Below are 230,686 nucleotides of genomic sequence, written 5' to 3' on the forward strand. Positions count from 1 at the left end.
GTTGGACGCTCGGTCGGTGATGAGCAGAGCGTTGGAGCGGGCGACCGGCTCGATGATTGCCGTCCCCGACACCATCGCCTTGAGCGCCGCCGCGCCCTCGTCGGCGCGAATCGATTGCAGGGGGACGAGCTGCGTGATCAGCCCCATCGGCGCCGGCTCTGCGAGCGTGGCGCCAAATCCCACGCGGCCCGTCTTTGGTGCCGATCCAGCCGCGTACACCTTGAGCATGTTGCCGTCCTGCAGCATCACCAGCCCGTGCGTCTCGAGGATCGACTCGAGGATGCCCGGGAGTTCTGCGGCAGCGACTGGTGCGGCGGTGGAGAACGTGACCCGCGCGGTGGCGCTGTCGCCCACGATGGCGCTCAGTCCCATGGTCGCCGCGAGCGACCGAATCACATCGGCCAGCGGGGCATCACGGAAGTCGAGTCGCGTGCCCTGCGCCTGCGCACGGGGCGCCGCCAGCAGGGCGACGAGCACGGCCAGCTGGCCGAGCCACGAGTACGGGGACCTGACCATCACTCCTCCGGTTCCAGTCGTAAGGTGCGGCGCCCGCCAGGCCCGCGCAGCACGACCACGCGCGGGTCAATGGCGAGCACCGTGAAGCCGCCATCCCGGTCCCCGACAGCGTAGAGCTGCGGACCGGATGCAAGAGAAAGTTGGAGTAGCGCCCGGGGACCACCGGGGGCGACCACCGTGCCGAGCAACCGGGGCACCTCGCCGGCCAACATCGCGCTGTCCGGCACCAGGCCGGTCGTCGCAGGATCGGGCGCCATCATCTCGTTGGCGCTGTCCTCGATGAGTTCGGGCGGTTGGTATCGCGTGGCGGGTGGGGTGCGCGTGGCCATGAACAGGTTGGCCATCACGACCTCCTCGGCCGCCGCGGTGGCGATCGCCAGCGTCGGCGGCGCTCCGGGGTCCGGGATCACGGGGGCCACCGGGCCCACCGCCGTCGCGGGCGGCAGCACCCAGGCGACGGCGCCGGCGCACGCGGCGAGGCCGGCGATCGTCCACAAGAACAAGCGAAGGAATGCCGCTCGGGAGGCCGTCATGGCATGGGGACCCAGGGGGCCTGAACGCCCAGGGACAGCTGCAGCAGGTTGCCACGCAGCACCGGATTCATCGATACGGACAGCTCCACTGCCGCCAGTACGGGCGCGTGACCCTGAAGGCGCGACAGGAGGTCGGCCAGGCCGTACACGTCCGTGGTTGCGGATAGCGACGCACGCACCCCGGTCGCTGGGTCCGCGCTATCTGGCAGCACCTCCAGTCGCGTGATGCTCACGCGACTCGTGCGCGCCAGCTCCTGGAGGGTCGCCTGGAGGGCGGAGCCCGCGAGGTCCGAGGTGCGGCCGCGAAGGAGGAGCGGCGCACTCATCGCGCCCGGTGTATGGGGGGGCGCCGCGGTCGCGAGCATGCCCTCCAGTCGCGCGACGCGCTCGCGTGCCATCGTGATGGCGTCCTCGCGGGCGCTCCAACGTCGCGCCACCGGGAGCACGCCGAACGTGAAAACGAGCGCCGCCATTGCCACGGTCGCCCCCCAGCCGATCGTGCGCGCCTCGCGCGCGTTAATCCGGGGTCGCGACATGAAACGTGATGGAGAAGGACTCGCGCGTCTCGCGGCCATCGCGGAACCGGGCACTCGCCGCGGCGGAACGCACGTTGTCAAAGCGCGGATCGGCATCCAGCAGGGGGACCAGCGCCGCGGCCGAACGCGCGGTGCCCTCGACCTGCCAGTCGGCACCCGTCATGCGCATGGCGGTAACGACGACATCCCTCGGCAGGAGCGTGCTGAGGGTGGCCATCGTCGCGACCGGATCCGGACGGCTCGCCACCGCGGCGCGGGCGCTGCCGGCCTCTTGTGCGGCGGCGAGGCGCTCGGCGTGCATGGCCAGGGCCGGGGCGGCAGAGTCGGCAAGGGCGGCGGCGCGGGCGTCGAGCGCCGCGAGGGTGCGCTCGCGCGAACGGTCGACCGCCGCGGCGAGGAAGAACAGTCCGGCGGCGGCGCCTAACGCGGCTGTGGCGAGCCCCTGCCGGCGTCGACGATCGGATGCTCGTCGGGCGTTCCTATCCATCAACGTCCCAATCGATGGGGCGTCCTCGCGCTGGAGCGCACCCCAGGCGGCGCGCGCGCTCCCGGGCAGCGGACCCAGGGGAGGGAGCGGCGTCCCCGTCCCGTCCGTTCCGCGGCGCAGCCCGGCAAGTTGTCCTCCGCGGATCTCGATCGCCCCACGGTCGTCGGCGCCGCCGTCCAGCGTCCACAGTCCCTCCGGGCACCCCGAGGCGACAATCGCCACCGGCGTGGCTTCCACGCGGGTGATCGGCGCCCACTCGCCAAGGGTGCGGACGACATGCGCGAGCCACGCGTCGTCACACCCCATCGCGACGTCACTCCCGGGGGCCACCATCGCCTGCAGCGGCGCGTTGGCCCCGAGGTAACGACCGGCATCGAGCGCCACCATCTGCTCGCGGGTTGCGTCGTCCGCGGGAGGCAGGGTCACGCGTGCCACTTCGAGGAACCCGAGGCCGATCGCGAGCGCCACGGTGTCCGGCGTCGCGTGCGTGGCGCGAAGCGTGGCCAGGGCCGCGGCGAGGTCCTGTCCGTCCCACGTCATCACGAACGCGCTGCCCGGCCGCCCGGGCCACCGCGACGCCCACACCCCACGCAACTCGTGCGGGGTCAGCTCAAGGCCCAGTCGGCGCGTCACCGGACGCGCTCCCGCCAGTGGGTGAGGACCAACGTGCCGGCAGAGATCGCGTAGACCGCCTGGACTTCATGCGTCAGCGGCGAGCCGGACATCCAGCCGCGCGAGATCACGACGAGGCGCGACGGCTCGTCCCGGGCCTCCCCAAAAGCCACACGCAGGACGGTGTCGGACGCAGCGCGTCGGTTGACCGTGCCGTCACCGTCCACGGTGAGGTAGGGTGCCGCGCGCTCCAGGGCGCGTACGTCCACCCCGGGGAGTTCGCGGAGCGATTCGAGGTGCCGGATCGGCGTCACGAACCGGAGGGCACCATCCGGCGCGCCCAGGCGACCATCACCCGAAGTGGCAGGCGCCCGCTCGATGGCACGGCGAATGGCCCGCGCGGTCGACGCCGCCCGCGCGACATCGGTGAAACTGGCAAGGAGCGCCGCCAGCCGTTCCTCCGGTGCCGCGTTGATGTCGAGCTGGGTCGTGGGATCGGCAATCGCCACCGCGAACCGCCCTGTGCCTAACGCCACCGAATCTCGCGGCGTGCGGGCGAGGGCGTTCAGGTAGTCGGCGCGCGACAGGGAGTCGCCGTGCGCGGCCAGTCCCGCCTCGATGTCGGCCACCGTCGCCACCACCCCGCTTTCCGCGGCATACCGGGCGACCGCAGCCGCCCGGACGTTGGCGGCAACGCCCGCTGATGCCCGACTCGACGACAAGACGGTGGCGCCGAGGCCGCCAAGGATGACGACGATCCACAACACGAGGACGAGGGCAACGCCGCGTCGGGTCATGGGGTGCGCTCCAGCCCGATACGGACCACCTGGTCCACCGGACGCCCGCTCGCCTCGGTCCAGGTCAGCCGCACCGCGGTGGGGGCCACCGAGGGGTCCTCCCACCGGTCGGACCACGTGGCGAAGGAGCCGCGGGCCAGCGTATGCAGGCGGAGGGAGGTGGCCCCCGCCACGGCGGCGGTCACCAACGGGGCACTGCCTTCCGACGGGCTCGCGCGAAGCTGCAGGGAGTCATTGCGCACCCAAAACGTCACGGACCACGACGCACTGGTGCCGTAGGGCTCGACGATGCCGCGGCTCAGCAGGTGGACGGAGTCCGAACGCATACCGCGCACGACAGAGAAGGTGGCCGGCCCACCACGGACACCTGGCAGGGCATGCCGCACCGCACTGGCGATCATCCCGCGTGCGGCCGTCATCGCTTCCGTGCGGTCGTGGTGGTGTTCGAGTCGTTCGCGGGTGTCGATCCCACCCTGAAGCGCCGCATAGGCGACCGACGTGACCAGCCCCGTGATGACGAGCGCCACCAGTACCTCGACCAGGGTGAAGGCCGCGCGGCGGGGACTCACGGACGCGGCCCCATCGTGCCGGGGTCGCGCACCAGACGACGCAGTTCGAACGGCGCGCCATGGCGCGGCGTCACAACGACCACGAGCTCGGTGACTCCCGGGGCGGTCCCCCACGGGCGCGCCTCCACGCGTCGCGCGACGAGCGTATCAGCGGCGCCGAGCGCTTCCTGGGCGATCACGGCGTCGCCTAACGACGCCGCTTCCATCGCGGACTCCGCCTGGGCGACCACCTCGCTGACGTCCCGTGCGCGCGCCGCGGTGGACGCGCCGGACCGGAACACGTCCAGGAAGCCCATGGCCGACAAGCCGAGGATGACGAGCGCGATCGCCCCTTCGAGCAGCGTCATGCGTTGCGCTCAGTGGCGCGACACCGCGTGACGTCCCATGCGGCCCACGCGGCCGGGAGGGCCGTGGCGAGTCGACAACGTCCGCCCGGCGAGAACCAGAGCTCGAGTTGGCCCGGGGTCGCGATGGCGCCAGAATCGATCGCCAGCGCTTCATCGCGCACCACCCAGCGGCCGTCCGATGTCACATTGAGTCTGAGCGTCTGTGCCCGGGTGATGGCAAGCGCCCGCGTCCTCCGGACAACCTGACCGATGCCGGTCGGTTCAGTTTCCGGCACCACCAGCGACGGCAGGACGACCGCGGTCACGAGCCCAAGGACGGCCAGGACGACCAGGACTTCGAGCAAGGTCATGCCTCGGAGGTGTGTGCGTGGGCGGGGAAGGGACACTCGCGGCCGTATATAGTTGGTGTGGCACATCTTGGACGTGCCGGGGGGAGCGGAAGCAACCGCCTTCCGGGGGGCCCGGCAAGCAGCACGACACCGGGGATACCCCGCCTCCCTCCTTTCGTGTGGCGAGCTCTGCGGGGGTGTTTGCCGTGGTTGCCACCGACGGGGCCGCGAGTCAGCTTGACCAGCCTCAAACCAGACCCTCGCGATGCCCGCAGCATACGACGTGATCATCGCCGGACTCGGCGTGATGGGGAGTTCCGTGGCCCTCCACGCGGCGCGGCGCGGGCTCCGCGTGCTCGGGGTCGATCGCCTGGAGCCGCCGCACACCCACGGCTCTTCGCACGGAAACACTCGGTTGATCCGAGAGGCGTACTACGAACACCCGCTGTATGTGCCGCTGGTCCGGCGCTCGTACGCACTCTGGCGCGAGCTGGAGGCAGCGCGCGGTGAGGCCCTTCTGACTCGGACCGGTTCACTGATGGTCGGGAGGCGCGAGTCGGAGCTGGTTCGTGGGACGATCCGGAGCGGAGTCCAGCACGCGGTACCTCACGAGGTGCTCAGTGCAGAGGAGCTCCATCGACGCTTCCCGGGGTTCGAGCCTTCGGACGAGTTCGTCGGTGTTTACGAGCCCGGTTCTTCGCTATTGAACCCCGAGAGAGTTGTTACCGCTCAGTTGGAAGCCGCTCGCGAAGAAGGGGCGGAAATCAGGTTCAATGACGCATTACTGTCGTGGTATCAGTCCGATGATGCAGTCGGTGCGATACTCGGGAGTGGACGATGCGGGGCGGCCCAACTAGTCCTCGCAGCCGGGGCGTGGAACCCGTCCCTGGCATCTGATGCCTTGCGGAACGTGTTGGTCGAACGCCAGCTCCAGCAGTGGTGGACGCCGGCGAGGGCACCTGAGTGGTTCACGGCGTCCAACATGCCGGTCTCGATGTGGCAGCTCGCCGATGACCGGATCTTCTATACCATGCCCGACACCGGGCGTGGGCTGAAGCTCGGGTGGCACCACAACGGGCCGAACGTGGACCCGGACCAGGTGGATCGTGAGCCCGGTGCCGTCGAGAACGCGGAGCTGGCCGACCTGCTCCGCCGGTTCCTTCCTGCGGCCAAGGGAATCAGGGCCGCGAGCGCGGTCTGCCTGTACACCAATACTCCCGATGGCCATTTCCTCCTGGATCGTTGTCCGGCGGCGCCCAACGTGTGGTTGATGAGCGCGTGCTCGGGCCACGGCTTCAAGTTCGCGAGCGTGCTGGGGGAGATCATGGCTGACCTCCTGGAAGGGGGCGAGCCGGCGTTCGACATCTCTCCGTTTCGGTACGGGCGGTTCAGCGCATGACTCAGGGTGGCTTTACCTCGGGGTTCGCCGTCCTCGAACTCGAGCGGGATCGTGCGGAGCGATTCCTGAACGGGGTGCGCGTGGTGCTGCTCGTGGTGCTCGCGGTGGCCGCCGCGGTGTATGCGCCGTCGCTGAGTCCGGCGCTGAACCGGATGAACCTGATCGTCCTGAGCCTCACCATCGGATGGGCCGCGGTTCAGGTGCCCCTGTTCTATCGGCAGGTGCGACTCCCCAACTGGCTACGGTACGCCAACCCAGCAGCAGACGTAGGGGCGGTGACCGCGATCATCGTGGCGTATGGCGTGACGGCGACGCCTGCGTTGGCCCTGAAGACCCCCATTGTCGACGCCTATTTCGTGATCCTTGCGGCCTTGCCGGTCGCGTCATCCACCAGAAAGGCGGGGGTGGTCTCCGCGATGGCGGTCCTGGCGTATGCTGCGGTCGTCCTGGTGTTCTGGGCCGGCGGGCGACTCAACGTCATCCTCGATCCCGTGATCGCCAGTGGTGCGACGGCGGTGTCTCCACTCGACGAAGGGGCCAAGATCCTCCTCCTGGCGTGCGTGGGGGCAGTGGCCACGTACGCCACCCGGTGGCAGGAACAGCTCGCCATGCGGTATGCGGAGGCGGCGGATCATGGGGCGGAGCTAAAGACGCGCCTGGCGCGGACCGAGCTGCACGCCTTGAAGCTTCAGCTGCAGCCACACTTCCTCTTCAACACCCTCAACACGATCACCGCCTTGGTCCACCAGGATGCCCCGCGGGCTGAGCGGATGGTGTCCGGGTTGAGCGACCTGCTGCGCGCATCCCTGAACAGTGCGGGGGAGGAAGCGGTACCGCTCGTCCGCGAACTGGCGGTCCTCGCGCATTACGTGGAGATCCAGCAGGTGCGTTTTGGGGACCGGCTCCGCTTCACCGTCGATGTCCCGGCCGACCTGCAGGGCGCCATGGTCCCCAACTTGATGCTGCAGCCCCTGGTGGAGAACGCTATTCGGCACGGCATTGCGTCGCGTGCGTCCGGCGGCCAGGTATTGGTGAGTGCCGCGCAGGACGGAGAGTGGCTCCGCGTGCGGGTGCTCGACGATGGCGTCGGCGAAACGCCGGGACGGGTCCGTCGCGAAGGGGTAGGGCTGGGGAATACCCGCGCGCGACTCGAACAGATGTATGGCGCGCGCCACCGGTTCGAGGCCGTGGGTGACGCGCAGGGTTTTCGGGTCCAGATCGATCTTCCCTTCCAGGTGGCTCCGGCCGTGGCGGCACGATGACTCTCCTGCGCGTCCTGATTGTTGACGACGAGCCGTTGGCCCGCTCGCACGTGCAGTCACTCCTCAGCGGACGCACGGACGTCACCGTGATCGGGGAATGTGGGGACGGCGCCAGCGCGGTGGCCTGCATTGCCAGCGAGGCGCCTGACCTCGTCCTGCTGGATGTCCAGATGCCCGAGCGCGACGGCCTCGATGTGGTGCGCACCGTGGGGCCCGACCGCATGCCCTGGACCGTGTTCATCACGGCCCACGATGACTATGCCCTGGAGGCGTTTGAGGTTCACGCCGTGGACTACGTGCTCAAGCCGGTGAACCGCGAGCGATTTCATCGGGCCATCGATCGGGTGGCACGGTTGCACGCCGAGCGGTCGACGCCGGCCACCGCGCTCCGCGGGCTGCTGGGTGCTTTCGATGAGCAACGCGGGCCGAGCGGGCGCCTCGCGGTGCGCGCCGGGGATCGCGTGATCTATCTCAAGGTGGCGGACCTGGATTGGGTGGAGGCGGCCGGGGACAACGTGCGCTTTCACGTGGGGCGGCAGGTCTATGAGCAGCGCGCCACCATGGCGTCGATTGAGCAGCGTCTCCCATCCGCGTCGTTCGCGCGCATCCACCGATCGGTGATCGTCAACCTTGATCGTATCGTGGAATTCCAGCCCTGGTTCCAGGGCGACTGGATTGTGGTGCTCGGCGACGGGACGCGCTTGCAGTCCGGAAAGAGCTACCGAGCGCGGCTGCGCGCACTGACGGCCGAGTAACGGGCGGAGGCTGTTCGCGCCGCAGTCGCGATCCAGCCGCCCTTCGTCGTGCGAAACCAGCACTTCGTCGCTGGCGGGTGGCCCGCTGATCCGGTTCGGGCGACTATCGCGCGTATGCTGGTCGTTGGGCGCCACATGGCGACCCGACTTCCCTCGATCCCGTTCCGGCCCAATGCGTCCTGTTCGTCGGTGCCTCGCCCTTGCTGTTGGAATCGTGCTCTCCGCCTGCGGCGGGGGTGGGGATGACGGTGGCACCAATCCGCCGCCACCCGCGGCGACCCTGGGCTCCATTGTGCCGTCGGCGACCACGCTGAACCTCGGCGCTGGTCAGTCGCAGACGCTGTCTGCGACGGCGCGAGATGCCAACAACAACACGATTGCAGCGACCGGATACACCTACAGCTCCGCATCGAATACCGTGGCGGTTGTCTCCAGCGCGGGCCGGGTCACCGGCCTGTCCGCGGGCACCACGTCGATCACCGTGTCGCTCACGCTGAACGGGGTCACCAAGACCGCCTCCGTGTCGGTGACCGTGACCGGGGCGCTGCCGACCGCGGCGACCGTCGTCGCCGGGGCCACGACCAATGATTTCACCCCGGACCTCGTCGCGATTGCCCGGGGCGGGACGGTGACGTGGACCTTTGGGGCCCTGATCCACAATGTGGAGTTCGGGACGACCACCGGGGCGCCGCAGGGTATCGGCAATTCACAGAACACACAGGCCACGCGCACGTTCGCCAGCGCGGGGACGTTCGCATACACGTGCACGCTGCACAGCGGGCAGAACGGAACCGTCCTGGTTCCGTGAGCCCGCTCGACTCGCGGCCGCACGGTCGTGGGTTGCGGACCGAGGAACATGGGGCGCCGTCGTCGATCGTGGGGGTGGAGCAGGCAAATGGTCGGCGGCGGCGTTCCCAGTTCCGTTCAGCACACAATGAGGCATGACGTCCCGCGTTCTCGCGATTGAACCGAACGCCCTGCAGGTCCGCTTCGCCGTGCGTTGGTTTGGCGTGGTCACCGTGCGCGGCACCTTGTCCCAAGGTGAAGGAACGGTCACGTGGCACGGCGACGACCTGTCGCGTGTCGAGGTCTCGGCGGCCGTCGCGGCCGGGAGTGTCACGACGGGCGTCGCGCTCCGCGATCATCATCTGCGCGCTGAGCGTTTCCTCCATGCGGACCTGTATCCGTGGGTCCGGTTTACCTCGACGGCGTTTGCCCGCGAGGGAGGGCAGCTCGTGGTGCAGGGGCTGTTGAGCTGTCGTGGTGTCACGACCCCCGTGCGCGCAGCGTGCCCGCTCGATGAGCTGCGGCGTGACGGGGAGCAGGCGACAGTCTGTGCGCGGTTTGTGGTCTCACGCGCACGGCATGGCGTGGGTGTGCCGCCGGGGATCTGGCGGTACAACCCCATGTTCCTCGCGATTGCTGACGAGGTGCACGTACACGTGCGGCTTCGTCTTCCGGCCGGTGACGCGGAGCGCCTGGGGTTGCTCGTTCAGGGCGTCCGGCCGCGCGCGGCCACCGGCCACGACGACTCGACCTGATCGCCGCGCACCCCATGGATGGTGTCGTTGAGGTGCACCACGACACACACATGGTTGGGGACGATCCGCACCTGGTCGCCGACGCGCGGCCGCCAGCTGGAGGCCGACAGGTCCAGGATGCCGTGTTCTTCGCTCATCCGCGAGACGACAATCTCGGGACGATCGAGCAAGGCGCCAAACCCCTCGCCTGGCGTCCCGCGCATCGGTTCACGTCCCAGGGCCTTGCTACCACAGTCGACCACCGCCTGGCCGGGAACGGCCGTCGAAACGACGGTGCCGAGGACGGTGAACGCACAGTCCTCCCACTCACACGCACCGATCGCGGCCGTCGTGCGGTCATTGTACACATAGGTCCCGGGGCGGACTTCGGTGACGCCCGCGATTTCGTGCATCCGCCAAGCTGCGGGCGTTGAGCCACCGCTGACGATCCCGGGGGCCAAGCCGGCGTCACCGAGCACCGAGACCAGCCGCGTCAGGTCTCCGCGCAGCTGGTCCAGTGAGGCCTGCTGGGCGTCCACGTGCTCGCGAATGTGCCCCGGGTAGAACATGACCCCGGCAAAGGCCAGTGGCGCACTCGCGCGGATGTGCATGGCGAGGGCCAGCGCTTCTTCGGCGGATTGCACGCCGACGCGGTGCATCCCCATGTCGACCTCCACGAGCACCCGCACCTCCCGATCCGCCGCCCTGGCGGCGGCAGCGAGCGCATCGACGGCGATCATGGAGTCGAGCCCCACGGCCAGCCGCACTGCACGAGGCAACTGCATGACCCGGGCGAGCCTGGGGGCGCCCAGGAGCGGGTAGGCCAGCAACAGGTCGTTGGTGACCTCGGCCATGACTTCGAGTTCCCGCGGCGTGGCACAGGTGAGCCCCGCCGCCCCACGGCGCACCTGCTCGGCGGCGATGCGTGGCGACTTGTGCGTCTTGACGTGTGGGCGCAGGGACAGGCCGTGCAGGATCGTGTACGACGCCATGGCGTCGAGGTTGGTGCTCAGCCGGTCGAGGTCCACGAGCGCGCACGGCGTCTCGAGGTCCGCGAGCTGGCGCGGCCGGTCGGTGGTGTCGGGACGAATGGCACGCATGGTCACCACCAGCCCAGCAGTTTCCACCACGCCACGCCGACCGTGCCCCAGGTGCCTAACGTCACCAGGGACACGATGAACCCGAGGCGCCACCATTCCCGCTGGGTCACGTACTGGGCTCCGAAGTAGATGGGGGCGTGTGTCGTGCCATAGTGCGTGAGCGATGCGTCAAGGTTGGAGGCCGCCGCGAGGGACAACACGGCGAGCTGTGGCGGGGCGCCGGCCGCGATGGCCACGACGAGGAACGGAGTGAACATCGCCGTCGCATGGGCCGTGATGCTCGCGAAGGCGTAATGGGCGTAGAAGTAGATCACGACGAGGATCAGGAGCGCCGCCGTCCAGTCCCAGCCGGCCGTCCACCCGCCAGCGACTTCGGCGAACCGCTTCGTGACGCCCGTGTCGCCGAGGGCCTCCGCCATGCGGACGAGGCCCCCATACCAGATGAACGTATCCCATGCCTGGCGTTCGGCGAGCAGGTCGCTCCACTCGATCACCCCGGTAAGGAGCAGCGTGCAGACACCCAGCAGGGCGACCACCGCATAGTGGATCCCGTGGATCGACGGGGTCATCCAGAGGATGGCCACAAAGGCGAAGACCGCCAGCATGAGCTTCTCTCCGCGGATCATCGGGCCGATCTTGCGGAGTTCTTCACGGGCGAACGCGGTCGCGTGCGGTGTTTCCTTCACCTCGGGCGGAAAGAGGCGAAAGAGGACCCACGGCACGAGGAGCAACGCCACCAGTCCGGGAACGATCCCCCCCAGCATCCACTTGGCGTACGTCAGCTCAATGCCCGCCGCGTCCATGGCGAACTTCGCGATGATCACGTTGGACGCCTGGCCGGTGAGGAACATGGCGCACGCAATCACATCGCACTGGTACACCGTCTTCATCAGGTAGGCGCCCAGTCGACGGCGGGTGGCGCCCGGGGTGGAGTCGTACGCCTCGGAGAGGCTCCGCACGATCGGGAAGACGATCCCTCCCGCGCGCGCGCTGTTGCTGGGAACGATCGTGGCCAGGAGCGCGTCGGTCCCGACGAGAGCATAACCCAGGCCCAACGACTTGCGGCCCAGGGCGCGAATGAACAGGAAGGCGATGCGCCGACCGAGGCCGGTCTTCATGACGCCGCGCGAAATGAAGAAGGCACAGAGGACGAGCCAGACCACTGGATCGGAATACCCCTTGAGTGCCAGGGCCGGCGTCATCGTCTTCGTCACCGCCATGGCGCACACGCCAAACAGGACGACGGCGCTCGGCGGAGCAGGGCGCAGGATGCTCCCGACGATGGTCGCGAGGAAGATCGCGAAGAGCCGCCAACCCTCCGGGGTGATCCCTTCGGGCGCCCCAGCCAGGATGACCGCCAGCGCAACACCCACCACGGCGGCCCAACGCCACCAGGTCTGGTCGGCGAGGGGGGGCGAGGCGGCGGGGGTGGTCATGGGGGCGGCAATATGGAGCGCGGCACTGGCGACCGTAACCGGTGCCGTCGCACGTCCGCGCAACCATTACCGGGACCCCTGTGTCCCAAGGCTGACCTGATGGCGGGGCCGTCGGGGGGCACAACGAACCGAGCATACGGATCTTGGACGAACGCGCACTGGTGGCACGAGCGGCTGCAGGGGAGCCCGACGCGCAGCGGGCCCTCTACGACGCCCATGTCGACCGGGTCTACCGCCTGGCGTACCGCATGGCGGGCGACGACGACCTCGCGCGGGACTTCACGCAGGACACGTTCATCCGTGCCTTCGGCAAGCTGGGGGATTTTCGGGGGGAGTCCGCGTTTGGGACCTGGCTCCACACCATCACGATGTCGGTGGTGTTGAACGGGCTCCGGAAGGTCAAGCGGCTGCGGGCGCGCGAAACCGGGATGGAGGAGCTGGACACGTTAGGCACGACGACGCGTCGCGCGGATCCCGACCTTCGGGAGCGGTTGCATGGGGCCATCGACGCCCTGCCGCCCGGCTATCGCACGGTGTTCCTGATGCACGATGTGGAAGGATTCACGCATGAGGAGATCGGCCGGGCCCTCGGGATCGAGACCGGCACCTCCAAGGCGCAGCTCTTCCGGGCCCGGGCCCGGCTGCGCGAACGACTGGCCGCCTTTGCCGGAGCATGGAGCGCATGAGTGACGACGACATGTTCGACCGATGGGTGGTGGACGCGGCGGCTGAGTACAACCGGCCACCCGCGACGGTCCCGCGCGAGGCGATGTGGTCGGTGATCCGCGCCGGTGTTGCTGCCGCTCCCATCCCCGAGGCACGGCGGCTCGCTGCACGTAGCTGGACGCTTCGCCAGGTGGTGCCGCTGCTTGCTGCGGCGGCGGTCCTTGTGGCGGTGGCCTACCAGGCCGGGGTCACCACCGGCGCGCCGGGCCCGCCGGCCACGCCCCCCGTCCGCGTGAAGGCTCGGCGGTGTACGACGTGGCTACGCGTGACCTCTTCGACCGTGCCGAGCTGTTGCTGGCCACCACCCAGTCCTCGTTAGGTGGTGACACGGTTGATCCCGCTGTGACGCGATGGGCGCAAGACATGCTGTCCGAGACCCGGCTCCTGCTCGACTCCCCCGCGGCAACTGCGCCCGGTCGTCGCGCCCTGCTCGAAGACCTCGAACTGACGCTGGCCAAGGTCGTCCGCCTTTCCGGTGCGGCCAGCGCCGACGACAAGACCCTCATGGATCGCTCGTTGCGCGACGGCGACCTGCTTTCCCGCTTACGAACCTCTGTGCCCGCCCCAGTGCGCGGCACCTGACCAGGACTCTGCCATGAACCGAACCTTGCTCTCCCTGTTGCTCGGCGCCGCGATCCCGGTCGCCGCGCAACCCACCCTGTCGGACCTCGCGCGTGACGTCGTGGCCAGCACCCGCGCCCTCACCCCCGGCCTCTCGTCCCTGTCCGCCCTGAGCAGACTGTCGGCGCTGGCGAGCCTCTCTCCCCTACACGCGGACGAGCCTGACCAGGCGGCGGACTCCCTGTATCGCATGGGACGACGCGCCCTCGACCGTGGAGACTACCGACGTGCTGCCGAGCTGTTCATGCAAGTCCGGGCGCGCGATCGCAAGGCGGCTATCGCCGGCGACGCACTCTATTGGCATGCCTTTGCCAGCGCGCGCCTCGGCTCCACGGCCGGGCTGCAAACGGCGCTGGCATCCCTGGAGGCCCTGGCCAGCGAGTTTCCCCGGGCGATGAACCGCGATGCGCGGGCGCTCCGGGTACGCGTCTGCGGATCGTTGGCTTCCCAGGGAAATGAAGGGTGCGCCCGGGAGATCCGGGAAGTGGCCGGTGGCTCTGGCTCCTCGGGCGGGGGCACCGGCGTCGCTCGACCCCGCACGGCGGCCGGCCAGGAACAAGGGTGCCCGGATGACGACGATGACGAGCGCGTCGAGGCGCTCAATGCGCTCCTCCAGATGGATGCCGAGGCGGCGCTCCCGATCCTCGAGAAGACCCTCGCCCGTCGCGATCGCTGCTCGGCCGCGCTCCGGCGCAAGGCGATCTTTCTGGTCTCGCAAAAGCGCGAGGCGCGCTCGGCCGACATCCTCATGAACAGCCTGCGCTCCGACCCCGATGGCGAGGTGCGCGAGCAGGCGGTGTTCTGGCTCGGACAGCTGCGTGACGACCGTGCGGTCACCATGCTGGAAGAAATCCTCAAGACCGAGAAGGACGAAGACGTGCTCGACAAGGCGGTCTTCGCCCTGTCCCAGCACCGCAGCCCGCGCGCGGCGGCCATGCTCCGCGACCTGGCGCAGCGCGACAACGCCCCCAAGCAGCAACGCGAACAGGCGATCTTCTGGCTCGGCCAGCAAAAGTCCGCGGACAACGCCAACCTGCTCATCGGGCTGTTCGCGCGGGTGAACGACGAGGACCTCAAGGACAAGATCATCTTCTCGCTGTCACAGGTGCGGTCGCCCGCTACGGACAAGTGGATGCTGGACCTCGCGACCAACGAGAAGGAGGACGTGGAAGTCCGCAAGAAGGCACTGTTCTGGGCCGGACAGAACAAGGCCGTGTCCATCGAGGCGCTGGGCCAGATGTACGACCGCATGACGGATCGGGAGATGCGCGAACAGGTGATCTTCGTGGTCGCCCAACGACGCGATGCCGGCGCTGTCGAGAAGCTTATCGACATCGCCCGCACCGACAAGGATCGCGAGTTGCGCAAGCGCGCCGTCTTCTGGCTCGGGCAGTCCAAGGACCCGAAGGCCCTCAAGGCCATCGAGGAGCTGATCAACCGATGAATGCCCGCGCGATGGTCCCCGTCCTGAGGGCCGCTCTGGTCCTGGTCGCCGCCACCTCCCTCCCGGCTCAGTCCTCTCGTCTCAACGCGGTGCGCGACGGCCAGGTCCGCTTCACCTTCACCTTGCGTCCCGGGGTCTGTGGCCAGGGCCAGAACATCTGGCGCACCGGTCGCGTTGGCCGCGACGGGATCCGGCTGGACAACAAGGCCAGCCGTGATGTGGAATACGATGTCGAATGCGATACCGGTCCCGGGCGCGTTGTGATCGACAAGGTGAACGGCCGCGTGGACGACGTCCGCTTCTATGTCGGCGGTCGCTGGCGCACCGACGCCGCGGCCACCGACCTCGGCCAGCTCCCGGTCCGGCAGGCAGCGGACCTCTTGCTCGACATCGCCAGGACCGGTGAAGGCAAGGCGAGTGAACGCGCGATCTTCCCGGCGACCCTGATCGATAGCGTCGAAGTGTGGCGCGAGTTGATCCGCCTGGCCCGTGACGAGTCCAGGCCGCGTCGCGCCCGGACCCAGGCCGTCTTTTGGCTCGGACAGGCCGCCGAGGCTCCGGCCACCCAGGGTCTGAAGGACTTGGTGGGCGAAGCGGCCATGGACCGCGAAGTCCGCGAACAGGCCGTGTTCGCGCTGTCGCAAAGACCGAGGGACGAGGCGATCCCCGCGCTGGTGAACATCGTGCGGACCAGCAAGGACCCCGAACTGCGCAAGAAGGCGCTGTTCTGGCTCGGGCAATCCGGCGACAAGCGAGCCATCGACCTGATTGAAGAGCTGCTGACGCGCGGCAAGTAGGGGGACGACTTGCGCCGGTGGGTGGCGGTGCGCACTGTGCCGCCATCCCTGGCCCCGGCTCCTGAGTTCCTCCGACGACTACCGCGCCCTCTTTGACAAGGGCACCGCACCGCAACTCCTCCTGGATGCGGTGCAGGCGGTAATCCTGGAGGCGAACCTCGCGGCCGCCGACTTTTACGGCGCCCAGCCGGCCGCGCTCGTTGGGCGCCCGGTCGCCAGCCTCTGGGCGGAACCGACGGCGCTCGATGACCTGCTCGAGCTCGGCGCCACTATTGGGGTCCACCTGACCGAAGTGGTCCATCGGCAGCTCTCCGGCGACACCCGACCGGTCGAGCTGTACCTCTCACCGATGCCGCACCGCCGCGTGCACGTCATTGTGCACGACACGTCGGAACGCGCGCGTGCGGAACAACGCGCCCGCGAGCTGCATGCCGAGCGCGTGGCGCGCGCGGTGACGCAGCAGGCGGCCGACGAGTGGCAGGCCACCTTCGACGCCATCTCCCAGCCGATCTTCGTCCTGGATGGTCAGGCGAGACTACAGCGCGGTAACCGCGCCGCAGCCGCACTGCGCGGCGCGGCCCCTGGTCTCCCGAATGGCGTCACCCTCGGGGACGTGGCCCGTTCGCCGTTCTGGGCGTCGCTCGCGCAGGTGGCTACGGAACGTCAGCTCGGTCGCCAGCTGGCCGACGAAGCAGGGCGCACGTGGTCCGCCAGCGCCGTGGCCAGCAGTGACGACCAGCGGGTCATCCTCGTGCTGCAGGAGCTCACCGCCCTGCTCGACCTGCAATATGAGGTGCAGCGCCGCGAGACGATGGCGCGCATGGGTGAGCTGGTGGCGGGGGTCGCGCACGAGGTGCGCAATCCGTTGTTTGCCATCTCGTCGCTCCTGGACGCGGCGCGACACCGGCTGGCGGCGCAGCCGGACTTCGCACGGATGGCCCCCATGCTCGATGCCCAGGTCCAGCGCCTGTCGGACCTGATGCGCGACCTCCTCGACTACGGCCGGCCGGCGGCGCTCGAACGACGCCCGACCCCGCTCGCCGAACTTGCGCACGCAGCCGAGCTGGCCCTGGCGCCGCTGGCGGCCTCGGCGGGGGTCCGCCTCCGGTGGCAGCTCGGGGCGAACGGCGACCGGGTTGTGGAGGTCGATCGGGTGCGATTCGGGCAGCTGCTCGTGAACCTCGGCGCCAACGCCATCCAGCATGCGCCGAGGGATAGTGAGGTCACCCTGTCTGCCCGCGAGGGGGATGCGACGGTCGAACTGGAGGTCAGCGACCGCGGGCCCGGCTTCCCGCCGGACGTGCTCCCGCACGTGTTCGAGCCCTTTGTTACCCGCCGGCCGGGGGGGACCGGTCTCGGACTGGCGATTGCGCACCGCGTCGCCCACCAGCATGGTGCTAAGATTCAGGCCGGGAACCGGGTCGATGCCAATGGCGTGGTGCAGGGGGCGGTGGTGACCCTGCACGTTCCTGCCACCCCCCTCCCCGTGCCCACGTGACCACGCCCCGCCTGCTCCTCATCGAGGACGATCCGGTTATCCGGTTCGCCGTTCGCGACTTCATGGAAGCCAATGGCTATTCCGTGACCGAGGCCGCGAGCGCGGGCGAGGGCGAACGGATCTTCGAGCGTGAGCGGCCCACGGTGGTGGTGTCGGACTACAAGCTTCCGGATGCGACGGCGATCGACCTGCTCCCGCGCCTTCGCGCGACGAGCGCGACCACGCCGATCATTGTGTTGACCGGTCATGGATCCGTGGAGTTGGCCGTCCAGGCGATGCGAGAGGGCGCCGAGGACTTCCTCACGAAACCGGTTTCGCTCCCCACGCTGCTGGTCGTCATCGAGCGAGCGATGGAACGTCAGCGTGAGCGGCAGCAGCGCATGGCGCGTCAGGTCAGGCGCGAGCGAGCGCCCCTGGATCCGTTCCTGGGGACTTCGGCGGCCATTCAGCGCCTCCGGGACCAGGCGGTTCGGGTCGCGGAGACCGATCGGCCCGTCCTGCTCCGCGGGGAAACCGGGTCCGGCAAGGGAGTGCTCACACGCTGGATTCACGAGAACAGTCCTCGGCGCGATGAGCCTATCGTCGACTTGAACTGCGCGTCGCTCCCGCGGGAGCTGCTGGAGAGCGAGCTGTTCGGCTACGAACGAGGCGCGTTTACTGGCGCGGTCACCGCGAAGCTTGGCCTCGTTGAGCTGGCGAACCGTGGCACGCTCTTCCTCGACGAGATCGGCGACATGGAGTTGTCGCTCCAACCCAAGATGCTCAAGGTGGTCGAGGACCAGGTCTTCCGCCGGGTCGGGGCCGTCAAGGATCGGCAGGTCAACGTTCGCCTGGTGGCGGCCACGCACCAGGATCTTCCCGTGCTCGTGTCCGATGGGCGGTTCCGCGGTGACCTGTACTTCCGAATCAGCACCCTGCCGCTGTACGTGCCACCGTTGCGCGAACGGGTGGAGGATATCCCGCTCATCGCGCGACGACTGTTGGACCGCCTCGCGAACGAGATCGGGGGCGTGAGCATCGACCTTTCCCCGGAGGCACGGCGCGCCCTCGAGTCCCACGACTGGCCCGGCAACATCCGCGAAATGCGCAACGTCCTGGAGCGCGCGGTCCTCCTGGGATCCCGCACCGAAGTCCGCGCCAGTGACCTGTTTTTCGATGTCCGAGGTCGTACCCCGGACGCCGTGCCGAGCGACTCGGACACCTTGACGCTGGAAGATGTCCAGCGGCGGCACATTATTCGCGCACTGGAACTGGCCAACGGGCGCGTGGATGTGGCAGCTTCGCGCCTGGGCGTTCCGCGCTCGACCCTGTACCAGCGATTGAAGGCGATGCAGATCGTGGCGGCGCGCCCCGGTGGTGCCTCGCCTTCCAAAGAAAAGGAGTGAGAATGACCGATCCCCGAACCGCGCCGAACGGCGCCGACGCCCCGTCCGACTCCGGGAACGTCGACAAGATCCGCGATATCCTGTTCGGCACGCAGATGCGGGACTACGACCGCAGGTTCGCCGCCACGGAGGAGCGCCTCCAGCGCGAGGCGACGCACCTGCGGGAGGACCTCGGTCGTCGGATGCTCGCCACCGAGCAGTACCTGCGCTCGGAGATCGAGACTTTGACGACGGCCCTCAAGGCCGAAGAGCGCGATCGCGTCCAGGGCGTGCGCGAGGCATTGGACGGTATTGCCGCGCTCAACCGTGACCTCACAGCGCGCCTCGCCGCGCTCACCGATCAGACCCAACAGCAGCAGCGCGAACTGCGGGCCCTCCTGCAGGAAATGCAGCGAGCCCTCGGCGAAGAGATGGCGCGCCGGCACGACGACCTGACCGATGCCCTCCGGCGTGAGGCATCGGAGCTGCGTCATGCCAAGGCGGACCGTGCAACGATGGCGGCGATGTTCGCCGAGTTCGCGGAACGCCTGGCGGCAGGCGACTCGCGGTAGGGGCTCCTCCATCGTGTCCGGCGATCGGTATGGTGAGCTGCGCGATATCCTCGTCGGGCCGGAACGCGCGCGTCTCGATGCGATTGACCAACGCCTCGATGACCCCGGCCTCGATGTCGACGCCGTCAGTGCCGTGCTGCCGGAGGCCGTGGCGCGGCGCGCCACCGATCGTGCGTTAGGCGCCGCCCTCGGCCCCGTGGTGGGCGACGCCATCAAGGCGTCGGTGCGACGCGATCCGCAACCACTGGTCGACGCGATCTTCCCCATCATCGGCCCGGCGATCCGTCGGGCGATTGCCACGGCCTTCGCCGAGTTGTCGCAATCGATCAATAGCACCCTGGAGCACGCGTTCTCCCCTCGCGGGATGCGATGGCGCATGGAGGCGTGGCGCACGGGAAAGACCTTCGGCGAGGTCGTGCTGTCGCATTCCCTCGCCTTTCGCTGCGAGCAGCTCTTCCTGATCCATCGCGAGACCGGCTTGCTCCTGCGACACCTGACGGCCCCCGGGGTGAAGGCATTGTCGCCCGACATGGTGGCCGGCATGCTCACGGCCATCACGCAGTTTGCCCAGGACTCCCTCGAAGTCTCCACCCAGGAGGGACTCGACTCCTTCGCCTTTGGGGACCTCACGGTCTGGGCAGAGCAGGGGCCGGCCATCGTGCTTGCCGCCGTGATCCGTGGGCAGGCACCCGTGACATACCGGGAGACCTTGCAGGAGGCGGTGGAGGCAACGCAGCGCGCCCATGCCGAGGCGATCGAGGCATTTGGGCGGGACGGCCGCCCCGTTCCTGTACGCGACGATCTGCTGGAACCCTGTTTGGTATCGCAACAAGTCGAACGCGCACGTCCCGCGGGCACCTGGCGCCTCGCCGCCGCGGGGCTGCTCCTTCTGGCCGCCGTCGGCAGTTGTGCCGTCCCGCGATACCTGCAGGCGCGCCGCGTGGACCGGTACCTCGATCGCCTCCGGACCGAACCCGGCATTGTCGTCGGCGACGTCGGCAGGAGCGGTCGCGCTGTGGTTGTGAGCGGTCTGCGCGATCCGCTCGCGGCGGATCCCCGGTCGATGCTGGGCGAGTATGGCCTGGACACGTCCCGCATCACCGGGCATTGGGAGCCGTACATCGCCTTGCGTCCCGAGTTTGTCCTCAGGCGAGCAGGGGTTCTGCTGAAGGCGCCTTCCGGGGTCCACGTCGAGCTGCGTCACGATACGCTATCCATTTCGGGGACGGCCGGGGCGTCGTGGTTGCGCCACGCGCGCGCGGTGGCACCGGCCATCGCGGGGGTCGCGGCGCTTGACCTTCGCATGCTCCGGGACTCGGTCGACGTGACGTTGGAAGCCATGGCGGACACGGCCGAGGTATTCGCCGTCGTGTTTGACCGCGGGGAGCAGTGGCCCCGCGCCGGATCTCGTCCCGTGCTCGATTCACTCGCGCGCACCCTCGCCGGACTCGTGGCCCTCGCGGAGGGCGCCGAACGTGACATTCGGATCGAGGTGCATTCATCGACGGACAGCGCGGGCTCCCACCTGGTAAACCGGGCGCTGCGCGAGAGCCGCGCGCGTGTGCTCCGGAGTCTCCTGGCTGAGCGTGGGGTGCCGTGGGACCGGCTCGCTGCCGTCCCGGACTCCGCGAGCGGCGGGCGGCACGGCTACATTCGAGTCCACCTCCGATCGAACACGGAATCCCAGTGAGCGTCATCCAACGCAAGGTGTGCATGCTCGGCGCCACCGGGGTGGGCAAGACATCCCTCGTCAGGCGCTTCGTTGAAAGCCTCTTCTCCGAGCGATATCAGGCCACCATTGGCGTAAAGATCGATCGGCGGCTGGTGGAGCTGGACGGGCAGCAGGTGAGTCTCCTGTTGTGGGACCTTCAGGGAGAGGATGACCTCCAGCGCGTCCGCCTGTCGTATCTGCGGGGAGCCTCCGGCCTGATTTACGTGGCAGACGGGACGCGCCCCGAGACCCTGGACACCGCCCGGTCGATTCAGGCCGGCGCCATCGAGACCATTGGTACCGTGCCCTCGCTTCTCCTCGTCAACAAGAGCGACCTGACCGCAGATTGGCGCGTTGACGACGCGACGATCGCGACCCGCGGACCCGAGGGCGTCGCCGTTCTTCGGACGTCGGCGCGTGAAGGCACCAACGTCGAAGCAGGATTCGAACACCTCGTGCGGACGATCGGGCTCTAGACCGGCAGGCCCAGGGTCCGGGTTTCGGCTCCCGACTCTGGATTTCCGACGTGGGACGGACGCCCGCGCGAGACGGTGTCCTGCTGCAAGTGCTGCTGGCGCAACGGCTTGTGCGCCGCGACGTGGTGCCTGGCTCCTCGGAATGACCTGTGCATTGGCGGGTGATGGTTCTCCATCTCCTTCATGCCCCGCCTGCGCACACCGATCGAGCAATGTCCTTCAGGCGCCACCCTCACGCTCCGCGGCGCCTGACGCCGATGTCGCCACAGGACGCTGGGGTCGACGGCGGAGTGACGCTGCGACGCGAATCGATCTGGTACGTCGCGGGCTCAACCGGGCATCCGGTGGAGCGCCGCGGCCACTTCGTCGCCGCCGTGTGGAGTGCGTTCATGCATTCCGGTCGCCTTCGAGCGTTCGAGCGCGTCGGCATTCCGCTACTTCGCGCGATGCGAGGCGTGCAGGGAGCGCGCATCGCGGTCATTCGCCTGTCGGCGTCGACCTTTGACGTCGGGGAGACCCTGCGCCTGATTGACCAGGCGGGGAGCATAGAGGCGATGGTGATGGTAGAGCTGGCCGGGATGTGGTCGGCGCCCGCGCTGGAAGTCCTTGGCGCCATGCGGCCTGCCTTTGTGCGGGTTCGTCACGAGTACACCTCGGGGGCGAGCGTACTCCCGGAGCAGTCGCGACGACTGCTCCAGCTGAGTGATTGCATGGCGCGCACGTCGACGCCGCTGGTGGTGCAGGGGCCCCTTGAGTGTGAGGACGATGCCGCCGTGCGTGCGGCGGGGATCGACCTGCGCGTTGTGACCGACTCTGGTGCCGGGGATTCACCCTGGCCGGCCGTGGAGTCGTTAGGCGCTCCGGCGGCTCCCGTGGTGCTCGACTTTCCGCTCCGTCCCTCTGGGAGATAGACGTTGGGGGTCTGGGCGGGCAGACGACTGCGCAGCGTCGTCGGCCCAACCCCCAGCGGGCGGTCATCGCCGGGCAAATGGCATCCGGCGGAGCCGGGCGCTAGCATTCGCGGATCGCCCCGGACCACCGTCGACATGTCCATCATCTACCTGAACGGCCAGTTCCTCCCCCGCGCCAACGCCACGCTCGCCATTGACGACCGCGGATTCATCTTTGGCGACGGTGTCTATGAAGTGACACGCGTGGTCAAGGGCGCCCTGTTCGAGTCGGGGCGCCACCTCCGGCGCCTCGCCCGTGGGCTGGCAGACCTGCGACTGCAGCCCGAGGAGAGCCTCGCCGACATCGAGGCGATCTCGATGCGCCTGATCGCCGAGAACGGGCTCACGGACGGCGAAGGGACCGTGTACCTGCAGGTCACGCGCGGGGCGGCACCGCGCACGCACCACTTTCCGCCGGCGGGGACCCGCTGCACGGTGTACATGTCGGCCCAGAAGTTCGTGGTGCCGCACGACAAGCGGGCGACCGGCGTGTCCTGCGTGACCTACCCCGACATCCGCTGGTCGCGCTGCGACATCAAGACGGTCAACCTGATTCCCGCCGTCCTGGCGAAGCAACATGCCGTGGACAACGGCGTCTTCGAAGCGATCTTCGTTCGCGATGGCGCGATCACGGAAGGCTCCCACACCAACTGTTTTGGCGTGATCGACGGGGAGCTGCGCACCTATCCGGCGTCGAACTACATCCTCGGCGGGGTCACGCGCGACGTGACGATCGACCTGGCACACGAGTTGGGGATCCCGTTCGAGGCCCGTCCGTTCCACGTGCAGGACTTGCCCCGTCTGGAGGAGTTCTTCGTGACCGGGACGACAACCGACGTGATGCCGGTCGTGCAACTTGATGGAAAGCCCGTGGGTAACGGACGCCCCGGGGCGATCACTATGCGCCTGTACGAAGCCATGGCGCGTCGCCTCTACGGGAGCGCCTGATGCGATGGACGCGGAGCGCCGCGGACGGGCGTCGGCCGAGAAGATCGGTGTTCGTCGGCGCCCTCCTGTCGCTGCCCCTGTTGGGGGCCGGGGGGAGGGAATTGGCGGCGCAGGCAGCGGCCGTGCCGCGGGTGCATGTCATCGCCACGGGCGGGACCATCTCGAACCTCGGCACCGGGCGCCGTACCGGCGACGAATTGGTCACCGCGATCCCGGCACTCGCGCAACATGCGCGCGTGACCGTTGAGCAGTTCGCCAACGTGGCGTCGGGATCGATCACCGAGGCGATGTGGCGAGGGATGGCGAAGCGCATGGCGGACCTCCAGGCCGGGCCCGATGCGCCGGCAGGGTTTGTCGTCACCCATGGGACGGACACCATGGAGGAGACGGCGTATTTCTTCTCGCTGACGGTCGGCGGATGCACGCCGGTGATCGTGACAGGGGCCATGCGCCAGGCGAACGCGGTGGGTGCAGATGGACCGGCCAACCTGTTGAATGCCGTTCGTGTGGCGGCGTCGGCAGGGGCGCGCGGCAGGGGCGCGATGGTGCTCATGAACGACGAGATCTTCGCTGCGCGGGACGTGACCAAGTCCAACACGACCCGCCTGAACGCCTTTACCGCGCCGGACGCAGGGGTCCTCGGGCTGGCCGACCCCGACGTGATCGTCTGGCATCGCCCGGGCCCGGACAACGCGACAACGTGTCGACGGGCCACGTTTGATGTGGCGACGATCGGCGACTTCCCACGGGTGGACGTGGTCCTCGCCCACATCGGTGCCGATTCGGTCTTCATCGAGGCCGCAGTGGCTGCCGGCGCAAAGGGGTTGGTGGTGGGTGGAGTCGGCCGCGGGGGCAGCACACCGGCCCAGTCGCGGGCCTTGCAGCGCGCGCGCCAACGCGGCGTCGTCGTCGCCACATCCAACCGCACCGGCAGTGGTCGTGTAGGGTCAGCCCCCGCATCCCGCCTGGATTCCCTGCCGCCCGGGGCCGGCGCCGACATCGGCACCGCCGAGCTCAACCCACAGAAAGCGCGCATCCTGCTGATGTTGGCCCTCGCCGCGAAGTACCGTCCCGCCGATATCGCCCGCCTGTTCGAGCTGCGCTGACCCCCGTGCCCCCCGTGCCCCCCGTGCTGCGCGTGCTCCTCGTGCTTCCCGTGCCTCGCCCTTTTCGCCGACCTTCCGTATGCGCCTGACCGTCCTTGCCCTCGCGGCCTCTTCCCTCGCCGTCCCCGCCCAAACGCCCCAGCCGCCCACCGGCAATACCGCCGTCTCGGCCGCGCTCGAGTCCATCAAGCGCGAGAACGCCTGGACCCTCCAGCAGCAGGTCTCCATCTGCGAGATCCCCGCGCCTCCGTTCAAGGAACAGGTCCGCGGCCAGGAGGTCGTGCGACGCTTCAAGGAGCACGGGCTCCAGAATGTGCGCGTCGACGCGGAAGGGAATGTCATTGGCGAGCGTCCGGGCTCGGGAAATGGTCCCACCGTCGTCCTCTCCGGTCACCTCGATACCGTCTTCCCTGAAGGGACGGACGTGAAGGTCAAGCTCGAGGGCGGGCGATATCGCGGTCCCGGCATCGGAGACGACTGCCGCGGGCTGGCCACCATCCTCGCCGTGGCGCGGGCGATGAAAGACGCCAACGTCACCTACCCCGGCAAAGTGTTGTTTGTCGCGACCGTCGGTGAGGAAGGACCCGGCAACCTGCGAGGCGTCCGCCATTTCTTCAAGAACCCGCCCGAGAAGATCGACTTCTTCATCTCCGTGGACGGGACCGGCCTCGGCCTCACCACCGGCGCCGTCGGCAGCCATCGCTACCTGGTGCAGTTCCAGGGGCCGGGCGGCCATTCGTATGGTGCCTTCGGCATGCCCAATCCCATTCATGCCATGGGCCGCGCGATTGCCAAGGTCTCCGACTTCCAGGTCCCGCGGTCCCCGCGCACGACCTTCAACGTCGGGATCGTCACCGGCGGCACGTCGGTGAACACGATCTCCCCGCTCGGCGCCATGGAAGTCGACCTCCGCTCGGAGTCGCCGGAAGAACTTCTCGCCGTCGACACCAAACTGAAAAATGCTGTCCAGCAGGCTGTGGACGAGGAAAACGCGCGGGCGCCGGATCACCCCGGCAAGGTGACCGTGAAGTGGATCGACATGGGCATCCGGCCCGCCGTCCTGGTCAACAACGAGTCGTTCGTGGCCCGTGCCGCCCTCGCCGCTGGCAAGGCCCTCGGCTTTACCGCCGAGACCGGGGCATCCTCGACCGACGCGAACTACCCGATGAGCCTCGGGATCCCGAGCATCACGATCGACGGTGGCGGGATTGGGCGAGGCGCCCACTCCATCGCCGAGTCCTACGAGGATGGCCCCGAGGGCTGGAAGGGACCGCAGTGGGCCCTGCTGACCACGGTCACGCTCGCGGGACTTGGGCGCACGGCGGGCGTAGTGCCCTGAACAACATTCGGCGACGGCGGAGTCGAGTCCGCCGTCGCCCAGGTCGTCCGAAGGGGATGGCCGAAGCGCGTCCCCCCTCGGGTCGGTCGGACGTTATTCGCCGACCCGTTCCCCCATGACTTCGACGACCCGCGACACCAGGGCGCGAGGGGTGAACGGCTTCTGAAGGAAGGCGGCGCCGTCTTCCAGTGCCTCGTTCTGGCGAAGCGCGCCGGCCGTGTAGCCCGAGACGTGCAGGACGCGCAGTCCCGGGCGCTCCTGCCGCAAGCGTCGTGACAGCTCGCCGCCACCCATGCCCGGCATGATCACGTCGGTCACGAGCAAGTCGATCGGGCCAGCGTACCCACGCGAGAGGTCCAACGCCTCGTCACCGTCAGAGGCGACGAGTACCACGAAACCCGCGCGCTGCAGCACGCGCTTCATGAGCAGGCGCACCGTCGGCTCGTCCTCCGCCAGGAGCACAGTGCCACTCGACGGGGATGTGCGATCGCCGCGGGTTTCCACGACACCGGCAGATGCGGAGGCCGGGAAGTAGGCGCTCAGCCGTCGTCCCGTGGCCGGGGGGTGAAGTTGCACCGCGCCGCCCGACTGCCGGGCGAATCCACGCAGGGTGGCCAGGGCCATCCCCGACGCCGACTCGGCGAGGGCGATCCCAAAGAACGGCTCGAAGAGATGCGTGCCCACGCCGACGGCGAACGGTGGTCCGCTGTCTGTCATGGTGATCGCGACCCAGGTGCCCGCACCGAGTGTATCGGGCGTTCCCGCGCGCGGTTCGGGCACATGGACAAGCTCGACCGCCAGCTCGATGACCCCACGTGCGGGAATGGACTCGGCCGCATAGTTGACGAGTCCCACCAGGACCTGCTCCAGTTCGTCGCCGTCGACCGTCGCGATCGCCGCTTCGGGGAGCGTGATCTCGCGTACGTCGATTTCCTCGCGGACCGTGCGCCGGAAGGCGGCCAGCGCCCGTCGGACGACCAGGTTGAGGTCGATCGGTCGCGGGACGAGCACCTGTTGTTGACTGAGCGCGAGCAACTGGCGCGTCAGCTCCGCGCCGCGGCGCGCCGCGCGACGGATCTCCGCCGAGTCCTGCATCGCCGCATGTGCGGGCTCCAGCTGTTCTTCGAGCATGTCGACCGACGTCAGGATCGTCGTCAACAGGTTGTTGAAGTCGTGCGCGACGCCGCCGGCAAGTCGATTGAGCGCCGCGACCGTGTCGGCCTGCCGGATCTGGGCCTCGAGGGCCAGGCGCGCAGCAACATCGGTTTGGGTCCCAAACGACGCGACCAGGTGTCCGTCCCGGACGATGCCGGTCCCGTGGTTGAGGAAGCGGCGCACGTCGCCCTGGGCGTGACGCTCGACCGATTCCACGCCGTCGAGCCGGTAGCCGCTGCGCACGAAGTCACGGATCATGTCCGCGTTCTGGTCAGCGTCCACGAGCATATCGCGGATCGATGTCCCGGCGAACTCTGCCGCACGATGGTACCCGTACATCCGCGCGAGTCCGTCGCTGCAGCCGGTGAGCCGCCCGTGTTGCAGGATCCATGCGACCTGTGCTTCAAGGTCGAGGTCGGTAGGCACGGGCGGGTCAAACTCGAAATACCAGAGGCCGTCGGTGTCACTCGCGACCGAGCTGACCGGCGCCACGGAGAGGGGCGTTACGACGCGACGTTCGTCGGTTTGTGCCGGCGGATTCACGGAGAGGTGGTGACGGGCGTTCGGAAGGCGCGGAACGCGAGCAACCGCGAGGTGGGAATTTTGGCCCGGGGCGCTCCATCGCTCACCGGTCCAGAGGCGCGCTAATACTGCCAGTCCGAACGCGTTTGCGTAACCCCCCGCTAGGTCCACCGCCGGGGCTGCGGCGCCAGGTGCCGCCGCCAATCGCGCGCGCTGGGGGTGGGGTGTCGCGCTTTGAATGACTGGAAGCGCGTGAGGGCTCGCCGATATCGCCGTTCCGACATGTGGATGGCCGTGTGCGGCATGGCAATGAGCGCTCGCTCCACGGCCCACACACTGCGCGTTGCCAGTCGCCAGTCGCTCCGCACCAGCGTGTCCAGGTTGGCGACGCCATAACCGACGAGGCGTCCTTCGCCGTCGACGTAGGGGTCCATGTAACTGCGGACCAGTTCCGGGAGTGTGCGGAAGACTGGTTTTCTCCCGTGGAGTCCCTCGTCGCGCGACCGGGCCACGGTGCCCCACCGTCCTTCCCGTCGGTAGAGGAAGAGGACATGGTCCAGTCCGTCCTGCGACTCCAGGTCCAGCACGAGCGGCGGGTATCCGTGTTCAGCGAGGACGGCGCAGGCAAACAGCATGGCCTCCGCGCAATGCGCGCGCTCGTGCGCCACGACGCCACGAAAGGTGCGAAAGGTGGCTTCCCAGTTGTAGGGAAGGTCGCGCAGCCAACGCTGGACCGCCTGCGGTGTGCGGAGCTGGGCGACCAGGCGGCGCTCCCGCGCGGTCATCGGCGCACTATGAGGCAAGGTCGAGTCCCCACGAGGCGCGGAGAAACTGGGCCAGGGAGGCGATGAACGCCCCGGCGAAAGCCGCTCGCGTTCCGTCGCTGTCACGGACCCCGGTGAAGTATGCCTCGACCTGCACCGCGCAGGTGACGCCGCCGTTCCGGCATCCATGCCGATCGGTGATGTACCCGCCCGTGAAGTAATCGGCGCCCATCGGTCCCGGATCGCTGCGACTCGGGACGGCCGGGTATCCGGCGGTGGCGAGCAGCGTTCCGAGACTGCTCGGGCCGCGCAGGAGGGTCGATAGGAGTGGTGACCCCGGTGACCTGGCGATCTGGCGGATCGACGTGCGATCCGGCAGGCTCGCGTCACGGTCCATGACGCTGTCCGGGACGTCGAGGGTGGATCCGGGGAGCAGATACCCCAGCTCGATCCGTTGAATGGCGTGTCCGTGGCCATGCAGGTCGACGAGAAACCCACGCCCGTGGTCGGTCCCGACGCGTGCCTTGGCGAGATCGATGAACGCATGGAACTCCCGCCAGGCCGCGCCGGAGGCCCGGTTGCCGCACGAGGCCTCGAGGCTGTCGCGGTTCGCATCGAGTCGATCGCGATGCAGTCGGTTGATGACTACATGAGGATAGCGCCCAAAGCGATCGTGGTACGCGGACGCCAGGGCACGCACGGTCTCCTGGGTGTTGGTGTCGCGCACGTTGGTGCCGCACCCCCGGGTGGGGAGCGCCGTGGGCCGGTCGGCGCCCCCGTGCGGTGCGGTCAGGATCACGGGCGCGTTGCCCGCGATGTACTCGATGTAGTCATTGTCCCCAAAGTACGACTGGCCGGGCACATAGACCGGCGGCGGACCCGGGGGAGGCAGTGGGGGCGATGGCGTGGTCGCCTGACCGTCCGCGCAGCCCAGGAAGGTCGCGACAACACCGCACGCCGCACGTCGCGCCGTCGCGAGCAGCTGGAGGCACCGCGGCGGCATGCGGCTCAGGTCAGGAGCAATTCGAGGTCTTCCCGTGTCAGAGAAGACAGGGGCCCATCTTCCGCACGCAGGATCGCGTCGGCAAGGTCACGCTTGCGCTCCTGCAGCTGCAGCACCTTCTCCTCCACCGTGTCGCGCGCAATCAGCCGGGTCGCCATCACCGGGCGAGTTTGTCCAATGCGGTGTGCGCGATCAATCGCCTGTGCCTCCACCGCCGGGTTCCACCAGGGGTCGAGCAGGAACACGTAGTCCGCCGCCGTGAGGTTGAGCCCGAGCCCGCCGGCCTTGAGGGAGATGAGGAAGACGTGGCAGTCCGGGTCCTCCTGAAAGCGCGTCACGCGCGCTTCACGATCTCGCGTCTGCCCGTCGAGGTATTCATAGACGAGTCCGGCTCGATCAAAATGCTGGCGCACGATGGCGAGCAAGCTGGTGAACTGCGAGAAGACCAGCACCTTGTGCCCCTCTTCCACCACCTCCAGGACACTCTCTTCGAGGACATCGAGCTTGGCCGAGCCCGCGCCGGCGAAGCCGGGGTTCACCAACCCCGGATGGCAGGCCGTCTGGCGCAAGCGAAGGAGTGCCTCCAGGACGTGCACCTTCGCGCGTCCCATCCCTTCGGTCTCGATGCGTCCCAGCAGGGTGCTGCGGTAGTGGTCGCGCAGCTCATCGTAGCGTCGGCGGTCGTCCTCGCGAAGGTCCACAAACACCGTCTGCTCCACGCGCTGGGGCAATTCGGGGGCGACCTGGGCTTTCGTTCGGCGCAGGATGTACGGCCGCAGGGCTCGCGAGAGCAGGTCAAGGGCTTCCGGATCTGCGGTGCCGCCGGGCTCGGGCGCTGCGGCGCGCAAGGCGCCCACCAACCGGCCGGATGCACCCAACACCCCCGGGTTCAGGAACTCGAACAGGCTCCACAACTCGGCGAGGCGATTCTCGACGGGCGTGCCAGTCATCGCGAGGCGATGCCGCGCCTTGAGGACGCGCGCGGCCCGGGCGCTCGCCGTGGACGCATTCTTGATCGCTTGCGCTTCATCGAGGATCACGTAGTCAAACGGCACCCGCGCCAGGAAGGCCGCATCGCGACGCAGGATCCCATAGGTGGTCAGGACCACGTTCGCATTGGCCATGGCCCGCGGGTCCCGCGACCGGCCCGCACCAACGTGCGCAAGCACCTGGAGCTCCGGCGTGAACCGGGCGGCTTCCTGCTGCCAGTTGAACACGAGGGAGTTCGGTACCACAACGAGCGAGGGACCGCCACCCGCCGTGCGGCGATCCTCGAGGAGTGCCAGCGCCTGGATGGTCTTGCCGAGCCCCATGTCGTCCGCGAGGCATCCACCAAAGCCCAACTGCTGAAGGAAGGACAACCAGCCGAGCCCCTCCCGCTGGTACGGGCGCAGCTCGCCGCGAAATCCCGGGGGGGCATCCTGCGGCTCGACGGTGCGAAAATGTTCCAACGCTTCCCGGACACGGGCGAACTGCGCGTCCACATCCACGCGCGGCACGTTCGCCAGCAAGGCGTCCAACACTCCGGCCTGGGCACTCCGATACCGGACGCGACCATCGGCCACGGCCCCGGTCGCCGTGAGGAAGGAGAGACGGCGCATCCACTCGTCAGGCACCAGGCCGACGGAGCCATCGGCGAGGGTGACGAAGCGGTCCCCGGTCCGGGCGGCCTTCAGCAGTTCCGGCCAGGCGACCGAGGTGCCATCGAATGACGCATTGCCGTGGACATCGAACCAATCGATGCCGCTCGCCACCCGGAGGTCGATCTCGAGTTCGGTGTGCAGCAGGGCGCCATCCATCTCGACGAGGAACCCTTGCCCACGGAGCGCCGTGGCGATGTCCGCCGCCTTGCGATCTGGCAGGCGAAGGGCGGCTTCCTCCTGCTCCCGAAGGCCGGCGGCGAGGGCCGCCTCGCGTGCCGCTGCTTCGGCCTCACGCGAGCGCTGCAGTAGCTGGTTGGTCGCCCGGTCGAAGACCGATGCCCGCGGATCCGCGGCGTCGACCGTTTCTCCGGCGTAGTCAAAGGCCAACGTGGCCTCCAGCCGCTCGGTCCCGGCATCCTCGTCGCGAATGCGTCGCACCCGCACGCGAGGTGTGGGCAGGGCGGCGACGGGCGACAAGGTGTGCCCGTCAGGGAGGGTCAAGAGTGGAAGGCGGGGCAGCGTATGGAGTTCACCCAGCACGCCGAGGAGGGCGTTGGGGGAGACCATGTAGCGAGCGCGAGTCCCGAACGCGAGCAGCACCGGAAAGCGGCCGTCATCGACATACCGATGGAGCGTGTCATCCACCAGGAACAGGCCGCCCCGAACCAACGCCGACGCCGTGGACACGGGGACGCGCTCCGTGTCGCGGACAAAGAACGCTTCGACGGCAAAGCGCTCGCGGTCCCGGTCCGGTGTGACAACCACCTCGATTTCCCAGGGCGCGGCATCGTCCCACCGAATGGCGTGATAGGGTCCGTCGCTGGTGAAGTGCACCCGTCCGCGTCCCGAGGCGAGCATGTGCCGCAGCGTGGTCCCGAAGCGTTCAGGCGGGACGATCACCTGCCCCGGAGCTGCCGGGGCATCGCGCGCGACGTTGGGAAGGACCTGGGCGAACTCCCGTTCGAGGGCATCCGGGGCGCCGGAGTGACGCACGACGCCGCCGACGGGCTCCGGCGGACCCCAGGCGCCGTGGGCATCCTGGTGTTCGACGCCCAGGACGATCACGACGCCGTCCGAACGGGTAGCGGTCGCGTCCAGGTCGATCAGATATGCGGCCCGCCGACCTGCGCCCACGCCGGGCACCTCCCGCGCGCTGGGGATGGCGCGCGGAAGGGGATCGGTCAGGGAGGAATGCGTTCGCGACACGGGAATCCGCAAACTAGCCACCCGGGGTCCGCTGAAGGAGGCCACCGCGGCATCATCGGCCTTCGGAGATTGCGGGAGCGTGCGCGTGGTCGCTCTTTTCGGTCATGGTGGGCCACGCACGGCCCGCCAGTGACCACACACTCGCATGCGATCCATCATTCTTCTGGCCACCCTCGCCGCGACGGCCGTCGCCCAGCGTCCCGCGACCCCTGCCACCCTCACCACGCGCAACTTCGGTGACCTCGCGGGAGGCCCGTACGCCTCGCTCGTGATCACCAATGTCATGGTCATTCCGGGTCACGGGGGACCTCCTGCCGGTCCGTACGACGTCATGATCGAGGGGAACACGATTTCGCAGATGATCCCACGCGATCCCGTGTCCGCGCAGCGTCGGCAGATCACGCGCACGAGTGGTGATCGGGTGATCGATGGCACCGGCAAGTATCTCATGCCGGGGATGGTGGATCTGCACACGCACTTGCGCACCCTGCCGCAGGAGCTGGAGTACGTCTACTACCTCAAGCTGGCGATGGGGGTGACCACGATGGTCAACGCCGCCGACCGTGGCCTTCCCGAGGCCATGAGCGAGGCGAAGAAGAGCGCGGCGAACGAGATCATCGCGCCACGCATGTTTCCGCTGAGCGGGTATGGATCGGGGACGACCGGATTCTCTCGCGCCGACCTCGACAACCCGGCGAAGGCGCCGGAGGTAGTGCGCGCCATGGCCAACGCCGGACTGCGGGTCATCTCCATGGACCCGTTAGGCTGGGCCCTGGAGCTGGTGACGGCGATCGCGAAGGCGGCGAAGGAGAACGGGATGATCACCTCGTTCCACCTGCAGCCGTCCAATACCGCGGTGACGAACGCGGTGCGGGCGGCGTGCGCAGGGATCACGATGATCGAGCACCACTACGGGTATGCCGAGTCGGCGCTGGACAACAAGACGCAGGCCTTTCCACCGGGCTATTCGTATGGAAACGAGAACGACCGCTTCCGCGAGGCGGGCAAGGTCTGGACGTACACCAATAAGGAGCGGTTGCTGACCGAGGTGGCCGATTCGCTGGTGAAGTGTGGGGTCACGATGCTGCCGACCCGGGTGGTCTACGAGGCCAATCGCGACTTCCTGCGGGCGAGCTCCCTCCCCTGGCATGAGAAGTACACGCACCAGTCGCTGTGGGGGTGGAACCTGCCGAACCCGGCCTGGCATGGCGCGTTCCACTACGACTGGACGAGCGATGACGAGTACAACTGGACGACCGCATTCCGCTTGTGGGGCGACCTGATCTACGAGTTCAACAAGCGCAACGGGCGCGTGGCGTTCGGGACGGACGACAACTACATCTGGGCAACGCCTGGCTTCTCGTCGGTCCGCGAGCTGCAGTTGCTGCGGGAAACGGGCATGCACGGCCTGGAGGTGATCAAGGCCGCCACGTTGAACTCGGCGCAAACGCTCGGCGAGAAGGACCTGGGCCTCGTGCGCCCCGGCTACAAGGCCGACCTGCTGCTCGTGGACGGCAACCCGGCCATGAACCTCAAGTATCTCTACTCCTTTGGGGATCTCGCCCTGGACAAGGACGGGAAGATGTTCCGGACCCAGGGCATCGTGCACACGATCAAGGACGGCGTCGTGATGAACAACGCCCGCCTGATGGAAGAGGTGGAAAAGATGGTGGCCAAGTCGAAGGAGAAAGGGCCGAAGGCCGACCCCGTGCGCGCGCCGTTCCTGCCAAAGTCCGCCGTCATCCCCGAGTAGTTGGGTACCGTGCGCCCCGGCGAAGGCCGGGGCGCCGTGTCGTCACGACGCGTTGTCCTCCACCGCCGGCCGCGAGACGGCACACGACTCATGTTACCGACCATTCACGCCGCGTGGCGGGGCCTGCTCGGTCGTTCGCGCCTCTTTACCGTGAGTGTCGTCGCCACTCTGGGAGTCGGGATCGCGCTGACGTCAGCCACCGGGGTGATCGCGCGCGCCATCGCGTTTGGCGGGCTCCCCGTACCCGGCGCCAGCGAGGTGGTTGTCCTGTGGGGCTCGGATCGCGCCAAATCGTTCACGCACTTGCCGCTGCGTCCCGTCGACATCGGCCCACTCGCCACGGCCATGAAGGGCGTGGCGACGGTGGTGGCCGGCGACTACAACGGGGCGTACGACTGGACCTTCACTCCGCCATCGGGCAGTGCCACGCCCATCCGGATGCGCGGTACGTTGACCGGTGGCACCTTCTTCCAGGTCCTCGGCGTGCGCGCGCTCCTCGGCCGAACGCTTCGTGCGGATGACGACGTGGTGGGGGCGTCGCGCGTGATCGTCCTGAGTGAGCGGGCGTGGCGGACGTCGTTTGGCGGCGACAGCGGGGTGATCGGCCGCGCCCTGTATGAACCACGATTCGGCGCCTCCTACACGGTGGTTGGTGTTGTCCCCACGGGACTCGACTATCCCCGCGGGGTGGACTTCTGGTCGGCGTTTGCTCCCACGGCGGCCGTCAACGGATCGTTGGCGCAGTCGCCGTGGAGCATCGATGTCGTCGCGAGGTTGGCGACCGGTGCGACTCCCGAACAGGCGCGCCAGGTCGTTGAGGCGTATTACAGCGCGCTGGCGCGACAGGGGCAGGAGGTGTACGACGGGGCCCACGCGACGGTGCGCACGCTCCCCGACCTGGTCAGCGGTGACGTGCAGCCGATCTTTGGCGCGTTTGCCGGGGCCGCGCTCCTGGTCCTGCTGGTCACCTGCGGCAACGTGATCTCGCTGTTCCTGGTGCGGGCCTCGTTGCAACAGCGCGAGTTGGCCGTCCGGACCGCGCTGGGTGCCGGGCGTCGTCGGTTGGCGCGGCACCTGCTCGGCGAGGTCGGCGTTCTTGCCGCCCTGGGTGGCCTGCTCGGCGTGGTCGGGTCGGTCGCTGTGCTTCGGTTGTTTGTGGCGCTGGCACCGACCACGATTCCTCGCCTGGACCAGGTGACCCCGGATGTCACGCTGCTGGCGGCCGTCCTGGTGACCTGCGGCGTGGTGGTGGCGCTGGTCGGGCTGGCGCCAGTGCTCGTCGTGGCCCGGACCGATCCCTCGACGGTCCTCGGCAATGCCCGCGAGGGGGTTGGCACGCACGCGGCGCATGTCCGCGTCCGACGCCTGGTCGTCAGCGCGCAGGTCGCCATGGCCCTCGTGGTCCTGCTCGGTGCGATGCACGGGGTCGGTAGCCTGTCACGCCAACGCGCGTTGGATCTCGGGCTGTCGCAGCCCGACGCCTTGGCCTTTGCCGAACTCACCTTTCCTCATGCGGGAGAGGTCCCGCGCAATCAGGAAGGGGCCGCCTTGGAGAAGTACCGCAGCACGATGGAGTCGATCCTGGAACGTGTGAAGGCCGCGCCCGGCGTCACCGGTGTCGCGCCGATCACGGCCACCCCGTTTGCCGGGCCGGCCGGATGGGATGGCCGCCTGACGCCGGTCGATGCCGCGCCCGAGGACACCACGCGGCGGGCGTACCTCAACATGGAGGTCACCAACGCGGACTACCTGGCCGTGGCCGGGCTGCCGCTCCGCGGCGGACGATGGATCGAGGCAGGCGACCGCGAGTCGGTGCCGCGCGTGGTGGTCTTGAGCGAGGGCGGGGCGCGGCTGCTCTTTCCCGGTCGCGACGCGGTGGGTCAACGCGTCGCCCTCTGGGCGGGGCTCACGGCGACGGTGGTCGGCGTCGTGGGCGACACGAGGTTCCGCGAGTTTCTCGTGCCGCGGCCGACAGTCTACTTCCCCTTTCGACAGTTTGACAACGCCACCCTGTTCCTCGCCGTGCGTACCGCGATGGAGCCAGCGCTAGCGGCCGGCGTCGTGCGTCAGGCGGTGGCCGAGGTCAATCCGGGGATCCTCGTGCACGATGCCGGGACGATGACGCGGTTCATGGACCGGGCGCTCGCGCGCCCGCGCCTGCTCGCCGCGGTGCTTTCGGCGTACGGAGTCGTGATCATCCTCTTGGCGATCACCGGCCTGTATGCCGTGATGGCCGGAGGTGTCGTCGCCCGCCGCCGGGAGTTTGGTGTGCGCGCCGCCCTCGGCGCGACACCCCGGCGGCTGCACGCCATGGTCCTGAAGGAAGGACTGGGGGTGGTGTTGCCGGGCGTGGTGGCCGGCCTGTTTATCTCGACGAGTCTCGCGCGGTGGGCGGCGTCGTTGTTTCATGGAGTCGACGTGACCGGGATGGTCACGCCCGTCGCCGCCGCGGGGTGTCTCCTCGGCGTGTGTGTGCTGGCCACCAGCATTCCCGCCTGGCGGGCGGCGCGCGCCGATCCGGCCCGCGAACTGCGCGCCGACTGATCAGCGTCGGCGCGCGGTCAGCAGCACGCTGATGTCATCATTGCGCGGATTGAGGAAATCCAGGCGGGTCCGACCGTCGTCCGTGCGGCTCACGGTCGCCGGCACGGAGCAGTTGGTCAGTGCCCACCCCTGCGGGAGCACCATCGCGTTGGCGGGCCGCCCAAACGCGCGATCCCACACGAGTTCTCCATCCTGCAACCGGTATCGCGCGGGGTCGGTGTAGGTCTCGCTGATGCGGAGACGGACGGACTCGCCGGCCGTCGGTGCCTTGAAGTCAATCACCACCACCTCGGACTCGGCGGTGACGGGAGCGCCGATGTCGACCCCGCCGGTGGTGATGGCGGCACCACGAAGTGTGCGCACGGAGGCTGGCTCGCCCGTGTCGAGGATGTAGGCGGACGGATTCGACACGCGACTGCCGCCACGCACGACGTTAAGGTAGCGACCGATGCCTGGTCGTGACTCGGTGTAGTCGTGATAGAGGTCGAAGGCGCTGGTTTCGGGCGGCTGGAGGAAGTAGACGATCTCGCGATCCTGCCGCGCGCGTTCGCTCATCCGTGGGTCGCGGCGCGGGTCCAGTTGGGCTGGGGCGAGGGCCGTCGGCGCCGTTGCAGCGGAAACGCTACTGATCGCAATGGAAGGATTGCGGTCGCTGGCGCGTTCGACGCTACGTTGTGAATTGGGGGGGGCCCCCACGCCCCCCGTGCGTCGCGCCTTCACGACATACGGCACTTCCGCCGGGCCAATGTTGATGAACGAGAGCTGCAGCCGACCGTCCGCCTCCTGTCGCACCTGCGACGGGTAGTTCACCGATACCAGCTCGTAGCCCACGGGGAGGACCACCGAGTTCTTCTTGATCCCGAGCCCGCGCGTGAACACCAGCGTATCACCGCCCGCGACATAGCTGCGCGCGTCTTCGTACGTCTTGTCGATCAGCAGCCGCGCTTCTCCGTCCTTCGGGACAGGCCGGGCGAGGTCGACCGCGATGTACTCGCCCGTCGAGTCGGCGCCGCGCACTCCGCCGGCCGCTGCGATGCGCCCATTCACCACGCGCCACGGAAGGGCCTTGCCCGTCATGCGGTCATAGACCGCTTCCTCCGTGGCAATGCTCCCGCGACGGATGGGGTTGAAGTACTGCCTCGCGCCCGGCGTCGTCGCCGTTACCTCATAGATGATCCTGAACTTTGCCGTTCCCGGGGCGAGGAGTTCGTATCTCGTGTAGTGATCCGCGTCGGTCTGTCGCGATCCCTGGGCGAACGCCGGGGCCGAAAACACAAACCCCGTGACCGCCAGAAGGGGGAGCCACGGGGAGCGCTGCTGCTGGGACATGGGACCTCGCTAGGTGACCTCGTTCCGCTTGCCGAGGAACCACAGAATCAGCATCGCGCCGAGCACGGAGGCAATGAGGCCTGCGCCTTGACCGGCGCCATACCAGCCCGTCAGTCGGCCCAACAGCCCGGCGAGAAAGCCGCCGCCGAGGCCGAGAAACATCGTGTTGAGCCAGGTCATGTCCTTTCCACCCGGGTAGAAGATCCGGGCGATGACCCCTGCAAAGAGGCCGGCGACGCAGGCATAGAGGAGACCGATCATTGGGGGGCCACTCCTGGCTTGGGGTACGTCCCAGACGGTCTGGGACAGAATCACTTCACTCAGCTTCTGGACCGCATGCGACCCGTCAGCCGTCCAACCCATCGATACGCTCCGTACACGCTCCCGACCACGAGGGCGGCGGCGAGCAACGGCACGAGGATGGCCATTCCTACGAGGCCAACCGCACCCACGGTTTCAACAGTGGCAAGGACCGGGTTGGCGAGCCCCCCAGTGGTGGCGGTCGACTTGACCCGCGCGCCCACGGTCAGCGCCTGAACCAGCCCCGCGGCGCCACCCCCACCAATGATGGCCACCCCCCAACGCACCAGGGGCGGAAGGTCGACCATCACCGCGGCACTCGCGACCATGCCGGCTCCGACCGCTGTAGGCGTCGCGATGACGTCCAAGGCGTGGTCTAACCAAGGCACGTAGTAGGCGGCGATTTCCGCCGCCGTCGCGGTCCCGAACGCAAACAATGCCGGAGGTTCGGCGAGCCATTGGAATGAGTCGTGCAGCTCGATGGCGCCGAAGTGCGCCGCGAGCCCGGCGCCGAAGACCGGCACGAAGACGCGGAGGCCGGCGGCAGTGGCCAGAGCAATCCCGAGCGCGACCGAGAGCAAGGCTTCCATGCCGGAAATATGGAGTGCGTCCGTCTCGACGGAGTTTTTCCGGATCCGCGCAGACTGAACGGCTCCTCGCGCCGGCCTCGCGCCGCCTGCCGCGTGCTCGTCCGGGAGTTCGAGACACATTCTCGTGGCTGCGACCGTCTCGGCGGCGGCTACGACCCTTTCTTCGGCGGCTGTGACCGACGCTTCTCCAGGCCATGCAAGCCTCCTCGCCACTCTGACAGAGTTGGGGCGGGGCCGGTCACGTTCACCTCCCGCTCATGAGGAGCCGCTCGCTCTTCTGACAGAGGTGCGGTGGGTGCGGATGCGCTGATCGCCGGCTTGCGCGAACGGGCTTGGCGTCTTGACGCAGTTGAGCCGGGGCCTGACACGTGTACCTCCCTTTCACTCGGACCCGCCCGGCGCCTTGGCGGAGCTGAGCCGCGGCCTGACGGATTTGCCTCCGCATCAGGCGGAGTCACCCGGCGCCCTCACGGAGTTGTGCCTGGGCGTCGCATGGCGATCGCCGTCTTGCGCGGAGTCACCCGGCTCTCGCGCGACCTTGCAGGAAGGCCAAACACACTGTCCGTGGATCGACACGTCGCAATCCGCGCCCGCGTGGAAGCGGAAGATATCGCGCACGTCCTGTCGCGACGCGTGTGCGGGTTGACGACCGCCCGTCGTGTCGTCTCCTCGGCACGAAACACCGATTCTCCAACAGGCTCGGTTGTGACCGCGGCGCGTTTAGTCGTCGCCCGCGGCCGCAACGTCTCTCCGCTGACAGTGCCACAGGCGACGCGTGCTCGTCGCAAACCCGTATGCGGACGAATCAGAATTCTTCGGGCGAATCGAGTGGCGATGCCCATCGCTCTCGTCAAAACGGGCGCCGGCGGAGTAATATCGCGGGCCGTTCACGATCTGACGCAGTGCGCCGTGGTCGGTTCGGCCCCACGAATCCGGTTTTCCCCGATGCGGCGGCTCGTCGCGCCTGCTCGACCGCCGCCCGCGCCCTCAGCCCACGGTAATCGGCGTCAACGACATGGTGTCATTGCCGAAGATGTCGATCACCTTCACGGCGATCACGTACCTGCCGGGCTTCTCGTACTCGTGCCGCGCGCTCGTCATCTCCAGCGCACGGTCCTTCCGGGTGCGGAAGCTCTGCCACTCATTCTCGAAGATGTAGCTCCCGGTCCAGTGGTCCTCAAACGCCACAAACTCCGCCGGGTCCACGAGGCCGGGCGTCGCCTCGGTACCAAAGTTGACCGGGCGCTGGATGATCTCCTTCGATGGCGTGGATGACCGGATTGTGGTGGGACGGTCAACGCCCTTCTGCCAACGTACCTCGAACTTGCGCTTGGCCTCCCGGATAGCTGCTTCGAGGGCCACCGTCCTCTCGGACTTGCCACGCCTCGCAAAGACGATGCGGTCCTCGTCGGCCAGATGCAAACGGTCCTTGAATAGGCCGGACACGAGCTCGTCGTACACCGCATCCGGGCTGCGCTTCGTTCCAGTCCGAAAGAGGTGCTCTCGGTGTTTCTCTGCGAGGCGTGCTTTCCGTCGGAAGGCGACGAAAACCTTGCACTCCAGTGCAGCCAGGAGTCGGAAGACCTCCCGTCGAACCTCTGGTAAGTCGTCCTATGCGTGAAATGCCAGTGCGGTCTTCCGGGCCTTCTCCTGCATCGACGGTACGCCGCGAAAATACGGATCGGCAAGGAGACGCACACGCAGCTCGGTGAGTTGCGCCTCAACCTCAGACGGAGCCGAGAGCTCTACCGCTCCGACCAGGAAGGTGTGCGACACCCCCTCATGGCCGACAATGGTGCGTCCCCTCGCGTCGAAGAGCGTGAGGTCGCCTGCTTCGTCGACAAAGAACCAAGCTTCGGTTGGCGACACGGCGGTATCCGGGAACTGCCTTCCTCGCAGGTCCTCCCGAGGGGGCAGCACCACCTCAACTACGAGTGCGGACCATATCGTTGCGGTATTCATCGGTGGCAACGAGCTCCGTGCTACCGATGCAGTGCCCTTTGCAAGTGTCGCGAGAGTGACTGCCAGGCCCGAGGCCCGGTGTCGTCGATTCGGGCCTACGGTAGCGCGAACGCCCGCAGTCGCGTCTCTGCCCCCGCCCCGGTCGCCACCAGCACGAACTGCTTACCAGCCTTCGTCCGGTAGGTCATCGGGTTCGCATACGCCTGCCGTCCGAGGTCGTGCTCCCACAGCACCGCACCATTCCGGGTGTCGATCGCATAGAGCACGCTCCCGCCCCCGCTGATGAAGATCACCCCTCCGCGTGTCACGACTCCACCGGGCGCGCCCGACACGCCGAGGTACTTTGGCAGGGCCACCCCCTTCAACGCCGGATGGTTGCGCACCGCGGGGTTGTCGCCTAACGGGACCTGCCACTTGTGGCGCCCCGTGGCCATGTCGATCGCGGTCAGCGTGCCGTAGGGCGGCTTGATCACCGGGATCGTTGGCCCGTCACCGAGTCGGACGCCGATCGACGAGTTGCCGAGGTCGGCCGCGTACTCCATGTCGTTCGTGTCCGACGGCGCCGGGCGCTTGAGGATCCGCCACACCGAGGGCGAGTTGGTCGCCTTCACGAACAACGTGCTCGTCTCGGGGTCGTACATCGCGCCACCCCAACCCGCTCCGCCGATTGATCCTGGCAAGGTCGCCGTCCCCTGCAGCGAGGGTGGCGTGAACAGCGGGCCCAACTTCACCTTGCGCAACTCGGCCAACGCAGCCGCATGAATCGCGGGGGTAAAGTCCGCCGCGTCCGCCTCGCTGATCCCGACGCGTGAGATAGGTGCCGGGCGTGTGGGGAAGGGCTGGGTCGGCCACGCCTGCTCACCCGGGACGTCGCTCGTCGGGACGGCGCGTTCCTCGATCGGCCAGATCGGCTTGCCCGTCAGGCGATCAAAGACAAACACAAACCCCTGCTTGGTCGGCACCGCCACCGCATCCACCCGGCGCGCTCCCTGCCGGATGGTGATCACGTTAGGCGGGGCGGGCAGGTCATAGTCCCACAGGCCGTGATGGATGGTCTGAAAGTGCCAGACCCGCTTGCCCGTGCGAATGTCGAGGCAGACAATCGCTTCGCCAAAGAGGTTGGCCCCGGGCCGGCGCCCACCATACCAGTCATTGCTCGGCGTACCAAAGGGCAGGTACGCGAGTCCGCGCGCGCTGTCGACGGTGAACGGCGCCCACACGTTGGTATGCCCGGTGTGCTTCCACGAGTCGGCCAGCCAGGTTTCATGCCCGACTTCACCGGGGCCCGGCACCGGGTTGAACGCCCACACCCGGCGTCCCGTGCGCACGTCAATGGCCTGCACGTCGCCCGGTGGGTCCCCACGATACATCAATCGATCCCCCACGCCGTTGCCGAGCAGCACCAGGTCGCCCCACACCACCGGCGGTGACGTATTCGTGTAGTGGATCCGGTTGACCGGACGCGACAGCCCCACGGTGAGGTCGATCACGCCGCCGTCGCCAAAGGACGCGATCGGCTTGCCCGTCGCCGCATCCAAGGCAAACAATCGCCAGCGCGCGTTGATGAAGATCCGGCGCTCCTTCCCGTCGGTCCACATCGCCACCCCACGATGCACCAGCCCGGTCCCATTGGACGGCTGTCCCGCGCGATACGCCTGCGGATCAAAGCGCCACAACTCGCGACCGGTGTTGGCATCCAGCGCCACCACCTGGTTGAGTGGGGTTGGCAGGTACACCGTGTCGTTCACCATCAGGGGCGTGGCCTGAAAATTCCCCGGGCGCGCCGGCCGACCACTATCCGCCGGCGGATTGGCTGGGTCGCCCGTGTCCCACTGCCACGCCGGGGCGAGGCGACGAACGTTCGAGCGATTGATGTCCGCCAGCCGCGAGTACTTCATCCCGCCGGGGTCGCCACCATACACAGGCCACTCGATGAGGGACTGTGCATGCACCGACCTGCCCGCAGCGGTGAGGAGGAGAGCGGGGAGCACGAACAGGCGACGGCGCATGGGCGGCAAGGCTAAAAGGCGAAGCACGGGCAGCACGAGAGCAGGGCAGCACGAGGGCGAGGTGTCCAAGGGAGGCGCGGCCCTACACGTGCCCCTCGTGCCGCCCGTGCTCCCCGTACCGCTCGTGCTTCGTTGTGGCAGTTGATCTTCCACCTCATCAGGGCTCATTCCGATACACCACTCCATCCTTCATCACAAACCGCACCCTCATCAACGCCGTAATGTCACCCCGCACGTCGCCCGGCACCGCGATCAGGTCCGCCAGCATTCCGGGCTTCACCGTCCCAAGGGAATCGGCCAGTCGCATGGACTCGGCGGCGAGCGATTGCGCCGAGACCAGCGCGTCGGCCACGGACTGCCCGCCCCGCTGCACCCGACACACCAACTCCTCCGCATTGCGTCCGTGGGCACCCGCCACCGCGTCGGTCCCGAACACCATCTTGAGCCCCTTCGTGCGCACGGCGTTGCGAATCGTCCCGATCCGCGCGGCTTCGCTGCCGCGCATGGCCGCGAACCCTTCCTCGTTGTAGTTGCCGATCCCCTCGAACTTCGCGCGGTTCTGCAGGTAGTTGTCGATCACCAGCGAACACTGCGGGTCCAGATAAACGCCATTGGCTGCCGCGAGGTCGAGCGCGGCCTGGTCCGAGAGCATTCCATGTTCGATCTGGTCGCACTTCGCGCGCGACACGAGATTCATCGCCTCGGCGGAGTGCGCATGCACCAGGACGCGCAGGCCAGTCCGCCGTCCCTCGTCGCAAGCGGCTTGCACCTGCTCCAGGGACATGGTCGCGGCACCGCCGTCCCGGATGCTCTTCGAGGCGAACACCTTGATCAGGTCGGCACCGCGCGCCTTGAAGGCGCGCACCCGCTCACGAATCTGCTCCGGCGTTCCGGCGGTCTCCGAAAACGAGCCTAACGACGTCAGCACCCGAGGTCCCGGGATCCAGCCGCGGTGGATCGCGTCCCGGAGCTCCTGGTCCTCGGGCGAGCCCGGGCTCTGGATGGTCGTCACCCCGGCCCGCAGGGTCGTCCACGCGTTGCCGGCGATCGCCAACATCGACTCGGTGGGGGTGTCGCCGTCGTTCCGCTGGTGCAATCGCCCCTGTTTGTTGAAGTACCAGGCCAGGTGCGAGTGCGTGTCCATCAGCCCGGGCATCAGGGTGGCGTCGCCGAGGTTGATGCGCGTGCCGCGGAACCCGGCGGGGAGTGCGCCCACGCTGCGAATGCGCCGACCTTCCACGACCACGGTCGCATTGGGCACAAAGCGGCCAGCGCCGTCAAAGACGCGCGCGGCCGTGATGGCGATGGACTGCGCAGTGACCAGAGCGGGGAGTCCCGCCAGGGTCGCGAGAAGGATCAAGGGTCGCATGACGCGTGGGTTCGGCCCCGCGAATGTACCGAGCGCTCCGGACGGGGGAAGGGCACGTGCGGTGAATTGCGCCACGGGTCCGCGCACGGAAGATTGCGGCCATGATGGAACTCGTGCTCCCGCGACTCGTGCTTCGCAGTTGGCGCCCCGACGATGCGCCCCTGATGGCGCCGCTCGCCGACAACTACCAGATCTGGCGGTTTGTGCGCGACCGCTTCCCGCATCCATATACCTTGGCGGATGCCGAAGCCTACATCGCAGAAGCAAGTGCCGCCACGCCAGAGTGCTGGTTTGCGATCACGCTCGACGATCGGCCCATCGGTTCCATCGGGTTGATCCCGAAGACGGATATCAACCGAATCTGCGCGGAGTTCGGGTACTGGCTGGGCGAACCCTTCTGGGGGCACGGGTATGCGAGCGAGGCCGCGCGTGGCTTTGCCGACTGGGCATTCGCGAATCGCGACTTCCGCCGACTCGAGGGGATTGTGTTCACGCACCATCCGGCCAGCGCGCGCGTGCTGGAAAAGGCGGGGTTCACTCTGGAGAGCATCCAGCGCCAGGCCGCGATCAAGGAAGGGGTAATCCGGGACGAATGGGTGTACGTGCGTCTCCGCGCCCCGGGCGGGTAACGCGCGCGCCGCGGGCTAGCGCCGCTTCGCAGTCTTCGTCGGCGCCTGACGCGACGTGACCCTGGTGTTCATGGCGTAGCTCTCCGCCACCAGGGTCGACAGGACCGCGAGATCGACATCGACTAGTGAGGGTACGTGGAGACAGCTGCCGCTCACCTTGTGCCTCCCGAGTTTCTTCAGGAGCGCCGCGTGGACACTTAGCCCACCCATCAGGTAGACCGTCAGCGACGCCTTGCGAGGTGAGAAGCCGACCGGGAACCAATCCACCGTGCGACCCTTGCTCCCGGCGTACGTCATGTGGCCGTACCCGACGATGGCGTCACCCCACATCGCGGGGGCAACCCCGGTGGCCTTGCGCATCAACGCTGCCAACGCCTTCGCGTCCTTCCGCTGCGCATCGTCAGCGATTGCGCTCAGAAAGGCGGCGACGGAGGCCTTCGTCTTCTGTGTCTTGAGTTCAGCCATGGGGCATCGACTAGGGAGGTCGCCTCATGTTACGCCAGGAACGGTGGGGCGCAACCATGAGGGGGATCGGTCCCGGGTGGCGCGTCGCGCGCCCCTACTGCACCTGGAACCAACGCTCATACCAACGCATCGATCGCTCCAGCACGTCGACCAGGTGTTTCGTCTCACGCAACCCGTGTCCCTCTCGCGGATATCGTACCATCACCGCCTCGGTTCCCACGTCCCGCAGCGCGATATAGAACTGCTCGGCTTCCGCGATGGGGACGTCATTGTCGTTCTCGCCGTGCACGAGCATCGTCGGCGTCTTTACCCGGTCCACGTACCGCAACGGTGAGCGCGCCCACAGGGTGTCCATCAACCCCTTCTGGTGCGGAAAGGCCCCGAACTCCACGGCGAGGTAGTCATGGTAGTACGCCGTGTAGTTGAACGAGACCAGGTTCGAGATCGAGGCTCGGGGAATGGCCGCCTTGAAGCGTGTGGTGCGCGTCACCAGCCAGTTGGCGAGTTGGCCCCCGTAACTCCCGCCTTCCACGCCAAGCCGCGCCGCGTCGATCCACGGATATCGCACCAGCGCGCTGTCGATCGCCACGAGGATATCCTCGGCTTCCGCTCCATTCTGGTCGCCGAAGATGGCATCCGCATGTGCCTGTCCGTATCCGGTCGAGCCGCGATAGTTCACCATCAACACGCCGTACCCGCGGGACGCGTACACCTGCGCACTTGCGTTGAACGCCGGCCCCTGCTGCCCGTGTGGCCCGCCGTGGATCAGCGCAATCAGGGGCGCCTTCGCCCCGGCGCGTTGCTCCACCGGCAGGGTGACGAACGACTGGACCTCCCGCCCGCCCACCGAGCGGACCGTGAAGGAGTCCACGCGCCCCAGCCGTCGCGATCCGAGGACGTCAGCGTTGAGCTGGGTCAGCCGTCGTGGCCCGCCCGTGCGAGCGCGGACGTACAGCTCCGCGGGATGCGCAGGGCTGGTGTAGGCATACGCCACCACCCCGTCGCCGCCGACGGACCATGCGCCGACGGTGCCCCACTCGGCGAGCACCCGCGCTGCCTGTCCGTCCGCGGGGTCCTGACGGTACAGATGCACATTGCCGTGGTCCTGCATCGTGAAGTACAACGACCGTCCGTCCGCGGACCACTGGGGCGCACCCTGGCGATTGTCCAGGCGCACGACTTCGCGCCGGTTGCTGCCATCGGCGTCCATCACCCAGACGTGCGTGTCCTCCATCGTCGTTTCGGACGAGGTGAGATCGCGCCTGGTCCCGAGATAGGCGACCGTGCGCCCGTCTGGGGACCAGGTCGGGTTGTACTCGGCGCTCTTCGTGGCGGTCAGTCGGCGCACGACGCCGTCGCCGACGCGGACCGCGAAGATGTCGTAATTGAAGAAGCGATCCGGGTCTGGCTCGCGGTTGGAGACGAACAGGATCTCATCGCCACGCGGTGACCAATCGAGCGAGTGTTCATAGTACACCCCGTCGGTCAGTTGGCGGACCCGTCCCGTGGCCACGTCCGCGACGAAGATGTGGAGGCGCCGATTGTCGTTGAAGCGCGTCAACCCCTCGCCTGCCGACGGCTTGTAGAGGTAGCGCGTGATCACCATCGGGTCCCCGTTGGCGTCTGCCTCGGGACCGGGGGTCGCCGAGACAAAGGCGACCTGCCGCCCGTCCGGCGACCAGGTCATTCGTTCGCCAGAGGTTGGCAGCGGGTGGTTTGTCCCGAGCACATCCGCGACAAATCGGGCGTCCGATCCATCGGCACGTGCGACGATCAGTCCAAACCGCTCGCCGTCACGACCAAAGTAGGCAACCCGGTCACCCTGCGGTGACCACCGCGCCCCCGAGACCCCTTCTCCCGCGGGACCGAAGGGCCGCGAGCGACCTGTCGCGATATCGAGGACCCGCACCTCGGAGGTCGGCCGGCCCGGCCCGTCGGAGTGCGTAACGCTGTAGACCACCTGCCGACCGTCGGGCGAAAGCTGCACGTCGCCGACCGCCTGGAGCCGGTGCAAGTCAGCCGGTTGCAGTCCTCCCTGGGCTGACGCGACGACTGGGACAAGGAGGGCGAACGCTGAACGAAGGATCATTGATACGATGGCTGGGGCCCCCGACTATGCGCCCCGGCATCACGCACGTCCAGATCATCGCTCGCACGGGTCGCCGTGACCAACCACGTCACCGGCGACCCTGACAACGCGCGTTCACACGTTCAGAACGTCGACCGCAAGCCGACGATGATGTGTCGCGCTGCTTCGGGCCGGAAGAAGGCGCTGTTGGCCGCCTCGGCGTACAGACGGTTCGTCAGGTTCACGATCGCGAGCGTCAGGTCCTGCGGCCGCCCGGCCACCGCCCCGAGTCGCAGGCCCGCACGGACGTTGGAAACGGTAAACGCCGGTAACACAGCCCCGATCGGGCTCGTTCCCAGGTTGATGTCTTGCTGTCTCCCCTGATGCCGCACGGCGTATTCCGCCCAGAACGCTCCACTCCGTGGCCGATAGCTCATCGCGGCGTTGAGCTTGGTGCTGTAGGTCCCCGCGACCGGCACGTCTGGCGTGTCCGGATCCCGGGTGTCGAGGTCCGTGTAGTTGAGCGCGAGCCCAAGTCCGCGACCGAGGTTGGCCGTCATTGACCCTTCGACCCCGCGCGTGCGCAGGCGCGCGACGTTCACGTTGCGGAACTCGGCCAATCGACCAAAGGTGCGGCCGGTGGGACGCACGATGATGCCGTCGCGAATCTGGTTGCGAAAGTGAAAGACTTCGACCTCCACGCGCGGGAGCGACATGCGAATCCCGACGTCGACGTTGTTCGAGGTCTCGGGCACGAGGTCGGCGTTGGTGACTTGCAGGGCCGTCCCATCGGTGGACGGACCCGCGAAGTAGCGCTCGATGAGGTTGGGAGCGCGAAAGCCCCGCCCAACGGCCGAAATCAGGCTCACGCGATCGGTGAGGCGATAGATCCCGTTGATGGCGTAGACCGTCGTGCGGTTCCGGGCGTCGAGGTTGCTGAGTGAGTCGGGAAGGCCGACGGTCGGCCGCGTCTCGGAGGACACATCATGAAAGCGCACGCCGGTGATGACCGAGACGCGGTCGTGCAACCGCCAATCGCCCTGGGCAAAGATCCCGAGGTTGCGCAAGACTGCGTTGGCGAGGGACGGCGTCGTGCCGGATTGGATGATCGGCGCGGGGCCAAATCCCACGGTGCGCGACCAGCTGGAGTCAGCCGAGCGCGCATCGTCCCGGAAGAAGTCGACGCCATACGTGAACACGGCGCGACGGGTCACGCGCGCCAGCTCGGCGCGCAGCCCGTTGGTGCGGACGTCGGTCGCGTTGAAGGAACGTGAGTTGATGGTGGCCGTCCGCCCCGGTCCCGTGGGGACGTAGACATCCACGAGGGAATGAAAGTCGCGGACGTTGCGCTGCGTGTACGCACTGACGTCGAGCCGATCGGCGAACGGCGCGCCGAGAGCGTTCAGCGCGACCCCGGCGGAGGTCTTTGCCACGTCTTGCCACGGGTACGTGAGCTGCACTCGGGTGCTGGTATCGCCAAGCACCCGAGGCTCGACCAGCCCAAACCCGGCGTTGCGCGCCTCGTAGGTGTCGTGCCGCATCCACGCGCGGCGGCCCGTCGTCCCGTGCCAGGCGGCGGTCAGCGCCAGCCCGCGATCGCGCACACCGGAATCATCGAGGCGCGTCGTGGAACCCAGGCGTACCCCGCCGAACGTCCCGGCCGGCGCCAGGTAGTCGCCGGCATTTCTCAGGTGGCCACTCGCCGAGAAGGCGAACGGGCCGGCGATCGCATTTACGGAGGCGTCACCGCGTTGTTGATCCCCGGCACCACTGTAGCGATAGCCGGCGCCGCCGCGAACGGTGGGTCCATCGGTGGCCGGTGGGCGCGTGATCAGGTTGATCACGCCGCCAATCGCGTCGGATCCGTAGAGGACGGAGGACGGTCCCCGCACGACCTCTACCCGCTCCAACTGCTCGATGTCCACGAACGACGGAAGCTCGCCAAAATCCTGTTGCCGACGCGCGTTGTTGAGCCGTAACCCGTCCTGCAGCAGCAGGATCCGCTGGCCGCGCTGGCCGCGGATCGAGGGACGTGCCTGGTTTGGCCCGGTCCCCACCACGTCGACTCCGGGGAGTTCGCGCAGGAGGTCGGTCGCGCTGTTCGCCGATCGCTCGCGCATGGTCCGGGCGTCGAGCACGGACACCGGGGCAGGGACCGCCCTGACGTCCGTCGCCTGACGTGTCGCGGTGACGGTGACGGTCCGTAGGGTCCGGGCAGAATCCACGGCCTGCTGTTGGGAAAAGCTCACCAGCGGTGTGCCCACGCTCAGGATGAGAAACACGAGGGGAAGTCGCATGGCCGCAAGATCGGCACGCCCTGTGCCCCCCTCCATTGTGGGAACTACGTACCCGCCACGTCGGAGATTGCCCGACGTCGCGCAGCGCTACTTCACCCCCTGCTCCATGCAATACCGCGTCAGCCCGGCGGCCGTGCGTATCCCAAGTTTCCGGCCCAACGAATCGCGGTGGGCCTCGACGGTGCGCGTGGCAATGCCGAGTTGGGCCGCGATTTCCTTGTTGGTCAGGCCGTGTGAGACGGCGACCAGCACCTGACGCTCACGTGTGGTCAGCAGCGGCGCGGCAGCGGACTCCGCGCGTTCACGGCCATCGCGGAGTGCCGTGGCGACGAATTGGGCCACCTCGGGCGCGAAGTAGCCATCTCCACGGTGGACGGCCGACACAGCCGATCGAAGTTCGGCCGGCGCGGAGTCCTTGCGCAGGTATCCGTGCGCCCCGGCGCGCACGCACTCCACCACGTACTCAGCGTGATCGTGCATCGACAGCATCAGGACCCGCGTGTTCGGGGCGCGTTCAATGATCTCCGGGACGGCGAGCAGTCCGGAACCTCCGGGCATCGAGATATCCAGGACCAGCACATCCGGTTGTCGTTCCATCACAAGCACCACCGCGTCCGCCGCCGAGCCGGCCTCCCCGATCACCTCGAACGTCCCGCCAGACTCCAATACCAGTCGCAATCCCTCGCGCACGATCGCGTGATCGTCGGCCACCGCCACCCGGATGCGCGGTGTCATGCGTCAACGACCGGGATCGAGACCCGCAGGTGTGTGCCCTGTCCGGGAACGGCGGCGACGCTCACCTCACCTCCGACGGCGGCGACACGTTCTCGCATCCCCGCGAGACCGCCTCGTGCCGCGGCGTCCATGACGGCGGGATCGATCCCCCGACCATCGTCCCTGACGTGCAGGATCACCACGTCGCCGTGTGCTTCCAGCGACACCTGCACGTGGGTGGCGCCCGCATGACGACCAACATTGGCGAGCCCCTCCTGGAGTGCTCGGTACAGGGCCACCTCGCCCTCTTCCGCGACCACCGGGAGGACGCTTGGTGCGTCGAAGTCAATCGGCATTCCCTGCGCGTCGGCGACCTCGTCCGTCAATGACCGCAGCGCGGGCAACAACCCCAGATCGTCGAGCAGCGCGGGTCGCAGGCCGTGCGCCAGGCGCCGAATGCCGGTGATGCTTGTGTCCACCAGCGTGATCGTATGATCGAGGCGCTGGCGCAGGGGTGCCTCGACGTGCTCGGCTACGCTCCCGAGTTGCAGCTTGACGGCCGCGAGCACCTGCGCGGTCTCGTCGTGCAGCGCGAGCGAGAGTCGTCGTCGCTCCGCTTCGTGTTGTCGAACCATGCGCCGCGAGAGGTGCTCCAGGGCTTCGCCGCGCGCCCGGAGCGTGTCCGTGAGTTCACTATTGATCAACAGCAGAATACCGCCCGCCACGCCAAGCGTGAACACGATGTCGAGGTAGTACCCCCACGGACTCCACACGCCCCGCGCCCGGAGAATGGGATAGTCCAGATGATGCACGGCCCACAACAGGAAGGTCGTGGCGAGGACGGTGGCGCCCGCAGAAGGATGGGCCAGGCGATACCGCCAGAACATGACGCCGGTCGCGGCGGTCGCGACGCTCAGGAAGGCCACGGCGGGCGCGGCGGCGAGCAGGAAGTTCTGCAGCTGGTAGATCGCGACCCAGGACCAGAGCGGCGGGAACGCGGCGAGCACGATGTACCAGGAGCGCCAACGGGCTCGTCCGGCGAAGACCGCCGAGGTCCACAAGAGCGCCAGCGCTGTCCATCCCGTGATCACCTGATGCAGGAACAGCCATGGCTGCTGCTCGGTGACCAGGAAGGCAACGATCGCCCCAATGCGCGTGAGGTAGAGCCCCCATGCGACGGCCCACCATCCGAAGTAGGCGCGGCGGGTTCGCACCCACAGTCCACCGCACAGCACCATCACCAGCAGGGTGATGGCGGCCTGCAGGATGGCGGCGTCAAGTTCGGCGAGCGGAAGCATGTGCGGTCGCGGTCCTCCAACGCGCAAAGCTACCGACGGCCCGGGCGCGTTTCATCCCACCCGTGCGGCCCGCGGGGCGTTAGCGGCCTAGCGAACGCCCTGGCAGAGCACGGCCATCACGCCCTCCGCACTGCAACTCCCGGAGGGCCGTGCCGCCGTGCGGCTGGTGGAGCCATTCACTGCCCGCGCCCGCGGACGTCCGCCGTTGGTCCAACGCGCGCGCGTCCCGCGAACGTCGATATGTGCGAACGGCCCGCTGGGTCCCATCTCATGGTAGAGCCCGAGGCCGCCGACCAACTCGGGGTATCGATGCTCGATCAGCTGGACGGCTCGGTCGAGCACCTGCAAGTCCATGAAGGTCACGCGTCCGTCGCCGTCGAGGTCGTCCATGCGACCGTCGCGATTGGCATCGATGATGATGTCCGCGGCATCCCCGAATTGGTGCCGCGAGGACTGCGCCATTCCCTCGCCGACCCCACGTCCGTTGTACTGCGGCGACCGGAACCCCGACAGCACCACCACATGGTGCGTGGCCACCCCGAACGATTCCAGTGCGTCCAGGACCAGCTCAAGCTTGTCGAGCAGCTCCTCGCGCAACACGACGTACTTCGGCCAGGTCGATTCCTGGTCGTGGGTCAGGAAGTCCTTGAGGGAGAAGTGCGTGGAGACGCGAGTGGCGACCTGTTCCCGCGTCACCTCAATGAACCCCTCGGGGTTTTCGTACCCGTTCGAGACGGCGCGCTGTTCGCCGGGCCAGTAACCGAGATGATAGCCGTTGAGGTGGCTCCCCAACTTCCGAGACCAGGGAACCATGGTGATGAACCGGAACGCACTGTCGATGGGCAACGGCCGGATGCCCGCCGAGCGGGATTCGTCCCCAAATACTCCCTGCAGCGCAGGATAGTCGGACGACTCGTCTCCACGCATGATGCGGACGAGCAGGTCGCCACTGTGTCCCGTGAGCGAATCCAGGCTGAGCCCGCCGGCTACGTCGCCGCGGCGCTCGACCACCGGCACGTTCACCAGCTCGGCGGTCACCTTGGGGGCCCCACCAAGCGAGGCCACCCGGGTGGCAGGCTCCGTACCGGTGACGACCTGCGCACCAAACCCGATCAGTGCGATCAGGAGCGGCAGGGAGAGGTGGAGGCGGAAGCGACGGAGCATCGGCATGGCAGTGGACAGACGCCTCGTGTCCCAACGCGGCAACTCGCGATGGGACAACGGGATGCACAGGTTGTGATGCAGGGCGCTCCCACACTGTCACGCCCCGTCACGCCACCGTCACATGTGGCGTCACGTGGTCCGAGGTCGTCCACGTCACGGACCCTCCGCCCCACGCATTGCATGGCGCCCCAAAACCCGGAATCGCCCAGAAAGCCTGCAGTACGAAGCGCCGACCGCTGGCTCGACGCTGCCGCGCTCTTCACGCTGGCGACCGGGATCCTGCTGTTTGCCGTGGGGCGCTCGTCGTTGGGAGCGTTGGCCGCGCAATCGTACCGGCCACCACCGACGGGCGTCACCTGGGTGTCGCGCGCCGAGTTGCACGACGCGCAGACGCGATGGGGCACGGGACTCGCCATCGCCGGGTTCATCCTCGCGCTGGGCGCGGCCGTCAAGCACACCGCGGCGCGCCGGCGCGAGATCGACTGACCGCCTAACGGCGCAGGTAGTCGTCGGTTTTGTTCAGCCAGTCCTCGCGCGGCGGGTCAAACACGTCCACATCGAGCGTATCCTCCATCGCCTCGGCCTTGTGCCAGGTGAATGACGGAATCACGAGGACGTCGCCCGCCTTCACGTCGATGACCTCCGCTTCGTCCTCGCCGATCCAGAAGCGCAGCCACCCACTCACCACATAGGTCAGCTGCTCATTGTGGTGGTTGTGACGCGGGACGACCGCGCCCTTCTTGAGGTAGACATGGGCCAGCATCATCCGGTTGCCCGTGATCAAACGCCGGCCAATGAGCGGGTTGAGCTCTTCGACAGGCATGGCGTCCCACGTATGGTGCGTAACGGCCGACATCGCGACTCCGGTGAGCGGGGAAGGCCGGACAATACCCGCCGGGATGTGCATTGACGAGGCAGGCTCGCGACCCGACCCTTGTAACGGCAGTCCGAGTAAGTATCTTAGTGCTAAGACTATCCGCCAATGACGACTCCCTCGACTCTTCACGCGCCTTCCGCGGGCCCCCGGACTTCTCGAGCCGGGCTCGGTGAAGACGTTGACGCGGCCCTGCACCTCTGGGTCGTGCTGACTCGCGCGTATGCCGCCGTGAACGCCGTGGCACGGGAGGACATCCGGAGCCATGGGCTGACTGAGGGTGAGTTCTCCGTCCTGGAGTTGTTGTTCCACAAGGGGCCGGTCCTGTTGGGCGAAATTCAGCGGCGCGTGCTGGTGTCGAGCGGCGGCATCACCTTCCTGGTGGACCGGCTCGCGGACAAGGGATTGGTGGAACGCCGCGATTGCCCGTCGGACCGTCGGGCACGCTTTGCCGTGTTGACCAGTGCTGGAGAGGATTTGTTGGCCAGGATCTTCCCGTTGCATGCCGCGCGCATGGCCGAGGCGGTTGCCGGCCTCAGTCGCGAGGAGCAGGCGCAGGCGACGGCACTACTTCGGCGGTTGGGATATGCGGCGGCCGCCGTGTCCGGAGGAGCGAAGTGAGCGCGCCGCTCGTCACGCCCGGCTTTCACCACATCACCATGGTGTCAGCCAACGCGGGACGGACGCTCGCGTTTTACCGCGAGGTCCTGGGGGTCGGCCTGGTCAAGCGCACGGTGAATTTTGACGATCCCTCCTCGTACCATCTCTACTTTGGCGATGCGACGGGGGCTCCGGGGACCATCCTGACCTTCTTCGAGTGGGGCGGCCTCCCGTCGGGGTTTCCCGGGGTGGGTGGCGTGCACCATCTCGCGTTAGGCGTGGCAACGTCCGACGCGCAGCTCAAGTGGAAGCGCCGCCTGGAAGATGCGGGCACACCGGTGAGCGGGCCGTACAACCGTGGGTGGTTTCGCAGCATCTACTTCACGGATCCGGACGGACAGATCCTCGAGATCGCGACGCGTGGGCCGGGGTACGCGGTCGACGAGGCGGCCGACGCGCTGGGGCAGCGCGAGTTGCCTCCTCCGCCCGACGCCGAGATTGTCGGGGAACGCAACGAAGCGGCTATCGAGCGGTTGACCTGGCCTGAGCCCGTGCCAACCATCACGGCGGATATGGCGCTGGAAGGGATTCATCATATCAGCGCCATCACCACGGACCTCGAGCGCCTCGACGAGTTTTATGGCGCCGCGCTCGGCTTGCGCCTGGTGAAGAAGAGCTTCAACCAGGACCATCCGGACATCAAGCACTGGTTCTGGGCGTCCTACGACGGCCAGGCGGTGGCGCCGCACAGCGCGCTGACCTTCTTTGGCTGGCCACCGCGTGGGCGACCCACGAAGCCAGGGGTCGGGCAAACGCACCACATCGCATTTCGGGCGCGGACCGCAGATGACCAGCTCGCCTTTCGCGCGCACCTGTTGGAGCTTGGCGTGCCCGTGTCGCCGGTGATGGATCGCACCTATTTCACGAGCATCTACTTCCGTGACCCGGACGGCCTCTTGCTCGAGGTGGCGACCGACGGCCCGGGCTTCGCCATCGACGAACCTCCCGGCCGACTCGGCCAGGAGCTTCGCCTTCCGGCGTGGATGGACGACCAGCGTGACGCGATTGTTGGCGCGCTGACTCCGCTGGGCGCATGACGCTCCCGCCGCATGGTGCGGCGCAGCTGTTTCGTGCCGGCGCGGTCGGCACGGCGGTGCGCGGTCGGCTGATCATGCTACATGGGCGTGGGGCGACGGCCGATGGCATCGCATCGCTCGCGGCTCCCCTTGGGGTCCTCGATCGCTGGTCGGTGGTTGCCCCGCAGGCCGCGGGCAACACCTGGTATCCCTACAGCTTTCTTGCGCCGATGGCACAGAACGAGCCCGGGATCACCTCCGGCATCGCCCTGATCGAGTCGCTGGTGCAGTCGGCGTTGGACGAGGGTTTTCGCAGCGACCAGGTCGCACTGCTGGGCTTCTCGCAGGGCGCCTGTCTTTCTCTGGAGTTTGTCGCGCGCCATCCGCGGCGCTACGCCGCGGTTATCGGTTACAGTGGCGGCTTGATCGGTCCGCCGGGTACGCCGCGCGACTACGCCGGCTCCCTTGATGGCACGCCGGTCTTCCTCGGCTGCAGTGACGTGGACGCGCATATCCCGGCCGAGCGTGTGCGGGAGAGCGCCGAGGTGCTCTCCCGGATGGGCGCCAGTGTTGACATGCGGTTCTACCCGGGGATGCCGCATACGGTGAACGACGAAGAACTTGCGGCGGGGCGGGAGCTGCTCAGATAGGGGCAGCAAAAGCCAGGGCGAAGCACGGGCTGCTCGCCTTCCTACGCTTCGGGTGCCGCTCCGGACTCGTGCCGCCCGTGCTGCATCAGTTGAAGCAGTAACCGCCACAGCGAGGCACGGGCAGTACGAGCGGCACGCGCAGCACGGGGGAGCACGCTACTTCCCGAATGGCGTGCGGTTCAGCCCCACGCGCCCGTTGCTGATGACGACGAGCACGTCGGACAACGCCTTGATGTCGGCCAGCGGGTTGCCTTCCACGAGGATCAAGTCTGCCTCGTACCCTTCCTTGAGCTGACCCACGCGGTCGCCGATGCGCAGCAGGTCCGCGGCACTCGTCGTGGCGGTGCGCAATGCCTCGAGCGGCGTCAGGCCTGCGTCGACGAAGAGCGCCACCTCGGCGTAGATGCGGTTGACGCTGGAGCTGCCGTAGTCCGTGTCAGCGCCGGTCGCGAGCTTTACGCCCATCTGGTGCGCCTTGCGCACGGCGGCGGCGACGATCGGCGCCATGTTGCGCCCGCGAAGCGTGAGCACCGGATCGTCGTAGTCGCCGCCGGGCGTGGCGAGGTCAAGTATCGTGATCCAGGTCGGAACGAGCCACGTGCCGCGCTCCTTCATCAGGCGCAGGGTCGAATCCGAGAGATAGGTGCCATGCTCGATGCTGCGCACGCCAGCCTTCACGGCGGCATACGCCCCTTCGTCACCGTGGGCGTGTGCCATCACGGGCAAGTTGTGCCTCGTAGCCTCGTCAACGATCCAGGCCAGCTGCTGCTCCGTGTAGGTCTGCTTGCGCGGATCGGTATCGGGGAGTCCGGCACGCTCCGTCCCGCGCGTCTTGATGGCGTCCACGCCACGGCGCGCGTTGGTGCGGACCACGGCGCGCAGGGCAGCTTCCGTGGTGACGCCGCCCGCGAGCGCGGTCAGGGCTGTGTCAGCGAGGATCGTCTCCCCCAGGCCGGGTGTGACGAAGACGCCGGCGGCGATCACGTCGGGGCCGGCGATCGTTCCCCGGCGGCTCGCTTCGCGCAACGCCACGTCCTGGTAGGCGGAGACACTCGCGCTCCGAATCGTCGTCACGCCGGACTCGAGTGCGCGCTTCGCTGCGGCCAGCGAGGCGACATGTGTGTGCACATCAATCAGCCCGGGAAGCAGGTATCGCCCCCGCGCGTCGATGACGTGCGCACCCGCGGGGGGTGACACCGGCCCCGTCGCGATGCGCGTGATGCGCCCGTTCTCGATGACGACGGAGGCGTTGGTCGCGAACGCTCCCCGAACGCCATCGACCAGGTGGGCATTGGTGATGACCAGTGGGGGCTGTGCTGCCGCGGTGGAGGCTGCGACGAGCACGAGGAACAGTGGGCGGATGACGAGCGAGCGCATGGGGAGTCTTTCCGGGTGGTGTCCTGAATCGGTAGCTTGACACCCTGACCGCCCTTCGAGAAAGGTCCCGGATATGCGAATGTCACGATCGCGTGCGATCGCCACGGCCCTCCTTGCCCTGACGGCGGCATGCGGAGGTGATGACGCCGACGTGCCCACCCCGCCGGGTACCGCGGCGCTTGGGACCTTCGATCGGATCCAGGGCCAGATCCTCGCCACAACGTGCACCGCTGGGTGCCACACGCAGGGTGCCGCCTTCGCCCAGTCGTCGGGACTCGTCCTCGACCGGGCCGTCGCCTACACGAACCTTGTTGGCGCTCCGCCAAAGAACGCCGCCGCGAAGGCCGACGGCCTGCTGCGGGTCCAGCCGTTCCGGTCCGATTCCAGCCTGCTCTATCACAAGTTGGTTATCGCCGACGGGCATCATTCGCCGTCGTACGGATCGCCGATGCCACTCGGTGGGCAGGTCGTCACCAATGGTGAGCTGGAATACATCCGACGCTGGATCGAAGCCGGGGCGCCGGAGAAGGGATCGGTGGTGGACACGGCGGTCCTGGCGGACCGCGCCCGCCCGGTGGCGACCCCCTTCACCCCCCTGGCCCCGCCGGCGCAGGGGGTGCAGCTCAAGATCGAGTCGTTCAGCGTCAGCCCCAACTTCGAGCGGGAACTCTTTGTCTATCGCCGCGTGAACAACGGCGCCGATGTCTTCGTGGACCGCATCGAGACGCGGATGCGGACCAACTCGCACCACTTGCTGCTCTACACCTTTGAAAACATCCCCCAGCTGATCCGCCCCTCGTTCGACGTGATCCGCGACATCCGGCACCCGGACGGTACGCTGAACCTCCTGAACATGCTGCCGATGGGATTCCACGTCTTCTTCGCCGGGACGCAAACCCCGACGTCAGACTATCGATTCCCCGCTGGCGTGGCGCTGCGCCTTCCCGCGCAGGGGACCCTCGACCTGAACGCGCACTACGTGAACCGGACGACGGCGCCGATCGCCGGCGAGGCATACATCAACCTCCACACGGTTCCCTCGGCCTCGGTGCAACGCGTGGCCCGCACCCTCAACATGGGGAACACCGACCTGACCCTGCCGCCAGGAACGCGGACCACGATCACGAAGACCTTCCGGGTCAGTGACAGCACCATGACCATCTTCATGCTGACCTCGCACATGCACGAACGTGGCGAGCGGTTCGTGGTGAAGGTGACCGGCGGGCCGCGCGACGGTGAGGTGGTCTACACCACCACCGATTGGGCCCACCCGGACATCGTCACCTACGCGCAGCCGATCGTGCTCCGACGCGGCGAGGGGCTGACCTCGGAGATCACCTACAACAACACGACCACGCGCACCATCCGCTTTGGCCTCACCAGCGCGGACGAGATGGGGATCATCTTCGGGTACTACTACTAAGCGCCGTTCCCATCGGCCGCCCGCCGCCCGCCGCCCGTCTGCCCCGACGCCCGCCTCTCGCCGTCTGCCGTCTGCCGTCTGCCGTCTGCCGTCTGCCGTCTGCCGTCTGCCGTCTGCCGTCGGTCCATGAGGCCGCCCCAACCCGTCCGCTGTGCCCCAGCTCACGCTTCGCTCGTCGTGCAAGGAGAGGAGATCCCAGCGCGCCGAGGTGCCCCATGAGCGTTCGACTCAGTGACCCCCGCCCAGAGGCGGCTGAACTGCAGACTGAAGGACCCACCCCCTCCCGGGTGTGGGGCGACCAGTGGCTGCGCGTGTCCGAAAAGGTCATCAAGGGGCTGAACCACCAACTCACCAATCGCGTCGCCTCGCTCGAGGCGGTCGTCACCCTGCTGGGCGACGAGGAAGAGGTCCCCGACCTGCAACTGATGGGGTCGCTCGCGCAGGAGGTGAAGCGGCTGAATCAGCTTCTCCACCTCTACCGACTCATGCCGGCCGAACCGTTCGTCACTACCGAACCGGTACGACTGCAGGACGCGGTCACCCAGGTCATGGAGTTGCACGGCCATCACGCGGACCTGCGCGGCATCCCCATCGAGGTGGATCGCGCCGCAGACACGCCGCCCGTCCTCGTGCGGCCCTCCGCCTTGCTGCGGTGCCTGCTGGTGCTCCTCGAAAGTGCTGCGGGGAACGCTCTTCGCGCTGGCGCCACGGGGACCCTGCACGTGGCATACGGCGGTGACGCTGACACGGTCTGGGTGACGTTCGAAGCGCCTTGTCCGCCCGCGCAGTTGTTGTTTACGGGCGACGGTAGCCTGGTCGGCGCCGTCAATAGCGCGCTCGCGCATGTGCACGGCCACGCTGATGTTCAGCTGTTGCGTGACGGGAGCACCGAGCGCATTCGCTACACGGTGCAACTCCCGACGTTGGCCGCGGCACGCCGGGCCGGGTTGTAGCGTCGACCTTCCGACGGGACGTCGGACGGACCGACGTGCCTCAGGCGACCGACGCCCGCAGGGAACCCAGGGCGCCCCGCAACCGGCTGACCGCCTTCGCCCGGATCTGTGATACACGCGACTCGCTGACCCCGAGAATCGCCGCGATGTCGGACAATTTCAGCTCTTCGAAGTAGTACAGCGACAGCACGTTCCGCTCGGACTCCGGCAGTGCCAGCAGGGCGTCTCGGAGATGCGCCACTTCCTGCGTGAGGGTGAGCCGATCCTCGACGTCGTCACTTGGGTCCGCAATCAACTGTTCGAGCGGGAGTCGGGAGCCGTTCGACGCCTGCTCCGACGTGCGTTCCAGGGGAATGAACCTGCCATGATCGCTCTCGGCCTGCCACCGGCTCAACGTGGTCAGGTCGACCCCCATCGCACTCGCCAGCTGCGTTTGATCCGGGGCGTGGCCCAGGCGACGGCTCAGGGCCTCTGAGGCCGCATGCATCTCGCGGGCCCTCCGTCGGACGGAGCGCGGCACGTGGTCCTGGCGTCGCAACTCGTCCAGGATCGCGCCCCGAATGCGGGGGGCGGCGAAAGTCGAGAACGCCAACCCACGGGTCGAATCGAAGTTGTTGAACGCTTCGATGAGCCCGATGGTCCCCGCGCTGACCAGTTCGTCGAGTTCGACGTCCATCTGCTTCGATCGGCAAAGTTGCCGCGCGACATGGTACACCAATCCGAGGTGTTCGCCGAGCAAGGCCTGACGAGACTCCGGATCGACCACCTTGGTGGCTTGGGCAGTCGCGTTTCGCATGGGGCGTCCGTTCCGTGTGTGGGTGCCATGCCGCCAGTGCGCGGCAAGGAAGGGAAGGGCAACCGGTGTTCCACACGGATTCTGACAACACCAGAATCGTTCAAGTCGTTGCAGGGCAATACGTTGAGGCGGTTGGACGCGCGTCTCGATGGCAAAAAAAGACCGGGCAGAAGCTGCCGGGCGGGGCAACCCCTTCCGGCAAATAGGGTCGATTCGGGTAACAACGGGCTCAAGCGGGTGCGGCATCCTGCCGATACTTGCCTTCGGACCCACAGACCAATTCCTCCCGTGAGCAATCGTTCGCCGCTCGACGTCTCGACGCTCAACGTCACGACTGAAACACCCTATACGCCGCTCACCGCGATCCCGGAGCCGTCGTCGAAGGTGACGCGCCGAAAGCTCGGCGCCGTGCTCGCCGACCGTGCCCCACGCGGACTGACGCCGGACCAGATCGAGGAGTACCGCCGTCGCCTGGTGCGCGGCCTTTACAACTCCCCCGCGGTGCAGACCGAGGTTGCGCGTCGCATGCTGGAGAGCGGGGACTTGTAGCACCGTCGGATCAGGGCTGGCCCAGGGCGGTCGCGCAGTCGCGCGGCCGCCCGTTGTTTTAGCTTCCCACCCCATGCATCGCGCCGCGCTGCGCCACCTGCGAACGGTTGACCCCATCCTGGCGGGGGTCATTCAGGCCGTCGGGCCGTGTCGTCTCGAAGTCAGCGCGGGCCTCACGCATTTCGAGGCGGTCGCGCGGTCGATCGTCTACCAGCAACTCTCGGGAAAGGCCGCGGCCACCATCTACGGCCGGTTCGCGGCGCGATTTCCCGGGAATGTGGTCGAGGCCGGCGCGCTCATGCGCATGAGCGACGATGCGCTGCGTGAGGTTGGCCTGAGCCGCCAGAAGGCGGCGTACCTCCGTGACCTCGCGACTCGCGTCGTCGACGGCGCGCTCCCGATCGAAACGCTGCACACCCTCGACGACGCCGCGGTGATCGGGCACCTCACGACGGTCAAGGGCGTTGGTCTGTGGACCGCCCAGATGTTCCTGCTCTTTCGGCTCGGTCGGCCCGACATTCTCCCTGACCTCGACCTCGGCGTGCAGAAGGCCATGAAGATCGCGTACCGCATGCGGAAGCTGCCCACCCCAGAGCGGGTGCGAAAAGTTGGAGCGCGGTGGGCGCCGTGGCGCTCCGTCGCGACCTGGTACCTCTGGCGCTCGATCGACGGCGACGCCAACTAACCGATGCGCATCGCGATCACGGGGGCCACGGGGTTCGTTGGAGTGCCGCTGGTTGCAGCGCTCCGCGCAGAGGGGCATGAGGTGGTCGTCATTGGCCGCCGACGACCGGGGAGCGCCCCCGACGTCGCCTGGGATCCCGAAGGCGGCGTCATCGATCGATCTGCCCTCAACGGTGTGGAGGCGGTGGTCCACTTGGCGGGGGAGCCTATTGGTGAGCGCTGGACCCCGGCCCGCAAGGCGGCGCTGCGTTCGAGCCGGGTGAAGGGGACCTCCCTCATCGCCACGACCATGGCCGCACTGTCCCCGCGACCTCGGGTCCTCGTGAGCATGTCCGCGATCGGGATTTATGGGAACCGCGGCGACGAGGAGCTGACCGAGGCGTCCCCGCCCGCGCGCGACTTTCTGGGGGAGCTTGGCGTCGCGTGGGAATCGGCAGCCGACCCGGCGCGTGCGGCCGGCATCCGGGTGGTTCACCCGAGGCTCGGGATCGTGCTACACCAGGATGGGGGCGCACTCGCGAAGATGTTGCCGCCGTTCCGGCTTGGCCTCGGCGGACGCCTGGGTGCGGGCACGCAATACATGAGCTGGATCTCGCGCGCAGATGCCGTGGCTGCCCTTCAATTCGCCTTGACCAGTGATTCTGTGCAGGGACCGGTGAATGTGACCGCGCCGGCGCCCGTCACCAACGCGACGTTCACGCAGGAACTCGGTCGCGCGCTCCACCGGCCGGCGGTTGCGGTCGTCCCGGAGTTCGCGATCCGACTGATGTTTGGCGAGATGGGCGAGCAGACTGTGCTCGCCGGACAGCGTGTGCACCCCCAGGTGTTGTTGGACCGCGGATTCCGCTTTCGCCATCCCGATCTCCCGTCGGCGCTGCGCTTTGCCCTGGGGGCTGTATGAGCGATCCTTCGGTGCACGAGACCCATCCGACTCCGTAGCGTTTCGACCGCGATCCCATGCTCGACGTCGTCATGGAAGGGGTGCTCTTCGTCGCGCTGGCCGTGGCGTGTGGCGCCGTGTTGTTCTATGTGGTGATGTCCGCGACTCCCCTCGGGCGCCGGTGGCGCGAGGCGCGACAGATGCCGACGCCGAAGGGGGATTCCACGCGCTGTGCGGTGCATGGCCCGATGCGCGAGGAGGAGATGGTCCAGCTGCCTTCCGGGGAGCGTGTCTGTCCTCGCTGCGTGGCCGAGACGATGGGGTAGCGGTCCCGCGCCGGGGGTAACGCTCCCACCGGTGTTCCGGCGAGATTTCCTCATGCGCTCCCGGACTCTCTTGTCTGTCCTCGCCTGTCACTCGCTGCTGGCGTGCGGCGGTGGCACGGCTCCCCCACTGGTGGTGTTTGCCGCCGGGTCGCTGGCTCGCTCGTTAGGCGCGGCGGCGGACTCCTTTGCGGTGCGGACCGGCCAGGCCGTTTCGGTGGAGCCCGCGGGAAGTCTCGACCTGGCCCGTCGCATCACCGAGCTTGGCCAGATCCCTGATGTCATCGCGCTCGCTGATGAGGACGTCTTCCCCAAGTTGCTGATGCCGGCGCATGTCACCTGGTACGCGCGATTCGCGCGGAACCGGATGGTGTTGGCCCGCGCGGCGGGTCGCCCATCGGTCCACGCGGATACGAGCTGGTGGCAGGCACTCGTGGATCCGGCGATGCGCGTGGGGCGCGCGGATCCCGATGTCGACCCGGGCGGCTACCGGGCGCTCATGCTCTTTGACCTCACGGAACGGCACGTCGCCCACTCGGGGCTTTCGGCCGCGCTGCTCGCGGCGAGCCCGCCGAAGTATGTGCGGCCCAAGTCGGCGGAGCTGGTCGCCCTGCTGCAAGCGGGGGAGCTGGACTATGCGTGGATGTACGAATCCTCTGCGCGGGGGGCCCGCTTGGCGTTCGACACCTTCACCGTGGCGATCGACCTGAGCCGTGAGGCGGACTCCACCTGGTACGCGACCTCGGTTGTACGTGTCGCCGGCGCATCGCGGAGCGATACCATCGAGGTCCGCGGAGCGCCCATTCGGTATGGGTTGTCCATCCCGGCCGCCGCCCCACGCCCAGCGGCCGGCGCGTCCTTTGTCGAGTTCCTGTTATCCGACGATGGTCGTCGGATCCTGGCACGCGAACACCTCGATGTACTCGAGCGTCCCATGGTCGTCGGCCAAGGCGCGCCTGTCGCTCTGACCCCGTAGCCCCACGTTCTCGTGCCCCGCATCGACTTTACCAGCCTGCCTGACGACGCTCGCGTGTGGGTGTTTGGCGCCTCGCACCCCATCAGTGCCGATGGCGAGACCGACTTGCTGACGTCGGTGGACGCCTGGCTTGACCAGTGGACCGCCCACGGCGCGCCGCTCACGTGCGCGCGTGACTGGGCGCACGGACGGTTTCTCGCGATCGGCGTCGACCAACGCAGTGCGGGGGCGTCTGGCTGCTCCGTCGACGCGCTATTCCGGGTGCTGCAGCAGGTGCAGGGGACCCTGGGGAGCTCCTTTCTCGGTGGGGGCCGGGTGTTTTTCCGCAACGACGAAGGCCAACTGACCTGTGCAGACCGGGCGGCGTTTGCGGCAACCCCCGGCCTGGGCGCTCGGACCCTGGTCTACGACACCGCGGTGACGACGGCGGCGGCGTATCGTTCACGGTTCGAGTTGCCGTTAGGCGAGTCGTGGCATGCGGCGCTGCGTCCCACCGGGTAGCTACCCCAGCCAGCGGTCGCGGTGTTCCGCGACGAAGTCGTCGTCGGCCAGCTCGGGGTAGGCACGCATCACGCGATCCAGCTCGCGTTCCTGTCCCGGGGAGAGCAGTTCCTCCGTTGAGAGGCACCAGGTGCCGCGGAGCAATCCCTGGCGGCGGAGCACCTCGTGAATCCCGGGAATGCATCCCCGAAATGCGTTCGTGGCATCGAAGACGGCGCTGTTGGCGTCCGTGAGGGCCGCGGCCTGCGTGAGCCAGGCGCGATCCAGGGTGACGTCGTGATCCACGGCCCGCACCGAGCGGAGCAGTTCCACGGCGCGATGCGTCCAGACGGCCCATTGCCCGAGCAGCCCGCCGACGATGCGCCGCGAGATCCGGGTGCCGCCGACGTCGAAGGAGAACGGGGTGAGCAGGTCGAGGACGATGTTGTCGTCGTTCCCTGTGTAGAGCGCGACGTCGTCCCGGCCGGCCTCGACGACGGCCCGCACCACGTCCAGGGTCTGGTAGCGGTTAAACGGGGCAATCTTGATGGCCACCAGGTTCGGGATCTCGGCAAGTTCGCGCCAGAAGCGAAAGTCGAGGACACGACCGCCAACGGCGGGTTGCAGGTAGAACCCAATCAGGGGAAGGATCTCGGCCACCCGGCGACAGTGGGTGATCAAGGCGCTCAGTGGGGCGTCGCGCATCGCGCCGAGGCCCAGGAGGACGGCGTCGTATCCCAACAGCCGGGCCACCTCGGCCTCGTCGACCGCCTGGCGCGTGTCACCGATGGCTCCAGCGACGAGGGCGACCTGTCGCGTGCCTTGCCACGCGCGGACCGTGTCGCGCGCGAGCTGCAGCACGGGGCGCAGCATGTCGTGTTCGCGCAGCTGGAACTGCGTGGTGTGCACTCCGACGGCCACGCCGCCGGCACCGGCGTCCACGTAGTACCGCGTGAGGGCGACCTGGCGGCGCTCGTCGAGCGTGCGCTGCGGGGTGAGGGCCAGGGGATGCGCGGGGATCACCTGACCCGAGAGGAGGTGGGCGCGAAGGTTCAAAATCGACCCTCGCGTTGCTCGAAGTGGGTTGGCTTTCCCGATGTAGGACCTCCTTGTGTGACCCACGTGGCGACCCAGTCGATGAGGGTACGCTCGTCGACCCGCAAGGGGCCATGGCGCGCCAGGAGCGGCGAGGCGTCCGACAGGAGCGCGGTCGGGTGTTCGATGCCGGTGAAGGTTGGCGTGACGCCAAGGCGCGCGCCGAGGGTCGTGGCGACCTCGCGCACCGAGGTGGTCGCCGGCCCGGTCAGGTTGTACACGGTGGCTGGCGAGGCCGCGTCGCCTAACGTCGCCAGCGCCAGGGCATTGGCATCTCCCTGCCAGATGCAGTTGAACCACGCCATCGACAGGTCGATGGGGCGGCGGTCGCGCACCTTGAGTGCCAGGTCGACCAGCACACCGTAGCGCAGGTCCACCGCGTAGTTCAGTCGCAGTAACGTGACCGCCGTGCCCCAGGTGGCGGCAGCGTAGGCGAAGGCTCGTTCGCGTCCCAGGCAGGACTGGGCATACTCGCCCAGTGGGGCCGGAGGATCGCCCTCCTTCGACCCGGGCCCCGGGGCGGCGACGAGCGGATACACGTTTCCGGTGGAGAAGGCGACGATCCGCGCATGGCGGGATCGAGCAGCGGCGAACGAGGCGACGGCGGTGTTGGTGTGCCAGGTGCGTTCCGGCGCGTCGTGCGTACCGAACTTCTGGCCAACCATGTAGATGACGTTCGGTGCGTCCGGCAGGGTGGACCAGGACTCGGGCTCGGCGAGGTCGGCGCGCAGGACCTCCACGCCGCGTGCGGCGAGCAGGTCGGCGGCGCCCGGAGCGGAAAAGCGCGAGACCGCGATGACACGCCGTGAGCCACCGGCGGCAGTGGCCGCCCGTCGTGCCATGGTCGCGAGGGACGGTCCCATCTTTCCCCCTGCGCCCAACACGATCAGGTCGCCGGGGCAGCGCGCCAGCGCCTCGATGGCGGCGGGAGAAGGGTCGCTGAGGCGATCCTCGAGTTCGGTGAGCGTGGTGGGTGCGAGCACGGGCGAAATATGGGCCTTGGCGGAACCACGGCACTGCTCGCGGCGGGTCGAAGCCATTGAAACCTTCTTGTCGCGCTCCCGGATAGTGTATACAATCTGGAATCCCGCTGACCTCGGAGCCCCTCCCGTGTCGTTGCGCGCCCTGCGTTGCCTGCCGTCACTCCTTGTCTTCCTTCTCCCCGGCTTCGCGACGGCGCAGGGCGGGGTCGCACCGCCGGCCGTCCGCGGCCCGCGTGATGTCGCCGAGATCGAGGCGTTCATGGATGGCCTCATGACGTCGTACCTGCGCGACAAGAAGATCGCTGGAGCCACGGTGTCCGTGGTGCGAGACACCACGATCCTGTTTGCGAAGGGGTACGGCTTCGCCGATGTTGGAAAACGGCAGCCCGTGGACCCCGACAAGACGCTGTTCCGGATCGGCTCCATTTCCAAGACCTTCACGTGGACAGCGGTCATGCAGTTGGTCGAGGAGGGCAAGCTCGACCTCGACAAGGACGTCAACGAGTACCTGGACTTCAAGATTCCGGCGGCGTACGACAAACCCATCACGCTGCGGGATATCCTGAGCCACTCGCCGGGACTCGAGGAAGATGGTCGCGGGTTGTTCACCTCCGATCCCGCCGAGATGCAGGCGATGAAGGACTGGCTCCCCGCGCACATGCCAGGACGCGTCCGCGCACCGGGCACCTTCTCGTCATATTCCAATTGGGCGACGGCGGCGGCCGGGTACATCGTGGAGCGGGTCAGCGGGCGTTCGTTCGACGAGTTCATTGAGCAGCGCCAGTTCCAACCCCTGGGCATGGTGAATGCGTCGTCCCGGCAACCGTTGCCGGCGAGCCTGCTGCCCCAGATGTCCGAGGGCTACAGCTGGAAGGACGGTCGCTACGCCCCCGAAAAGTTCGAGATCGTGACCGGTGCCGCGCCAGCGGGTTCGTTCAGCGTGTCCGCACGAGACATGGGCACCTGGATGATCGCCCACCTGAACCACGGGGCGTATCGCGGGCAGCGCATCCTCGCCGAGAGCACGAGTGTGCGCATGCAGACACGCATCCAGGGGCATGACCCGCGCATTCCGGGCTTCGCCCACGGGTTCTACGAGCAGTCCACGGTGGGGCCGCGTGCGATCGGGCACGGTGGCGACACGCAGTACTTCCACTCCTCCATGATCCTGCTTCCGGGGGAGAAGGTCGGGTTCTTCGTCTCGTTCAATACCAGCACCGGTGGCGAAGTGAGCTTCAAGCCTTTTGCTGACGATGTCTTCAATCACTACTACCCGGAGCCGTTGCCGGTCCTCACGCCCAAGGTGGCGGATGCCGCCGCGCTCCAGCGGTTTGCCGGTGAGTACGTGTTCAACCGGATGTCGTACACCACGTTCCAAAAGGCGCTGGCCCTCTCGGGCGCCATCAAGGTGGCCGCGACCGACAGCGGCGTCCTCGTGGCGACAACCCCGTTCGGTCCGATGCGCCTGGTGCCGGTCGATTCACTGCTTTTCCGGGATGAGGTGTCGCACGACCTGGTGGCGTTCCGGCAGGACGACCGCGGCCGCATCACCCACGGGTTCCTGTCCATGGCACCGATGATGGCCATGGAAAAGCTGGATGGGGCGCGCGCCCCGGGATTCCACCTCATGATCCTCGGCCTTGGCATCGTGACCCTGCTCGGGGTCATTGGTGCGGCCGTGGTGCGCTATTTCGGTCGGCGGGGCAGCGGTCGGCCAGCGCCGGACCCGCTCATCACCAACGGGCGGCGGCTGATGCTGCTGGTGGGCGTGCTGGTCGTTGGATTCCTGGCAAGTGTCGCGGGACTGGCGTCGGACCCGATCAAGTACATTCTGGGCAACGAGATCGGTTCGTTGCGCGCATCGCTCACCCTCCCGGTGCTTGCCCTCGTTGTCACGTTAGGCGCGGCAGCGGTCGCGGCCATGCAATGGGCCCGAGGCGCGGGGACACTCGCCTGGCGCGTGCGGCACTCGCTCGCGGTGGTCGTGTGCCTGGCCTTCTTCTGGTCGCTGAACAGCTGGAACCTGCTCGGCTGGAAGTTCTAAACGAGACGACAAACGGCAGATGGCAGGGTAGTGATCGGATCCTCTTCGGAGAGTACATGATGCGCAGTGTTGTCTTGCTTTCGGTGCTGGCCGTCGGGGCGGCCCGGGCGCAGCTTGCGGATCGACCCCTGATGGTCGAGGCCAGGGTGCCCAAGGCCCCCACGGTGGCCACCGGGGGAAGCGGGGCGTTCCTGGTCTACGAAGTGTGGCTGACCAACCTTGAGCAGCGAGAGCTCAAGTGGATGCAGCTGGAAGTGCTCGACCCCCGCGGGAGCTCCCTGCAGACCGTGGCGGATACCGCCCTCTGGCGTGACCTGTCCCGGCCGGGTCAAGGCAACATCGGGATGGCGGATCGGCCGCGCCTTGGTCCCCAACAGCGCGCCGTGCTCTTCCTTCGCGTGCCGGTCAGCGGCGAACCGCCGCGTGAGCTACGCCATCGGCTGACGCTCGTCGATTCCATCGGCCGTCGAACGCTCACCATGCGTCCGGTGACGGTCGCGCGCGAGGCGGTGCTGATTGGACCGCCGCTCCGCGGCGGGAACTGGTTCGTCGCCAACGGCCCGGGCAACACCTCAGGCCATCGTCGGGCGCAGATTCCCATCGACGGCGCTCCCGCGATCGCGCAGCGCTTCGCCATCGACTACGTCATCGTCGACAGTGCCTTCAAGACGCATCGGGGCGATGCCACGAAGAACGAGAGTTACTACGCCGAAGACCAGGACGCCCTCGCGGTCGCCGACGGCATCGTGGTGGCGACCAAGGACTCGATCCCGGAGAACGTGCCGGGGGCCAACTCGCGGGCCGTGCCGATCACGCTCGAGACGGTCGGTGGCAACCACGTCATCCTGGACATCGGCAGCGGACGGTTTGCCTTTTACGCCCACCTGCGCCCGGGCAGCCTGCGTTTCAAGGTCGGTGATCGCGTCCGGCGTGGGGCCGTGCTGGGCAAGGTGGGGAACTCGGGCAATTCCACCGAGCCGCACCTGCACTTCCACATTTCCGACAGCAACTCACCGCTGGGGTCGGAGGGTCTCCCCTACCTGCACGACCAGTTTGAGCTGGTCGGGACCTGCAAGGCGTTCGGTGTGGCCTGCGTGTCGCAGGCGCCGGTGACCCGTCGGCGCTTGCTCCCGCTCGACAACGAGGTCATCCGCTTTCCGCGGTGACGACCCTACACGCGGAGGTGATCCGGGCGCCAGCTGCGGATCGCCTTCTTGATGTCGATCGGCTTCGCGAACTCGCCGGCACGCACGCGGCGCACGAGGTCCGGCAGTTCTTCATCCGAGGCGAAGCGCAGGGCGACAAACTGGTACCGCGTCAGCGCGGCAATGTCCGCCTGCTGTGCCGCCGGGAGCACGCGCTGCATCCGCAGGGTCTCCTCGAGGCGAATCACCCGGTCCTGGGCGGTGAGGGCAAACACGCGACCCATGAGCGCGCCGACGAACAGGGCGCCTGCCACCAGCACCCCCCACCCAGTGGCCAGCGATGGCGCGCGCCACACGGCGTTCACCGCCATGGCGATGTTGATCAGCAACACCGGAAGTGCGAAGTAATGAAAGATCGGGAGGGTGCGTGCGTGGGATGCCGCAGACTGCTGGGTGGCCATGGAATGACTGGAGGTGGAAGGGTCAGGGCGTGACGTCGCGTGCGTGGCGCTTGAGGCGAGCGACGAGGGCGTCGAGGCCGACTTCGCGCGTGCCGAGACCGAGACCGCCCATCATGGTCCGCACGAAGTCGGGAGGGATCGCCAGGGTGACGGACGGAGGTTCGTCGTTCACCGCGCTAAAGACGAGGCTGAGAAAGGCGGCCACGGTCGGTGACTGCCGCGCATTGATGTCAGCGTAGAAGTGGAGGCGGCCGTCGGCAAATTCCGGGAAGATCCTCACCGGTGTTTGGCATTCGTGCACGGCGAACGCGTCGTCAGACAGCGCGGCGAGATGCGCGGGCAATGGCTCCAGCTTGCGGGCATAACTCACGAGGGCCGCCATCTTGTCCTCCCGCGAGAGAACGCGAAAGCGGTCCAGGATGGCAGTGAGCCGCGCCGGAACAGTCATGGCTTCGGGAACCGGCGTAGGTCGCCTGTCAGCCATTCGGTCGAAAGACCGATGGTCGCCCGGCTCACGTTGCGCGCCAGGACGGCGGTGGACTCGAGGCTGAGGGCCCGGGCGCGCCCCCGGAACCGCAGCCCGGTTCCCAGGCGAAGGCCGAGGACGTTGGTGTTGTAGCGAATGTCGATCGGGATCGAGCCGTACGAGGAGGTGAGGGCGTGCACGCCGGCGCCGACACTTGCATAGGGCACCACGGTGCGTGCCGGGTCGCGAGCGAGGACGGTCAGGGTGATGTGGCCGTTCAAGTCGTAGAAGACGTCGCGGTAGGTGGCGTCCTCCTGGGCCACGTATTCGCTCCGCGGGAGGGAGCGGAGGAACGACACGGCGGCACCCGGACGCACCCGTCGCGAGCGAAAGTGACCGAGGTCGAGGGTGGCGCCGAGCTCGATCCCGGTGGCGTTGCGTTCGATGGAGCTGGTCGCCACCGTGAGACCGACCGCCCCGATGCCACGGAGCCCAAGGACGGGCTCCTGGGCAGGGGCACGACGCCCCAGGGTGACCAGGGCGAGCGTCGCCATGATGGCTGCCATGGCGCGGCGGTGGAGCCGGCCGGTGCGAAAGGTGTACGGCAGGTGCATGTCGAGGGTAAACTATTCAGGCCGTGACCGCGGCGAGTCCGACCGGTCATTCTTCACAGACACCACGCTTCGACCCTTGTCCCTGCGGCTGACCTCCCGGACCACTGTCGTGGCCGCTCTCGCGCTGTGCGTGGGGGCGGGGGTGGGTGGCGTTTGGATGCGTCAGTCGCTGCGCGCTCGCGGCGCGCCGCATGGGCACGAGGTGACGGTCGGCCTGCAGTATGCCGATTCGCTGGAGCGGGACGCGCCAACCAGCGAGTTCTCGGAGGCCGATGCGCTGGCCGCGCTCTACCTCGAACGCGCGCGCCTGGGGATGGGAAGCCCGTTTCGCCTGGCCGAGTTCGCCTTGAACGACCAGGCCTTGTCCGAGGGGCGCCGACGTCTTGTGGCTGGCGCCATTCTCGGACGAATTGCCGAGGGTCGGGTGTACACGTCCCCAGAAGAGGCGCTCGACTTGCTGAGCGCAACTCGCAATGGGCTTGCCCACCGGGCCTTGATCGAGGGCACGCTCGATAGTGCGACGGACATTCGCGCCGCCGAGCTGGCGCTGCGCATGGCCTACCAGGTGGCGGCCGCGAGTGGAGCGACCGCGCCGCGCGCGGCCGCTGTGGCCCTGGCGGCGATTGCCCAGGGAAGGGACCGGACGCTGGCGATGCGGGACGTGCGCGACCTCCTGGTGTCGGCTCGTCGGGCGGGACAGGATCCGCTGGACGTGTTGCCGGAGTGGCGAAAGGGTCGACGCCTGGCGGTCGAGCGTCCGCTCGTGGAGCCACCGGGTGAGCGCCAGGAGCGTGCAGCGGCGGTCCTGTTGCCGCGCCTTGTGGCGCGCCTGCAGTCCCTGACAAGCGTGGAGCGGCGCACCCGCCGCGAACGCGCGATGCCAGTGCGCCTGGCGATCCCGGCGGCTGACTTTGCGACGCGACGCGCGGGGCCACCGCAGGCACCGGTGGTTGTCACCCTGGGTGGTTTCTCGCAGTACGTGGTCTCGTCCGCTGCCGGGATTTACCAACAGGCGCGCCGGGTCTTTGTGTCGCGTGCGCGAACCGAGGAGACCCTGGTCGCGGAGTACAATCGGTTGCGCGCGGTGGACCCGAAGGTCGGTGAGGCATCGCTTGCGGTGTTGACGGCCGCCGTGGCGATGCGCCCGTATGCGCAGGAGCGCCCCTGGTTTCCCGGGGACTTCGGGCCGTCTCCCGACGACGTGCGCGTGCGGCACGGACTGGCCAGTCTCACCTTCGACGCCCGTGTGGCGCCAGGATGGCGGACCTACTACGCGGGGATGCTGGACAATGCGATCGGCGACCTGAAGTTGGTCTTTCCGCGTTTGGACCTTGGCGGCCTCGCGGTGCGATTTGGGCCGTCGCCGCTGCGCGATCAGGCGCTCGCCCTGCACGATCCGCGGACGCGCACGGTGTATTTCCCGATCGAGACCTCCGCCGGGGCGATCGCCCATGAACTGGCGCATGACCTGGATTGGCAGGCGGCGCGGCGCCGGTATGGCGCGACGGCGAGCTACCGCACGGACCGCAGCGTGCGGCAATATCGCGACGGCCTTGCGGCACCGATCGACCGGATGAGCGCCAACGGCAACGCCGGGAGGCAGCGCACGCCGTCGAGTGAGAGTCGCCCGACCGAAGTGTTTGCGCGGAGCGTGGATTGGCTGGTGGCGCAGGCGCTGGCCCAGCGAGGCGTCATGAATGGGTACCTCAGTGCGGCGCAGGACGAGTGGCTGACGGGGTATGCCTCGGCGACGGCCCCGCGCCGGGATACGCCGGAACCAGATGGGACGATGGCGGCGTTACACGAGATCGCCGATGTCTCGCGCTCTGTGGTGGGATGGTACGATCGTGCGTACGGCTCGGCGCGACGCGCCAGTCTTTCGGAGGTGGTGCGTCGGGTCCTCGTGGCGCCGCTGCCGCGGCTGGAGACGCCGGCGACCGCGTTTCACGTGTTTGCGTCGTCGGCGCAGTTGCTGCGCCGCGGCACCGTGGATCGTGACAGCTGGGCGTGCCAGCTGAATGCGCCGTCCCTGCGTGGTGGGGACGCCGGGAGTGTTCGCCGGGCGCTGGACGTCGCGGCGACGACGCGCGCGGCAGGGGTCCTGGATCGGTGGGGCGAATGGTCGGAAGGTGCGCAGGCAAGCCCGCGGCTGCGCGCGTTAGGCGGGCCCCCGTGGAATGCGGGCGCGCGCCGCGAGGCAACCCGCGAGATGCGCGACGCCATCCTGTGGCGGGCCACGCGGCCGGATGACGGCCGCAATGGGACGTCGTTGCTGGAGCGACTGGAGCGACAGCTCGTCGCCGCGGAGTGCGCGCGCGGCTGACCCCTACCCCCGCTCGTCCCCCTGTTCGCCGCTCGTGGCGTGGATGGTCCGGGTGGGGAACGCGAATTGCACCTGTTCGGCGGCGAAGGTGCGCAGCACGGCCAGGTTCACGTGCTCCATCGTGTCCATGTAATCCTGGTAGACGGCGCTCTTCACAAAGTAGGCCAGTTCCAGCTCCAGCCAGGAATCAGCAAATCGCGCGAAGTGCGCGCGATCAAAACGCGCCAGTGCCTGGGATTCCACGCAACGCCGTAACATGGCGGGGGCGGCCGCCACCCGGTCGGGCGGCGTGTCGTAGGTGATCCCGAACGTCTGCAGGACGCGCCGCTCCTGCATGCGCTTGAGGTTGCGTACGCGGCTCTTCAGCAGGTCGGCATTGGAAATGATGACCTGCTCGCCGGAGATGGCGCGGACGCGCGTGGTCTTGAGCCCAATGTGCTCCACCGTGCCCGTGAAGGTATCCACGGAGATGGTGTCACCGACCTCGAACGGGCGGTCGAGGACAATCGAGAGCGCAGCAAACAGGTCGCCGAGGATGTTCTGGACCGCGAGGGCGATGGCAATGCCACCGATGCCCAGTCCGGTGAGCAATGCGGAAATGTCGTAGTCCAGGACATTGCGCAATGCCAGGACGAAGATCACCGACCAGAGCAGTCCCTTGGCGGCGGCGCCAATGGCCTTGATGGTGGATTCGCCGAGCGGGTCCTCCTGTCGTCGCGCGGCCCAGGCGCGGAGCCAGTGGGTGACCAGGGTGTTGCCCCACACCGCGATCTGCAGCAAGATGGCGATCGCGGCCACCTGACGGATCCCGTCGCGAACGGACGGGGGCAGGGTGAGGAACGCGCTCCCGGTTCGCACCGCGAGGGTCGTGATGAAGTACCAGCGCGTCCGCCCCAGCAACTCCGCCGCGATGTCGTCGATTTCGGTGGAGGTGGTCCGGGCGATCGCCTCCAGCTTGCGACCGAGGACCAGCCGAAGGGTCAGCAGGGTGAGGAAGACCCCACCCGCCACGGCGCCAGCGATCGACCAGGTACGGAGCGTGTTGTCGAGGAAGGTGGTCATGCGAAACACTCGGGGAAGTCGCTCAAGGTAATTCCGGCGCCGACGGTCATATTCCGGCGCGGTAGGTCGCCCGACCGCCCATGACGGTCAGCACGGGTTTGGCGCGCAGCAGCGCCCGGGGGTCCGGTCCGAGGATGTCCTCGGAGAGCACGACGAAGTCCGCGAGCATCCCGGGGCGCAGCACGCCGATCTCGCCCTCGCGAAAGGCGGCGAAAGCTGCATCTGCCGTGTAGTGTCGAAGGGCCGCCTCCACGGTGATGCGGTGCTGTGGGTGCCACCCGCCGGTCGGCGTGCCGTCCGGCATCTGGCGGGTCACCGCGATCCAGATCCCCAACAGGGGATCCATCGGGAAGACCGGATAATCGCTGCCGAAGGCCTGGCGGGCGCCGGCGTCATCGAGGGCCTTGAACGGCATGGCTCGCGCGCTGCGCTCGGGGCCGAGCATCGGCACATAGTTCTCGAGGGTCGTCTTGTCCGGGCCGGCGAAGATCGCCTGGGTGCTGGCGATCACCCCGAGCGAGGCAAAGCGTGGAATGTCGGCGGGGTCCGGGACCTCGAGGTGTTCGATCCGCGGGCGTCGGTCCCGAGGACCGCGCGTCCGGGCGAGGTGCTCGTACCCGTCGAGTGCCATGCGGATCGCCCGGTCCCCGATGGCATGCAACTCCACTTGCAGCCCGGCGCTGTCGTAGCGCGCCAGTGCGGTGGCGAGTTCGGCGTCGGACCACATGGGGATCCCCTCGCCGCCGCCGCGCGCATATGGGGCGAGCATCGCCGCCGTCGCGGCGTCGACCGTGCCGTCGAGCATTCCCTTGGCGATCCCGGCGCGGAGCAGGGGGCCGGACCACGAGGATGCCAAGGCGGTGTAGGCGCGCAGGGCGGAGTCGCTTGCGTCCTTGCTGAATGGCACCGCGACGCGGAAGCGGGCGAGCAGGGAGTCCTCGGAGACGGCGCGCTCGAACGCGGCCTGCTCGGCGCGGCCGATGCCACCGGCGAGTTGGAGCGCGGTCAGCCCAAACGAGGTGGCACTGTGCACCTGTTCTCTCAGCGCGGCATACACCTCGTCCGGCGTGGGGGCGGGGAGGCGGCGCCGCGCCAGTCCCATCGCGGATTCCTGCAGGAGTCCGGTAGGCGTGCCAGTGGGATCGCGAATGATCGCGCCCCCGTCCGGTTCAGGCGTTTCGCTTCCGACGCCCGCGAGGGTGAGCGCTTGCCGGTTCGCGAGCACCTGGTGTCCGTCGCGGTCAGTCAACAGGACGGGACGGTCCGGGAAGGCCGTGTCGAGGTACCGTCGGTGGGCGGTGCGTTGGGGGAACATGTCCGGGGTCCAGCCCCGTCCGGTCACCCAGGTACTCTCGGGGAGCGTGGCGGCGAACTCGCGCAGGCGCTGCAGGATCTCGGTGGTGTCGCGGGCACCAACCAGATCGGCGTTGCGTCGCGTGGGGAGGTGCCAGTGTGCATCGTGAAAGCCGGGGATGACACGTTTCCCGCCGAGGTCCTCGATGGTGGTCGACGGCCCGGCCAGGGCACGAATGGCCGTGTCATCACCGACCGCGACCACGCGGTCGCCTCGGATGGCGATTGCGGTGGCGGACGGGTTGAGGGAATCGCCGGTCCAGATGCGAGCGTTGTGGAGGATGTGGTCCGGGGGCGCCTCATCGCGGGCGCAGGCCAGGAGGGTCGCCGTGAGGGCGATGAGGAGACGCGTCCGGTCGAGGATGGCCATGACGGGAGAAATGGGTGGAGGCCGGATGCCGCGCAAGCGCGTCTCCCATTCAGGGGGAAGACCTCGGTGCGGCCGCGCGGTTGAAAGGCCTGGGTCGTCGGCGCGCTCAACTCGCCTTTCGCGTGCCGCGGCCTATCTTGTTCGGCTTGCGGCCGGCTCGGGACCATCGACCGGGCCGTCGCCGTTGTCAGGTGTGCCGGGCCTGTTGGCCTGGGCCGTCGTCCTCCACCGTCCTGTCTCATGTCGCGCCACGCCTACGTTCTGCTTTTCGCGGCCGCCCCGCTCGCCGCACAGGTCACGCCGGTCAACGAGGCCCCCAACCCGTATCAGACGGTGGAGGGGTGGGCCAGGATGCCAGCGGGGCGGACCTGGGGGTCCACCTCCGCCGTGGACATCGACAAGGACGGCAAGAGCATCTGGGTCTTCGAACGTTGCGGGCAGAACTCGTGCGCCGAATCCGACCTCGATCCCATCCTCAAGTTCGACCGTGATGGCAAGCTGGTCCGGTCGTTCGGGAAAGGGATGTTCATCTTCCCGCATGGCATCGATGTCGACGATGACGGCAACGTGTGGGTGGTCGACTGCGCCTGTCTCGGTCGCGCGCGTCCCGACTCACTCCCCCCGAAGGGCCACCAGGTCTTCAAGTTCTCGCCTGACGGCCGGTTGCTGATGACGTTAGGCAGGGCCGGTGGCAGTCGTGAGGCCGGGCACTTGTTCCAGCCCAATGACGTCTTGGTGACCAGGGACTATATCTATGTTGCCGAAGGGCACAGTTCGGCGGCGGATGCCCACGCACGCATCTCGAAGTTTGACAAGAACGGGAGATTCGTGAAGGCGTTCGGGACCAAGGGGGCGGGGAAGGGGCAATACGACCAGCCCCACGCCCTGGCGCTGGACTCCCGGGGGCGGCTCGTCATCGCCGACCGGTCGAACAACCGCATCATCCTCGCGGACCAGGATGGGAACTGGCAGGAGGAGTTGTACCAGTTCTCACGGGTGAGTGGGATCTGGGTGGACGCCAACGACATGATGTACGCGACGGACTCCGAGTCGAAGTCGGTCGCGCGGACGCGCCAGGACTGGGAGCGCGGGATCCGGATCGGGAGCCTGCGGGACGGGAAGGTGCTCTACTTCATTCCAGACCCCGACAAGAGCCCGCCGAGCACGAGTGCCGCGGAGGGGATCGCCGTGGACAAGGACGGGGTGGTTTACGGCGCTGAGGTCGGCCCGAAGCGGCTCCAGCGGTACGTGAAGAAGTAGGCGCCATCGAGGGCGACGCCCATGGCCCCCAGCCCGCCGCAACGCGGGTAGGGGGCCGTTTCCTTGCCCTCCCCGGTCCCCGGTCTCAACTTCTCGGCGCCGGGACGCGTATCCGCTGCGATACTCGTCCCACCACCCGTACCACCGAGGCGCCATGAAAGTCCTTCGTCTCCTCCCCGGGCTGCTGGTCGCGTCGTCTGCGGCTGTCGCCCAGAACGCCGTCAACCGCCCACCGTCCGTCGACGAGGTCATCAAGAGCGAGGCGTTCGTCGCCCCGCCGGACCGGATCATGGACGCGATCCTCGCGCCACGGCACCTCAACGTCACCCCCGGGAACTACAGTCCGGACCGGAAGTGGTTCATCCACCAGGTCGGCGACGGCCCGGTGACGATGGACGTCTTCTCGAAGCCCTTCCATGAACTGGGCGGGTTGTTCGTCGATTTTCGGGCGAATCGCAACCGCACCCTGACCATCCGGACCGACGTCGCCCTGGAGCTTCGCTCCGCGACGTCGAATGCGAAGGTCACCGTCGCCCTTCCGCAGGGGGTGCGCATTTCGAATGCGAGCTGGAGCCCCGACGGAAAGCTGGTTGCGTTTTACGGCCACACGCCTGACGCGACGCACATCTATGTGAGTGACCTTGCGGGCAAGGTGCGGCAAGTGACCACCAAGCCTGTGCTCGCGACGCTCGTGACGCAGTTCGATTGGACCGCAGGCGGAGGGCAGGTGGCGACCGTGCTCATTCCCGATGCACGTGCGCCGCAGCCGCAGCCTCCCGTTGTGCCCATGGGTCCGCGCGTCAAGCTGGCCGAGGAAAACGACAAGAACAATTTGCGCACATACCAGAGCCTGATGGCGACGCCGCATGACCAGGCGTTGCTGGAGTGGCACGCGACCGGTCAGGTCGCCCTGGTCGACGTGAACACCCGCGCGGTGAAGAAGGTCGGCGCACCGCTGATGGTGCGCGACCTCGATCCGTCACCGGACGGGAAGTATCTGCGCGTGACGCGGATGAACAAGCCGTTCTCGTACATGGTGCCCGTGCAGAACTTTGGCTCGACCCAGGAGATCTGGGATGCGGAGGGCAAGGTCCTCGCGAAGATCGAGGATGTTCCGCTGAACCTCGGCGTAGACACTGCGCGTGCCGTGGCGGCCCCCGGCGCTGGTGGCGAAGGACCGAGCACCGTGGGCAAACGCGAATTGACGTGGCGTCCCGACAATCAGGGCCTCACGTACCTAGAGCAGGAAGCCCCTGCCCGCCGGGATACGTCGGCGGCTGCCGCCGGCGATTCCACCCGGGCATCGCGCAAGGATCGCGTGATGCAGTGGATGCCGCCGTTTGGCGCGACGGACACCAAGGTCCTGTATGAGAGCAACACCCGCATCGCGACCCATCGGTATTCGCCAGACCTTGCGGTGTTGTTCCTCAGCGAGCGACAGGGGCAGAACACCCATGAGTACGCGGTGGCCCTCGCCGAACCCTCAAAGCGCTACACCATCGCGCGATTCCGTGGTGACGATGTCTACGGCAATCCCGGGTCGCTCGTGATGGCACGCGGCACGCTGGGCGGTGGCGGTGGATTTGGCGGCGGTGGCTTTGGTGGCGGCGCCGCGGCGGGTGCGGACAAGCGGGTTCACCTCTCGGCGGACGGCTCGTCTGTCTACCTGAGTGGGACCCTGTACGACCGCAAGCCGGAAGAGAACGGACCGAAGACGTTCATCGACAAGGTCAACTGGCGGACCGGCCAGAAGTCTCGCGTCTACCTGAGCGAGAACAACAACGTGTTCGAGCGCGCGGTGGCCTTCCAGGACATCGATGCGCGGCAGCTGGTGGTGACCCGTGAATCCGAGACGACGATCGCCCAGGCCTTCTACCGGAACGGGGACCAACTGGTCCAGCTCACCGAGAACAAGGACTACACACCCGACGTCACCGCCGCCCGCAAGGAGCAGTTCACGATCGAGCGGCCGGACGGCTTCAAGTTCAAGGTGAATGTCACCTTGCCCACCGACTATCGCCCCGGCACGAAGGTCCCGGGGATGTTCTGGTTCTACCCGCGCGAGTTTGCCGGCCAGGAGGAGTACGACCGTGGCGCGCGGACCTTCAACAAGAACGCGTTCCCGAACTTCAACCCCCGATCCATGCAGTTCCTGGTCCGCGCCGGGTATGCGGTCGTGGAGCCGGATGCTCCGATCGTGGGGAACGCCGGCCAGTGGAACAACAACTATGAGAATGACCTGCGAAACAACCTGGCCGCGGTGATCGACTCGATCGACCAGCGCGGACTTGTTGACCGCAATCGCATCGGGATCGGTGGGCATTCATATGGTGCGTTCTCGACCGTGAATGCCATGGCGCATACCCCCTTCTTCAAGGCGGGCATCGCCGGCGACGGCAACTACAACCGCACGCTGACCCCGCTCAGCTTCCAGAGCGAACGTCGCAGCCTGTGGGACGCGCGGGATTCCTACCTCTCCATGTCCCCGATGCTCTACGCGAACAACCTGACTGGCGCCCTGCTGATGTACCACGGCATGGGTGATCAGAACGTCGGGACGGAGCTGTCGAATTCGCCGCGCCTTTTCCACGCCCTCAACGGGTTGGGCAAGACGACGTCGATGTACCTCTATCCGTTCGAGGATCACGGGCCGGCCACCAAGGAGACCCTCCTCGATCTGTGGGCGCGCTGGTCGGCGTGGCTCGACAAGTACGTGAAGGACGGGAAGAAGACGAAGACGGTGTCCTGATAGCCCTCTCGGTTGGTGCAAGGCCCCGGCGCTCTCTGCGCCGGGGCCTTGTCGCATCAGGAAGGCCGTGGGCGCCTCGAAGTGCAAGAGACACGGCACGATGCAAGAGTCGGCTGCTTCGTGCGCGGTGCGATCGATCATCGGGCGCGACGACCGCATGAGACGAATGGTCTGACTCGGGCTCGTTTGGCGTGGGCAAGTTGACCGGAAGGGGCGAACTCCTCCCGACTTCGGTGGGAGAGCGTTGCCGGTCGTGTCGCGACCCACGCCGGCGATGTGACGTGGCCCACACCCTGCCTTGTAGGTGACCAGAATCACCAACCTGTCACCGATACCAACTCATGCGCATCCTCAAGCACCTCCCCAAGCTCGCGACCCTCGGCGCCCTGCTCGTCCTGACCGCGTGCTCTAGCGACATGGCCTCAGCGCCTGCCCAGAGCGACGACGTTGCCATGCCGGCGCTGCCGAACGTTGCGGCTCAGCAGGCGATCGTCGCCGAGCAGGTTGAGGCTCCGACGGTCGGCCCCCACGGCACGATGGCCTCGGTGGCGTATCCCTCCAACGCGGTGACGTACCAGTTCACGTACAACCCGACCACGGATGCGACCTACGTCATGGGTCTGCAGATGGTCGCGTTCCCGCGGTACACGATCTGCGACCCGGCGGTGAGCGGATACGGGCCAAACACCTGGCTCAATAGCTGCCCCAAGCTGACCTCGCCGATCACGATCACCGCGACCGTCTGGACGGATGCGCAGGGCCGGCCGCAGATCGACTTCGCCAATTCGATCCGCTTCTACAAGAACTTCAACAACCAGCTTCCCGCGATCTACCTCCGCGACTCGAACGCGGCAATGAGCAGCTGGGGCCGCGTGGACTACTGCTCGGGCAGCGGGTGCGTGAACGAGGCCGCGTCGGACGCGGTCCTGGCGACGCAGCGTGATCCGATCACCGGGTACCTCTTCCGCATCATCCGTCACTTCTCCGGCTACAACGTCTGGGCGTAAGCCCGCCACCAACACACGGCCCGGAGAATGACCATGCGACACAACTTTCTCACGACCGTCCGGCGAGTGGCAGTGCTTGCCGGGCTGGCCCTCTCGGCGGCGTGCGGCACGGACACCACCGCACCGATCATGGCCCCGACCGAGGCCAATGCGGTCCTCGGGACGCTGACGGCAACGACGAAGGCGGCGACCGAGGCGACGGTACGGACGGCGGGACGGCTGAATCCGCTGCGCAGGTCGATCACGGTGGCCGCGACGATTGGGGTGAACGGCGGGGTGCTTCGAATCCCTGAGACCGGGTTTGAGTTGCAAGTTCCTGCCGGTGCGGTCGACAAGGACGTTCGCTTTTCGGTGACCGCGATCCCCGGGTCCGCAGTCGCTTACGAGTTCGCACCGCACGGCATCACCTTCAAGACACCAGTCAAGTTCCGCCAGAGTGTGCTCACGACGAGCATCGGATGGGGTCAGACCGTACGCGGCGGGTACTTCACCGACGCCGGCAAGATCGACGCGAAGGCGCGCAAGGCGACCGTAGCGGAGCAGATGCCAGCCCGGATCGACGGCACGTGGGTGGTCTTCGACATCTGGCACTTCTCGGGGTACCTGGTGAGCTGCGCCTGATCGAGATAGCAGGACGTGGGACGAGGGGGTGCCGGTGACGGCGCCCCCTCGGTGCGTTGACGAAGGCGCACATCAGACGTGGGGCATCCTCTACGAATTCGTCAGGGTCAGCACCCATCGACGAGTGCTACCTCGCCCTCTGACCCTCGACCAGGCGTGGCGGTGGACGCGAGCCCTGCTGGAATCGCGCAACCTGCAGGTCCTGACCGAAACGGAGCGCCATCATTCGGTGGTGGTGGAGCTGGCCAGTCGGCACCCGGGCCTCTCTGGCAACACGGTCCATGACCTGCACATCGCGGCACTCATGCTCGAGCATGGTGTGACAGAGATCCGGACCGCCGACACTGACTTCCACCAGTTCAAGTTCCTTCGGGTCGTCAACCCGCTGGTCTAGCCGGTCCCTCGGGGGCGTTCCCCGGCCCCGGCCCGTTCCGGGAAGGCGCTCCGCCCGCTAACGTCAACGGGTTCCGCGCCCCTGCGCGTTCTCTACAGGCCTCCCACGGAGCGGTGTCCCATGAAAGTCTCCTTCCGCGTCAACGGCAACCCGACGACAGTGGATGTCGCCGAGGACATGCCCCTCCTCTGGATCCTGCGTGATGTCCTTGACCTCAAGGGCGCCAAGTACGGGTGCGGGATAGGCCAGTGCGGCGCCTGTACGGTGCACGTGAAGGGGGTCGCGACGAAGTCGTGCCAACTTCCGGCGTCACGGCTCTCAGGCGCCGATGTCGTGACCATCGAGGGGCTCACCCCTGATGGCGGGCATGCGCTGCAGAAGGCCTGGGAAGAACATGACGTTCCGCAGTGCGGCTATTGCCAGGCGGGCCAGATCATGGCGGCGGCGGCGCTGCTGTCTCGAAAGCCCAAGCCGACGGACGCTGACATCGACACCGCGATGAACGGGAATCTCTGCCGCTGCGGGACCTACCTGCGGATCAAGGCGGCGATCAAGAGTGCAGCCAGCGGTACCGCCGCCGACGCCCCGGCCGGTCGCTCCGGCGCCGACGCCGCCCACGCCTAAGGAGAGACCACGACCATGACCACGACCTTCCGTGCCGACCGTCGCGACTTTCTCCGCGTGTCTGCCATTGCCGGCGGCGGCCTGCTGCTGGGTACCTACATCGAGAGTGTTGGCGCGCTTGAGGCGTTTGCCGCACCGTCGGGAACGCCCCTCGCCGAAACCGCGCTGAGTGCGTTCATCCGCATGACCCCCGACGGGATCGTGACGATCGTCGCGAAGAATCCCGAGATCGGCCAAGGGGTGAAGAACATGCTCCCGATGCTGATTGCCGATGAGCTGGATGTGGAGTGGAAGCACGTCCGGATCGAGCAGGCCGACCTGGATACCACGAAGTTCCAGGGGCAGAGCGCGGGCGGCTCCACGGCGACACCGACCAACTGGATCCCGATGCGGCGCGTGGGTGCCGCGGGGCGCGCGATGTTCATCGCGGCGGCGGCGCAGACGTGGAATGTTCCGGCGGGTGAACTCACGACGGCGGCCGGGCGCGTGCATCACCGCGCGAGCAACCGCTCCGTGGCGTACGGCGAGCTCCTGGCCACGGCGGCGACGATGACGCCGCCCGCTCTGGACGCGGTACCACTCAAGGACCCGAAGGACTTCACGATCATCGGGAAGAGCACGAAGGGGGTCGACATCCCCAAGATCGTAACTGGCAAGCCGCTGTTTGGTATCGACGTGAAGGTGCCGGGCATGTTGCACGCGGTCTACCAGAAGTGCCCCGTGTTCGGTGGCAAGGTGGCCAGCGCGAACCTGGACGAGATCAAGGCGATCCCCGGGGTGAAACATGCCTTTGTCATCGAGGGGACGAACAACCTGGCGGGCCTCGTGGGGGGCGTCGCCATCGTGGCCGACGGCTGGTGGACGGCCCAGAGCGCCCGCAAGCAGCTCAAGGTCACGTGGAACGAAGGGACCACGGCCGCGCAGAGCAGCGTCGCGTACCAGGCGCAGGCCGAGGCGTTCAGCAAGGGGACGCCGCAGAAGAGCTGGCGCAAGGATGGGGACCCCGATGCGGCGCTGGCGGCGGCCGGGGTCAAGGTCGTGAAGGCGGGGTACTTCTATCCGTTCATTTCGCATGCGCCCCTCGAGCCGCAAAACACCACGGCACACTGGAACAACGGTAAGCTGGAGATCTGGTCGCCGAGCCAGACGCCGGCCGGCGGACGTGGCCTGATCGCGCGCACGCTCAACATCCCGGAGACGGACATCACCATCCACCTGACACGGATGGGTGGTGGGTTCGGCCGCCGCTTGTACAACGAGCCGATGGTCGAGGCGGCGGCGATCGCGAAGGAAGTTGGGGTGCCGGTGAAGTTGCTCTGGACGCGCGAAGACGACATGCGGTATGACCAGTACCGCGCGGCCGGGTGGCATTACTTCACCGCGGGTGTGGACGCCAGCGGCAAGCTCGTCGCCTGGAAGAACCACTTCGTCGGGTTTGGTGACGGCGAGCGGTTTGCGCCCAGCGCGGGGATCGGTGCCACCGAGTGGCCGGCTCGGTTTGTCGGCAACTATGCGTTGGACAGCTCCATGATCCCCACCGGTGTGCCAACGGGCGCCCTGCGCGCGCCGGGATCCAACGGCATCGCCTTCGCCACGCAGTGTTTCCTCGATGAATGTGCGGAGGCCGCGGGGAAGGACCCGCTCCAGTTCCGGATGGACCTGCTCGCCTCCCAGGCCGTTCCCGACCCGGCACCGGCGCAGGGTCAGCAGGCGCCCACCATGCTCGATGGTGCGCGGGTGCGTGGCGTGCTGGACGCGGTGCGTGAAGCCTCCGGATGGGCCCGGCGTTCCTCACTGCCCAAAGGCACGGGGATGGGGGTCGCGTTCCACTACTCGCATCGCGGCTACTTCGCCGAGGTGGTGCAGGCGACGGTCCGAAAGGACGGCGAGGTGAAGGTCGACAAGGTGTGGGTCGCCGGGGATATCGGCTCCACGATCATCAACCCATCCAACGCGGAAAACCAGGCGCAGGGCTGCGTGATCGACGGACTCTCCGAAGCGTTTGGCCAGGAGATCACGATCCAGAACGGCCGGACCGTGCAGTCGAACTACAACAATCATCCCATGCTGCGCATGAGCGAGGCGCCGCCGGTCGAGGTCACCTGGGTGAGGTCGAACAATGCGCCGACCGGACTCGGCGAGCCCGCGCTACCGCCCGTCGTGCCCGCGCTCGTCAGCGCCATCCATGCCGCGACGGGCAAGCGGGTACGCACCCTGCCGCTTTCGAAGCACGATTTGAGCTGGAAGTAGGACCAGAGACCGCAGACGGTAGCCAGCAGACGGCAGATGCCTCGGCGAATGTGCCGGGGCATTTTGCTGCGGATCGCTCGAGCGCGTCGGCGAAAGCCTTCGACGTCGGGGCCACCGGGTCCTGAACTCGCTCGTCATCACCTCCACGTGAACGCACCATGGCCACGCTCCTTGGAAAAACGGCACTCGTCACCGGAGCGGGTCGCGGGATCGGCCAGGCGATAGCGCGCAAGCTGGCGTCCGAGGGCGCCAATGTTGTGGTCAATGACCTGGACGAGGCACCAACGCGCGAGACGGTGGCCCTCGTGGAATCGCTCGGCGTTCGCGGGATTGCCGTGACGGGCAGCGTGGCGGCCCCGGACTTCCCGGAGCGCTTCATCGGCGCCGCGGTCGACACCTTCGGCGGGATCGACATCATTGTGAACAACGCCGGCTTCACGTGGGACAACGTCATCCAGAAGATGTCCGACGAGCAGTGGGATGCGATCCTCGACGTGCACCTCAAGGCACCCTTCCGGATCCTCCGGGCAGCGAGCGCGTTCATTCGCGCCGCGGCCAAGCGTGAGGCGGCTGCGGGGGCGCCGGTGTGTCGCAAGGTCGTCAACATTTCGTCCGTGTCGGGGACCGCCGGCAACCCTGGTCAGGCCAACTACTCCGCGGCCAAGGCGGGCATCATCGGACTGACCCGTGCGCTCGCGAAAGAGTGGGGGCGCTACCAGGTGACGGTGAATGCCGTGGCCTTCGGGGTGATTGGGACGCGCCTTACCACGGCTCCGGCGCATGGAGGGGCGACGATCTCCATCGAGGGCCGCGAGATTCCCGTGGGCTTGAATGCCAGCGCCTTCGAGGCGCTCGAGCGAATCATTCCGCTGGGTCGGGCTGGCACCGTGGAGGAAGCGGCGGGCGCGGTGTACCTCTACTGTCTGCCGGAGTCCAACTACATCACGGGCGAGGTTGTCATCTGCGGAGGGGGCTACACGATGTAGCGAAGCGGCGCGCTCGGGGTGGTCATGGGCTTCCGGGCGCATGCTGTGTCCAGCTGTTACAGTTCACTAGGTGCTCGGCCCTCTTCGCGACAGGAAGGCGCTGAACGTCGCGCGTGCGGCCTCGCCCTCGAGGAGCCGCCCGAACTCCCGGAGTTCGAGTTCCATGTGATCCCGGAGCGCGCCCTCCGACGGACGGCGTAACAGCGCCTTGGTGGTGAACAGGGCATCTCGTGGTTGGGCCGCGAGGCGCGCCGCCAGGGTGCGGCCGCGGTCGATCAGTGCCGCCTCAGGAACCACCTCGTTCACGATTCCCAGATCGACGGCCTGCTTCGCGTCGACGGGGTCGCCCAGGAGAAGGAGCGCAGCCGCGCGACGTTGTCCCGCGAGCGCCGGGAGGAGCAGGGACGACCCAGCCTCCGGGCACAGTCCCAGGGAAACGAACGGAAACTGGAAACGCGCCCCCTCCGCGGCGACGACGAGATCGCAGTGGAGGAGCATGGTGGCTCCGACGCCGATCGCGGGGCCCCCGACGGCGGCAACGATCGGCGTGTGCGTCGACGCGATCGTCCTGACGAATCGTTGCCCCTCCCCGCGGGCGCGCGTCGCCGGATCCAGGAAGTCCGCAACGTCGTTGCCCGAGGAGAAGAGGTCGGCCTGGCCGTGCAGGTAGACCGCATGCACCGCGTCGTCGGCATCGGCAGACCGCAGGGCGTCACTCAGTGCGGCGTACATGTCGGAAGTGATCGCGTTCTTCTTGTCCCGCCGCTGGATCTCGATCTCGAGGACGCGTTCTGCGGTGGACGTGACGATGTGGTTCATTGTCGAGGCGGGGGCGAGCAGTCCGTGCTGAAACATGCGTCGGCGAGCGTGGGGACGTCAGGCACACGGGAGGAGATTGACGGTTCTTCGCGCGGGATGGAGCAGCTGCCGATGCCACAGTCGTAGGAGCGCATCCGGCCTGGGCGCTCAAACCCGGGGCGCGAACGGGGTGTCTGACCGGAGTCTCATCGCCCCTCCTCGATGCGCGACCTTCGCTACGCCTTCCGTACGTTGCTCAAGACCCCGTTTGTCACCGGGGTGGCCATCCTGTCTCTTGCCCTGGGGATCGGGGCGAACGCTGCGATCTACTCGTTGTACGATCAGATCCTGCTCCGCCCGCTCCCCGTGCGGGCGCCCGACGAACTGGTCAACCTCTCGATGCCCGGGCCGATCCAGGGGTCGGACTCGTGCAACCAGTCGGGGGGGTGCGACGTGATCTTCAGCTATCCGATGTTCCGCGACATCGAGGCGCAGCAGGACGTGCTCAGTGGCGTGGCCGGGCACCGGATCTTTGGCGTGAGCGTCACGATTGGCGACGTGCCACTGACCGGGGAGGGGATCTACGTCACGGGGAGCTACTTCTCCACGTTGGGGCTGCAGGCTACGAAGGGGCGGTTGCTCACGCCGGCCGACAACGAACCCGGGGCGGACAACATGGTCGCGGTCATCTCGCATGGGTTCTGGACCGATCGGCTCGGGGCCCGCGAGAACGTGCTGGGCGAAGCGCTGCAGGTGAATGGTCGCACGTACACCGTCGTTGGGGTAGCCCCGGCAGGATTCACTGGCACGACGCTCGGGGCCAACGGCCTGCTCTACGTCCCGATGCAGTCACGGGTCTACCTCGGTGGGTACGATGGCCTCGCGAATCGACGCGACTATTGGGTGTATGTCTTTGGCCGCCTCAAGCCGGGAATGACGCCGACGGCGGCGAAGGCCGGGCTCGACCAGGTGATTGCGCCCATCCTCGCCGAGGTGGAGGCGCCTCTGCAGCAGGAGATGAGCGACGCCACGATGGCGCGGTTCAAGGCCAAGCGCATGGTCGTCGAGCCGGGGTATCGCGGCCAGAGCTCGACGCATGGGGAGGCGCAGACGCCGTTGACCTTGCTGCTGGGAATCACCGGGGTGGTGCTGGTCATCGCCTGTGCGAACATCGCCAACCTGCTCCTCGCTCGTGGAGCCAACCGGGCGACCGAGATGGGGGTCCGGTTGGCGTTAGGCGCCGGCCGTCGCCAGCTGGTGCGTCAGCTGCTCGTGGAGGCGCTGCTGTTGGCCGTCCTGGGTGGTATCGTGTCGCTCGTCCTGGCGGCATGGACGCTCAAGGGCATTGGGGCGATCCTGCCCCCGGAAGCGCAGTCCACGATCCGCCTGCGGATCGAGTGGCCCGTGCTCGCGTTCACGGGGGTCCTCGCCCTGGTGACCGGCTTCCTGTTCGGGTTGTTCCCGGCGCTCAATTCCACGCGCGCGGACCTGATCTCCACCATCCGCGCCGGGGCGGGCCAGATCGCCGGCGGGAGCGTGGCCGCGAGATTCCGCAACAGCCTCGTCGTGATGCAGATCGCGCTCTCCATGGCGCTGCTCACCTCGGCCGGGCTGTTTCTCAAGAGCCTGTCGAATGTCAGTCGCGTCGCGCTTGGCGTTCAGGTGGACAACATGGCGACCTTTGCCGTGTCTCCGTTGCGCGTGGGGTACGATACCCTCCGCGCGAAGGTGCTGTATGCCCGCATGGAGGACGAGTTGGCCGCGCAGCCCGGGGTGACGGCCGTCACCAGCTCCATGGTGCCGTTGCTCTCCGGCGACAGCTGGGGGAACAACGTCCGGGTGCAGGGTTTCGAGTGCCTCCCGGACGTGGATTGCAACTCGCGTTGGAACGCGATTGGGGCCGACTACTTCGCCAAGATGGGGGTAACCCCCAAGGCCGGGCGCGATGTCCTGGCCACCGATGTGGATGGCGGTCCGCGGGTCGCCGTGGTGAACCAGGCCTTCGTCGACAAGTTCAACCTTGGGCCCGACGCGGTGGGGAAGTTCATGGCGGACGGGCGAGGCGATTCGCTCACGATCCAGATCGTCGGGGTTGTCCCGAACGTGAAGTACAACGACGTGAAGCGAGCGCCGGAAGCGGTGTTCTATCGACCATGGACGCAGTCCGGGATCGTGAGTCGCATGTACTTCTACGTCCGGACGAACCTGCCGCCGGAACAACTGGTCGGCACCATGCCCAAGGTGATGGCGTCGATCGACCCGATCCTGCCGGTGGAAGACCTCAAGACCATGCCGCAACAGGTGCGCGAGAACGTCTTCCTTGATCGGATGATCTCGACCCTCTCCGCGGCGTTTGCCTTGCTGGCGACGTTGCTCGCGTCCGTGGGCCTCTACGGGGTCCTCGCGTATTCGGTCTCGCAGCGCACCCGGGAGATTGGCGTGCGGATGGCGTTAGGTGCGGACCGACGGCAGGTGCAGGGGCTTGTCTTGCGCCAGGTCGGGGTCATGACGGCGATCGGGGCCGTACTCGGCCTGGCGGGCGCCCTGGCCCTGGGTCGTGGTGCGCGCGCGTTGCTATTCGGGCTGGAGGGCCACGACCCCTGGGTGTTCGCGGGCTCGTTAGCCGTGCTCACGATGGTGGCCTTCGCGGCCGGATGGAGCCCGGCGCGTCGGGCAAGCCGGACCGAGCCGATGCGGGCGCTGCGTTACGATTGATTGGGCCGACTTGGCGGAAGGGCTCCCCAGCCACCGCGTTGGCCCCTCCATCATTGGTCACGGCACCATGGGCCGTTGGCCATCGCATCGGCGGCCGCGATCGGTCGCAGCGCCGGCAAGGGAGGGGAAACGCGGTGGTTGCCGCATCCTGCCGCCTGCGTCACGTGAACCGGCCCGGCAGGAGCTGCCGCCCCGATCGCGCAACGTGTTGGCACACAACGACTACCGAAAAACGGTCCGGGTGGCGCGCGAGGTGCACGCGAAGTGGTCGATGGTTTCCCCGACCCGGTGGGTTCCCCAATGCGCGTGCGGTTTCTCGTTCCTGTGCTCGTCTCTCTTGCCGCCTGTGCGGATGCCCCGACCAGCGTCCGCCCGGATGGTGACGGCGACCGCATCGTCGTGACCAATGACGAGGCGTTGCTGTCGGAGCGCGTCCAGTCGACCGGTGGCGTGGACGTCCCGATCCTTGGCACCCCGGGCGCGGGTGTCCTCCTGCGCGCGACGGCCGACACCAATCCGAAGTTCACCTTGCATGCCCTGGTCCGTGCGCCGTCGGTGGCGGGTCGTTCGTTGCTCGCCACGCACGTCGCGTTGCGCGGGGAATACGCGTATGTGTCGTACATGACCCTCGGGGAGACCGCCCTCGGCGCCGTCGAGGTCTTTGATATCAGCGTCCCGACCAACCCGCGCCTGGTGTCGCAGGCGCTGTTAAGCAATACGGATGTCACCGCGTTGGCCGTGGATGGGAACCACGTGTATCTCGCGACGGCGTCGCACGACGGCAAGTTCGCGGAACCGGCGGTGTTGGAGCGCCTGCAACTGCAGGGCGGCAAGCTCACGAGCAAGTCCGAGCGCGCCGCCGTTCCATCGTTTGTGGCGACGGGGGTCGCCGTCACCGGTGGGCAGGTCTTTGTGACCTCGGGGTCTGGTGGCCCGGGGCTGGGAGGACTGACGGCCTTCTCGCGCAGCAACCTGTCCCGCGTGAAGAGCGACATCTTTGCTGACGCCCGTGCGGTGTCGAGTCCGCAAGGATCCTACCTGGCCGTGTCGCAGGGGAGTCCCGCACGCCTCCGCATCTACGACCCGAGTTCACTCGCCCTCACGGCCACGGTTCCCTTGAGCGGCGGGTTGCTGCCGGACTCGAAGTCGGCCGTGACCCTGGATGGCGACTGGGCGTTTGTCGCTGCCGGTGACGGCGGGGTGCAGGTCGTGGACATGTCGCGGGGGGCGTTAAGCGGCACGTTGCCGCGTCCGTCCGTCCCCCCGGGATTCCCGGCGGCCCACGAGCATGTCACCAACGCCGTCACCGTCATGCAGGACATCGTGCTGACCGCGGATGGTGCCGGCGGCGTGTCGGTGGCTGTCAGCGATCACAAGCGCCGACGGTCGGGGGAGCGCGTGGCCGTGCAGGCGTTAGGCAGACTCGGGCTCAACGGCTCGGCGAACTTTGTGGCGGCCGGCAACACCGCCCTGTTTGTGGCAACGGGGGCCGGCGGGCTCCAGATCCTGACGATCCGCTAGCGCCGCAACCAACGCCTGCCATGACACCACCACCACCAGGCCGCGACGCGCGCCAACTAGCGCGCGCCGCGCGTGACCAGCACCGGGGCGCTGGCTTGCGCGAGCACTTGGCGCGTGGTCGAGCCGAAGACGGCAAGGTCCAGCCCCTCCGTCCCCTGGGCGCCCATGACGATCAGGTCCGCCCCCTCGGCGTCCGCGTCTTCGAGGATACGCCGGTGGGGGCGCCCGACGGCGACGACCCCCTGCACGTCGACCCATGATGTGTCCACGTGTTCCAAGAGACCGGCGAGGCGAGTACTCGCCTGGTCCTTGAGGCTCTCGCGGAACCCGTCGAGGTCGAGGCGTCCCGCCGCGATCATCTCGCCCTCGGGGTACCACTCGATGGCGTGCAGCACCCGCAACGTGCCGTTTGCCTGGCGGGCCAGGTCGAGGGCGATGTCAAAGGCCTGACGCGCCGATGGCGAGAAGTCCACCGGGCAGAGCACCTTCCGAAAGAGTGCCTGTGGATCCGACGTGGCGTGCGGCGGGACCGTCAACACGGGGCAGGGCGCGTGCGCGAGGACGCGCTCGGTGACCGACCCATGCACGAGCCGGTCGAAGCCGCTTCGGCCATGTGTGCTCATGACGATGAGGTCGGCTCCCACCGCTTCCGCGTGTTCGACGATGCGCGGCGCCGCCTTGCCAGACAGCACGGTCACGTCAAAGGCGACGCCGGCCAGCGTTCCCGCGACGTGTTCGCGGACGACGGCGAGCGGATCCGCGTCTGCCGCGGCCAAGGCACGACTCGGTAGTGCCGCGGCTTCCGAGAGCGAGGGACGATGTTCCGGAGCCGCGTCCACCACGTGCAGCACCGAGAGACGCGCGCCGTACCAGCGGGCGATCTGGGCCGCGTGCGCGAGTGCGGCCTGGGACTGGTCGCTCAGGTCCGTCGGGCAAACCAGCATCGAGAAGGTGATCATGAGGCCTCCACGTCGAGGATTCCGGGGCGTGCTCGCGTGCCGCGGCACACGAAGGCTACGGACCGCGCGGGGCTCGCGCCGTCAGGGAGGGGACACTTCCGAGTTCAAGGAACACCCGACCGCGCGTTTGGCCCCCGGCGTCGGGCGACTACTTCCGGAGTGGTGGATTTGCAGGTGACTTTCCACGGGTGCAAGTGGCCCTCACCCGTGAGCCCGCGATGACCCGATTCTCCTGTACGCGCATGGCCTTCGTGGCGACACTGCTGTGCGCACTCCATCGGACGGCGGGTGCCCAATCGCCCGACGCGCGCACCGCGGTGATCGCGCTGGCCGATTCCGCACTTTCCGCCATCACCCGGGGTGATGTCGTGGCCCTGACCGACCTCATGGTGCCCGAAGCGGTGATGTTCCCGACCTCCACTCGGGACGGCGTGACCACGTACCGCGCCCGGACGCGCGAGTCCCAGCGTGGTGCGCCGATCCAGGGAGTGGTCGAGCGCGGCTTTCGTCCCGAGGCGATGGTCAATGGTGGGGTCGCCATGGTCTGGCTTCCCTACGATCTCTACCGCAACGGGGCCTGGTCCCATTGCGGGGTGGACGTCTTCACGTTCGTGAAGACCGACGGCAAGTGGCGTATTGCATCCATGGCGTGGAGCGCCGAACAGCCGCCGGTCTGCGAGAAACATCCGTCGGGTCCCCCGCCGACGCGCTAAGCCGCGGGTGATCCGGCCGAGGATGCCGCACGCTGGTCGTCACTTGGCTGGCGCGGAGAAGAAGCTTGCCGCGCGCCAGGTCGGTCGGGTCGCGCGATTCGCCACGCGTAGTCCGAGCTCCGCGTACAGCGCGTTGAACGTCGCCGCGGCGGCCATGTCCACGGGCTGCGTAACGTCGTCGCTCACCTTGTGATAGTGGTCGCGCACCCACCCCTGCCACGTCTTCTCCTCCGCCGTCCCCGGGGTGTACCCAACCTTGAAGGCGAGCGCGGGGATTCCCTGGCGAATAAAGCTGTACTGGTCGCTGCGCACAAACCGATTCTGCTCCGGTTCGGGATCCGGCATCACCGTCAGTCCGCGCGCCTTTACCACGGCGTCGATGTCGTCGGCGAGGTCCGACTCGTCGTAGCCATACACAAACAGACCGCGGAGCGGGATCAGCGGGAGGAACATGTCGGTGTTGAGGTTGGCTACGATCGTGCGCGCGCCGAGGGTGTGGCGGGCAGCAAAATATCGGGAGCCGAGCAGTCCCTTCTCTTCGGCGGTGACGGCGACAAAGGCCACCGTACGCTTGTTGCCACCGCGCGCAGCGAGGGCGCGGGCCGTCTCGATGAGTGTGGCCGCTCCCGACGCGTTGTCCATCGCCCCATTGAAGATGCTGTCGCCGGCCGCGTTCGGGGTCGTCGTTCCCACGTGATCGGAGTGCGCCGTGAAGACGACGACCTCATGGCGCAGCACGGGATCGGTCCCAGGGACGATTCCCACGACGTTCGGCGAGGTGAGGCTTCGCTTGATCGTGGGCAGCGTGGCGCGTAACGCGACCGTCAGTGACCCCTTGGGCAGCGACTCACCGCGCCTTGCGCGGGCAACGACCGAGTCGTAGGCGATGCCGCTACCGGCGAACAGGCGGGCGGCAAGCGCCGGGTTCACTGTCGCCCCGAGCCGCTGGCCGCGCGTATCGTCCAGCGTGGTGTCGGCGAGGGACATCGTCGAGCCCCCAAGTCCCCCGGCGCCACTCCAACTCCCCGGAGCGCCAATCGCGATGATCCCGACCGCCCCGGCCTGCTGCATCGCGGTCCAGCGCGAGCGGGTGCCGTGCGCTTGCATCGGCGCACTCAGCCCGGCGGGGACGCCGTTGTAGTGCAGCACGATCTTCCCGCGCAGGTCCAAGCCGGCGAGGTCATTCGCGCCGGGGAGGGAGAGTCCATACCCCGCGAAAATGATTGGCGCCTCCACGTCTCCGGTCGTGAGTCGTGCTGCGGGGCGCACGTCGGTGCCGGCCGCGAGCGCGGACCACTGTCCGTTCTCCTTGAGTGCGAACGTCACGCGCGCAGCGTCCATTCGGGTCTCGACGAACCCAACGCGCTGGAACCAGCCTTCACTGCCGCCCGCCTGCAGCCCGGCCCCCTGAATTGCTCGGCGATGTATCGTGATGCGGTCTCGTGCCCTGGCGTGCCCGTATTGCGGCCCTTGAGCGAGTCGTGGGCGAGCACCTGGACGTGCCGCCACCACGCCTCAGCGGGCGACTGTGCCGCGAGGGTGATGGGCAGGGCGATCGCGGCCGCCAGGCCGGCGAGGGGAGAGCAGGCACGTGCGACGTTCATCCGGTGCTCCATCGGTTGGTGAGGGTGCGCCAGGTCCGAGGGGCAGATGGCGGCGCACCGTTGAAAGTTTGGACCTCGTTTGGTGGCGCGGCAATCCGACCGGCTCCGGGGAGCCGTCAGGTACTGGCACGATCGCGAGGGGTCGTTCGTCCGTTCTGTGCGTGCGTCGCCGCCAGGCGCGCGTGGTTCCCATCGTGATATCGCATCAGGAAGTCCTCGCTCCACGGCGCGAAGGTCCCACCGCGCAAGTGTTGCCGGGCCTCCGCCATCAGGTTGACCAGGAAGTGCACGTTGTGCAGCGAGAGGAGTCGTAATCCCAACATTTCCTCTGCGGCAAACAAGTGGCGCAGGTAGGCGCGGTCGTGATGCTGGCACGTGGCACAGGTGCATCCCTCGACGAGGGGCGATCGATCGAGGCGGTGCGACGAACGCTTGATCTGTACCGAACCGTCGCGCGTGAACGCGGTCCCATGGCGTCCCATGCGGGTTGGCACGACGCAGTCAAACAGGTCGATCCCGCGCCGCACCCCTTCGACCAGATCATCGGGAAAGCCAACCCCCATCAGGTAGCGCGGGCGATCGCGCGGCAACACGGCATCGCACACCTCGATGGTGGCATACATGTCCGGCTTGGCTTCGCCGACCGACAGTCCGCCAATGGCGATACCACGCCAGTCTCCCGTGGCGAGGATCCCGGCGACCGAGGCCCGCCGCAGTTCGGGTGACAACCCACCCTGTACAATGGGAAATAGGGCCTGCGGCGGCGCGAGGCGTTCGTCGTCCGAGTGATACGTCGAAAGGTCCGGGGTGCCGATCGGGGTGGCGACCGTCCCGAGCGGGGAGCGACCATCGCGCGACATGGCGTCGAAGGCGATGCGACAGCGCTCGAGCCAGCGCAGGCTGCGCTCCATGGCTTCCCGCGAACGCTCCGCGGTCGACTTGCTCTCGATGAGCTCATCGAGCTGCATGATGATGTCGGCGCCGAGGTTGCGCTCGATCTCCATCACCCGCTCTGGCGTATAGTCGTGCACGACACCGTCGATCGGGCTCTTGAAGCGCACGCCGCGCTCGTCGACGCTCCGCGTCTTGGCCAGCGAGTAGACCTGGAATCCCCCGGAGTCCGTGAGCATCGGACCGGTCCAACGAGAGAAAGCGTGCAAGCCCCCGAGCGCCCGGATCACCGCGTCGCCGGGGCGGAGGAACAGGTGATACGCATTCCCCAGGACGATGCGCGCCCCCGTCGCCTCGACCTCGGCCATGGTCAGGCCACGCACCGTGGCGTTGGTGCCTACCGGCATGAACGCGGGGGTCTCCACGACGCCGTGTGGCGTGGAGAACCATCCATGTCGTGCGGCACCCGAATCGTGTGCGCTGCGAAAGCTGAAGTCGGTCACGGCGAGGATGAGGCGGGGCTGCCCGGCGCCGACCGCGCGACGCTGGTGTCCGCCGGGGGCGACGTGGCGGAGAGTCGTGCGACCAGGGTGCGCATCATCCAGGCGACCCCGACCACGATCAGTGCGAGCATGGCCGCTCGCATCGCGCTGATCGCCAGGGCCAGGTCCCACGCCGGCCATTCCCAGGCATACTCGCCGAGGCCAGCGCCACGCTCGGTCATCCAGTGCCAGGCAGAGTGTGCGACCAGGGCGGACAGGAGAATGGTTCCCATGCGTTCGCCCACGCGCCGAAGTAGCCAGGACAACACCGGGACAGCGAGGAGCACCACGAGCAACTGGCCCAACTCCACCCCGACATTGAACGCCAGCAACGATGTCAGGAGATGCGAGCCAGCGAACTGGAGCGATTCACGCAGGGCAAAGGAAAAGCCGAACCCGTGCACCAAGCCAAAGCCGAACGCCAACATCCACCGCTGCTGTTGGCGCACGCCGACGATGTTCTCGAACGCCATGAAGACAATCGACGCGGCGATCAGGGTCTCGATGAGCGGGGGAAACCAGAGGGCGTCGGGGACGATCCCGACGGCGGCGGCGATCAGCGTGACCGAATGAGCGGCGGTGAACGACGTCACGATCCCGACCAGCGGGCGGACTCGGCGCACGGGGATCACCAGGCAAAGCACAAACAGCAGGTGATCAACCCCATCCATGATGTGCGCGAACCCGAGCGCGACAAACCGTGAGGCGGCGTTCCACCATCCCGGATCGAGGTCGACGCGCCCCGGGTTTCCCACCCAGGTGAAGGCCCGCTCCGGTCCGCCCGGGGCCTGGAACCGCAGCAGGGTGGAGGTTTCGATGCCAAGGTGCGCGAGGTTGGGGTCGATCGCGAACCGCGCGCTGTCCGCGGTGATGGGGTACTCCAGCAGGACGTCGAGCAGCGCCTGCTGCCACGGGATCTCCGTCTCCGGGGGGAGCGGCGTGCCACGCACGAGCGCCATGGCCTCCCCCCAGTCCCCAAAGCTCCGGTCGGAGGGCAGCGACGCCCGTGCGGCGACTACCCGGCCGCTCGGCAATTCCCGGCCGTCCTCGAACACGCGCATATAGTCGGCCAGCCAGAGTTGCGCGGCCTCGCGAAAGTGCTGTTCGGCGCGTGGGAGGTCGAGGTACCCCGCGCCGCGGAGCGGGAACTCCATATCACGCATCGCGCCCATTGGGGCGCGGACCACGACCTGTAGCCGGTTCCCGGCGGGGCGGACGAGGAGGACGACGTTCACCCGTTGCGGCACCTCATGGGCCCGTGCCGTGGGGACCCGGAGGCCGAGGGCCGCGAGTACGAGGAAGAAGCGAACGGTGAACGAACGGGGCACGGCGGTCTGGACGGGGCTCTGTCCGCGGGATTAGTTCAGGCGCGGTTCACGCCCGGGTGCCCAACTATAGCCTCCGGGGGCTTTGCATTCACGTCCAGACGGGGAACACGGCACAATGGCTCGACGCACGCTCGTACTCGGCTCCGCCCTGGTGGGCGGCATCGTGGTCCTGGGACTCGCCCAGTCGGCCCTTCAACTGACGGCGCAGGACCAGCTGGTCAATGCCCCGCGGTTCGAGGTCGACCCGGTGTGGCCCAAGCCGATGCCGAACCACTGGATCCTGGGCTCCGCCATCGGTGTCGGCGTCGACTCGCGGGACCACGTCTATATCATCCACCGGGGCGACTCGACGCTGAACCAGCGGACGGAGGCGGGTGGCGGTGGGCGCATCGCCGAGTGCTGTCTTTCGGCGCCGCCGATCCTCGAGTTCGATCCGGCGGGGAACCTCGTGAACTCGTGGGGCGGCCCGGGGCAGGGGTACGACTGGCCCAGCTCCAATCACGGGATCTCGCTCGACGCCAAGGACAATGTGTGGATTGGCGGCAACGGCAACGGCGACTCGCACATCCTCAAGTTCACGCGCGACGGCAAGTTCCTCGCGCAGTTCGGCCAGGCGAAGCAGCCGGTCAACAGCAAGTCGACCACGTCGTTCGGGCGGGTCGCCAAGATCTCGTTTGACGACAAGGCGAACGAGGCCTACGTGTCGGACGGCTACGGCAACAAGCGAGTGGCGGTCATTGACATGAACACCGGCGCGATGAAGCGCTTCTGGGGCGCATACGGCGAGGCCCCGAAGGACACGAACATGGGGCCCTACAACCCCGATGCGCCGCTGATCCGGCAGTTCCGCAACCCGGTGCACTGCGCCGAGCCGACGACGGATGGGTTGGTGTACGTGTGCGATCGGCCCAACGACCGGATCCAGGTCTTCCAGAAGGACGGCAAGTTCGTGAAGGAGGTGCAGGTCGCGCCCAAGACCCGTGGCGACGGCTCCACCTGGGACATCGCCTTCTCCCGCGATCCGCAGCAGCGCTACCTCTATCTCGCGGACGGGAAGAACGAGAAGGTGTACGTCATGGATCGCCAGTCGCTGACCATCATCACCGAGTTTGGCGATGGCGGCCGGCAGCCCGGGCAGTTCTTCGCCGTGCACAGCATCGCCACGGACAGCAAGGGCAACATCTACACCACAGAGACGTACGAAGGAAAGCGGCTACAGAAGTTCACCTACCGCGGCATGGGCCGCGTGAAGAAGGTGCAAGGGGTGCCGTGGCCGGCCCGGCGCTAGGGCGAGGATCCGCGCCAGCGTCCTGAGCTGCGCCGCGCGGCACGCGCTTCCTTCAGGGACGGCGGCCCGGGGAGCGACCGGTGTGCCTCACATCAAGCATTTCCAACCTTCCGGCGCGGGTGGCCCGCCCCCCGCGGCCGGGGTACAATAGCTGAGCGGCCTTCGCGCTCACGCCTCCCTCGATCGTTCGGCGCGCCCGCTCGCACGACACGCTTCCCCGACCGTGTGCCCACGCTCAACGCACAAGCCGTGACTGCGCCGAAGCCCGGGGTCGAGCCCTGGGGACCTTCGCGCGGCGCCACTGCGCCGGGCTGGCCATCGGGTGTACGCCCGATCATCATCGGTGTGGTGGTGCTGTACGCCACGGTCTACAGTCTCGCGCTGCTCCTGCGCCTCGGCGTGGACACGTGGGTGTTCGAGAACACCGCGTTCCTCCCCCTCTACGCGTTGGCGGGGGTCGGCGCGCTCGTGGGGGCGAGCCAGGGAGGGCTCAGCGCGCGACAACGGCTGGGGTGGCGCCTGATCGGGATCGGGTGGATTGCCTCGTGCCTGGGGGCGTGGGCCTACCTTGCGCCGGCAGCGCCCTCGGTCGACGTCATCGACGACGTGCTGTACCGGTCGTACTACCCGTTGGTGATGCTCGGCTTTCTGCTGCTTGTCGATGCGGAGGCGCTGAGGGATGCTCCGGCGCGCGCCCTCCTGGAACTGGCCATCATCGGTGTGGCCGCACTGACCTTGAGCTGGTACTTCGTCTGGGGGCTGACCGAGCGTTCCGCCGGGTCGGCCAGTGCGTCGACCTTTGACGACATCGGTGCCCTTGGCGAGGTCGCCGTGCTCGTGGCTGCGGGCACCGCCCTCATCGCTCCCGGGCGCGGCGATTCGCGCCGCAGGGTGGAGTGGCTCGGGGCCGGCGCGCTCTGCGCTTCCGTGGGGGACCTGATGCTGGTGCGCGCTTCGCTCGACACCAGCATCACGTTGCGTCAGGTGGGGTCTGTGCTCGTGGCCGTGAGTGCAGCCCTTTTTGCGATCGCCGGCATGATCCCACGTCGCCCGCCGCTGGAGGAAGCCCGGACCCCGGCCTCGCTGCTCCCCTACGCCTCGCTTGCAGTTATCGGGCTGATTGTCGTGCGCGAGGCGCTGCTGGGCCCTTCCCCCAGCCGCGCGCTTGGTGGACTCCTCATTGGTGCGGTGCTCCTCACGACGCTGGTGATCGCGCGCGTGGTCCTGGCCGAGAGCGACGCCCGCCGCCGTGCGCACCTCCTCGAAGCGGCCACTGAGGTCCGCATCGAACTGGAACGGCAATTGCGGCACCGGCAGCGGTTGGATGCGCTCGGGCTGCTCGCTGGGGGCGTCGCCCATGACTTCAACAATGTCTTGCAGGCCGTGCGCAGCCATGCAGAGCTGGCGCTGTTGAATGCCCCGACTGCTGCGCAGGGCGACCTCCGGCAGATCGTCCAGGCAACGGCGCGTGGTGCGGCGCTGTGCCGCCAACTGCTCCTCTTTGGACGTCCGCTTCCGGGCGAGCGAGTGCGCTTCGTCCTGTCCGATGCGATCACCGGGATCTTCCCGATGCTTCGTCGAGTGGTCCCCTCCACGATTGAAATCGACGTGATCGACCAGGCGCCCACGGCGACGGTCCTTGCCGAGCGAGCGCAGGTGGAGGTGGCGATTCTCAACCTGGTCATGAACGCCCGCGACGCGATCCCTGCCGAAGGCCGTGTGACGCTCGAGCTGGCCACGGCTATGCCCCCGGAAGGGAATGGTGACGCCGGCGTCCAACTCACGGTCCGAGACACCGGTTGCGGGATGTCCGCCGAAACGATGTCACGAGCTGTGGAGCCGTTCTTTACTACGAAGGGAGGTCAAGGGACCGGGCTTGGGTTGTCGACGGCGTTCGGGACGATGCGCGCGCTCGGCGGCGACCTCACAATGCGCTCGTCAGAGGGGGTGGGGACCGCGGTAACCCTCACGTTCCCCCCGGCACCTGGTGCCCCAGCGACACCCCCAGCCACGGTGAGCTGTCCCGCGGTACCGCGAGATGGTGTTCGGGTCCTCGTGGTCGATGATGAACCATCGGTGCGCACCGCAATGCAGCGCGGTCTTGCCCTGCTTGGATACGACGTTCAGGTGGCGTGTGATGGGCTCGAGGCGCTGGAATATCTTCAGGCCGATCCGAGGCGGGTGGATGCGCTCCTATCGGACGTCAACATGCCCCGCCTCAGCGGGGTCACGCTCGCGACGCGGCTTCGTGAGGAAGGAGCGACACTCCCGATCATCCTGATGACGGGCAACGCCGCGAGCGTATCCGAGGGCAGCGGACTGCCGGAAGGTGTCTTGCTCCTCAGCAAGCCCTTTGACCTTGAAGAGCTCGCCGGGCTCCTGGATCGATTGCTCGTGCGCTGACCGGAGCTCAGGCTCTGCCCCGGCGAGTTGCGAAGGCGGAGCGCTGGCATGGGTTGGAGGTGGAAGCGGCTCATGCGCCGGAGAGCTGGCAGTTGGCGGCCATGGGTCGTGCCCGCGCTGGGCAGCCGGCGGTGCGCGCGGTAGCTTCGGGCGTAGAACCTCACCCGACCGTATGCGATTTCCGACCCTCGCTTTCCCGCTGCTCGTCCTCGCCGGCCCCGCCCTGGCGCAGTTCCGCGGGGGAGCCCAGCAGGTTCCTGCCGCCAACCCGCGGTTCACCTACGTGGGCCCCAACCCCGCTGGCCGCGTGTCGGCCATCGCCGGGATCCCCGGGGATACGATGACGTACTTCGCCGGGGGGGCGTCCGGCGGCGTCTGGAAGACCACCGACGGCGGGCGGACCTTCACCCCGACCTTTGATGAGATGCCGGTGCAGGCCATCGGGTCGATCGCGGTCGCGCCGTCGAACCCGCGCATCGTCTGGGCAGGTACCGGTGAGGCCTGGGCGATCCGGGATAGCGACATGCAGGGTGATGGGATCTACAAGTCGACAGATGGCGGCATGACCTGGAAGAACAGCGGGCTGCCGGAGTCCGGACGCATCGGGCGGGTGATCATCCACCCGACCAACCCGGACATCGTCTTCGCCTGCGTACTCGGTCGCACCACCGGGCCACAGGAGGAGCGCGGCGTCTACCGCACGACTGATGGTGGGGCCACCTGGACGCGTACGCTCTTCGTGAACCCGAACACCGGCTGTTCGGGGATCGACATCGACGACAAGAACCCCGCCACGGTCATCGCCGGCACGTGGGAAGTGGAGATGAAGACGTGGGTGATGACCTCCGGTGGCCCCGGCAGCGGGGTGTTTGTGTCGTCCGACACCGGGAAGACCTGGACGCGCCAGATAACCGGGATGCCGAAGTCGCCGGTCGGCAAGATCGACGTCGCCATAGCGCCATCCAACCCGAAGCGGATGTACGCCCTGATCCAGACGGCCGACCAGGGCTCCCTCTGGCGGACCGACAATGGCGGCGGCGAATGGAAGGTCGTGAGCTGGGATCGTCGCCTGATCGGTCGCGCTGGCTTCTACATCCGGGTGGACGTGAACCCGGAGAACGACCTCGAAGTGCTCGTGGCCAACTCGTCGTTGCTCCGGTCGGTCGACGGCGGCGAGACCTTCCCGTTCGAGGGTGGTGGCTGCGGCGACTGCCACGATATCTGGTTTGACCAGCGGAATCCCGCGCACTGGGCGGTAACCGGCGACGGCGGCTGGGGCGTCACCCGCAATCACGGGCAGGCGTACGCGCAGTTCGTCCTCCCCGTCGGCCAGATGTACCACGTGGCGATCGACGAGCGGACCCCCTACTGGATCTACTCCAACCGCCAGGACTGCTGCACCATGCGGGGGCCGAGTGACCGGCCGACCCCGGTGCCGAATGTGCCGTCGTACAACCTGCGCGGCGGCGACCAGGCGCTGCCGGGGATGTTCGGCGCGATCCAGCGGGCGAACATGTGGGAACAATCGTTAGGTGGCTGTGAATCCGGCTTCACGATCCCTGTGCCGAGCGATCCGGAGTTGATCTGGGCCACCTGCTACGGCGCGACCGTTTCTCTCTACGACGGCCGCACCGGCCGGGCCCGCCATGTCTCCCCGACGATCCACACCCTCGACTCGGCGCCTAACGACACGAAATACCGGTGCCACTGGTCGGCGCCGATTGCCATCGACCCGTTCGACCACAACACCGTGTACCATGGCTGCCAGGTCATCTTCAAGACGACCAACCGCGGGCAGTCGTGGACGGTCACCAGCCCCGACCTCAGCACCCAGGACCCCTCGCGCATTGTCTCGTCCGGGGGGATCGTCGGTGACAACCTCGGCCAGTTCTACGGCGAGGTCGTCTTTGCGATCGCGCCAAGCCCCATGCAGCGCGGGTTGATCTGGGCCGGCACGAACGACGGACTCGTCTGGATCTCGCGCGATGGCGCAAAGACCTGGACCAACGTGACGAAGAACATCACCGGGTTGAAGGAATGGGGAATCATCCGCCGGATCTATCCGTCGACCTTCGAGGCGGGGACGGCCTACATCGCGGTGGACTACCACCTGATGGACGACCGGCGCCCCTTCATCTACAAGACGACCGACTACGGCAAGACGTGGTCGCGGTTGAGTGACGCGCTCCCCAGTGCACATCCGCTCGACTATGTGCTGAACGTCGTGGAGAATCCCAACCGCAAGGGGATGCTGCTCGCCGGGACGGGCCACGCCTTCCACTACTCGTTCGACGACGGCAAGACGTGGACGCAGTTCAAGGACGGGCTGCCGGCGGCCCCCGTCTCGTGGATCGAGGTGTCGAAGGCGATGCACGAAGTGGTCGTGTCCACCTATGGACGCGGGCTGTATGTGTTGCGCGACTTCACGGCGCTGGAACAGAAGGACAAGGTCATCGCCGATGCGGCCATGCACGTCTACGAACCTCGCCCGGCGGTGCGGCTGGGACGGAATGGCAGTGCCGACCTGATTGTGCAGCTCAAGGCGGCCCCGCGCGATTCCCTGATCCTCGAGGTGATGGACTCCACCGGGACGGTCGTCCGGACCCGTCGCTTCCGTGCACGGGCCGGCATGAACCGCATTACGTGGGACCTCCGCTACGACGGCGCCAAGCAACCTGAGCTGCGCACCCTCCCCCCGGACAACCCGCACATCTGGGAAGAAGCGCGGTTCAAGGGCAAGGAAACCCGCGGCATCTTTCACTGGGGGATTCAGGGGCCGCAGACCGCCGGGGCGCTCGCCGCGCCAGGCCGCTACACCATGAAGGTGAGCGCGGATGGCCAGGTGGCGACGCGGCAACTCACCGTGGTCAAGGATGCCGCCATCCCCAGTTCGGTCGCGGACCTGCAGGCGTCCACGCGCATGCAGCAGGAGATCACCAAGGACCTGAACGAGTCCGTGGACATGATCAACCGTCTGGAGGCGCTCCGGAAGCAGGTGGAAGACCAGGTCAAGTCCAACTCGGGGAATGCTGAAGTTGTCGCACGTCTCAAGTCCCTGGACTCCACCATGTGGTCGGTGGAAAACATCCTGCTCTCGCGCGCCGATGTGCACAGCGATGACAAGTACTTCATGGAGCGCTACCGGGTTTACATGAACCTCGTCTGGCTGAACGGCGAGGTGGGCACCGGGGCGGGCGACGTGGCAGGTGGGGCCGACTTCAGGCCCACGGACACTCAGGTCCAGGTGCACGCGGAGATCCGCAAGGACCTCGCGACGGCGCGACAGAGGTTCCGTCAGCTCATGGAAACGGAGATCAAGGCGTTCAACGACCTGATGCAGGGGAAGGCCAAGGTCGTGATGTAGTCGCGGGAGGTTGCGACCGGCGGGCTCCGGGGTCCACCCGGGGCCCGTTGTCGTTCCTACTCCACCCGGATGCGCCGGATCACGTCCACACCGGTTCCATCAAACCGGTACCCGCGTACGATGACCCGCAGCTCTGCGATCGGCGTGGGCCAACTCGCGGTGATGGTGTTGGTGACCGTCGCGAGGTCATCGGTGCACGGCGTATTCGGGCCGACGGGCTGGAGCCGTGGGAGGATGAGGAAGAAATCGGTCCCGACACTCGTCTCGGGAACCCGATGCTTGAGGCACGAGGAACTCCCGAATACCGCGTACCGGATGGTGAAGGTCGCACCGGCCCGGACGACCGTAGGGACGTCGAGTACGGTGCCGTTGGCCCCGAACGCCTGTGTCTCCACGACCGGCCGTGGCTCGACCCCGGGCTCTGTGGTGTGTGGGGTGGCGCAGGCGGCGGCCGCGAGCACGAGCAGGGCAGGGAGGCGCATGGGAGACAGGAGATGATACCAGAAGACCGTCGAGGAAGGCGCGGACCACTACCGGCTCGTCCCGCGGTGGGTCATCGTCCGCCCAACTGAGCCCCGCGCCTCGATGCCCGTCACCCTCGCTGCCCTCCTGCTCGCCACCGCCGCCGCGGACTCCACGCGCTGGGTCGTCACCAACCACGGGCGCCCGGCGGGCGAACTGGTCGCGACGACCCGCGGCGACTCCCTCATCGTTCGCTTCGTCTTTCGGGATCGCAATCGCGGAACCCGCATCGAAACTCGGTACCGGCGGAGTCCGGCGGGGGCGCTGATGAGTGGGGAGTCTCGACCGATCCTCGGGGCCGGCGACGTGGGATCGCCGACAGAATCCTTCCAGGTGCAGGGCGATTCGGTGATCGCGGGGGACACACGGCGCGCGCTAGCGCCGGGGGCCTGGGTTGGGCTGCGCTCCTCGACGCCCTGGGAGACCGCGGCGATGGCACGCCACCTCCTCGCGCGACCCACCAGGACCGCCCCGCTGGTCCCCGTGGGTGAGGTTCGCGCGACGGTGATCGCGGACACGACGCTCCGGGTGGCTGGACGCCCCCTGCGCGCGCGGCTCGTGATGATGGATCGTCGCGACGGCAATCCACCGGTTGGCGTCTGGCTCGACGCGCGGGGGGAGTTGCTGGCGACCGAGGTACAGTGGTTCATCGCGGCCCGGGAAGAGGCGCGTCCCCTGTTGCCGGCGTTGCGCCGGGTGGAGTTAAGGTGGCGTGAACGAGAGGCTGCCCGCGTGTCGGCACTGGCCCGGACGCGCACCGGCCGCGTCGTCGCGTTCACGAACGCCCGCCTGTTCGACAGCGACGCGGGTGTGGCGCGCGAGGGGCAGACGCTAGTGGTGGATGGCGATCGCATCAGCGCGCTTGGCCCGTCGGCGTCCACGGCAGTGCCTTCGGAAGCCACCGTCGTCGACGCACGTGGCAAGACCATCATCCCCGGGATGTGGGACATGCATGGTCACCTGCAGGTCTCCAACCAGACGCACGGTTCCCTCCTGCAACTGATGCAGGGGATCACCACCGTGCGCGACCTGGCGGCCGACGAAGACGTCGCCACCTCGCAGCGCGACCGCGAACGGGCGGGCTCGCTCGCCTCTCCCCGCATCATCCTGGGTGGATTCCTCGAGGGGCCCCTCGCGTGGGCGGGACCGACCGAGGCGCTCACTGCCACGGAAGCCGGCGCCCGCGCGTGGGTCGCACACTACGACTCCCTCGGCTACAAGCAGGTCAAGCTGTACAACCTCGTGCATCCAGACCTGGTGCCGACGATTGCCGCCGAGGCGAAGAAGCGGGGGATGAAGCTCAGCGGGCACATCCCACGCGGGATGTCGGTGCGGGCTGCGGTGTCGTTAGGCTTCGACGAGGTGCAGCATGCGGCGTTCCTCCTCTCCGACTTCTTCCCGGACTCGCTCTATCTCCCTACGATGCGCGCCTACTCGGCCGTCGCGACCGCCGTGGCCCCGACCTTTGACGTGGACAGCCCGGGGATGAAGTCGCTGATCGCCTTCCTTGCAGAGCGAAAGACGGTCATCGACGGCACCTTCAACCTCTGGATCGGCGGAGGGGCGGCGATCGTTGGTGCTGGCGGGTCGAACAACCAATCCCGTGCGGACTCCACCTACCTGAAGCTGATCACGCGCCTGTACGAGGCTGGGGTGCCGCTGGTGGCCGGGACGGACAACGCGAACGGGGTCACCTATCGCCGCGAGTTGGAGATGTACGTGCGCGCCGGCATTCCCCTCGCGCGCGTGCTGCAGATCGCGACGATCGATGCCGCCCGATTCATGGGTGAGGAGCGCGACTACGGCAGCCTGCAGGTGGGGAAGGTCGCGGACCTTGTGGTGATCGATGGGGACCCGCTGGCGCGGTTCGCCGACCTTGCCCGCGTGGAAACGGTGGTCCGTGGCGGACGGGTCTACGAAATGAAGGACCTGCGACGCGCCCTGCAGGGGCGCGTTGATCCCTGATGGATCTTGTCGCGGGGGGTGCCGCGGGCTATTGCGGCACTCGGCGCGACGAGTAGGCGACCCCGTCGGGGGTGGCGCCCGCGGCCACATGTCCCACGATCGCGCGTGTCGCCAGGTCGATGATCGCGACGCGACCCTCGTTGCTTAATGAAAGGAAGGCGTGCCGCGCCCCGGCGCCCAGGGTGATCCCCTGCGGGCCGGCCCCGTCGAGCGTGAGGCGCGAGAGTTCCCGCTTCGAGGCCCGATCGACAAAACGCAGGGCATTCCCGCGATAGTCCGGGAGCATCACCGTTGCGTGGTCCGGGGTGAAGAGCACGCGGTACGGCCAGCTGAACCCTTCGGCCGCCGTCGTCACCGCGCCTGACGAGAGGTCCACCGCGCTGACCTTGCCGGTGGCGTTGCTGCCGACCCATACCTCGCGACCGTCCGACGTCACGTTGATCGCCTCGGGCTGCGCGGGCACGTCGAAATCGGCGCAGCACCGCACCAGAGACCAGGTCAAGCTCAGACACCGTGTTGCTCCCGATGTCACCGGTGTAACCCCGACGTCCGTCGGCGGTCACGCCGACCATGTGCGAGCCGGCCTGGTTCGTCATGGCCACCCGCACGATGGCCCCGCTGCGGAGGTCGACCGTGAGCACCGCGCGATGCGTCTCGGATGTCACGGCGACGAGTGTGTCACCGGGCAGGAAGACGATCCCGTGGGGACGGCGGTATTCGCCCAGGGGAATGGTCTTGCGTACGGTCTTGCCCATGACGTCGATCACTGTGAGCGACTGGCCGGGGATCTGCGCCCCGTAGTCGGTTACGACCGCGGTCCGCCCATCGGCCGACACGACCACCTCATGTGGGCCCTGGCCCGTGGGCAGGGTCGCCAGCGTGCGGCCACTGGCCAGGTCGATGATCGTGGCGGTGGCTGGCGTCTTGTTGGTCACGATCAACGTGCCGCTGACGCCGGGGGCCTGCGCGGCGAGCGCAACAGGGAGGACGGCAAGCACGGGGAGCAGGCGCATGAGCAGGGGTTCGGGTACCGAACACTGTCCGTCGACTCGACCGGGCACAACCCGCACGCGAGCGGCGACAGCTGTCACCCTGTCCCCGCGCCTCGCGCGGCACTACCGTTGGCAGCAGGGGCGACGGCGTGAGCCCGCGTCTCCTTCGCCCTCACTTGCCACGCGCGGCCACCTGTCATCCCTCCCTGATGCCCTGATGCCCTGATGCCAACCGCCGGTTACTCGGGAACACCGCTCGCCAGGAAGCTCGGCATCGTCGCCGGCAGTGTGGTCTGCACGTCAGGGGCGCCAGCCGGTTACGCCAAGCTCCTCGCTCCGCTCCCCGACGCCGTCACCTTCTCCACGCGACTCTCCGCGCGAACGGACATCGTGCACCTGTTTGTCACGGATCGGGCCGCGATGTCCAAGGCCCTGGCGGGCTATCGAACGAAGATCCGCCAGGACGCTGCGGTGTGGGTCTCGTGGCCCAAGAAGTCCGCCAAGGTGCCAACCAACATCACCGAGGACGTGATTCGCGAGGTGTGCCTGCCAATGGGATTCGTGGACATCAAGGTCTGCGCGGTGGACGAGACCTGGTCGGGTCTCAAGCTGGTCATTCGCAAGGAACTCCGAACGACGTAGAGGCGCTCATGTGTCGCAATATCAAGGTCCTGCACAACTTTGCCCCGCCGGCGACAACCGATGAAGTGCGCGCGTCGGCACTGCAGTTCGTGCGCAAGCTTAGCGGGACCAGCAAGCCGTCGCGCGCGAACGAGGCCGTCTTTCATGCGGCCGTTGAGGAGGTCGCCCAGGCCGCGCAACGCTTGCTGGATGGACTGGTCACCGCGTCCCCTCCGCGCGATCGCGCGACCGAGGCCGAGCGAGCACGGGAACGCTCTCGACGCCGTTTCGGGAACGCGTAGGAAGTTCGTGCTTCCTCGTCTTTTCCACGGGGCGCACCTCGAGACGTAGCGCCTACGGCGCCATCAGCGCGCGATAGCTCTGTCCCTTTGCGGCATAGCGGCCCGGGATGGAGCGAGCCATCTCGAGGTGCTTGGCCGTGGCCGGTCCGATCAGCCGCGCCGGCACACCGGCCCATAGCTCACCGGCCTTCACGCGCTTGCCGGGTGAGATCACGGCGCCAGCGGCGATGATCGCGTCGCGCTCGATGACCGCTTCATCCAGGACAATCGCTCCCATACCAACGAGCGCGCCGTCCTCGATCGTGCAGCCGTGGATGATCGCGTTGTGTCCGACCGTGACGTTGGCGCCGATGACCGTTGGGGAGACACCGCCGCTCGTGTGCACGAGGGTCAGGTCCTGGATGTTCGTCCCCGCGCCGATGCGAATCGCCTCCTCATCGCCCCGGAGCACGCATCCGAACCAGACGCTGGCCCCGGCGCCGATCGTCACGTCCCCGATGATCGTGGCATTCGGCGCAATGAAGCAGTCGGCCGCGATCGTGGGCATGACCCCGTTCCACGGCAGGATGATCGGGCCGCTCATGCGCTCCTCGTTAGGCCGAGCAGCGCGCGGGCTTCGTCCGCCGTGGCCACGCGACATCCCTTGGCATGCACGATCTCGGCGGCGCGTCGCACAAGCGCCGCGTTGTCCGGCGCGAAGACCCCCTTGTCGATGTAGAGGTTGTCCTCCAGCCCCACGCGCACGTGCCCGCCCAGGTCGATCGCCGCCTCCACCATGGGAAACTGGTGCCGTGAGATGCCGAAGGCGGCCCAGGTTGACGCCGCTGGCAGCAGCGAGCGCATGAACGCCATCGCCTCGCGCGTGGCCGGCATCGCCCACTGGATCCCCAGGCACAGCTGAAAGTGCCCGGGTGGGCTGAGGTGCCCCTGCTCGATGAGGTGGCGCGCCAGGAGGATGTGCCCTGGTTCAAAGACCTCGAGTTCGGGGAGCGACCCGGCTTCACGAATGCGCGCCGCCATGGTCCGCAGGTGATCCGGCGTGTTGATGAACGCCGTCTCGCCGAAGTTGAAGGTCGCCACGTCGTAACTGCAGATCGCCGGCCGCAGGTCGATGATGTGCTTCGTGCGATCCTCGGGTGAGGTGAAGTTCGATGCTGGGTCGGCGATGCGCGGGTTCTCCGCGCCCGGGATGAAACGTGCGCCGTACCCCGTGGTCAGGTTGATCACGCAGTCCTCGCCGCTGGCCGCGATGCGCTCGACCACCTCGGCGTACAGGGCGGTGTCGCCGACCGGTTCGCCCGTCTGTGGGTTGCGGACGTGGATGTGGACGATTGCGGCACCGGCCCGGACCGCCTCGATCGACTGCGTGGCGATCTGCTCCGGAGTGATCGGGATGTTCGGGTGGATCTTGTAGGACGGCTGCGAGCCAGTGACGGCGCAGGTGATGATGACGGGGCGGGACATGGGTGGCGCAGGGGTAGGCTGCGAGAACCTACAGCCCCCCTAGCGCCGGCGCACGCTCACCCGCAACGTCTGCGACCCACGTCCCCGCGCCCCTGAGACTCCGCCTCCCTCATCCGCTCGTCCTCCTGACGGCGTGCGTCGCGATTGCGGCGGCGCTGACCTGGATGCTTCCGGCCGGGGAATTCGAGCGCCGGATGGACGACGCCACGGGCCGCGAACTCGTCGTCGCGGGGACGTACCGCGCCACCGATCCGGCGCCGGTCTCACCGCTTGGCGCGTTGGTCGCCATTCCCCGGGGCATCGTGGCCGCCGCGGAAGTGGTGATCTCGATCCTGCTGGTCGGAGGTGCCTTCGCCCTCATCGACCAGATCGGTACGCTCGCGCGCGGCGCCGGGGCGATCGTGCGACGGTTTGCGGGGAAGGGGGTGTGGGCCATTCCGCCTGTGGTGCTCCTGTTTGCGCTCTTTGGCGCCATGGAGAACATGCAGGAGGAGATCATCGCCCTGGTTCCAGTGCTGCTGGTCCTGGGGCGCGGGCTGGGGGTGAATGCCGTGACCGTGGTCGCCATGAGCGCCGGTGCCGCGGCGATCGGCGCCGCGTTCGGGCCGTCCAATCCCTACCAGGCGGGGATTGCCATGAAGCTGGCGCAGCTCCCGTTGCTCGAGGGTGGCGGCGTGCGGCTCGCGATGTTCGTGGCCGGCGTGATCGCCTGGGCCGGCTGGACCATGTGGTATGCGACGCGGCATCGGGTGCCACCCGACGAGGAGGGCGCGCGCGACGTACCGGGGCTGACGGGTCGGGACAGCATCATCTTCGCGCTGATCGTGGCGACCTTCGGGCTGTACGTCGTTGGGGTGATCACCTTTGGATGGGGCTTCAACGAGCTGTCGGCACTGTTCTTCCTCGTGGCCGTGGTCGCGGGCCTCCTTGGCGGGCTTGGGCTCTCCGAGGCCATGTCCGGCTTCCTCAAGGGGATGGAGACGATGGTTGGGGCGGGGATTCTGGTGGGTGTGGCGCGTGCGATCTCGGTGGTTCTCGCCGACGGCAAGGTGATCGACACGATCGTGCAGGCACTGGCGTCGCCCTTGATGGACCAGCCGCCGGCCCTCGCCGCACTCCTGATGATTCCGATCCATGCCGTCATTCACGTTGCGGTCCCAAGCGTCAGCGGGCAGGCCGCACTGACGATGCCGGTCCTCATCCCGGCGTCCGACCTCATCGGGTTGGCGCGGCAGGCAACTGTGATGGCCTACCAGACGGGAGCGGGGCTGTCCGAGTTGCTCATCCCCACCAACGGCGCGCTCATGGCGATCCTGCTGGCGGCGCGTGTTCCCTATGGGCAGTGGGCTGCGTTCGCGGTGCGCGGCCTAGCGCTGGCACTGGCGATTGGCGTGGCGGGCACGCTGTTCATGACCTGGCGCGGGTGACCTCGCGAGCCCCGGACTTCCTCGGCGTACACCGGGTCGTACATTGCGCCGCAACTCCACGACCGGCTTTGCCGCCACGCCATGACTCCCGCCGACTCTGCCCCGACCTTTGTTCCCGGCCTCCTGTCGGGCAAGACCGCCTTCGTTGCCGGGGGCACCAGTGGAATCAACCTGGCGATCGCGCATGGATTGGCCGAGGCGGGTGCGAGCGTCGCGGTGTTCAGTCGAAACGCCGAACGCGTGGAGCAAGCGGCCACGGCGCTGCGGGCGCATGGCGGGCGCGTCGAGGGATACGTGGGCGATGTCCGTGAATTCGCCGCGATCGAGCGCGCCCTCGGGGCCGCGCGCGAGGCGTTAGGCGCCCTCGACATCGTCGTGTCTGGTGCGGCCGGCAACTTCATCTGTCCGGCCAACCAGCTCTCGCCGAACGGGTTCAAGGCGGTGGTGGACATCGACCTCCTGGGCACCTTCAACGTGTTGCGCGCTGCCTACGCGCACCTGGCGCGCCCGGGGGCGTCCCTGATCAACATCGGCGCCCCGCAGTCGACGGAGGCGTTCTTCGGGCAGGCCCACGTCTCCGCGGCCAAGGCCGGCGTGGATATGCTCACGCGCTCCCTCGCGGTGGAATGGGGCCGGGAGGGCATACGGGTCAACGGTATCGTGCCTGGGCCGATCGAGGGGACGGAAGGGGTCGCGCGCCTTGCCCCCACGGCCGAGATCCGTGCTGCGTGGGAACAGGGCAACCCCATGGGGCGGATGGGAACGGGTCGCGAGGTCGCCAATGTCGCCCTGTTTCTTTCCTCGCCGGCGGCGTCGTATGTAAACGGTACCATCATCTACTGCGATGGCGGCCAGGTCCTCGGCGGCGCCCGCGACTACCGGGCGGCCTGGGAAGCGCAGCAGGCCACCGGTTCACGTTAGGCGCCCGCGCGTGACGACCGCCGCCGCCACCCCCACCATCGGGTTCATCGGACTCGGGCGGATGGGTATGCCCATGTGCCGGAACCTGCTGGCGAAGGGCAACTCGCTCCTCGTGTTCAACCGCACCGCGTCCAAGGCCGCCCCGTTGGCCGAGGCCGGGGCTACCGTCGCGCCCACGATCCAGGAGCTCGCCAGGCGTTCCGACGTCGTGATTACCTGCTTGGATACGACCCTGGCGTCGGAGGTCTCGTGGCTGTACGCCGAGGGCATCGTCGCCTGTGCGCGTCCCGGCACCCTGTTGATTGACCACGGCACCATCCCGCCGGCGCTCGCGCGCCGTGTGGACGCGGCGGCACGGGAACGGGGGCAGTGCTTCATCGACGCCCCGGTGAGTGGTGGGCCCGAGGGGGCTGAGCGTGGCACCCTGGCGATCATGATGGGTGGAACCGTCGACGCCGTGGCTCGTGCCCGTCCCATCCTCGAGTCGTACGGGAGCACGCTCGTGCACCTGGGAGCCGTGGGCGCCGGGACGCACGCCAAGCTGGTCAACCAGCTGCTCACCTTTGTCCACGGGATGGCGGCCGCCGAGGCACTGGCGCTGGCGGATCGGGCGGGACTCGAGTTGGACGCGCTCGGCAAGTTGCTGCAAGCGTCATTTGGACACTCGCGGATGTTCGATCGCACCCTCGCCCGGGTGCATGCGCGCGACTACGAGGCCGGTGCCGCCTTGCGCCTCTTCGAGAAGGACCTCGCCATCATCGCGGAGGCAGGGAAGGAACTGGGGATCGATCTTCCCCTGGTCGCCGTCGCGCGCAGCTGGGTGCAACTCGCGCAGGAGCAGGGGCTTGGCGATCGCGACATCGCCGCATTGCGACTGCTGTACCCCGGCCTGCATCGGGAGGAGGCTCCGTCGTGAGGTTCGTGAGCACGCGCGGGCGGGCGCCGGCCGTGTCGCTTTCCGAGGCGATTCGGAGCGGGCTGGCGCCGGATGGCGGACTCTACATGCCAAATGCCTGGCCGACCCTGGCGATGGCCGCGGTCCCGCCCGGCCTGGTCGCGACGGCGCAGGTGATCCTCACGGCCCTTGCCGGCGACGACCCATTGGCATCCCTGGCCGGCGAGCTGTGTGAGGACGCGTTGCGCCTCGATGCCCCGCTGGTACCGGTCACGGACGACGGTCACCTGTCCGTCCTCGAGCTGTTCCACGGGCCGACGGCGGCCTTCAAGGACTTCGGCGCACGCTTCCTCGCGGCGTGCCTCTCGCGTGTGCCGCGGACGAAGCCACTGGAGATCCTCGTGGCCACCTCGGGCGACACCGGGGGAGCGGTCGCGGCGGCCTTCCACCATCGCCCCGGCATCCGGGTCACACTCCTCTTTCCCGAAGGACGCGTCTCGCCCCTCCAGGAGAGGCAGTTGACGTGTTGGGGAGGCAATGTCACATCGCTTGCGGTACGCGGGACGTTCGACGACTGCCAACGCATGGTGAAGGAAGTCCTGTCGAGCACGCACCTGGTGCCTGGGCGCGAGGTGTCGTCCGCGAACAGCATCAACATCGGTCGTCTCCTGCCACAGGCGGCGTACTACGCCGCGGCCTCGCTGCAGGTGTGGCGGGCCCATGGAGAAAGGCTCTCGTTCATCGTCCCGAGCGGGAACCTGGGGAATGCCTTCGGGGCCGTGGCCGCTCGCGCGATGGGATTCCCTGTAGGGCGCATCCTGCTCGCGTGCAACGCCAATCGCACGGTGGCCGAGTTCCTCGCGACGGGCAGCTGGTCACCCCGGCTGAGCGTGAAGACGATCGCGACGGCAATGGATGTGGGCAACCCGTCCAACATGGAGCGCTTCCGCGCGATGTTCCCGACGCTCGAGGAGATACGAGGCGCAGTCACGGCGGTCACCGTGAGTGACGACCGGATTCGCTCGCGGATCGAGGCAGACGTCGCCCGATTCGGACGCGTGTGGTGTCCCCACACCGCCGTTGGCGCGGAAGCGTGGGCATCGTTGCCGGAGGAGCTGCGACGCGAGCGATGGTGCCTGGTTGCGACGGCCCACCCAGCCAAGTTCGCGGAGATCGTCGAGCCGCTGGTGGGGGGGCAGGTGGCGGTTCCTCCGGCCCTCAAGGGGCTGTACCAACGCCCGGCCCAGGTGACCGTGATCGACGCCGCGACCTCCGCCCTGCTCGATTCCCTGAACACGCAGACGGGATAGCCTTCGTCCCCCGCCCGATGGCGAGAGATGGCCACTCGACCATGGTTGACACGAAACGATCCACTCGTAACAAAGTGTGATCTGTTCGAGCGGGCTGGATAGCGTATAAAGCCTTGCAGGGAAACGAGTTATGTGCCCCGGGAAAGTGGTGAGGTTCTTGCAAAGACCCTCGTATCGCCCGTCGCACCCCGGAGACTCGCTCGCAATGACAGCGCTCGCCCTCGTTCGATCCACCGCTCGGTCGGCAGGACAGCTGACCGGGATTGGGTCGCGCCCAGGGGCGGCTCAGGCCATTGGTCGCAGTGAAAGTGACCTTCATCTCCCGCTGGAGGACGTTCGTCGCCGCCTGCAACACAGTGGTACGACCGATGGTTACCCTGCGCCAATGAAGTCACTGACCATGCTGCGGCTCAGCGACGCATTCGAGAGTGTGTGGGGGGAGGTGGCGGAGGAATGCGGGCTTGGGCTGAATGAGCTTCCCTCCCCGGAGCTTCTCGCGCGCCACGACGGGGTCGTCGTGGTCGCCGCCGGTGGAGAGGAGGAGTTGTTGGTGACGACCCTCCGGGCCGCACAGGGAACCCGCGCGGAGATCATCGCCATCGGGGCCATCGCCTCGCATCGACTGGCTGTGTCCGTGATTCGGGCCGGCGCCACCGAGTACTTCGCCCTCCCTCAGGACTACGATGGGCTCCGGAACTGGCTGCGGCAGCGAGCGGGCGCGGACAAGTCGCGCGAGCAACGGACGGGCTTTGCCGAGGACCAGCGGGCGCGGTACGCCTTCCGGGGGATCCAGGGCACCAGCCCCGCGCTGCGACGCGCACTGACGACCGCCGAGCGGGTCATCCCGCATGCCGGCGTGACCGTCCTGCTGACCGGCGAGACCGGTACGGGCAAGGAGCTGATCGCCCGGGCCATTCATTATGAAGGGCCGCGCCGCGAAGGTCCGTTTGTGGACATCAACTGCGCCGCGATTCCCGAGCAGCTCCTCGAGAGTGAGTTGTTCGGCCACGAACGGGGCGCGTTCACGGGGGCTACCACCTCCAAGCCAGGGCTGTTTGAGGTCGCGCACGGGGGCACGGTCTTCCTCGACGAGATCGGGCACCTCGCCCTCTCGCTCCAAGGCAAGCTCCTGCGGGCACTGGAAGAGCGGACGATCCGGCGCGTCGGTGGCCAACGGCCGATTTCCGTCGACGCCCGCGTGATTGCCGCCACGCACGTCGACCTGGCCGAGGCCGTGCGCAAGGGAGAGTTCCGCGCCGACCTGTATCATCGCCTGAACGTTGTGCCGCTCGAGCTGCCCCCGTTGCGTCGACGTCGGGAGGACATCATCCCACTCGCCCGGCACTTCCTGGCTCGTGTGGCAAGTGACTACAAGTTGGTAGCCCCGCGGCTCACGCCAGCCGGCGAGCAGGTGCTGCTGGACTATGCGTGGCCGGGCAACGTGCGTGAATTGCGCAATGCCATGGAGCGCGTGTTGCTGCTGGCGCCGGACACTCAGCTGACCGCCGAAGATTTCGCCTTTCTCGCCCCCCCCCAGGACGCACCGGTCGACGGATCGGGCGGCCTGCCATTCCCCGGTCCATTGAACGTGCTCGTTCGGGCCGCCGCCGCCGACATGATTGCCCGATGCGGTGGCAACAAGTCCGAAGCTGCGCGCCGACTGGGGATTTCCCGCCCGAGGTTGATGCGCCTCACCAGCCTCGATCCCGCCTCGTACGACGACTCAGGAGACACCGATGACTAACGCACTGTCCCGCTTGCCGCGCTGGTTGGCTCCATGCGCCATCCTCGGCGCTCTCGCGTGTGCAACAGAGAGCCCGATGGCCGTGCGCCCCATGGACGCCCTCCGCAGTGGCGGATACTCCGACCCGATCTTCCTGGAGACGGCGGCCGGCGCCCCCAGCATCGCGACGACCCCCGTCTCGTTCTGGGCGGTGAAGGGGAAGGATCGCGAGGCCTTCATCTGGTACAACGCGGAGCCTGGCGAAAACGACTCGACCAAGCTGGTGCGCTTCCGCGTCACGAAGAAGTCGCTGTGCAAGCGCCCCGATGGATCGAATATCGCCAATGGGGACTCCATCCAGATCACGATGACCGTGATCGATCCGGTGCGTCAGCAGGTCAAGTTTGAGCCTGCCGGACTGCAATTCTGCAATGGCCGACCGGCCAAGCTTACGATGTGGTACGAGCAGGCGGACCACGACTTCGACGATGACGGCGACATCGACGCCGCCGATCTCACATGGGAGTCGTTCCTCAGCATCTGGAAGCAAGAGACGCCGACGTCGCCCTGGGAGAAGGTGACCACGGTGCTGCAGGACGACGATGATGAGGCGGAAGCCGATATCACCGGCTTTACGAGTTACCTGGTCGCCTACTGATCCTCAGGCCTGACGCCCATGCCCACCCTCGCTTCCCAGGCACGCGCCCTGGCCTTACGCTCTGCGTGGGGCGAGGTCGCGGCGTTGTTGGGAGCAGCGGAGGACCCGGCGATCGTGCACGGTGACCTGGAGTTGGTCTGCCTGCTCGGCGAGTCGCTGCTGCGCACGGGGCGCGCGCGTGAGGCACGTGCGCTCTTCGCGGACACACTCGCCCAGTTTAGGGATTTCGGGGGGAATCCTACCATGCGACGCGCACGAAATCTGTGCGGCGCGGCACACTTCGAGCTCGGTGACTACGACGAGGCGTTGTTGGCCTTCTCCCGCGCGGCCGAACTGGCCCAGCTGGACGGCGACGACCTGCTCGTCGCGCAAAGCAGCAACAACCTCGCGATGATCGCGAACATCCGCGGCCAACACGAGGAGGCCCTCGCCCTCTATCGCGTCGCCTTGCCGGCCTACCAACGCCTCGGGAACGCCGTCGGCCTCGCGCGCAGCCTGCACAACATCGCCATTACCTACCGCGACACCGAACGCTACGACGACGCCGAGGAATACGAGCAGCGGGCGATCGATGAAGCGCGCGCGGCCGGGGATGAAGCGCTTGTCGCCATCGTCATGGCCGGCCGCGCGGATGTGCAGCTCATGCGTGGTGATCCGTCGATGGCCGAGGCGACGGCCCTGCATGCGGCGACGTTGCTGGCCCAGGTGCCGGATCCGGCGCGTCGCGCCGACGCCTTGCGCCTCGCGGGGCGTGCACGGTCCCGCACGGGCGACCAGGCGGGCGCGCTCCCGTTGCTGGATGAAGCGGTCACGACAGCACGCGACTGTGGAGCCGCGCTCATCGAGGCAGAGAGCCTGCGTGCGCGTGCCGAGGTCCAGCGGCTGCGAGGCGCGCGCGCCCTGGCGCGCGAAGATGCGGTCTCCGCGCTCGCCCTTTTTACACGACTCAAGGCGGTGCGCGAAGAAGCCGCCACCGCCGCCTGGCTCGACGCGCTGGGGAACGAGGGCGGGAGCACCTGATGCAAGCCCGCGCGCAGTCGGCGGCGAATTCGTGCCGACGGCCTGCCGCGGGACCCCGAGAGGAGGAAGCCCGATGACCCACCACACACGCCCCCACCTTCTGCTCACGCTTGGCCTACTCGCCAGCCTTGCCTGCGGCGGGGACGCGTCCACCGGGGTGACATCGGACGATCTCACCTTCCTCTCGGCGGCGGCCGGCGCTCCCTCGATCGCGTCGTCGTCGGTCGCCTTCTGGGCCGTGAAGGGCCAGGATCATGAGTCGATCATCTGGTACCGCGCCACGTCGGGCCGCCCGGACTCCAGCAAGCTCGCCCGGTTTCGGTTGGACCGACGTTCGCTCTGCAATCGCGTGGACGGCAGCGCGATGGCCGACGGGGACTCGCTCCGCATCACCATGACGGTGATCGACCCGGTGCGCCTCGAGGTGAAGTTCGAGCCGGCAGGCCTGCAGTTCTGCAGTGGACGTCCCGCCAAGCTCAACCTCTGGTGGGAACACACCAGCCGTGACTACGACAAGGACGGCGATGTTGATGCGGCCGACGCCGCCCTCGAGGCGACGTTCAGCATCTGGAAGCGGGAGACGCTGACCTCTCCCTGGATCAAGCTCACCTCGCTGCTCCGCGTGGAGCTGGATGAGGCCGAAGCGGAGCTGGTCGGGTTTACCAGTTACCTCGTGGCCTACTGAGCCGCGGGATCGCCTAACGGCGAATCGCGCGATCCGGGGGAACCTTGCTGGCGCGCCAGGCGGGCACGAGGCACGCCAGGGTCGTCGCCAGCACGAGCAGGCTGGAGACCCCGAGAATCGTGACGGCGTCCCAGGGGGACACCCCGAACAAGAGGGAACGCAGCGCCCGCGCGCCGGTGATGGCCAACGGCACGCCAACCACGAGCCCCGCCAGGGTCAACCATCCCCCCCACCGCACGACGAGGTGCAGGATGTCCCCGGGGCGCGCGCCTAACGCCATGCGGACCCCGAACTCCCGTTCGCGCTGGCGCACGTGATAGCTTACGACGCCATGCAGCCCGGCGGCGGCCAGCAGGGCGGCCGCTAGGCCGAGGGCAGTGAGCAGTGCCGTGCTTGCGCGTTCGAGCGCGACGGCGTCACGCAGGCGCTCCCGCATGGACCGCACGTCAAACAGGGGAAGCCCTGGGTCCACGGCGTGCACCGCACGGGACACGCCGGCCAGGGTCCGTCTTCCGACATCCTGCCGCCAGACGACGTGGACCGACCGGGCACTCCAGTCGAAGACTTCCGGCGGAGTCTGCGACAGCGGGATGAACACCTGCGGGCTGGGTTCCGCGCGGAGGCCCGCGTCACGTGGTTCGCGCACGACCCCGACGATTTCCCACGGGTACGGCGTCCCCGTACTGTCCATGAAGGGCGAACTGGTCCCTCCGAGTTGGCGTCCCACGGCATCGTCGCCGAGGCCGAGGCGCCGGGCGAGGGTCTCGCTCACGAGGAGCCGTCGTGGAGCCTGCGGCCCGTCACCCACGTCGAGGTCGCGACCGGCGATGAGGTCGATCCCCATCGTCCGGAGGTAGCCGGGAGACACGAACCGGAGCTGGGCATTGATGTCGGGTGACGTGCTTCCTCCCGCGGTGCCCCCAACCACCCGGAAGTCGCTGCCTCCGCCCCCGTCGCCTAACGGGATCGCGGACGCGAGCGCGACGCCCGTGGGCTCGTCGCCGCGAAGGGAGGCCAGGATACGTTCGTGCGCCGCGATCACCGCCTCGGCGCCAGGGTACTCCCGCGCGGGGAGGGCATAACGAGCGGTGTGCACGCTGTCGACCGCAAACCCCGGCGAGACGCGTCCCGCAACCTGGGCGCTGCGCAGCAGGAGGGCCGCGCTAACCAGCAGCACCGCGGACAACGCGATTTCGCTCACGACGAACAGCTGGCGCGTCCGCTCCGTGGCGACTCCTCCGGTAGACCCACGCCCACCCTCCTGCAGCATACCGCCAAGGTTCACCCGAGACGCACGCAGCGCAGGAAGGAGGCCGGCGAGCACGGCGGTGGCCAGCGTGGCCCCTGCAGCGAAGAGCACGGAGTAGCCATCCAGACGAACATCAGCGAGGCGTGGAAGCTCCGGCGGCATGATCGCGACGAGGGCGCGCCCGCCCCACAACGCCAAAAGGAGGCCGGCAACGCCGCCCATCACCGCCAGCAGGAGGTGTTCGGTGAAGAGCTGCCTGACGAGTCGTCCGCGCGATGCACCGAGCGAGGCCCGCACGGCGAACTCCCGTCCCCGCCCTGCGCCCCGCGCCAGGAGCAGGCTGGAGACATTGACGTTCGCGATGAGGAGGACCGTGAGCACGGCACCAAGGAGGAGCAGCAGTTGGAAGCGAAAGGGCTCGGAGATGTGGTCGCCGAGGCGACGTACCAGGGCGCGACGCCCCTCCAGGTCGCGCCCGGCCGCCGACGCGGTGCGCTCGAGGATTCCCTGCAACTCCGCCTCCGCCTGTCCCACGCTCGCGCCGGGACGCAACAGGCCGATGGTGGCAAGGAACGGGGTGAAGTTGTCCCGCAAGCCATCGGGGAGGGGGTCCGCGACGAGGAATTGCGGCTGGACCCCCTGGCCTTCGACCGCGCCGTCGAGCACGCCAACGATGGTATGCATCCGCCCGTCGAGGCGGATGGTGCGGCCTTCCACGCGCGGGTCGCCGGCGAGGCGATCCAGCCAGAGGGCGCGGCTGATCACGACCGCAGCTTGCGCACCCGGGGTGTAGTCTGCCTCGCCGAGGCCACGGCCGGGGGCGGTGCCCAGCCCCAGGGCCTCGAAGAACCCACGCCCGACCTGGAGTCCCTCAACGCGCAGGGGCTCGCCCTCATCAGTGAGTGTCATCGCCACCGACCGACTCGTCACCAGGCGCTCCAGCGCCCGTGACCCGTCGCGCCACGCGTGCGCGATGGCTGGGCTCACGCCGTCCTGGCCGGTGGAGGACGCCACGGTCACCCAAAGCGTGCGCTCGGGGTGTGCCACCGCCAACGGGCGCAGGACGACGGCCTGGTACAGGGAGAAGACGGCCGTGCTTGCGCCGATCCCGAGCGTTATGACGAGGAGCGTGGTCGCGAGCAGGGCACGGTCACGGGCCAGCGAGCGCCATGCGATATGCAAATCCTGGCGAAACTCGTCGAACATCCGGCGTCGCGTCGATATAGCGAGGTGAGCCTCATCGATCGCGAGGCACTCCGCGCGCACCCGTTCGGCATCGCCGAACCGACGCGCGGCCTCGACCCGTGCCGCCTCGCGGTCCATGCCCCGGCGAACCAACGCTTCCTCGTGCAGCGACGCATGCAACGCGAGTTCATCGTCGAGGTCGCGCGTGATCTGGCCGCGTGACGCGGGCAGGCGAAAGGGGAGTCGCATCAGGCCGGCTCCGGGGTCGTCTGGGCAAGGGCCCGGGCCACGGAGGCGACGTAGCGCTGCCATGTGCTCGTTTCGGCCCGGAGCGCGGCGCGCCCTCGCGTGCCGAGCTTGTAGAACTTCGCGCGGCGGTTGTTCTCGCTGACCCCCCACTCGGGTTCGATCCACCCTTTCGCCTCAAGCCGGTGCAGCGCAGGGTAGAGGGTGCCCTCCTCGATGAGGAGTTCCCCTCCGGTGGATTGCTTCACCCAGTCGGCGACGCCGTACCCATGCCGCGGGCCCCAGGTGAGCGACTTGAGGATGAGGAGCTCGAGCGTGCTCCGCAGGAGGTCGGCGTCGGTGGCCATGGCGGCGTGTGGCGGGAGGGACGTTCCCCTTGTGACGCAAGGGAAGATAGTGCGCTCCCATGGCGAGGCAAGGGGAGGGCCGCGTCGTGACGTCGCCCCTGCTCGCGCCGACGCGAACGGGCAAGGGAGGCTATTTCACCTGCAGCACGAGGTCGAAATTGTTGAAGCTCTTGACCCGGAGCGTGAGTGGCCCGCGCGCGGGCGTGACCTCGACGTCCATCGTCTCACCGGGCCCCATCGCGAAGCGCGCAGGTTGCGCGGATGGCATGCGTAGGTCGGCCCCGTCCTTGGCCACGACCCGCCAGTCGATGACGCGTTCTTGTTGGAGCGCTTCCACCGTGACCAGGTCGGCTGCCGCGATGTTGACGAAACGGAGGCGATGCGACACGCCGGCACGCAACGGTCGCTGTGAATGGTGGGCGACGACTGACGCCGTGTCATGGGTGCCGGCCACGGCGAACATCACGACGTGATCACGTTCGGGATTCCATCGCTGGCCCTGCGGAAGGACGAGGAGTGGGCCGTACATCCCCGAGGAGAGTTGGCGCACCTCGGAGACGTGCGAGTGGTAGATGAAGGTGCCTGCGCGCGGGGGTGTGAACCTCGCGACGAAGGAGTCGCGTGGGGCGATCGACGGCGCGACGTGGTTGGCTGAGCCGCTCCATCCACCGACGCCGTCGAAGTAGCTCTCCAATTCCATCCCATGCCAGTGGACCGACGTTCGTTCCGGGAGCCGGTTGTGCACGGTGATGGCGACCGGTTCCCCCTGCGCCAGCACGATCGGCGGTCCGGGGATCGTGATCGAGTCCGCCGGCACGCCCCCGGGACGCGCGAGGACGAAGCCCAGCCCCGGGGTATCGGCGTAGACCTTTTCCCGCTGCTGCACGGTGAGGTCGATGCGGCGCGCACCTGTTACAGTAGGCGCGCTCGCGGGGCCCGCAACATCGATCCCGATGACCAGCCCTGACATGGCGTGTTCGCCGGCGTGTGCGGCGGGCGCGGGTTGCGGGAGCGGCGTTGTATCGCCCGCCATCGCCCGGGCCCACATCGCGGCCGCCACGTCCAGCTCTTCCTCCATCTCGTGTTCCACATGGAAGGCGTCGTGACAATGGAAGAGCCAGCGTCCGGCGCGCTCGGGACTCCAGGTCAGCGCCATCGTCTCGCGTTCCAGCAGGGTCTCGGTCACCACGAGGCGTTGTTGCGCAGCTGTGTAGGCCGTATCGCCGGTGTGCGTCCCCCGCGCATCCACGCGGAAGTAGGCGCCGTGCAGGTGCATCGGGTGGATGCTGCCGGCGAAGTTGATCACGCGCCAGTGGGCGGTGTCACCAACTGCCAACTGCATCCGCTCGGTGTGCGGCCACATCCGGCCGTTGAGCGCGAGGACAAAGGTGGAGTCGCCGCCCGTCGGTGCCGCACCGCTCCAGCCGGTGATGGCGATGATCCGGTCCGGCGGCGCGCCGGTAGAATCGACGGCGATGACGCCATGCAGCTGTCCCCCGCCGCCTCCCACCCACCGCACCGTGCCCCGCGTTCGACCGGAGTACCCATAGAGGCCAGGGCGGTCGGCCCGAAAACGGGTCGTGGCCGTCGCGCCGGGAGCGACTACCAGGGTGTCCCGTGTACGTGGGTCGCGGAGACCGGTGACCAGCAGGGTGTCGGGGAGGGAGTTGGTGAGGGCGATCGCCACATCGACGCCAATGGGGACCCGCACCAGGGGGCCCGGAACCGAGGGCGCCTGCCCCACCTCCCCAAATGCGGCGACTTCAAACGACGGCCGGTCGTTCCCGCTGGGGAACCAGCGGGCGGCCCGCGCCTCGAGGGCGACGCGGTGCTCGCCGGCATCCAGCCGGCCGGCGGTGGATCGAAAGTCGTTAGGTGTCGCGACCGGGGAGGGGGCGGGCCGGCAGGTGAGCGCCACCCCGAGGACCATCCCTGCGAGGGCCGGACCGGCGGTGCGACGGTATTGGCGGAGCGTGTTCATGCTGGAAGATGGCCTCGTGGTGAGGCCTTCGTCAGCAGCTTTCGGTACCACGACGACGGGGGGCGGGGCGGCGCGAGCGGTCGCCGGACGGCACAAGTCAGGAGGGGAACCCGATTCCCACAGCGCGCGGTGCGGGCTAGCGTTGGGATGCCATCCCCAACGCCACCTGCCATGTCGATTACGGTACGTCCGGTCCTCCTAGTAACCCTTGCACTCGGCGCCACCGGGTCGCTCGACGCCCAGGTGCGTCGCGCCTCCCAGGCGAGTGCAGCCACCCCCGCATTCGTCGCCGACACGACGTCGTTCTCCGGCCTGCGCTGGCGCGAGATCGGTCCCGCACGCGGCGGCCGCTCGGTTGCCGCCGCGGGTTCGGTCAAGCGTCCCAATGAATACTGGATGGGGACAACCGGTGGTGGCGTCTTCAAGTCCGTCGACGGCGGGCAGAACTGGGCCGCCGCCAGCGACCGCTACTTCGGGGGAACGATCGGCGCGATCGCCGTCGACGCGCAGGACCCGGACATCGTCTGGGTCGGAGGCGGCGAGACCGACATCCGCGGCAACACGGCCGGTGGTGACGGGCTCTGGAAGTCCACTGACGCCGGTCGCACCTGGAGCTTCCTCGGGTGGAAGTACGAACACATCTCCGCCATCCGCATCCATCCGACCAACAAGGACGTCGCGTGGATTGGCGTGTTCGGGAATCCCTTCCAGGTGGGCGACCGCGGGCTCTACAAGACGACAGACGGTGGCAAGACCTTCTCCCGCGTCCTGTACGCCGGCGATTCCACCGGGGTGATCGACATCCAGCTCGATCCCTCCAACCCGGACGTGCTGTACGCGGCCACCTGGCAAGCGTGGCGATCCCCGTGGGCGATGTCGTCCGGCGGCGTGCACTCGGGCATTCACAAGTCCACCGACGGCGGCGCGACCTGGACCAACCTCTCGCGTACGGCGCGCGGACTCCCCACCGGGGTGACGGGCAAGATCGGGCTGGCGGTGTCGCCGGCCAAGCCGAGCCGGGTCTGGGCGGTCATCGAACACGATTCGGGCGGGATCTATCGCAGCGACGACGCCGGGGCGACCTGGAGCTACATCAACCGCGATCGCAAGCTGCGACAGCGCGCCTGGTACTACTCGAACCTGGCCGCCGACCCCAAGGACACGAACGTCGTCTACGCGCTGAATGTCGGGTTCTACCGGTCGCGCGATGGCGGGAAGACCTTCCGCGAGTCGATCAACGTGCCGCACGGTGACAACCACGACCTGTGGATCGCGCCGGACAACCCGATGCGGATGATCGAGGCGAATGACGGCGGCGCCACGGTCTCGACCAACGGTGGTCGCAGTTGGACGGACCTCGAGTTCCCGACCGCGCAGTGGTATCACGTGGACGTCACCAACGACTATCCGTACAAGATCTGTGGCGCCCAGCAGGACAACTCGACGCTCTGCGGCCCGAGCCGGAAGCCGGGCAACGTGCAGCTCTCCGACTGGGAGGATTCCGGCGGTGGCGAGTCCGGCTACGTCACGCCGCATCCGACCAAGCCGTGGATCGTTTTCGCCGGCTCCTATGGCGGGTTGCTGACGCGCAAGGACATGCGGACAGGATTCACCCGTGATATCACGGTGTACCCCAACAACCCGATGGGGGAATCGTCGGAAGACATCAAGATCCGCTTCCAGTGGACCTTCCCGATCGTCTTCTCGCGCCACAATCCCAACGTGTTGTATGCCGGTGGCTCGCGCCTCTTCCGCTCCACCAACGAAGGGGAGAGCTGGACGATGGTCGGGCCGGAATTCTCGCGCGCCGACAAGCGAACGATGGGTGCGAGTGGCGGCCCCATCACGAAGGACCAGACCGGCGTGGAGACCTACGCGCTGATCTTTGCTTTTGACGAGTCTCCTGTCCGTCCAGGCGTGCTCTGGGTCGGTTCCGACGACGGCTACGTCTGGGTCTCGCAGGACAATGGCGTCAGCTGGAAGAACGTCACCCCCAAGGACTTCGGCGAGTTCAGCCGCGTCTCGATCATTGAGCCCTCCAACTTCGATGCCGGCACGGCGTACGTGGCTGCCAACCGATACCAGCAGGGCGACAAGCAGCCGCTCCTCTTCAAGACCACGGACTACGGCCGCACCTGGACGAAGATCGTGAACGGCATCGCGCCGGATCACTTCCTTCGCGTCGTGCGCGAGGACCCCAAGCGGCGCGGGATGCTCGTCGCCGGCACGGAACGCGGGGCGTACATCACCTTCGACGACGGACAGAACTGGCAGTCGCTGCGTCGCAACCTGCCGCTCGTCCCGGTGCATGACCTGCGCATCAAGGACAACGACATCGTGGCCGCGACGCATGGCCGTGGGTTCTGGGTGATGGACAACATCTCGTCGCTCCGCCAGCTCAACGCCCAGGTGGCGGGCAAGCCCGTCCACCTGTACAAGCCGGCCGACGGTTTCCGCACCGACTTCAGCGGAGGCTTCTTCGCCCAGCTCATGGCGATGTTCGGCGGGGGTGGCTCGCAGCTCGGCGCCAATCCACCGGGCGGCGCGCTGATCCAGTACTACCTCAAGGACCCCAACCAGCGCGTCACCCTTGAGTTCCTCGACGCTGCGGGCAAGCCGATCAAGAGCTTCACCAGCGACCAGGATCCCGAGACCGCAGCCGACTCGCTTCGACTGGAAGGGGTCAAGGCGGGGATGATCGATTCGCTCGTGAAGACCGGCCTCGCGCGTGACTCCGCGACGAAGGTCGCGACGGCCCAGGTCAGCAACCCGGCGTTCCTCATGCAGCAGGTGGACATCGAGGAGTTCTTCTCACGTGCCCCACGTCCGCCACGGGTCCCCAACCGTGCGGGGATGAACACCTTCGCGTGGGACATGCGATACCCCGACGCCGAGCGTTTCGAGGGGATCATCATGTGGGCGGCTGGTACCACCGGCCCGATTGCGCCGCCGGGGACCTACAGCGTCCGCATGACCGCCGCCGGTGTCACCGAGAGCCAGACCTTCCGCTTGCGGAAGGACCCGCGCGCGGAGGCCACGGACGCCGACCTGCAGGAGCAATTCCGCCTGCTCATCGCCATCCGGGACAAGACCACCGAGGCCAACAACGCCGTGCGCCTGGCGCGCAACATGCGCTACAACGTCGGCGACCGCACCGGCAAGCTCTCCGCCGCGCAGCAGGCCGAGTTCAAGGCGATCGCCGATGCGATGATGGCCGCCGTGAGCCAGAACGAGGGTGAGGTCTACCAGGTGAAGAACCAGTCCTCGCAGGACCCGCTCAACTATCCCATCAAGCTGAACAACAAGATCGCATCGCTGGCGGGCACGGTGAGCAGCGGCGAGTACCGTCCGACGAAGCAGAGCCGCGAGGTCTTCACCGACCTGGCCGGCAAGCTCGACCTGCAGGTGAAGGCGATGAACAAGGCGATGGACGACAACCTGCCGAAGCTGAACGCGATCCTGCGCGCCGCGGGCCTGCCCGAGCTCAAGAAGAGCTTCGAGGAGATCAAGGCGGCGAAGCCGGCCGTGGCGATGTAGCGCGACCTGCCCCTTATGCGGTGAAGGACGCCGTGGGCCCGGGTACCCGGGGCCACGGCGTTGTCACTTGATCGAGACGGCGCCGACGGGTCGCAAGCTCGTCACGCGCCAGCCCCCACCACTTCGCGACAACTCGGCGACAAACTGCGCCGGGCGCTTGCGATTCGCCCCGAAGGCGGAGCGCACGTTGAGCGAGGCGCGGAACCGTGCGGTGGCACGCGTGCGGCTCTCCACCTCGATCTCCGGCGTCCCTTCGACGCTCATCAGGAGCCGGCGTTCCTTGACGAGGTCGAGCCACCCTGACGCATCGTCGACGCGGAGGACGCTTCCCACGCGGCCAGCGTCTCCGCTTCCCATCGCCCCGGCCAGGTCGTCGAGCGCCCGCCCCACATCGCTGGCGATGGCCGCGGCGTTAGGCACCGCGTCTGCCTCTGCGGAGGCCTTGGACGCCGCCGGCGGCTCGGTCACCACCGGCGCGGGGGTGGCCGGTGGTGGTGTGATCACGGGCGGTGGCGGGGCCTTGTCCTCGGTTGGTGCGTTCTTTCGCGCGCCGGCGGCAGCTGGCGAACGCGGTGTGGTCCGGCCGGTCGACGCCGGGCGCGGTGCAGGTTCAGGCGGCGCAATGGGGCCCGCCTTCTCGCCAACGATTCCCGGCGTGGCCCCGAGGGCAGGGGGCACGTCGCCACTCACCGCGGCCGCAACGGTGGCGGGAGGGGGCGCCACCGGGGCTCCCATGGTCGGGGTGGTGTCGGAGGCGACGGAGGATGGGGGCACGGTGGGTTCATCCGACCGTCCCTTGAGCAACGCCGTGGTGCCTAACGCCAGCACGGCCACGGCGGCCCAGAGCCGCCAGTCACCCAGTGGCGAAGGCCGCGGGGGGACTGGCGCCGGCGCCACATCAGCCGCGATGCGCGTGGCGGCCACCGCGGGGGCGGCCAGCCGCGTAGCGGGCACCACCTCGCGCGCGGGCGCGTCAGCGGTGTGTGAGAGGGTGGCGACAGGCACCTCGCGGTCCGCCCGTGCCATCGGGACGTCGGCCAGTCGTGTATGGGGCGTTGGCCCCGGCGCGACCACCGGCCCGGCGCCGCGCGCCGCGCGGAGCGCCTCGGCCATCGCGCGGGCGTGTGGATACCGGTCGTCGCGTCCCTTGGCCATCGCGCGCCCCAGTACCTCGTCCACGACCGCCGGAGCGTCCGCGATGGTTGCGCGGACCGGGGGCGCTGGAGTGTTGAGCTGCTTCATCATCAGCTCGTAGTCGCTGTCGGCCTCGAACGCCAGGCGCCCCGTGATCAGCTCGTACAACACGCAGGCGAGCGAGTACAGGTCGGACCGGCCGTCGACGTCCTCCCCGCGCAGCTGCTCCGGGCTCATGTACATCGGCGTCCCGACCGCGGCCCCCATCCGCGTCTGCCGACTGCTCCCCATCAAGCGCGCAATGCCGAAGTCCATGACCTTCACGTGTCCGTCACGCGCCAGCATGATGTTCGCCGGCTTGATGTCGCGGTGGACCACCCCCTTGAGGTGGGCATGTTCGAGCCCCTCCAGCGCTTCGGCGCCCAGCTCGAAGGCTCGACGCCAGTCCAGGTGCCCTGACCGGTGCACGATCGCCTCGAGGGTCTCCCCCCGCACGAACTCGAGGACCATCACCAGGTCGTTGGCATGGCGCTCGAGGCCATACACTGCCGCGATGCGGGGATGGTTGAGGCGGGCGAGCGCGACCGCCTCCTGGCGGAACCGTTCATGCAGCCCTGGCTGACGCGAGACCTCGGGGCGCATGACCTTGAGCGCCACTTCGCGATCGAGCATCTCGTCCTGCGCGCGGTACACCGTACCCATGCCGCCTTCGCCGAGCCGGTCGGTGACGCGATAGTTGCCGACGCGTTCCCCAATCATGCGGGCAACTCCACCACGCGCGTGGCCTTGGGGGTGCGAGTCGGGGATTCCATCGAGAGGATCGCCACCGAGATGTTGTCAAAGCCTCCGTTCTCCCGCGCGCGTGCGACGAGCGTGTCGCACGCGACCTGCGGCGCGGCGGCCGCCATCGCGTCCCGGATGTCGTTGTCGCTCATCATGTCGTAGAGGCCATCGGAGCAGACCAGGAATTGATCCCCGGGCCGCACGAGGAGCGGGGTCGGCCAGGTGGTCACCGGAACATTGCGCACGGAGCCCAGCGCGCGGGAGATGACGTTCTTGTCCGGATGGTGTCGCGCTTCCTCCAGGGTCAGCATCCCGTTGCGCACGAGTTCCATCACGGCCGAGTGGTCTTCGGTCATCAGGAAAAGCTCGCCGTCGCGGAACATGTAGCACCGGCTGTCCCCGACGTGGGCACAGTAGGCGTGTCCGTTCCGGAGCAGCAGGGCGGTGCAGGTGGTCCCCATCCCCTTCAGGCGAGGCTCGCGTGCGGCGGCGTCAATGACGGCGCTGTTGGCCGCTTCCATCGCGCGGGCGAGGAGCAGGTGGGGATCCTTTGCCTTCTCGACCGCACACCGGACGTAAGCCTCGATCGCCAGTCGGCTGGCCACCTCACCGGCCTCGTGTCCACCCATGCCGTCGCAGACCACGGCGAGCACCCCTCGATCGCTGGCGTCCTGGGACGCCGGATGCACAACCGCCACGGCGTCCTCATTGACGTCCCGCACGCAGCCGGGATCGGTGGCCCAGGCGGTCACCAGGCGGGACTCGGGGGCCGTGCCGCCGCCGGGTACGGGGGTCGAGAGTTCCATGGTCGGGCGCACGGTGGGCGTACGGCCAAACAGGCGAGAGAGGAACATCGGGCTAACGCTCCGGAGAGGGCGGGGGCGGCGTGCTGGACGCGCGCAGGGTTTCCGTGTATTCGTTGGCCCCGTCGTGCACCTGGAACCGGCGCTCCAACGGTTCGTAGCCTGCCCGGCGCAACGACACGCTCACCCAGGTGCCCAGCGGTGCCTCGAAGCGGGCGGGGGTCGTGCCAATCCGTATCCCGTCGCGGTACACGTCGGCGGGCGTCTCGCCAAAGACGTTGATCGTAACCTGTCGCAGGCGTACGCCCGCGGGGGGCAGTGTACGCGCCGTGTCTGCCGTGAGCGTGGTGGTGTCTGCCGGGGGGGGCGGTGCGTCGCGGCCAGATGCTCGCGGCCACACGGTGAACGCCAGGGCGACGACGGCCACGCCGGCTGCGGCCTGTGCCACCCGCAGAAGGAGGCGCGGGCGATCGGCCGCTTGGCGGGGCGCAGCGCTTCCTCGGAGCATCTCCTGCGCCGCGTCCCGCAGCTCGGTGGCACTGCGCGGGCGCTGGCTGGGGTCGACGCGCAGGCAACGTGCGATCAGGGCGGCCACCTGCGCCGGGACGTCGGGTCGTTCGGGCGGCGGGTATGTTCCCTTGAGAATCCGGTCCATCACCCCGGTGATGGAGTCGGCGGCGAATGGGGTGCGCCCCGTGACCATCTCGTAGAGCACGATGCCGAGCGCCCAGAGGTCGGAGGCTGGTGTGGCGGACTCCCCGCGGACCTGTTCCGGTGCCAGGGCGAGCAAGGTTCCGACGACACTGCCATCTGTCGTCAGTTTGGGTGAGTCGCCGGACTTGGCGATCCCGAAGTCGAGCAGGCGGACGCGGCCCTGCTCGTCGATCCGGATGTTGCTGGTCTTGAGGTCCCGGTGGATGACGCCGCGCTCGTGGATGTAGGCCACGGCATCGGCGACCTGCGCGAACCAGGCGAGCGCCTGCGGCACCGGGATCGACCCGCGCTGGGCGATGGCATCCAGCGATTCACCGGCCACGTACTCCATGGCCAGGCACGGCAGTCCATCCACCTCGAACAGGTCGTACAGCGTGACAATGTGCGGGTGCTGCAGGGACGCCTGGATGCGTCCTTCGTTGCGGAAGCGTTCCCGCATCGTGGGGGTGTTGGCCCGCGTCAGCACCTTCACCGCCGCGACGCGTCCGGTGGCGGTGTGCGTCGCACGGTACACCTCTCCCATGCCGCCGGCCCCCAGGAAGTCCACGACCCGGTACGGGCCGAGGGTGGTAGGGCGCAGGGTGCCGGCGGGCATGGTCGTGCCTAACGGGTGTTCGGGGCGACCGACATGAGCTGCATCCCGAACTGGATCGGTACCGAGAAGCTCACGTGGGCGTCACCCACCTTGGCCGCGAAGAAGATGCCGGTGACGCGGCCCTGGTTGTCGAACATCGGCCCGCCGCTGTTCCCGCCGCCGGTGGAGTTGATGGTCAACTGGTAGCGGTCTCCGTTGGGCGCATACGTGGCGTAGGCATCCGAGCTGGCGCCGTCGGCCGCGCGCAGGATCTTGCCGATGTTGCCCACGGACAGCGTCGGGTCCGGCACGGTGCGCAGCTGCGCGTCGCGGTTGAACGTGTCCTTCGACTTGACCACCGCCACCACCTGGTCCGAGATGCCGGGGTAGCCGATCACCGTCACCTGGTCCCCGACCTGGATGGTCTTGTAGTTGTCGAACATCGTCACCGGCTCCAGCGACGAGGGCGTCTCGATCTTGATCAATGCGACGTCGTGCTGGTCGCTCACGCGAGCGACGGTGGCCTCCACCGGGTTGGTGTTCTTCGGGAACCGGACGTACAGGTATTCCTGCCGGCCGCGGAACACGTCGATCTCGTTCTTCGGACCGGTCTGCTTGGTTTCCGACGGGATCCACCGCGCGGGCGGGTTCACGATCGTCCATTGGCCTTGCTGGTCGAAGACAATGTCGCCGCTGTTGTCCACGAGCACGCCGCGCATCGATGCATCCATGCGGTACGGCGCCCGCCAATTTGAGGCCACGTGCCGGTTCGTCAGGATGAAGCCGTTGCTGGTGACGACGAAGCCGGACCCCGACGAGCTCACGGCGATGGGCGAACTCCCCTGGGAATTCAGGGTGAGGAACGGTTCGAGGGCATCACCGCCCACGGCCACATAAGTGGGAACCATATTGCCCGCGCCCTGCAGGATGGGCACGGTGCTCCCGTTGCGCAGCTTGAGCTGGTTGGGAATCCACCGGTGGAAGACCTGTGCCCCGGTGGGGCCGTAGATCAGGTTCCAGCTGAAGTCGACAGCCACGGTCGAGCCCGAGTACTTCGCCGCGATCTCGGCGGGGGTCATGTTCTTGCCAAGTTCGCCTCGAAGCGAGTCGATGCTCGAGACGGCGGCGCCCCCAATGCGCGCGAGGCTGTCCGCGAGCGCCTGCTCACGACGCCGCTGTTCCTCGTCGTTGGTGTTGTTGTTGAACGCCTGCCACGCCATCAAGGCGGCAATCGCCGCGACCCCGAGGCCGCCGCCGATCTGCAGCTTGCGGTTGGCTTGCGCCTTCGTCTCGGTGATCATCCGCTCCACCGTCGCCTTGCCGATGCCACCTGCGGGCGCGGGTGCGCCACCCACGGGCGCGGTGGCGCCGACGCGCGTCTCCATACCCGCGGGGGCCGTCACCCCCAACCGCGTGGCCTTGACGTATTGGGCCGGCAGCGGGTCCAGGTCGAACTGGATCTCCGGGCCACCGGCGCCGAGCTGGATCACGTCGCCCGGTTGCAACGCCATCTCGCCAACGACGCGCAGCTTGTTGAGGAAGGTGCCGTTCCGGCTGTTCAGGTCGACGACCTTGAAGCGCATCGGGTCCGCGGCGTCGCGGGCGATACGGGCGTGCTGCCGCCCCACAAGGTCATCCTTCTCGGGGTCGAAGCGCACGGTGGCCGTTGGATCGCGGCCCAGGATCAGCTCGGCGAACTGGGCGAGGGGAAATTCTTCCTGCTGGCTTGCCTTGGAGCCCTTGAGGTGACGAAGGATGACGCGGTCCATGGGAGGGGCGGGGATCGAGGTGAGTGCGGCCTGCTTCACCCCGACAGGCGCAACCTCGGTCCCGCGGGGCTCACCACCCGCCGCCCGCTACTTCGCCTTCGCCGCCCAGGTGGTCGAATCCGCGCGCCGGCCCCAGCGACCATACAGCTCCGAGAGCCGGAAGGCGACGCGCTTGGTGACGGTCACGTCCGCCCCTCGCTTCACCACGAGGTCGTCGTACGCCGCGCGCAGGATCCGCTCGGCGTCCGGGTACTTTCCCGCCAGCATCTGGTGGTACCCCACCACGGATTCTGACGAGGCAATCGCCCAGTGTTCTGGCGGGAGGTACTTCCGCCGGATGTCCAGCGATCGGCGGAGCACGGCCTCACCTTCGGCGAGCCGACCAAGGGCATCCAGGGTCAGGCCGTGCGCCTGCAACGCCGCCGCGGACGTCGGGTCGGCCTCAGGCAAGGGACCACCGATCTCCGGCACGATCACGCTCGAGGCGGCAAGAGAGCCCGCGAGGTCACCACGCTGGTACAGGATCTGCGCCTGGTTCAACATCCCGCGCAGGTAGTTCGGGTGCTTGGGGCCGAGCTGCTTGAGCATGAGACTCGTGGCTTTCCGGATGAGCGTGTCGGCTTCCACGAGGCGCCCGAGGTCCACGACCATCGACGCGTACGACTTGAGCATCTCGGCGTACATCACCGATTCTGGGCCATGGTGCGTGCGGGCCACCTCAAGCCCCTCACGCACCAGGGACTCGGCCTTCGCGTAATTCCCGCTGTAGATGAACGAGACCGCGACGTTGTTCAGTGTGTACGGCAGGTCGGCACGACTCGCGGAGTCGGTCAGCGTTCGTCGGATGCCGATGGCCTCGAGCTTCACCTGGAGCGCCTCGTCGAGCCGCCCCTGGTGCTCGATCATCCGGGACAGCCCATCGAGGGCGTTGGCCAACTCGGAAGGCTCGGCCCCCTTGAGTGCCCTCCATTCCGCCACGTTCACACGAGACAGCGACTCCGCCTTCACGAAATTGCCGAGCGCCTCGGTGGCGGCGATGACATATGAGAGCGAGATCAGCGTTTCCCAGTTGCGCAGGCCATGCAGAGTCCGACGCAGCTCAAACGCGCGATCGGCATGCACGCGCGCGCTGTCGTACAGCCCGAGCCCGTAGTACGTCTGCGCGACGGTGTGTCGGACCTGGGCCTCGACCGCGGGGACGAGCTTGCGATTGGGGACCTCGGCGGCGGCGCGATCGAGCACCGCGCGCACGGTCACGTCGCGGCCCTGGTATTCCGGGTCGGCTGCCGACAGCATGTCGGCCATGAACTGGTTGACTTCGGAGGCTTTTTCGGCCTCGAGACGGGCAATACGCGCCTGCCGTGAGGTGGACACGATGCCGCCGACGAGTGCGGCCACGGCGAGGACGCTCGCGGCGACCTCCACGGGCCGCCGCCGGATGAACTTGCCGAGTCGGTACCCCAACCAGGCTTTGCGTGCCTCGACCGGGTGTCCGTCGAGCCATCGTTGCACGTCGTGGTTGAACTGCTCCGCGCTCGCGTAGCGCAGTGGGCTTTCCTTGGCGAGCGCGGTGAGCAAGATGGCATCCAGGTCGCCTGCCACGCGCCGCCGCCATCGTGCGACGGTGCCCTCGTCGAACGTCGCCGCGACCTCCGGGACGAGCGCGACGGACGGTCGCGTGGGGGCACCGTGCAGATCGCGACCTCGATCTCCGACAGGAGCCTTCCCTCGGTAGGTGTCGGGCGCCGACCGGTCAGTAGTTCGTACAGCACGACACCGGACGAGTAGATGTCACTGGCCGGCGTGAGCGCAAGCCCGCGCACCTGCTCCGGGCTCGCGTACTCCGGGGTAAAGAGTCGCACCCCGCCTCGCGTCATCGGGAGCTGGTCCGGACCCTCGGCCTCGCGCAGCAGCTTGGCGATCCCGAAGTCGAGGAGCTTCACCGTCCCGTCCGGGGTGACCAGGATGTTCCCCGGTTTGAGGTCGCGGTGCACCACCAACTGTTGGTGGGCGTGCTGCACTGCGGACAAGACCTGTCGAAACAGGCTCACGCGCGCTCGCACCCCCAATCGACGGGCGGTGCAATACGTGGTGATCGGCACGCCGTCCACGTATTCCATCACGAAGTACGGCTGACCGTCGCTCGTCATGCCGCCGTCCAACAGTGCGGCGATGTTCTTGTGGTTCAGGGAGGCCAGGATTTGGCGCTCATAGCGAAACCGCTGCAGGGCCAGCTCGGATTCATTCCCGGCGCGCAGGAACTTGATGGCGACGCGCTTGTCAAAGTCGCCGTCAGCACGAACACCCTCGTACACGGCCCCCATCCCACCGAACCCGATGAGTCGCACCACGTCGTAGGCCCCCACGCGACGACCCACGAGCGACGATTCGTCGAGGTCCGCCGGGAGCTCGGACACCAGGTGCGCGGCCGGGCGCTCCAGGGTCTCTCGCGCGTGGTCCAGGGCAGCAAGGAGCGACAGGAGTTCGCGCCGGGCGACCGGGTCGGACGCCGTCGTGGCCTCCACCCAACGCTCGCGCTCCCCGGTTGGTTGCTCCAGGGCGAGGTCGAACAGCTCCTTGATCCGGAGCCACCGGGTTGGCGACAGCTCACTCATGCCGGTTGTGTGGACGGGCGGGGATGGTCCGCGCTGGACTGGAGGATTCCCTGAGACAGGCGCGACAATTTGGCACCGTGGCGCACCGGCGTTCAGCCGTCCAGTTCGCGCTGCAGGAACGCCTTCGCAAACGTCCAGTCCCGCTTGACGGTCGCGGGCGACGTCCCCATGACCTCGGCGATCTGCTCGATCTCCAACCCGCCGAAGAACCGCAGTTCCACGACCCGCGCATATCGACCTTCTATGGTCGCGAGTTTCTCGAGGGCGAGATCCAGGGCCACCAGATCCAGTGCGCGGCTGGACGCGTCACCTTCGGTGCCCAACCCAGCCTCCTCTAGGGTGACCCGCTGTCCGCCTTCTCGCTTTGCCGCTCCCTTGCGCCTGGCATGATCGACGAGGATGCGTCGCATCGCCTGGGCGGCCACGCCATAGAAGTGCGCGCGGTCCTGCCACGATGAGCCGCGGCTGTCGACGAGGCGCAGGTAGGCCTCGTTGACCAGAGCCGTCGGCTGCAGCGTATGTCCGTCGCGTTCCCCACGCATGTAGTGGGCGGCCAGGTCGTGCAGCTCCGCGTACACCAGGGGGATCAGGCGGTCGGCGGCCCCTTCTTCACCCTGCTGGAGGGCGTGGAGAAGCCGCGTGACATCGTGCGAGGTGCGGGGGGATGGGGTGGCCGGAGACGACACCGGGCGGGGGTGGGAGGTCGGGGCGAGCTCTTCAATACGATGTCCCCTGATCTTGTGCAAGTCTCGTGCGTGAGCCGTCGCCCCGGTTGGGTGCGCCTGTGGAGGAGACCGCCATCCACTCCCGACCTCGCCCCTGCCCGCCATGCGCCCTCTCCTGCTGCCCGCCGCCGCCCTCGCGATTGTCGCCTCGCTCCCCCTCCAGGGACAGTCAGCCCAACGTTGGTCGATCCAGGCCTCAGCCATCGGGGTGTCGGCCCAGGGCGAAGCCTATGAGGGGCTCTCGGCCGGCGGAGGCATCGAGGCCCAGGTTCGGCTCACGCCGAGCATCTGGTCCTTTGGTGCAGGGTTCCAGTTCTCGACGCACACTGTCGACCTGGGCGGTACCGATGAAGACGTCACATTGACCGGACTGTTTATCGAGCCGCGGCGGATCATCGACTTGGGCAAGAACTATGCGCCGTATCTCTCTGCTCGCTTCTCGTTCCTCCAGCAGGCGATCGAGGTGCCGGTGAATGGCGGGACCGTTTCCGCATCGGCGAGTGGGGCACAGGTGAACGGGGGTGGCGGCGTGCTCTTCCGGATGTCGCCGCGCGTGAACCTCGACCTTGGGGCCACCTATGGCTTGATCAACTTCGGGGACGTGGAGCTGAGCGCGACGGGGCTCGGGACCACGACCATCGAGGGGACGTCCGGTAGCGGGTCAAACTTGGTGTTGCGTGTTGGCTTGGCGATCGGACTCGGCAAGTAGCGAACCAGCTCAAGGTTTCCCCGCGCACTTGGGCCCTTACGTCCGGTGGGGTGCGCGGGGTCGCCGGGGTGTCGTTCCCCGGGCGAGGGCATGCAAGCGCCGGGGATGCGGAGCTCAGCGACGATGGTGGAAGGGCGTCGACGGTCCTCGTTCAGGGCCGCTGGCCTGACGGGCGTTGGTTGCTGATCACCGGCGCCAGCGGCAGGCGATCGCGTGCCACGGCGACGCCGCCCTTGATGACGCCGGCAATCTTCCGGTAGTTCCGCGCCCCGTCGAGCGGATTCGCGTCCAGAATGACGAGATCGCCCGCCTTGCCCGCTTCGAGCGTGCCGAGGTCGCGGTCCACCTTGTAGGCGCGGGCGATGTTGCTGGTCGCCGCCTTGAGGATCTCCTGTGGCGCGAGCCCGGCCTCTTCGAGGCCGACGAGGGCATTGAAGTGTCCCTCGCCAAGCGTCACGCGGGAATCGACCGTGTCGGCCGCGAGGTTGGGGGACTCCGCACCGAAGACGGGGTGCGCGACGCCGGCATCGGTGGAGACCATCAGGGTGATCCCCTCGCGCACCATGTTGCGGATGTTGATCGCTGCAATCTTGTGGTAGGGCACCAGGACGCCGTTCGGGGTGTGCTTGGCCATCGCGTCCAGGTGCCGCCGGGTGACGGCCAGGACGGAGACCGCAACCCCCTTCGCCTTGATCTTGCGCAACGTCTCGATGGGGATCGGGTAGACGGGGCCCGAGATGTCACCATGCGTGAGGATGTCGACCCCGGCCTCGACGGCGAGGTCTACCGACTCCGGTGAGGTGACGTGTGCCTGCACGGTCTTTCCGGCCCGATGCCCTTCCTCGACGATTGCACGCTGCTGTCGTTCGCTGAACGACAGGAAGTTCATGTCGACATGCCCGCTGCCGCCGTACTTGAGAAAGTCGAGGTCGAGCGCCGCGTACTTCCGGATCGACGCACGCAGCGTGTCTGGCGGCATCCAGAGCAGCTCACGCCCTGTCCCTTGTTCCCAGGTCTCATTCGTCCGCTTGGCGAACGCCTTGCTCACGTGCGCGGCCGACGCGCCGCGAAAGTCCGGGCTGAGTGGGCCGCCGAAACCGATGATGTTCCCGGCGAGGAAGATGCGGCTTCCCGGAACGTCACCACGGTTGATCATGTCGCGCGCGCGAACGAGCGGGGCACGGGGGCCCCACGTGTCGAACACCGTCGTCATCCCGGCTTTGAGGGCGATTTGCGCCCCCTCAATGACCACCTCGTGGTAACGACCCTCGAGCGCGATGAGCGACTCCAGGTCACCGTTGAGGTACAGGTGCAGGTTCGCGTCCATGAGCCCGGGGATCACGAACCTTCCGCGGGCGTCGACCGTGCGGACGTTGGCCGGGACTGGCGTGGTGCGCGACGGTCCCACGGCCGCGATGCGCCCGTCGCGGATGAGGACCGTGGCGTCCGCGAGCGGGGGGCGACCGGTACCGTCGATCACGGTGCCGCCGGTGATGGCCACGGTCTGGGACGTGGCCCGCGCGGCGCACACCAGGAACATCACGGTTGCGACCTGTCGCGACCGTCGCACACACGCCTGCATCATGGGGACGTTGGGGGAAAGGAGTGGTCGTCGTCGTCCTGCGGAAGCCGGTGTTGCGGTGTGGTCGGGGTGAGGGCGGTCGGCGTGACGGCGCCGGGGAGCGCTGCCGGCCCGGTGCGTGTCGGGCCGGTCACCACGTGCTGGTGCCGGATATACAACTCGCGCGATCGCTCGAGATCCTCAAGGAACATCTCCTCACTCGCCCGGCCCAACGCTGGCATCCTCGATGATGGCATCGAGTTCGTAGTTGATGGCGACACCGAGGGCGTTGAAGTCGGTCGAGCCGACCCGCACCCAGCGACTGTCCACCACCGTCGTCTTGGCGTGCATCATCTCGCCACGCCACTCCCACAGTCGCACGCCGCTGCCGATGAGTCGCTTCACGTACGGCGCGAGGAGGGCCCGCAGCCAGGGGTGATCGTACCGACTGGGCACCAGCACCCGCACGTCGACGCCGTCACGTGCAGCCCCGGAGAGTGCTTCGGCCAGGCTCCAGGACGGCGCGAAGTACGCGCTGGCGACCCAGAAAGTGCGCTCCGCGCCTAACGCCTGCATTTGCAGCGCGCGCGAGAGGCGCAGCCGCCCCGGCTCCCCCTCCACGATGCCGACGAGGGCCGGTGGGTCGCGGAGCGGGTCAAGGTGCGTCGCACGCGGCACCCGCACCTCACGGAACTTGAGGCGGCGACGGCCGCCTGCACGTTCCCACATGCGATCGAACGACTCGGCCATGTCCACCGCGGCCGGCCCGCCGATCTCCACACAGGTATCGCGCCAGGGGGTGCTACGCCTACTGAGGCGTCCGCGTTTCCACTGGTCCCCGATTCCGATCCCACCCGTGATCCCCACGCGGTTGTCCACCACCAGGAGTTTGCGATGGTCGCGGGGGAGCAGCCCGAACCACGAGCGAAAGCCCGGCGGGTGGAAGATCCGGACCGATGCCCCAGCGGTTCGCAGCGGGTCCCAAAAGCTGTTGGGGGTGCCCATCCGGCCGACCCAGTCGACGAGGACACGGACACGCACGCCACGGGCGACCGCGCCCACCAGCGCATCGCGGACGCGGTGCCCGATCTCGTCCGGCCGGAAGATGTATTGCTCCAGGTCCACCGACTCGCGTGCGCCCTCGATGCGCTCCAAAATCGCATCGAAGGTCGCCGGCCCGTTGCGCAGCAGGGTGACCGCGTTCCCCGCAGAGACGTCGGCCGCCGCGATCCGCCAGAGTCCACGCGCGTAGGTGCGTGACTGCTGCAACGGGGGAAGGATGGGCGGGGCCCCCGGGGCCAGGTCGCGCGGCCGGGCCCCACTCATTCGGTCGTCCCCTCATCGGCATGCGTGATCGGGCGCAGGGCCACCTGGGCGACCATCGCGCCTAACGCGAGCGTCAGCGCCACGAACAACATCTGGAACCCGGTCTGCACCGCCGTGTTCACGTTGCGGTTCACCAGCGAACCCATGCTCATGAACCCGATCGACCCGGGGACCAGGAGCACCGTCGCCGGCTGTTGCAGCACAGGGTAGGGCAGGTGGCGGCGTCGGGCGATCAGCGCCCCGACCGCCATCGCCGTAAACGCGCCAATGAAGGCGGAGGCCGTGGAGCCGAGCCACTGGCCGCCGAGCCAGGCCGCGATCGAGGTCACCACGCAGATGATGCTGATCGACAGCGTATCACGCCGTCGCGCCCGAAACAGCTCGGTCATCGCCAGCGCCGCGAGCAAGGGCGACAACACGCGCACCCAGGTGGGCACCGCACCAAAGGTCGCCAGGGCGAGTCCGTCCGTCGATTGCACCGCCTGCTGCCCGACCACGACGCCAACGATTAACAGCAGCAACGTGGTGATCGCCGCGAGAAACCGACCCGCGCCGGACGTCCAGTGCCCTTGCGCAAGTTCGGTCATCGCGATCGTCAGACGCCAGCCGGGGAGGAAGATGACCAGCCCGGCAATCAGCAGTGGCATCGGGCGCACCCCTTTCAGGCCCACGTCCTCGGCAGAAAACGCAATCGCCGAAGCGAGCGCCGCCATGCTGACCGGGCCCAACGGGCCAAGGTGCGGCCGTGACCCGATGAATGTGAGCGCCGCGCCCACCGCGAGCCCGAGGACCACGGCCAGCAATAACTCGGGCCATTGGGCGCGCAGGAGCAGGGCGGCGGAGGCACTCAGCAGGGCACTCGCCAGCACGTCACGCCACGCGGGTCGCGACGAACGCCAGGCGAGGAGCTGCGCCAGGCGCTGCGCGCCTTCATCGGGGGTCAGGTCGCCGGCGCGAACTCTGGCCAACAGGCGGTGGAGCGCGACCGCCTTCGCGTAATCCGGCCCCGGCAGGTACACGCGGATGACTTCGGTCCACTGCCGCTCGCCGCGGGAGATCGTGAGGAAGATCCCGGTGCCCGTGGCATTACAGTCCGCGTGAAAGCCCAGTGCCGTGGCCAGGTCGGCGATCCCGGACTCGATGCGATCCGGCACTTCGTCGACCGCCGCATAGGCCCTCGCCGCGAGGGTGATGCAGCGGACGGCACCCTCTTCCGTGGAGGCCGCGATGGCGGCAGGCGTTTCGTAGAGGGCGGTGAGGGAGTGCACCGGACTAAGGTAGCACGGCCTGAGACTCGTGAGCGATGCGCGTCATCACCGACGGCTCGCCCGAGGCCCTGCATGGGGCGCCAGCGGCGAGGTCCTGAACTTGCCCCCCGGCGCGGGCCAGGGCTGCAGGCGGCCAGCCCGCCGGAGACCGGCCGGCCGACTGCTCGATCCGTCCTTAGGGTACGACCTTCGCTGGCGTCTGCTGCTTGATCTTCTCCATGTACTTCTGGAAGAAGAGCTTGTGGATGTCCATCATGTTGATCTCGCGTCCCTGGATATACGACTGCAGGATGTTGCTCGTCATGTCCAGGGGTGTGCCGGTCGTGATCAGCACGGTCGCTTCCTTCCCGACCTCCAGCGACCCCACCTTGTCCGCGACCCCGAGGAACGTGGCGGCGTTGATGGTGACGGACTTGAGCGCTTCCTCCTCCGGCAATCCGAAGGCCACGGCAACCCCGGCATCCCACGGCAGGCGATTGCTGTAGAGCCCACCGGAGCCGCCGGCGATGGCAAACTTCACCCCGGCGGCGTGCAACTTCGCGGGCGTCGCATAGGCGTTGTCATATCCCTCGTACTCCCGTTCGGGGGCTGCCATGGTGGAGGTGAGGATGACCGGCACGTTTTCCGCCTTGAGTCGGTCCGCCACGAACACGGCGTCGCGTCCGCCGCGAATCACCAGCTTGACTCCCTCGGCCTTGCCCCACGTGATGGCATCGTTGATCTGTGCGGCGCCATCGGCCGCCACGACCACCGGGATGGTGCCGTCGAGGGCCGGGATCATGGCGGCATACCGTGAATCGGTCCGCACGTCCTGCCCACTCTTCACCGCGTCTCGGTAGGCCCGCGCCTCACCAAACCAGTCCTTGATCTGTTGGACCTGCTCGGCATAGGTCTTCGGCGGCGGTCCAGCGGCACCGCGGCCGCCCGGGCCGCCGCCGCCGAAGCCGCGTCGCGGCTGCGCCATGGGGTCAGGCCAGCGCACGTTCAGCGCGGCCGCCCCCTTCATCGACATCTCCTCCCACGTCCACCCTTCGAGGTTGAGCGCGGAGGACAAGCCGGAGATCACGCCGCCGTCCGGTGTGCTGAACGCGACGAGCACCCCCGCCGAGCGCGTCGTTCCGATATGCCGGCTCTCGGCGTTCACCGCGACCTCGGCCCTGACGTTCGGATTGAAATCCCCGATCTCGCGAATGTCGTTGGAGACATCCACCGCGCCGATCTCCGTGATGCCCACGGTGCTGTAGGCGTCCACGAGACCGGGATAGATGTGCTTGCCCGAGACGTCGACGACCTTGGCGCCATTCGGGACCGCCACCTCAGGCCCACCGATCGCGGAAATGCGCCCGCGGTCAAACACGATCGTGCCGTTGGTGATGGTCCCCCGGGTCACCGTGTGAATCGTGGCGCCTCGCAGGACCACGGGCTTGTCCTGCGGTGGGACGGTCATCCGCTCCTGCGCGCGCAGGGTGCCTGGAACGAGCAGCGTCGTCACCGCCAGGGCGAACACGGCGCGTATGGTCGAGGAGGTCATGGTGCGCATGGTCGATGTGAGGGATGGGCGAGTCATTTAGCGCGAGCCTCCAGGACCGCGGGGACGTGCCGGAGCACCAGCGGGTGTTCCCTCGGCAGGGGTCGCGGCCAGGACGGCCTGGATCAGCTGGGCACGCTGACGGGCCGTCTCGGCTCGGAGCGCCTTGTCTTCGTCGAGCGAGAAGTAGCGGCGACCGTCGACCCACGTTTGTTCGGCCTTGGTGAACTGCGACAGCGGATTGCCGTTCCAGATCACGAAGTCCGCGTCCTTCCCCGCTTCGAGCGAGCCGACACGATTGTCGATGGCGATGGCCTTCGCTGACTGGTTCGTGACCGTTGACAGTGCGGCGACTTCCTCGACCCCGGTGCGGAGGAGCTTTCCAGCCTCCCAGTTCATGCGCGTGGAGATCTCGGAGTCGTCGGAGTGCAGGGACGTCACCACCCCCGCTTCCATCAGCAGGCGGGCGTTGTACGTCGTATTGTCGTACGCTTCCATCTTGAAGGCGCCCCAGTCGCTCCAGACCACGGCAGCGACGCCCGATGCTTTCAGTTCGCTGGCGATCTTGAACGCCTCCACGCCGTGCTGCAGCGTCTGGATGCGGAAGCCGAACTCCTCGGCGAGGCGCACCAGCGCGAGGAACTCGTCGGCACGATACCCGTGCGACGACACGAGCAGCTTCTGGTCGAGGATATCGAGGATCGCTTCCATGCGCAGGTCGCGACGCGGCGGGATCCCGGTCTTCTCCTTCTCCCACCGCTGCCATTCCTTGCGATAGTCGCGCGCCGCGAGGAAGTGGTCGCGGATGATCTCCTGGACCCCCATGCGGGTGTTCGGGTAGCGCGTCGGGCTGCGCTTGGGATTCTCGCCCAAGGCAAACTTCACGGTGCGGGGCGCGCCCGCGAGCTTGTACTCGTCGGGCAGCGAGCCCCAGCGGATCTTCACGTACACGTTCTCGCCGCCGATCGGGTTGGCCGAACCGTGCTTGATCATCGTGGTGGTGAGCCCGCCCGCGAGCTGGCGGTAGAACCAGATGTTGTTGTGGGTGACGACGTCGCCCATCTGCACCTCGGGGACGATCGCGAAGCCGCTCTCGTTGACGGCACTCACGCCGGAATGGGTATGCGGGTCGATCAGGCCCGGGGTGACGTGCTTGCCCGAGGCGTCGATCACGACAGCGCCCGTGGGGGCGGTGAGCCGCTGCCCCACGCGCACCACCTTGCCGGCCTGCACCAGCAGGTCAGCGTTCTCCATGCGGCCCTGCGGTCCCTGCGTCCAGACCGTGGCATTCCGCACCAGCACGGCGGCCGGCTGCGCCGGCGCACCCGTGAGCCCGAACTCCATGGACGGGCGCATGAACGGCAGGTTGAGGTTGGGCACCTTGGAGGCCACGGCGCCACGCGCGGGCCCTTCGTAGGCTTCCGTGCGGGTCCCGCGGTAGGTGGCATCTGTGCCGTTAGGCAGGGACACCCAGCCGTAGAACTCCTGCTCCCGGACCGATCCGGTCAACAAGGTGGCGCCCTCGAGCCCGATCGCCTCGCCGGGGAAGGTCGCCTCGAGGCGACCGGTTTCCGCGGTGATCCGCGCCGTCGTGAGGTTCACCGAGCGACGCCCGGCAATCTCGATGGTGCCGCGGATCCGATTGAGTGGTCCCTCGATGCGGACGGTCGCGCTCGTGAAGGCGCCCGGGTCGCTCGACGTGATCGTCCACGTGCCGCGCGGATCCACCTGCGGCGGCCGCGTGACGCCGTACCTTACCCCCTGCACCCAGACGTCGCGTACGGCCGACTCTTCGGTGAAAAGGTCCCCTTCGCTGACCACCAGGTTCGCGACCTTGCCGGCCGCGATGACGCCGTGGGTCTTCTCGATGCCCAGCCAGGTGGCCGGGACGGTCGTCAGGGCGGCGAGTGCCTTGTCGGGGGCGAGGCCCCGGGCCACGGCGGTCCGCAAGTTGGGGAGGAACTGCTGCAACGACGAGAGGCCGTCGGCGGTGATGGCAAACGGCACGCCGGCCGTGGCAAGCTGCGCCGGGTTAGTCGGCGCCAGGTACCAGTGGCGCAGATCGGCGAGTGAGGCGTTGGCCGCGGCTTCCGGGCTCGACACGTTGGGCGCATCGGGAAAGGCGAGCGGTACCACCAGCGGCTGTGTGCGCCCCTTAAGCACGTCGATGAGGCGGTATTCCTGGCCGTTGCCGCGGAACCACGGCGTCAGCTTGAAGTCCTGGGCGAGCTTGTAGGCGCGGAGGTAGTCCTCCTCGCTCCCGGTCTCGAAGTACACCGGCTGTTGCCCCTTCACCGCCCGGCCGAGGGCCGCGAGCGCCTCACTGGTCTCTGGCGGCAGCAAGGCGCGGCCACTGGCTTCGTACGCCGCCCAGGCGCGCGGGTACCACTCCGCGTCCATGAAGGTCTGCTTCATCAGGGCGATCGTACCCATCGCCGAGTTGGGGTACATCCCCCCCAAGGGCGAAGGAGCGCTGAAACGCGATCGACTGCGCGATATCCGGACGGAGCACGCGATCCCGTGCGCCTGCATCGCTGAGGTTGACCACCGAGGCACTCCCACGAAAGATCCCCTGTCGTGGTACGGCAAGCACCGTCCCGAAGCCGAGGGAGCGCAAGGCGAGGCGACGCGTGGAGTCGTCCTTGAGGTTGGCCGTGGTGCTGAACCACGCACGCACCTGGGGGTTCCAGTGCGTGGGCCCCACGTCGCCGCCCTGGGGCGGGGCATCGCCCCCGACGTCGGCCGAGGCGTCGATGAAGCCGGGATAGACGGTGAGTCCCTTCATGTCCCAGACGCGGGCGCCGGCCGGGGCGGTTGCGCCGGCGCCGACCGAGACGATGAGCCCGTTCCGCACGACAATCGTGGCGTTGGTGAGCACCTGGCCGGGGGCGGTGACCACACGCGCCCCCACCAGAGCGTGGTAGCCCGCGGCGTTGTCACGGAGCCCGGAGATGGGCTCGGTACGAGAAGACTGTTGGGCCTCGAGCGCGCCGACGGCCAAAGCCGCGGAACCGAGGAGAAAACGTGTGATGCTCACAAAGGGCTCCCGTGGGACGGTCGTTCCGGTGGCCGTCCGTTGTGAAGGACAACGGCGCCTGTGCGTGCGCCTGGGGACAATGGACACAGGCCGGACCCCATATCTTGGCTCCGGTACCGTCCGAGGGCAACGGAGAATGCCTCGTCAAGCATGCCTCGCGGGCCTGAGGCATGTAGCTTCCCCGAATGCTTTCCATCGACCTCACCGGTCGGCGCGCCCTGGTGGCAGGGGTGGCCGACGACGGCGGATTCGGGTTCTTCATCGCCAAGTCGCTCGCCGAGGCCGGCGCCTCGGTGTGCGTGGCGACCTGGCCCCCAGCCCTCAACATCTTCCTGAACCTCCTCGAACGCGGGAAGATGGACGAGTCACGGCAGATGCTCGATGGCTCCAAGCTCGAGTTCGAGCGCATTTATCCGCTGGACGCGGTCTTCGACACCCTGGACCAGGCGCCGGAGGATCTGCGCGCGAGCAAGCGCTACAAGGAAGTAGGCGACTTCTCGATCCAGGGGCTCGCCGATCGGATGCAGGCGGACTTCGGTGCCCCCGCGTTCGATATCCTCGTGCACTCGCTCGCCAACGGACCGGAGGTCAAGAAGTCGCTGCTCGAGGTCTCTCGCGCGGGGTACCTCGCCGCGATGTCGGCGAGTGCCTATTCGCTGGTGTCGATGCTGCAGCGCCTGGGCCCCCTGATGCGCACCGGCGGATCAGTGCTCTCCTTGACCTACATGGCCAGCGAGCGCGCGGTCCCTGGATACGGCGGAGGAATGTCCTCGGCGAAGGCTGCGCTGGAGAGTGATACGCGCCTCCTGGCCTACGAAGCGGGACGCAAGTGGGGACTCCGGGTCAATACGATCTCGGCCGGGCCCTACGCCTCGCGGGCCGCGAGTGCGATCGGGATCGTGCAGCGCATGGTGGAATACTGTGCCCGGAACACCCCGATCCCCGAGGCACTGACTGCCGAGGAAGTGGGGCATGCTGCGGCCATGTTGTCATCCCCGCTGGCGAGCGGGATCACGGGGAGTACGGTGTACGTCGACAAGGGCTACCACGCGATGGGAATGGCGGTGGACGCCCTCGTACCGGCACCGGGCGACGCAACGAGCTGAGGCGGTGTAAGCCCACAGCCACAGCGAGGAAACGGCAGCACGAGAGGTCAGGGCTGCACGAGTAGCACGTAGACATGCACGCGTGCCCCTCGTGCTGCCCGTGCCGCCCGTGCTCCTCGTGCTTCGCCCTGGCCGTTGACCTTTCCGCCCGGCCTATCGCCTCCGCCGCAGTATCGTCGAGTCCGGCACGAAGTCGAATGGCTGCTGCACCACCTGCTGCACCGCCCGCCCATTCCGTCGCGCCGGCTTGTACCGCTGGTCCTTCACGGCGCGCCGGACCGCCTCGCCGAACTGGGGGTGGGATGCGGTCACGATGCTGAAGGTGTCCATGTTCACGTCACCCGTCGCGTCCACGACGAACTCGACCATGGTGCGGCCCGGGATGGCGTTCATGAACATCGAGTCCGGATACACCGGCCGGATCAAGTCGGAAGAGTCCGGGGCGGCGGGGGCGTCCACCTCGGAGGCGGTGAACACCGTCTTCGCCTCCACCATGCGCTCGATAATCGCGGCAGGTGAGAGTTGGTCCTTCTTGCGCTTCTTCGTGCGCAGCTCGCCTTCCTTCGTCCACAGGATGATCGTTCCGCCCGAGCTGCTGATCGCTCGATTGCCCTGGAACTCCGCCGGTACGCTGGCTGGCCCTGAGTAGATCTCCACGCCTTCGAACGTGCGGGGATCGACCGAGTCCAGGTCGAACTCGGCGGCATACAGCGGCGTGCCGTCAAGCCAAACGAGCGGCGCTGTGCGTCCGCCGCGAAAGCGGACGACCGTCCGCCCAAAACCGCGGCTCTGGACCTGCGCACCGGGAATCATGCGGAAGAGGTCCGTCATGTTGACGGGGTTGCGGCGCTCGATTGCCTCGCGCGTGAGGAAGTGGCCGCCTGACCCACGACTCATCCGCTCGTAGAAGCCGGCGATCCGACCCGACACATTGCGGCGGCCAACGACCACCAGCGGGTCGAGTTCGATCGCGAGGCGCGTCAAGGTCACGTCGGCCGCGGCCGTTTCCCCGGCAAGGACGCTGACACGCACCGTATCCGGGCGAAAGCCGATCCGGCGGATCCGAAGCGAGGTCTCGCCCGGCGCCGCCTTGGCGAGCAGGAACTCCCCGTTGTCGTCGCTCTCCACCACGAGGCTCGTACCGGCGACCGCGATCTGTGCCCCGGCCACCGGTTGGCCTAACGAGTCTCGCACCAGGCCCTTGATGCCCCCGGTCCCGACCTCCCCACGCTGCGCGCGGAGCGTGCCTGGGATCGCCAGGCCGGTACTCACGCAGGCGACAACGGCACAGACGGCGCGCACGCGGTGCGCGAATGTGGCATACGACATGCGGACCTCCCGATCTCTCGCGGAACGCAGCGAGGGACCGCGACTGGGGGGAATCACCGGTACTACCCCCGGAATTTCCCCGGGGTCGGCGCAGCATCGGGGGTGGGGTCCGCAGCGCCAGAATTCAACCTATGCCCTACCTGTGAACTCCACCAGACAGAGTTTTGCCTTCCCCGGGACAACAAACTGCCCCATTCCCCACGATCCGCCCGGAGGTCAACTTCGGTTCAGCCCCCACCCATCCCATCCATGCTGTCCGTCCCTACCCGTCTGGCTATTGTCGCACTGCTCGCGCTGCCACTTCAACCGCCGGCTGGCATCCGCGGTTTCGCCCCGGACGCCGCCCGCCAGCAGCGGGAGTGGGAGGGCCGCTTCAAGGCCATTCCGGACGCCGCTCGCCAGCGCGATTACCTCCGCCGGTTGAGCGCCCGACCCCACCACGTCGGGTCGCCCTACCAGAAGGAAAATTCGGAGTACATGCGGGACTTGTTCAGGTCTTGGGGATGGGACGCCGATTTGGCGGTGTATCACGTGTTATTTCCGACACCGCGCACCCGGCGACTGGAGCTGGTCGCCCCCACGAAGTACGTCGCCCGGCTCGATGAGCCGGTCCTCAAGGAAGACCCGGCGACGAACTACAAGTCGGAACAGCTCCCGGGGTACAACGCCTTCTCCGGGGACGGTGACGTGACCGGACCGCTGGTCTACGTGAACTACGGTGTGCCGGCGGACTATGAGGAGCTCGCGCGCCGCGGCATTTCCGTGAAAGGAGCGATCGTCATCGCGCGCTACGGCGGCTCCTGGCGCGGGATCAAGCCCAAGGTGGCGTTCGAGAACGGGGCCATCGGTTGCATCATCTTCTCGGACCCGAAGGACGACGGCTACGCCCAAGGCGACGTGTACCCGAAGGGCCCGTGGCGTCCCAAGGAGGGGATCCAGCGGGGGTCGGTCCTCGACATGCCGGTCGCCCCCGGTGATCCGCTGACCATCGGGCACGGGGCGACGCAGGACGCGCCGCGCATCGATCGCGCGAACGCCGCCACGATCATGAAGATCCCGGTCCTCCCCATTTCATACGAAGACGCGCAGCCGCTGCTCGCGGCCATGCAGGGGCCCGTGGCGCCCGAGGCCTGGCGCGGCGCGCTGCCGATCACCTACCGACTTGGTGGCGGCGGGCCTGCCCGTGTGCGCCTCGCGGTGGAACATGACTGGAAGCTCACCCCCGTCTACAACGTCGTGGCCACACTTCGCGGGGCAACGGCCCCGGATGAGTGGATCGTGCGCGGCAACCATATCGACGGTTGGGTGAATGGCGCGCAGGACCCGATCGCCGGGATGGCGGCGGAGCTGGAGGAGGCGCGCGCGATGGGCGAGCTGTACAAGCAGGGCTGGCGACCGAAGCGCACGATCGTGTACGCCGGGTGGGACGCCGAGGAGCCGGCGTTGCTCGGATCCACCGAGTGGGCGGAGCACCATCGCGACGAGTTGCGCCAGAAGGCCGTGGCCTACATCAACACAGATGGCAATGGCCGGGGGTACCTCGGCGCCGGCGGCTCACACTCCCTCGAACGCTTCATCAATGAAGTCGCCCGAGAGGTGGAAGACCCGGAGACCAAGCTCCCCGTCTGGAAGCGGCTCCAGGCGCAGGTGATTCGCAACGGGGGGCCCGTGCAGAAGCGCGAGGCGCGTGAGCGCTCCGACCTGCGCATCGGGGCCCTGGGCTCTGGCTCGGACTACACGCCGTTTATCCAGCACCTGGGGATCGCCTCGCTCAACCTCGGCTTTGGTGGGGAGGACGGGGGCGGCATCTATCACTCGGTGTACGACACCCCCCAGTGGTACGAGCGCTTCAGCGACACCGACTATGCCTACGGTCGAGCGCTCTCGCAGGTCACCGGCATCGCCGTCATGCGGTTGGCGAGCGCCGACGTGTTGCCGTACCAGTTCAACAACCTCGCGGAGACGATTCGCGGGTACGTCGCCGAGGTGAAGACCCTGCGCGACGAAGTGGCAGGGCGCGTGGCGGAGACCAACCGCATGGTGGATGAGGGCGTCTTTGTCGCCACGGAAGACCCCAAGGCGCCGCTCACGCACCCCGTGCGCGAGCCCCTGCCCCCGCACCTCAACTTTGCCCCGCTGGAGAATGCCGTCGATTCCCTGGCCCGCATGGCCGCGCGGTATGAGCGTGCGTTAGGCTCCGCCCTGCTGGGCAGCACGACGGCCCTGCAGCACACGCGCGCCAACGCCATGCTGCGCGATGTCGAGCGCGCCTTTACCTCCAACGAGGGGCTCCCGAAGCGCCCGTGGTATCGCCACCTGCTGTACGCCCCCGGGCTCTACACGGGATATGGCGTGAAGACGCTCCCCGGCGTTCGCGAGGCCATTGAACTGAAGGAATGGACGGCCGCCGAGCGCGAGGTCGCACGGCTCTCGCGGGCGATCGAGGCGGCGGCCGGGCAGATCGCGGCGATTTCCGCAACGCTGGAGGGACGATGAGGGAGCTTCCACAGATGAAGCACAGGCAGCACGAAAGCGGGGCAGCACGCGTCAGGGCTTGCTGGTCGCGTGCTCCCCGTGCTCCCCGTGCTGCTCGTGCCTCACGTGCCGCGCAGTGGTTGTGGCCCCTCCTCATCACCGCCGCCTGCACCCCACCCGCCACCCTCGGCGCCGCCCTCGACCGCGTGCCCTACGACGTGGTCATCGAGAACGCGAAGGTCGTGGACGGCACCGGCAATTCGTACTTCTACGGCGATGTAGGGCTGCGGGGCGATCGCATCGCCGCCGTGCGGCCGGCGGGCGCCCTGCGCACGGCCGTCGCGCGGGAGCGCGTGAGCGCCAACGGCAAGGTCGTGGCCCCGGGCTTCATCGACATCCAGGGACACAGCTGGGACGCGGTGCTGTGGCGCGATGGACGCGTGCCGTCGATGGTCACGCAGGGGGTCACGAGCCAAATCCTCGGTGAGGCCACCACACCGGCCCCCTCAAATGCAGCCTTCGAGGCCCTGGAAGGGATCGCGCAGATGACGCCGCGCCGCGCCGAGCTGCAGCGCTCGTTCAGGGGCCCCCGCGGCTTCGACACCTGGCTGCGCGCCATCGAGGCGAACGGGAACTCCATCAACGTCGGGTCGTACCTCGGGGCGACCACCGTGCGCGCCTATGCCATGGCGCAGGCACCGGGAATGCCCGATGCCGCCCGGCTCGACACGATGCGCGCCGTGGTGCGCAACGCCATGATGGACGGAGCGTTTGGCATCTCGTCCGCGCTCATCTACCCGCCGGGCGCCTACGCCTCGACCACCGAGTTGATCGAGATGGCGAAAGCCATGGCGCCGTTCCAGGGGAACTACATCACCCACATGCGCTCCGAAGACGACTCCCTCTTCGAGGCGATGGACGAGGCGTTCCGCATTGCCCGCGAGGGCGGCGTGGCACTCAACATCTACCACCTCAAGGCTTCGAACAAGCGCAACTGGCACAAGGCCCCGGGGATGATGGCGAAGATCGACTCCGCGCGCGCGACGGGGATGGATGTGGCCGGCACCATGTATCCCTACCCGTTCAGCGGGAACAACCTTGGCGAGTGCCTCCCCGATTGGACGTCGGAGAATGGCAAGCTCTGGGACAACCTGCGAGATGCCTCCTTGCGGGCGCGCATCGTCCGCGACATGACCGACATGAATGGCGCGCCGCTGTGCCAGCTGGAGGGCCCCTCGGCCTACATGGTCGCCAATTTCGGCAAGCCCCAGCACGCGAAGTACGAAGGGAAGTTCCTCAACGAGATCGCCGCGGATCTGGGCAAGCCCTGGGCCGAAGCCATCATCGAGTTGATGCTCGCCGAGGGGCGCGACCTGTCCAAGATCAACTTCACCATGTCCGAGGAGAACGTGCGGATGCAGCTCCGGTATCCGTTCGTAGTGATCGGCACCGACGCCGGGGGCGTTGATCCGGACAGCGCCCGAGGGGTTGTGCACCCGCGAGCCTACGGCACCTATCCGCGCATCCTCGGCCGTTACGTCCGCGAACAACGCCTGCTCACCCTTGAGGATGCCGTGCGTCGGATGTCCGGGGCCGTCGCCGCCCGGTTGAACCTTGGGGATCGCGGGCTGTTGCGCGAGGGGATGAAGGCCGATGTGGTCTTGTTTGATGAGAAGACCATCATTGACGTCGCAACCCCAGAGCGGCCGCACCAGCTGAGTCGCGGGGTCGAACAGGTGTGGGTAAATGGCGTGCGCGTGCTTCGCGACGCCCGCCACACGAACGCCAAGCCTGGCAAGACCCTTCGAGGCCCGGGCTGGACGGGCTAGTGGCCAGGCTGTCGGTCCCTGACTGCCCGGTCGCCCGCTCGCCCGCCGCGCGCAACGCGAGCGGCGGGTGAGCCGTGGCCCGGAGTTTGAACGCGTTCTCTCACGGGACTGCGAACGCACCCTCGATTCTCCCTCATTACCTTCCGGCAGCCCCTGCCATTCCCCTCCCCGAATGACCGACGCCAAGACCTGCCCGCAATGTGGCAAGCTCTATGGCGCTGACGACCGGTTCTGCACGGTTGACGGCGCGGCGCTGATCGCGTCGGCCGGAGCCTCCATCATCGGGACGGTGATCGCGGACCGTTTCCTGGTGCAGGAGAAGCTGGGCGAGGGCGGAATGGGCGAGGTCTACCTTGCCGAGCACGTGCGCATGAAGCGCAAGGTCGCGCTCAAGCTCATGCGCCCGTGGATGCTCGGCGATCCGGTCGCGGTCGGCCGCTTTCATCGGGAGGCCGAGAACGCGTCGCAGATTTCGCACCCCAACGTGGCGGCCGTCTACGACTTCGGAGAAACGGCCGAGCGCGTGGTCTACCTGGCCATGGAATACGTCGACGGCGAACCGCTGTCGCGTATCCTGCAGCGCGAGGGCTACCTGAATGTCGTGCGCACGGCGGAGATCGTGCGGCAGGTGGCGGAGGCACTCACCGCAGCCCATGGGATGGGCATCCTGCACCGTGACCTCAAGCCGGACAACGTCATGGTCGCCCGCTCCAAGCACGGCACCGACGTTGTGAAGCTCGTGGATTTCGGCATCGCCCGAGCGATGAACCGACAGACGCAGCAGTTCACGTCGACGGGGCTGGTCGTGGGCACCCCGGACTACATGAGTCCGGAGCAGCTCTCGGGCGATGAAATGGATGGCCGGAGTGACCTGTACGCCCTCGCCTTGATGGCGTACAAGATGCTCACCGGCGGTGGCGCTTATTCGGACAGCTCCAGCGGCGAGTCGTTGGTCTCTCGCCTGACGGGCAAGCCGAAGCGCCTCGCGACTCACCGGACCGGTGTGGTGTGGCCGGAAAGCCTGCAAGCGGCGTTTGATCGTGCCTTGGCTCCCGATCCCGAGCAGCGTCACGCCGACCCGATGGAATTTGTCGCCGAGCTGGACGCGGCCGTGATGCAGATGCCGCTCGGCGAGATCGAGCAATCGTACATGGTGGCCCTGTCCCAGCGACACCCGACGCCGGTGCGCGGCGGGCTCGCCCTGGAGGGGGCGACGCCACCTTCCGGGTTGAGTGCGGTGCCGGCGAAGACGCCCACGGTCGCGAGGCCGGCCGTACCGACCCCGACCGCCGCCACGGCGGTGATGGCGCCCATCGTCGCGGATCCACCGGCCACACCACCACCGCAGGCCGCGCGTGGTGGTGGAGCACCGCCCCGCCGGTCGCCCCTTCTGCCGATCGTTGGAGGGGCCGGCATCCTCGCCGCGGCGGGTTGGCTCTGGTTCCAGCGCGATCGTCCCCCGGTGCCGGCCGCGCCCCCGGCCATTGCGTCCACTGCCGCCCTGACCCCTCCGGCGGATTCGGTGGAGGTCGCCCCTGCCGCACCTGCGGCGTCGCCCGCGGTCACGATGGACAGCGTCGTCGGCGCAGCACGGCGCGCGACCGTGGCCGCGTGGCAGTCCGCCGGAAGTCGTCGCGGTGCCGCCGTCCTGCTGGACCGCGATGGCCTCGCCGTCACCGCGGCCTCCCTGGTGGGAACCGACAGCACGGTCGACGTCTTCCACGACGCGAACACGCGTATTCGTGTGCCCGTGTTGTCACTGGACCGGGCCACGGGGCTCGCCACCTTGCAGATCAACGTGAGGAAGTGCACGCGGTGTGCGCCCCTCTCGGTGGCGGCGGCATCTCCTGCGGTCGGCGACTCGGTGATCCTCCTTCCCGCGAGTGGCCGGGACGACGGCGAGCGCGTGGTGACCACCGTGGCGACCGTGACGCCGGCCCTCACCCTGGCGATCCTGCCGCGGTCGGCGAACGGGAGCGTGGTCGTGGCGCTTCGGTCGCACCAGGTCGTGGGGCTCGTCGATGGCAACCGTGTCGTGGCCCAGGGCGTCCTCGGTGAGGCGGTCACTCGCGCCCGGGGCGCGGTGGGTGGACGCACACCGCCGAGCGAGGTGATCCCCATCTGGCCGTCGCGGGCCGTCCCGCGCAGCGAGTTGTCGGATGCTGCCCTCAAGGCCGTGGACGCCAACATCGCGCAGTATCAGCTGACCCAGCGTGACGTCACCCTGCTGGCCATGACGCCGCTCGTTATGCAGCGCCGGCTGGATGAGGCGGCCAATCCCATGAACGTGAATGGCGCCCTCGACCCGATCGGGGCATGGACGTCATGGAAGGCCACGGTCGCGGAGCGGCGCGCGGTTGTCGTCCTGTACGCGTCGCACGCGAAGGCGACATTCCTCAAGTGGCCCCCAAAGCCGGAAAACTTCCGCAACGCCGAGGCGGCGACGGTGCGCCTCTTCCGTGGGGACTCCCTGGTTGCTCCGATCGAAACGGCGCGTATTCCCGCCCTGACGAGCAATGGCAAGAACGCCATTCCGACCGCGGCGCTTGCGTCGTACTCCGGACTCGACTTCCGTGCGGGCGCCGGCTGGCGCGTCGAGGTGGCGGACCCTCAGGGCAAGGTGTTGCTCAGCCAGCCTCTCCCGGTCGGGACCCTCGAGGCGATTCGGCGCGACCTCGCCTTCCTGTTTCGTTAGGCCAGGGCGTCCGCGGCCACGCGCGCGCATTCGGCGAGGACAGCACCCCCGACCAGGATCGCCTCGTCGTGCGCGTAGAAGCGCGGGTTGTGCGCGGCGATCCGTTCGCCGCCCGCCTCGCGCGCCCCGATCCGCAGGAAGCAGCCGGGAATCCGCTCCATGTAGAAGGCGAAGTCCTCGCCGCCCATGTTGGTGATCCCGAAGGGGACCACCGCCCCCGTGCCTAACGCGCGATCAGCTGCCGCGCGCGCCCACCCGGCTTCGCGCGCCGGATTCACGATGGGCGGCGTGCCCCGTTCCATGAGCGCGTTCACCTGCACGCCATGGGCTTCGCCGACGGCGGTCGCCAGGCGGGCGACCTCGTCCAGCAGGCGCTGGCGGGTGACCGGATCCATGGCGCGCAGCGTCCCCGTCATGGTCACCAACTCGGGAATGACGTTGGAAGCCACCCCGCCGTGGATGGACCCAACCGTGACCACGGCCGGCGCGGCGGGATCGAGCCGTCGCGCGACGATCGTCTGCAACGCGGTGACGATCGCGGCCGCGGCGACAATGGGGTCGGCCGACTCATGCGGCCGCGCGCCGTGCGCTCCGCGGCCGCGGACTTCGAGGGTGAACATGTCGGCCGACGCCGCGAGTGGTCCCGGCTCGGCAATGACCTCTCCCACGGCAAACCGGCGGTCGACATGGCCGCCGAAAATGGCGGCCACGCGGTCGAGTGCCCCGGCGTCCAACATCGCGCGTGCGCCCGTCCCAACTTCTTCGGCTGGCTGGAGGACGACCAGCACGTCCGAACGCGCTGGTCGGTCCAGCAACGACATGGCGGCCGCAATGGTCCAGGTCGCGTGGACGTCGTGCCCGCAGGCGTGCATCACACCGTCGCAGGTGGAGGGGTAGGGGAGGCCGGTCGCCTCGTGGATTGGAAGGGCGTCGATGTCCCCGCGGAGGGCGACGCGCGGTGCCGCCGGATCGGAGCCCGGCACCACGGCGGTCACCCCGGTTCCGGCCACACGGCGAATGTCGCGGGCCCCAAGCGAGTACAGCATCTCCTCGAGGCGCGCGGCCGTGCGATGTTCCTGCCACGAGAGCTCGGGATGGGCATGCAGGTCGCGGCGGAGGGCGTAGAGCGCATCGACCTGCGCCGCACTGAAGCACGCGCGAGCGTGCGTGATCGCAGGTAGTTCGTTTGACACGTGAATCCCCCTATGCGCCGTCCAGCCAATCGCCAATGTGGATCGGCTGCGTCTTCGCCTTCGGTGCCCCGTCGACCGTCTGCCGTCCAGTCCCTACGCCAGCGTCTCCACCCGCACCGTCAGGTCGTCGATCCGATCGCGGTCCACCGTGACGCCGATGCCCGGGCGGTCGAGCGGAACCCGCGTCGTGCCGTCGGGTCCCATCGTCCATTCCGGGGTGACCACGTCGCGGGCCCAGTACCGCGCACTTGGGCTGATGTCGCCCGGCTTCTTGAAGTTGGGCAGCGACGCGAGCGCGATGTTGTACGCACGGCCGATCCCGCTTTCCAGCATCCCGCCGCACCAGACCGGGAGCCCGTGTGATGCGCAGAAGTCGTGAATGGCGATGGAGGCTGTGAATCCACCGACGCGCCCTGGCTTGATGTTGATGATCCGGCCGCTACCGAGGGTCACCATGTCTTGCGCGCGCTCGAGGCAGGTAATGGACTCGTCGAGGCAGATCGGCGTCTTGAGCTGTTTCTGCAGCTCGGCATGGCGCACGATGTCGTCCCACGCCAAGGGCTGCTCGAACATCATCAGGTTGAGGTCGTCCATCGCAACAAACGTGTCGATGTCGTCGAGCGTGTACGCGTTGTTTGCGTCTGCCATTAAGGGCGCATCCGGGAACGCCTGGCGCGCGGCGCGCACGAAGTCGACGTCCTTCCCTGGGCCGATCTTGATCTTCACCTTGCGGTAGCCCTCGGCGAGGGCACCGCGCACCTTCTCGACGAGGGCCTCCGGTGAGGGCTGGATCCCCAGCGAGATCCCCACGTCCACCCTCTCGCGCGTTCCGCCGATAAGGCGGGCGAGGGGGATCCCCAGGCGCTCGGCCTCGACGCCCCACATCCCCATCTCGACGGCCGCCTTGGCCATGTTGTGCCCGCGAAAGCCGCGGTCGAGTTCCGCGTGGACCTCAGCCGGAGATCCAAATTTCCGCCCGATGATGCGCGGGGCGACCCAGCGGACGAGCATAGGCCAGCACGAGTCCACGACGTCCGGCAGGTAATTCGGTGCGTCATCGGCCACACATTCACCCCACGACGTCGCCCCGCTGGCGTCTTCCAGCTCAATCAGGACGATCCGGCGGGCGGACATCGTTCCCGAGGAAATCTGGAAGGGTTCCTTGAGCGGGAGCGTGATCTCGCGCAGGGTCAGGCGAACGATCTGCAGCATGGCAGTCAGGCCGGGGAGTGGGAGAGGACGTAGTAGGGCAGGGTGCCTTCGTGGGCGCGGACGAAGCGCGTGACGGCGTATCCTCGCGCCAGGAGGGGCACCACGGCGCGTCGCACCGCCAGCCGCCAGACGAGCGGCAAGTCGGCGCCATGCGCCCGAAGGGACTCGGCATCCGCCGGAACCTGAAGGCGCACGCTGGGCGCGCTGCCGGTGTCACGGACCATCGGACGGCCGTGGTCGTCGAGCGGATTCACGAGGGGGAGTGCCACATCACCTGCGGCCGGCAGGTCCGCGCCGCGCACGGGGTGGGAGGGGCGGGTCAGGTCCCACGCCGCGATGAATCGGTCGGTGGGGACGGCGCCGTGCAGGGTGCTCCCCGTGTTTGATCCGTACATATCCTCGGCGTAGTCACTTGCGCGCGCGCCAAGCTTGTTGAGGTTGAGGTGCGCGTTGCGGGCGACCAACGGGTCAAAGGTCCAGTACATGACCTGGACGCCGAGGGCCACGCACCGCTCACGCTGGTACTGCTTGAGCAACTCGCCGATGTGATGGCCGCGGGCATCTTCTCGCACCGCCAGCATGTCGGACCAATGCGCCAGACGTCCGTCCCGGATCCCGGTCATCCCGAAGACAAAACCGAGCATCCGGCCGTCCGCGTCGAACGCGCCGGCGGTCACGCCCCCGATCTTCTGGCTGACCCGCAGGATGGCGCTGGGCACCCGCTCGGAGAAACCCTCACCCCAAGTGGCCTCCTGGAGGGCGACACACGCCTGATACTCCTCGAGCGTCGCCAGCTCGCGGATGGTGATCGGGGGAGTGGAGGCCATGAGAACGGGTTGGGCTTGCGGCGGGTCCTGAAAGCTGTAGATCAGTGCAGGACCGTTTTGTATACAAATCCAACGTAAGACTGGCAGGAGAAAGGGACATGCGCAAGGTCGTACTTGTGGGAGGGCTCCTCGGAGGGGTCGGTCTGCTTGCCTCCTGCACCGGCCGTGAGCCGGCACCGGGGGCAGCGCGCCCCTACGATGTCGTGCTGCTCGGCGGGCGCGTGGTCGACGGGACTGGCGCCGGGTGGTTTCTGGGTGACGTGGCGATTGCGGGCGACCGCATCGCGCGCATCACACCCGCCGGCATGCTGAAGGATGCCCCGGCTGCCACCAGGGTCGACGCCACCGGGCAGGTGATCGCCCCGGGGTTCATCGACATCCAGAGCCATTCGCGCGACCAGTTCCTCCTCGGGGATGGCCGGGTGGTCTCCAAGATCAGCCAGGGAATCACGACGGAGATCATGGGGGAGGGCTGGACAAATGCTCCAGCCAACGACCAGACCATCGCGATGCTGTCCGGGGTCGATCCCGCCAACGCGCCGGATTCGATCGCGCGCCGATTCACGGGTGCACGGGGATTCGATGCCTGGCTGACCGCGATGCACTCCCATGGGGTGTCGCCGAACATCGGTTCCTTCATCGGCGCCACGACGCTGCGCGGCTTCGCGAAAGGCTCGGCCGAGGGGGCCCCGAGCCCTGCCGAGCTGGACTCGATGCGCGCGGCAACGCGGCGCGCCATGGAAGATGGGGCGTTTGGCGTGGCCAGTGCGTTGATCTATCCGCCCGGTCGGTTTGCCGGGACGGAGGAGTTGGTGGAGATCGCGAAGGCGATGGCCCCGTATGGTGGTGTGTACATCTCCCACATGCGCTCCGAGGCCGACGAGTACCTCGAGGCGATCGATGAGCTGCTGCGGATCGGCCGCGAGGGCGGCGTGGCGACCGAGATCTACCATCTCAAGGCCGGCGGCATTCGCAACTGGCCCAAGGCCCAGCTCGCGGTGGCCAAGATTGACTCGGCGCGTGCCGCCGGTCAGGACGTGCAGGCGAACATGTATCCGTACGTCGCCGGCGGGACCGGTCTCGCGGCGTGCACGCCGCCCTGGGCGTCGGCAGACGACAAGCTCCTCGCGAACCTGAAGGACCCGGCGACCCGCGCAAGGATCGTCGCCGAGATGCGCCAGACCAAGACCTCGTGGGAGAACCTCTGCCAGCTGGCGACGCCGTCGGGGGTGATGGTGGTCGGCTTCGCCAAGGACGAACTCAAGGGGTACGAAGGCAAGCGGATCGGCGAAGTCGCCGCCGCAATGAAGAAGGACTGGGCCGATGCGGTGGTCGACCTGGTCCTGGCGACAGACGGTGCGGTCGGTATGCTGGTGTTCATGATGAGCGAACCCAACGTCGAAATGCAGCTACGCCAACCCTGGATGAAGATCGGGACCGACGCCGATGGCGTGGATCCCGACTCTGTGAAGTCCATGACCCATCCGCGCACCTATGGGACCTACCCGCGCATCCTCGGTTACTACGTGCGCGAGCGGGGGGTCATGGGGCTCGAGGAGGCGGTGCGAAAGATGTCGAGCGCGGTCGCCACTCGCCTGTCGATCCGGGACCGCGGGGTCCTGCGCGAGGGGATGATGGCGGATGTGGTCGTGTTCGATCCGGCGACCATCATCGATCGGGCCACATTCACGCAGCCGCACCAACTGTCGGAGGGAGTGCAGAAGGTGTATGTGAATGGCGTCCTGGTCTGGGATGCCGGCAAGCACACCGGCGCGAAACCCGGGCGCATCGTGCGTGGCCCGGGCTGGACGGGGTGGGCCAAGTGACGCACACCGCGCGGCTCAAGGCGCGGCGCAACGCGCGTCCGGAACAGGTCTACCAGAAGCTCCGCTCCTTGATCGTGCGCGGGCAGCTGGCCCCGGGCCAGCGCATCGTCGAAACCGACGTGGCGGCGCGGTTGGGGGTGAGCCGGACGCCTGTGCGTGGGGCGTTGCAGCGCCTCGGTCAGGAGGGATACATCGTCGAGTCACCCCGCCTGCGGCAGTCCCGACCCACCGTGGCCCCGATGACGCGCGAGGATGCCCGCGAGTTGTTCCATATTGTCGCGGAAGTCGAGGGGCTGGCCGCCCGATTTGCGGCGGCGATGCCTCTTGTGGCGCGCACCGCGTTGACGAAGGAGCTGACCCGAATCAACGATGAGTTCCGTCGGGCGTCGCGGCCCCGCGATCATGACCACGACCGGGTGTGGGAACTCGACGAGCTGTTCCATCGACGCTACGTCGAGGCCGCGGCGGGGCCGCGTCTCATCGCCTTGCATGACGTGGTCAAGCCACAGGCTGAGCGGTATGAACGACTGTACGTGAGCCTGCTGCACGCGGACCTCGCGGTGTCCGCCACGGAACACGCCGCGATCGCCCGCGCGATTCGTAGCGGGGACGCGGATGCGGCCCAGGCATCGGTGCAGCGCAACTGGCGAAACGCTGCCGACCGTTTGGGTGCCGTGATCGAGACCGTCGGCGAGCGTGGCGCATGGTAGGCGACCTCTGGAACGGGCGGCCGGACGAAGGCGCGCAACCAACGGGACCGGAGGGAAGCATGCGGCGCGATGGATGGCGACGGTCGGCGGCATGGGCCCTCGTCCTCGTGGGCAGCCTCGCGGCCGTGGCGGGGTCCCAGGAACGGGCGCGCGATCGGCGGCGGTATATCGCTCCCGGACAAACGACATCCGATGACCCGCGTCGCATCCCCGTGCCAGCCACCCCGCGTGGCCCGGTGGGTGTCACGGTGCTTCGGGGCGGGCGGGTGTTCGATGGCACCGGGTCGCCAGCGCGCGCGGCGACGGTGATCCTGGAACGCAACCGTATTGCCCGGATCGTCGCTCCATCCGTCCAGGACTGGCCGCGTGATGCGCGGGTAATTGATGTGACTGGCAAGACGGTGCTCCCGGGGCTGATCGACCTGCACACGCACCTGAGCTACATCGAGCCGCCGCTCTCGACGGTTGAAGATGTCGCTGACCAGGACGCCGCCCTGCGGGCCGCCGAACGGCTGCGGTACTTCGTGCAGAGTGGGATCACCAGCGTGCGCGACGTCGCCAGCATCGGCAACGTGCCGTTTGTCGTGAAGCGATGGGTGGACCGGAACGCCATCCCCGGCCCTCGCGTCTTTGCTGCCGGCCAGCTCATCACGGCCCGCGGTGGGCACGGCGCCGACGGGCGGGAACTGAAGCTTGATGCCGCCGTCATCGAGCGCACGGGGGCTGACGAGTGGCGCCTGGCCGTCCGGGACCTGTTCGCCCGTGGCGCCGACGTCATCAAGGTCGCATCGCACTTCTCGCGCGAGGAAGTGAAGGCGGCGGTAGACGAAGCGCACGCCCTCGGGCTCAAGGTCACCTGCGACTGCGAGACCTTCTACATCCAGTGGGCGGTCGAGGCGGGAGTCGACATGATCGAGCACCCACTGCCGCGCAGCGACGAAACGATTCGCCTGATGGCCGAGAAGGGGACCGAGGCGGACCCCACCGTGTACGTCTATACCTACTTCTTCGGCCGGTTTGGCGGCGGGTACTTCGGAAGCACCTCGCGGCGGTTCCACTTTGGCGACTCGCTCAACGTGGACGTCATGCGCCGCATGAAGGCTGCGGGGATCAAGATGGGGGTCGGGACGGACCTCATCGTCGACTGGTTCCGGTCCCTCCCGCATCCCTACATCAACGAACTCAAGTACTTCACGCAGGTTGGGTACTCGATTCCCGAGGCGCTGGTCGCGGCCACACGGACCAGTGCCGAGCTGCTGGACATGGAGGACAAACTCGGCACCCTGCAGCCGGGGAAACTGGCGGACGTCCTGGTGGTCAACGGGCGTCCCGACGAGTCGCTCGACGACCTGGCGAAAGTGGACCTCGTGATCCGGGATGGCTGGATTGTCGTGGAGGGAGGCCGCGTGGTGGTGCCACGGCACCAGCCCACGGACGCACCGCCGATCTGGCGACCGAAGCCGTGACGCTCTCACTGCTCGCCCCCAGCCTCGGCCACCTCTTGCGCGCGCGGGCGTTGAGCGACGGTGCGCGGGTGTTTCTCCGTTTTGGGGAGCAGGCAATCTCGTTTGCGGACGCCGACCGTCGTACGGACCAGGTCGCCGTGTGGCTGCGGACGCAGGGGATCCAGCGAGGGGACCGCGTGGGGGTAATGCTGCCGAATGGGCTGGACTTTCCGCTGGCGTGGCTTGGGATCGCCAAGGCCGGGGCGGTGCTGGTGCCGCTGAACACGCAATACCGAGCGCACGACCTGGCCTACACGTTAGGCGATGCCGGCGTTCGTCTGGTGCTCGCGGATCCCACCTTCGTCCCAGTGCTGGCGGCCTGCGGGGCCACGGCGTATGAGGTGGCAGCGGGCCAGCTCGCCGTGCCGGGGCAGGGCGGGATCGGGGTGGCCCTCAATGCCGCGCCGACCGGCGGTGACATCGCGGTCGGCCCGGACGACCTGCTGAACATTCAGTACACCTCGGGCACCACGGGCGACCCGAAGGGGTGCATGCTGACGCATGAGTACTGGCTCCTGCTCTCGGCGCGCGCCGCGCGATTCGCGAGCATGACTCGTGATGATGTCGCGCTCACCGCGCAGCCGTTCTACTACATGGACCCGCAATGGAACGTGGGGATGTGCCTTGCGGCCGGCTGTTCCCTGGTGATCCTGCCGCGCTTCTCGGCCAGCACCTTCTGGCGCTCGGTCAAGGCGACGGGCACCACGTTCTTCTACGTGCTCGGGACGATGCCGGTCTTCCTGCTGAAGCAGCCGCCTGATCCGGCGGTGGAGCGGGGGCACCGGGTGCGGTTTGTGTCGTGCTCCGGGATTGTGCCACAGTTGCACGCGGCGTTCGAGGAGCGCTGGGGGGTCCCGTGGCGGGAGGCCTTCGGGATGACCGAGACGGGGGTGGACCTCGTCGTTCCCGTCGACGATGTCGCGTCCGTGGGGTCCGGGGCCGTGGGGCGTCCGGTCGAGGGGAAGGACGCTCGCGTCGTCGATGCGGAGGGACACCCGTTAGGCGACGACGAGGTCGGCGAACTGTGCGTGCGTGGTCGCGGGATGATGCGCGGGTACTGGAACAAGCCGGAGGCCACGGCTGAGCGCATCCGCGACACATGGCTGCACACGGGGGACCTCGCCTGGCGCGACGCGCGCGGGTACTACCACCTCGTCGGGCGCCTCAAGGACATGATCCGTCGGGGTGGCGAGAACATCTCGGCGGCCGAAGTCGAGGGCGTCCTCGCGGAGCATCCGGCGGTACGCGCGGCGGCGGTGATGTCGGTGCCTGACGAGTTGCGTGGTGAGGAGGTGAAGGCGTTTGTGCAGCGCCAGGAGGGTGCCGCGGTCGACCCCGCCGATCTCGTGGCGTTTGTGCGCGACCGCCTCGCGGCCTTCAAAGTGCCACGTTTTATCGAGTTTGTCGACGACTTCCCACGAACGCCCTCCGAACGCGTGGCCAAGCACCAGCTGGTGCGGGACGAACCGCGGCGCGGCGCTTGGGACGCCACCCTCAACGCGTGGGTGTCCTGATGCATCCCGCGCGCCCCCCTCACCTGTCCGCCTTCCCGTGACCGCTTCGGCATTCCTCATCGACCGTGCAGGCCCTGTGCTCACGGTGACGTTCAACCGGGCCGAGCGGCTCAACGCCTTTCGGCGGGTCGAGTACCATGAGTTGCACCGCCTGCTGGGCGAAGTGGGGACCGATCGGTCCGTGCGGGCCGTGGTCCTGACGGGCGCCGGGCGCGGGTTCTGTGCGGGCGAGGACTTGAAGGAGCTGGATGACGGGGAGGAGACGGCCACGGAGGAGATGCGGGCGAACGTGGAGGTGTTGCAGGACATCACGCGCCGCATCGTGGACAGCCCGGCGGTGTTCATCGCCGCGGTGAATGGGGTGGCGGCCGGTTTCGGTGCCGAGCTGGCCGTGGCCTGCGACCTGCGCGTTGGGGGGCCGGAGGCGCGGTTCCTCTTTCCCGAGGTGCGTCGCGGGTTGTTCATCACGAATGGGGTATCGCTGCTGCTGCCACGGATCGTTGGCGCCACATGGGCGGCACAGCTCCTGTTGTCCGGCCAGCCGATCGATGCACCGACGGCGGCTCGGATCGGCCTGCTGACGGACGTGGTATCGGCCGACGGGCTGCGAGGGCGCGCGTCAGAGCTCGCCGCGGCGTTGGCGGCGAACGCCCCCACGGCCATGCGGGAAACCAAGCGCATCCTGCGGTCCAGCGATCGGGAGCTGCTCGAGCGTCACCTGCATGACGAGGTCGCGACCATCATGCGGTGCCTCGCCGCCGGCGAACATGTGGAGGGTGCGCGTGCGTTCGTCGAGAAGCGGCCGCCGCGCTGGCCCGCATGAGCGAGCGCCGGATCGGCACCTGGGGGGCGGTGGCCACCCTGGTGGGATACGTGATTGGCGCGTCGATCTTCGTCCTGCCGGCGCAGCTGTTGCCGGCGCTTGGTCCCGGCGTCGTGGTCGCCTACGTGCTCGCTGCGCTGCCGGCGGTGTTCACCTGCATGGCCGGTGCGGTGATCGGGAATGTCTTTCCGGTCTCGGGGGCGACCTACGTGGCGGTACGCGATACACTGGGTGGGCGCGCCGCCTTTGTGGTGGCCTGGTTGCTGCTGTGGGCGGCGGCGATCGGGACGGCACTGGTGGCGTATGGCCTGGCGGACTACGCCGCGTTCCTCTGGCCCGGGATCAACGCGCGTGTCGTCGCGCTGGGTGCGGTCGTGGCGTTCACACTGGTGAACCTCACGCCGGTGTCGGTGACCGTCGGGGTACAGGCGGTGATGGTGGCCGGCTTCGCTGTCGTCATTGCCACCTTTGCGGTCGGGGGGCTCACGGCGGGCGATTGGTCGCACCTGCAGGGGTTCGGTGGGCACGGGATCGGCGGCCTGCTGGGGGGCGCCGTGGCGGCCTACTTCAGCTATGCCGGGTTGCAGGTATTGATCGACATTGGCGGTGAGGTGCGCGATCCGGGACGCACCATTCCACGTGCCCTCGCGCTCGCGTTCGGGGTGGTCCTGGTGCTCTACATCGCGTTCATCCTTGCGGTCGTGCTGCTCAGTGGCGCGCCCGGCACGGACGTGGAGGCGCCGGCGCTGATTGGTCGGATCGCCGAGCAGCACTTCGGGCGCTGGGCCGGACAAGCGATCGTGTGGAGCGCCCTGCTCGCGGCGGCGACGTCGATCAACGGGATCTTGTTCACGCAAGCTCGCGACGTGCAGGCGTTGGCGGTGGATGGTCGGTTCCCGCGCGCCCTCGCGGTGAGCCAGGCGGGTGTCCCGCGCCTCGCCGTGCTCACGCTGGGTGGTGTGTCCCTGGTGGCGACGGCGTTCGGTGCCAGTGTCCGCGACTACGCCATCCTGACCGCCTTGTGCCTTATGGTGATCCAGGGGGCACTGGGTATGGTGGTCCTGCGGATCCCGACGCGCGCTCCGGCGGCGTGGGCGCGATCCGCCTTTCGTCCGTCCAGTCGCGCGATGGCGACCACGGGCTTGGGCCTAGTGGTGGTGTCCGGGCTGTTTTTTGTCGTTGGTGCCATGCAGAGTCGGGCCAACCTCACTTGGTTTCTCGTGTTGCTCGTGGCCGGTGTCGTCGCCGCCGGTCGAACCCCCAATGGAGGTCGCGAAGGATGATCCGTCGTGTGCTGAAAGGTGTGGGTGTCGTTGTGCTCGCCCTGGTGGCGGTGGTGGTGATCGGTGTGGCGACGGGGCGTACGGCGGGGCAACGCACCGTGCCCGCCGGCCACGTGCGAAACACGGCTCGGTATCTCGTGATGCGCGACTCGGTGAAGATCGCCATCGACCTATGGCTGCCGGCCGAGCTGCAGTCGGGGGCCCGCGTCCCGACGGTGGTGAACAGCACGCGATATGTGCGCGCCTCGGCGCTTGGGCCCCTCGCGCGGTGGGCGTTGCGTTTCACGCGCGGGAGCGACGAGGAGCCGGACGTTGCGGCGTTCAACAGCGCCGGCTACGCGGTGGTGAAGGTGGATGCGCGAGGCAGCGGAGCGTCCACGGGATCGCGGCAGATCGAGTGGTCGCCCGATGAGGTCGAGGACTACGGTGAGGTCGTCGACTGGATCGTGGCCCAAGCGTGGTCCAATGGACGCGTGGGCGGGTATGGCGTGTCCTATGAGGGGAACACAGCCGAGGTGCTGGCCGCGACCGGGCGCGAGGCGGTGAAGGCAGTCGCCCCACTGTACGACGACTTTGACCCGGCGGTGAACATCGCCTACATGGGCGGAGTCCTCAATGAGTACTTCATCTCACAGTGGGGCAAGCTGAATGCGATGCTCGACCGCAGCGACAGTTGCGGCCTGGCGGGAATGACCGGCTTCGCCTGTCGGATGTTGCCCCTGGTGTATGGCGGGACCAAGCCGGTCGATGACGACCGTGGTGGCCGGGAGCTCAAGGCGATCCTGGCCGCACGACAGAACTACGACGTGCTCGATGCCTTGCAGCGGATCCCCAGCCCGCGCGACACCTTCCCTGGTACGACGCTGACCTTTCGCGACGTCAGCCCCTACGGGATGAAGGAGCGGATCGAGCGGTTCAACACGCCGATGCTGGTGCGCATCGGCTGGGAGGACGGCGGGACGATGAACGTCGCGCTGGGCCGGTTCTTCACCCTCCGGAATCCGCAGCAGCTGGAGCTGGGTCCATGGAGTCATGGCGGTGGGCATCACGTCGACCCCTTCCTGCCGGACAGCACCCCCACCGACCCGCCGCGGGACGAGCAGTTCCGCCAGATGATTGCCTTCTTCGATCGCTACCTGAAGGTGGGTGGTGAGGCGGCGACACCGGTCCACCAGATCCGTTACTACACGATGAACGACGGGCGGTGGCGCACGACCAGCCAATGGCCGCCGGACGGGATGCGCGCCGTCCGCTGGTACCTCGATACGGCATCGTCGTTAGGCACGGTGGCCCCGGTGGGGGCGAGCGGTACGGACAGCTACCAGGTCGACACCACGGCCTCGACCGGCGCTGGCACGACGCGCTGGGACACGCAGTTGGGGGGTGGTGACGTGGTGTACCCGGATCGTCGGGACGCCGACCGTAAGCTGCTGACCTACACGAGTGCGCCGCTGGCCACCGACATCGAGATTACCGGCGTGCCGGTGGTCACCCTGCACGTGGCGTCGACCCACACGGACGGCGGATTCTTCGGCTACCTCGAGGATGTCGCGCCCGACGGGAGGGTCACCTACATCACCGAGGGGATGTTGCGCGCCCTCCACCGCCGCGAGTCGAGCGAGGCACCGCCGTATCGCCACTTCGGACCGTATCACACCTACACGTCGCGTGACACCATGCCGCTGGTGCCGGGCGAGGTCGCGACCCTGCGATTCGAGTTGTTCACGACCTCGGTGCGTCTCAAGGCGGGCCACCGCCTGCGCCTCGCCCTCGCCGGGGCCGATCGCCCACTCCTTGGTTTGTATCCCCCCAATGCGGCGCCGACATGGACGGTTCACCGGTCGGCGACGCATGCCTCCTTTGTGGAAGTCCCGATGATGGAGAGTCGCCCATGACCCTGATCCCGCCGCGGCTTCGCCGCACCCTGGCCATCCTCGCGGGCGCCGTCGCCTGTTCCCGCGCCACCACGGGGGTGACTCCCGCCGCGATCGCCCAGGTGCCCACGCGGCCCAACGATGCCGTGCCGGGCGCCCGTGCGGTCGACTACGACGTGGTGATCCGCAACGGCCGCGTGCTCGATGGGATGGGGAATCCCTGGATCCTCGCGGACGTCGCGATTCGCGATGGCCGGTTCGTGAAGATCGGCCGGGTCCCGGAGCGGGGCACGCGGGAGATCGACGCGCGCGGGCTGTACGTCTCGCCCGGGTGGATCGACATGATGGACCAGTCGGGGAGTGTGTTGCTCCGCAACGGCAACGCGGACAACAAGCTGCGCATGGGGGTGACGACGGCCATCGGCGGCGAAGGGGGCTTTCCCGTCCCGGCGAGCCGCATCAGCGAGTACTGGGCCACGCTCGAGCGGCAGGGGATCTCGATCAACTTCGGGAACTACTACTCGCAGACGCAGGCCCGGGTGGGCGCGATGGGGTATGTCGCGCGCAAGCCGACGCCCGAGGAGATGGCGAAGATGAAGGCGTCGATGGACACGGCCATGCGCGCTGGGGCGATGGGGATGACGACCGCGCTCATCTACCCGCCCAGCTCCTACACAACGACCGATGAGCTGGTCGAGGTCGCGAAGGTCGCGGCGCAGTACGGTGGCACCTACGCCAGCCACATCCGGGGCGAGGGCGCCGAGGTGGTGCAGTCCGTGCGTGAGCTGATCGAGATCTCGGAGCGCGCCGGGTTGCAGGGCGAGATCTTCCACCTGAAAGTGGCGCACCAGCCGTCCTGGGGGATCCTGATGGACAGCGTGCGCCAGGTCGTGGAGGCGGCGCGCGCGCGGAACGTGGACGTGGCCGCCGACATGTATGTCTACACCGCTGGTGGAACCGGCGTTGAAGCGACGATCCCGAGCTGGGCGCAGGAAGGAGGAACGGACTCGCTCAAGAAGCGCCTGCGTGACCCCGCGATCCGGGCTCGTCTCAAGCGGGAACTGCAGACCGGGTCACCCGGGTGGTGGAACATCGTCGAGGCCGCGGGTGGGTGGGACGGCGTGGTGCTGGCCAATCCCGCCAACCCCAACAACATGAAGTATGTGGGGAAGACGATGACGCAGATTGCGAAGGAGATGGGGAAGGACCCGGCGGACGCTGCGTGGGACCTGGTGCTCGATGGGACATCGCGCGTGACGGCGATCTACCACATGATGAGCGAACCCGACATCGAGAAGGCCCTGCGCTTTCCCTGGACGTCGATCGGGAGCGATGCAGGCGCGGCCGCCGAGCCTGGCAAGGACGATGGGGTCCTGCTGCACCCGCGCGCGTACGGGAACGCCACGCGCGTGATTTCTCGTTATGTGCGGGACCGCAAGGCCATCACCCTCGAGGAGGGGATCCGCAAGCAGACGTCATGGCCGGCCGCGCGCATGAAGCTCGCCGGGCGCGGCTCCATCAAGGAAGGGAACTGGGCCGACGTCACGATCTTCAACCTCGAGACGCTCGACGACGCAGCCACCTACGAGAAGCCGCTCATGTTCCCCCAGGGGATTGAGTACGTGCTGGTGAACGGGGCGGTCACGATTGAACGCGGGCAGCACACCGGCGTTCGTGCGGGACGCGTGCTGTACGGGCCGGGGAAGCAGTAGGGGCCGGACCCGAGGGCGGGCATTGCCTCGGGGCGTCAATACAGGCGAAGCGCGCACGGCGAAGCACGGGAGGGAGGGGCGGCACGAGCAGCACGCGTGCTGCTCAACTCTCGTGCTGCCCGTGCCGCGCCCTGGCCCTTATCTGGGGCTCGCCCGCTACGATTCCCTCACGCCAGCAGCCCCACCTGCCCGCCCGTGTGCCAGAACATCGTCGTCTGGCCGTCGCGAAAACGCCCGGCGCGGCCGTACGCGATGAGCCCGGAGAGCGCCTTCGCCGTATACCAGTGGTCGGTGAAGAGCGCCTCTGTGCGCGCGGCGAGCGCCTGCGCTTCGTGAGAGGCCCCGGTGGGGATGCCATAGCCGTCCCCGAAGAAGCCGGCGTCGGCCTCGAAACGCTCGGCCGCGCCTAACGCGCCGGTCGGCAGGCCCAACAGGGCCTCGATGCCCGCGCAGATCTCCAGGACGACACGACGAATCTCGGCGACCGGGTCGTCGGCACTGATCCCCACGATGCGGGTGGGCACCTCGAACAGCGCGCATCCGGCGATCAGCCCCGCCTGCGTGCCGCCTGAGGACGTGGCATGCACGATCGTGTCGGGAACGATTCCCTGATAGACGAGCTCGCCGATGCCTAACGCGAGCCCGAGCGCGCCGAGCGGGGTCGAGGCGCCGAGGGGGATCACGTGGGGCCGGCGTCCGGCGGCCTGGAGCGCAGCGGCCACGCGGGCCATGGTCGGGTTGCGGTCGGTGCGGTCCGCGACGTAGGTGATCTCCGCGCCAAGGAGCTGGACGAGGCGGGCATTGCCGGTTGGGTGCGCGGGGCGCTCCCCGTTGGCGACGATGTGGCAGTGCATGCCGAGTGCGGCAGCGGCTGCGGCCGTGGCCCGGCAGTGGTTGGACTGGACGCCCCCGCAGGTGACCAAGGTGTCGCACCCTTCGGCGCGCGCGGCGGCTGCGACGAGGGTGAGCTTGCGGACCTTGTTCCCGCCAAAGCCGAAGGGAAGGGCATCGTCTCGCTTGACGACGAGCTTGCCGCCCATGCCGATGGCGTCGCGGAGTCGCCAGGCCGTGTCGATCGAGGTCGGGAGTTCCCCGAGCCGGACGGTGGGCATGGCGAGGAGGCGTTCACGGGCGGCGGCGAGTGACATCGGCGTACAAGTCGAGGAAGAAGCGGGAAAGCTACCCTTGCGTACTTCGGTCTCGCAGGCAGGTTCGCACATCCGTCTGCCGTCTGCCGTCTGCCGTCTGCCGTCTGCCGTCTGCCGTCTGCCGTCTGCCGTCTGCCGTCTGCCGTCTGCCGTCTGCCGTCTGCCCCTCACCGAATCCACGTGACCGATCCTCGCCCCGCCGAGTCGCGCTCCGGCCTTGATCCATGGAAACCTGCCTCGCTGCCGGCGCCGCCGATGCCGCGCGGTCTCCAGTGGTTAGGCGTGGTAGGGCCCGGGGTGATCGTGCTCGGCGCGTCGATCGGGAGTGGCGAGTTTCTGCTGGGGCCCGCGGCTTTCGTGAAGTATGGCCTCACGATGTTGTGGGTCTCGGGGTGCGCGATGGTGCTGCAGACGCTCTTCAACGAGGAACTGATGCGGTACACCCTGGCCACGGGGGAGCCGGTCGTGACCGGGTTCATGCGGACAAAGCCGCATCCCACCTTCTGGGCATGGATCTACGCCGGGCTCTACTTCCTGCAGGTAGGGTGGCCAGCCTGGGCGGGAACGGCCGCCGGCGCGTTCTTCTTCCTGTTCACGAAGCGCTTGTCCGTCGCGGCTGATGCCTCGACCGTTTACTTCATCGGGGTGGGGCTCTTCCTCCTGTGTGTGCTGATCCTGCTGGTGGGGCGACGGATCGAGCGCACGCTGGAGATGCTCAACTGGATCCTGGTCGCCTGCATCCTCGGTGGGTTCCTGGTGTTGGCCCTCACTCTGGTGGATGGCTCGACGGTGCAGGCGGCGCTGGCAGGATTCGTCGGTTACTCCCCGTCGAAGGGGAGCTTCGCCTTCATCCCCGATGGCGCGGACTTCTTCCTGATTGGGGCCTTTGCCGGGTACAGCGGCGCGGGTGGGGTCATCAACCTGACGCTCACCAACTGGGCGCGAGATCGTGGCTACGGGATGGGGGGCAACACGGGGTTCATCCCGTCGGCCGTTGGCGGCGAGAAGTCGGAGCTGGCGCACACCGGCTTTCGCTTTGAGGACACGCCCGAGCAGATGCAGCGCTGGCGGGGGTGGTGGCGCGTGGTGCACGCGGATCAATGGGGAGTGTTTTTTGCCGGGGCGATCCTCGGCATGATCCTGCCCGCTCTCCTGTATGTCACGTATCTCGCCCCGGGGACGGACATCCGCGGGTATGGGATCGCGGCCGCCCTGGCGCAAGCGATGTCGGATGCCGGCACACCGTGGTTGGGTGGAGCGGTCGCCCTGATCGGCGCGTGGATCCTGTTCAAGACGCAGCTAGACATCCTCGAGGGGATCGCGCGATCGATCACGGACATCCTGTGGACCGGGAGTCGTCGGATTCGTGCGTGGCGCGGGGGTGACGTCCGCGTGGTCTACTACTCGGTGCTGGTGTCGCTGGTGGTGTGGGGAATCGTGGCCCTTCGCCTCGCCCAGCCGGTCTTCCTCTTGCAGCTGGGGGCGAACATCGCCGGGGTCGTGTTCGTGATCTCGTCCCTGCACCTCCTGTACCTCAATACCCACCTGCTGCCGGTGCACTGCCGGCCGCCGTTGTGGCGACGGATCGCCCTCGTGGTGTTCGCCCTCTTCTACGGCTCCTTCGTCGCGCTCTGGCTCAGGGGGTTGATGACGGGCGCGTGACCATCGGTCCCGCCTTCGCCGCCATGCGCGCGGCCAGGGGCTGCGTGAGCCATTGGAGCGCCGCGACGAGCACGACCAGCGGGCTGCGCGATCGGCCGGCATAGAGGCGGAGGATGTAGGCCCATCCGATCGGGTATCCGCGACGCGCCGTGGTGGCCAGGGCGCCTAACGCCTCCCACCCCGAGTGGGTGAGTTGCACGCGCGTCCCCGTGCCGTCGGGGACAAAGCGCACCTCGACGCGGGTGCCGGTGGAGGCAGCGCGTCCCGGGTGCCAGGTGAACGCCAGGCGCGCCGGCGGATCCCAGTCAGTGATCGTGCCCCAGTGAGCCTCGTGCCCACCACGGATCGACTCGACGATCTCGCCGCCGATCCTGGGCTGCAGGGTGACGCCAGTCGATGCCTTTCCCCCCACGGAATGCGAGGCCGTCGGCCACCATCGACCGATGTCCGACGTGAAGCGCTGGAAGCTCTCGGCGGGTGACCACGAGACTCGGATCTCTGACCGAACTGGGGGCAACATGTCAGGCACCTCGGGATCTTCGGCGACGTCGCGGCGCGCGACGGCCGGGTTGAGGGTGAGGAGTGGGGGTGGGAGGGTTCGGGTCGTCGGCCGCAAAGGCCGTGAGGACCCCGCTCCAGAATGACTCGAGGTAGGACCGCAGTTCATCCAGCCCGCTCGGCGCCACACTGTAGATGCGGCGCCGGCCCTCGCGCCTCACCGCAACGAGGCGCGCGTGCTCGAGCACCCTGAGGTGCTGGGAGACGGCGGGCTGGCTCACCCGGAGCGCCTTCGCCAGCTCGCCGACTGCATGCGGCTCTCGCCGCAGGAGATCCAGCAACTCCCGCCGGGTGCCGTCGCCGATGGCCTGCAGGGCTAATACATAAGTCATGGCTTATATATCCGTTTTCCGGACCATACTGTCAAGGCGCCCCCTTGCCGGCGATGGGTCGCTCCCCCTTCCTTGCGGCCAGCATGAGCGACCACGACCGCGACGAAATCGACGCCGACGACGATGAATCCTGGCGACGCCCACCGGGGGTCTTTGTGATCGCCGAGGTCGAGGGCGCCCTCGGGGCCCGGATCCACGAGATCCAGTCGCGCGTTGACCCCAAGCTCGCGCGGAGCCTCCCGCCACACATCACCCTCGTCGGCTCGTCCGGTATCGGCCCGTATTCGGCAGAGTACTCGCCGGCGGAGCTGCGCGCGCACCTGACGCCCATCTGCGCATCGACGCCGCCACTCGTCCTGCCCTTCGACCATCCGCATCGCTTTCCGCAGACCGAGATCGTCGTGCTCCCGCTGCGCCCCCATGGGCCGCTCCGGGTCCTGCACGACCGCCTCGCCACCTGCGGACTGCGCAGCAGTCAGGCACGCCATGCCTTCACTCCGCATGTCACACTGAGCTTTTACCGCACGCTCACCCGTGACGTCGAGCGCGAGCTGCTCGGTCTGCGCCTGGAGGAGCCGCTCGTCATCGGCCACCTGCGCTGTTCGCTCACCAACGAGCCCTTGCCGCCGCGCACGCTGCTTGAACTTCCGTTGACCGGCCGTGACTCCTGACGCAATCCGCGCGGCCTACGCGCACGATGCCTCACGCGAGGTGGCGCACCGCGTCGTGGACCTCGCCGTCGACTTCCTCGAACGCGCGGGCCGCGGCGATGGCCCGGTGTCGACGCCGTTGGCACCTGCGGAGATCCGCGAACGGTTCGACGAGCCGGCCCCCACCGAGGGGCATCCGCTGGACGAGGTCCTCGCGCGCGTCCGCCGCGATATCCTGGCGGACGCCAACCGTCTCTCCCACCCGATGTACCTGGGGCACCAGGTCTCGGCGCCACTCCCGTTAGGCGCCTGGGTCGACGCGATCGCGGCGAGCCTGAACAACTCGCAGGCGGTCAACGAGATGTCGCCGACGCTCTCGCATGTGGAGCGTCGGGTGGTCCGCTGGATGAACGACGCCATCGGCTGGGGAGCCGGCGCTGGCGGCACCTTTACCTCCGGCGGGACAGAAGCCTCGTTCACGGCGATGCTGGCCGCCCGCGCCCACCTCATGCCGAATGCCTGGGTCGAAGGGGTCGGGGCGAACCCGCCAGTGATCGTCTGCGGGGAGCACACGCACTACGCCGTCTCGCGCACCGCCGGCCAACTGGGGCTTGGCGTGCGGCAGGTCATCACGGTGCCAAGTGACGGCTACGCGATGTCGGCGAGTGCACTGGCCGGGATTCTTGCGCAGTGCCAGTTGGCGGGACGCCGCGTCATGGCCGTCGTGGCGACCGCGGGCCAGACGGCGACCGGGACCTTCGATGACATCGACGCCGTGGCCGATGCCTGCGAGCCACACGGCGCGTGGCTGCATGTCGATGGCGCGCACGGCGCATCGGCGTTGTTGTCAGAACGGCATCGGCACCTCCTGCGCGGCATCGCGCGCGCGCACTCGGTCGCGTGGGATCCGCACAAGATGATGCTCCTCCCGATCTCGGCCGGCGCCGTGCTCGTGCGGAACGAACGCTGGCTGGACGCGGCATTTGCGCAGCGGGCGCCGTACCTCTTCCAGGCGGATGCGATCAACTGGAACATCGGCCCACGCTCGTTTCAGTGTTCGCGGCGCGGGGATGTCCTGAAGGTGTGGGTCGCCTGGCAGCGTTATGGCACCCGGGGATTCGCGAGCATGTACGACCTGCTCTGTGACCTCACCACCGAGCTGCACGGGTCGTTGCAACGGCATCCGGCGTTCACACCGCTGCACGAGCCACAGGGGAACATCCTGTGTTTCCGGTGGACCGGGGATGCGACGAAGGACGACGCCGAGCTTGATCGCATCAATACGCTCACGCGGGAGCGCTACAACACGTCCGGGGAGGGGTGGATCACCTCCACCGTGCTGGGCGGGCGCACCGTCCTCCGTGTCACGATCCAGAACCCGCGCACCACCAGCGAACACCTTGGTCGGCTTGTCGCCGGACTGGACCAGGTCGCGTCCGCGGTGGGTGACTAGAGCCCGTGCCCGCCCACGACGCGCGTTTCGCGGTGTTCACCAAAGGCGTGGATCAGCGGCTTGCCCTTGCTGATGGCAGCTCGGACCTCGGGGAGTTGCAGCGAGGCTCGGTGTGAGGCCTGGGAATCCCATACCTCGGTAATCCAGAGCGTGTCGTCCTCTCGGGGGTCTTCGGCCACGATATAGGAGCGGCATCCCGGCATTCCCCCCACGCCGGAGATGAGAATATCCGCCAATTCGCGGCGCTTGCCGGGGACCGCCTTGAAGGAGCCGATGAGGCCGAACATGCCCGATCCTGGGTCAGGGGTGGGAGAAGGATGGCGGTCACGCACCTTTGCGCCAAGGGGTCTTGCCTCGGGTGCGATTGCGCCAGAAGATGTCGGCCGACACCCACGCGGAGTTCCGGATGTCTCCCGTTCGTCGCAAGAAGAAGGTCGCCACGGAGGCGGGGAGCCGCGGGCTCGATGCCCGGCGCCTGGCTGGTGCCACCCCGCCTGCCGCGGTGACGGCGCTGGGTGAGCGGGTCGAGTCGGATGGGGGGAGTGTCCTGGCCACCTATCGGGACCCGTTAGGCTCCAACTGGCAACTGCTTGCGGCGCTCCCCCTGGACCGCGTGGGGCCAACGCCGTACCAGCGCAACCTGTCCGAGACGCATGTCGAGCGGCTGGTGAAGGCGATCGAGAAGGTCGGGCGCTTTCTCGACCCGATCGTCGCTGTCCCGGTCGCGGACGGTATGTACTGGTCCCCAAACGGCAATCACCGCCTGACGGCGATGGGGCAGCTGGGGGCCAAGGCGATCGTCGCGATCGTGGTGCCGGATCAGGAGGTGGCCCACCGCATCCTCGCACTGAACACGGAGAAGGCACACAACCTGCGCGAGCGGGCGATGGAGGTCGCGCGACTGGCCGAGGGTCTTGCCGCGCTGGACGACCGTCCAGAGAAGGCGTTCGAGCTCGAGTTCGAGGAGCCGTCGTTGCTGACGCTTGGCTTCTGCTACCTGGAGAACGGGCGGTTTTTCGGGCGGGGTGTACCACCCCGTGCTCAAGAAGTGCGAGCGTTTTTCGGGGTCGGCACTCCCGAAGGCGGTCGCCATGCGACGCGAGCATGCGCGGACCCTGCTCGAACTCAACGAAGCGGTGAATGCCGCGGTGGCGGCCCTGAAGGCCAAGGGACTGGAGAGTCCGTACCTCAAGGCCTTTGTGGTGGCGCGCATCAACCCGTTGCGCTTTTCCAAGGGACGCACGGCGCACGACTTTGACGAGACGATCGGGAAGATGCTGGCCAGTGCGAAGCGCTTCGATGCGTCGAAGGTGCGCGCGGACCAGGTCGCGCGATCGGGTGGGGCGCCAACCGAAGGGGACTAGCTACGGGGCGGCGTGCATTGTCGCGCTCGCGCCTGCGGCCTGCCGCCTGCCGCCTGCCGTCTACATCCCCAACCCCTTCTTCACCGCCGCCTCGATGTCCTGCCCGGCGCCGGCCCCGGCATAGACAATCTTCCCCGACTTGTCCACCACGACGATCGTTGAGGTGGCCTTCACCCCGTAGATCACGTCAGCTTCGCCCTTCTTGTCATAGAGGGTCTCGATGTCGAAGCCGTGTTTCTCCATGTGCGCCTTCACGCGTGCCGGCGACTGGTTGAACGAGACGGCGACGCCGAGGAACTTCATCTGGTTCCCGTACTTCTGCTTCGCGGCGAGGATGCGCGGAGCGAGGGCCTCGCAGTTCTCGCACCAGGTGGCCCACACTTCCATCAGGAAGGGAGTCTTCCCGATGTAGGCCGAGAGGTTGGCGGGCTGGCCATCCAGGGTGAGCAGCGCCATGTCTGGCGCCTTCGCCCCGATCTCGAGGTCGATCGCGCGCTGGGCGGAGGCCAGAGCCGGTGCGGCAACAAGGGCGGCGACCGAGAGGAGGCGACGGATCATATCAGGAGTTGTCCCATCTTGATGAGGTAATACTGCGCTACGCCGATCATCACGAGCCCGAAGAACTTCTTCACCCGCACCATCCAGAGGCCGGCCTTCGGCAGGCGCGAGAGCGACCCGGACGATACCCCGACCACGACCAATAGGGTGCACATCCCGAGCGAAAAGACGAACAAATAGAGGAACCCCATCAGGGCGCTCTTGGTTTCCGTGACCCAGGTCAGGACGGCGATCATGACTGGGGCGGAGCAGGGGGCGGCCACGAGGCCGGACATCGCCCCCATGAGCAAGGCGCCACCGAACCGACCCCCTTCGCCCGCGCTACTGGCCCGCTGCAGCAGGGCCGCGGGGACTCGCACAGGGATCACGTCGAACATCGCCAGGGCGGCCAGCAGCAACAGGTTGGCCATGGCGAAGTAGAGCCACGGGTTGGTACTGATGCGGCCAAACATCGTGCCGGTCATCCCGGCGACGAGGCCAAGGGTGGCGTAGACCGCCGCGAGCCCAAGGACGTAGGTCAGGGAGAGGAGCAGGGGGCGGAACCGGGAGCGCTTCTCCCCGGGGGCCGCCTCGCCCCCGCCGACGATCGCCGCCGTGATCGGGATCATCGGGTAGATGCACGGCGTGAAGCTCGTCAGGACCCCAGCCAGGAAGAGCGCCCCGAAGGCTGCGAGCGGGCTCCCGGACAGCTGGTCGGTGATGTTGGCGAAGTCCATGGGAGAAACCTATGCGCCACGCGCCAACTTGGTTCACCCGCTGGAGGGGGCGGGTCCTTGGCTCCATTGGGCAAGGCGTGTCACATTTGCGCGGTGCCCCGGCCGCGGGGACGAGAACCCGAGCCGGGCGGACTATGGAGTGGCGCATTGTCGGTTCCAACTTCTTGTACGCGTCCCTTGGCGTCGTCCTGATGTTCCTGGCGTATCGGGTGATCGACTGGCTGACGCCGCAGGTCAACTTCAATGAGGAGCTGCGCCGCGGGAACGTCGCCGTGGCGATCTTCATCGCCGCGCTCTTCATTGCCATCGCGCTGATCATCGGCCAGTCGCTGAACTGATGCGCGCCTGGGTGCTGTTGGTCGCCCTGGTCCTCGGTCCGTGCGGGGAGGCCCTCGCGCAGGCGCCCAAACGCCCGCGACGCAAGGCGCCGGACTACGATGACACCTTTCGGAAGTACAGCAAGCGATACTTTGGCCCCACGTTCGACTGGAAGTTGTTCAAGGCGCAGGGGATGACGGAAAGCAACCTGGACGCGACCGCGCGCAGTCGCGTGGGGGCGCGTGGGGTGATGCAGCTGATGCCGTCGACCGCGCGGGCGATCCGCTCGGACAACGAGGACCTGTCGTGGGTGGAGGACCCGGAGATGAACATCGCCGCGGGCATCGAATACGATCGGACCCTGTGGAGGCTCTGGGAGGCAGATTCGGTGCTTGACCACCGCGCGGAGTTCATGTTCGCGAGCTACAACGCGGGGCGGCGCACGATCCTGCGGGCTCAGGGGCATGCGCGTCGGGCGAAGCTGGATCACCGGCAATGGCCGAGCATCCGGAAGGTCGCGGCGCGAGTGCCGCGATGGCGCCATCGCGAGACCCTGGAGTACATCGAGCGGATCGCCGCCGCCCGGGAAGGGTTGGGGCGCTAGCCGGAGGGGTGATTGCTCCGGGGAGGGCTTACATTTGAACCTCCCCCACGCTCCCCAACACGGTCCATGGCTCCGCAGTTCATCTACCACATGAAGGCCCTCACGAAGGTGGTTCCCCCTTCGCGAGTCATCCTGAACGATATCTGGCTCTCGTTCTACCCAGGCGCCAAGATCGGCGTCCTCGGCGCCAACGGCGCCGGAAAGTCGTCCCTGCTCAAGATCATGGCCGGGATCGACACCGACTGGAACGGCGAGGCGTGGGCCGCCGCCGGAACCCGCATCGGGTACCTGTCCCAGGAGCCCCAGCTGGATGCGTCGCTGGACGTGCGCGGGAACGTGGAACTCGCCGTGAAGGAACAACGTGGCCTGCTCGACAAGTTCAACGAGATCTCCATGAAGTTCGCCGAGCCGATGGACGACGACGCGATGCAGAAGCTCATGGACGAGCAGGCGAAGGTGCAGGATCGCATCGACGCACTCGACCTGTGGAACCTCGACAACAAGATCGAAGTGGCGATGGACGCCCTGCGTCTTCCGCCGGGCGAGGCGGACGTCACGGTACTCTCCGGCGGTGAAAAGCGTCGGGTCGCGTTGTGCCGCATCCTGCTCGAACAGCCGGACCTGCTGCTGCTCGACGAACCCACCAACCACCTGGACGCCGAATCCGTGGCCTGGCTGGAGCACCACCTCGAGGCCTTCCCCGGGACGGTCGTGGCCATCACGCACGATCGCTACTTCCTGGACAACGTCGCGAAGTGGATCCTGGAGCTCGATCGCGGGGCGGGGCACCCCTACGAGGGGAACTACTCCGGATGGTTGGAGCAGAAGAGCCAGCGCATGGCGCAGGAAGAGAAGACGGCGAGCGCCCGGCAGAAGACCCTGGAGCGCGAGTTGGAGTGGGTGCGCATGGCCCCACGGGCGCGCCAGGCGAAGAACAAGGCGCGTATCCAGAAGTACGAGGAGCTGGCGAGCGAGCAGCGGCAGGAGCGTGTGGCGCAGAACGAGATCGTGATCCCGCCGGCGCCGCGTCTCGGGAACGATGTGGTCATCGCGGAGAAGCTGAAGAAGTCGTTCGGCGACAACCTGCTCTTTGAGAACGTGAGCTTCTCGCTGCCGCGTGGCGGCATCGTGGGTATCATCGGTCCCAACGGCGCGGGCAAGACGACGCTGTTCCGCATGATCACGGGGAGCGAGTCGCCGGACAGCGGCACGCTCAAGTTGGGGGACACGGTGCACATCGCCTACTCGGACCAGACGCGCACGCTCGACGGGGCGCGTACGGTATGGGACGAGATTTCTGGTGGGTCCGAGAGCATCCAGGTCGGGAAGCGGGAGATGAACTCGCGCGCCTACGTCGGGTCGTTTGGGTTCCGCGGGGCGGACCAGCAGAAGCTCGTGGCGAACCTCTCCGGTGGTGAGCGCAACCGACTGCACATGGCCAAGACGATGCTGGCCGGCGGCAACCTGCTCCTGCTCGACGAGCCAACGAACGACCTGGACGTCGATACGCTGCGTGCCCTCGAGGATGCGCTGCTCGACTTTGCGGGATGCGCCGTGGTGATCTCCCACGATCGCTGGTTCCTGGACCGGATCGCGACGCACATCCTGGCGTTCGAGGGTGACTCGGAGGTGGTGTGGTTCGAGGGGAACTATGGGGCGTACATCGAGGACCTGAAGCGCCGGAAGGGGCCGGACGCCGACCAGCCGCACCGGATCAAGTACAAGAAGCTGGTGCGCGGCTAGGCATGGGGCTCCATGTGGTGCTCGTGCACCCGGAGATTCACTGGAACACCGGCAACGCCGGTCGCACCTGCCTGGCCACCGGTGCGACCCTGCACCTCGTGGAACCGTTAGGCTTCTCGCTCGACGAGCGCGAGGTCAAGCGCGCCGGGCTGGACTACTGGCCGCACGTTGACCTGCGGACCTGGCCATCATGGGAGGCGTTCGAGGCGGAGTTGCCGGCGTTCGGGACGCCCTGGTTCTTCTCCACCAAGGGGACGCGCACCTACTGGGACGCCCCCCTCGGCGCGTACACCGATTCCGTGCTCGTGTTTGGCCGCGAGACTGGTGGGTTGCCGGTGGACCTCCTGCACCGCTACGCGGACCAGGTGGTGCGCATGCCGATGATGTCGCCCCTCGTGCGATCGCTGAACCTGTCCACGAGTGTGGGCGTCGCGGTCTACGAGGCAATCCGGCAGCAGGTGAAATTCGGGCTTCGTCAGGGCTGAGCCCGGCGGGCGACCGCCTGCTTCCATTGGTCCTCGGACGCCGCGAGAGCGTGCAATGCCTTCCCCGAGGCATCCGGGCGGTGCACGGGGTGCAGTGCGGGCGCGGCCGCTGCACGTAGCGGTTGGTCTTTTCGGGAGGTGGCCATCGTCCGGGGGTCAGCGACGTCGCGGTCGAAGGCTAATGACGGCGACGTGGCCTCGCTTGTGGTCGGGTGGTTCCTGTGTCACCATGAGGCGACATATGGATGCCTTCGTGTCCGACGCCCTGCGCGCCGAACTCGCGCCGCGTGGTGTGCTGCGCGTGGCCCTGAATCACGCGAACTTCCTGCTCGTCCCCGCTCCGGCGACGGAAGGGCGCGGTGTGGCCGCGGACCTCGGCCGCGACCTTGGTGCGCGTCTTAGCGTGCCGGTCACCTTCATTGGCTACGCCGATGCGGGGAAGGTGGCCGATGCCGCCAGCCAGGATGCGTGGGACGTTGCGTTCATCGGCGCCGACGCAGCGCGGAGCGATGTGGTGTTCTCCCCGGCGTACCTCGGGATCGAGGCCACCTTCCTGGTGCGGGCCCCCTCCGCCGCCCTCGAGCCTCTTGACGTCGACCGGCCCGGGATCCGCATCGCGGTGGCCGACCGGAGTGCCTACCACCTGGCCCTGCAGCGCATCATCAGGCAGGCCACCTTCGTCCCGGCCGACGGACTGCCGGCGTCGGAGGAGCGTTTCCATCGCGACGGGCTCGAGGTCCTGGCGGGGCTGCGTCCCCACCTGGTCGACGTGGCCACTCGTACCCCCGGGGGACGGGTCCTTGACGGGGCCTTCCTTACGGTCCAGCAGGCGATCGGGGTACCTCGGGGGCGGGTGGCGGCGGCCGAGTGGGTGGTGGGGTTCGTGCGCGAGGTGCTGATGGATGGGACGGTGGCTGGGCTGGTGGCCAGGCACGGTGTGAGTGGGGTTACGGTGCCGCCGGGGGCGTAGCGGAAGGCGATGTGGGGGCCGGAGGGGCGTAGGTCAGGTCGGGCTGCGTCGTAGCCGGCGTGCGGTGTCAGGGGTCGCACCTCAACATCGTCGCCGTCGCAAAGAGCGGGAGATGTGACCAGACTCACTTTTTTTTTTCCGAGTTAGGTCGCTAGAGTGCCGGGGAAAGCCGTCGCCCAGGGGGTTGCGGCTCGGCGGGCGTAACTCTTTTCCCGGAGCGGCGTGTAATATGCGAGCGAACCCTGGCCGGAGACGCGAGATGCTACAGGTGTTGGGAATGGTCGCCGCGTTGTGCGCTGGGTGCGGTGATCCCCAGGAGCCGCGGGGCCTGCGGATTGCAATTCCGGACCCGATTGTTGACCTGGGGGTCAGTGATGGCTGCGCGCGCTTCCAGGTGCGGTTCGACGCCGGTGGTGCGCCGATTGTTGAGCCGATCTTCAACTCGGCGTCGTGCGCGCTCAACCAGATTCGGTTGTTGAGTGATACGGCGGCGACCTTCGACGCCGCGACCGGGGCGTTGCGGGTCGCGATCGTGATGGAGAACCTCGGGACGGCGGCCATCGTGCCGCGGGTGCGACTCCGCTTCAACGCGGACAGTGTCACGCGACTGGACGCCAACGGGAACCCCGTTGGAGGGGCGAACGACATCCTCGGGTACCAGCCGGATTCGGCGAGCGCCAATGGCCGCGTCGCCTTTTGGCGATTTGACGGCTACCTCGCGCCCGCGGGTCAGCCGCAGGTGCTCATGCCCGGGGCCCGGACTCAGCGGCGGTGGGTGGAGTTTCGCGGGACAACTTGGAGTCACCGGACGCGGCTGAAGTTGTTTGCGACAGGTCAAGAACAGGAACTCGTGCCCGCGCAAGCGCCGGACTCGATTCCTCACTCCCTTCTCAACAGGATCATCACGCCTTCCTCTGGCCTCAAGTACTATCACGGAGTGCTATACGTTGGCTTCGTCCGCGGAACAACTCAACAGGAGAAGGCCAGGGTAGTGGGGTTGGTGAACAGCCGCGTCGTAGGTGGGCGACCGGACCCCGCGGTTGACGGCGGGATGTACCTCTTGCAGTTGCCGACAGACACTTCTCAGGCAACCCTGGTCGCAGCAGAGGTGATCCTTGGAGCGCAAGCGTCGGTTGTGTGGACTCGTCGTCAGCTGCGCCTCGACGTGGTCCCAGCATGGAGGCGTCCCAACGATGGTGCAGGGTGGCAGCGAGGCGACTGGCGCGTCCGCGGTGACTCGCTGCTTTCTCCGAACGCGCTCCGCGCATCTTGGGGGGCCCAGTTTGTGCGAACGCCCCTGGGCTGGGGATGCTCACTCGCGGATACTGCTGCGCACGTGGCGGTAATCGACTACGGATTCCAGGCCCCCTCGGGTCATGACATGCCTGGCTATCGTGCCTCATACAACGCCAACCTCAGTGGCGATACAATCCGTCACGGTGCCGCCGTCCTGTCGGTCATCGGGTCGGTTGGGGACAATAACACCGGGATTACGGGCGTCGCCTGGGGGGCCGCACTTTCGGCATGGGATCCAACGAGCGTCGATGCTCAGAATCGCCCGATGAAAGATTCAACAACCGGAAGGCGACTCGTATACCCAGAGGAGATACTGCAGCAGATTGTTGATGCGACGCGTGCAGGTGCAACCGTGATCTCGATTTCGCTTGGTGCTGACAGTGTCGCCCTCTACAACGTTGGCAACCCGGTCGCCGATTCCGCGCTGCGAGCCGTGGTCGGCGGCCTCCGGCGCAGTCTCGATTCTTTGGGGGTGCCCCGGCCACTGCTGGTTCTTTCGGCCGGCAACGTTAGGAACGGGGACGTGAGGGGATCCTTCTTTCCGCTCATACGGGATAGCCTGCCCGCAACCACAATTGTCGTCAGCGCGATGGGGCACAACGCGACCGCACTCTATGCTCCGCTGAACGATTCTCGAATCGACCTGCTCGCACCAGGTCAAGGCATCGGTGCGTGGGTCAACGGGTCAGGAGCACCCTTCACTGGCTCCTCGTTCGCCACGCCCCTCGTCTCTGGCGCTGCGGCGCTGCTGAAGTCCTTCGACCCACGCCTGTCCGCAGATTCGCTCAAGTTGCTCCTTGTCCAAGGTGCGGCAAGACGCAACGTCCGTGTGGCCGGCTACCCTGTGCTCGATGCATACGAACCGCTACGACTCGCCGCCGAACGTCCGGGCGCGCCCCTCTGCGGCAACAACATCCTGGTGTCGGAGACGACCGGAAACCCGAAGACTATCAGCGCTCGGGTGAGACGAGCCGCAGGACAACCCTACGAAACCATTGCCTCGTGGCAGGTGCCGGCGGACACAGGGATCTTCCTGGCTACCACGCACGGTGGGCGCGAACTTCTGCGTGAGACGGTGAACGGCTATCAGCGCGTAGCCCGTTACAACAACGGGGCCTGGGCAAGCCTGTCGCAACCGTGGAGCAACGTGCAGACGCCGAGTCTCACCGGATCGAGCCAGTCGATTCTCTCTCGCACGCACGACGGGGACTCCTCTGTGGTTCTGGTCGCCGTCGGTGCCGTGGGTTCCCCCAACCTTTCGTTTGCATATCGGACGGGCCAAACGACCGGGGCGACATTCACCACTTTCCCGAGTGTACCCACCAGCTGGACGGATCCACTGACTGGCATTGGCCCATATGGAGGCGCGGCGTCGGCCGGGGGGGTGCCAGCCCCGACGGGTGAATTCGTCATCAATGTACTCCGTGCCGGAAACGCACTCTCTACCTGGACGTTCTTCAAGACCGTGCCCGCGACGGGCGTCCGAACTCAGCTCTTCAACGAGTCGGTACATGTCGTGCCCAACTACCTGGGTAGCTGCCAGCCAAACTGCACCGGCGTGTCGAACCCTCTCGGTATTTCTGTGAACGAGGATGGCTCCGAGTTCACCTATACCGTCCCGACCCAACTCTGGCAGAACAACACATCATGTGTTGTGAAGCGCTACTCGATGAAGGCTGGCGTTCACCTCCCACCCGATACCGTGACGGGTGGCCAGGTCCCCGGGTACCCGTATTGGCCGAGCTGCGGCGGGGTGGGATACGACGCCGCAAGAGTGTCGGGGAGGGTGATCCTGTCGCGCTAACGTTGGCCCTCGGGTCACCTCGGCGTCGCGCGTGAACGGCGTGACGCCGACCTACGTGAGTAGGTTGGGGTTCACGCTGGTACCGAGGTCGGGCAGACGCAAGAAACCGAGAATCACACTGCAGATAGCCTCCGCAGCTGTGCTGATTCCGCCTCGGTGAGCGCCGCCTGATCCAGGGCGCCAAAGGCGCTCACATCGGCCCGCAACTGCGCCGCGGCGTCTGCGAGTGCATCCGGTCCCTGCAAGCGAAACCGGGCTGGCGACTGCACGCCGAACAGGAGCGCGCGCTCCAGCCCGGGCCACCGCGCCACGTCAGGCTCCACACCGGCGTGGCCCGCGAACAAATCACACACGAGGTGCATGCGCTGCACCTGTGGCTGGCCGCGACGCGCACGACAGGCAGCGAGCCCCTCACGTATCACCTCAATGCTCGGCCCGGCCACGCGACCGCTCCATGTGTACGCCACCCAACGTGCCTGCAGTTCCAACGGGGTGAAGTAGGGCCCCGACTGCTCGAACATCCCGACGACCGCGAGGTTGGGGAGGTCCGGATGGAAGGTGAGGTCGTAGAGGTCGACCTGATGTGCGTCCGGGGCGAGCGCCGCACGCGCGGCGGGCCCAAGGAACGGCAGGTCGAGGGTGTAGCCGGTGCCGCAAACGATGGTGTCGACATCCTCGTGGGATCCATCCGCGAATGTCGCGCGCGTGCCATCCACCTGCACCAGCCAGGGACGGGGATGAATCCGGCCCTCGGCGACGAGGGGCAAGTAATACTGGTTCTGCGTGAACCCCGCCTCGTAGGGATTCTCCGCGTGGCAGGGTGCGCCGAACTGGGTGGGGTGGCCACAGCTGCGCACGATGAAGTCGCGAAAGGTGTCGGCGACTACGGCGGTCGGTAACGCGCGAGCGGCCAGCGCTGCATAGCGCGTGTAGACCCTGTGCTCAATCGGGACGCCCGCGATGAGTTTCTGCAGGACGTAGCGGTGCCGGCGTGACGACACCACCACACGGGCCGCCCCCTTGAGGGCCAGCTCACTTGCGACTTCGACCGCGCTAATGCTGTGCCCGGCGACGAGCACGCGTTGCCCCTGGAAGCGCAGGGGGCCACGGTTCGCGGCGACGTGGGAGACGCCGCCCGATCCAGTAAACGACCGGAGCCCCTCGATCGCAGGGGTGAATGGTCGCCGATAACGTCCAGACGCAACGACGACGCGGGCGAAGGGCTCGCGGTGGAGCGCGGTATGCGCGTCGCGCCACGTTACGCCCCACTGGCCGTCGGGAAGCGGCTCGATCTCGGTGACCTCGCAGCCGAATCGTGCGTCGGCGAGGATGCCCGCGGATGCCGCAAAGCGTTGGAGATAGGCGCCGATCTCGTCGCCGGTGGGATACGCCGCCGTGCCAGCAGGGTGGGCGAGGTCGCTGAACGCCGTCGTGATCCGGCTCGTGTTCGTCCGCATCCCGGGCCACACACCGCTGTCCCCGTCGCCGACGCGCCATTGGCCCCCCACCCGGTCGGCAGCGTCGAACAGCACCGGACGAAACCCCTCCGACGCGAGGTAGCGCGCGGCGACGAGCCCAGCCGGGCCCGCGCCGATGACCGCGACCACCTCGCCCGCGCGCGCTGTCACCGGGTGGTGGGTCCGATGGGCAGGTCGACCCGCGACGGGTGCCGGGCGTCGCGGAACAGCGTGAGCATCGGGGCGCCGTTGGGGACGGCCAGGTGTGTTTGCCGGTCGGCCCCATTGATCGTGAGGCGGATGCGATGCCCGGCCTTGAAGTGCCGTGCCGTGGGCAGCAGGTCGAGGGTCACTTCCTCTGGCGCGTCGCCTAACGGGCGAACGTCCGCACTGCGTCCACTGGGCCAGGGCAGCCCCAGATTGCGGTACGGTGGCCGGCCCTGCGCGCGCCGCGAGGCGCGGAGGACGCCCTCGGTGACATAGGTGGAGCGACCGGTGGGGTCGACATCGCTCAGGGTGACCATCAGGTCCGCGTCGCGTGTGGATGAGGTGATCCACAGGTGGACGATGGGGTGCCCGATGACCTCCATGGGGCGCGAGAGCGGCGCGGAAGTGAAGGCGAACCCCTTCGCGTCATTGGGCGCGAGGTCGGGGTAGCCTACGTCGCCACCGTACGTGTTCGCCCAGCGGTTGCCCGGGCCTAACGAGGCTGTCGTGTCGACCACCTGGCTGTCGGCGGCGGTCGCGGCGCGGGGGCGGTTGGGGGCGAGGCTCTTGTCGCTTCCGCGCGCCCCGGCGAGGAACCAGGAGGTGCGCCGCGTCCCCGCGGGGGGCCAGCTCCGCGTGCTCCGCCACTCGCGACCAGCGGGCGCCTCCATCACGTGATAGCGGATGGGCGGTTCGCGCATGATCCCGTTGTCGATCCCCTTGAGCCAGTAGTCGAACCAGCGCAGCCGCTCGGCGGCCAGGTCGAAGCCCGTGGTCTGGCCGTGGAACCAGGGGCCGACGACGAGCTTCTGCGGGACGGTGAGGTTCGCGTGCCACAGGAACGCATCGCGCGGAAAGGCATCCATCCATCCGGCCAGGCCGTAAACGGCCACCCCGGATGCATTGATCTGCTTGAGGTAGGTCGACGGCGAGCGTTCGGCGAGGATCTCCCGCCCGGACACCGGATCGCGGCTGTCGCGGAAGGGGACGTCGCGCCACATCGTGAACATGTCGCGGTTGACCGTGTGGCCGCGGATCGCGGTATCGCGCTGGGCGCGCCCGGTTGGGCCGTCGACCGGGGCCACGCCGCTGAAGCGCAACGGTCCCCACGTGAACGTCGCTGCATTGTCCAGCTGGCGCGTGAGGTACTGCCACTTGGTGAAGAAGTCGTCGCGGAAGATCCCCCCGGGGTGGATGAACGGCCACCACTCGAAGACGTACATCTCCGGGAAGATCGCCACGAGGTGCGGCGGGGCCTGCGCGGCCGCAAAGAGCTGCGTGATCCCCAGGTACGATCGCCCGGTCATCCCGACCTTCCCGCTGGACCACGGCTGGACCGCGAGCCACTCGGTCATCTCGCGCGCGTCGGCGGCTTCCTCGGGCATGAAGAAGCCCTGCTGCGTGCCAAACGAGGCGCCGCCGCCGCGCGTGTCGACCGCGGCGACGATGTAGCCGTGGTGCAGCAAGACGTCGATGCCGCGCCCGAACCCCGAGGCGTAGTCGACCAACGTGTCACCCGAAAAAAACGCGCGGTTGTAGCGGTGGTGGGTCCACACGACCGGGAGTCGCTCGGTCGGCAGCTGGCCATTGCGCGTAGGCCGCAAGAGGTCCACGGCGAGCCGGACCCCGTCGCGCATCGGCACGTAGAACGAGGTGCGTCGGTACCCGTCGTACGTGGGGGCCGAGTACCCGCGGTACTCGCCGGGGCGCGACACCCGGTCTTGTTGTGCACCGGCGGAGGTGGCGAGGAGGGCGGCGACGGCCGCTGCCCGTGCGTTGCTGCCGACCAGGGTCAGCATTGTCTTGGCCAGGTTCATGGCTTTCGGACGGGTGCGCCCTGGGGGATGGCGGCGCCGTCGTGGCGTGGCTCGCTCGCGCCGAAGTTCACACCGGCCGGGCCACGGAGCACCGCCTGTCCCCACCCAAACGTTCCGGAGCGGGGCCCGACCGTGGTCACCGCGTGCCCTCCCGCCTTCAGCGCATCGATCACGGGCGCCGGCACCAGCGACTCGATGTTCACGTCGCAACCGTCGAACGAGTTTTTCGAGAAGCGGCCGGCTTCCAGGGCCTGCTGGATCGTCATCCCGAAGTCGGCGATGTTGGACACGAACTGCGCGTGCGCCTGCGACTGGTTCCATCCGCCCATGATCCCGAACGAAATGCGCGTGCCGTCCTTCTCCATGAATGCGGGGATGATCGTGTGCAGGGGCCGCTTGCGTCCGGCGAGGACGTTGACCGACGCCGCGTCGAGCGAGAAGAGACTCCCGCGGTTGTGCAGGAGTACCCCGGTCCCCGGTGCCGTCAGGGCCGACCCAAACTCTGAATAGATACTCTGGATCAGCGAGACCATGTTGCCGTCCTTGTCGACCACCGTCAGGTAGATCGTCTCGCTGCCCTGAAGTCCCGCCACCGACTGGTAGGTGGCCGGGGTCACCGTGCAGGCCGCGCGCGCGAGGTCGATCAAGCGGGCGCGCTCGGCGGCCACCTTCTTGTCCAGCATCGCGGCCGTTGGGACCTTCGTGAAGTGCGGGTCCGCCGTGTACTTCAACATGTCGGCGTAGGCGAGCTTCTTCGCCTCGATCATGTAGTGCAGGCTCTTCGCGCTATGAAATCCCCACTCGGCGATCGGGGCCTGCTCCATCAGGTTGAGCATCATCAACGCCGCGATCCCCTGCGTGGGGGCGGGGAGTTCGTACACCGTCCACCCGCGGTACGTGGTGGAGATCGGCGTGACCCACTCCGCCTCGAGGGCGCGCAGGTCGTCGAGCTCCATCAGGCCGCCCTCCTCCTTCGAGAGCTTCACGATGGCCTCGGCCACCGGTCCTGCGTAAAACCCGTCGCGACCTCGCTCGGCAATGCGACGGAAGGTCCGGCCCAGGTCTGGATTGCGGAACACCTCGCCCTCCTTCGGCGCACGCGTTCCGTCGAGCAGGAAGGTTGCCTTGGTGTAGGCGTTGTTGTCGAGGCGGTCGACCGCGCGTCCCCACATGCGCGCGACTTGCTCCGTGACCGGGAAGCCCTCCTCGGCGTAGTAGATGGCCGGGGCAAGCAGGTCGGCAAAGCCTAACGAGCCAAACTTCCGGCGCATGGCATCCCAGCCGGCCACCGCACCGGGGACCGTCACGCTGTGGATGCCACGCACCGCGGTCTGTCCCTTGGCCCGGAGCACCTCCGCATTCAGCGCCTTCGGCGCCCAGCCGGCCGCATTCAGCCCGTGGAGCTGGCCGGACTTCGCATCGTAGATGATCGCGAAGAGGTCGCCCCCGATCCCGTCACCCGATGGTTCGGTGAGTGCAATGACTGCATTGGCAGCAATCGCCGCATCCACCGCGTTCCCTCCCATCTCAAGCACCTGCGTCCCCGCCTTGGCGGCAAGGGGAGAGCTGGATGCCACGATCCCCAGCCGTGTGGTGACCATTGACCGACCGACCGTGGGGCGGGGTGCCTCCTGGGCGGCGAGAGATTCACTCATGATAAAGGTCGCGCACGCGACGAGGAGGGCAGGGTGGACGCGCAAGGGCATGGCGAAAATGGGAAGCGGGAACCCGGAGAGTGTCCACCGGGTTCCCGCGTTCGTCAACCGTGCCAACAACCTTCCTGGTCGCCCAGTGAGGAGTGATTGGCGGTCGCCGCGCTCAGTGGGTGCGTGAGTGACCCGCAGGGGACGCTAGCTCCGGTGTTGAACTACCCCCGACGCGACGGCCGGTCCGAGCGGCGTTGCGGTGTCACCGACATGCGGGGCACTGGTGGGATTCACTCCCTGCCTGCACAATACGCGCGGTCTTCCTTCTCCCCCCTCCCTGACATGTCTGATTCGGGTCACGATGCGGCCGCCGGAACCGGCGCGCTCACCCGTCGCGCGATGGTTGGTGGCGCCGCCGCCGCGGCCGGCGCCCTGATCTTCTCCACCTTGCCCGAGGCCGCGGGTGGTCAGGGATCGGTGGCCAGTGCCCCGCCCCTTATTCCGGTCCCGCCGGACCCGACCAAGGTCCTCGGTGCACCGACGTCGGCGGTAAGCGTGCGGTCGCCGTTTGTCGTGACAGGTCGGAATCCCACCGGTGCCGTCTCCGGGAGCTCGCTGACGCCACTCCACCAGTTCAGCGGGAACATCACGCCGGCCGACCTGCAGTTCGAGCGGCACCACGCAGGGGTTCCGACGATCGATCCGGCCACCTGGCAGCTAATGGTCCACGGACTGGTCGATCGCGAGATGATCTTCACGCTCGACGACCTCATGTCCCTGCCGTCGGAGACCCGCGTCCACTTCCTGGAGTGTTCGGGGAACGGGCGCCTGGCGTTCAAGGGGTCGCGTCCGGATCTCTCGCCCCAGAACATCGATGGCCTGTTGTGCAATGCCGAGTGGACCGGGGTGCCAGTCAAGACCCTTCTGGCGGAGGTCGGCGTGAAGTCGGGTGCGGAATGGGCACTGGCCGAAGGGGGCGATGCTGCCCTCATGTCCCGCAGTGTGCCGATGGCCAAGCTGATGGACGACGCGATGCTGGTCTATGCGCAGAACGGAGAACCCTTGCGGCCCGCCGGGGGGTTCCCGGTGCGCTTGTTCCTGCCCGGGTGGGAGGGGAACACCAACGTGAAGTGGTTGCGGCGCCTCGAGCTGGTGTCGGAGCCCAACATGTCGAAGGACGAAACGTCGAAGTACACCGACCCGCTCCCCAACAACACCGCACGCATCTTCTCGTTTGACCTCGATGCGAAATCCACCATCACCTATCCGACCTTCCCGAACACGGTGAAGAAGCCCGGGTGGGTGCAGGTGTCGGGGCTGGCGTGGAGTGGCCGTGGACGGATCACGGCGGTCGATGTGTCGGTAGACGGTGGGGCCAGCTGGGTCCAGGCGCGACTGGCGGGTGAGCCGCAGCCGAAGGCGGCGATCCGGTTCACGCACATGTGGAAGTGGGATGGAGCGCCGGCCACCCTCATGAGTCGTGCGGTGGACGACACAGGGTACGTGCAGCCGACGTTGGCGGTGTTCCGGGAAGGCCGCGGTCCGGGTACCGACTATCACTACAACCACATTCGAGCGTGGAAGGTCGCGGCCGACGGCGTGGTCACCTACTCTGGCGAGGTCTAGGCGATGCGACGCTTGACAAGGCACGTGTGCGGTGGCCTGCTCCTGGCGGTGATCGCCGCCTGCACAGGCGGGAGCGCGGGGAGCGACGCGGGGGGGCGCGGCGCCGTGCGTCCATCGGAGGCGCTGCCAGCCACCTTTGGCGTAGGTCGCGCGGCGACGCCGGCGGAGCTCGCGGCATGGGACCTCGACGTGAACCCGAAGGGCGTTGGCCTTCCGGCCGGGCGCGGAACGGCCGCCGAAGGCGCCGTGGTGTACGCAGCGAAATGCGCGTCGTGCCACGGCCCCACCGGGACCGATCCCATCGCGCCGAACCCGAAGCTCGTCGGGCGGGAGCCGCGGGACTTCTCGTTCGCCAACCACGCGACCGGGGTGACCAAGACGATCGGCAACTACTGGCCGTACGCGACCACCCTCTACGACTACATACGGCGTGCCATGCCGCAAACGGCGCCCGGCACGCTGACGGCGGGCGAAACCTACGCCGTGATTGCCTGGCTGCTCGCCGAGAACGAGGTGATCCCCCGTGACCAGGTCATGGATGCCACGAGCCTGCCGGCGGTGGTGATGCCGTCGCGGGATCGGTTCGTTCGCGACGACCGAAAAGGCGGCTCCGGCTTCAAGTAGCCGTCAACGGCGGTGGTAGCTTTGACGTAGCCGGGGCGATTCCCTCCGCGCCCGGCATCGCCTGACATACCAAACTCGGCGCTGCTACTGTGAGCGCCGGGCGCGCGCGTTTCTTCTCCACCGACTTCCCGTCTGCAGATGATCAAGCTCCTCGCCCTTCTGCTGGTCGCCGCGCCGCTCGTCGCGCAGTCGCCGGCCCGCCTGCGGTTCGCGGTGACCTTTCCCGCCGCCCGCAGCACCCAGCCACTCGACGGACGCCTCCTCGTGCTGCTCGGTGCGGACTCGACCGCTGAACCGCGGCAGCAGTTCGCCTACGGGCTCAAGACCAGCGCGGCGTTCGCCATCGACGTGGAGGGCTGGAAGCCCGGGGAAACGCGGTATGTCGATGCCGCGGCGTTCGGCTTTCCCGTGCGATCGCTCAAGGACTTCCCGCGCGGCAGCTATCGCGTGCAGGCGGTGCTGAATCGCTACGAGACCTTCACGCGCAGCGATGGGAAGGTCGTCAAGCTCCCGCCAGACCAGGGGGAGGGACAGCGCTGGAGTGCGAAGCCGGGGAACCTCTACTCGACGCCGCGCTGGGCGGCGGTGGATCCGGCGCGGCCGGATGTCATTCCGGTCGTGCTCGACCAGGAGATGCCGCCCATCGCCGCATTTCAGGAGACGAAGTACGTCAAGTACGTGAAGATCCGCAGCGAACGCCTCTCGAAGTTCTGGGGGCGGGACATGTTCCTCGCCGCGTTTGTCACGCTGCCGTGGGGCTTTGATGAGCACCCGCAGGCGCGGTATCCCCTCGCGATCAACCACGGCCACTTTGCCACGCAACCGGACAACTGGCGCGAGGTTCCGCCGGACCCGAACCTCAAGCCTGACTACTCGGCGCGCTTCTCGTTGTCGGGGTACAACCGCATCCAGCAGGAGCAGTCGTACCAGCTCTACAAGGACTGGACCGGTCCGGGATTTCCCCGGATGCTGATGGTGCAGATCCAGCATCCGACGCCGTTTTACGACGACTCGTACGCCGTCAACTCGGCTAACAACGGCCCCTACGGAGACGCGATCCAGTACGAGCTGATCCCCGAGATCGAGAAGCGGTACCGCGGGCTCGGGCAGGGCTGGGCGCGCTTCATGTTCGGCGGGTCGACGGGAGGCTGGGAGTCGATGGCCGTGCAGATGTTCTATCCCGAGGAGTACAACGGGGCGTGGGTGGCCTGCCCGGACCCGATCGACTTCCGCCACTACACCGTCGTCGACATTTACAGTGATACGAACGCGTACTACATGCCGTCCCGCTTCAAGCGAACGTTGCGACCGGGGCATCGCAACTGGCTGGGGCATGTGGATGCCAGCCTCATGGAGATGAACCACTTCGAGCTTGCGTTAGGCACGAAGGGGCGTTCCGGGGACCAGTGGGACGTGTGGGAGTCGGTCTATTCCCCCGTGGGCGAGGACGGCTATCCGCGTCGGCTCTGGGACAAGGAGACCGGCCGGATCGACCCCGTTACGGCGGCGTACTGGAAGGAGCACTACGATCTGTCCTACATCCTGCGTCGCGACTGGAAGGTCCTCGGCCCCAAGCTCCAGGGCAAGTTGCGGATCTACGTCGGCGACATGGACAACTACTACCTCAATAATGCCGTGTATGAGGTGGAGACGTTCCTCAGGGACGCAGACCCGCCGGCGCATGCCGTGGTGGACTACGGGGATCGCGACGAGCATTGCTGGAATGGTGACCACACGCGATCCAACGCCTACTCCCGCCTGCGCTACGTGCAGATGGCCCTGCCGTGGTTCGCCGAGCGGGTGCTGATGGCCTCACCGGCGGGGGCGGACCTACGGAGCTGGCGGTACTAGTCGCGAGACGGCAGACGGCGCCGTGCGGCCGTCTGCCGAAATTCCGCACCACGGCGTGGGGCTAGCCCGCGCGGCCGAGTTGGCGGGTGTACTTCACCGTAAACGACCGCGCGATCGGGGCTTGCCAGCTGCTGAAGCCGTCGGCGCGCTCGCCGTCGTTGAAGACGATGAACAGCCCGGTCCCGGCGGTGTTCAGCCAGGCAAAGCGCAGGTTGGCCGTGAACACCTGCTGCTGGTTGTTGTATTGCGTCAAGCTCTGGAAGAACACCCGGGGGGTGAAGAAGTAGGCGAACTTGAGCCCGATCAGCTTACGGACGAAGTCGCCCTGGTCGAGGTTCACGTCCTGGTAGTCCAGCAGCAGCGACGACGAGATCGTCGAGCCGCTGCGCAGTGTAAACGTGGCATTGCCGCCGTTCCGCGTGCCCTCGTAAAACGGACCGAAGTCCGCGCGCCCAACAAAGGAAAACACGCGGCTCGGGTCCGTGTTGAAGTCAAACCCCAGCTGCGCCCAGTCGTACGATCCGACGGGGATATTCACCCCCGGGGCGATGGCAAACGGGGCCTGCAGCCCCTCGTGGAAGATGTTCAGCTCCGGGCCAAACCGCGCGCCGCTGTTGAATTCCACCTCGGTCATGTCCACGTGGACCTGACCGTTCTGGTAGAAGCCGTCCATCCCGAAGTACCCCCGGAAGTTGGTGTGCGGATTCCATTGCCGCACGCGTTTCCAGTCGGGATTGCGCACCAGGCGCATGGCGGCCACCTCGTAGAACCGGAACCCGGCGGGGCGATTGAGGAACCCAACCTCCGGGTTGAAATCCTCCCCGACCTGCAGCGTGCGCACCGAGTTGTTCCAGTCGCGGGTCTTGTACTCCGCGCGGGCGGTCCACGCGAGGTCGTCGCCGGTTCGGTCGGGAGTTTCGGACTTGGCGCCCCACCAGTCGAAGGTCCAGGCCTGGCCCACGCCGACTCGACCGTCGAAACCGTAGACACGATTGTAATCGTCGCGATCGCCCGTCCGCATGCGCTGCACACCAATCACGCCCAGCCGGGAGCGTGCTGAGAGCTCCCGTACCGCGCGGGCCACCGTGTAGCTGTTGCCCTTCACCGCGCCGGTGTTGTCCGTGAACATCTGTAGCGCGCCGACGGTGAGGCCGCCGATGCGCCCCGTCAGTCGTCCGCCCCCGATGATCGGCGTCGGTTGTCCCACCGAGTCTATCCCGATCCGACGGGTGAAGAACAGGTCCACCGCTTGTGGCGTCCCCGCCGCGAACACCCCGGCGTTTTCCAGGAAGAAGGGACGCTTCTCGGGAAAGAAGATCGGGAAGCGCGTCAGGTTGGTGCGCTGCTCGTCCACCTCCACCTGCGCGAAGTCCGTGTTGTACGTCAGGTCGAGCGTCAGCGCCGGGGTGATCCCGATCTTGGCGTCGGCGCCAAACTCCCCCGGGGTACGGAACTTCGATTCCGTGAGATAGTTGCGCGTCGTTTGTCCCAGGACATACGGGGTGACGGTCGCGATGCGGTTCTCCGGCACCTGCAGCCCTTCCAGCGAGCCGGCCTGCGACAGGCGGGCGATCGAAAACTGTCGGTTCACCCGCGACCAGAGGGCTTCCTCATTCTTGCGGCGAATGCCGCGCATGATGTTGAAGCCCCATGTCTGTTCGCGCCCACCGCCATAGCGAATGGTCCGAAATGGGATCCGGAACTCTGCATACCAGCCCTGGGCATCCTGGGACGTCGCCACGGTCCAGCTGGCATCCCAGTTGAGATTCATCCCACCCATCGAGCCCGCCTGCGCCCGGGTTTGCCCGGCCTGGAACACCCCACCCCCCTCACCCTCTCGCACCACCTGCGCATCGTGCTCGATTCCGCTGGGGGTCGTCCCGAACAGGAAGCCGTTCTGTCGGTCGTGGTACGTGTCGAGGATGAAGCCGAAGTAGTCACTGTTGGTGAGTGTTACGTCGCGAATCTTCTCACTCGGCACGATCAGGGCGGCCTCGCGGTCGAACAGCCAGGCCGCGATGTACAGCGCTTCGCCGTCGGACGTGACCCGTACCTCGGTGCGCTCGGTGACCGGCGTGCCTTCCTGCGGCTCACGCTGGACGAACTCGGTGAACAACGTCGCCTCCTTCCACGCGGCGTCGTCGAGCCTGCCGTCGATCACGGGGGCCGTGGTGGTCTGCGTGGCGCGGGCGACGCGACTCATCCCGTTGGTGCTCGATGAGGCAGGGGGCTGGGCGACCAACAGCGCGGGAACGACGAGCGACAGCAGGAGCGGGCGATTCATCACACACATGGCGGCGAGAGGCAATGGACTGGACGTGCGCCCGCAAGCTACGCCTTGGGCATTCCGGCGTCACCCGGCGGCGCGGGAAGGTCGATGCGAAACTGCGTGCCCTCGGGGCCGGATCGGACGAGCTGCACCGTACCCGCGTGCGCCTCGACCACCCCTCGGGTGATGGCCAACCCCAGGCCGGCGCCGTCATCTTCACGGCGTCCGCGACGCCCGCGAAAGAACCGGTCGAAGACGCGCGGTTGTTCACTCTCCGGAATCCCGGTGCCGCGATCCGTGACGGTGAGGCGAAACCAGGCGCCATCGCGCGACAACTCGAGTTCCACCGGGACGGTCGCGGGCGAGTGTCGCAGCGCGTTCACGGTCAGGTTGGTGACGGCGCGCGTGAGCAGGGCCTCGTCGCCACGCAGCGCGTAATCGCCGACGGCGATGCGCACCACGATGCGATCCGCAGCGCCCGGCAGTCGCCGCAGCGCCGACGCCGTGTCCTCCAGGAGCTCGTCGAGGTACAGCGGCACAGCCTGGACCATGGCCTCGCGGGCGCGCATGCGCGCGAGCAGAAACAGCTCCTCCACGATCCGCGTGAGCGACCGCGATTCCTGGCGGATGAGGCGCAGGGATCCCCGGAGGGACCGGAGGTCCGCGTCCTCATTGTCGAGTGCAACCTGCGCCTCACCGCTGATCACCGCGACCGGGGTTCGCAGCTCATGGGCGGCAGCGGCCATGAAGGTGCGTTGTTCCTCGCCGGATTCTTCCGCCCGATCGAGCAGGTGGTTGAGCGATGCGATGAGGTGTTTCCACGCCGGTCCAAGTCCGGCAGGTTCAGGGAAGCGCAAGCCGGGATTCCCGCGGCCGATCTCCTGGGCGCGTTGGTCCAGCTCCTGCATGGTTTCTGCACCGCGACGCATGTACAGGAGCGGGATGGCGGCAGCCACGACGACGAGCAGGAGGAACCAGGGCCATCCGTTCCGGAGTTCGCGCAGCGTTTCCAGGCGTTCGCGCTCGGACACGAGGAAGCCCAGCGCGATCTGCTGTTCACCGAGCTGGAGGTGCCTGACCATGAGGCGCGCCTGCCCACTCGCGGTCGGGAGGGTCACATACAGGTGACCTTCAACGGGCGCGTCGCGCAGGACCGCGTCGACGCGGGTCCGTGGGGGCTGCTCGAACGCGACGGGCGATGGATTAGGGTCCTGCAGGTTGTCGCGCGGGTCAACAAACTCTCCCGTGCTGGTGAAGCGCACGACGACGTTGGCAACCCGGGGCAGCATGGTGTGGAGCACGCGCAGGACCACCTCGTGCGTGGGTCCACCGCGGGCATGCTCGCGCTCCATGGTGGCCACCACGACCTGCTCCACATCGCTCAGTCGGTCGTCGATGCGCCGCAACGCGGCGTTGCTGCTGAACCGGTAGACAAGCGCGCTACCAAACAGCAGCGTCGCGACAAAGGTCAGGACCGTCAGTGCGACGCCAGGTGCCTGCCGCTGGCTCACTCGCGACCGAGGTAATACCCGGCGCCGCGACGTGTCTGCACCAGGGGCGGACCGGAGGCATCCACTTTCGCCCGGAGCCGGTTGACCGTGACCTCAAGGGCATTCGAGACCGGGTCGTGTCGATCGTCCCAGACGTATTCCGTGATCTCTGCACGCGACACGACGCGTCCCACGTTTCGTGCAAGGATTTCCAAGGTCATGTATTCCTTGCGCGTCAGCTCCAGCGCGCGTCCCGCGCGTGTGGCAGTGTTTGCCCGGGTGTCGACCACGAGATCATCGTAATTCAGCACTGGCTCGTGAACCGCCGGCATGCGCCGACCCAGCGCACGGACGCGGGCGAAGAACTCTTCCAGTTCAAACGGCTTGCCCAGGTAGTCATCCGCCCCAGCGTCGAGCCCTTCCACCCGGTCGGCCAGTGAGTCCCGCACGGTGAGCATCAGGATGGGCACCGACTGCTGTTGGGCGCGCAACGCCCGGCAGAGATCCACGCCATCTCCGTCCGGCAACTGGCGATCGAGCACGATGACGTTGTAGTCGGACGCCGTGCCCGCCCGGGTGGCCTCCGCGACAGTCGTCATGGTATCAACCGCATGTCCGCGGGACCGAAGGGCACGTTCCACGATGCTGGACAGCTGGGCGTCGTCTTCGACGAGAAGGACTCGCATGGGAAATTGGTGGCCGCAACCTCGCGGCGCGGTAAACGGTTGCGCTTGAGCCGCCCGGCGACCGGCGATGTCGCCGTCGTCGGCGTTATCGACCCGATGTCGCCGACTTGAAGACGGCGTCCAGCCCCTTCACGAATACATCACGAGGGAGGGCACCAGGCACAATCTCGCCGTTGATCACGAACGTCGGTGTCCCGCGCACGTACAAGGCGCGCGCGAGCGCGTTGTTCCGTTCGAGGGTCTCTGCCGCCGCTCGCCCCTGTACGCAGCGACCATACGAAGCGCTGTTGACCCCGGACTCGGCCGCGTAGCGGGCGATCAAGGTCACCGGACTCTTTGACGCCATCCATGCCTTGCGATTGGCATACAGCCGATCGTGCATCGGCCAGAATTTCCCCTGTTCGGCCGCGCACAGGCTGCCGATCGCCGCCTCCTTCGCGTTCGGGAACATCCCGATCACGAAGGGGACGAAGCGCCAGTACACTTTCCCGGGCTTCGTGTAGATCGAGTCGAGGGCGGGCATCGTCTCGGCGGCGAATTTCGCGCAATAGCTGCAGCCAAAATCTGCCAGCTCGACGATCCACACCGGCGCTCCCGGCTTCCCCTTTTCGATCCCGAAGCCGTCCAGGGTGACGACCTTCTCGGCCAGCTGCACGCGCATCTGGCTCCGGGCGGCGGTGCCGCTGACGGCGAGCGCAAGAAGGGCGATCAGGAAGCGGCGCATGAACTCGGCGGCGGAGGTGTTGACGCGGGATCTGGAGGCGCACGCTGCATCCAGCGTCCACACACATATACGCTCCAGGGTCGAAAGATCACCCGGGGCCCTCCCCGGAAGAAGGGACGGCGGGAATCTTCCACGGCGGCGGCGCGTTCATACCAGCATCACGACTTGCGGGGCGACATGGATAGGGCCGGAGAGGAAGTGGCCGTACTCGGCGGCGGGTGTTTCTGGTGTCTTGAGGCGGTGTATCAGGAGTTGAAGGGGGTAACCGGGGTGATCTCGGGGTATGCCGGGGGGCACGTGCCGCACCCGACCTACGAGGCCGTCTGTGAAAAGGGCACCGGGCACGCCGAGGTGGTCCGCGTCGCCTTTGATCCTGCGGTGATCAGCTTCACGGAGATCGTCCAGGTCTTCTTTGCCATCCATGACCCGACGACGCGGGACCGGCAGGGGAACGATGTGGGCCCGCAGTATCGCTCGGTGATCTTCACCCAGGACGAGGCACAGGCGTCCATTGCTCGGGCCGTGATCCAGGAACTCGAGGCCGATAAGGCCTTCGACGCGCCGATCGTTACCGAGGTCCTGCCGGCCCCCCCGTTTTATGCGGCCGAAGCGTATCACCAGAACTATTTCCGGCTACACGGGGCGCAACCGTACTGCACCTTTGTGATCTCGCCGAAGCTCTCGAAGTTCCGAAAGCAGTTCGCCGAGAAGCGCAGATAAGGGCACGTCGGAGATCTCCGGCGGCAGGAGAGTGCGACCGGGTCGAGGGCTGGCGCGGGGCGCGGCGCGCGCACAACCCGCCGCAACGCCTTGCGGCCACCCGGATCATCGGGTTGGTTAGCCCGGTCTGCACCCGGGGATGGAATGCGCTTCCTGTTTCTTGCCCTCTGCGTCGCCTCGACGGCGGTTGCGCAGGAGGTCTTGGTGGTCCGTGGGGCCACCGTACACACGGCGGTTGGGGCACCCGTGGCCAATGCCACGATCGTGGTGCGCGATGGCAAGGTGGCCGCCGTCGGGACAGACATTGCCGTGCCTGCGGGCGCGCGGATCGTGGAGGTCGCGGGCAAGGTCATCATTCCCGGGATGATCGACGAGCACTCGCACATCGGCGCGCTCCCGACTGACCTCAACGACCGCCCGATGATCATCGGGCCGCAGCACCGGTTCCTCGATGCGCTGGACCTCGAGGACCCGGCGTGGAAGGAGGCCGTGCAGGGGGGCGTCACGACCGTCACCACGGGACCTGGCTCGGGCGAGAACGTCTCCGGCATGGCCGTGATCATCAAGACGTTCGGGGCGGACCGTGACAGGCGGATCGTGAAGGAAAAGGGCGGGATGAAGTTCGCCATGGGTCCCAAGCGGTCCGATGCCTATCCCGCGACGGCCATGGGGGTGGCCGCCAACCTGCGGCAGTACCTCATCCGGACGCAGGAGTACATGGCGGGCTGGAAGCGGTGGGAAGATGGCGGTCGCCAGGGCACGGCGCCGGCGCGTGACCTGGGCTATGAGGCGATGAGTGAGGTCCTCACCCGCAAGGTGCGTGTGCGTACCCACGTTCACAGCGCCACGGACGTCATGACGATTCTGCGGCTCAAGGACGAGTTCGGTTTCGACCTCACCCTCCATCACTCCACGGAAGCCTACAAGGTGGCAGCGGAAGTGGCAAAACGCGGCGTGAGCGCGGTGGTCCTGCCGCTGGGGCCCCGGATCGGGGTCACGGAAGAGGCCATGCGCGGCCCGTACGAGTTGTGGAAGGCCGGCGTGAAGATCGCCATGCACACCGATCACCCGGTGATCAACCAGAAGTACCTGCGGCTCTGTGCCGCTCTGGCGATGCGGTACGGACTCCCCGAAGCCGAGGCGCTCAAGGCGATCACGATCAATGTCGCCGAGATCGCCGGTGTGGCGGATCGGGTCGGCAGCATTGAGGTGGGCAAGGATGCCGACTTTGTGGTGATGAATGGGCCATGGTACGAGCCGATGTCGCGCATCGACCTGGTGGTGGGGGACGGCCAGGTGATCTACGATCGGGCCACGGAGGAGCGACGATGAGCTTCTCCCGATACGCGCTCCGGCTGGTGGGCGTCGCGCTCGCCACCAGCAGCACGATGGCTGTCGCGCAGTCCCGCCCGCTCGTGCTCCGGGGGGCGACCGTGCTCCCCATCGACGGACCCGCGATTCCCAACGGGACCGTCGTCATGCTGGGTGGCAAGATCACGGCCGTCGGTGGATCCACCGTCGCCATTCCCCGCGACGCCCTCGTGGTCGACGCTCGAGGCAAATACGTGATGCCGGGGCTCGTCGATGCGATGACATCGTTAGGCATCGGCCAGACCGATCTCAACGAATCCAGCGACCCGGTCACGCCACAGCTCCGGATCTTCGAGGGGTTCAACCCGTTCGGAAACTTCGGCAGTGGCGCGGCCGGGCCCCTCCGCATGACCGAGCTGCTGAGCGGTGGGGTCACGACGATGTACATCGCCACCGCCGATGCGGCCCTCATCGGGGGGCAGGGCGCCGTCGTCAAGACCGCAGGCGACAACCTGGCCGCCCTCGCGGTGCGCGAGCCGGCGGCGATGGACATCACCCTCGGCGAGCCACCCAAGAAGGCCGCGAGTGCGCGGCAACGGGATCCGGCGACGCGCATGGCCGAGATGGCCATGCTCCGTCAGGCCCTCGTGCGCGCCCAGGAATACGACCGCAATCGGGCAGCGAATCCCACGCAGCCGCGCGACCTCGGAATGGAAGCGTTAGGCAAGCTGTTACGTCGTGAGTTTCCCGCCCGGATCCAGGCCAACACCCCCGGGGACATCCGTAACGCCGCGCAGCTCGCCCAGGAATTCAACCTCGACGTGATCATCGACGGGGGCGCCAACGCCAAGGCCGAGATTCCCTTGCTGACCGCACGACGCATTCCCGTGGTCATCGGGCAGGTCTCACACCCCTTCGTGAGCAACGAGGAAATCCCCGACAAGGCCGAGTACCCGCCCATCGACGAGTCCGTGCCTGCGAAACTGATCAACGGCGGGGTCAAGGTCGCCATCGCGACCTTCTCGCGCGCCTTCGGTTCACTTGCGCCGGCGGGGTCGAGCAAGTGGATCCTGCTCGATGCAGGTATCGCTGCCGGCTACGGCCTGACGGAAGAGCAGGTGCTCCGCGCGGTCACCCTGACTCCCGCCGAAATTCTGGGCGTCCAGCAGCGGCTGGGGAGCCTGGCCGTTGGGAAGGACGCCGATGTCCTGGTGCTCGACGGCCCGCCGCTGTCGATGAAGAGCTGGGTCGAGCGCGTCTACGTGAACGGGGAGCTGGTGCACCAGCGGACGCCGTAGGCGGCGGGCGGCGGCCCTATCCTGGCTCCGCCGACGCCAGCCTCCCCCCCCCCAACCCCTGCCGGGACTCCGGTGTCCAACGCCCGTGAGTCCCATGTCGCCACTCGCGACCGCACGATCGGCGGAACCCGAGCCCAGCGAACACCAGCTGGTTGACCGCGCACGCCGCGGCGACCGGGGGGCAGAGTACGCCCTGTACCACCGGCATGCGCCCAGGGTCCACCGACTGGTCTTTCGGTTGTGTGGCGACGAGGAACTCACCAACGACCTGACGCAGGACGCGTTTGTCAGGGCGTTCGAACGACTCGATCACTTCCGTGGAGACGCCACCTTTGGTACGTGGATCCATCGCATCGCCGTCAACCTTACCCTCAACGCCCGCCGCGGGGCCCAGCGGCGGGCGCGATGGATCGTCAACGCGGACGCGGACGCCCCGGCACCACCAGAGTTGCTTATCGACCATGACCTCCAACAGTCCTTTGCCGAAGCGGTTGAGCAGCTCACTGACGGCCAGCGCGAGGTGTTCGTGATGTTTGCGCTCGAGGGATACACGCACGTGGAGATTGGCGAGATCCTCGGCATCTCCGAAGGCACCAGCAAGGGACGTTTGTTTCACGCACGGGCCCGGCTCAAGCAGTTGCTGGCCCGCTTTGCTCCAGGAACCTGACCATGGACGACACGCAGCTCGATGCCCTCATCCACACTGCTGGCCGCGGCCATCGCCCGCCCCCGGCGCCCGACCTGGAGCACCTCTGGAGCGGGATTGCCGCCCGTCGCCAACGTCCCGGCGCCCACCCGCGCTGGCGGTGGGTGACGCCCTTGGCCATCGCGGCGACGGCAGCGATCGCCTTCTCGTTAGGTCGCGTCTCGGCGCGGCCTGCCGCTGGCGTGGTCGCCGAGCGCGCTCACGCCCCATCGAGCGCGGCCCCCGTCAGCGAGGTCGCCAACGACCTGCTCGGCCAGACGGTCGTCCTGCTGAGCCGCCTGCCGCAGGACCCGTCCCTCGACGCCAATGCGTTCGCGCGGCAGGCCGGGGACTTGCTCGTCACGACTCGCCTGTTGCTGGATGCCCCCGATACCCAGCGGAACCCCACCCTCGCCGGTGTGCTGCGTGACCTGGAATTGGTGCTCGCCCAGGTGGCCCGGCTCCGCGACAAGACACCGTCCGACGAACTCGAACTCATCACCGATGCCATGCGCGACCAGGACCTTGTCCCGCGCATCCGCACCGTCGCCGCCCGCCTGCAGGCCGGCGACTGAACCCTGGAGACCTTCCGTGATCCCTCGCATCCTGCCCCTCGCGTTAGGCATCGCCGCGTCCACCCTGGTCGCCCAGGAACCGCCGCCACGCCCAGCCCCCGTCCCGCGCGCGGCCCCGGCGCCCCGGCCCACCCCCTCACCCCGGGTCCTGCGTGCCCCCCGCGCCGCTATCGCCCCGATGCCCGCGTGGCCAGACGGTCTGCCCTTCATTGACCGGGAAGCGTGGGCGGCCGAAGCGGACCACTGGCGCGCGGAAGCCGAGGCACAGGTCGCCCTCCACAAGGACGAGTGGGCCGCGCACGCCGATCGGCTGCGCGCCGAAGCGGAAGCCCAGGTGAACCTGCATCGCGGCGAGTGGGAGATGGACGCGCGTCGCATGGCTGAGGACATGCGCATCGCGATCGAGCTGGACGGCATGCCCACGGTGAGCGTCCGTCGCTTGGCCCCGATGGCACCCCTCGCGCCGTTTCCGACGTCGCCACGTCCCGCGTGGGCGCGAACCGACCAGGGCGACTCGCTCTATCGCCGTGCCCGCGAACTGCTGAACAGCGGGGAGTACCGTCGGGCCGCCACGACCTTCCGTGACCTGTCCACGAAGGTACCCAACAGTTCCTATGCGCCAGACGCGCTCTACTGGCAAGCCTTCGCCCTCTATCGCATCGGTGGCACGGACGAACTGCGCACGGCGCTCGAGGCCATCGATCAGCTCAAGGCGAAGTACCCTGCGGCCCGCATGCGATCGGAGACGGAGGCGCTGGGTGTGCGTATTCGGGGGGCCCTCGCCGCGCGCGGTGATGCCGCCAGCGCCGCGTTGATTCGCACGACAGCGGCCGACTCCATGCTCCGGTGCGATCGCGAGGAGCAATCGGTGCGCGCCGAGGCACTGAACGCACTGACGCAAAATGACCCGGCGGGCGCGATGCCCCTGCTCCAGCGGACCCTGGCGCGCAAGGACGCCTGCTCTGCCGCCCTGCGTCGCACGGCCGTCTTCCTCATGGGAAGCAAGCGGGCCGAGGGCAGCCAGGCGGCACTGACGACGGTGGCCCGTACCGATCCCTCAACCGACGTCCGAACTGCCGCTATCGAGTGGCTGGCACGCTTTCCCGGGGAAGGGTCGTTAGGCACCATCGAGGAACTCGCCCGTGATAGCTCCGACCGCGTGTCCCGGGCGGCCACGCGCGCCCTTGTGACCCACCCCAGTCCCCGCGCCCGGACCCTCGTGCGCTCGCTCGTCGAACGCGCCGAGACACCGGAAAAGCTGCGTCTCGAGGCCCTCTCGGCGTTTGATCGCGAACGCGCCACCGCCGAGGATGTCACCTGGATGCGCACGCTGCACGGGAAGACGGAAAACCCCAAGATCCGCTCGCGCCTCGTCAGTACCCTGTCCAACATCGGCGGGCCGGAGGTCGACCAGTGGCTCCTCGCACTCTCGCGTGACCCCGAGGTGGACTCCGACACCCGACGCACGGCCCTGCGACGCGTGGGACGCACCCTCCCCATCGCCGACTTGGCCCGCACCTACGACGCATCAGCGGAGCGGAGCGTGAGGGAGGGAGTGATCGACGTGTTGCGAGAGCGCACCGAGGCCGAGGCCACGGACAAGCTCATCGACATCGTCAAGCGCGGGACCGACCCGCAGCTCCGCAGCCGCGCGATCTCCGCGCTCACGAGCAAGAAGGATCCGCGCACCATCCGCCTCCTCATGGAGATCCTTGACAAATGATGCGCAACTTCCTTGCGCTGCTCGCGGCGGGCCACGCCACCCTGGCCTGCGCCCAGGGGCTGGATCGGCGCCTGGCGACCGCGCGCGGCGACCAGGTGCAGTTCACCCTCCCCGCGCGTGCCCCTATCTGTGGCGACGGACGGAGCTACATCAGGCTCGAAGGGGATGCCTGGATCGGCACCATGAACGATGCAACGCGATGGTCCCCGTGCGAATCCGGACCGGCGCGGGTTGTGGTTTCGCGCGCCGACGGCGAGATCGTGCGCATCGACACCTACGTCGGACCTGCACCAACCAGCGCGGGTGAGGTCATCGACCTCGGGCGCGTCACGCCAGGGGAGGCGGCGACATGGCTGGCGACCATGGCGCGCACCGGGGAGGGTCGGGTGGCTCGTGACGCGATGCTTCCCCTCGGGATCATGGACTCGGCCAGTGTCACTCCCACGCTGAACGCGATGGTCGATGACCGGGAACTCCCCCGTGACGCCCGACGCAGCGCCCTGACATGGACGGTGCGGCGCCGCACGGCCACCGATGGGTTGGCCCCCGGGGCGCTCGTTGCGCTGCTCTCACGGCTCGCGAACGATGACACTGAGCACTCTACCCTCCGGCAAGCCGCGGTTGGTCATCTCTCGCGGCTTGACCGCGGGGAGGGGATTCCGGCCCTCGTGGCGATGACGCAAACACGGTCCGACGGGTGGTTGGCCCGGCAGGCCGCCGAGGTCCTGGGTCGCCACGGCGATCCGCGCGCCCGACGCGCGGTGCGGGCGATCATTGCCGACGCGGAACGACCGGCCGATGTGCGTGCAGCCGCCATTCAGGGCCTCGGCGGCGAGTACGGGACGGTCAAGGACGCGGAAAGCCTGATCGCCGCCTGGGCCCAACTCGGCACGGATGGCCTGCGGGATGCGGCCCTGAGTACCATGGCGTCACTTGGCGGGACGGCAAGCCGCGGTTTCTTGCTGAAGACGGTGCGTGATGAAACCGCGGCAAGTCGCCAGCGCCGCCGTGCCGCTGGCCTCCTGGAGCGCGTGGGCGTCCCCGCGCGCGAGCTGGTCGCCCTGTACGACGGCGTCTCCGACGGTGAGGTGCGCACCCAGCTGATTGACCTGCTCGCGCAGGCCGGGACGCGGGAGGCCGTGGCCAAGTTGTTGCGCATTGCGAAAGAAGACACGCAACCCGCCGCGCGGCGCCGCGCCATCGCAGCGTTAGGCAAGCGAGACGATCCGGCCGTACGCGAGGCGTTGCGGTCGATGGTGGGGTCCTAGGCGTTTACGGACGGGCGCGCGCCGCGATATCGAGCGCGCGCCACAGGCGGGGGCGATGTCGCGAGAGCTGCACGTACGTGCGTTCCTGGCGGGCACCCTTCGCCCCGATCACCGCGGCGAGCGCCGCCCGGTCGCGAAGCGGCCACTGCCGGATCTCGCGCTCGATGAGCATGAGCAACGGGCCGAGCAGTCGGTGTCCTTCGCGCATGGACGCGCGGCGCCGCATTCTCCAGCCGGGCCTGGCTGCGTCCGGCGCGAGGGCACCGTCTCCGAGCCCGGCCAGGTGCGTCGCCACCCGCTGACCCAGGGTGACCAGATGGTCTTCCGGAAACAGTGGCATCGTGTTGGCGCCGAGGTCGAGCACGAGGTCGGCGGTGGCGAGGCGCCGCAGCACCGCGCGTGACGACCGTCGCCCGTGATGGCGACGTGACAGCGCGCGTTCGCGATCGGCGAGTGCGCGCAGCGAACGGCGCACCGACCGGAAGCCCAGGCGATCGTAGAACCAGAAGGCCCCCGAGGCGAGGGCCTCGTCGTTGTCGGCACCAAACTGGTAGGGGTTCACGATAAAGCGGCTGACCCCGAACAGGGTCCGGAAGGCCCGTAACGACTGGGCAAAGAGGAACGCCGCCTCGCTGCCGCGAAAGGCCGGAAAGAGGTTGGCTCCCGTGTTCGCCTGGTCGGCCAGCGGCGTGACACCTCCGTAGCCGATCGGCACCCCATTGGAGAACATCACATAGCCGTAGTTCGCCTCCAGGGCGCAGCGCACCTCCGGGTGTGCGCCGAGGACGCAGAGCGCCGCGCCTTCCCCGAGGTCGGCGAGATAGATCTCGTCCGGGTTCGGGTCCATGGTGGGTGTGACTTCCCGGGCCCGCGCGGCGAGGGCGGCCATGGAGGCGTCCATCCACTGCGTTGCCTCTGCCCCCCGCAGGCGACGGATGCCGCGCAGCGGCGTCGCCACGAGGCCCCTGGGATCGTCCGGCACGCGCCGGAAGGCGCGGCGGACCACCGGTGCCGCCACAGGTACCCGGTTGCGAGACGCGCTCCATGGGGAGCCGCCTAACGACCACACCAGCGGGGCGCCCGCAGCGTCAAACGCGTGGGCGAGCGCCCGGTTGCGCGCCGCGCCCAGCGGGACCAGCCAGGGGAACGGGTTGCGGCCGCCGCGCCGGCGGATGTACTCCCCGGTATTCCATGCCCCGGAGTCGAAGGCGTCTTCCTCGGCGGCCGTGATCGCCGCCCGCGCCACCGGCTCCAACCGGTCGGCGGCGGACTTGTCCGCCACGATGATCGCGACCTGCTGGCTGCGGCGCCGGAGCCAGCGTGCGCAGCTCCAGGGAAGCGCAGCCGTGGTCGTCGTGCCGGCAATGCCCGTATCCGCAAGCGTGGGAATCGCGCGCGGGCCCAGTCGCTGGGCCCAGGAATGGAAACGGTTCAGGAAGGCGCGCGCCCGTTGGCGAATGGCGCGCGACGGTGGAAAGGCGACGAGGAACAGCAGCTCGTCATGGGTCGCCTCCACGAGGGAGGCGCGCCGAGGAACCGACGCCCGGATGGCGGCGAGGAGCACCGCGCGGCGTGCGTTCGAGCCGGGGCTGGTGGAGCCACGAAGGGCGTGCAGAGCCGCGAGATGCCGGGCGAGAGCCACGTACCGGGGGCGGGGGACGTGCCGAAGCTTCGTGCTGGGGACCGGATCGCATGTCGGGACGAACCTGATACCGGGTCGGGTGACTTCCGTGTGCTGAGGCAGTTGCCCCGGGGAGCGCGGTCAGGCGACATTACCGACCCGCAGCTCGCGCGGCGTGATGGGGTGTAGCTCAGCTGGCAGAGCGCCTGACTGTTAATCAGGAAGTCGCTGGTTCGAATCCAGCCGCCCCAGTTGTACCAGATGATCCTCGAAAGCGGTCGGCCTCCCTGTGGGGCCCGACCGCTTTTGCTTTGTCGAACGGCGGGGACGAGAGTCTCGAAGCGGGCGGCTGGTCTCGTCGCCTTGAGCAGGCCGAAAATGCGCAAGGAACGGGCTGCCGGACGGCCGGGCCGCGGCTAGAACGTGCGCATGACTTTCCCCGATCCTCCGCGCGACCGCGATCCGCTTGAGAGTGCCGCGCGGCACGCACAGGCGTGGCTCGCATCGCTCGACACCCGGTCCGTCGCCGCGACCGTTTCCCGCGACGAGCTTCGGCGCCGCTTTGAGGCACCACTCCCGCAAACGGGTGTCGCCGCCCACACCGTCGTGGATGACCTGGTTCGCGCGGCGGACGGCGGTCAGCTCGCCAGTGGCTCGGGCCGGTTCTTCGCCTGGGTCATCGGCGGCGCCGTGCCATCGTCCGTCGCAGCCGAGTGGCTCGTGAGCGCCTGGGACCAGAACGCGACCATCTACGCGACGTCACCGGTCGCCTCCGTCGTTGAGGAAGTCGCCGGCCAATGGCTCCTCGACCTGTTTCGCCTGCCACGCACGTCGTCGTTTGCCTTCACGACCGGGTGCCAGATGGCACACTTCACGGCGTTGAGCGCAGCGCGGGAGCAGGTTTTGCGCCAGGTGGGCTGGGATGTGGGTCGCCAGGGGATGGCGGGCAGTCCCCCGATCCGCCTCCTCGTCAGTGCCATCCGGCACGTCTCCCTCGACCGCGCCCTGCGTTACCTCGGTATCGGGAGGGACCAGCTGCACGTGCTCCCCGTGGACGCCAGCGGCGGGATCGCACCCGAGACGCTGGCGGGGGCCCTCTCCGTCGAAGGTCCAACGATCGTATGCCTGAACGCCGGCGACCTCAATACCGGGGCGTTCGATGACTTCCGGGCCCTCGTACCCCTCGCGCAGGCGCGTGGAGCCTGGGTCCACGTGGATGGGGCCTTTGGGCTCTTTGGCCGCACGTCACGCCGGTACGACTCCCTGGTGGAGGGGATGGAGCTGGCCGACAGCTGGGCGACCGACTGTCACAAGTGGCTCAACGTGCCGCAGGATTCCGGGTTTGTCGCGGTGCGCCACCCGGACGCGCACCGACGCGCCATGACGATCGTCGATTCCTACTTCGTCGCGGAGGACAAGGCGCGGGATGAGATCGACTGGACCCCCGAGTGGTCACGCCGGGCGCGCGGCTTTGGCGTGTACGCCGCCCTCCGCGAACTGGGCCGCGAGGGGGTGGCCGCGCTCATCGAACGCAACGGGGAACAGTGTGCGGCCCTCGCCGCCGGAATGGCCGACATTGCTGGCGTGGACCTCGTCTCTCCCCCGCGACTCAACCAGGCGCTCGTGCGCTTTCGGGACGCACGCGATGGTGCGACGGAGGCCGACCATGATGCGCGGACAGAGCGGGTCATCGCGGCCATCAACGCCAGCGGCGAGGCGTTCTTTGGTCCGTCCACCTGGCAGGGCAAGCGAGTGATGAGAATTTGTGTGGTGAATTGGCGGACAACCGCACGCGATGTGGCGCGGACCATCGCCGCCGTGCGACACGCCCTCACGATCGCGTAGCGCTGCCGTCGCACAGCGGGAGGTGCCGCGCCAAGAGCGCGTCCCCCGAACGGTTTTCCATTGACCGCGACCGTGCGAGTGGCCACCTTCGCGACACTCGAACCCATGGTCCATGCGTCAGCTGCTCCGTGCCCTCCTCCTGGGGGGGGCGCTCATACCAAAACTGGGCGCCGCCCAGGCCATTCCCACGCCGGCCTCAATTCTCGGCTTTGAACCTGGCGCGGACCGACGCCTCCCGACGTGGAAGCAGGTCACGGACTACTTCACCGCGCTCGACAAGGCGTCACCACGCGTGACCACGCGGGTGCTGGGCAAGACGGTGCAGGGACGACCATTCCTTGCCGCCTTCATCTCGGATCCCGCCAACCTCGCGAACCTCGAGCGGCTGCGGCGGGTCCAGCGCAAGCTGATGGACCCACGACTCCGGACCGAAGCCGAGCTGCCCACCCTGCTCGAGCAGGGGAAGACGATCATCCTCATCACGTCGAGCATTCACTCCACCGAGGTGGGCGGCTTCCTCACCCCGTTGGTCCTTGCCGATCGCCTGGCGCGTGGCTCGAGCGCAGAAGTGATGTCGATCCTCCGAAACACCATCATCATGTTGGTGCCGTCCCAAAACCCCGATGGTGTAGACATCGTCGGCAACTGGTACCGCTCCACCATCGACACCCCGGCCGAGGGGAGTTCCCCGCCAGAGCTGTACCACTACTACACCGGGCACGACAACAATCGAGACTGGTACGCCCTCACCCAGCCCGAAACGCGCTACACCGTGGATTCCCTGTACACGCCGTGGAATCCCCAGATCGTCAATGACATCCACCAGCAGGGCTCCAATACGTCGCGCATCTTCATCCCGCCGTACATGGACCCGGTGGAACCCAACATCGACCCGATCCTGACCGCCGGGACCAACGCGCTCGGCATGGAGATGGCCTGGCGCCTGGTGGCGGAGGGCAAGACGGGGATTGCGACCAACGCGAGCTACGACCAATGGTCGCCGGCGCGTCAGTATTCGCTGAACCATCGCGGCGTGCGCATCCTCACGGAAACCGCGAGCGCGCGCCTCGCGTCCCCGCTGAATATCGCGTTTCAGGCGTTAGGCACCGGACGGGGATACGACGCCAAGGTCACCAGCTGGAACCACCCGGCCGTCTGGAAGGGCGGGACATGGGGGATCGGCAATATCGTGGACTACCAGACCAGCGCGTCCTGGGCGATGCTGGCCGCGGCGGCGCGCGACCGGCGCATGTGGCTGGAGAGTTACGCTCAACTCGGTGTGCGCGCGCTGGCCGACAACAGCCCGTGGACCAGCGAGGCCGCCGTGCCGTCGGCGTTCATCATCCCGAAGGACCAACGCGACCCGCAGGCCCTCGGCCGCCTCGTCTGGACCCTGCAACACGGCCAGGTGGAAGTTCGAACGACCACCGAAGCCGTGACGGTCGACGGGAAGACGCACCCGGCCGGCAGCTACGCGGTGCTCGTCAGGCAGAACTTCGGGAGCTATGCGAAGGCCCTCCTCGAGCGACAGAGGTACCCGGACTTGCGGGAATACCCAGGCGGGCCGCCCAAGCGGCCGTATGACGTGACGGCGCACACCCTGCCATTGCTCTTTGGGGTGGAAGTCGCAACGGTCCTGGGGCCGCCTCCGGCGACGGGCGCCGCCATCGCGATGATCCCCGAGCCGAAGTACTCGGTTGCCGGCCTCAGCGGGGCCAGCGGACGTCGTATCGGCATCTACCGCAGTTACGCTGCGTCCATGGATGAGGGGTGGACGCGATGGATCTTCGACTCACACCAGGTCCCGTTCACCTCGCTCGTTGATCGCGACATCAAGGCCGGGAACCTCAAGAGCCGCTTCGACGCCATTCTCGTGCCGGACAGCCCGTCGCAACAGATCACCCGCGGGCTGCCGAACGCCTACCCGGATACCCTGCGTGGCGGGCTCGGCGAGGTTGGCCAACGCGCCCTGGTCGAGTTCGTTGAGCAGGGCGGGATCCTCCTGGCCTTCAACGATGCGAGCCTCTACGCGGTCGAGGCGTTCAAGCTTCCGGTGAAGAACGCCCTGGAAGGGGTGCGCAACACCGAGTTCTATGCCCCGGGATCGCTCTTCGGCGTCGATGTCGATCGGGCGCACCCGATGACCAAGGGCTACACCGCGCCAGTTCCCGCCGTCTGGTTCGAGGACTCGCCCGCCTTCGAGATCACCGATCCGTCCAAGGCACGCGCCGTCCTGACCTACCAGGCCCAGGGGAATCCGCTGCTCTCCGGCTGGCTGCTCGGCGCCCAGAAGATCAATGGAAAGGCCGCCATGGTCGAAGCGACCATTGGCAAGGGCAAGGTGGTGCTGTACGGCTTCCGCCCGCAGTACCGTGGACAGACCAACGCGACGCTGCCCCTGATTTGGGACGCGATCGGACGCGCGGCCATTCAATAGGAGATGACATGACAGCTCCCGCCCCATCACTCATTCGCGAGGCCCGCGTGACAGCGGCCTCGACCGACACCTTCGGCCGCGTGTTGTGCAGCGCGCGCAATCATCACTTTGTTATCGACGGCCCCGTCCCCAACGGATGTCCCGGCGAAGCCATCACGCCGCCCGAGGCGTTCCTTGCGGCGGTGGCCTCGTGTGGCGTTGAGCTGGCCCAGGTCATCGGGAAGGAAGACCACCTCGCCGTGACCCGCATCCGCGCATCCATCTACGGCAAGGTCGATCGCGGCAACCCGGTGCGGTCGGATGTCACCCTGTTCAACGAGATCCGGATGGCCTTCACGATCGAGGGGCCGTCGCAGCAGGAGGCCGCCTCGATCGTCGAGAAGTTCAAGAAGCGTTGACCACTCTACGGCACGGTCGCGGTCGCGACCCCGGTAGTTGTGGTTACCCTGGAAGGTTGATCCACCGGATTGGTGGGGTGGGGCGGACGCGTTCGGCTTTACAACCGACCCCACCCCGTGGTTCGCCCCTCACTCGCCCACCCACGCGTCGCTGCTCCCTGACCCCGGTCGCGCTGGAAAGCGCGCGCCGATGCACTGCCAGCAGTCTCAGCGTGATGTAAGGGTTTGGACACTGGGGTTACCCCCAGTAGGGAAATCCCTTACAGCTTTGGCGCCCCCGGAGTCGAGTCGGCGGGGGCGCCCGAGCGATCGATATCGAGGCGCGCGGTACCTGCCGCCGCAGCCCTTACCCTGAGGCCGGTGCGAAAGGCGCGAACCGCGGTCGGCTTCGCCGCCGCCAACTGCGCCTGCAGCCTCACCCCGGGCGCCAGATCCCGGTTCATGGCGCGTTCGGCCGAGAGTCGGAGTCGATCCAGCCCCTCCTCGACCGGGAACCGCGCCCGCTGTCGGAGAAACGTCAGGATCTCGTCGTCCTTGAGCCAGGCGACGCTGCGCACCAGGGCGTCAGTGGTCCGCAAGTCGTAATCGAGGTCCGGGACAACGAGCTGGTCGCTGGTGGCATCGTATTGCGGGGTGCCGATCACGTAAAATCGACCTCGCATGCTCCCACCAAACCGCACCTCGAGCGCGACGCGGCCGGCCCCGATCCCTGTCAGCTCAACGTCCTCGATGATGATGTGCCGATCCCCCCGCTCGATGCGCTTCTGTCGCAGGGCCCGGCGCAGCATCGTGCTCGCGACGTCGTAACCCACGACGGCTTCCAGGGAGACCTGCATGCCCTGGCCGATCGAGTCGCCACGTACGAGCTGCGGCAGTGGGGTGAACAGGTCGAAGTCGTTCGGGCGATTGCCGGTGAGGATCCGGGGGCGAGCCATCAAGCGCACCGGGATGACGAGAGCCCCGGAGTCGTTGCGCACAGTGCCGTGGCGGACATCAGCGGGGTTGATCGTGAACCAGACGCTGTCCGAGATGCGAATCGGGCGCGACAGCGTCCGCCACCACGATTCCATTCTGGCTCTCGTATCCAGGCGTGCGATCGACTGGTCGAGCGAGCGGAGCGGCCCGCCGAGGGCGTTCCGTGTGGCGCCGAGGACCTTCTCGGTCACGTCGATCCGGAACACCGTCACCCGGCACCGGTCCCGCGCTTCTTCGCTGAACGCCTTTACGTCGGCGAGGCGGGACTTGGACTTGAGTCCCCACTCAGGGGTCAGCGTGAGGTCGGAAACGAGGGTCAGTCTGGCCCTCGGTCGAGGAACGCCGCTAGTGCCGCAGGCGGCGCTCACCTCTGGACCGACCGGCGGATCGTACCAGCCGCGGCCTTCGTATTCGACGGTGCTCGACACCGTTGCACGACGGCCGTCAAACCGGATTCGGAACGGTGAGCGTGATGCCGCGAAAGCGAAGTGGGCGCGTCGGTTTCCCGGCACCGGTAGTTTCTCGGTGATGTCGCCGAAACGCCGCGGCGCCGCGCGTTCGATCGCCGCGAGGGCAGGGGCCAGATCGTATCGAATGTCCGCCTCGATGATCGATGGCTCCGCCGCAGGGAGCGAGTCGACCAGGTCGTCGACAACCAGCGGAGGTGGGGCCTCGACGTCCGCGCCGCGCGTACACGCGGCGGCGGGGCCAGCGGCGAGCGCGAGGAGACAGTGGGTAAGGCGGCGGCGAGTCACTCCCTGAGATGCGATGGCGCGTCGGCCGTGTCCAGTGGGGGGCGCGGGTGCGGGCGCACAGATTACGGGAATGATTCGACGCGCGTTTCTCCTCGTGGTGGCCAGTGCGGCGCTCCCGCTCGGCGCCCAGTCGGCGCCACCGCCGGGATGGCGCGAACCCCGGTGCCCGTTTGGCACCGCGCCGTTTGCCACGCCCCTCTGTACAGAACTGGTGCCAACACCGGACCTCAACGGCGTTCGGGGCATGTTGGAGTTGCGCTGGATTCCCACACCGTTTGGCGTGGCGGTGCGTGCCGATGGTTCGCTCCGTCATTACCTCGTGGCGCGGTTCGAGGGGTTGCCCGAGCCGTCCCGGTTGGGCGGAGTGGTGCTGGTCGCCTGGGGTTACGACCTCACCCACGCGCGGGAGGTGCGCCTGGGCGAGGTGCGGAATGGGGCCACAGCGCTCGGTGAGTTGCCGTTCGAGTACTTCCGGGTCATTGTGAGCGCCGAACCATCCCGTCGGGGATCGACCCGGCGCGGCCGGCTGGTGGCGCGGGCGACGAGCCCAAACTCCCTGATGTTGGCGCACCGGGACGCGATGGCGCCGATGATGGCGCCGTCGCCAGGGACGCACGCCGGGCATGACATGGGGTGGCCGATGCCTCCCGTGGATCCGCGACTTGCGCCGAGTGCCATGGCGCATGACCCCCCGTCGGTGGCCCCGTGGCAGCCGGATACCGCGGGTCGTCGCGTGATCCCCCGTCGCCCTACCGAGACCATGCAGGTGCGGGACGGCGATACACTGGACCTCACCGCGGGGCTGATCCGGCGCACCGTCGCCGGGCGCAGTTTCGTGCTGTATGGCTACAACGGGCAGTCGCCGGGGCCCCTCATCCGGGCGGAACGCGGTGCGCGTGTCGTCGTCCGCTTTACCAACGAGTTGGACCTGCCGAGCACGATCCACTGGCATGGCCTGCGGCACGACTGGCGCGACGATGGCGTACCGCACGTGTCGCAGGAGCCGGTGGCGCCGGGAGGCACCCATGTGTACCACCTGCATTTTCCCGATGCCGGGATCTACTGGTATCACCCGCACGTCCGCGAGGATATCCAGCAGGAGTTGGGGCTGTACGGCAACATCCTGGTGGGTCGCCGCGCGCGGGCGGGGGTGCGTGTGCATCGCGAGGAGGTCCTGGCCCTCGACGACTTCCTCGTGGCCGATGGCGATCGCGTGATGCCCTTTGGTGCCGACACCGCGTCCCATGCCTTGATGGGGCGTATCGGTAACGTGCTCCTCGTGAACGGGGAGCCACGCTACCACCTGGCCGTGGGTCGTGGGGCCGTCGTGCGCTTCTACCTCACCAACGTCTCGAACGCACGACTCTTCAACCTCCGGATCCCGGGCGCGCGGATGAAACTGGTCGGCTCCGACCTCGGCGACTTCGAGCGCGAGGCGTGGGTGGAATCGGTTGTGATAGCGCCGGCCGAGCGCTACGTGGTCGAGGTGCACTTCCCGCGGGCCGGGCGGTACGCCCTGGTGAACAGCGTGCGGTGGTTGGACCACATGCAGGGCACAAGCGCCCTCGTCGATGACACGTTAGGCACCGTGACGACCGGCCCGCAATCGGCGGGACCGAACTACGCGGCGCCCTTTGCGACCCTGCGCGAACACCGCGACGTCCAGCGCGAGCTAGTCCCCCTCCGCGCCGCCCTGTCGCGTCCCCCCGACCGGACCCTCACGCTCGGGATGCAACTCACCGGCGTGTCCCCGTCCATGGTCGCTATGCTCACGGGGATTGCCATGCCGCTGGACTGGAACGACGCGATGCCCATGATGAACTGGGCCCTGACCGCTCGCGAGGTGACCTGGACCCTCCGCGACGACGCCGGGTCGACCAACATGGGGATCCACTGGCGCTTCCGCGTCGGCGACAAGGTCAAGGTGCGCCTCGTGAACGATCCCACCGTGACCCACGCCATGGCCCACCCGATCCACTTTCATGGCCAGCGCTTCGTGGTGCTCTCGCGCAACGGCGCCCCGAATGCGAACATGGCGTGGAAGGACACGGCCGTGTTGCCGGCCGGTGAAACGATGGACATCCTCCTGGACCTCACCAACCCCGGCACCTGGATGATGCACTGCCACATCGCCGAGCACCTTGGTACGGGGATGATGGGCATGTTCAGCGTGGAACCATAGCCATGCATCCCCCCGACCCGCCTCTCCACATGCGTCGCCTCCTCCTTGGACTCCTGGTCGTACCGGCCCTCGGCGCACAACCGCGCACGATCAGCCCCACGATACGCGCCTACGTCTCGCATGATGCGCCGGTGATCGCCATCCGCGACGTGCGCGTCCTGGATGGCACAACCGCGCCGCCTCGCGAGGGACAGACGGTGCTCATTCGCGGCGATCGCATAGCCGCCGTCGGGGCCAGTGGGTCCGTGGCAGTGCCCCCGGAGGCACAGGTGATCGACGGCCGCGGGCACACCCTGATTCCCGGGCTTGTCGGACTGCACGACCACATGTACTACAGCTCGGCAGCAGGTGGCTCCATGAAGATGATGCTGCAGAGTTACCCGCGGCTCTTCCTCGGCGCTGGCGTCACCACGGTGCGGACGGCCGGCAGCACCGACTCCTACCAGGAGCTCAATACCCGTGCCGCCATCGAGCGTGGGGTGATCCCCGGGCCGACGATGTTTGTCACTGGCCCGTACCTTCAGGGCCCAGGGCCAGGGCCGGGCGCCATGCACCCAGTGGATGGCCCGGAGGACGCCCGCCGCATGGTGCGCTACTGGGCCGAGGAGGGGGTCACCTGGTTCAAGGCGTATACCCAGATCTCACGGGCCGCGTTAGGCGCCGCCATAGACGAGGCCCACGCGCGTGGCGTGCGGGTCACCGCACACCTGTGCAGCGTCGGATACCGCGAGGCCGTCGCCCTTGGCATCGACAATCTCGAACATGGACTCTTCGCCAACACCGAGTTCTTCCGGAACAAGCAGCCCGACGTGTGCCCCACGGCGGGGGACTCGGCGGTCTTCGCCCAGGCCGGCGTCGAGAACCCGGACGTCCAGCGCACGATCCAGGAGATGCTCGCCCGCAAGGTGTCGCTGACCTCGACGCTGGCCGTGTACGAGACCTCCACGCCGTCGCGCGTCCCCCGTGACCAGCGCGTGTTGGACGCTCTCATGCCCGAAGCGGCCCAGGCGGTTGGCCGTTGGTACGACAGCGCGGCCAACGCAAAGGACGCCGTCGCCCGTGACGTGCTGCGAAAGACCATGGCGTTCGAGGTGGCCTACCTGCGGGCCGGCGGCCTGCTCGCGGCCGGTTCGGACCCATGCTGCCTCCATGTCATCGCGGGGTACGGGGACCAGCGCAACTACGAACTGCTGGTCGAGGCGGGGCTGTCACCCGTCGAGGCCGTGGCGGTCATGACCAGAAACGGGGCGCGGGTCCTCGGAATCGATAAGGACGTGGGCACCGTGGAAGCTGGCAAGCAGGCGGATCTCGTGCTCCTCCGCGGGAACCTGACCGAGTCGCCGACGGTCATACGGAACACGGTGACCGTCTTTCGGAGGGGGACCGGTTTCGACTCCCGCCGCCTGATCGAGTCCATCAAGGGACAAGTCGGGATCAAGTAAGTTGGCCGATTGACGCGGTCTGGTCGTGGCTCGTATGGTTCCGTTGGTGCTATTGACGTGACTCCGCTGACTCACCGCTCGCGACTCGCCTGGCTCGGCTTGCTCCTCCTGCAGCTTTTCGCTGTGGGAGTGGTGCCGGCGTTGGATGCACAGGTCGAGGCGTCGGCGTATGGCGCGGTGGCCCACCTTGAGGAGCCGGGCCGCACCGACTGTCCCCTGGCACACCATCCAGAGGCATGTTCCCTCTGTCGGGTGCTGCGCACGACGAGTGCTCCACCGCCGGCGGAGCTTCCGCTGGCGCGGTGTGCCGACGATCGTCTGGTGGCTTGTGGGGATCTCGAAGGATGTTGGACGGCTGCGAAGCTTGTCGCGGCCCGGCCGCGCGCGCCTCCGCGCTGACGCACTGGGCGCCTCGCGCCCTTCCACAACACGCGTCCCTCCTTCGCCCGATACCGGCGGCCAGCCAGGCTGCCGCCTCGTGTCGCCCACACCTGATTGACCCCGGGGGTCACCCATGTACTCCATCGCCATGCCGCGACGGTTTGCCGTCGCCCTGTTGCTCTCCCTCGTTGCCACCGCTTGTAAGGAATCCACCGATCCGGGAGAAGAGGAACCCGAGGTCGCTTCCGTTCGCCTGACCGTGGGCGCGTCCACGGTCACCGTAGCGGAGAACGGAGCCGTCACCGGTGGACCGCTTCGGATCACCACAGCCGACCAGCCGCTGAGCGCCGTGTTTCTCAAGGCGGACGGGTCGGTGGAATCGCTGGTGACGTCAGATGAGTTCCGGCTGGATGTCGCCGGAGGAACCGGTGTCACCTTCACGCGGACCGGGCCGTTCGCCGGCACGATGCGGGGCACGGCGGGCACCACCACGTCTGTGAACGTCTCGCTGTTCCACCTGATCGAGAACCATGCCGATTTCGGGCCCTTTCCGGTCCCGGTGCAGGTGCCGTAGCCTAACGAGTTCGCGCGATGTCCGGTCGGCGATCGTTACAGAGTCCGGCTGGACCCCACGAGGGGCGGAGTACTTTTCCCGCCCCTTTTGCGGAGAGGACAGGGCGCCGATGGCTGATGCCGGACTCGAAGCCTCCGTGTTGCATGCCCCGGGGCAGGTGGGAGTGCGCACCGTGGCTCGCGTGCTCGCCGCGCGGGTGGCGGAAGCCCATGTTGGTCTGCAACAGGGTGCGGATCCGGAGGCGCTCCATGACTTCCGGGTTTCCGTGCGGAGGCTCCGCAGCTGGTTACGCAGCCATCGCGCGGCGCTCGGTCGGCGCGACCTGAAGCGCCCGTTGCGCGCCCTCCGGGCCGTGGCCCACGCGACCAACGCGCCGCGTGATGCCGAGGTGTTCGCCGCGTGGCTGGACGACACCATGGACGGCCTGACCGCGAGGCAAAAGGCCGGCGCTGCCTGGCTGAGGCAGCAGCTCGCCGCACCACCGGAGAAGCGACTGGCCGCCCGCGAAGCGGCCGACGTGGACGAAGCCCTCGCAGAGCTCGAGCGCATGCTGCCTGTGTACCGGGTGACCCTCCACCTCGATGGGGAGGTGCTCGAGCCGACCTTCGCCCGGGCGCTCTCGGTGGCCGTGCGCCGGGCGAGTTCCCGGCTTCAACGTCGACTCCGGGATCTCGCTGATCCCCAGGCGGCGGGGCCGGTCCACCAGGCGCGAATTGCCGGCAAGCGGCTCCGCTACCTGCTCGAACCTCTGGCGCCTCACATCGCCGGGGCGCCCGAGGCTATTGCGGACCTCAAGCAGATGCAGGATGCATTTGGGGACCTGCACGACGCCCATGTCTGGCTGGCGCACGTACGTGAGGCGGCCGAGGCACATCTGGCCGAGGAGGCGCGCCGATTGTGGGAGTCCGGCGACGAGGAGTCGTCGTCGCCGCCCGGTGCCGGACCCGACATTCGTCCCGGTTTGGTTGCCATCACACGCGTCCTGCGCGAACGCTTGCGCGAGGGACACCAGTCGGCGCGCGCGGCGTGGACCGGCGCGGCAGCCGAGCCATTCTTCGAGCGCATCCATGCAGTGGCCGTCGCCTGCGAGTCAGTCCCTCCCGCAGACACTGAAATCGAACGGAAGTACCTCCTGCTCGCGGTGCCGGAACACTGGCCCGAGGGCGATACGATCTTCATCGACCAGGGCTACCTCCCCGGTGAGCGCCTCGTGGAGCGCGTCCGGCGTACCCGGTCGCGAGCGGGTGAGCGTTTTCACCGGACCGTGAAGTCCGGGGTGGGGCTCAGCCGGTTGGAGATCGAGGAAGAGTGTGCACGTGAGCTGTTCGACGCACTCTGGCCACTCACTGCCGGCCGGCGGGTGACGAAGCGCCGACACCGGGTGCTCCACGATGGGCTGACCTGGGAAATCGACGAGTTCACCGACCGGGACCTGGTCCTCGCCGAGGTGGAGCTACCGAGCGCGGATCACCCGGTGACGGTGCCCGACTGGCTGGAGCCGGTGGTGGCACGCGACGTCACGGGCGACCCGGCATTCGCCAACTCGACGCTCGCCCGTTAGGCAGGCGTTGCCCGCCGGGCCATCCCCGGTGAAATTGGCTGGGTGATGTCGTCGCCATCCGTGTGTATCGTCACGAATGACTTCCCACCCCGGATTGGTGGGATCAATGACTACGTCCACCAGTTGGCGCGGCGACTCCCCGAGGGGCGGGTGACGGTCTTTACCTCGTCCTACCGCGGTGCCGCGGAGTTCGACCGCCGCTTCGTGCATGAGGTGGTTCGGCTCAAGACCGAAATGATGCTGCCGACCCCGGGCGTGCGGCGCGAATTGCACGCGGTGCTGCGCGCCCGACGTCCGGACCTCGTCCTGTTTGGCGCCCTCTGGCCGCTGGGGCACATGGGGCCAGCGCTTCACCGCAAGCTGGGCATTCGGTACGGTGGTTTTTCCCATGGCCTCGAGCTGACGGGTGCGTTGATCCCCGGCGTGCTCTCGCACATCGGACGCCCGGCGTCGCTGGTGACCGCCGTCAGCGACTGGGCGCGACGCAAGCTTGAGCCGGCGTTCGGCTGGGACGGTCGCATGCCACTTCTTCCCTCCGGCATCGACACCGGTCACTTCCACCCGGGCGTCTCGGATCACGAAGTGCGGATGCGCCATGGCCTGGGGGACGATCCCGTTGTGTGTTGCGTCTCGCGACTCGTGGCCCGGAAGGGGCAGGACCTGTTGATCCGTGCCTGGCCACAGGTCGTGTCCGCCGTCCCCCGGGCTCGGCTGCTGATCGTTGGGGGCGGCCCGTACGATGCCCGGCTCCGCGCGATGGCGGCGGCGTCACCGGTGGCCGCGCGCATCACCCTCACCGGCGCAGTGTCGTATGCCGAACTCCCCGCCCATTTTCGTGCCGGGGACGTGTTTGCCATGCCGTGTCGCGCCCGGTGGTTCGGGCTCGACATCGAGGCGTTAGGCGCTGTGTTCCTGCAGGGGGCGGCGGTCGGTCGGGCGGTGGTGGCCGGCGACTCCGGAGGGGCGCCCGAAGCCGTGCGCGCTGGGGAGACCGGGCTGGTGGTCGATCCCACGTCGCACACGGCGCTCGCGGCGGCTTTGATCGAACTCTTGACCGATGCACCACGCCGGGCGCGCATGGGGGCGGCGGGTGCCGCGTGGGTCCACAGCGAATGGACGTGGGACGCGATGACCGCGCGGTTGCGCGCCCTGATGGACGCCGCGGTGCGATAGCGGTCCCACAGGACCAGGCGCCGTAGAGAGGCGTGCCTTAGCCATCGGCCTGCGCCACCCACTCGTCGACGGTGGACGACCACCGTGCCGCGGCGACCGGGGCGCCATCGATCGACAGGGGGACCGGGCGCGAACGTTCCGGAGGAGACACCCGGCGCTCCCGCACCATCACACCGTCGTAGATGCGCTCCAGCCGGTCGACGATGCGATCCCACCGGAACGATCGTGCCCTGTGCGCCCCCGCCGCGCCTAACGCTGCTGCCAGGCTTGGGCGCTCCAGCAGGCGCCGCACGCCCTGCGCGAGCGCCGCCGGGTCTGACGGGGTGACGAGCAGCCCCTCACGCTCGTGGCGGGCGACCTCACGGTAGCCGACGATATCGCTGGCAACGAGGGGGAGTCCCGCCGCCATCGCCTCGACGAGTACGATCCCGAAACTCTCGCTCCCGGTCGCTGGACTAATGAACACGTCCGCCGCCTGGTGGAACGTAGGCAGGGCCTCGTAGGAGACCTTGCCCGCCATGTCCACGCGCGCGCGCAGCTCGGGCGTGAGCAGGTCCACCGCCCGCCGATCCTCGCCGTCGCCCACGACGACGAGCCGCAGGTCGGGAAACTCCGGCGCGAGTTGGGCAAAGGCCCGGATCGCCACCGGGAATCCCTTGCGCGGTTCCAGTCGACCGACAAACAGTAGCTTGCGCCCGTCGCCGAGCGCGGCGGGCTGGGCATTTGCAAACACGTCGACGTCTGCCCCGTTGGGGACGATCTCGATCGCTGCAGGCCCCATGCGCGAGCAAACCGAGTCACGCGCGGCGGCACTGACGGCGAGCCGGCGATCCACCCGCCGCCAGACGGGCCGCAACAGGGGCGCAAGCGCCGTGTAGACCCGACCCTCGACGTGATCACGCGCGAAGTAGGAATGGAACGTGGCCACCACCGGCGCGTTCTTGTGCAGGACCCCCAGCATCGACGTGCTCGGCGTCAGGGGGTCGTGCACATGGATCACGTCCGGAACGAAGGTGTCGAGCGCCTTGGCGATCACGCGCGATGATCGTCGGGAAAAACAGAGGCGCGCGACCGATCCGTTCACGCTGACGGCATACGGGCGCCCGACGATTCGGGCATCCTCACGAAAGCCGGGTTGGTCGCCCGGGGCGAGCACCAGGACCTCGTGCCCGCGCTCGCGCAACTGACGCGACAGCTGGCGGATATGTACCTGCACGCCCCCGGGGGCGTCCCAGCTGTACGGGGAAATCTGAACGATGCGCATAAGGGTTGGATGCGGCTCGTCAGCTGTGGGTTTGGTCCGGCCGGATCGTGCGCAGGACGGGTAGTGCCGCGAGCATTACCCCGCCCACGGCACCAAGGCTCCATCGATACGGTTCAGCGACACCGACGCGCCCCAGCAGGTAGACCGCACCGCCCACCAGGAAGGCGGAGACGGCGAACACGCCGGCCAGCAACAGGTCCTTCGTGGAAAACAATACGGCGCGCGCGTCGGCGGGCGCGTGCTCATGTAGCAGCGTGTCCTGCGCGATCATCACAGGTCCGAGCATCGCCCCTCCCAGAAAGGCCACGGGCAGGAGTACCCCGTAGCTGAAGAACGTCCCGCCGACCAGCATCAACAGGCCAATGACGCCGATGCCACTCTCAATCACCGTGGTGCGGGACAGGCTCCGCGCCACCGATCCGACCACGACCGATCCCAGCACCATACCAGCCGCCAGGACTCCACCGAGAATCCCGACCCCTGCCGTGCCGCGGCCCATGACGGTTTGCACGGACACGGTCATGGCTACGTACACCGTGCTGGCGAATCCTCCGAGCAGGATGAGCGATCCAAAGGCGAAACGCAGTCCGGGAGTGTGGTGGATGACCCGGATGGATTCCCTGACATCTGCGGCAAGCGCGCGAATCCCGCGGACGGCGCGGCGTCGACTGGTCGCGGCCGGTGCGGCTGGGGCCGTCAGCAGGATGATGCCGAGCAGGGCGAGCGTGGAGACGAGGAACGACAGGGCGTCCAGGTAGAAGCCGGCGGCATAGTCACTCCACCCCAGGCGGCGCCACACGGGGAGGCCGATCAACATCCCGCCGCCCACGATGCCGACCACGGTGGCCACGCGCCCCACGCTCGTCAGTGCGGCGTTTGCGGCGAGGAGTTGGTGTCGCTCAACGAGGTCGGGGATCAGGGCCATCTTGGCCGAGTTGAAGAAGATCCCGAGCAGGAAGACGAGAAATGCCATCGCGTAGACGGCCCACAAGTGGCCGGTCGTCGCGTACAGCCACGGGATCAGGCACACGACCAGGGTCCGCAGCAGGTCGCACACCAGCATCACGGCGCGCTTGTTCCACCGGTCGACCAGAGCCCCCGCCAGCGGCCCGAACAGGACGACCGGCGCCGTAAAGACCACCGAGAGCTTGGCGAGCTCGATCCCGCCCGTTTCGACCTGGGCGCCAGCCCCGACGAGTGCGATGAGCGCCATGTGGTGCAGCTTGTCGCCCAGCTGGGAGATGGTCTGGCCGAGGACCAACAACAGGAACCCGGGGCGCCGGACCACGGAGCCTAACGAGGCGTCCGCCGCCAGCGGCACGCGGCCGGCGAGTTCAGCCGTCATTGCGCCACGCCGGCTGGAAGACATACCACTCGTCCGCATGCGCGGTGGCCATGGCGGATAGCCGTTCCCCGATGAGGGTGGTCAGCGTGACGACGGTGTGGCCGGCGGGATCCACGGGAGGGTCCAACGACAGTTGGTAGCGCCCGGGTCCCAGAGGATTTCTGACGATCGACCCGGTCACGATACGTGCCCCCGAGGCGAGGGCGAATGAGGCGGGGCCGACCGGGATTTCTCGGAACCCACGGCCAAAGGGCACCACCTGACCGGGCGCGCCAGCGCCGACCATTCGGTCGCAGACAAGCGCTGCCACCTCACCGGCCTTGAGAACCCGCAGCAGACCGCGCGGGCCTGAGGAACGATCGAGTAGTTGCATACCTGTGGAGGAGCGGTACGCGGCGAGCGCCGCGCCGGTTTCCTCCGGCATCCGTTCGACCATGGCATGCACCACATACCCGCGATGTGCCAACCAGGCTCCCGCCAGTTCATACGGGCCCAGATGTGCGGTCGCCAATATCACCCCGTGGCCGGCGGCCACTGCCGCATCCAGATGTTCCAGTCCGCGCACATCCACGAGCCGGTCGAGTGCGTCACGGTCGAGGGTGGGGAGCCGCCAGAGGTCGGTGACCGCCTCGACCATGTTGGGGAGGACGAGCCGGCCAAGCCGCCCGCGCATCGCGCGATCCGCGACGAGGTGATCCATGTTGGTCGCTATCGTGCGGCGCCGACCCCGCGCCACGGTCCCGGCGATCCGTCCCGCGAGGCGCGCACCACCACGCACCACGGCGGCCGGGACACGGCCCGAGAGCCATATTCCCCACCGAATGGCCAACGCCGACGGGATCACGTCACTCGGCGTCCGGCCGCGGCAGCTCGCGTCGCATCCTCACGAAACGGACGCCCACCCCGTTCGGCATGGTGTCGACGACGCGCTCCAACTCGCGAAAACCGCACTGCTCGTACAAGGGTACGCCGGGGAGGGTCGCCATCAGTTCGAGGGCCGAGAACCCCTCCGCGACTGCGGCCGCTATACAATGGTCGAGCATCTGCCGACCAATGCCCCGTCGCGCATACCGGGGGGAAACGAAGAACGCACGAATACGCGCTGCGTCGAGCTGTGGGTCGAGGAGCGGGGCCTCTTCCATCCGGCGCTGGTCCCCGCCGTACAACGCACCGCGTCGGCTCCAGCCGCCGCACGCCACGTCCGAACCCTCCAGCGACGCCACGAAGTAGGTCTGGTCGTCCACGAGCATCGTGTCCACGCCAAAGACGTACCGAATCGCGGCGTCTGTTTCCTGCTCGGTGTAGAAGCCCGCGCTGAGGGCAGCGGCGGATTCGCGAATCAGGGCGTTGAGCGCAGGAATGTCCGCGCGGGTCGCGTAGCGAAAAAGAAGGTCAGCCAGATCGCCCTCGGCGCAGGGGTCGCCGCAAGCTATGCCGGTTGGCCGGGCTCCGGCATTGGTGGAGTGGCCGCTCGTTCGCCGCGCATTACGCCGAGCACGGCCACCAGGAGCGCACCTGCGAGTGCGGCGCTACCGACCATCGGCCAGGTGCCGCGTCCGAAGACCCCACCCAGGAGAGAGCCCCCGGCCACTCCGGCCACCGCGCCCAGGGCCGTGTTCAGGCGGGGACCAAGGCTCCGGCGGGGACGGAGCATCGACGCCAGATGGCTTCCGACGACCCCCGCGATGACCTGAAGTCCAATGGCCAGGGGATTCACGTGAGCCCGCGCCTCATTTGCATTCAACCTCTCCGCTGGGGCGCGTGCCAGTCGCACGGCCCACGTACATGTCACAGAATACGCCGGGGAGCGCCGTATGTGTCGCTTGGGCGTCGTAGCCGGCGGTGAGGTCCACGGAACTGATCGACACCTGTACCTGACTGGTAGGGCTCCAGTCCAGCTGCGTGGTGTCCGTGGAATACCGCTGGTTCTCCGCCCAGAACCCCTCTTCCGCAATCCGCAGCTCGGCCAGGTCTGCCGTCATCGTCGCCTTGAACCCCCTGGCCTTGGCGTCCTGCCAACGGCCGTACCCGATACCCGCCAGGATGGAGATGACCAGCATGACCAACAGGAGTTCAATGAGTGTCAGGCCGTGACGAGGTCGCATCGGAGGGGGGTAGGCGCCCCACGAAGGTAAACGAAGGCCAACAAAAAAGGCCCCGCCCGGAGGCGAGGCCAAATCCTGGCGGACTCGGACTACGGCGTCACACCGGCGGCCGCACCGCCGGACACCGAGGTGCAGACGATGTCACCGGAGGCGAAGGTCGTGGCGTCCTTGCCGACGGAGGTCGAGCACGAAAGCGATGGGGCAAGGAGATGGGTCGCCGTGGCAGTGAAGCCACCGAACAGGTCCGAGGACGCCAGGGCAAGCTTGATCTCGGACGAGCCGTTCCAGTCGAGCTGGGTGGTATCGGCCGTGTACGCCTGGTTCTCGGCCCAGAACGCCTCCTGTGCGACGCGGAGGGAGCCAAGCTCGGATTTCATGGTCGCGAGAAACGCTCGCTCCTTGAACTGGCGGTAGCGCGGGACCGCCACCGCCGTGAGGATCCCGAACATCGTGAGGGCGATGAGGATCTCGACAAAAGTGAAGCCGGCCGTTTTGCGTCGCATGTTGCCTCCCGTTACCGATGTGATTCGCAGATTGGGTGCCATGGTGTCCTGGCTCACATAAGCTCGGCCGATCTGGCCCCTGCTTTAGCCCCCGGAGGGGCCGAAACAGGAGAAGCGGACCTACTGACCGGTATCGGGGGAGCGAGGTACAACAACTGTCGGCCAGTTTGACCGGAGCGGATCGATCGCGGCCGCAGCGGCGCGACGAGGTGTGGTGGCCCGGCCGCCGGGGCTCAGGCGGGGGATGGCTGAAACCCTGACAGGAGCCCGCGCGTTGTATGCAAGCACCTGCTTGCTTTGATTCCCCAGCGGCAGCCCAAGCTCCTAAACCCGCATCACGCGCATGCATCAACCGGCCACCAGCCACCAGCTCCGTTCCTCGTGTCCATAGTCAGCCGCGACAAGCTTCTCGAGGCTGCCGCCCAGGTATTTGCCGAGTCGGGATTTCGAGGGGCGACCACGCGTCGCATCGCCGAAGTCGCCGGGGTCAATGAAGTGACCCTGTTTCGGCTGTTCGGATCGAAATCGCAACTGCTCACCGAGGCGATGGCCTGTGTGCATCCGCAGGGGTGCGTCTGTGCGCTCCCCGCGCAACCGGGTGATGTGGAACAGGAGCTCGTCGAGTGGTCGGAGTCGCACCTCGCGTTCATGCGGGGCATTCGGACCGTGATTCGCCGTACCATGGCCGAGCTCGATGAACACCCGGAGATGCGAAGCGTGATCGCCGAGGCCAAGGCGCCGTACCTGCACCAGTTGTTTGAGTACGCCAGCAAGGTCCGGCCGCCGGAGACCCCGGCGGATGCGGACACGCTCAGGACCGCCTGTGCCATGCTGTCGTCGGCGATCTTTGCTGACGCGTTAGGCAGGGACGTGGTGCCCGCGGCGTATCCGGAGCCGGAGGCGCAGGCGGCGCGCAAGTATGTCGAGGTGTTCTTGATCTTCCTCGGCATCCAACGGTCGGCGACGGTCGCCCAACGTCTGGAGGGAGCAGTCAAGTGACTCATCCGCAGCGCACGTGCGTGGCACACCCTCAGTCATCGTACCTCATTCGTCATATGAAAATTCCCTCGTTGCTGGGCGCCGTGGTCCTCGCGTTGGTCATTCCTTCCCTCGGCCGCGCGCAAGGCGCGCGCACGCTTTCCCTGGACGAGGCACTGCGCCTGGCCGAGGCCCAGAGTGAAGCGATGCGCATTGCGCAGGCCGGCGTACGCCGGGCCGACGGCCAGGTGCTGCAGGCCAGGTCGCAGTACTTGCCCCAGGTCAGCGGAACGGCCGGGTATACACGAACGCTCGCCACGCAGTTCTCCGCCTTCAACACGGCGCCGCCGCCCGTTCCGGCGACGGAGCCTGCCGTTCCCGCGCGCGATACGACGACCTACTTCCAGCCCTGTTTGCGATACCTGGCGCCTGCTGGCGCGACGGACGCCGACCGGGTCCGTGGCCTTGAGCGTTTCTCGCGGTGCACCCAGAGTGGCGGGGGGCTGGACTTTTCACGCGTCGGCTTCGGCGCGCGCAACCAGTACCAGTTCGCCGTGAATGGCGCGGTCACCCTCTACTCTGGTGGCCGTGTGCAGGCCCAGCATCGCGCGGCGCAGGCCGGCCGACGTTCGGCTGACATCGAGGTGGCGTCGCAGCGGGCGCTCATGGCGCTGCAAGTGACGGAGGCGTACTACGACGCGGCGCTGGCAGATCGCCTGGTCGCCATCGCGGAGTCGTCGCTGGCACAAACCGAGGGAACGCTGCGGCAGACCACCCTGGCCCGCCAGGTCGGCAACCAGAGCGAGTTTGAACTCCTCCGCGCGAGGGTGACGCGGGACAACCAGCGCCCGGTGTTGATCCAGCGTCAGACGGACCGCGATCTGGCCTACCTGCGCTTGCAGCAACTGCTGAACCTGCCGTACGGTGAACCCGTGCGGTTGACGACGCCGATCGACGATGCCGCCGTGACGCCGATCGCGCAGGTGGCAAACGTGGCGCTGCGCGGGGCCGCACCGGATACCAGTGCCTCGTCGCGGGCCACGGTGCGCCAGCTGGACGAGAACGTGCGGGCATCGGAGGCACAGCTGGCCATAGCAAAGAGCGAGTGGATCCCGACGGTGAGCTTGAGTAGCGCGTACAGCCGGGTGGGCTTCGGGACGGGGATTCCCAGCTGGGGGTCCTTCCTGAACAACTGGACCGTTGCCCTCGGAGCATCCTTTCCGTTGTTTGTTGGCGGGCGCATCAAGGGGGAACAGCTCATCGCGCAAGCCGGCGTGGACGAGGCGCGAGCGCGCCTCGAGCAGACGCGTGAGCTGGCCGCCCTGGATGCGAGACAGTCCGTCTTCCAGCTGCAGCAGGCCGAAGCGGCCCTGAATGCGAGTCAGGGGACGTCCGAACAGGCCGCCCGGGCCTACAGCATCGCGGAAGTGCGGTTTCGCGAGGGGATCTCCACCCAGCTGGAGTTGTCGGAATCGCGACTCCTGCTCGAACAGGCGGCTGTCAACCGCGCCCAGGCGGCGCGCAATCTTCAGGTGGCCCGGATGCGGCTCGCCCTGTTGCGCGACCTGCCGCTCGGGGCGGCCGGGAGCTTTGGCGGCGGCGCCGGGGCTGCGGCCGGTGGATTCAGCGGGGCGACGGGTGGTGCCCCGTCAGGTGGAGTGCAGGCACCGCAACAAGGTGGCTCGCGGGCGGTTCCGACGGCCGCCACCTCGCAGATTCCGCAGTAACCCAACGACGACAACCAACTTTCCTGAACATGTTGACCTATCGAGTAGTGGTGGCCGGTGTCGCGTTGGGCGCGTTGGCGGCGTGTGGCGGGCCCGAAGCGGCGGCGAAGGATGCGGCCGAGGCGGCGACCCCGACCACGATGAGTGTGGGGCCGGAGAACATCA

At 67.9% G+C, this 230,686-nt stretch carries 195 protein-coding genes, 1 tRNA gene and 2 pseudogenes (2 of these 198 cut by a window edge); 109 read left to right on the forward strand and 89 right to left on the reverse strand.

What is annotated here, in order from left to right; translation table 11 throughout:
* The 8 genes in view from IPK85_10040 to IPK85_10075 are tightly spaced (each overlapping or abutting the next) and all read right to left on the reverse strand, a layout consistent with a single transcriptional unit that may run on beyond the window.
* Positions 1 to 516 carry the 5' end (the start) of a hypothetical protein gene (locus IPK85_10040; GenBank protein ID MBK8247721.1) on the reverse strand. 1,242 nt of this gene lie to the left of the window's left edge, so only the first 516 of its 1,758 coding nucleotides appear in the window; its start codon is at positions 514 to 516; the stop codon falls past the left edge of the window.
* Positions 516 to 1,049 (reverse strand): hypothetical protein, encoded by a 534-nt coding sequence (locus IPK85_10045; GenBank protein MBK8247722.1) that lies wholly within the window; start codon positions 1,047 to 1,049, stop codon positions 516 to 518. The genes IPK85_10040 and IPK85_10045 overlap by 1 nt, the downstream gene beginning before the upstream one ends.
* Positions 1,046 to 1,585 (reverse strand): hypothetical protein, encoded by a 540-nt coding sequence (locus IPK85_10050; protein ID MBK8247723.1) that lies wholly within the window; start codon positions 1,583 to 1,585, stop codon positions 1,046 to 1,048. Before IPK85_10050 ends, IPK85_10045 begins: the two co-directional genes overlap by 4 nt.
* Entirely contained in the window at positions 1,566 to 2,705 is a 1,140-nt protein-coding gene (locus IPK85_10055; protein ID MBK8247724.1) for a PilN domain-containing protein, read from the reverse strand. The genes IPK85_10050 and IPK85_10055 overlap by 20 nt, the downstream gene beginning before the upstream one ends.
* The gene (locus IPK85_10060; GenBank protein MBK8247725.1) at positions 2,702 to 3,481 is read right to left on the reverse strand and encodes a general secretion pathway protein GspK; all 780 of its coding nucleotides are present in this window, start codon (positions 3,479 to 3,481) and stop codon (positions 2,702 to 2,704) included. The genes IPK85_10055 and IPK85_10060 overlap by 4 nt, the downstream gene beginning before the upstream one ends.
* Entirely contained in the window at positions 3,478 to 4,050 is a 573-nt protein-coding gene (locus tag IPK85_10065; protein ID MBK8247726.1) for a type II secretion system protein, read from the reverse strand. The genes IPK85_10060 and IPK85_10065 overlap by 4 nt, the downstream gene beginning before the upstream one ends.
* Positions 4,047 to 4,397 (reverse strand): type II secretion system protein, encoded by a 351-nt coding sequence (locus IPK85_10070; GenBank protein ID MBK8247727.1) that lies wholly within the window; start codon positions 4,395 to 4,397, stop codon positions 4,047 to 4,049. The genes IPK85_10065 and IPK85_10070 overlap by 4 nt, the downstream gene beginning before the upstream one ends.
* The gene (locus IPK85_10075; GenBank protein MBK8247728.1) at positions 4,394 to 4,747 is read right to left on the reverse strand and encodes a hypothetical protein; all 354 of its coding nucleotides are present in this window, start codon (positions 4,745 to 4,747) and stop codon (positions 4,394 to 4,396) included. The genes IPK85_10070 and IPK85_10075 overlap by 4 nt, the downstream gene beginning before the upstream one ends.
* 244 nt (positions 4,748 to 4,991) lie before the next feature.
* Here IPK85_10075 and solA point away from each other — a divergent pair, with 244 nt between their 5' ends.
* From solA to IPK85_10100, 5 genes are all read left to right on the forward strand, one after another.
* The gene (gene solA, locus IPK85_10080; protein MBK8247729.1) at positions 4,992 to 6,125 is read left to right on the forward strand and encodes an N-methyl-L-tryptophan oxidase; all 1,134 of its coding nucleotides are present in this window, start codon (positions 4,992 to 4,994) and stop codon (positions 6,123 to 6,125) included.
* Complete coding sequence (locus tag IPK85_10085; protein MBK8247730.1) at positions 6,122 to 7,387, forward strand: histidine kinase; 1,266 nt, start codon at positions 6,122 to 6,124, stop codon at positions 7,385 to 7,387. Before solA ends, IPK85_10085 begins: the two co-directional genes overlap by 4 nt.
* Positions 7,384 to 8,142 (forward strand): response regulator transcription factor, encoded by a 759-nt coding sequence (locus tag IPK85_10090; GenBank protein ID MBK8247731.1) that lies wholly within the window; start codon positions 7,384 to 7,386, stop codon positions 8,140 to 8,142. Before IPK85_10085 ends, IPK85_10090 begins: the two co-directional genes overlap by 4 nt.
* A gap of 172 nt (positions 8,143 to 8,314) precedes the next feature.
* Positions 8,315 to 8,950 (forward strand): Ig-like domain-containing protein, encoded by a 636-nt coding sequence (locus IPK85_10095; GenBank protein ID MBK8247732.1) that lies wholly within the window; start codon positions 8,315 to 8,317, stop codon positions 8,948 to 8,950.
* Positions 8,951 to 9,083: 133 nt separating this feature from the next.
* Positions 9,084 to 9,683: a YceI family protein gene (locus IPK85_10100; GenBank protein MBK8247733.1), complete on the forward strand. Its 600-nt coding sequence runs from the start codon at positions 9,084 to 9,086 to the stop codon at positions 9,681 to 9,683.
* Here IPK85_10100 and IPK85_10105 read toward each other — a convergent pair.
* Both IPK85_10105 and IPK85_10110 read right to left on the reverse strand, forming a co-directional pair.
* A complete protein-coding gene (locus IPK85_10105) occupies positions 9,635 to 10,762 on the reverse strand; it encodes an alanine racemase (protein MBK8247734.1) in 1,128 nt (375 codons plus the stop codon). The genes IPK85_10100 and IPK85_10105 overlap by 49 nt on opposite strands.
* Before the next feature lie 2 nt (positions 10,763 to 10,764).
* Positions 10,765 to 12,198, reverse strand: coding sequence for a DASS family sodium-coupled anion symporter (locus tag IPK85_10110; protein ID MBK8247735.1), 1,434 nt, complete (start codon positions 12,196 to 12,198; stop codon positions 10,765 to 10,767).
* A 143-nt stretch (positions 12,199 to 12,341) separates the two neighbouring features.
* Here IPK85_10110 and IPK85_10115 point away from each other — a divergent pair, with 143 nt between their 5' ends.
* The 14 genes from IPK85_10115 (at position 12,342) to IPK85_10180 (ending at position 25,750) form a co-directional block, all read left to right on the forward strand.
* Positions 12,342 to 12,884 carry an RNA polymerase sigma factor gene (locus IPK85_10115; protein ID MBK8247736.1) on the forward strand — a complete coding sequence of 181 codons (543 nt, stop codon included), beginning with the start codon at positions 12,342 to 12,344 and terminating at the stop codon, positions 12,882 to 12,884.
* A complete protein-coding gene (locus tag IPK85_10120) occupies positions 12,881 to 13,243 on the forward strand; it encodes a hypothetical protein (GenBank protein ID MBK8247737.1) in 363 nt (120 codons plus the stop codon). The genes IPK85_10115 and IPK85_10120 overlap by 4 nt, the downstream gene beginning before the upstream one ends.
* On the forward strand, positions 13,216 to 13,506 hold the full coding sequence (locus IPK85_10125; protein ID MBK8247738.1) for a hypothetical protein: 291 nt from the start codon (positions 13,216 to 13,218) through the stop codon (positions 13,504 to 13,506). Before IPK85_10120 ends, IPK85_10125 begins: the two co-directional genes overlap by 28 nt.
* Positions 13,507 to 13,519: 13 nt before the next feature.
* A complete protein-coding gene (locus IPK85_10130; protein MBK8247739.1) occupies positions 13,520 to 14,989 on the forward strand; it encodes a HEAT repeat domain-containing protein in 1,470 nt (489 codons plus the stop codon).
* Positions 14,986 to 15,786: a HEAT repeat domain-containing protein gene (locus IPK85_10135; GenBank protein MBK8247740.1), complete on the forward strand. Its 801-nt coding sequence runs from the start codon at positions 14,986 to 14,988 to the stop codon at positions 15,784 to 15,786. The genes IPK85_10130 and IPK85_10135 overlap by 4 nt, the downstream gene beginning before the upstream one ends.
* Before the next feature lie 130 nt (positions 15,787 to 15,916).
* Positions 15,917 to 17,284 carry a PAS domain-containing protein gene (locus IPK85_10140; protein ID MBK8247741.1) on the forward strand — a complete coding sequence of 456 codons (1,368 nt, stop codon included), beginning with the start codon at positions 15,917 to 15,919 and terminating at the stop codon, positions 17,282 to 17,284.
* Complete coding sequence (locus tag IPK85_10145; protein ID MBK8247742.1) at positions 17,281 to 18,669, forward strand: sigma-54-dependent Fis family transcriptional regulator; 1,389 nt, start codon at positions 17,281 to 17,283, stop codon at positions 18,667 to 18,669. The genes IPK85_10140 and IPK85_10145 overlap by 4 nt, the downstream gene beginning before the upstream one ends.
* A gap of 2 nt (positions 18,670 to 18,671) precedes the next feature.
* Positions 18,672 to 19,220, forward strand: a complete 549-nt coding sequence (locus IPK85_10150) for a hypothetical protein (GenBank protein ID MBK8247743.1) — start codon at positions 18,672 to 18,674, stop codon at positions 19,218 to 19,220.
* 13 nt (positions 19,221 to 19,233) lie between these two features.
* Positions 19,234 to 20,910: a hypothetical protein gene (locus IPK85_10155; GenBank protein MBK8247744.1), complete on the forward strand. Its 1,677-nt coding sequence runs from the start codon at positions 19,234 to 19,236 to the stop codon at positions 20,908 to 20,910.
* Positions 20,911 to 20,933: 23 nt separating this feature from the next.
* The gene (locus IPK85_10160) at positions 20,934 to 21,407 is read left to right on the forward strand and encodes a GTP-binding protein (protein ID MBK8247745.1); all 474 of its coding nucleotides are present in this window, start codon (positions 20,934 to 20,936) and stop codon (positions 21,405 to 21,407) included.
* Between the two features lie 257 nt (positions 21,408 to 21,664).
* On the forward strand, positions 21,665 to 22,318 hold the full coding sequence (locus tag IPK85_10165; GenBank protein MBK8247746.1) for a hypothetical protein: 654 nt from the start codon (positions 21,665 to 21,667) through the stop codon (positions 22,316 to 22,318).
* A gap of 135 nt (positions 22,319 to 22,453) precedes the next feature.
* On the forward strand, positions 22,454 to 23,305 hold the full coding sequence (locus IPK85_10170) for an aminotransferase class IV (protein ID MBK8247747.1): 852 nt from the start codon (positions 22,454 to 22,456) through the stop codon (positions 23,303 to 23,305).
* The gene (locus IPK85_10175; GenBank protein MBK8247748.1) at positions 23,305 to 24,411 is read left to right on the forward strand and encodes an asparaginase; all 1,107 of its coding nucleotides are present in this window, start codon (positions 23,305 to 23,307) and stop codon (positions 24,409 to 24,411) included. The genes IPK85_10170 and IPK85_10175 overlap by 1 nt, the downstream gene beginning before the upstream one ends.
* Positions 24,412 to 24,490: 79 nt before the next feature.
* Positions 24,491 to 25,750, forward strand: coding sequence for a M20/M25/M40 family metallo-hydrolase (locus IPK85_10180; protein ID MBK8247749.1), 1,260 nt, complete (start codon positions 24,491 to 24,493; stop codon positions 25,748 to 25,750).
* A gap of 93 nt (positions 25,751 to 25,843) precedes the next feature.
* Here IPK85_10180 and IPK85_10185 read toward each other — a convergent pair whose 3' ends face one another.
* The 4 genes from IPK85_10185 to IPK85_10200 form a co-directional block, all read right to left on the reverse strand.
* Complete coding sequence (locus IPK85_10185; protein MBK8247750.1) at positions 25,844 to 27,397, reverse strand: response regulator; 1,554 nt, start codon at positions 27,395 to 27,397, stop codon at positions 25,844 to 25,846.
* Positions 27,398 to 27,588: 191 nt separating this feature from the next.
* On the reverse strand, positions 27,589 to 28,212 hold the full coding sequence (locus IPK85_10190) for a hypothetical protein (GenBank protein ID MBK8247751.1): 624 nt from the start codon (positions 28,210 to 28,212) through the stop codon (positions 27,589 to 27,591).
* Between the two features lie 7 nt (positions 28,213 to 28,219).
* Positions 28,220 to 29,194 (reverse strand): hypothetical protein, encoded by a 975-nt coding sequence (locus tag IPK85_10195; protein ID MBK8247752.1) that lies wholly within the window; start codon positions 29,192 to 29,194, stop codon positions 28,220 to 28,222.
* A 5-nt stretch (positions 29,195 to 29,199) separates the two neighbouring features.
* The gene (locus tag IPK85_10200; GenBank protein ID MBK8247753.1) at positions 29,200 to 32,043 is read right to left on the reverse strand and encodes a DEAD/DEAH box helicase; all 2,844 of its coding nucleotides are present in this window, start codon (positions 32,041 to 32,043) and stop codon (positions 29,200 to 29,202) included.
* Between the two features lie 145 nt (positions 32,044 to 32,188).
* On the opposite strand from IPK85_10200, the gene IPK85_10205 reads away from it, so the two are divergent.
* Together IPK85_10205 and IPK85_10210 are read left to right on the forward strand one after the other, a co-directional pair.
* A complete protein-coding gene (locus IPK85_10205; GenBank protein ID MBK8247754.1) occupies positions 32,189 to 33,796 on the forward strand; it encodes an amidohydrolase family protein in 1,608 nt (535 codons plus the stop codon).
* A 90-nt stretch (positions 33,797 to 33,886) separates the two neighbouring features.
* On the forward strand, positions 33,887 to 36,340 hold the full coding sequence (locus IPK85_10210; GenBank protein MBK8247755.1) for an ABC transporter permease: 2,454 nt from the start codon (positions 33,887 to 33,889) through the stop codon (positions 36,338 to 36,340).
* Here the strand turns inward: IPK85_10210 and IPK85_10215 are convergent, their stop codons facing one another.
* From IPK85_10215 to IPK85_10245, 7 genes and pseudogenes are all read right to left on the reverse strand, one after another.
* Positions 36,341 to 37,669 carry a hypothetical protein gene (locus tag IPK85_10215; protein MBK8247756.1) on the reverse strand — a complete coding sequence of 443 codons (1,329 nt, stop codon included), beginning with the start codon at positions 37,667 to 37,669 and terminating at the stop codon, positions 36,341 to 36,343.
* A 9-nt stretch (positions 37,670 to 37,678) separates the two neighbouring features.
* Positions 37,679 to 37,930 (reverse strand): GlsB/YeaQ/YmgE family stress response membrane protein, encoded by a 252-nt coding sequence (locus IPK85_10220; GenBank protein ID MBK8247757.1) that lies wholly within the window; start codon positions 37,928 to 37,930, stop codon positions 37,679 to 37,681.
* Between the two features lie 59 nt (positions 37,931 to 37,989).
* Positions 37,990 to 38,559, reverse strand: coding sequence for a DUF4126 domain-containing protein (locus IPK85_10225; protein ID MBK8247758.1), 570 nt, complete (start codon positions 38,557 to 38,559; stop codon positions 37,990 to 37,992).
* Between the two features lie 987 nt (positions 38,560 to 39,546).
* A pseudogene (locus IPK85_10230) lies at positions 39,547 to 39,741 on the reverse strand (DNA methyltransferase).
* Positions 39,742 to 40,170: 429 nt separating this feature from the next.
* Positions 40,171 to 40,479 (reverse strand): hypothetical protein, encoded by a 309-nt coding sequence (locus IPK85_10235; protein ID MBK8247759.1) that lies wholly within the window; start codon positions 40,477 to 40,479, stop codon positions 40,171 to 40,173.
* A 137-nt stretch (positions 40,480 to 40,616) separates the two neighbouring features.
* Positions 40,617 to 42,530, reverse strand: coding sequence for a pyrroloquinoline quinone-dependent dehydrogenase (locus IPK85_10240; GenBank protein ID MBK8247760.1), 1,914 nt, complete (start codon positions 42,528 to 42,530; stop codon positions 40,617 to 40,619).
* Between the two features lie 157 nt (positions 42,531 to 42,687).
* Positions 42,688 to 43,899, reverse strand: coding sequence for an amidohydrolase family protein (locus tag IPK85_10245; GenBank protein MBK8247761.1), 1,212 nt, complete (start codon positions 43,897 to 43,899; stop codon positions 42,688 to 42,690).
* Between the two features lie 101 nt (positions 43,900 to 44,000).
* On the opposite strand from IPK85_10245, the gene IPK85_10250 reads away from it, so the two are divergent.
* Positions 44,001 to 44,528, forward strand: a complete 528-nt coding sequence (locus IPK85_10250; GenBank protein MBK8247762.1) for a GNAT family N-acetyltransferase — start codon at positions 44,001 to 44,003, stop codon at positions 44,526 to 44,528.
* Positions 44,529 to 44,543: 15 nt separating this feature from the next.
* Here the strand turns inward: IPK85_10250 and IPK85_10255 are convergent, their stop codons facing one another.
* The 6 genes from IPK85_10255 to IPK85_10280 all read right to left on the reverse strand — a co-directional run bounded on the left by IPK85_10255 (position 44,544) and on the right by IPK85_10280 (position 52,540).
* Positions 44,544 to 44,993 (reverse strand): DUF1801 domain-containing protein, encoded by a 450-nt coding sequence (locus IPK85_10255; protein ID MBK8247763.1) that lies wholly within the window; start codon positions 44,991 to 44,993, stop codon positions 44,544 to 44,546.
* Between the two features lie 94 nt (positions 44,994 to 45,087).
* Positions 45,088 to 47,082, reverse strand: a complete 1,995-nt coding sequence (locus IPK85_10260) for a S9 family peptidase (GenBank protein MBK8247764.1) — start codon at positions 47,080 to 47,082, stop codon at positions 45,088 to 45,090.
* Positions 47,083 to 47,204: 122 nt separating this feature from the next.
* Positions 47,205 to 49,358, reverse strand: coding sequence for a TonB-dependent receptor (locus IPK85_10265; GenBank protein MBK8247765.1), 2,154 nt, complete (start codon positions 49,356 to 49,358; stop codon positions 47,205 to 47,207).
* A gap of 87 nt (positions 49,359 to 49,445) precedes the next feature.
* A complete protein-coding gene (locus tag IPK85_10270; protein ID MBK8247766.1) occupies positions 49,446 to 50,093 on the reverse strand; it encodes a response regulator transcription factor in 648 nt (215 codons plus the stop codon).
* Positions 50,090 to 51,370, reverse strand: a complete 1,281-nt coding sequence (locus IPK85_10275) for a sensor histidine kinase (protein MBK8247767.1) — start codon at positions 51,368 to 51,370, stop codon at positions 50,090 to 50,092. The genes IPK85_10270 and IPK85_10275 overlap by 4 nt, the downstream gene beginning before the upstream one ends.
* An 87-nt stretch (positions 51,371 to 51,457) precedes the next feature.
* Positions 51,458 to 52,540, reverse strand: a complete 1,083-nt coding sequence (locus IPK85_10280) for a hypothetical protein (GenBank protein MBK8247768.1) — start codon at positions 52,538 to 52,540, stop codon at positions 51,458 to 51,460.
* 174 nt (positions 52,541 to 52,714) lie between these two features.
* Between IPK85_10280 and IPK85_10285 the strand changes: the two genes are divergently transcribed.
* Positions 52,715 to 53,020, forward strand: a complete 306-nt coding sequence (locus tag IPK85_10285) for a hypothetical protein (GenBank protein MBK8247769.1) — start codon at positions 52,715 to 52,717, stop codon at positions 53,018 to 53,020.
* 4 nt (positions 53,021 to 53,024) lie between these two features.
* On the opposite strand, the gene IPK85_10290 is transcribed toward IPK85_10285, so the two are convergent.
* On the reverse strand, positions 53,025 to 53,390 hold the full coding sequence (locus IPK85_10290) for a cupin domain-containing protein (GenBank protein ID MBK8247770.1): 366 nt from the start codon (positions 53,388 to 53,390) through the stop codon (positions 53,025 to 53,027).
* 126 nt (positions 53,391 to 53,516) lie between these two features.
* Here IPK85_10290 and IPK85_10295 point away from each other — a divergent pair, with 126 nt between their 5' ends.
* The 3 genes from IPK85_10295 to IPK85_10305 are packed head-to-tail and all read left to right on the forward strand — an operon-like array spanning position 53,517 to position 55,734.
* Positions 53,517 to 54,029 (forward strand): MarR family transcriptional regulator, encoded by a 513-nt coding sequence (locus tag IPK85_10295; GenBank protein MBK8247771.1) that lies wholly within the window; start codon positions 53,517 to 53,519, stop codon positions 54,027 to 54,029.
* 38 nt (positions 54,030 to 54,067) lie between these two features.
* Positions 54,068 to 55,105, forward strand: coding sequence for a VOC family protein (locus tag IPK85_10300; protein MBK8247772.1), 1,038 nt, complete (start codon positions 54,068 to 54,070; stop codon positions 55,103 to 55,105).
* Positions 55,102 to 55,734 carry a dienelactone hydrolase family protein gene (locus tag IPK85_10305; protein MBK8247773.1) on the forward strand — a complete coding sequence of 211 codons (633 nt, stop codon included), beginning with the start codon at positions 55,102 to 55,104 and terminating at the stop codon, positions 55,732 to 55,734. The genes IPK85_10300 and IPK85_10305 overlap by 4 nt, the downstream gene beginning before the upstream one ends.
* Before the next feature lie 156 nt (positions 55,735 to 55,890).
* Here IPK85_10305 and IPK85_10310 read toward each other — a convergent pair whose 3' ends face one another.
* Complete coding sequence (locus IPK85_10310) at positions 55,891 to 57,111, reverse strand: amidohydrolase family protein (protein MBK8247774.1); 1,221 nt, start codon at positions 57,109 to 57,111, stop codon at positions 55,891 to 55,893.
* Positions 57,112 to 57,184: 73 nt separating this feature from the next.
* Here IPK85_10310 and IPK85_10315 point away from each other — a divergent pair, with 73 nt between their 5' ends.
* Positions 57,185 to 58,534, forward strand: a complete 1,350-nt coding sequence (locus tag IPK85_10315; protein ID MBK8247775.1) for a hypothetical protein — start codon at positions 57,185 to 57,187, stop codon at positions 58,532 to 58,534.
* A 215-nt stretch (positions 58,535 to 58,749) separates the two neighbouring features.
* The gene (locus IPK85_10320) at positions 58,750 to 59,487 is read left to right on the forward strand and encodes a HAMP domain-containing histidine kinase (protein ID MBK8247776.1); all 738 of its coding nucleotides are present in this window, start codon (positions 58,750 to 58,752) and stop codon (positions 59,485 to 59,487) included.
* 40 nt (positions 59,488 to 59,527) lie between these two features.
* On the opposite strand, the gene IPK85_10325 is transcribed toward IPK85_10320, so the two are convergent.
* Positions 59,528 to 60,283, reverse strand: a complete 756-nt coding sequence (locus IPK85_10325) for a FliA/WhiG family RNA polymerase sigma factor (protein MBK8247777.1) — start codon at positions 60,281 to 60,283, stop codon at positions 59,528 to 59,530.
* 288 nt (positions 60,284 to 60,571) lie between these two features.
* On the opposite strand from IPK85_10325, the gene IPK85_10330 reads away from it, so the two are divergent.
* From IPK85_10330 to IPK85_10355, 6 genes are all read left to right on the forward strand, one after another.
* Entirely contained in the window at positions 60,572 to 60,832 is a 261-nt protein-coding gene (locus tag IPK85_10330; protein ID MBK8247778.1) for a hypothetical protein, read from the forward strand.
* 73 nt (positions 60,833 to 60,905) lie between these two features.
* Positions 60,906 to 61,517: a DNA-3-methyladenine glycosylase 2 family protein gene (locus IPK85_10335; protein MBK8247779.1), complete on the forward strand. Its 612-nt coding sequence runs from the start codon at positions 60,906 to 60,908 to the stop codon at positions 61,515 to 61,517.
* 3 nt (positions 61,518 to 61,520) lie between these two features.
* Positions 61,521 to 62,417 carry a TIGR01777 family protein gene (locus IPK85_10340; GenBank protein MBK8247780.1) on the forward strand — a complete coding sequence of 299 codons (897 nt, stop codon included), beginning with the start codon at positions 61,521 to 61,523 and terminating at the stop codon, positions 62,415 to 62,417.
* A gap of 56 nt (positions 62,418 to 62,473) precedes the next feature.
* Positions 62,474 to 62,722: a hypothetical protein gene (locus tag IPK85_10345; protein MBK8247781.1), complete on the forward strand. Its 249-nt coding sequence runs from the start codon at positions 62,474 to 62,476 to the stop codon at positions 62,720 to 62,722.
* Between the two features lie 52 nt (positions 62,723 to 62,774).
* Complete coding sequence (locus IPK85_10350; protein MBK8247782.1) at positions 62,775 to 63,695, forward strand: extracellular solute-binding protein; 921 nt, start codon at positions 62,775 to 62,777, stop codon at positions 63,693 to 63,695.
* Between the two features lie 12 nt (positions 63,696 to 63,707).
* A complete protein-coding gene (locus IPK85_10355; GenBank protein ID MBK8247783.1) occupies positions 63,708 to 64,196 on the forward strand; it encodes a hypothetical protein in 489 nt (162 codons plus the stop codon).
* On the opposite strand, the gene IPK85_10360 is transcribed toward IPK85_10355, so the two are convergent.
* Positions 64,197 to 65,231 carry a dihydrodipicolinate synthase family protein gene (locus IPK85_10360; GenBank protein MBK8247784.1) on the reverse strand — a complete coding sequence of 345 codons (1,035 nt, stop codon included), beginning with the start codon at positions 65,229 to 65,231 and terminating at the stop codon, positions 64,197 to 64,199.
* The gene (locus tag IPK85_10365) at positions 65,228 to 66,253 is read right to left on the reverse strand and encodes an NAD-dependent epimerase/dehydratase family protein (protein MBK8247785.1); all 1,026 of its coding nucleotides are present in this window, start codon (positions 66,251 to 66,253) and stop codon (positions 65,228 to 65,230) included. The genes IPK85_10360 and IPK85_10365 overlap by 4 nt, the downstream gene beginning before the upstream one ends.
* A 127-nt stretch (positions 66,254 to 66,380) precedes the next feature.
* On the opposite strand from IPK85_10365, the gene IPK85_10370 reads away from it, so the two are divergent.
* Both IPK85_10370 and IPK85_10375 read left to right on the forward strand, forming a co-directional pair.
* Positions 66,381 to 68,297 (forward strand): beta-lactamase family protein, encoded by a 1,917-nt coding sequence (locus IPK85_10370; protein ID MBK8247786.1) that lies wholly within the window; start codon positions 66,381 to 66,383, stop codon positions 68,295 to 68,297.
* Positions 68,298 to 68,353: 56 nt separating this feature from the next.
* The gene (locus IPK85_10375; GenBank protein MBK8247787.1) at positions 68,354 to 69,463 is read left to right on the forward strand and encodes a M23 family metallopeptidase; all 1,110 of its coding nucleotides are present in this window, start codon (positions 68,354 to 68,356) and stop codon (positions 69,461 to 69,463) included.
* A gap of 5 nt (positions 69,464 to 69,468) precedes the next feature.
* Here the strand turns inward: IPK85_10375 and IPK85_10380 are convergent, their stop codons facing one another.
* Genes IPK85_10380 through IPK85_10390 form a run of 3 tightly spaced genes read right to left on the reverse strand, consistent with a single transcriptional unit; the run spans position 69,469 to position 70,983 of the window.
* Positions 69,469 to 69,903 carry a hypothetical protein gene (locus tag IPK85_10380; GenBank protein ID MBK8247788.1) on the reverse strand — a complete coding sequence of 145 codons (435 nt, stop codon included), beginning with the start codon at positions 69,901 to 69,903 and terminating at the stop codon, positions 69,469 to 69,471.
* Between the two features lie 22 nt (positions 69,904 to 69,925).
* Positions 69,926 to 70,351 (reverse strand): SufE family protein, encoded by a 426-nt coding sequence (locus tag IPK85_10385; protein ID MBK8247789.1) that lies wholly within the window; start codon positions 70,349 to 70,351, stop codon positions 69,926 to 69,928.
* The gene (locus tag IPK85_10390; GenBank protein MBK8247790.1) at positions 70,348 to 70,983 is read right to left on the reverse strand and encodes a hypothetical protein; all 636 of its coding nucleotides are present in this window, start codon (positions 70,981 to 70,983) and stop codon (positions 70,348 to 70,350) included. The genes IPK85_10385 and IPK85_10390 overlap by 4 nt, the downstream gene beginning before the upstream one ends.
* A gap of 109 nt (positions 70,984 to 71,092) precedes the next feature.
* Between IPK85_10390 and IPK85_10395 the strand changes: the two genes are divergently transcribed.
* On the forward strand, positions 71,093 to 73,306 hold the full coding sequence (locus tag IPK85_10395) for a hypothetical protein (protein MBK8247791.1): 2,214 nt from the start codon (positions 71,093 to 71,095) through the stop codon (positions 73,304 to 73,306).
* Positions 73,307 to 73,309: 3 nt separating this feature from the next.
* Here the strand turns inward: IPK85_10395 and IPK85_10400 are convergent, their stop codons facing one another.
* Together IPK85_10400 and IPK85_10405 are read right to left on the reverse strand one after the other, a co-directional pair.
* Positions 73,310 to 74,368, reverse strand: coding sequence for a mechanosensitive ion channel family protein (locus IPK85_10400; protein MBK8247792.1), 1,059 nt, complete (start codon positions 74,366 to 74,368; stop codon positions 73,310 to 73,312).
* Positions 74,369 to 74,414: 46 nt separating this feature from the next.
* A complete protein-coding gene (locus IPK85_10405) occupies positions 74,415 to 76,091 on the reverse strand; it encodes an amidohydrolase (protein ID MBK8247793.1) in 1,677 nt (558 codons plus the stop codon).
* 240 nt (positions 76,092 to 76,331) lie between these two features.
* Here IPK85_10405 and IPK85_10410 point away from each other — a divergent pair, with 240 nt between their 5' ends.
* From IPK85_10410 to IPK85_10445, 8 genes are all read left to right on the forward strand, one after another.
* Positions 76,332 to 77,351, forward strand: a complete 1,020-nt coding sequence (locus IPK85_10410) for a hypothetical protein (GenBank protein MBK8247794.1) — start codon at positions 76,332 to 76,334, stop codon at positions 77,349 to 77,351.
* 154 nt (positions 77,352 to 77,505) lie between these two features.
* Positions 77,506 to 80,100 carry a prolyl oligopeptidase family serine peptidase gene (locus tag IPK85_10415; GenBank protein MBK8247795.1) on the forward strand — a complete coding sequence of 865 codons (2,595 nt, stop codon included), beginning with the start codon at positions 77,506 to 77,508 and terminating at the stop codon, positions 80,098 to 80,100.
* A 341-nt stretch (positions 80,101 to 80,441) separates the two neighbouring features.
* On the forward strand, positions 80,442 to 81,107 hold the full coding sequence (locus tag IPK85_10420; protein MBK8247796.1) for a hypothetical protein: 666 nt from the start codon (positions 80,442 to 80,444) through the stop codon (positions 81,105 to 81,107).
* Between the two features lie 33 nt (positions 81,108 to 81,140).
* Positions 81,141 to 81,728, forward strand: a complete 588-nt coding sequence (locus IPK85_10425) for a hypothetical protein (GenBank protein MBK8247797.1) — start codon at positions 81,141 to 81,143, stop codon at positions 81,726 to 81,728.
* Positions 81,729 to 81,852: 124 nt separating this feature from the next.
* The gene (locus tag IPK85_10430; GenBank protein ID MBK8247798.1) at positions 81,853 to 82,122 is read left to right on the forward strand and encodes a type II toxin-antitoxin system VapC family toxin; all 270 of its coding nucleotides are present in this window, start codon (positions 81,853 to 81,855) and stop codon (positions 82,120 to 82,122) included.
* 120 nt (positions 82,123 to 82,242) lie between these two features.
* A complete protein-coding gene (locus tag IPK85_10435) occupies positions 82,243 to 82,746 on the forward strand; it encodes a (2Fe-2S)-binding protein (GenBank protein ID MBK8247799.1) in 504 nt (167 codons plus the stop codon).
* A 15-nt stretch (positions 82,747 to 82,761) separates the two neighbouring features.
* Complete coding sequence (locus tag IPK85_10440; protein ID MBK8247800.1) at positions 82,762 to 84,996, forward strand: xanthine dehydrogenase family protein molybdopterin-binding subunit; 2,235 nt, start codon at positions 82,762 to 82,764, stop codon at positions 84,994 to 84,996.
* A gap of 158 nt (positions 84,997 to 85,154) precedes the next feature.
* A complete protein-coding gene (locus IPK85_10445) occupies positions 85,155 to 85,982 on the forward strand; it encodes an SDR family oxidoreductase (protein MBK8247801.1) in 828 nt (275 codons plus the stop codon).
* Between the two features lie 66 nt (positions 85,983 to 86,048).
* Here the strand turns inward: IPK85_10445 and IPK85_10450 are convergent, their stop codons facing one another.
* On the reverse strand, positions 86,049 to 86,837 hold the full coding sequence (locus IPK85_10450) for an enoyl-CoA hydratase/isomerase family protein (GenBank protein ID MBK8247802.1): 789 nt from the start codon (positions 86,835 to 86,837) through the stop codon (positions 86,049 to 86,051).
* Positions 86,838 to 87,002: 165 nt separating this feature from the next.
* Here IPK85_10450 and IPK85_10455 point away from each other — a divergent pair, with 165 nt between their 5' ends.
* On the forward strand, positions 87,003 to 89,495 hold the full coding sequence (locus IPK85_10455; protein MBK8247803.1) for an ABC transporter permease: 2,493 nt from the start codon (positions 87,003 to 87,005) through the stop codon (positions 89,493 to 89,495).
* A gap of 300 nt (positions 89,496 to 89,795) precedes the next feature.
* The gene (locus tag IPK85_10460) at positions 89,796 to 91,016 is read left to right on the forward strand and encodes a hypothetical protein (protein MBK8247804.1); all 1,221 of its coding nucleotides are present in this window, start codon (positions 89,796 to 89,798) and stop codon (positions 91,014 to 91,016) included.
* A 56-nt stretch (positions 91,017 to 91,072) separates the two neighbouring features.
* On the opposite strand, the gene IPK85_10465 is transcribed toward IPK85_10460, so the two are convergent.
* Positions 91,073 to 91,975: a universal stress protein gene (locus IPK85_10465; protein MBK8247805.1), complete on the reverse strand. Its 903-nt coding sequence runs from the start codon at positions 91,973 to 91,975 to the stop codon at positions 91,073 to 91,075.
* A gap of 218 nt (positions 91,976 to 92,193) precedes the next feature.
* Here IPK85_10465 and IPK85_10470 point away from each other — a divergent pair, with 218 nt between their 5' ends.
* Entirely contained in the window at positions 92,194 to 92,688 is a 495-nt protein-coding gene (locus IPK85_10470; GenBank protein ID MBK8247806.1) for a nuclear transport factor 2 family protein, read from the forward strand.
* A gap of 39 nt (positions 92,689 to 92,727) precedes the next feature.
* Here IPK85_10470 and IPK85_10475 read toward each other — a convergent pair whose 3' ends face one another.
* The 4 genes from IPK85_10475 to IPK85_10490 form a co-directional block, all read right to left on the reverse strand.
* Positions 92,728 to 94,014, reverse strand: coding sequence for a M20/M25/M40 family metallo-hydrolase (locus tag IPK85_10475; GenBank protein ID MBK8247807.1), 1,287 nt, complete (start codon positions 94,012 to 94,014; stop codon positions 92,728 to 92,730).
* Positions 94,011 to 94,292: a hypothetical protein gene (locus tag IPK85_10480; protein MBK8247808.1), complete on the reverse strand. Its 282-nt coding sequence runs from the start codon at positions 94,290 to 94,292 to the stop codon at positions 94,011 to 94,013. The genes IPK85_10475 and IPK85_10480 overlap by 4 nt, the downstream gene beginning before the upstream one ends.
* A 116-nt stretch (positions 94,293 to 94,408) precedes the next feature.
* Positions 94,409 to 95,686: a tRNA guanosine(34) transglycosylase Tgt gene (gene tgt / locus IPK85_10485; GenBank protein ID MBK8247809.1), complete on the reverse strand. Its 1,278-nt coding sequence runs from the start codon at positions 95,684 to 95,686 to the stop codon at positions 94,409 to 94,411.
* A complete protein-coding gene (locus tag IPK85_10490; GenBank protein ID MBK8247810.1) occupies positions 95,683 to 97,053 on the reverse strand; it encodes a HupE/UreJ family protein in 1,371 nt (456 codons plus the stop codon). Before IPK85_10490 ends, tgt begins: the two co-directional genes overlap by 4 nt.
* A 115-nt stretch (positions 97,054 to 97,168) precedes the next feature.
* On the opposite strand from IPK85_10490, the gene IPK85_10495 reads away from it, so the two are divergent.
* The 3 genes from IPK85_10495 (at position 97,169) to IPK85_10505 (ending at position 104,108) form a co-directional block, all read left to right on the forward strand.
* Positions 97,169 to 98,341 carry a hypothetical protein gene (locus tag IPK85_10495; GenBank protein ID MBK8247811.1) on the forward strand — a complete coding sequence of 391 codons (1,173 nt, stop codon included), beginning with the start codon at positions 97,169 to 97,171 and terminating at the stop codon, positions 98,339 to 98,341.
* Between the two features lie 249 nt (positions 98,342 to 98,590).
* A complete protein-coding gene (locus tag IPK85_10500) occupies positions 98,591 to 100,744 on the forward strand; it encodes a response regulator (protein ID MBK8247812.1) in 2,154 nt (717 codons plus the stop codon).
* Between the two features lie 172 nt (positions 100,745 to 100,916).
* A complete protein-coding gene (locus IPK85_10505; protein MBK8247813.1) occupies positions 100,917 to 104,108 on the forward strand; it encodes a sialidase in 3,192 nt (1,063 codons plus the stop codon).
* 56 nt (positions 104,109 to 104,164) lie between these two features.
* Here IPK85_10505 and IPK85_10510 read toward each other — a convergent pair whose 3' ends face one another.
* Positions 104,165 to 104,590, reverse strand: coding sequence for a hypothetical protein (locus IPK85_10510; GenBank protein ID MBK8247814.1), 426 nt, complete (start codon positions 104,588 to 104,590; stop codon positions 104,165 to 104,167).
* Positions 104,591 to 104,693: 103 nt separating this feature from the next.
* Between IPK85_10510 and IPK85_10515 the strand changes: the two genes are divergently transcribed.
* Positions 104,694 to 106,595 carry an amidohydrolase family protein gene (locus IPK85_10515; GenBank protein MBK8247815.1) on the forward strand — a complete coding sequence of 634 codons (1,902 nt, stop codon included), beginning with the start codon at positions 104,694 to 104,696 and terminating at the stop codon, positions 106,593 to 106,595.
* A 28-nt stretch (positions 106,596 to 106,623) separates the two neighbouring features.
* Here the strand turns inward: IPK85_10515 and IPK85_10520 are convergent, their stop codons facing one another.
* The gene (locus tag IPK85_10520) at positions 106,624 to 107,097 is read right to left on the reverse strand and encodes a hypothetical protein (protein MBK8247816.1); all 474 of its coding nucleotides are present in this window, start codon (positions 107,095 to 107,097) and stop codon (positions 106,624 to 106,626) included.
* Between the two features lie 145 nt (positions 107,098 to 107,242).
* Here IPK85_10520 and IPK85_10525 point away from each other — a divergent pair, with 145 nt between their 5' ends.
* The 3 genes from IPK85_10525 to IPK85_10535 all read left to right on the forward strand — a co-directional run bounded on the left by IPK85_10525 (position 107,243) and on the right by IPK85_10535 (position 108,510).
* A complete protein-coding gene (locus tag IPK85_10525; GenBank protein ID MBK8247817.1) occupies positions 107,243 to 107,740 on the forward strand; it encodes a hypothetical protein in 498 nt (165 codons plus the stop codon).
* A 72-nt stretch (positions 107,741 to 107,812) separates the two neighbouring features.
* Positions 107,813 to 108,229 (forward strand): DUF3052 family protein, encoded by a 417-nt coding sequence (locus IPK85_10530; protein ID MBK8247818.1) that lies wholly within the window; start codon positions 107,813 to 107,815, stop codon positions 108,227 to 108,229.
* An 8-nt stretch (positions 108,230 to 108,237) separates the two neighbouring features.
* Positions 108,238 to 108,510, forward strand: a complete 273-nt coding sequence (locus IPK85_10535) for a DUF2277 domain-containing protein (GenBank protein MBK8247819.1) — start codon at positions 108,238 to 108,240, stop codon at positions 108,508 to 108,510.
* Between the two features lie 52 nt (positions 108,511 to 108,562).
* On the opposite strand, the gene IPK85_10540 is transcribed toward IPK85_10535, so the two are convergent.
* A complete protein-coding gene (locus IPK85_10540; protein MBK8247820.1) occupies positions 108,563 to 109,093 on the reverse strand; it encodes a gamma carbonic anhydrase family protein in 531 nt (176 codons plus the stop codon).
* A complete protein-coding gene (locus tag IPK85_10545) occupies positions 109,090 to 109,974 on the reverse strand; it encodes a 3-keto-5-aminohexanoate cleavage protein (protein ID MBK8247821.1) in 885 nt (294 codons plus the stop codon). Before IPK85_10545 ends, IPK85_10540 begins: the two co-directional genes overlap by 4 nt.
* Positions 109,975 to 110,066: 92 nt before the next feature.
* Between IPK85_10545 and IPK85_10550 the strand changes: the two genes are divergently transcribed.
* The 8 genes from IPK85_10550 to IPK85_10585 all read left to right on the forward strand — a co-directional run bounded on the left by IPK85_10550 (position 110,067) and on the right by IPK85_10585 (position 118,613).
* Positions 110,067 to 111,401, forward strand: a complete 1,335-nt coding sequence (locus IPK85_10550) for a YfcC family protein (GenBank protein ID MBK8247822.1) — start codon at positions 110,067 to 110,069, stop codon at positions 111,399 to 111,401.
* 81 nt (positions 111,402 to 111,482) lie between these two features.
* Positions 111,483 to 112,322, forward strand: a complete 840-nt coding sequence (locus tag IPK85_10555) for an SDR family oxidoreductase (GenBank protein MBK8247823.1) — start codon at positions 111,483 to 111,485, stop codon at positions 112,320 to 112,322.
* 10 nt (positions 112,323 to 112,332) lie between these two features.
* Positions 112,333 to 113,238, forward strand: a complete 906-nt coding sequence (locus IPK85_10560; GenBank protein ID MBK8247824.1) for an NAD(P)-dependent oxidoreductase — start codon at positions 112,333 to 112,335, stop codon at positions 113,236 to 113,238.
* Positions 113,235 to 114,527, forward strand: coding sequence for a threonine synthase (gene thrC / locus IPK85_10565; protein MBK8247825.1), 1,293 nt, complete (start codon positions 113,235 to 113,237; stop codon positions 114,525 to 114,527). Before IPK85_10560 ends, thrC begins: the two co-directional genes overlap by 4 nt.
* Before the next feature lie 385 nt (positions 114,528 to 114,912).
* Positions 114,913 to 116,271: a sigma-54-dependent Fis family transcriptional regulator gene (locus IPK85_10570; GenBank protein ID MBK8247826.1), complete on the forward strand. Its 1,359-nt coding sequence runs from the start codon at positions 114,913 to 114,915 to the stop codon at positions 116,269 to 116,271.
* Positions 116,264 to 116,908, forward strand: a complete 645-nt coding sequence (locus IPK85_10575) for a hypothetical protein (protein ID MBK8247827.1) — start codon at positions 116,264 to 116,266, stop codon at positions 116,906 to 116,908. The genes IPK85_10570 and IPK85_10575 overlap by 8 nt, the downstream gene beginning before the upstream one ends.
* An 18-nt stretch (positions 116,909 to 116,926) precedes the next feature.
* Complete coding sequence (locus IPK85_10580) at positions 116,927 to 117,928, forward strand: tetratricopeptide repeat protein (GenBank protein ID MBK8247828.1); 1,002 nt, start codon at positions 116,927 to 116,929, stop codon at positions 117,926 to 117,928.
* A 73-nt stretch (positions 117,929 to 118,001) separates the two neighbouring features.
* Positions 118,002 to 118,613, forward strand: a complete 612-nt coding sequence (locus tag IPK85_10585; GenBank protein ID MBK8247829.1) for a hypothetical protein — start codon at positions 118,002 to 118,004, stop codon at positions 118,611 to 118,613.
* A gap of 13 nt (positions 118,614 to 118,626) precedes the next feature.
* Here IPK85_10585 and IPK85_10590 read toward each other — a convergent pair whose 3' ends face one another.
* The 3 genes from IPK85_10590 to IPK85_10600 all read right to left on the reverse strand — a co-directional run bounded on the left by IPK85_10590 (position 118,627) and on the right by IPK85_10600 (position 123,621).
* Complete coding sequence (locus tag IPK85_10590; protein ID MBK8247830.1) at positions 118,627 to 121,296, reverse strand: ABC transporter permease; 2,670 nt, start codon at positions 121,294 to 121,296, stop codon at positions 118,627 to 118,629.
* A complete protein-coding gene (locus tag IPK85_10595) occupies positions 121,296 to 121,640 on the reverse strand; it encodes a PadR family transcriptional regulator (protein ID MBK8247831.1) in 345 nt (114 codons plus the stop codon). The genes IPK85_10590 and IPK85_10595 overlap by 1 nt, the downstream gene beginning before the upstream one ends.
* Positions 121,641 to 121,770: 130 nt before the next feature.
* Positions 121,771 to 123,621: a multicopper oxidase domain-containing protein gene (locus IPK85_10600; protein MBK8247832.1), complete on the reverse strand. Its 1,851-nt coding sequence runs from the start codon at positions 123,619 to 123,621 to the stop codon at positions 121,771 to 121,773.
* 171 nt (positions 123,622 to 123,792) lie between these two features.
* On the opposite strand from IPK85_10600, the gene IPK85_10605 reads away from it, so the two are divergent.
* Positions 123,793 to 127,158: a glycosyl hydrolase gene (locus tag IPK85_10605; protein ID MBK8247833.1), complete on the forward strand. Its 3,366-nt coding sequence runs from the start codon at positions 123,793 to 123,795 to the stop codon at positions 127,156 to 127,158.
* Positions 127,159 to 127,221: 63 nt separating this feature from the next.
* Here the strand turns inward: IPK85_10605 and IPK85_10610 are convergent, their stop codons facing one another.
* From IPK85_10610 to IPK85_10635, 6 genes are all read right to left on the reverse strand, one after another.
* A complete protein-coding gene (locus IPK85_10610; GenBank protein ID MBK8247834.1) occupies positions 127,222 to 129,051 on the reverse strand; it encodes a serine/threonine protein kinase in 1,830 nt (609 codons plus the stop codon).
* Entirely contained in the window at positions 129,048 to 129,929 is an 882-nt protein-coding gene (locus IPK85_10615; protein MBK8247835.1) for a Stp1/IreP family PP2C-type Ser/Thr phosphatase, read from the reverse strand. Before IPK85_10615 ends, IPK85_10610 begins: the two co-directional genes overlap by 4 nt.
* 4 nt (positions 129,930 to 129,933) lie before the next feature.
* Positions 129,934 to 131,187, reverse strand: a complete 1,254-nt coding sequence (locus IPK85_10620; GenBank protein ID MBK8247836.1) for a serine/threonine protein kinase — start codon at positions 131,185 to 131,187, stop codon at positions 129,934 to 129,936.
* A gap of 8 nt (positions 131,188 to 131,195) precedes the next feature.
* A complete protein-coding gene (locus IPK85_10625; protein ID MBK8247837.1) occupies positions 131,196 to 132,935 on the reverse strand; it encodes a trypsin-like peptidase domain-containing protein in 1,740 nt (579 codons plus the stop codon).
* A gap of 1,253 nt (positions 132,936 to 134,188) precedes the next feature.
* Positions 134,189 to 135,550, reverse strand: coding sequence for a protein kinase (locus IPK85_10630; GenBank protein MBK8247838.1), 1,362 nt, complete (start codon positions 135,548 to 135,550; stop codon positions 134,189 to 134,191).
* Between the two features lie 92 nt (positions 135,551 to 135,642).
* A complete protein-coding gene (locus IPK85_10635; protein MBK8247839.1) occupies positions 135,643 to 136,380 on the reverse strand; it encodes a sigma-70 family RNA polymerase sigma factor in 738 nt (245 codons plus the stop codon).
* Here IPK85_10635 and IPK85_10640 point away from each other — a divergent pair.
* Positions 136,379 to 136,984 (forward strand): outer membrane beta-barrel protein, encoded by a 606-nt coding sequence (locus IPK85_10640; protein ID MBK8247840.1) that lies wholly within the window; start codon positions 136,379 to 136,381, stop codon positions 136,982 to 136,984. The two genes, IPK85_10635 and IPK85_10640, sit on opposite strands and share 2 nt — an antisense overlap.
* Positions 136,985 to 137,135: 151 nt before the next feature.
* On the opposite strand, the gene IPK85_10645 is transcribed toward IPK85_10640, so the two are convergent.
* The 7 genes from IPK85_10645 to IPK85_10675 all read right to left on the reverse strand — a co-directional run bounded on the left by IPK85_10645 (position 137,136) and on the right by IPK85_10675 (position 145,704).
* Entirely contained in the window at positions 137,136 to 138,569 is a 1,434-nt protein-coding gene (locus IPK85_10645) for an amidohydrolase family protein (protein ID MBK8247841.1), read from the reverse strand.
* On the reverse strand, positions 138,566 to 138,757 hold the full coding sequence (locus tag IPK85_10650) for a hypothetical protein (protein MBK8247842.1): 192 nt from the start codon (positions 138,755 to 138,757) through the stop codon (positions 138,566 to 138,568). Before IPK85_10650 ends, IPK85_10645 begins: the two co-directional genes overlap by 4 nt.
* A 4-nt stretch (positions 138,758 to 138,761) precedes the next feature.
* Positions 138,762 to 139,871 (reverse strand): phosphatidylserine/phosphatidylglycerophosphate/cardiolipin synthase family protein, encoded by a 1,110-nt coding sequence (locus tag IPK85_10655; GenBank protein MBK8247843.1) that lies wholly within the window; start codon positions 139,869 to 139,871, stop codon positions 138,762 to 138,764.
* The gene (locus IPK85_10660; protein MBK8247844.1) at positions 139,868 to 141,139 is read right to left on the reverse strand and encodes a threonine/serine exporter family protein; all 1,272 of its coding nucleotides are present in this window, start codon (positions 141,137 to 141,139) and stop codon (positions 139,868 to 139,870) included. The genes IPK85_10655 and IPK85_10660 overlap by 4 nt, the downstream gene beginning before the upstream one ends.
* A 175-nt stretch (positions 141,140 to 141,314) precedes the next feature.
* Entirely contained in the window at positions 141,315 to 142,706 is a 1,392-nt protein-coding gene (locus tag IPK85_10665; protein MBK8247845.1) for an amidohydrolase family protein, read from the reverse strand.
* Positions 142,707 to 145,082 carry an amidohydrolase family protein gene (locus IPK85_10670; GenBank protein ID MBK8247846.1) on the reverse strand — a complete coding sequence of 792 codons (2,376 nt, stop codon included), beginning with the start codon at positions 145,080 to 145,082 and terminating at the stop codon, positions 142,707 to 142,709.
* A complete protein-coding gene (locus IPK85_10675; protein ID MBK8247847.1) occupies positions 144,988 to 145,704 on the reverse strand; it encodes a hypothetical protein in 717 nt (238 codons plus the stop codon). Before IPK85_10675 ends, IPK85_10670 begins: the two co-directional genes overlap by 95 nt.
* A 185-nt stretch (positions 145,705 to 145,889) precedes the next feature.
* Here IPK85_10675 and IPK85_10680 point away from each other — a divergent pair, with 185 nt between their 5' ends.
* A complete protein-coding gene (locus IPK85_10680) occupies positions 145,890 to 146,810 on the forward strand; it encodes an enoyl-[acyl-carrier-protein] reductase (protein ID MBK8247848.1) in 921 nt (306 codons plus the stop codon).
* Between the two features lie 153 nt (positions 146,811 to 146,963).
* Here IPK85_10680 and IPK85_10685 read toward each other — a convergent pair whose 3' ends face one another.
* A complete protein-coding gene (locus IPK85_10685; protein ID MBK8247849.1) occupies positions 146,964 to 148,139 on the reverse strand; it encodes a TonB family protein in 1,176 nt (391 codons plus the stop codon).
* 249 nt (positions 148,140 to 148,388) lie between these two features.
* Between IPK85_10685 and IPK85_10690 the strand changes: the two genes are divergently transcribed.
* The 3 genes from IPK85_10690 to IPK85_10700 all read left to right on the forward strand — a co-directional run bounded on the left by IPK85_10690 (position 148,389) and on the right by IPK85_10700 (position 155,138).
* On the forward strand, positions 148,389 to 150,635 hold the full coding sequence (locus IPK85_10690) for a M28 family peptidase (GenBank protein ID MBK8247850.1): 2,247 nt from the start codon (positions 148,389 to 148,391) through the stop codon (positions 150,633 to 150,635).
* 185 nt (positions 150,636 to 150,820) lie between these two features.
* Positions 150,821 to 152,443 (forward strand): D-aminoacylase, encoded by a 1,623-nt coding sequence (locus IPK85_10695; protein ID MBK8247851.1) that lies wholly within the window; start codon positions 150,821 to 150,823, stop codon positions 152,441 to 152,443.
* 172 nt (positions 152,444 to 152,615) lie between these two features.
* Positions 152,616 to 155,138 (forward strand): serine/threonine protein kinase, encoded by a 2,523-nt coding sequence (locus tag IPK85_10700; GenBank protein MBK8247852.1) that lies wholly within the window; start codon positions 152,616 to 152,618, stop codon positions 155,136 to 155,138.
* On the opposite strand, the gene IPK85_10705 is transcribed toward IPK85_10700, so the two are convergent.
* From IPK85_10705 to IPK85_10715, 3 genes are all read right to left on the reverse strand, one after another.
* A complete protein-coding gene (locus tag IPK85_10705) occupies positions 155,135 to 156,331 on the reverse strand; it encodes an amidohydrolase (protein ID MBK8247853.1) in 1,197 nt (398 codons plus the stop codon). The two genes, IPK85_10700 and IPK85_10705, sit on opposite strands and share 4 nt — an antisense overlap.
* A 93-nt stretch (positions 156,332 to 156,424) precedes the next feature.
* Entirely contained in the window at positions 156,425 to 157,543 is a 1,119-nt protein-coding gene (gene menC / locus IPK85_10710) for an o-succinylbenzoate synthase (protein ID MBK8247854.1), read from the reverse strand.
* 5 nt (positions 157,544 to 157,548) lie between these two features.
* Positions 157,549 to 158,370, reverse strand: a complete 822-nt coding sequence (locus tag IPK85_10715; GenBank protein MBK8247855.1) for a hypothetical protein — start codon at positions 158,368 to 158,370, stop codon at positions 157,549 to 157,551.
* 98 nt (positions 158,371 to 158,468) lie between these two features.
* On the opposite strand from IPK85_10715, the gene IPK85_10720 reads away from it, so the two are divergent.
* The 8 genes from IPK85_10720 to IPK85_10755 are packed head-to-tail and all read left to right on the forward strand — an operon-like array spanning position 158,469 to position 169,617.
* Positions 158,469 to 160,196: a D-aminoacylase gene (locus IPK85_10720; GenBank protein ID MBK8247856.1), complete on the forward strand. Its 1,728-nt coding sequence runs from the start codon at positions 158,469 to 158,471 to the stop codon at positions 160,194 to 160,196.
* On the forward strand, positions 160,193 to 160,906 hold the full coding sequence (locus tag IPK85_10725) for a GntR family transcriptional regulator (GenBank protein MBK8247857.1): 714 nt from the start codon (positions 160,193 to 160,195) through the stop codon (positions 160,904 to 160,906). The genes IPK85_10720 and IPK85_10725 overlap by 4 nt, the downstream gene beginning before the upstream one ends.
* A gap of 59 nt (positions 160,907 to 160,965) precedes the next feature.
* The gene (locus tag IPK85_10730; GenBank protein MBK8247858.1) at positions 160,966 to 162,372 is read left to right on the forward strand and encodes an amidohydrolase family protein; all 1,407 of its coding nucleotides are present in this window, start codon (positions 160,966 to 160,968) and stop codon (positions 162,370 to 162,372) included.
* 8 nt (positions 162,373 to 162,380) lie between these two features.
* Complete coding sequence (locus IPK85_10735) at positions 162,381 to 163,925, forward strand: AMP-binding protein (GenBank protein MBK8247859.1); 1,545 nt, start codon at positions 162,381 to 162,383, stop codon at positions 163,923 to 163,925.
* 37 nt (positions 163,926 to 163,962) lie between these two features.
* A complete protein-coding gene (locus tag IPK85_10740) occupies positions 163,963 to 164,748 on the forward strand; it encodes an enoyl-CoA hydratase/isomerase family protein (protein ID MBK8247860.1) in 786 nt (261 codons plus the stop codon).
* Complete coding sequence (locus IPK85_10745; protein MBK8247861.1) at positions 164,745 to 166,031, forward strand: APC family permease; 1,287 nt, start codon at positions 164,745 to 164,747, stop codon at positions 166,029 to 166,031. The genes IPK85_10740 and IPK85_10745 overlap by 4 nt, the downstream gene beginning before the upstream one ends.
* A complete protein-coding gene (locus IPK85_10750) occupies positions 166,028 to 167,926 on the forward strand; it encodes a CocE/NonD family hydrolase (protein ID MBK8247862.1) in 1,899 nt (632 codons plus the stop codon). Before IPK85_10745 ends, IPK85_10750 begins: the two co-directional genes overlap by 4 nt.
* Positions 167,923 to 169,617 (forward strand): amidohydrolase family protein, encoded by a 1,695-nt coding sequence (locus tag IPK85_10755; GenBank protein ID MBK8247863.1) that lies wholly within the window; start codon positions 167,923 to 167,925, stop codon positions 169,615 to 169,617. Before IPK85_10750 ends, IPK85_10755 begins: the two co-directional genes overlap by 4 nt.
* Positions 169,618 to 169,784: 167 nt before the next feature.
* On the opposite strand, the gene IPK85_10760 is transcribed toward IPK85_10755, so the two are convergent.
* The gene (locus IPK85_10760; protein ID MBK8247864.1) at positions 169,785 to 170,765 is read right to left on the reverse strand and encodes a pyridoxal-phosphate dependent enzyme; all 981 of its coding nucleotides are present in this window, start codon (positions 170,763 to 170,765) and stop codon (positions 169,785 to 169,787) included.
* 180 nt (positions 170,766 to 170,945) lie between these two features.
* Here IPK85_10760 and IPK85_10765 point away from each other — a divergent pair, with 180 nt between their 5' ends.
* Positions 170,946 to 172,427, forward strand: coding sequence for an Nramp family divalent metal transporter (locus IPK85_10765; protein ID MBK8247865.1), 1,482 nt, complete (start codon positions 170,946 to 170,948; stop codon positions 172,425 to 172,427).
* On the opposite strand, the gene IPK85_10770 is transcribed toward IPK85_10765, so the two are convergent.
* Together IPK85_10770 and IPK85_10775 are read right to left on the reverse strand one after the other, a co-directional pair.
* Positions 172,402 to 172,947 carry an SRPBCC domain-containing protein gene (locus IPK85_10770; GenBank protein MBK8247866.1) on the reverse strand — a complete coding sequence of 182 codons (546 nt, stop codon included), beginning with the start codon at positions 172,945 to 172,947 and terminating at the stop codon, positions 172,402 to 172,404. The two genes, IPK85_10765 and IPK85_10770, sit on opposite strands and share 26 nt — an antisense overlap.
* Before the next feature lies 1 nt (position 172,948).
* Positions 172,949 to 173,317 carry a helix-turn-helix transcriptional regulator gene (locus IPK85_10775; protein ID MBK8247867.1) on the reverse strand — a complete coding sequence of 123 codons (369 nt, stop codon included), beginning with the start codon at positions 173,315 to 173,317 and terminating at the stop codon, positions 172,949 to 172,951.
* Positions 173,318 to 173,400: 83 nt separating this feature from the next.
* Here IPK85_10775 and IPK85_10780 point away from each other — a divergent pair, with 83 nt between their 5' ends.
* Together IPK85_10780 and IPK85_10785 are read left to right on the forward strand one after the other, a co-directional pair.
* A complete protein-coding gene (locus tag IPK85_10780; protein ID MBK8247868.1) occupies positions 173,401 to 173,988 on the forward strand; it encodes a 2'-5' RNA ligase family protein in 588 nt (195 codons plus the stop codon).
* A complete protein-coding gene (locus tag IPK85_10785) occupies positions 173,978 to 175,420 on the forward strand; it encodes a pyridoxal-dependent decarboxylase (protein MBK8247869.1) in 1,443 nt (480 codons plus the stop codon). The genes IPK85_10780 and IPK85_10785 overlap by 11 nt, the downstream gene beginning before the upstream one ends.
* Here the strand turns inward: IPK85_10785 and IPK85_10790 are convergent.
* Positions 175,417 to 175,707: an antibiotic biosynthesis monooxygenase gene (locus IPK85_10790; protein ID MBK8247870.1), complete on the reverse strand. Its 291-nt coding sequence runs from the start codon at positions 175,705 to 175,707 to the stop codon at positions 175,417 to 175,419. The genes IPK85_10785 and IPK85_10790 overlap by 4 nt on opposite strands.
* An 89-nt stretch (positions 175,708 to 175,796) precedes the next feature.
* Here IPK85_10790 and IPK85_10795 point away from each other — a divergent pair.
* A pseudogene (locus IPK85_10795) lies at positions 175,797 to 176,784 on the forward strand (ParB N-terminal domain-containing protein).
* Between the two features lie 60 nt (positions 176,785 to 176,844).
* Here the strand turns inward: IPK85_10795 and IPK85_10800 are convergent.
* Together IPK85_10800 and IPK85_10805 are read right to left on the reverse strand one after the other, a co-directional pair.
* Positions 176,845 to 177,342, reverse strand: a complete 498-nt coding sequence (locus tag IPK85_10800) for a TlpA family protein disulfide reductase (protein ID MBK8247871.1) — start codon at positions 177,340 to 177,342, stop codon at positions 176,845 to 176,847.
* Entirely contained in the window at positions 177,339 to 178,058 is a 720-nt protein-coding gene (locus IPK85_10805; protein MBK8247872.1) for a sulfite exporter TauE/SafE family protein, read from the reverse strand. The genes IPK85_10800 and IPK85_10805 overlap by 4 nt, the downstream gene beginning before the upstream one ends.
* Before the next feature lie 134 nt (positions 178,059 to 178,192).
* Between IPK85_10805 and IPK85_10810 the strand changes: the two genes are divergently transcribed.
* The 6 genes from IPK85_10810 to IPK85_10835 all read left to right on the forward strand — a co-directional run bounded on the left by IPK85_10810 (position 178,193) and on the right by IPK85_10835 (position 185,278).
* Positions 178,193 to 178,396, forward strand: a complete 204-nt coding sequence (locus IPK85_10810; GenBank protein MBK8247873.1) for a DUF350 domain-containing protein — start codon at positions 178,193 to 178,195, stop codon at positions 178,394 to 178,396.
* On the forward strand, positions 178,396 to 178,980 hold the full coding sequence (locus tag IPK85_10815; GenBank protein MBK8247874.1) for a transglycosylase SLT domain-containing protein: 585 nt from the start codon (positions 178,396 to 178,398) through the stop codon (positions 178,978 to 178,980). The genes IPK85_10810 and IPK85_10815 overlap by 1 nt, the downstream gene beginning before the upstream one ends.
* A 66-nt stretch (positions 178,981 to 179,046) precedes the next feature.
* Positions 179,047 to 180,723 carry an energy-dependent translational throttle protein EttA gene (gene ettA, locus IPK85_10820; protein MBK8247875.1) on the forward strand — a complete coding sequence of 559 codons (1,677 nt, stop codon included), beginning with the start codon at positions 179,047 to 179,049 and terminating at the stop codon, positions 180,721 to 180,723.
* A 2-nt stretch (positions 180,724 to 180,725) separates the two neighbouring features.
* The gene (locus IPK85_10825) at positions 180,726 to 181,208 is read left to right on the forward strand and encodes a tRNA (cytidine(34)-2'-O)-methyltransferase (GenBank protein ID MBK8247876.1); all 483 of its coding nucleotides are present in this window, start codon (positions 180,726 to 180,728) and stop codon (positions 181,206 to 181,208) included.
* A gap of 229 nt (positions 181,209 to 181,437) precedes the next feature.
* Positions 181,438 to 182,178 carry a transporter substrate-binding domain-containing protein gene (locus IPK85_10830; GenBank protein ID MBK8247877.1) on the forward strand — a complete coding sequence of 247 codons (741 nt, stop codon included), beginning with the start codon at positions 181,438 to 181,440 and terminating at the stop codon, positions 182,176 to 182,178.
* 259 nt (positions 182,179 to 182,437) lie between these two features.
* On the forward strand, positions 182,438 to 185,278 hold the full coding sequence (locus IPK85_10835; GenBank protein MBK8247878.1) for a S8 family serine peptidase: 2,841 nt from the start codon (positions 182,438 to 182,440) through the stop codon (positions 185,276 to 185,278).
* 113 nt (positions 185,279 to 185,391) lie between these two features.
* On the opposite strand, the gene IPK85_10840 is transcribed toward IPK85_10835, so the two are convergent.
* From IPK85_10840 to ggt, 3 genes are read right to left on the reverse strand one after another with little or no spacing between them, the layout of a single operon-like run.
* Positions 185,392 to 186,906, reverse strand: a complete 1,515-nt coding sequence (locus IPK85_10840) for an FAD-dependent oxidoreductase (protein ID MBK8247879.1) — start codon at positions 186,904 to 186,906, stop codon at positions 185,392 to 185,394.
* Positions 186,903 to 188,759, reverse strand: a complete 1,857-nt coding sequence (locus IPK85_10845) for a CocE/NonD family hydrolase (GenBank protein MBK8247880.1) — start codon at positions 188,757 to 188,759, stop codon at positions 186,903 to 186,905. Before IPK85_10845 ends, IPK85_10840 begins: the two co-directional genes overlap by 4 nt.
* Positions 188,756 to 190,465 carry a gamma-glutamyltransferase gene (gene ggt / locus IPK85_10850; GenBank protein MBK8247881.1) on the reverse strand — a complete coding sequence of 570 codons (1,710 nt, stop codon included), beginning with the start codon at positions 190,463 to 190,465 and terminating at the stop codon, positions 188,756 to 188,758. The genes IPK85_10845 and ggt overlap by 4 nt, the downstream gene beginning before the upstream one ends.
* 282 nt (positions 190,466 to 190,747) lie before the next feature.
* Between ggt and soxC the strand changes: the two genes are divergently transcribed.
* From soxC to IPK85_10865, 3 genes are all read left to right on the forward strand, one after another.
* Positions 190,748 to 192,031, forward strand: coding sequence for a sulfite dehydrogenase (gene soxC, locus IPK85_10855; protein ID MBK8247882.1), 1,284 nt, complete (start codon positions 190,748 to 190,750; stop codon positions 192,029 to 192,031).
* A 3-nt stretch (positions 192,032 to 192,034) separates the two neighbouring features.
* Entirely contained in the window at positions 192,035 to 192,655 is a 621-nt protein-coding gene (locus IPK85_10860) for a cytochrome c (GenBank protein ID MBK8247883.1), read from the forward strand.
* Positions 192,656 to 192,793: 138 nt separating this feature from the next.
* Positions 192,794 to 194,506 (forward strand): hypothetical protein, encoded by a 1,713-nt coding sequence (locus tag IPK85_10865; GenBank protein ID MBK8247884.1) that lies wholly within the window; start codon positions 192,794 to 192,796, stop codon positions 194,504 to 194,506.
* 61 nt (positions 194,507 to 194,567) lie between these two features.
* On the opposite strand, the gene IPK85_10870 is transcribed toward IPK85_10865, so the two are convergent.
* The 4 genes from IPK85_10870 to IPK85_10885 form a co-directional block, all read right to left on the reverse strand.
* On the reverse strand, positions 194,568 to 196,790 hold the full coding sequence (locus IPK85_10870) for a carbohydrate binding family 9 domain-containing protein (GenBank protein ID MBK8247885.1): 2,223 nt from the start codon (positions 196,788 to 196,790) through the stop codon (positions 194,568 to 194,570).
* 47 nt (positions 196,791 to 196,837) lie between these two features.
* Positions 196,838 to 198,286 carry a HAMP domain-containing histidine kinase gene (locus tag IPK85_10875; GenBank protein MBK8247886.1) on the reverse strand — a complete coding sequence of 483 codons (1,449 nt, stop codon included), beginning with the start codon at positions 198,284 to 198,286 and terminating at the stop codon, positions 196,838 to 196,840.
* Positions 198,283 to 198,951, reverse strand: a complete 669-nt coding sequence (locus tag IPK85_10880; protein MBK8247887.1) for a response regulator transcription factor — start codon at positions 198,949 to 198,951, stop codon at positions 198,283 to 198,285. The genes IPK85_10875 and IPK85_10880 overlap by 4 nt, the downstream gene beginning before the upstream one ends.
* A gap of 85 nt (positions 198,952 to 199,036) precedes the next feature.
* Positions 199,037 to 199,675: a thioredoxin domain-containing protein gene (locus tag IPK85_10885; GenBank protein MBK8247888.1), complete on the reverse strand. Its 639-nt coding sequence runs from the start codon at positions 199,673 to 199,675 to the stop codon at positions 199,037 to 199,039.
* Between the two features lie 177 nt (positions 199,676 to 199,852).
* Here IPK85_10885 and msrA point away from each other — a divergent pair, with 177 nt between their 5' ends.
* The 7 genes from msrA (at position 199,853) to IPK85_10920 (ending at position 207,255) form a co-directional block, all read left to right on the forward strand.
* Positions 199,853 to 200,395: a peptide-methionine (S)-S-oxide reductase MsrA gene (msrA, locus tag IPK85_10890; GenBank protein MBK8247889.1), complete on the forward strand. Its 543-nt coding sequence runs from the start codon at positions 199,853 to 199,855 to the stop codon at positions 200,393 to 200,395.
* A 144-nt stretch (positions 200,396 to 200,539) separates the two neighbouring features.
* Positions 200,540 to 201,727 carry an amidohydrolase family protein gene (locus IPK85_10895; GenBank protein MBK8247890.1) on the forward strand — a complete coding sequence of 396 codons (1,188 nt, stop codon included), beginning with the start codon at positions 200,540 to 200,542 and terminating at the stop codon, positions 201,725 to 201,727.
* Positions 201,724 to 203,004 (forward strand): amidohydrolase family protein, encoded by a 1,281-nt coding sequence (locus IPK85_10900; GenBank protein MBK8247891.1) that lies wholly within the window; start codon positions 201,724 to 201,726, stop codon positions 203,002 to 203,004. The genes IPK85_10895 and IPK85_10900 overlap by 4 nt, the downstream gene beginning before the upstream one ends.
* Before the next feature lie 94 nt (positions 203,005 to 203,098).
* A complete protein-coding gene (locus tag IPK85_10905; GenBank protein MBK8247892.1) occupies positions 203,099 to 203,671 on the forward strand; it encodes an RNA polymerase sigma factor in 573 nt (190 codons plus the stop codon).
* Between the two features lie 2 nt (positions 203,672 to 203,673).
* On the forward strand, positions 203,674 to 204,264 hold the full coding sequence (locus tag IPK85_10910) for a hypothetical protein (GenBank protein ID MBK8247893.1): 591 nt from the start codon (positions 203,674 to 203,676) through the stop codon (positions 204,262 to 204,264).
* A gap of 16 nt (positions 204,265 to 204,280) precedes the next feature.
* Positions 204,281 to 205,987: a HEAT repeat domain-containing protein gene (locus IPK85_10915; GenBank protein MBK8247894.1), complete on the forward strand. Its 1,707-nt coding sequence runs from the start codon at positions 204,281 to 204,283 to the stop codon at positions 205,985 to 205,987.
* Positions 205,984 to 207,255, forward strand: coding sequence for a HEAT repeat domain-containing protein (locus tag IPK85_10920; protein MBK8247895.1), 1,272 nt, complete (start codon positions 205,984 to 205,986; stop codon positions 207,253 to 207,255). Before IPK85_10915 ends, IPK85_10920 begins: the two co-directional genes overlap by 4 nt.
* 4 nt (positions 207,256 to 207,259) lie before the next feature.
* Here IPK85_10920 and IPK85_10925 read toward each other — a convergent pair whose 3' ends face one another.
* Positions 207,260 to 208,897, reverse strand: coding sequence for a hypothetical protein (locus IPK85_10925; GenBank protein MBK8247896.1), 1,638 nt, complete (start codon positions 208,895 to 208,897; stop codon positions 207,260 to 207,262).
* 158 nt (positions 208,898 to 209,055) lie between these two features.
* Here IPK85_10925 and IPK85_10930 point away from each other — a divergent pair.
* The 4 genes from IPK85_10930 (at position 209,056) to IPK85_10945 (ending at position 213,556) form a co-directional block, all read left to right on the forward strand.
* Positions 209,056 to 209,128 (forward strand) — tRNA-Asn (locus IPK85_10930).
* Positions 209,129 to 209,305: 177 nt separating this feature from the next.
* Positions 209,306 to 210,721 (forward strand): aspartate aminotransferase family protein, encoded by a 1,416-nt coding sequence (locus tag IPK85_10935; protein MBK8247897.1) that lies wholly within the window; start codon positions 209,306 to 209,308, stop codon positions 210,719 to 210,721.
* Positions 210,722 to 210,833: 112 nt separating this feature from the next.
* Entirely contained in the window at positions 210,834 to 213,158 is a 2,325-nt protein-coding gene (locus IPK85_10940; GenBank protein MBK8247898.1) for a hypothetical protein, read from the forward strand.
* Positions 213,159 to 213,166: 8 nt separating this feature from the next.
* Positions 213,167 to 213,556: an OsmC family protein gene (locus tag IPK85_10945; protein ID MBK8247899.1), complete on the forward strand. Its 390-nt coding sequence runs from the start codon at positions 213,167 to 213,169 to the stop codon at positions 213,554 to 213,556.
* Between the two features lie 260 nt (positions 213,557 to 213,816).
* Here IPK85_10945 and IPK85_10950 read toward each other — a convergent pair whose 3' ends face one another.
* Entirely contained in the window at positions 213,817 to 215,286 is a 1,470-nt protein-coding gene (locus tag IPK85_10950; protein MBK8247900.1) for a DUF4403 family protein, read from the reverse strand.
* Between the two features lie 70 nt (positions 215,287 to 215,356).
* Between IPK85_10950 and IPK85_10955 the strand changes: the two genes are divergently transcribed.
* The 5 genes from IPK85_10955 (at position 215,357) to IPK85_10975 (ending at position 222,599) form a co-directional block, all read left to right on the forward strand.
* Positions 215,357 to 217,468, forward strand: a complete 2,112-nt coding sequence (locus IPK85_10955) for a multicopper oxidase family protein (GenBank protein ID MBK8247901.1) — start codon at positions 215,357 to 215,359, stop codon at positions 217,466 to 217,468.
* A gap of 2 nt (positions 217,469 to 217,470) precedes the next feature.
* A complete protein-coding gene (locus IPK85_10960) occupies positions 217,471 to 218,910 on the forward strand; it encodes an amidohydrolase family protein (GenBank protein MBK8247902.1) in 1,440 nt (479 codons plus the stop codon).
* Positions 218,911 to 219,424: 514 nt separating this feature from the next.
* Positions 219,425 to 219,865, forward strand: a complete 441-nt coding sequence (locus tag IPK85_10965) for a hypothetical protein (protein MBK8247903.1) — start codon at positions 219,425 to 219,427, stop codon at positions 219,863 to 219,865.
* Positions 219,866 to 219,974: 109 nt separating this feature from the next.
* The gene (locus IPK85_10970) at positions 219,975 to 221,426 is read left to right on the forward strand and encodes a CHAD domain-containing protein (protein MBK8247904.1); all 1,452 of its coding nucleotides are present in this window, start codon (positions 219,975 to 219,977) and stop codon (positions 221,424 to 221,426) included.
* A 45-nt stretch (positions 221,427 to 221,471) separates the two neighbouring features.
* Positions 221,472 to 222,599 carry a glycosyltransferase family 4 protein gene (locus tag IPK85_10975; GenBank protein MBK8247905.1) on the forward strand — a complete coding sequence of 376 codons (1,128 nt, stop codon included), beginning with the start codon at positions 221,472 to 221,474 and terminating at the stop codon, positions 222,597 to 222,599.
* A 37-nt stretch (positions 222,600 to 222,636) separates the two neighbouring features.
* Here the strand turns inward: IPK85_10975 and IPK85_10980 are convergent, their stop codons facing one another.
* The 7 genes from IPK85_10980 to IPK85_11010 form a co-directional block, all read right to left on the reverse strand.
* The gene (locus tag IPK85_10980; GenBank protein ID MBK8247906.1) at positions 222,637 to 223,863 is read right to left on the reverse strand and encodes a glycosyltransferase family 4 protein; all 1,227 of its coding nucleotides are present in this window, start codon (positions 223,861 to 223,863) and stop codon (positions 222,637 to 222,639) included.
* 19 nt (positions 223,864 to 223,882) lie between these two features.
* Positions 223,883 to 225,208 carry an MFS transporter gene (locus tag IPK85_10985; GenBank protein ID MBK8247907.1) on the reverse strand — a complete coding sequence of 442 codons (1,326 nt, stop codon included), beginning with the start codon at positions 225,206 to 225,208 and terminating at the stop codon, positions 223,883 to 223,885.
* On the reverse strand, positions 225,198 to 226,052 hold the full coding sequence (locus IPK85_10990; protein ID MBK8247908.1) for a lysophospholipid acyltransferase family protein: 855 nt from the start codon (positions 226,050 to 226,052) through the stop codon (positions 225,198 to 225,200). The genes IPK85_10985 and IPK85_10990 overlap by 11 nt, the downstream gene beginning before the upstream one ends.
* Position 226,053: 1 nt before the next feature.
* Positions 226,054 to 226,608 (reverse strand): GNAT family N-acetyltransferase, encoded by a 555-nt coding sequence (locus IPK85_10995; protein MBK8247909.1) that lies wholly within the window; start codon positions 226,606 to 226,608, stop codon positions 226,054 to 226,056.
* A gap of 29 nt (positions 226,609 to 226,637) precedes the next feature.
* Positions 226,638 to 226,925: a hypothetical protein gene (locus IPK85_11000; protein ID MBK8247910.1), complete on the reverse strand. Its 288-nt coding sequence runs from the start codon at positions 226,923 to 226,925 to the stop codon at positions 226,638 to 226,640.
* Positions 226,926 to 226,938: 13 nt separating this feature from the next.
* A complete protein-coding gene (locus IPK85_11005; protein ID MBK8247911.1) occupies positions 226,939 to 227,313 on the reverse strand; it encodes a prepilin-type N-terminal cleavage/methylation domain-containing protein in 375 nt (124 codons plus the stop codon).
* Between the two features lie 89 nt (positions 227,314 to 227,402).
* The gene (locus tag IPK85_11010) at positions 227,403 to 227,816 is read right to left on the reverse strand and encodes a prepilin-type N-terminal cleavage/methylation domain-containing protein (GenBank protein ID MBK8247912.1); all 414 of its coding nucleotides are present in this window, start codon (positions 227,814 to 227,816) and stop codon (positions 227,403 to 227,405) included.
* A gap of 381 nt (positions 227,817 to 228,197) precedes the next feature.
* Here IPK85_11010 and IPK85_11015 point away from each other — a divergent pair, with 381 nt between their 5' ends.
* The 3 genes in view from IPK85_11015 to IPK85_11025 are tightly spaced (at most 56 nt apart) and all read left to right on the forward strand, a layout consistent with a single transcriptional unit that may run on beyond the window.
* Positions 228,198 to 228,815 (forward strand): TetR/AcrR family transcriptional regulator, encoded by a 618-nt coding sequence (locus tag IPK85_11015; protein ID MBK8247913.1) that lies wholly within the window; start codon positions 228,198 to 228,200, stop codon positions 228,813 to 228,815.
* Between the two features lie 56 nt (positions 228,816 to 228,871).
* A complete protein-coding gene (locus IPK85_11020; GenBank protein MBK8247914.1) occupies positions 228,872 to 230,521 on the forward strand; it encodes a TolC family protein in 1,650 nt (549 codons plus the stop codon).
* Between the two features lie 29 nt (positions 230,522 to 230,550).
* A protein-coding gene (locus tag IPK85_11025) for an efflux RND transporter periplasmic adaptor subunit (GenBank protein MBK8247915.1) crosses the window boundary here: on the forward strand, positions 230,551 to 230,686 show its 5' portion. It continues 1,016 nt past the right edge of the window; 136 of the gene's 1,152 nt are visible here — the first part of the coding sequence; the start codon lies at positions 230,551 to 230,553; its stop codon lies beyond the right edge, outside the window.

It is taken from the genome of Gemmatimonadota bacterium (assembly GCA_016712265.1).
Taxonomy (GTDB): Bacteria; Gemmatimonadota; Gemmatimonadetes; order Gemmatimonadales; family Gemmatimonadaceae; genus RBC101.

Bases quoted from the DNA above. Each gene is read 5' to 3' on its own strand.
- IPK85_10045 (MBK8247722.1), bottom strand. From the start codon at position 1,049: ATGACGGCCTCCCGAGCGGCATTCCTTCGCTTGTTCTTGTGGACGATC.
- IPK85_10050 (MBK8247723.1), bottom strand. From the start codon at position 1,585: ATGTCGCGACCCCGGATTAACGCGCGCGAGGCGCGCACGATCGGCTGG.
- IPK85_10060 (MBK8247725.1), bottom strand. From the start codon at position 3,481: ATGACCCGACGCGGCGTTGCCCTCGTCCTCGTGTTGTGGATCGTCGTC.
- IPK85_10070 (MBK8247727.1), bottom strand. From the start codon at position 4,397: ATGACGCTGCTCGAAGGGGCGATCGCGCTCGTCATCCTCGGCTTGTCG.
- IPK85_10075 (MBK8247728.1), bottom strand. From the start codon at position 4,747: ATGACCTTGCTCGAAGTCCTGGTCGTCCTGGCCGTCCTTGGGCTCGTG.
- solA (MBK8247729.1), top strand. From the start codon at position 4,992: ATGCCCGCAGCATACGACGTGATCATCGCCGGACTCGGCGTGATGGGG.
- IPK85_10085 (MBK8247730.1), top strand. From the start codon at position 6,122: ATGACTCAGGGTGGCTTTACCTCGGGGTTCGCCGTCCTCGAACTCGAG.
- IPK85_10090 (MBK8247731.1), top strand. From the start codon at position 7,384: ATGACTCTCCTGCGCGTCCTGATTGTTGACGACGAGCCGTTGGCCCGC.
- IPK85_10095 (MBK8247732.1), top strand. From the start codon at position 8,315: ATGCGTCCTGTTCGTCGGTGCCTCGCCCTTGCTGTTGGAATCGTGCTC.
- IPK85_10100 (MBK8247733.1), top strand. From the start codon at position 9,084: ATGACGTCCCGCGTTCTCGCGATTGAACCGAACGCCCTGCAGGTCCGC.
- IPK85_10105 (MBK8247734.1), bottom strand. From the start codon at position 10,762: ATGCGTGCCATTCGTCCCGACACCACCGACCGGCCGCGCCAGCTCGCG.
- IPK85_10110 (MBK8247735.1), bottom strand. From the start codon at position 12,198: ATGACCACCCCCGCCGCCTCGCCCCCCCTCGCCGACCAGACCTGGTGG.
- IPK85_10120 (MBK8247737.1), top strand. From the start codon at position 12,881: ATGAGTGACGACGACATGTTCGACCGATGGGTGGTGGACGCGGCGGCT.
- IPK85_10130 (MBK8247739.1), top strand. From the start codon at position 13,520: ATGAACCGAACCTTGCTCTCCCTGTTGCTCGGCGCCGCGATCCCGGTC.
- IPK85_10135 (MBK8247740.1), top strand. From the start codon at position 14,986: ATGAATGCCCGCGCGATGGTCCCCGTCCTGAGGGCCGCTCTGGTCCTG.
- IPK85_10150 (MBK8247743.1), top strand. From the start codon at position 18,672: ATGACCGATCCCCGAACCGCGCCGAACGGCGCCGACGCCCCGTCCGAC.
- IPK85_10160 (MBK8247745.1), top strand. From the start codon at position 20,934: ATGCTCGGCGCCACCGGGGTGGGCAAGACATCCCTCGTCAGGCGCTTC.
- IPK85_10165 (MBK8247746.1), top strand. From the start codon at position 21,665: ATGTCGCCACAGGACGCTGGGGTCGACGGCGGAGTGACGCTGCGACGC.
- IPK85_10170 (MBK8247747.1), top strand. From the start codon at position 22,454: ATGTCCATCATCTACCTGAACGGCCAGTTCCTCCCCCGCGCCAACGCC.
- IPK85_10175 (MBK8247748.1), top strand. From the start codon at position 23,305: ATGCGATGGACGCGGAGCGCCGCGGACGGGCGTCGGCCGAGAAGATCG.
- IPK85_10180 (MBK8247749.1), top strand. From the start codon at position 24,491: ATGCGCCTGACCGTCCTTGCCCTCGCGGCCTCTTCCCTCGCCGTCCCC.
- IPK85_10190 (MBK8247751.1), bottom strand. From the start codon at position 28,212: ATGACCGCGCGGGAGCGCCGCCTGGTCGCCCAGCTCCGCACACCGCAG.
- IPK85_10195 (MBK8247752.1), bottom strand. From the start codon at position 29,194: ATGCCGCCGCGGTGCCTCCAGCTGCTCGCGACGGCGCGACGTGCGGCG.
- IPK85_10205 (MBK8247754.1), top strand. From the start codon at position 32,189: ATGCGATCCATCATTCTTCTGGCCACCCTCGCCGCGACGGCCGTCGCC.
- IPK85_10210 (MBK8247755.1), top strand. From the start codon at position 33,887: ATGTTACCGACCATTCACGCCGCGTGGCGGGGCCTGCTCGGTCGTTCG.
- IPK85_10215 (MBK8247756.1), bottom strand. From the start codon at position 37,669: ATGTCCCAGCAGCAGCGCTCCCCGTGGCTCCCCCTTCTGGCGGTCACG.
- IPK85_10220 (MBK8247757.1), bottom strand. From the start codon at position 37,930: ATGATCGGTCTCCTCTATGCCTGCGTCGCCGGCCTCTTTGCAGGGGTC.
- IPK85_10225 (MBK8247758.1), bottom strand. From the start codon at position 38,559: ATGGAAGCCTTGCTCTCGGTCGCGCTCGGGATTGCTCTGGCCACTGCC.
- IPK85_10240 (MBK8247760.1), bottom strand. From the start codon at position 42,530: ATGCGCCGTCGCCTGTTCGTGCTCCCCGCTCTCCTCCTCACCGCTGCG.
- IPK85_10245 (MBK8247761.1), bottom strand. From the start codon at position 43,899: ATGCGACCCTTGATCCTTCTCGCGACCCTGGCGGGACTCCCCGCTCTG.
- IPK85_10250 (MBK8247762.1), top strand. From the start codon at position 44,001: ATGATGGAACTCGTGCTCCCGCGACTCGTGCTTCGCAGTTGGCGCCCC.
- IPK85_10255 (MBK8247763.1), bottom strand. From the start codon at position 44,993: ATGGCTGAACTCAAGACACAGAAGACGAAGGCCTCCGTCGCCGCCTTT.
- IPK85_10260 (MBK8247764.1), bottom strand. From the start codon at position 47,082: ATGATCCTTCGTTCAGCGTTCGCCCTCCTTGTCCCAGTCGTCGCGTCA.
- IPK85_10265 (MBK8247765.1), bottom strand. From the start codon at position 49,358: ATGCGACTTCCCCTCGTGTTTCTCATCCTGAGCGTGGGCACACCGCTG.
- IPK85_10270 (MBK8247766.1), bottom strand. From the start codon at position 50,093: ATGACACCGCGCATCCGGGTGGCGGTGGCCGACGATCACGCGATCGTG.
- IPK85_10275 (MBK8247767.1), bottom strand. From the start codon at position 51,370: ATGCTTCCGCTCGCCGAACTTGACGCCGCCATCCTGCAGGCCGCCATC.
- IPK85_10280 (MBK8247768.1), bottom strand. From the start codon at position 52,540: ATGCCGATGCTCCGTCGCTTCCGCCTCCACCTCTCCCTGCCGCTCCTG.
- IPK85_10285 (MBK8247769.1), top strand. From the start codon at position 52,715: ATGGCGCCCCAAAACCCGGAATCGCCCAGAAAGCCTGCAGTACGAAGC.
- IPK85_10290 (MBK8247770.1), bottom strand. From the start codon at position 53,390: ATGTCGGCCGTTACGCACCATACGTGGGACGCCATGCCTGTCGAAGAG.
- IPK85_10295 (MBK8247771.1), top strand. From the start codon at position 53,517: ATGACGACTCCCTCGACTCTTCACGCGCCTTCCGCGGGCCCCCGGACT.
- IPK85_10300 (MBK8247772.1), top strand. From the start codon at position 54,068: ATGGTGTCAGCCAACGCGGGACGGACGCTCGCGTTTTACCGCGAGGTC.
- IPK85_10305 (MBK8247773.1), top strand. From the start codon at position 55,102: ATGACGCTCCCGCCGCATGGTGCGGCGCAGCTGTTTCGTGCCGGCGCG.
- IPK85_10310 (MBK8247774.1), bottom strand. From the start codon at position 57,111: ATGCGCTCGCTCGTCATCCGCCCACTGTTCCTCGTGCTCGTCGCAGCC.
- IPK85_10315 (MBK8247775.1), top strand. From the start codon at position 57,185: ATGCGAATGTCACGATCGCGTGCGATCGCCACGGCCCTCCTTGCCCTG.
- IPK85_10320 (MBK8247776.1), top strand. From the start codon at position 58,750: ATGAGCGTTCGACTCAGTGACCCCCGCCCAGAGGCGGCTGAACTGCAG.
- IPK85_10325 (MBK8247777.1), bottom strand. From the start codon at position 60,283: ATGCGAAACGCGACTGCCCAAGCCACCAAGGTGGTCGATCCGGAGTCT.
- IPK85_10335 (MBK8247779.1), top strand. From the start codon at position 60,906: ATGCATCGCGCCGCGCTGCGCCACCTGCGAACGGTTGACCCCATCCTG.
- IPK85_10340 (MBK8247780.1), top strand. From the start codon at position 61,521: ATGCGCATCGCGATCACGGGGGCCACGGGGTTCGTTGGAGTGCCGCTG.
- IPK85_10345 (MBK8247781.1), top strand. From the start codon at position 62,474: ATGCTCGACGTCGTCATGGAAGGGGTGCTCTTCGTCGCGCTGGCCGTG.
- IPK85_10350 (MBK8247782.1), top strand. From the start codon at position 62,775: ATGCGCTCCCGGACTCTCTTGTCTGTCCTCGCCTGTCACTCGCTGCTG.
- IPK85_10375 (MBK8247787.1), top strand. From the start codon at position 68,354: ATGATGCGCAGTGTTGTCTTGCTTTCGGTGCTGGCCGTCGGGGCGGCC.
- IPK85_10380 (MBK8247788.1), bottom strand. From the start codon at position 69,903: ATGGCCACCCAGCAGTCTGCGGCATCCCACGCACGCACCCTCCCGATC.
- IPK85_10385 (MBK8247789.1), bottom strand. From the start codon at position 70,351: ATGACTGTTCCGGCGCGGCTCACTGCCATCCTGGACCGCTTTCGCGTT.
- IPK85_10390 (MBK8247790.1), bottom strand. From the start codon at position 70,983: ATGCACCTGCCGTACACCTTTCGCACCGGCCGGCTCCACCGCCGCGCC.
- IPK85_10400 (MBK8247792.1), bottom strand. From the start codon at position 74,368: ATGACCACCTTCCTCGACAACACGCTCCGTACCTGGTCGATCGCTGGC.
- IPK85_10405 (MBK8247793.1), bottom strand. From the start codon at position 76,091: ATGGCCATCCTCGACCGGACGCGTCTCCTCATCGCCCTCACGGCGACC.
- IPK85_10410 (MBK8247794.1), top strand. From the start codon at position 76,332: ATGTCGCGCCACGCCTACGTTCTGCTTTTCGCGGCCGCCCCGCTCGCC.
- IPK85_10415 (MBK8247795.1), top strand. From the start codon at position 77,506: ATGAAAGTCCTTCGTCTCCTCCCCGGGCTGCTGGTCGCGTCGTCTGCG.
- IPK85_10420 (MBK8247796.1), top strand. From the start codon at position 80,442: ATGCGCATCCTCAAGCACCTCCCCAAGCTCGCGACCCTCGGCGCCCTG.
- IPK85_10425 (MBK8247797.1), top strand. From the start codon at position 81,141: ATGCGACACAACTTTCTCACGACCGTCCGGCGAGTGGCAGTGCTTGCC.
- IPK85_10435 (MBK8247799.1), top strand. From the start codon at position 82,243: ATGAAAGTCTCCTTCCGCGTCAACGGCAACCCGACGACAGTGGATGTC.
- IPK85_10440 (MBK8247800.1), top strand. From the start codon at position 82,762: ATGACCACGACCTTCCGTGCCGACCGTCGCGACTTTCTCCGCGTGTCT.
- IPK85_10445 (MBK8247801.1), top strand. From the start codon at position 85,155: ATGGCCACGCTCCTTGGAAAAACGGCACTCGTCACCGGAGCGGGTCGC.
- IPK85_10450 (MBK8247802.1), bottom strand. From the start codon at position 86,837: ATGTTTCAGCACGGACTGCTCGCCCCCGCCTCGACAATGAACCACATC.
- IPK85_10455 (MBK8247803.1), top strand. From the start codon at position 87,003: ATGCGCGACCTTCGCTACGCCTTCCGTACGTTGCTCAAGACCCCGTTT.
- IPK85_10460 (MBK8247804.1), top strand. From the start codon at position 89,796: ATGCGCGTGCGGTTTCTCGTTCCTGTGCTCGTCTCTCTTGCCGCCTGT.
- IPK85_10465 (MBK8247805.1), bottom strand. From the start codon at position 91,975: ATGATCACCTTCTCGATGCTGGTTTGCCCGACGGACCTGAGCGACCAG.
- IPK85_10470 (MBK8247806.1), top strand. From the start codon at position 92,194: ATGACCCGATTCTCCTGTACGCGCATGGCCTTCGTGGCGACACTGCTG.
- IPK85_10480 (MBK8247808.1), bottom strand. From the start codon at position 94,292: ATGAACGTCGCACGTGCCTGCTCTCCCCTCGCCGGCCTGGCGGCCGCG.
- IPK85_10495 (MBK8247811.1), top strand. From the start codon at position 97,169: ATGGCTCGACGCACGCTCGTACTCGGCTCCGCCCTGGTGGGCGGCATC.
- IPK85_10505 (MBK8247813.1), top strand. From the start codon at position 100,917: ATGCGATTTCCGACCCTCGCTTTCCCGCTGCTCGTCCTCGCCGGCCCC.
- IPK85_10510 (MBK8247814.1), bottom strand. From the start codon at position 104,590: ATGCGCCTCCCTGCCCTGCTCGTGCTCGCGGCCGCCGCCTGCGCCACC.
- IPK85_10515 (MBK8247815.1), top strand. From the start codon at position 104,694: ATGCCCGTCACCCTCGCTGCCCTCCTGCTCGCCACCGCCGCCGCGGAC.
- IPK85_10525 (MBK8247817.1), top strand. From the start codon at position 107,243: ATGCGTCTCGGATGTCACGGCGACGAGTGTGTCACCGGGCAGGAAGAC.
- IPK85_10530 (MBK8247818.1), top strand. From the start codon at position 107,813: ATGCCAACCGCCGGTTACTCGGGAACACCGCTCGCCAGGAAGCTCGGC.
- IPK85_10535 (MBK8247819.1), top strand. From the start codon at position 108,238: ATGTGTCGCAATATCAAGGTCCTGCACAACTTTGCCCCGCCGGCGACA.
- IPK85_10540 (MBK8247820.1), bottom strand. From the start codon at position 109,093: ATGAGCGGCCCGATCATCCTGCCGTGGAACGGGGTCATGCCCACGATC.
- IPK85_10545 (MBK8247821.1), bottom strand. From the start codon at position 109,974: ATGTCCCGCCCCGTCATCATCACCTGCGCCGTCACTGGCTCGCAGCCG.
- IPK85_10555 (MBK8247823.1), top strand. From the start codon at position 111,483: ATGACTCCCGCCGACTCTGCCCCGACCTTTGTTCCCGGCCTCCTGTCG.
- IPK85_10570 (MBK8247826.1), top strand. From the start codon at position 114,913: ATGAAGTCACTGACCATGCTGCGGCTCAGCGACGCATTCGAGAGTGTG.
- IPK85_10575 (MBK8247827.1), top strand. From the start codon at position 116,264: ATGACTAACGCACTGTCCCGCTTGCCGCGCTGGTTGGCTCCATGCGCC.
- IPK85_10580 (MBK8247828.1), top strand. From the start codon at position 116,927: ATGCCCACCCTCGCTTCCCAGGCACGCGCCCTGGCCTTACGCTCTGCG.
- IPK85_10585 (MBK8247829.1), top strand. From the start codon at position 118,002: ATGACCCACCACACACGCCCCCACCTTCTGCTCACGCTTGGCCTACTC.
- IPK85_10590 (MBK8247830.1), bottom strand. From the start codon at position 121,296: ATGCGACTCCCCTTTCGCCTGCCCGCGTCACGCGGCCAGATCACGCGC.
- IPK85_10595 (MBK8247831.1), bottom strand. From the start codon at position 121,640: ATGGCCACCGACGCCGACCTCCTGCGGAGCACGCTCGAGCTCCTCATC.
- IPK85_10600 (MBK8247832.1), bottom strand. From the start codon at position 123,621: ATGAACACGCTCCGCCAATACCGTCGCACCGCCGGTCCGGCCCTCGCA.
- IPK85_10605 (MBK8247833.1), top strand. From the start codon at position 123,793: ATGTCGATTACGGTACGTCCGGTCCTCCTAGTAACCCTTGCACTCGGC.
- IPK85_10610 (MBK8247834.1), bottom strand. From the start codon at position 129,051: ATGATTGGGGAACGCGTCGGCAACTATCGCGTCACCGACCGGCTCGGC.
- IPK85_10615 (MBK8247835.1), bottom strand. From the start codon at position 129,929: ATGTTCCTCTCTCGCCTGTTTGGCCGTACGCCCACCGTGCGCCCGACC.
- IPK85_10620 (MBK8247836.1), bottom strand. From the start codon at position 131,187: ATGCCCGCCGGCACCCTGCGCCCTACCACCCTCGGCCCGTACCGGGTC.
- IPK85_10625 (MBK8247837.1), bottom strand. From the start codon at position 132,935: ATGGACCGCGTCATCCTTCGTCACCTCAAGGGCTCCAAGGCAAGCCAG.
- IPK85_10630 (MBK8247838.1), bottom strand. From the start codon at position 135,550: ATGAGTGAGCTGTCGCCAACCCGGTGGCTCCGGATCAAGGAGCTGTTC.
- IPK85_10640 (MBK8247840.1), top strand. From the start codon at position 136,379: ATGCGCCCTCTCCTGCTGCCCGCCGCCGCCCTCGCGATTGTCGCCTCG.
- IPK85_10635 (MBK8247839.1), bottom strand. From the start codon at position 136,380: ATGGCGGGCAGGGGCGAGGTCGGGAGTGGATGGCGGTCTCCTCCACAG.
- IPK85_10645 (MBK8247841.1), bottom strand. From the start codon at position 138,569: ATGATGCAGGCGTGTGTGCGACGGTCGCGACAGGTCGCAACCGTGATG.
- IPK85_10650 (MBK8247842.1), bottom strand. From the start codon at position 138,757: ATGTTCCTTGAGGATCTCGAGCGATCGCGCGAGTTGTATATCCGGCAC.
- IPK85_10655 (MBK8247843.1), bottom strand. From the start codon at position 139,871: ATGAGTGGGGCCCGGCCGCGCGACCTGGCCCCGGGGGCCCCGCCCATC.
- IPK85_10665 (MBK8247845.1), bottom strand. From the start codon at position 142,706: ATGACTCGCCCATCCCTCACATCGACCATGCGCACCATGACCTCCTCG.
- IPK85_10670 (MBK8247846.1), bottom strand. From the start codon at position 145,082: ATGAAGCAGACCTTCATGGACGCGGAGTGGTACCCGCGCGCCTGGGCG.
- IPK85_10680 (MBK8247848.1), top strand. From the start codon at position 145,890: ATGCTTTCCATCGACCTCACCGGTCGGCGCGCCCTGGTGGCAGGGGTG.
- IPK85_10685 (MBK8247849.1), bottom strand. From the start codon at position 148,139: ATGTCGTATGCCACATTCGCGCACCGCGTGCGCGCCGTCTGTGCCGTT.
- IPK85_10690 (MBK8247850.1), top strand. From the start codon at position 148,389: ATGCTGTCCGTCCCTACCCGTCTGGCTATTGTCGCACTGCTCGCGCTG.
- IPK85_10700 (MBK8247852.1), top strand. From the start codon at position 152,616: ATGACCGACGCCAAGACCTGCCCGCAATGTGGCAAGCTCTATGGCGCT.
- menC (MBK8247854.1), bottom strand. From the start codon at position 157,543: ATGCTGCAGATCGTTCGCCTGACCCTGCGCGAGATCACGCTCCCGCTC.
- IPK85_10715 (MBK8247855.1), bottom strand. From the start codon at position 158,370: ATGGCCTCCACTCCCCCGATCACCATCCGCGAGCTGGCGACGCTCGAG.
- IPK85_10720 (MBK8247856.1), top strand. From the start codon at position 158,469: ATGCGCAAGGTCGTACTTGTGGGAGGGCTCCTCGGAGGGGTCGGTCTG.
- IPK85_10730 (MBK8247858.1), top strand. From the start codon at position 160,966: ATGCGGCGCGATGGATGGCGACGGTCGGCGGCATGGGCCCTCGTCCTC.
- IPK85_10745 (MBK8247861.1), top strand. From the start codon at position 164,745: ATGAGCGAGCGCCGGATCGGCACCTGGGGGGCGGTGGCCACCCTGGTG.
- IPK85_10750 (MBK8247862.1), top strand. From the start codon at position 166,028: ATGATCCGTCGTGTGCTGAAAGGTGTGGGTGTCGTTGTGCTCGCCCTG.
- IPK85_10755 (MBK8247863.1), top strand. From the start codon at position 167,923: ATGACCCTGATCCCGCCGCGGCTTCGCCGCACCCTGGCCATCCTCGCG.
- IPK85_10760 (MBK8247864.1), bottom strand. From the start codon at position 170,765: ATGTCACTCGCCGCCGCCCGTGAACGCCTCCTCGCCATGCCCACCGTC.
- IPK85_10770 (MBK8247866.1), bottom strand. From the start codon at position 172,947: ATGTTGCCCCCAGTTCGGTCAGAGATCCGAGTCTCGTGGTCACCCGCC.
- IPK85_10775 (MBK8247867.1), bottom strand. From the start codon at position 173,317: ATGACTTATGTATTAGCCCTGCAGGCCATCGGCGACGGCACCCGGCGG.
- IPK85_10780 (MBK8247868.1), top strand. From the start codon at position 173,401: ATGAGCGACCACGACCGCGACGAAATCGACGCCGACGACGATGAATCC.
- IPK85_10790 (MBK8247870.1), bottom strand. From the start codon at position 175,707: ATGTTCGGCCTCATCGGCTCCTTCAAGGCGGTCCCCGGCAAGCGCCGC.
- IPK85_10800 (MBK8247871.1), bottom strand. From the start codon at position 177,342: ATGATCCGTCGCCTCCTCTCGGTCGCCGCCCTTGTTGCCGCACCGGCT.
- IPK85_10805 (MBK8247872.1), bottom strand. From the start codon at position 178,058: ATGGACTTCGCCAACATCACCGACCAGCTGTCCGGGAGCCCGCTCGCA.
- IPK85_10810 (MBK8247873.1), top strand. From the start codon at position 178,193: ATGGAGTGGCGCATTGTCGGTTCCAACTTCTTGTACGCGTCCCTTGGC.
- IPK85_10815 (MBK8247874.1), top strand. From the start codon at position 178,396: ATGCGCGCCTGGGTGCTGTTGGTCGCCCTGGTCCTCGGTCCGTGCGGG.
- ettA (MBK8247875.1), top strand. From the start codon at position 179,047: ATGGCTCCGCAGTTCATCTACCACATGAAGGCCCTCACGAAGGTGGTT.
- IPK85_10825 (MBK8247876.1), top strand. From the start codon at position 180,726: ATGGGGCTCCATGTGGTGCTCGTGCACCCGGAGATTCACTGGAACACC.
- IPK85_10830 (MBK8247877.1), top strand. From the start codon at position 181,438: ATGAGGCGACATATGGATGCCTTCGTGTCCGACGCCCTGCGCGCCGAA.
- IPK85_10835 (MBK8247878.1), top strand. From the start codon at position 182,438: ATGCTACAGGTGTTGGGAATGGTCGCCGCGTTGTGCGCTGGGTGCGGT.
- IPK85_10845 (MBK8247880.1), bottom strand. From the start codon at position 188,759: ATGAACCTGGCCAAGACAATGCTGACCCTGGTCGGCAGCAACGCACGG.
- ggt (MBK8247881.1), bottom strand. From the start codon at position 190,465: ATGCCCTTGCGCGTCCACCCTGCCCTCCTCGTCGCGTGCGCGACCTTT.
- soxC (MBK8247882.1), top strand. From the start codon at position 190,748: ATGTCTGATTCGGGTCACGATGCGGCCGCCGGAACCGGCGCGCTCACC.
- IPK85_10860 (MBK8247883.1), top strand. From the start codon at position 192,035: ATGCGACGCTTGACAAGGCACGTGTGCGGTGGCCTGCTCCTGGCGGTG.
- IPK85_10865 (MBK8247884.1), top strand. From the start codon at position 192,794: ATGATCAAGCTCCTCGCCCTTCTGCTGGTCGCCGCGCCGCTCGTCGCG.
- IPK85_10870 (MBK8247885.1), bottom strand. From the start codon at position 196,790: ATGAATCGCCCGCTCCTGCTGTCGCTCGTCGTTCCCGCGCTGTTGGTC.
- IPK85_10880 (MBK8247887.1), bottom strand. From the start codon at position 198,951: ATGCGAGTCCTTCTCGTCGAAGACGACGCCCAGCTGTCCAGCATCGTG.
- IPK85_10885 (MBK8247888.1), bottom strand. From the start codon at position 199,675: ATGCGCCGCTTCCTGATCGCCCTTCTTGCGCTCGCCGTCAGCGGCACC.
- msrA (MBK8247889.1), top strand. From the start codon at position 199,853: ATGGATAGGGCCGGAGAGGAAGTGGCCGTACTCGGCGGCGGGTGTTTC.
- IPK85_10895 (MBK8247890.1), top strand. From the start codon at position 200,540: ATGCGCTTCCTGTTTCTTGCCCTCTGCGTCGCCTCGACGGCGGTTGCG.
- IPK85_10900 (MBK8247891.1), top strand. From the start codon at position 201,724: ATGAGCTTCTCCCGATACGCGCTCCGGCTGGTGGGCGTCGCGCTCGCC.
- IPK85_10905 (MBK8247892.1), top strand. From the start codon at position 203,099: ATGTCGCCACTCGCGACCGCACGATCGGCGGAACCCGAGCCCAGCGAA.
- IPK85_10910 (MBK8247893.1), top strand. From the start codon at position 203,674: ATGGACGACACGCAGCTCGATGCCCTCATCCACACTGCTGGCCGCGGC.
- IPK85_10920 (MBK8247895.1), top strand. From the start codon at position 205,984: ATGATGCGCAACTTCCTTGCGCTGCTCGCGGCGGGCCACGCCACCCTG.
- IPK85_10935 (MBK8247897.1), top strand. From the start codon at position 209,306: ATGACTTTCCCCGATCCTCCGCGCGACCGCGATCCGCTTGAGAGTGCC.
- IPK85_10940 (MBK8247898.1), top strand. From the start codon at position 210,834: ATGCGTCAGCTGCTCCGTGCCCTCCTCCTGGGGGGGGCGCTCATACCA.
- IPK85_10945 (MBK8247899.1), top strand. From the start codon at position 213,167: ATGACAGCTCCCGCCCCATCACTCATTCGCGAGGCCCGCGTGACAGCG.
- IPK85_10955 (MBK8247901.1), top strand. From the start codon at position 215,357: ATGATTCGACGCGCGTTTCTCCTCGTGGTGGCCAGTGCGGCGCTCCCG.
- IPK85_10960 (MBK8247902.1), top strand. From the start codon at position 217,471: ATGCATCCCCCCGACCCGCCTCTCCACATGCGTCGCCTCCTCCTTGGA.
- IPK85_10965 (MBK8247903.1), top strand. From the start codon at position 219,425: ATGTACTCCATCGCCATGCCGCGACGGTTTGCCGTCGCCCTGTTGCTC.
- IPK85_10970 (MBK8247904.1), top strand. From the start codon at position 219,975: ATGGCTGATGCCGGACTCGAAGCCTCCGTGTTGCATGCCCCGGGGCAG.
- IPK85_10975 (MBK8247905.1), top strand. From the start codon at position 221,472: ATGTCGTCGCCATCCGTGTGTATCGTCACGAATGACTTCCCACCCCGG.
- IPK85_10980 (MBK8247906.1), bottom strand. From the start codon at position 223,863: ATGCGCATCGTTCAGATTTCCCCGTACAGCTGGGACGCCCCCGGGGGC.
- IPK85_10985 (MBK8247907.1), bottom strand. From the start codon at position 225,208: ATGACGGCTGAACTCGCCGGCCGCGTGCCGCTGGCGGCGGACGCCTCG.
- IPK85_11005 (MBK8247911.1), bottom strand. From the start codon at position 227,313: ATGCGACCTCGTCACGGCCTGACACTCATTGAACTCCTGTTGGTCATG.
- IPK85_11010 (MBK8247912.1), bottom strand. From the start codon at position 227,816: ATGCGACGCAAAACGGCCGGCTTCACTTTTGTCGAGATCCTCATCGCC.
- IPK85_11020 (MBK8247914.1), top strand. From the start codon at position 228,872: ATGAAAATTCCCTCGTTGCTGGGCGCCGTGGTCCTCGCGTTGGTCATT.